Origin of the sequence: Parasphingorhabdus sp. (assembly GCF_048267785.1) — a bacterium.
Taxonomy (GTDB): Bacteria; Pseudomonadota; Alphaproteobacteria; order Sphingomonadales; family Sphingomonadaceae; genus Parasphingorhabdus.
This window is the reverse complement of record NZ_JBLWWU010000002.1, coordinates 1-230686: the sequence shown is the minus strand read 5'-3', so window position 1 is coordinate 230686 and position 230686 is coordinate 1. Positions and strand designations below refer to the sequence as shown.

The window sequence follows — 230686 nt, the reverse complement described above, 5'->3', positions numbered from 1 at the left end:
CACCGACACACGGTCGCCCGGAGATATGCCTGCTGCGATCAGCGCATGGGCAACACGGTTCGATTCCATGTCCAACGATGCGTAACTTGTTTCGCGCTCGCCGAACTTGATCGCGATCACGTCGCCCCTGACACGCGCCTGCACCCGGGGAATATCCGCCAAGGTCCCAATGGCATCCAAATCGATCATCTCGCTCTCCTTTGCACACTATATACTTGCACTAGATAGAATACTAAGCAATTACTTGGCCAGACATTTTTTAGGATATTGCCTTGCTCAAACACCAAATTTTGCCAACGACAATTGTTGGAAGCTATCCCCAGCCTGACTGGCTGATTGACCGTGAACGCCTGAATCACAGCCTGCCCCCACGCGTGCGTGCCGAAACATTGTGGCGCATAGCCGAACCATGGCTGGGCGAAGCGCAGGAAGCAGCGACGCTTATGGCAATCCGCGATCAGGAAGAGGTAGGAATCGATATTATCGGCGACGGCGAGATGCGCCGCGAAAGCTATTCGAACCGTCTCGCCACCGCGTTATCGGGTATTGATAAAGAGAAACACGGAACGGCAATCGACCGTACCGGAAAGGCCAATCCAGTACCGCTCGTCTCCGGGCCGATCCGCCGCCTTGCGCCGATTGAATCCCAGGATGCTGCATTCCTGAGGCGTCACACCAAACGGCCGGTCAAGCTGACTCTGCCCGGCCCCTTCACCATGACGCAACAGGCCGAAAACGGCTATTATCCGGACAATCGCGCGATGGCGATGGACTATGCCGATGCCGTAAACGCGGAGGTCAAGGACCTGTTTGCCGCCGGTGTCGATGTGGTACAACTCGACGAGCCCTATCTTCAGGCGCGCGCAGACGATGCCCAATTTTATGCCATTGAAGCAATCAACCGGGCGCTGGATGGCGTAGACGGAACGACGGCGCTGCACATCTGCTTCGGCTATGCCATGGTGCATCATGGCGCAGGCTCGACCAAGCCCAAGCCGAAAGCCTATGATTTCCTTGCCGAACTCGATGCGTCAGTGGTTGATATCATTTCGGTGGAAGCAGCGCAGCCCAAGCTTGATCCAGCAATCCTCGCCGAACTGCCCAGCAAGATGATCATGTACGGCGTGCTTGACCTGTCCACAGCGGAAGTCGAAACGCCGGAGATCGTCGCCGGCCGTATCCGCGAGGCTCTGCGCTATGTCGACGCCGAGCGGCTGTGGATTGCCCCCGATTGTGGAATGAAATATCACAGCCGCCACCATTCACTGGAAAAGTTGAAAGCCATGGTCGACGGCGCTGCAATCGTGCGAGCGGAGATCGCTTAGCCCGGCCCGCTCTGCAGCTTCGCCTATCGCAAACGCTTATGCATCAATGAAATTTGTGAGCAGGGGGACAACCACATCCGGCATTTCGACGGTGGTCAAATGTCCTGCCCCCTCGATTATCTCCAAGCGCGCGTCGGGGATTTCCTGCAATATCTCGTCATGATGCGCCCGGGTGGTAATACCGTCCTGATCGCCCCAGACGAGCAAGGTCGGCACCTTAATATCATGCAATTGCGGCCGACTGTCACAACGCCCCATAATTGCCCGTTGCTGCCGCAGGAATATATCCGCGCCGGTATCCGCTGCCATTTTCCGTGCGATGCCGAGCAAGCGCTCATCGTTCCGCCTCGCTTCGGGAAATAATATAGGAATACGCTCTTCGACCACCTGATCGAATTTTCCGCTCTCAACCAGGTCGATATACCCCTGCCGGCGCGTGGTTTGTGCCGGGCCATCGGCGGACGCAAGCGTCGAAAGCAAGATCAGTTTTCCCACGCGCTCCGGTGCGCGGCGCATTACGTCAAAGGCGACAAAGCCGCCCATCGCATGGCCGATCAATATGAATTTTGACGGCGCGTTATCGAGCAATGCCTGCGCCATATCGCCGATGGTTTCGCCGTTCCGGTTGTCCGCAACAATCAACTCGCGGTCACTCCATGCATCCAGCAGCGGTTGCCACACTGCATCGGTGAGAAGCTGGCCTGTAATAAGTACGATAGGAAGAGACATTAGATCACCTGATGCAAAAGGGGTTCATCGGCGGTCAACCGCCGGCAATTTTCATGCGCAACCGTCAGACTGCGCGTCAGCGTTTCGGGCGTCAGCCACGCAATATGTGGTGCCAGGACGACATTGGAGCGGTCAAGCAGTGGGTTTGACGGCTCCAGCGGTTCGTGCATGAACACATCCAGCCCAGCACCGCGCAAATGCCCGGACGCCAGCGCCCGGTTCAACCGCTCCTCGTCGACCAGTTCACCCCGCGCCGTATTCACCAGAACCGCGCCAGCTTTCATTGCCAGCGGATCAATCGTCCCCCGTGTCTCCTCGGTAAGCGGAATATGGAGCGACAGGATATCGCATTCGGCCACCATCCGCTCGAGCGGCCAGAATTCATAATCCACATCATGCGGGCTGCGGGCGGTATAAACAACTTTCGCGCCCAGTGCCGCCAGCACCGGCGCCAACCGTTGTGCCGAATTGCCAAAGCCGACGAGACCGACCGTCCGTCCGGCAATTTCGCCGACATTGTCCAGCTCCGAAGGATCTGCGGTCCATCCTTCCCCGCCACGCGTCCGCGCGTCAAAAAAGCAAGTCCGGCGCAACACCGCCATCATCAGCGAAAGCGCCATTTCCGCCACAGCCTGGCTGTTTGTGCCCGGCATATTGCACACCGCCACACCATGTTCGCGGGCTGCATCAAGCGCGATGGTGTTCACCCCGACGCCGATTTTCTGAATGAGTTTGAGATTGGGGGCCGAGGCGATGAATTCTGCCGTTACCGGCGTCAGCACGTGGAGTAAGGTCGTGATTTCTCCCGCAACACTCTCGAGCGATGCGGCTTCGTCGACATGCCTTACGACTCCGGGACCGAAAACATTCTCCACTTCAGCGCGAAAACCGGGGCTCGGGCGGGCGTGCAGAACGATCATGCCAACGCCTCCGCAATCGGAGCCGCAAATGCCGATATTCCTGCGAATGTCGCATCGCAGCCCATGGCTTCCTCGATCCGCAACATCTCGTTCCATTTCGCCATGCGTTCGGAGCGCGTAAAGCTGCCGACCTTCAATTGCCCGGCATCCCATCCGGTCGCGAGATGGGCAATCGTGACATCCTCGCTCTCGCCCGACCGCGCCGAGACAATTGCGCCCCAGCCATGTGATACCGCCGCGTCAAGCGCGGCCTTGGCCTCTGTCACAGTGCCAACCTGGTTAACCTTGATCAGCGCGGCGTTGCACGCACCGGCATCATGCGCATCCGCCACCCGCTTTGCATTGGTCACAAGCACATCATCACCAATGATCTGTACATGATCACCGACCGCCGCCGTCACGGCCGCCATCGTTACCCAATCATCCTGTCCCGCAGGATCCTCGACCGACAATATCGGATATTGTTTTGTCCACTCGATGATTCGCGCGCCCATTTCCTCTCCGGACAACCGCCGGTCATCAAGCGCAAGATTATATCCGGAAGAATCTCCCAGTTCATTGGCTGCGATATCGAGCGAGATGAACACATCTTCGCCGGCACGGTGTCCACCGGCTTCAATGGCGCGGGTCAGCGTGTCGAGCGCGTCCTCGTTCGATGAAAAATTAGGCCACCAGCCGCCTTCGTCAGCGACGCCCGTCAACGGCCCCTTTTCTTCCATCAGGCGGCCAGCAGCGCGGTAAACATCATCGGTGATTTCCAGCGCCCGGCGGAAACTTCCGGCCCTGGGGCACATGATCATGAAATCCTGCACATCGGTGCGCCGACCGGCATGGGCGCCGCCGCCGAAAATCTGGATCTCGGGCAGCGGTATGCGCACCGGCTTGCCATCTGCAAGATATTGCCAGATCGGCATGCCCGCGGCTGCAGCAGCAGCGTGCAGCACAGCCATAGACACCGCGACGACTGCATTGGCTCCCAGACGCGCCTTGTTTGGTGTGCCATCCAGTGTGCACAGGGCGGCATCAACCGCGCCCTGTTCGCGGGCATCCATGCCCATTATTGCGGGCGAAATTTCGTCGCCGATTGCCTTTACGGCGTGGTCGACGCCATAGCCGCCAAAGGCGTCGCCACCGTCACGCAGGTCAACCGCTTCATGCGCGCCACGCGACGCTCCGGCAGGCGCGATGGCCCGTCCGACCACACCCGATTCAAGCGTCACTTCAGCCTCTACCGTTGGCCGTCCCCGAGAATCCCAAAGCTGGCGGCCGGTAACAGAAGCGATACGTGAAGTCATACAAAAGTCCTTTTCCACTGGGTAACAAGATCATCGATCGGCACAGGTTCGAGAATCAACGCCCGCGCTTGCGTTCGTATAATATCCTTATGCTCTTCTTCGACCAGATAGGGCGCCGGCGATTTGCCTTCGACCCGCGCAAGCAGCAAGGCCCCGGCCAGCCGTCCGGCGCGCTGCAGGAGTTCGTCGGGGACCTCCCAATCGATCACCGCCCGATAGGCATCGACCATCGCAGCCGCCGCCTGCCGCAATTTTTCGCTGTCGAGCCACACGGATTTGAGCAACAGATGGGTGATACAAAAGGCAAGGTCGAATGCGGGGTCACTGTAAACTGCGCATTCCGCGTCGATGAAGACCGGATTATCGCCGTTCACAAGGATATTCTTTGGACTGACATCACCATGTACCAGAGCGATCTTGCGCGACATCAGGTCCTCCGCAAGGTCGCGCAACGCGGGTGCCAGTGCCGGATCGTTATCTGCAACATGGAGCAGAAATGGATCCACGCGTAGCGCGCGAAACATCGCATCGTTGGGGAAATTATCACGATCAACGATATTGTTCGCGGTTGCCGCATGCACCGTCGCAATCCGGCTCCCAACCCGCGCGGCAAAATCAATATCCACGCGTCCGGCGACCAGTTCGTCTTTCCACACCGGACAATCGGGAAGAAATGTCATCGCAAAAGCATGGCCGACAGACAGTTCGGCAAGCACCTCCGGCACGATGGCGGGCTCTACTTCGCGCACACGCCTTAACCAGCGCACCTCACTTTCTCCGCGCTCGACCGGCGCGTTCCATTCGGCGGCGACGCGCAACTGCGCCAGCGGACGTTTGACGACGATTGATCCGGTCGGCGTGTCAAGTTTCCAGACATCGCACGATACGCCGCCGGTGAGTGGTTCGAGCAGCGGCTCTGCGGTATCGGTAAGGCCGGCATCCCGCAGTGCTTGAACGATCTCACCGGCGTCGGTCGGCATCAAAGCTTTTCCCGGATCCAGTTGCCGACGAGATCAGCGGCATTCTGCCGTTCTGCAATCGAATCCTCGAAATAATGCGCGCCCGGGATCAGTTCCAGCTGCTTGTCGCTGCTGCCGAGAAATTCGAATATCTTGCGGGCATCGCTGGGGAACACGCCGGTGTCCGCCATGCCCTGCACCACCAGCGCAGGCGTATCATGCTTGACCAGATGTGGCTTGCCCTGACAGGGCGAAGTTTCCAGACTCCACATATTCAGCCAGGTCTTGATCGAATTGGCCCGGCCGATACTCGGACTGCGGTTGGCCAGCGCGGGATCACCGCGATAGCACCAGTTGGCTTTGCGGTCCGACGGGTCGATCGCCGGATCAACGCAGCGGATATCGCCCCAGCAGCGGAACATCGGGAATATCCGGTCGGGAATGCCGGCATCGTTCAGCCGCTTCAGTTCGACCTTGGCCCAGTCGGTAATCCGCTGGTTGCGATCCCTCTGTGCGCTGCGGTATTTTGCGATGAACTCATCGGAATAAGGAGGCCCATTTTCCGGATTGAACGGGTCGAGCGCCGGGTCGGTGGCGACCGGGTCATTCTCGTCAATCACCGATGCATCCATCCAGTCGGTCAGCACTTCGGGCCGACCCTGATGGGCGTTGAACGAGATATAAAGATCGCCTTTGACCAGATCAGCCAGAGCGTCCTGCCCGACAGATGGCAAGCGATCGGTCAGGGTGGGGGCAATGGCTTCAGCCTGATAGGCGCCCATTAGAGAGCCACCTCCGGAATTCCCCAAAATGACGATCTGTTCCACGCCCGCCTCTTCCTTCAGCCAGCGCATGCCGACACCGATATCCAGAACCGCATGTTCGAGCAGGAACTGGTCTTCCACTCCGCGATAGCGCGTGTTCCAGCCGAGAAAGCCAAAGCCCTGCCGGGCAAAATAGGGCGCAATATAATGTTCGGAGAAATCGACATTATAATGAGTAGCGATGATTGCGACTTTGGGCCGCTTGCCGCTTTCCGTCCAGTAAATGCCCTGGCATGGATGCCCGCCCGCCTGGATGCGCGGCGCGGTCGGCGAGGTCCGTCCGATAAATTGCGCGTCCAGCCCTTCGGTTCCGTTGGCGTCCATATTCTGTCTCCTGTTTCTTATGAGTAATAATTATTGATGGTCAGCGGTCGGCGGCGAGGATCAGCGACTATCGCAAGCGGAAAACCCCCATACCCCAACACCAAATAAAGAATAGTATGCTAAGTGTTTTTCTTTTGCAACATTCTATTGCTTGCCCGACCGGCGTGCATGCCATAGTTTGTGAGCGACGATCTCACGATAAAACGACAGGAAAGCAGATTCCTCCTATGCGTCAAAACCAACTCATCATTGCACTGTTTCAGCGATTCTGCTGGATGGACGAAGGGCTCCAGGCCCGCCTGCATGATCGGGGATGGCCGGATGTCAGCCGCTCGCAATCAATGGTCATGACCAATATCGTGAGCGGAATCGTGCGCCCATCGGACATTGCCCGCAATCTCGGCGTCTCACGGCAGGCCATTCACAGCACGATTAACCAGATGGAAAAACTTGGCATATTGCAACTCGATGTCGACCCGCAGGACCGGCGTCATGTCATCGCTTCACTGACCGAAACGGGCCAGATGATGCGCCGCGATGCGCAATTGGCGATGGACAGCCTGACGTCGCAAATCGCATCTCTTCTGGGTCAGGAAAAATTTGATGCGCTGCTCGACGCCCTTGACGCAGACTGGGGAGACAATATCGACCAAGAGGCTCGGAAAAAGAAGTCTCGGCCTGACCGCGTTGCAACAGCTTAGCTACTCTGCCAGTGCCCTAGCGACCTTGATCAAACGAGCCGTGGCATTACTGACAAGCATTGTCGGCAGTTCTTCTTTTAACCGACCATCGCTTTCATAGGCGGTGTGCGCCGCGGGGATAACAACCTGCTCCGGTATCACCGTCATCTCGACGGCGTTCAAAATCTGGCGTAGATGCGTAAGCCCGCGTAATCCGCCAAAAGGGCTCAGCGATGCGGCCATGATCGCCGCTGCTTTCCCGCGATAGGCGGTAAAGGCAATCAACCCTTCCTCTCCCGTCGGTCGGGAGGCCCAGTCGATTGCATTTTTAAGCAATGGCGGGATCGAACCATTATATTCCGGCGAGACCACCAGCAATCCGTCCTGTTCGGATAATATTTGCTTGAGGCGAAGGGCGTCTGGCGGGAAATTATTGGCCTCCAGTTCCGCCGAATAAATGGGCAAGTCAAACGCGCTCAGATCAACCTCGGTCACCGTCCCGCCATGCGCCTCCAGCTGCGCAATAGCTAATTTGGCCAGCATCCTGTTAAACGATCCCGACCGGACACTTCCGGCGATTACTGCGATTTTTGTCATTGTTTCTCCTACCATCTGATTGGTTTGTTACTCTGATGTGGTTCGATAGTATTTTTGGTGTGGAAGTGCGTCGATATGCCGGACGTTTAGGCATTAACGTCCCACGATGCCGATAATTCACGCGTTTCATCCGCCAGATTCGCGATGACACGCTGCATCAGTGACTGCAACTGCGCCACCTCGTCTTCGCTCATCCCGCGGGTCGCAATTTCGTGAATTTCCGCATTCATCGGCGCAAGGACCAGTTCCAGCCGTTTCGCATGCGGCGTCAAATATACATAAGTCTTGCGCCGGTCGACCGGCGTTTTTTTGCGAACAACGAACCCTGCTTTTTCTAGACTTTTCAGCGACACCACCGTTGTCGGTTCGCGCATGCCCACCCGTTCGCTCAGTTCGCGCTGGGTAATTCCGTCTTCCAGCCACAATTGCCGCAGAAAACGCCATTGACCAGCCGAAACATTATGGACCATCGTCCCGCGCTCCAGCAGGCGTGAAAACGACCGGAACACGATGCGCGCCAGATAGCCGATACTGTTGTTCGGATCTGTGTAATATTCCGGTTGATGGCGATCACTCTCCTTTTTCATGGCTATATATAATTCCCCATTAGAGTGTCTGGATGGTTACGATTCACCCGCCGATGGAACTTATCCTTAGAACACAAAGTATTGAGCGGCAACGAATTATTTTAACCCTCGGGCATCGGGATAATAAATCCGATCTCTCGCCACAATACCAAAAAGGGTCTGGACCGCAACGCGCGGTTCCCTTACCCTTGCGAGACAAGATTATGGAGAAGCCGTTGAAAAAATTCACATGTTTATCAGGTGTAGCAGCCCCTTTGGCGCTGTCAAATATAGACACAGACATGGTTCTTCCGGCACAATATATGAAAGGCCTGACCCGCAAGGGCCTCGGCAACCATCTTTTTCAAACAGCTCGCTACCGTGCCGATGGCAGTGACAATCCTGGCTTCATTCTCAACCATCCGAAATGTCGTGATGCCGAAATTCTGATAACGGATCGGAATTTTGGCTGTGGGTCGTCTCGTGAACATGCCGTATGGGCAGTCGCGGATTTTGGAATCCGCTGTATCATCGCACCCAGTTTCGGTACTATATTTGCGGCCAATTCGCGCAAGAACGGTCTGTTGTTGATCACCTTACCGGATGCGATATGCCACGATCTCCGCGAGCTGGTTGTGCAGTCCGACTATGCCCCCATCACCATCGATCTTGTGAACCAGAAAATCACCCTCGCTTCAGAACAAGACATTCCCTTTACGATCGATGAGAACGACCGTCACATCCTGCTCCACGGACTTGACGACATCAGCAGATCCTTACAGCATATCACCGCAATCGAGCGATTCGAAAATGCAGCTTAACACTGGTCAGGATCGATAATATAGCCGGCAATGGCGCTGGCGGCTGCCATTGCCGGACTCATCAGATGAGTCCGGCCTGCTTGGCCCTGCCGGTTTTCAAAATTGCGGTTGGACGTCGAACCACAACGTTCACCGGGTAGCAATTTGTCGGCATTCATGCCGACGCACATCGAGCAGCCGGGCTGTCGCCAATCAAAACCGGCATTGCGAAAAACCCGATCCAGCCCTTCGGCTTCGGCCTGTATTTTGACGAGGCCGGATCCGGGTACAATCATGGCACCGATATGCTCTGCAACCATCCGGCCGTCCACGATAGCGGCGGCGGCGCGCAAATCTTCGATGCGGCTGTTCGTGCAACTGCCGATGAAGATTCGATCGAGGCGCAATCCGGCAATCGGCATACCCGGGGACAGGCCCATATAATCCAGTGCCCGTTCAGCCTCGATCCGAGCCACAGGGTCGCGGAGGGCGGCGGGATCGGGGACCGTTTCGTCAATCGCAATAATCTGCGACGGGTTGGTTCCCCAACTGATCATCGGGCGAACACGCCGCGCATCAATCTCTATCTGGCGATCAAATGGGGCTTCGGGGTCGCTTGACAACAGCTGCCATTGCTCCAGCTTCGCCGTCCACGCGACGCCCTCAGGGGATGCCGCCCTTCCCTTTAGATAGGCATATGTCTTTTCATCCGGCGAAACCAGTCCGGCACGGGCGCCCATTTCGACACTCAGGTTGCACAAAGTCATCCGCGCTTCCATCGATAGCGACCGGATCGCCTCCCCGGCAAATTCGATGACATGGCCATTCGCCCCGTCCACACCGATCTGCTGCAAGATATAGAGCGCCAGATCCTTGGCATAGACATGCGGTGACAACGAACCGGTAACATTGATGCGCATGTTGAGGGCGCGGCGCTGCCGAATCGTCTGGGTTGCCAGTACATGCTCCACCTCCGACGTGCCGATACCAAAGGCGAGCGCGCCAAAAGCCCCGTGGGTTGATGTGTGACTGTCACCGCAAACGATTGTCATGCCGGGTTGCGTTCGCCCTTGCTCGGGGCCGACGACATGGACAATCCCGTTGCGCGGATCACCCATTGCAAAACGTTCGATTCCCGCGCGATCGGCATTTTCTGCAAGCATCTCAAGCTGGGCACGTGCCTCTTCGTCCGTAACAGCACCGGTACCGGCGTCTTGATTCACCGTCGGCACATTGTGATCGGACAGCGCCAGCGCCAAAGCAGGTCGACGGACCTTCCGTCCGGTGGCGGCGAGACCCGCAAATGCCTGCGGCGAGGTGACTTCGTGGATCAGATGGAGGTCAACATAGAGCAACGTCTCGCCACCATCTTCGGCAACGACATGCGCATCCCAGATCTTGTCATATAATGTACGGGCAGTCGACACGGGCATTACGCCAGCTGGGCAAGTGACAATGATGCGCTCGCTGCCACTAGAGACTCGTGACAAGATGCAAGCCTGAGCCGTCTTTGCCCAATCATCCATTCATAGTTCCGCCATTTTCGCAAATCGAAATCCTTTTTTATAGATTGTCACGCCAGAGCGCTGGCATCCAAAAAACCTTCGCTTTCTAATCACTTGAGCCAACGGTATGGAAAAAAATGACAATTTGGTTTCAAATTCGACTATACTTAGTACTTGAAGTATTATTTGTCCATGTTTAAGCGCGCATCGGGAGAGCAAAAAACTGGTCTGGCAGCAGCGCCAGCTACGTTTTGGACACGCTTCCGGACATTGATAGGCCAAACTTGGGATGCACGTCGGCACCCGATTGTTCCGATGTGAATAAAAAAAACGAAATAGGCCAAAGCGAGGAGGAAATCATGAGGACCCGACTAATCTTACTATCAACTGCGGCAGCCTTGATTGCATTGCCAGCACATGCTCAAACCCAGACACCATCCAGCGACCAGGCATCCGAGGCGACTTCGACCTTCGGCGAGATCGTGGTCACAGCGCAGCGGCGATCAGAGAGCGTGCAGGATGTGCCAATCGCCATATCCGCGTTCAATTCCGAAATAATCGAGGCCAGCGGAAGTACCGATATCACCAGCCTCAATGGGCTTGCACCCAATGTAGTCCTTCAGACTGAGGGACTCGTAGCCAACGTTCCGATGATTTCTATCCGCGGAATGAGTACGTCTGATCCCGATCCCAACGCCGACCCCAAGGTCAGCACGATCATCGACGGTGTGTATATCCCGTTCGTATCAAGCACCATGCTCGATCTTTTTGACGTCGAACGTATTGAAGTTCTCAAGGGCCCACAAGGCGTGTTGTTTGGCAAGAATAATCTCGCCGGAACGATCAATGTCATCTCGGCGCGGCCAACCGATAATTTCGGCGGTGAAGCGCGCGTCAGCTTGGGATCCTTCGGGCTCAAGCAATTCCGGGGCAAGGTGAATAGTGGGCGCTTTGCTGATGATTCCCTGGCGGCCAAGGTGGCGGTCAATTTTCGCGATTATAACGGATATAGCCGTAACGTCATCACCGGAAACCGGCTAAACGGGGCCAATGTCAAATCGGTTCGCGGCGCCCTTAATTTTGACCAGGGCGGCGCATTTGATTCCACCGTCATAGTGGACTGGCTGAAGCAGAAAACAGTCGGGCCTGCGCCGTTTGTTGTGGACAACGGCGATCCCAATTGGGATCTGCTGCCAGACGCGGCAAAGAACGACGTTCGCAAGGCGGCCATCCCCTTTGATCCATTTGCCAATACAGAAAGTTACGGTGGATCATGGACGTCAAATCTTGATGTAGGTTACGGCACCGTTACGGCGGTGTTGGGTTACCGTCATCTTTCCTATCTCACGCGCGGTGATTTTGACGGACTGATCAACCCGGTACCCGGGCTCGATGTAGCCCGTGATTTTTCCGGTGAATCGAAAAGCGGCGAGTTGCGTTATGTGTCACCTGATGGTGAGCCGGTCGATTTCGTTATTGGCCTCTATTACCAGACAGACAAGTGGCATCAGGACAACACTGTATTTGCCAATCCTGCCGTTACAACATTAGCCCAGCTGGATCAGGATACTGAAAGCTATGCTGTATTCGCGCTGGTTAACGCCCATCCCGCTGATGGTTTGACGCTATCAATCGGGGGTCGCTACAGCCACGATCACAAAAAATACGACATCGCGTCACAGGTCTTAGTCAATTCCAATCAAACGTCATCGTTCCAGAGTAGTCTGGAGGCCTCATGGGCAGAGTTCACACCGCGACTGACCGCCAATTACAAGGTCACACCAGACATCATGGTCTATGCGAATTATTCGCAAGGCTATAAAGCTGGCGGATATAACTCGCGGGGCACCATACCTGAAAATGTCGGGCCTTATGATCCCGAACGCGTAACCGCATATGAAATCGGTGCGAAGACCGATTTATTTGATCGCCTGCTGCGCTTCAATGTTGCTGGTTTTGTGAATAATTACCGCGACCTGCAATCATCGGTTACCAAAATGGGAGTCGTGCGGCCTGAAAACATCACGACCAATGTTGCCGCAGCAAAGATCTATGGCCTCGAGTTCGAGACGATGCTGCGCCCTACATCCAACTTCACGGTTAACGCGAACCTTGCCTATCTGCACGCTCGCTACAACGATTTCTGCGCCGACACCGACGGCATATTTACCGACGGTTCGCCAGAAGCGCGCCAATGCGGACCTGCGGTTCCTATCCTCATCAACGGCGTCCCGAACGGCACTTTTTCGGTGCCAACGGATTCGACGAATCTCGAGCTTGCCAACGCACCGAAATGGAGCGGAAGCCTGTCGGCTGATTATGTCATTCCAACAAGTTTCGGGCAGGTCAAACTGCACAGTGACGCACGCTATTCGGCGCGTTTCAACACTTGGGGGCGGAGCAACGATCCAGGCTATTACCGCGATGAAGTCGTTTTGGTGAACGCGAGCATTGGGGTCGCAGGTCATGATGACAAGTGGAAGGTCACCGTCTATGGTTTGAACCTGACCGATCAGGATGTGATTTCCGGAGCAATCTCTGCCGGGGCTACTCCGATACAGCAATTCTATCAGCCGCCGCGCGAATTTGGAGTGGATTTCGCATTTAAATTCTGACGCCTTTCGCCTGTGGTACAGGAGATTTGTACCACAGGCGTTACCCCGGCGAATGTTAGGAGAGAGAGTATGAGCTGGAACATAAATCGTAGGAATTTTGTCGGAGGCATGGGTGCTTTGGCTGCCGCCGGCCTTACGATACCGGCCTATGCCAAAAACGGCAAAAAAATGAACGTCCTGATGATCGTCACGGATCAGGAACAGAGCGTCGCCAGCTATCCCGATGGATTACTCGAAAAACTGCCCGCGCACCGCGAATTGATGGAACGCGGCATGCTTGTTGAAAATTACCATGTTCACACGACACCTTGCACACCGTCGCGCTCGACAATCTTTCAAGCGCATCACACTCAACAAACTGGGCTGTTTCTGAACAGCGACCGACCGCCTTATCCGGTCGCAGCGGAAAACATGCCTACGCTGGGCCATATGATGCAGGCCGCTGGCTATTACACGAGCTACAAGGGCAAGTGGCACCTCAGCCGGATCAACCACCAACGCAATTGGCCGCGCGTGACCGGCGACATCTATCCGACCACCGAGCATTATATGGAGAAATACGGGTTTCATGATTATGGCTTCGACGGCGAAGAACTCGGTCTGACATGGGACGGCTATCGCTCCGACAAATATGTTGCGGCGGATGCGGCTCGCAGCATTTTCGATTATGTACGGCGAGACAAGGCTGATGGGAAACCGTGGTTCCAAGTGGTCGGCCTGGTCAATCCGCACGACATCATGTTCTATGATGCGACGGGGCATCAGGCAGAAAGCCGACCCCATCCCAATATTCTGGGGCCCTTGCGGCGCGAACCGGGCGATCCTCTCTACGAGGTCGACAATAAATTCGACTTGCCGGAAAGCTTTTTCAAGGATGATCTATCAACCAAACCCGAAGCACATCGCGCAATCGTAAGGCTCAATGATCGTTTCTACGGAGAGATGCGGCATGATGATGAAGCATCGTGGCGCCGCTTTCGTAACTATTATTACAATTGTTTGCGCGACGTTGATCGCCGCCTCGCTCAATTGCTCTGGGCGCTCAAGGAAAGCGGCCAGATTGATAATACCATCATCATCTATACCAGCGACCATGGCGAACGCGCGGGCGCGCACGGTATGCGTCAAAAAGGCGCAACAATGTATCGGGAGGAAACCAATATCCCGATGATTATTGCCCATCCTGACTTCTCCGGTGGGCGCACCACCAAAGGATTGATGGGTGCGATCGACATCGCACCAACCTTGCTGAGCCTCGCCGGCATGTCGGCCGGTGAAATATCCACGAGCTTTCCCGGCCTGCCCGGTATTGACGTATCAGACCTGCTCTCGTCGCCCAACATGCCAACCGCGCGCGACAAGCAAGGACATCTGTTTAACTATGCGGTGGCGCATTATTGGGAACCATTGCCGAAACAGGCCGCAGGACCGCCTATGCCCGGCCAGACCGAACTCGATTTTGCCAAAATCTACGATCTGACGAAGCGGCGGCTCCATCGCGGCGTTCATGATGGACGCTATAAATTCGCCCGATATTTTGCGCCTGCGCACCATCACAAGCCGACTGACTGGGAAACACTCAACGGTCTGAATGATCTTGAACTCTATGACACCCATGCCGACCCGAACGAACTGGTCAACCTCGCAAAGGATTCCAAACAGCGGGCAACCGTTATGCGGCTTAACAAGATGGTCAATGCGCTGATAGATCGTGAAATCGGAACGGATGACGGCCGTGAATATCCTGGTCCGACGGAATTATATAACCAGCCGGAAAAAATATGACCGACCACCACACGCTCGGAGGCCAGCCACTGCATCACCCTTATTCCGAGATCACACATCATGATTGAACACAAATTCCATGCCGCAAATCTGCGCAATGCCTACAATGGACCGACAATTGCGCCGCTGCGCGATAGCGAACCGCAGGCGACAAACGAGGATGCCTATATTATCCAGGCGCTGAACCGGGATCATTGGGTGCAGACAGGCCGCCAGATTGTCGGCGCCAAGATCGGCCTGACGTCAAAAGCGGTGCAGCAACAACTTGGGGTCGACCAGCCCGATTTCGGTGTGCTTTTTGCCGATATGCAGGTTGGTGATGATGGCACAATAACGTCGGACAGACTGCTCCAGCCGAAGGTCGAAGCGGAAATCGCCTTCCGCCTCGGACGAGATATCAAAAGCGTTGGCGACACTCCCTCCGCATTGGTCGATGCAGTCTCCGGTGTGTTTCCTGCACTGGAAATTGCCGACAGCCGCGTCGCGGACTGGGATATCACCTATGTCGATACCGTAGCCGACAACGCTTCGGCTGGCATGTTCATTCTCGGCAACCGGTCGCTTGACCTCCAGGACATCGATCTTGTGGGCTGTTCCATGCGCATGGAACAGAACGGCACGGTTGTTTCTGAAGGCAACGGCGCGGCCTGTCTGGGCCATCCGCTAAACGCCCTTGCCTGGCTGGCCTCAATCCGCATCGAACAGGGCAATCCGCTGAAGGCAGGCGACATCATCCTGTCCGGCGCGCTCGGGCCGATGGTTCCTGCGGCGCCTGGTGACAATTTCACTGCACATATAGATGGCATGGGCAGCGTCAGCGTCGATTTCACCTAAAGTTGCATCAGAGCTTGCCCGACGTCTCTTTCCGTGGACCGATATAGCCGAACAGATAGGCCGCAATCTTGCGCATCTGGATCTCTTCAGCGCCCTCGGTAATGCGGTAGCGGCGGTGATGCCGATAGATATGCTCGAACGGCTTGTGCCGGGAATAGCCCATCCCGCCATGAATTTGCATCGCCCGGTCCGCGGCCTCGCAGCACAATCGGTTTGCCCAATAATTGCACATTGATACGCGGTCGGATAATCGGTGCTCGACCTCTTTATGAGGCATATTGTCCATCTCCCACGCGGTCTTATGGATCAGCAGACGCAACATTTCGGTCTGCGTTGACAGTTCGACAAGCGGGAACTGGATGGCCTGGTTTTTCGCCAGCGCCTGTCCGAACGGCTTCCGCTCCCGGGCATATTTGACGCTCTCCTCTATACAGAAGACAGCTGCGCCGAGAGAGGATGCCGCCTGGCGGATCCGGTTCTGGTGCACAAAGCTTTGCGCGATCGACAATCCGCCGTCTACCGGTCCGAGCCGCGCACTGTCGGGCACCCACACATCGGTAAAGCTCACCCTCGGGTGATCGGTGGGCATGTTGAAGGTCCACAGATATTCCTCGATCACAAAGCCGGGCGACGGATTGGGAACGAGCAGGCAAGTGATGCCCTTCGCATCGCCATCCTTGCCGCTGGTGCGGCAGAAGGTGGCGCAATGGGTCGCGACATGCATGCCGGTAGCCCACATTTTCTCGCCGTTGACGAGCCAGCCGTCAACCCCATCACGGGTTTCCCGAACGGCCCGCGTCTCCATGAAGGTCGCATCGCTACCGTGATCGGGCTCGGTGAGCCCGAAAGCCGTCCGCCTGCTTCCCTCAAATCCGCCGAGGATGAATTCCTGCTTCTGTGCCTCGCTGGTCGCAAACTGCTCGAACATGGCGACAAACGGAAAATTGCCGACAATGCTATGCTCATTCTGGAGGTCGTTATGAAGCCCGAGCCCCTTGGCGGTCAGATGTTCCCGGATGACCGCCATCCACAGATTAGAACCATCCTTGCCACCATATTTCTTGGGGGCAGAAAAACGCCAGTGGCCCGCCGCGTCGGCCCGCTTCGTTGCGGCGTGCAACAGTTGTTCCCAGTCCTCGCGCGGCAGTCCCTGGTTGTCCCAGTCGGTTCGGCTATTCTCCCGGCGATGATCGAAAAAACGGATATTGTCGTCGGCTTGCTCCAGCGGCCTGATCTCCGCTTCGATAAAGGCATCGAGTTCATCTAGATAGGCCTGCAAGTCGTCCGCTATGGTAAAATTCATCATTTCCCTCTCTCGTTTTATCCGCGCCACAGTTTGCGCGCGCGCTGGAGCGCTGCATATTTCGGACTGTCTACCGCACATTTGTCGAGGGCATCGCGGCGCAACTGCGCCAACACGCCGGCATCGGCCAGCGATACTCTGCCCTTCAGGAAATCGTTGGCCCGCGCTGCGTCTTCAGCGGAAATAGGCGCAACAAGATCACGGACGGCAATGCCCAGTGCGTTCATGGCAACCGCTACCTCGAATTTGGCATGGCCACTGGCATCCGGCTTGATGGTCGCACCCAGCCAGTCCTGCACGGCGGTGACTATCTCATATGTCGTCGGTTCACCCGTTGGTGTTTCGGGGGCTGGCCGGGATGGTGACAAGGTTCGCAAGCGCTCGGCCTCGGGGGCTTCCGTTTCCAGCAGCATCAGCAGATCCAGTTCTTGCTCGGCAGTGCGGCGACCAATCACGACGCGCTCAACCGTGCTATCGGCACCGCTTCGCCAGGCCTCGCCCATCTGCAGGCATCCGAGAGCCCACCACAAAGTGCGATAGACTAGCCAGAAATGGAAACGTTCGCGGTCGACCGGTACGCCTCCCGCTTGCTGATAGGCCGTGAAATATTTGTCGAGACTGCCGAGGCCGAACGCTGGCTTGTCCAGTTCGCCAAAGCGCCACACAGTCATGCAGCCAAAGGCAATATCTTCATGGGGATCGCCAAGATGGGCAAGTTCCCAATCCAGTATCCCGGCCAGTCCGTCATTGTCCGCCATGATGTTGCCCATGCGATAATCGCCATGCACAAGCACCGGCTTTACCGGAGTTGGCAAATGATCCTCGCACCATTTGATTGCCAGCGCGATGATCGGTCGGTTGCCTCCATAATCATGGAAGCGCGCCCTGAGTTCGGCGAGCGCCGCTGCCGTGTCCATCAGCGGGATCGCATCGGGAATTGTCTCGGCAGGGATGGCATGAATATGAGCGAGCTCACGGCCAAGGGCGTTCAGCAACGATGGTGGCGGTGCAGCCAATATTCTGGCCGGGTTCACCTCTGCGACTATTCTGCGCATGATATATCCGGTGCCAATGCCATCCTCGTCGGCCAGCACGCCGATCACCTCGGGTGCTTGCACGCCGGCGTTATGCGCCGCAATGACCAATGCCGCTTCATCGACATGGCCAAAGGGCCGGTCGGCCATATATTCCGCCGATGGCGCACGCCTCAGCACATAAGAACACAATCCGTCGCGTCCTTCCCAGTCGAACGCCCAGCTTTCCATGTTCGCTCCACCCGACAGGCGTTGAAGACCGGACAGACTTCCCACACCCGCAACACGGGCCATGAATGCCGAAAGGGATGCCGCAAGATCAGTCATGCGTCAGAAAACTGCCAAAAACACCGCCAGATCAACATTCTATCTGCGGTATCCCGACAGCCACCAGCAAGTCTCATCACACCCCCAATTACTTAGTATACTATGCTGTATCGAATGCCTTGGCTCCCAGCAAGGCAAGATTGCGAGGTTGGCGATTTCAGCCATCCTCTGGGAAACGGAGCGGATCATCTCAACCGGTATCTCATCTATTCTGATGACTAATGGCGGCCTTGCACCGTTTCGACGAGCCATCGAAACATCTTGTCCGAAAGCGCAACAGACTCGTCATTCGGTTATACTCGGTCGGGATTTCAATGGCATGTGACGACCAGAATATCTTCTATACCATTACCTCTCGTCCTCCCAACAGACGCGCTTCCTATTGCTCGGAAAGGACACCGACAACACCGCCAGTACATTACATCTGGTTCGTGCCCGGGGAACGGGTCCCGGGCAGCACCGCGCCCCACCCAAAAATCAACGTCGAACGAATATTTCTCCGCATATTTGCCATTTCGCAAAAAGTCAGAACGCGAGTCATATTAACAAGGCTCTGTCGCTTGTAGCGGCAATTAACGGGCTTCTTGATCTCCTTCCTTGACTACTCTTGGAAACTGGAGACGCCTTTGACTTTAAGGAGAATAAAAATGAAGACGATGAAACTAATGGCGGCATCTGCTGCTGCATGTGCTCTGGCAATTGGCGCCCCCGTCTATGCCCAGCAAGGGCAGGACAATGACGTCGACAACACCGACAATGGTGCTGTGGTGGTCAATGACCTGCTTGATGTTTATCTTCAAGCGCAAGATAACTCACAGGACAATGATACGCTCACCGTCGGTGATGTTGCCAGCAACAACAACACTGTTACGGCCAATCAATTGCTCAACGCCGTCAACACAAATTCCATGATGGATGAACTCGTCGATCTCGACGGGGAAGACGGCACACCGGCTCCGGTAGGCTATAACAGCGGCGACATTTACGTCCGTGGCAACGCGTTTGCAGCCTTTGCTGGTATTCTGAACAGTGCAAATAACACTGGCATTAATGCCAACACGCAAGCTGCAAATAATATTGCTGCGCAAGGCACCATCAACTTCGGTGATGGCGGCGCTGCGGCTGCCGGTGGCGGCGCAGGCGGCGACTAAATACCGGAAAGGTTGGGCCGGTTCTTCCAATTGGATCGGCCCTTCCATCCCCCCAAACCGGAGTTTAGACCATGAAAAAGCTACCCCTGATTCTCATGATTGCTTCGTTGGCGATCCACACGCAAACAGCCTCTGCACAAACTGTTTCCGCAGAGCCGGATTCCACACCCGCATCTGAAAATGCGTCAGCGGACGCTGCTGTTTCAGCTTCCACACCGGTTCTTTCCTTCGAAGAACTGGATGAAATGCGCGGCGGAACACAAATCGCGATCAACAATCAGACGCTCAACGCCGCAAATACGGGAAATACTATCCATGGCGATTTTGCCGCCGGCGACGTGAGTTTGGCAGATGACGCATTTTCCAACTTTAACGGTCTCGGAAACTTTGTTTTCAACACCGGTGCGCAATCCTCTCTTCAGGCCGGGATGAGCATAACGATCAATATCAGCGAATAGGTTCTTCCAATGCCTCTTGGTACATCACATGCCTCGCTAAGGCAGCGCTGCAAACAAGGCCTTCTGGTCGGGCTGCTCGCTTTGACCGGAGCGGTTGTTTCCGTCGAGACTGCAAAAGCGGAAGTTCGACTCGGTCGGGAAGTTGCCGGCGGTGACTTTTCGATCGGCGTGATGACCTGGTGGGACATTCCTTTTCGCTCGGTGGTACGGCAGCGCTATGATTTTAGCTGTGGGTCGGCTGCCGTAGCCACCTTGCTGAGTTATCATTATGACCGTCCGACCTCGGAGAGAGCGCCCTTTCGGGCGATGTGGGATCTGGGTGACAAGGAGACCATCAGAAAAGTCGGATTTTCGATGCTGGACATGCGCAATTATCTGCAATCTCTCGGATACCGTGCCGAGGGGTTCAAAATTGAGCCAGACCAACTCATCGAGATAAAACGCCCGGTGATTGTTCTGCTGGATCTTGACGGGTTCAAACATTTTGTGGTCGTGAAAGGCCAAACCAAAGATCAGGTTCTCGTCGGCGATTCCTTCCTTGGCCTCAAAAAATATCCGATCGAGGATTTTCAGAAATACTGGAATGGCGTGGTTCTGGCGATAATGGACGGTCCGATAAAGAAACGCCCTGCCTATAATCTCGCAGGTGACTGGAACCCATGGGCCAAGGCGCCTGTCGACGAAATTGAGTCGACCGCTGAAATTGGCAATCTGACCACCCACCTTCCCCCGCTATACCAACTCACTCCGGAGTTACTCCTGGACGTACGGGTTGGTACTATTCGATGAGAGAAAAGCCATGAAAACATCACTCAAGATTCTTACCCCGTCGGTCGCATTTCTCGCATTCGTCAGCCCCCCTGCCGCACAAGCGCAAAACGCAGCGGCAACAAGCCTGCCCGTAGTCGTTTCAGATGAGGAACTGAACGAACTGCGCGGCGGGTTTGTCTGGTCGGGACTGGACATTAATTTCGGGGCCGACATCCGGACCTATGTGGATGGCAATCTGGTATTGCAAACCGTCCTGAACTGGACCGATGACGGCGTAGAAACGCTACAGACCGCGGCGGGTGGACTCACTCCGGTGAGTTCCGCCGCGCTTCAGAACGGCATCTATTCCAACGGCGGCATTCGCATGAAGGTCGGAGAAACACCGGTATATATGCTGAATGATGGCCGCACGGCATTAACCCACGAAACCGAAAATGGTCTCCAGAATATGCTGATCAACACGGCCGTTGGATTGAACAGCGTTCAAGAGGTTAATGCCACGATTGGTCTTTCAGGATATCAGCAGTTCAATTCGGAGCTGATGTTCGACAGATTGAATGGCGCGCTTGATGATATTACCGGGCAAGCAGCGATCGGAGCGCTGGGCGGCTAAGCAAAACGCGGATGACCATCCGAAAAATCTGACCCGGCTTATGACTTCGGAACTGGAAAAGCTCCTTCTTTCGGCGCCGTCTTTGCGTCTTTGTCCAGCCCTTGAGCGGGAGGATTAGAACCGGAAAGGCATCCGCAATGTAATGCCAACATCCGGAGCGTCTTCCGTCACACCAAATGCAAACCCAAGGTTCAAGGCCTGTCTTTCGCTTAAACGGTATGACATTCCGAAATTAAAGGATCCGACCTGAATATCATTGCTCCGTTGAACCGTGTCACCCAATTCTGTGCTGGTCGAGAATATATAATTGTGGCGATAGCCGAGCGAGAAAGAAAAACGCGGGTTCAGGGCAAAACCGAAACCAACATTGGCGTTGATGGCATCGCCCGGGTCCACCTCGCCAATCAATACATCACCAACCACCCGGTTCACATCGCGTTTGATATTCCATAAATAACCAAGGCCGCCGTAAAGAACGACCGGGTCTGATGGCAACAGAAAGCTCATGCTCGGCTGCACTCCCCAAAAGCCTGACCCTGTCGCCAGACCGGTGGCAACGCCAAATTCATCAAACGGTATTTCATAAGGGCTCTTGCCGGTATCGGTTTTCACTCGCAGGCCCGCAACCCAGATCGGATTCTGGCCCTTGGGTTGGTTAAGCTGATAGCGCAGGGCAAATTCGGCATCGCCGATATCGGTTTCTTTCAATCCGATTTCCCTCACAATCTGATCCTCGCGCTGCTGCACCACCTGGATCCGGTCCTTGCGGTAAAGAAGCGGGATGCGGCCTTCGACTTCCAATCGGTTGGTTAGCCCGTAGCGCATTGCAAATGTTCCGATCAAAGTGTCCCGATCCGCATCACTCGCTTCGATCGCACCAATCTGGATGCCCGGAATGAGTTCGATGCCACGAAAGACCAGCCGATTGGTGGAGGAACGTGTATATTCAAATGACGGATCGAGAACAAATTGCCCGCGCGGCGTCAACACGCCTTGTCCTTCCGGCACCGCTTCCACTTTTTGCTCGATATTCTGGGCTGCGGGAGGGGCTTCTCCGACCGGCGCATCAGGAAGCATCGAGACTTCGTCAGCCGCACTTTCGGTTGAGCCGGAGGGTGCTGAAACCGGTGATCCGGATTGTCCTTGGGCCATACCCGCGCCGCGCATTTCCGACAGCTTCCAGGGCGCTTCCGCTTGAACCAGCGCGTTGCCCATCTCCAGTTGACGGATCTTTTCATTCTGCGCTTCAATCAGAGACCGCTGTTCCGCAATCAGGCGTTTCTGATCGGCCAGTTCACGTCGGATAGACTGCAATTGAGACCCGACATCGGTGGACTGTGCAACTGCATCCTCCGAAGATGTTATCTCTTCCGCGTTCGATCCGCTCGCGGCTCCGGGGATATCAGTCCGCTTGTCAGCGTCCGTCGCAACAAGTTCTGACAAAGACTGGTCAAGTTCGGCTGCTTCCCGATCCCAAAAGGACTGGACGGGAACAATTTCGATAACCGCTTTCATGTCATCCGGAGCCACGATGGTTGCGTGAGCCGTTCCACCGATGACCGAGAAAATCGCGATCGCAGCAAAGGCTGAACATGGACTCGCAAGTATAGACTTCATGAGATTTCTCCCTTCCGGTTCATCAAAAATATATCAGGTTTCTGGATTGGGGTTTTTCGGGAAACAAAACTCGGCAGCCGGGTGGATGGGTTCATCGCCGCCTGGATGCTTGAAGTTGTCCATTTCGCCAGCGAGACGGCACAGTCCCGTTTTATCGGTGATCACAATGGAATGCCGGCCTTCAATCTTGATCAGCCCTCTTTGCGCCAGTTCGGTAAAGGTCCTGCTCACGGTGTGAATGGTGAGCCCCAGAAAATCGGCTATATCGGCCCGGGACATAGGCAGAATAAGATGGAGATCATCATTATTCTGATTGTGGATACACAGCAGAAATGCGGCCAGTTTTTCCAGCGCCGTCCGGTGACCCATAATGAACAGATATTTCTGGGCACTGGACATCGCCCGGAAAAGGATTGAGACAGCTTCGCTAAGATCCGGCTTCGGCTCGCCGGTTTCCGAAATGTCTCCCACACGATAGCATCGCACAGTGACGTCAGTAACGGCTTCAGCGGCAGTGCTATAATAGCCGTAATCCGCCCCAAATACGTCACCGCTAAAATAAAAGCCTGTTAGATGCCGGTGCCCGTCGATATGAAAACGACAGGTGCGAACGGTACCGCGAACGACCTCATACCATCGGGTTGCTTTTTGCCCTTCGTCGAAGATGACTTGTCCGGCTTTAAACCGGAGGCTGGTTGTGAGGAGTCGCGATCGAAAATCCTTCGTAATCGCAGGCGTGGCTATGGCCGGTTGCATCCGTGCCGTCTCCCTTAAAGACTATCAGCACGACCCAAGTAATATTCAACACAAACTGCTTATTCACATATTGCATTGCCCTCAACAGCGACTCATTTTTTGATTTTCTGTCATTTGGTTAGAGCAATATGTCGAGTCTGATCCATCCAGTGATTTACCTGCGGCGATTACCAAGCAAAATGCTCCGTCAGTTTTCACTTAGTAAAATTACACATCGAAAATTGGATTTTGGAAATTATTCAATATATTGAAAGGGTTATGGTCTGCCTGGGATAGCACGTTTGCTGCGCACGGTTAACGCTCTAACAATTCGGATATCTTTGTGTTAGCAAATCCGGTGGATTATCCAAACCGAGGAGTTCAGTGACAGGATCGAAATCGAGGATAGCAGGCTTTACTGACTGGGCATCACACGCTTGCAAACCGTAATTTTACGGAATTACATTGGGCCGCATTGAAGTGCATACAGAAGTGCATATAAACGTCAAAAAGCAGGGGGGCGGAGGTCGTCGGCAAGAGCTATGCGGCTACAGGAGAAAGTGAGCAGTCGATGCTGCATCAATATTTGACCAGTCCCCCCACCCTAACGGCACGTGAACAAGAAATATTAGAATATATTGCTCAAGGGCTTTCCACAAAGGAAGTTGCCCAGCATATTGGTATCGCACCACGTACGGTTGACCGGCATGTGGAGAACACCCGACTGAAGCTTCGAGCCAAGAATCGAACGCATATGGTTGCTTGTGCGGTTGTCGCCGGGCTTCTGCAAGTTGACGAGCATTTTGAGGAGAGCACTGCAAGCTCAAAGGTCGTAACTTTGAATGATGATCCTATTTAGGAAACACTCGGTAGCTCATTATAGAACCATCAACGCGCCATCGTTACCGAAGTGCTGAACATTCCTGATAAATCGAGGCGCAGCCATTGCCGGTCATTGCTGACATGAAGGCGCACGAACACAGTCGCGGCCTTCAGAGCGTAAGAGGAACAGCCGCTGGCTGATGGCGCCCTGGTAAACTGGCACGCCATGATTTTCTGCAATATCTGATTTGGAGCACAGCGCGATTCGCTTTGACGTCAGTGCGGCAACGCGTCCCCGAACGTGCAACGGCAGGGATCAGTCCGCCCCCTTCTTCACCGCAATACCCTTCTCCAAAATGCCGTTGGCGATATCCGCTATCTGGACCGCAGATTTTTCTTCACTCCAGATCCCATAGCGCAGGCCCAGAAACACATTCATGCCCATGATCGCCCAGGCATGTGCCTCTTCCATCCCATCACGAAAATCGCCGACGGCGCTACCTTCTTGCAGACGTTCGTAGATACGCTTGGCGGTCTCTTCATAATGCGAGCGATAGCTACCTGGGTCGACAAATTCCGCTTCGTCGATGATTCGATAGATTTCCTTATGCTCGCGGGCAAAGTTCATAAACGCCTCGAGCGCCAGTTTTTCGCGTTCGAGCGCATCCTGCCACTCGGTCATTGCGCCTGCGGCATGGCTCTTCACCCGCGCGCTCATATCCTTGACCAGCGCGCTGAACAGTTCGTCCTTGGAATCAAAATAGGTGTAGAAACTGCCAAGCGCGGTCCCTGCCCGCTGGGTGATTCCGGTGATCGAGGCTTCGTGAAAGCCTTTCTCGCCAAATTCCAGCGCTGCCGCATCAAGCAATTTGCGTTTGGTCTTCAGTCCGCGTGCGGTGCGCGGCTGTTTATCTTTAGACTCAGTATGTTCGCTATATTCAGTGGCCATAATGTCACGGCTAACCGCATTTTACCGGATAAGCAAATTTCTAAGTTGAATGTTGGTTCATGTTTCAATATAGCCTCTTCATCGACCTGGAAATGCCAGGCACATATTCAAGGAGGATGCTTTCATGAAATTCCAGCACACCGTTAGTTATGTAGCAATCGTCACGGGCCTCGCAGGCGGTCTCATCGCTCCTGCCACCGCCAATGCCCAGATGTCCGAATCGGCCAGTCAGGGCGCAGATGAGGACATCATCATCGTCTCGGCCCGTCGCCGGGACGAACGTCTGACCGATGTTCCGATTGCGATTACCGCTTATTCAGCGGAAAAGCTGGAACAGCAGGGTGCGGTTGATATTACCGATATCGGATTGACGACGCCGAACACGACGCTGGAGGCTTCCCGCGGAACAAACTCGACCCTCTCCGCCTTCATCCGCGGTATCGGCCAGCAGGATCCGGTTTCTGGTTTTGAACAAGGCGTCGGCATCTATCTCGATGACGTCTACCTCAATCGTCCGCAAGCTGCGGTATTGGATATTTATGATGTCGAACGCATCGAAGTTTTGCGCGGGCCACAGGGCACGCTTTATGGCCGCAACACCATCGGTGGCGCCGTCAAATATGTGACCAAGCGGCTACCGCAAGACCCTTCGTTCAAGGCCAAGGCAACCTATGGCACCTATGATCAGGCCGAAGCAGTGGTCACCGCCAGCATGCCGATTGGCGACATTGTTCGCGTCGGCGCATCTGGCGCGCGGCTTTCGCGTGGCGGTTTCGGTGACAATCTGACCAATGGTCTGGAAAATTATAACAAGGATATCTGGGCTGGCCGCGGCACGCTTGAGGTCGGCGGCTATGGCGAACCCATATTGGTCCGTATTTCCGGCGACTATACGAAAGACGAAAGCAATCCGCGCGGCGGCCATCGCCTTATCCCGGGCGCCGTTTCCGGTGCGCCGGTGCTGGACGACGTGTTCGATACCCGTGGCGGCCTCAATGACCCAATTCAGGATATCGAGGCTTACGGCCTCTCGATGAATATCACGGCCAATCTCAGCGATACGATTACATTCCGGTCGATCAGCGCCTGGCGCAAGGATGACACCGCTACACCGATTGACTTTGACGCACTGCCAGCGGTGGATCTCGACGTTCCCGGATTATATCTGAACGAACAGATCAGCCAGGAATTTCAGTTGCTTTATGAAGGCGACAAACTCAACGGTCTGGTCGGTTTCTACTATCTGGATGCCAAGGCTGATACCTTGTTCGATGTCCGCCTGTTTACGACATTCGCCGGCCTGACTGCCTTTACCGAAGCCGATGTCGATACCGAAACCTATGCAGTATTTGCCGACTTTACCTATGATTTCACCGAGCAGTTTAGCCTCTCTGTCGGTGGTCGCTATACATGGGACGAACGGACAGCCAGCATCCTCCGGCAAAATTATCTCGGCGGCGGTTCACCGACATTTGGCGGTGCCGGCATTCCTTTCGGCGGACCAAGCACTGATTTTGAAGGCAGCGCGAATTTCAAGAAATTTACGCCGCGTGCTTCGATCAGCTATAAGCCCACTCCGGATCACAATATCTATGCAAGCTTTTCACAAGGCTTCAAGGGCGGCGGCTTTGATCCGCGCGGTGTGGGTGTGAATGCGCCGACCACCAATGCCAGCGGCATTCCAAGTGATGCCGAAGTCGCATCTTTCCTCAGCTTTGACCCCGAAGAGGTCGACAGCTATGAAATCGGCTATAAGGGCAGCCTGCTCGACGGATCTCTCAATCTTGCGATAGCGGGCTTTTACACCGACTATAAGAACGTACAGATTCCGGGCTCAGTCGCCTGTGTTGTCGGCGGTCTGCCTTCCTTCTGCGGCGTGATCAACAACGCCGGCAAGGCCACTCTGAAGGGTCTGGAGTTTGAAGCCAATGCCCGGCTTGGGCAGGATATGCTGGCCAGCGGCGACCGTGTGACCCTGTCGGGTTCGCTCGGCTATATTGATGCCCAATATGACGAATATATCACCAACATTGGCGGAGTACCGACAGATGTTGCGGAATTCCGCGAGGTTCAGAATACACCGAAATGGACCGCCAGCGGTACGTTCGCTTATTCTGCGCCGGTAGGAGAAGGTGATATCTATCTCGGCACCACATTGTCTTACCGCAGCAAGACCAACCAGTTCGAGATTGCCAATCCCTATATCGACCAGAAAGGCTTTGCGCTCTGGGATGCCAATCTTGTGTATACCGCACCTGACGACCGCTGGAGCATTGGCCTGCACGGAAAGAATTTGACCAACAAGAAGTACAAGACATCGGGTTATACATTTGTGGCAGCCGACCCGACGACGGGTGCAATCGCGCTCGGAGCCAATGGCCAGCCGATTTCCACACTCGGCCCCGAAGGCACGCTGACGGCATTTTACGGTAATCCGCGTCAGGTCTTTGTCACCGCCGGGGTGAAATTCTGAACAGCACTCGGGCAAATATGATGACATATGCGGACCATGTCTATCGCAGCGCTGACGGCCGGCTGGACCTATATGCCCGCATCTATGACGGGGAAGGTCCGCCGCTGCTGCTGATGCACGGCCTCACCCGGAATAGCGCCGACTTCGAAGCGCTGGCCGAGCATCTCGCCGGTAAATTTCAACTGATTGTCCCTGACCAGCGGGGTCGGGGACGGTCGGATTACGATCCCGATCCGAAAAATTACACGCCGGCCACCTATGTCCAGGACATGTTTGCACTGATCAATGGCCTCGGCATCGACAGTCTCGGTCTGATCGGCACGTCGCTGGGCGGCCTCATGGCGATGATGATGGCGGCGATTTCGCCGACACGTTTCACCGGCCTGATATTGAACGATATCGGACCGGTCGTGGAAGCAGATGGACTCGACCGGATCCAGAGCTATGTTGGCGAACTGCCCCCATTCGACAACTGGCGGCAAGCGGCCGATCATTGTCGACTCGTGCATGGCGAAGCGATGATTGGATATCAGACACAGGACTGGATGACATTTGCCCGCCGCACCTGCGCGGAAGCCCCTGACGGCAAAATCAGCTTCGCTTATGATCCAGCAATTTCCGAAGGCTTGTCCGGCAATGCAAGTTCTGCGGTCCCTCCCGACCTCTGGGAGATATGGGGTAGGCTGTCAACCATTCCGACGCTGGTCCTCCGCGGCTCGTTGTCCGACATACTTGCGCCCGCTACCGTCACGGAAATGAAGCGCCGCCATCCGGACCATTTCAGCACGGCGGAAATCTCGGATCGCGGCCACGCACCGATAATGGACGAACCCGATGCTCTGGCTGCGATCGATGAATTTCTTTCGAATATAGGAAAATAAATGGCCGATCAGCAGAGCATGAAAAGCCGGACGACCTCGCCCAATGTCGCGCTCGGCATGTTGCTGATCGTCTATATTTTCAATTTTGTCGATCGCCAGATACTCGCGATCCTCGCCGGACCGATCCAGGCCGATCTCGGGCTGAGCGATACCCAGATGGGACTGCTCGGCGGCGTTGCTTTCGCCTTGCTCTATTCCACACTGGCGGTGCCGCTGGCGTGGCTTGCCGACAAGACCAGCCGCAGCTGGGTCATCACCGTTTCGCTGGCAGTGTGGAGCGGCTTCACCGCCCTGACCGGACTGGCGCAAGGCTTCTGGTCGATATTTCTCACGCGACTGGGGGTCGGCGTTGGCGAAGCGGGCGGCGTTGCACCGTCTTACGCTCTGATATCTGACCATTTCCCGAGCGAAAAGCGCGCCCGGGCTCTGGCGATCTATTCACTCGGCATTCCCCTGGGATCAGCCACCGGGGTTATCGCTGGCGGCTATATTGCCGCGACCGTCGACTGGCGTCTGGCCTTTTTTGTCGTCGGGCTGGCGGGGGTTTTGATCGCGCCCTTGTTCAAATATTTCGTGCGCGATAAAGTCAGGGTGGCGGCACCGGCGGATCAGACCGCCGCCCCTTATAGCTTCATGGGAACCGTCCGCATCCTGGCCAGAAAGAAAGCCTTCTGGCTGCTCGCCTTTGGTGCGGCATCGAGCTCAATGCTCGGCTATGGCATTGCCTTCTGGCTGCCCAGCCTGTTGCAGCGCAGCTTTGGCCTGAGCCTGATCGACACATCCTTGTTTTTCGGCGCGATCTTGCTGTTCGGCGGGGTTGCCGGCGTCCTCGGCGGCGGCATGATCGGCGACTGGCTCGGCAAGACCAACAAGGCTGCTTATGGCCTGGTCCCGGCTGCTGCCTTCCTGCTGGCGGTGCCCCTATTCGCAGCCGGGATCATGAGCGGCTCCGCAACCATCGCTTTCATCCTCTTCCTGATCCCGCAGGCTCTTGCCTATTTCTGGCTTGGCCCGGTCCTCTCGGCGGTCCAGCATCTGGTTCCGGCGGACGCGCGCGCGACCGCGTCGGCACTGTTCCTCCTGATCAACAATCTGATCGGCATTGGCGGCGGGATATTCTTCCTCGGCGCCCTGTCCGACAGTTTAACGCCGATCTATGGTGAAGACGGGCTGCGCTATTCGATGCTCTACTCGCTGACCTTCTATGTCATCGCAGCGGCGCTGATGGCGCTTGCCGCCAGACCGCTGAAAAGCGAATGGATCGCCGAAGACTGAACGACCGCTGCGGGCGGAGTCTTACCCTCAGTCGCTCATGATCGCATTATATTTGAGCATCTGCTTTTCCAGCTCCGCTTCGAACGCCTTCTCCAGCCTCGCCATCAGCGCCGGGAAGCCTTCCCGATCGACAAAGGCCAGCGGGTCACCCGCTTTCTGGCGCGCACGCTTGTCCGGCAGTCCGGCAAATTCGGGGTGGTTGGCGAGGAAAATATCCGGCTGCCAGTCCTTCGTCATCGCGAAAGTCTTGCGATAATCCTCGACAATTCCCTCATATTGCGGAGGCCCGACCAAACGATTGGCCGCGACTGTTGCGGAACAGAAAATCAGCGCTTCATAAGTTTCGCCGCCCTGCACGACCGGCATGGTCCAGGTGGTACAACCGCGGCTGTGGCCCGGCGTAATATGCGCGGTGAGCGTGACATCGCCCAGCTTTAGTTGCTCGCCGTTGCCAATGGTCCGGTCAACCTTGACCGGCGGTGCGTTCATCGTGCTGTCATCCTCGGATCCCAGATAAAAGCCGCCTTCCAGCGCGGATCGGTCGCCCTCGCTCGCGACCAGTTTTGCACCGGTCATCGCCTTCAGTTCGGCGAGACCGCCGCTGTGATCCAGATGGGCGTGGCTGTTGAGCAGGATTTTCACGTCCCCCGGATCAAAGCCCAGCTTGCGGATCGCATCGGCGACATATTGTCCCTCGCCCGGCATGCCGCTGTCGATCACGATATGGCCGACGTCGGTCGGGATGAAATATATGCCCAGCCCTTCGGTTCCGACAAAATATATACCCTTCCGACCGGTGCCCATGATCTGAAAAGGTTCGACGGCGGCATACCAGCCAGGGAAGTTCTGTTTCCAGTCAAACCGGGCCGCGGCTTCGTCCTCCGCCGGACTGGCAATATTATCGACGCTATCACCGTCCCGTCCGTCAGGGGGTGCCACAGAATCCTGCGTCACCGGCGCGCAAGCCACCAGCGTTCCTGCCATGATTCCCGAAATCCACCGCATAACTCTCTCCTCCGTTGCACCGCTTGCTAATGCGAGAAAGATGAACGCGCAATGTCCGCTCTATCGTTTGAAAAACCGGTTCGTTTCCTCATCCATCGGAAACATCAGCTCGATGCTTGTCTCTCCGGCTCTGATATCCTGCACCGAGCCGAATTGCGCGATCACCGAGAAGAGCGACAGGCGGGTTTCGCCGACCCGGAAAATGGTCGGTATCACCGCCTGATTGAGATTGACCGATCCCATATCGACATTCTTCACCCGCTCGTGCGATGCCAGCCGTCCGGCCAAAGCCGACAGATGGTCGTCCCCGCCCAGTTCCAGTATCTCCGTGCGCAGACGCGAAAGGGACAGAACCGCCACCTCGTCCCAGTTCTCGATCAGGTCGAGCCCGGCGCAGTTGATCAATATGTCAATCAGATTAGCCGGTCCGCCAGGGCTGGCCAGCGCCATTATCATCTCGGCGCCCCGGTTGCTGTTCACGACGTTCCAGTGGCGATCGATCGCATAGCCGGGGAACGGATCATGATGGTCGATCATGGTCGCTATCGCCTGATTGACCGGAGCCAGTTCGGGTGCGTCGTCGGAAAGACTGGGATAGACCGGCGCGAAGCCCGCTGCATTGAGCGCCTGATTGGCAGCAGATCGGGGCAGCTGCAACGCGTCGGAGAGGCGCAACACCATTGCGCGGCTGGGGTTCGACCGGCCGGACTCAAGAAAGCTCAAATGGCGGGCCGACATTTCGGCTTCGAGACTGAGATCGAGCTGGCTGAACCGCCGCGTCTTGCGCCAGTCCTTCAATATCGCACCAAATTCCGACGGCATGATCTATTCCCTCATCCTGTGCCTAGCTTACTGGCAGATAGCATGAATCGCGCACGGTGCACTTACCCGGCAGGTAATTGTTTTGAAATTTTCCTCATGGTTACATGCGGGGAAACCGAATGAGGAGCAGATCATGTCACCACAAACCACTGGCCGCTATATCCGTATCGTCGGCAGCTTTTCCCTATTTGTCGCCATCCTCTTTGCCTTCGCCGGGGTGAATGACTTTACCGGCGCTAACGATATATTCTTCCACCTCGCTTCGTCCGGCGGCAATGGCGTGGCGGGGCTCGACACGCCGGAAGCGAAAATGGCGATGGCGATCGCCGGTGGGGTATTTGCCGGCATGATGGCCATGTATGTCTTCATTACCGCGCCGGGTGTCGAACAGGGCAGCGAGCTGATCCGCAAGGGTTCAATCTACACATTTCTGGTCTGGTTCATTGTCGACAGCACCGCATCGGTAGCGACCGGCAATACGCCCAATGTCATCCCCAATATCATATTTCTGGTCGTCTATCTGACGCCCTTGCTTCTGGTGAAGCGCAGCGTCTGAAAAGGTCGTGCTGCGCCGCTAGGCCCGCCCGTGCACATCCTTGACCCACGGACCAAAGGGAGAATTGCCAAGCATCGCGACCTGCGTCTGGGCGCTGACCTGATTGATCGCCTGCTGCGGCTTGTGGCCCGGATGGACGGGCAGGCGCAGCGGACGTTTGCCCGGAGCCATGGCGATTGTCAGCGCAATCCCGCGGGGTACATCCATCGGATCGGTCGAGCCGCCACTATTGCGCAGCGCACCCTCAACCAGTGCCTGATAGGCATCCTTGCGCTCGTCGTCGGCCCGTTCCAGCATCGTTGCGGTATATGAATTGCCATTTTCCCATATTTTCGTCGGAAAACCGCCGGGCTGCACGATAGTGACATCGACGCCGTGCGGGACCAGCTCATAAGCCAATTGCTCACTCATCGATTCGACCGCAAATTTCGTCGAACTGTAGAATCCCATGCCCGGCACCATCACCCGGCCGAGCTGCGAGGAGATATTGACGATCAGACCGGATTTCTGCGCGCGCATTTTGGGCAGCGCTGCGCGGGCGACCCGCTGGTAACCCATGACATTGGTGTCAAACAGCAGCTGCATCGTTTCCAGATCCTGCAACTCCACCGGAGCGCCGGTGCCGATTCCGGCATTGTTGACGACGACATCAAGCGCGCCGCCGTTGATCCGTTCGGCCTCCGCGACAGCCTTGTTCACCGATTCTTCGGACAGCACATCCAGTTCAATTATAGTGATATCCAGACCATCATCCTTTGCGACCTTGGCAAGCGCATCGCCTTCGGCACGCGGCAGGTTGCGCATGGTGGCGAATACTTTCGCGCCCAGCTCGGCATAGAGTTTCGCGCCGAGATTGCCGAAACCGGAGGAACAGCCGGTGATCAGTACCGACTTGCCGGACAGGTCTGGCTTGTCAGTCAGATCGCCACTGCTATCGGCGGCAGTCGCCGTACCGGCGGTCAGCCAACGCCGGTTACGGCCGTAGCGGCAAGCAACTGGCGGCGGTTGAGAAATGGCACACGGGTTTGCTCGGTCATTATCGGACTCCTCAATATCAGATTTCATGCTACACGATCCCGATATAAGTTCCAGAAGGAAACGGATAAACGGGAGAGCGATATGCAGATTTCTAAAGCCAGCGAGGCGGTTGGCGCGATTGTCGAACATGTCGATGTCACCACATTGACCGACGCGGAATTTGCCGATGTGCAGCAGGCTTTTCGGGACCATGGCGCATTATTCTTCCGCGACCAGAAACTGACGCCCGAAGAACATATCGCCTTTGCCGGGCGCTGGGGCGCGATTGATTTCAACCGCTTTTTCAAGCGCCGCGACGGCTATCCGGAAATTGCCGAAGTGCTCAAGGAGCCGGACCAGCAGCTCAATATTGGCGGCGGCTGGCATACCGATCACAGCTATGACGAAGCGCCGGCCATGGGGTCTATCCTCTATGCGCTGGAAATCCCGCCGAGTGGCGGTGATACCTTGTTTGCAGGGATGGCAGCGGCCTATGAAGCTCTGGATGACGGGATGAAAGACCGGATCAGGGATCTGAAAGCGCGGCACGGCAACGCGCATGTGTTCGGCGAAGAAAGCCCCTATCGCAAGGCGGTTGGTGATCGCTACACAAATGCCGATCAGGCCGGGCAGACGGCGGTACATCCGGTGGTACTCGCCCATCCCGAAACCGGGGTGAAGGGGCTCTATGTCAATCCGGGTTTCACCTTGGAGATTGTCGATATGGAACCGGCGGAAGGGCAGGCGCTGCTGCAGGAACTCTATGATCATATCACGCAGGACCGCTTCCACCATCGCCACGTGTGGCGGGAAGGCGATCTGGCGATGTGGGATAACCGCTCGACCTGGCATTATGCCATGAACGATTATCAGGGCCACCGGCGCTATCTCAACCGGATCACGATCGAGGGGGGCGCCCTCGCCTAGCGCTGCCTGTCCGGATCAGACCATGAAGCCGAGAGCCAGAAATGCCATGCTCCCAAGAGCGAGCGAAACAAGAGTTTTGCGGCGATAGGCCTTGGCCAGCAGGCCGACGACCAGGCCACCAACTATGACGAGAAACAGGGCGATTCCAGCCATCAGCTGATAGGTTTTGAAGATCGCGGGACCGTGGCCCTTGTGCAATTCCATCAGCGCATATTGCAGACCCGGCTTGTGCAGAGAGGCCTTCAGCCCGTCTGGTGTCTGGTTGATCCGGGCAAAGGTCCGCGAGGTCGGCCGGGTGGTCATCTTGCCGTCCCGGCTGCGGATGCTTTCTATATCCAGATCGATATTCTGCGCCGCGAGAATGGCGGAGATATCCTGTTTCAAGGTCGGGCTGTCCGGGTCAAGCTGCGTGTCTGCCGGCAAAACAAGATCAATATCCTCGATCGTCGGCTCGACACCGGCTAGCTTGAGCGCACCGGTTATCCCGACCAGCAGAAAGGATGGTGCCAAAAACGCGGCAAGGAAGAGATGCACCAATATCAACAGGTTTCGCGTTTTAACCTTGTTCACGCCTATTTTTCCTAACGCTTGAACCGGCTGGCAAATTTTGTGAAAGCAAGATGCAGTTTCGCCCGGTCGGAATGACCGAGCATCTCGCCCAGCAACCCATGGAAATGATCCGGCTCGCGTTGCACCACCGCCGTGATAAGATCGAGCATCAGCATCTCGTCATAGCTGACACTGGAACAGCAAGGGCGATGCACGGCCAGCGGTTCCGGCCAGCAATCGCTCATTAGTTCGACAATATGGGCAAAATGGCCAGCCGCGATTTTGTCCCCCAATTGTTTGACCAGAAAGGGTTTGGGGTTCCGTCGATTTTTCCACGCCATTATCGCGATCCGCATCGCGATAATGATCCGCATCTGCGCAGAAGGCATGGTCGAGAGTTTTGGGTTAGCGGCCAGCGATTGCGCAAATGCGGATTTCGGTTCTGGCATCAATATTCTGCTGTTGCCTGAGTTTTCTTGGCGGCGCTTTTTACCGGCCCCTTGCCGGTAGCGTTCTGAATAAGCGACCGCGCTTCCTTGATCGCGGCGGCTTCTGTCAATTTGCCCTCGCTAATCTCGGTACCCATGGTCAACAGCCGCGCGCTGATGACCGTTCCGGTTTGCGCTTCTTCTTCAACGGTTACCCCGCCATTCGCCGCGATAGCCTTATCCCATGCTTTACGCACCTCCGCCCAATAGGACTCGGTCTTTTTCCAGTAATCATCAGCGGCGCTGACATTATAGTCATCGAACCTTGTATATGTGTTGAGGACCGATTCCTGAACATAGGGCACAGCCTTGCCATCAACCCATTTCATCTTGACATTATCCTGCCAGTGTATCCAGCCACCGGGCATCGGCTGGTGCCGGTTGATCGCCTGATAATGATCATAGACGGGATCGCGTACTGCATCTCGGCGGGCCAATGGCCGGGCGGTCCAATCGCTGCTCCAGCTGCGCAGTCCATTGACCGTTTGCCATCTTCCCAGACCGCCGTAGCGAGGGCTGTCATCAACCTGCCAGACCGTTTGTGACCAGCGGCCCTGACGCTCCTCCGGCGAAACATCTTTGTTCACCCAAATGCCGGTGCCTGTATAGACCAGCACTTCTGAAGGCTCATAAATCCAGTCCTGACGCCAATGTTTGATGATGAAGCTTTTGCCTTCATGTTCCGCCACCAGCAGATGTTGTAGGACAATCTCCCTCCCGGTGTCCTTGATGACGCGCACAGTTTCGTGACCGCCGGATATCTTGGCCTTGATCGGCTCATAATCGTCCCGCCAGGGCGTGGTTTCGGCCATGTCGAACCGGACTTTATAATCGCCAGCCATAGCCAAGATATCGGCGCGGTCCTGATCGAAAGATGCCTGCGTAGCGGTCGCGGCAATCTGCTGTGGATCGGCGCTGGCCAGTGCCGGTGATGTCGCCATGGCCAGAGCGAACAAGGCCGCTCCCAGTCGTGTTTTGAATTTTATGGTCATCGTCTTTTCTCCCCTGACAATTAAAATGATAGGCTGAGCGAAATACTGGCGTTGCGGCCCGGCTGGGTGAACGCGTCGGTGATATCGGACGTCGCCGCCAATCCCCTGACGTCGCTCCACAGTGCGTATTTCTGATCGGTAATGTTGAATATCCCTGCCCGGATTTTGGCATATTCGGTGATCCGGACAAAGGCGGTCGCGTCGATGATCGCCGACTCTTGCGGACGGAAACAGGCGGACGAACATACGCCTGTCGTTTCGTTCGCTTCCTTGCGGGCATTGTAACTGACGATCATTTCGCCGCCAAAGGCACCACCGGGTTCGCGATAGCCGACGCCAAGAATGGCGTTTAGCGGATCGATCGTCGAAAGCGGGGCCGGCGGATTGTTCGGCGATTTTACCGTGCCGTCGGCAAAAGCAATCGCGAAGCGCGCGCGGAAGCCGTTTTCTGCCTCGTAGCTGGCCTTGGCTTCCACCCCTTTGACCGTCACATTATCGATATTGATAAACTGGTATATCGCCGGATCACCGGGGGTGAAGCTGCCGGATACCAGTTCCTGGCTGATAAAATCGGAATAGTCCGCGGTGAACGCCGTCAGCGAGAGGCTGATATCTTCGTTCGCATAGCGAATGCCCGCTTCAAAACTGTCGCTGGTTTCCGGGCCAAGATCTGGATTGGCCAGCGATGAATAGCCAAAGGCCAGGTTTTCAAAGAAATTATTGACCTGGCTCGGCGTCGGTGCGCGGAAGCCCTGCGCGTAATTGCCGAACAGCCGGACGTCACCCAATTTTACAATGGCGCCTAGTTTTGGTGATAATTTCGATCCATTCTGCCCGCTGGCCGTAAAGGTCGGTAAAAGCGGATCATCGGTCGGATTTAAATCATAGAAGTCGTAGCGAATGGCCGGGTAGAGGGTGAAGACACCATCTCCAAATTCGATCGCATCGCCAAGATAGAAACCACCGAGCGTGAAGTCCGTCTTCGGGAAAGGGCTGGAAGGATAGACTTCCCCGAACGGTGGCTCGGTGCCATCACGCACACCCGCCTGCTCGGTCTTGCTAATATCGCCGCCAAAGGTCAGCGTATGTTCGACGGTTCCGGTATCGAAGCTGGAACGGAAATCAGCCACCGCTCCGATTACTTCATTGTCGAACGTATTCAGCCGCTCTCGATCCGGGCGAGGCGTCGCACCGGTCGGGGTCCGCTCTTCCAGAGCAAATTGCCGGTCCGTGCCATCCTGCCAATAGGCAGCAAGATGGGCATAGTCGATAAAGCCGTCCCCCTCTTCACCGACATCATAGGTATAGTCGATAGAAATCCGGCTGCGTTTCGTCTCGTCCTGTGCGGTCAGATTGTCGACGATCCAGCTTGGGGTCGGCCCGAACAGAAAAACCGGTCCGCGCCCCGACAATATATCCGAAGACAGTGCCCGTTCGAGATATTCGCCGGTCAACCGCACTTTATGCGAGCCATTATTCCAGACGAGCTTGCCGAGAAAGGCGTTGGACTCGCCGTCCTGCGGGTTTGGCGTGGTGCGGGTTGCATCTTCGGTATCTATCGTACCCTTGTTATCGAGCTCCTCGAAATCGCGGCGGGAATAAGCCAGCATCGCCGAGAAGTCGCCGGCCTGCCCCGCCAAAGCCACCGTTTCGGAGAATTCTTGATCGGCCGAACTATATTGCGCGCGGGCGAAACCGCCAAAGCTGTTTCCGTCTTTGATAAAGTCGACGGGATCGGCGGTGATAAAGCTGACCGCGCCGGACAGACCATCACTTCCGTAAAGCGCCGAAGCCGGGCCGCGCAAAATTTCGACCGATTTAATCAAACCGACATCGGTCGCGTTGCCGCGTCCGACATCCTGTGCGCCAAAAGTGAAACCCTGCGGCGAGCGGATGCCGTCGACCTGGATCAAAACCCGGTTGCCGCCAATGCCGCGAATGTTGAAATCTTCATTCCCGGCTCGGCCCGTCGTGCCGAGCGCAGCACCAAAGCGGGCTGGAGCCCGACGGACGGATACACCGGGCTCAAACCGAACGATATCGCGGACATCGGTAGCCATTTCATCGGCGATCTGTTCCTGATCGATCACCGTCACCGTGGCCGGAGCGTCCACCACGTCGATAGCAGTGCGGGTGGCCGTAACCGTAATGATCTCGCCAGCGAGCCCGGAACCATCATCGGCAGCCGCCATCGCGGGTTGAGAGAAGCCTAAAGCCAGAACATTGCAAGAGAATATCAATCCCCTCTGACGGAAGTAAGATTTCATATATGCGCCCCTGATTTAATGATAATGCGAATGATTCTCATTCTTAAATAATAAGCAGAAGAGCGACCTGTCAAACAAATATTATACTTGGGTTGAAAATCAGGGCCCGGACAGCCGTTTTCCGGAATGAGAGGGCGATGAATCGGATTGGAAAATCGCATCAGGGAATCGCATTGGAGATCAGATTCAGGATCGAATTGACCTTGTTCACAAAAGCGCCCGTCAATGAGATTAGCCTTTTCTCGTTCCAAGCGAAAATGCTACGCTATTGCCATGCCCAAGCGCCCGCTCCACCTTTTGATATTTACCGATCTTGATGGCACGCTTCTGGACCACATGAGCTATTCGGCGAAGCCGGCGGACAGCCTGATCGAAAAACTGTCCGATCAGGCATTGGCCGACATCATTCCGGTCACCAGCAAAACCTATTCGGAGTTGCTCTGGTTACAGCAGAATGTCCCGCTTCCCTTTACCCTTTGCGCGACGGAAAATGGTTCCGTCATCCATGGCCCCGCTGATTATTTCCCGATCAATGGCGAGCGATCTGCTGACGTCACCCTGGGGATCGCCTATGACAAGATATTGGAGCAGATCGCCACATTGCCTGCGGCGCTGCGCAGCCACATTACCGGTTTTGCCGATATGTCTGTGGAAGAGATTGCCGACGCCACCGGGCTCGCCTTTGATGACGCAAGCCGGGCCAAGGACCGGCAGGCAACAGAACCTTTTCTATGGTCCGGTTCGGACAACGCGCTGGGTCGGCTGGAAGCGATAGTCGGCCAGGCCGCACTCCAAATTCAGCGCGGCGGTCGATTCTATCATCTTACCGGTCACGCCACCAAAGATCAGGCAATGAACGTCATGGTCAACTCCATCGCCGAACAAAGGCCGGATTGCGACCTTATTTCGATCGCCCTCGGCGATGGCCCGAATGATCTGTCGATGATCGAGGCTGCAGATTTCGGTGTGATCATGCCGAACCCGGACGGCGTAACCATTGAAACATCGAAACCCCATGTCCGCACCGCATCCCGGCCAGGCCCTCGGGGATGGGTGAATGCGGTGACAGAAATTATGGCAGAATTGGGTTTAAACCTCCGCCAAAGCTGATTAGGCTCGTCTCTCCGCAACCACAGGGACATATATGGCTGATTTCCATCAAAACGGTAGTATTTCCACGCTCCACAACCTGTCTGATCGCTCGGTCGAATCGCTGGAAGCGGATTTGATGGGGTTTCGCAAGGCCAATCCCATGGCGCTGGTGTTGCCCAGCCTGTTTTCCGAACTGGAAGGGCCGGCGCTCGAAAATATCGTCGATGAACTCTGCGAAGTGCCATATCTTGATGATATCATCATCGGGCTGGACCGCGCCGACAAGGAGCAATTCGAATATGCCAAGCAATATTTTTCGCGCCTGCCGCAACGCCATCATATCCTTTGGAACAGTGGGCCACGGCTGACCGCGCTCGATGCGGAACTGAAGGAATGCGGCCTGTCACCGGCGGAACCGGGAAAAGGGCGCAACGTCTGGTTCTGCTTCGGCTATTTCCTGTCGGCCACCAATGCCCAGGTGGTCGGGCTGCACGATTGCGACATTTTGACCTATGATCGGGAATTGCTCGCGCGGCTGATGTATCCGGTGGCCAATCCGACTTTCCCCTATGTCTTTTCCAAAGGCTATTACGCGCGGACGACCGAGGAAAAGTTCAACGGTCGGGTCGTGCGTCTGCTGATCGGGCCTCTACTGGCCGCGCTCAAGAAAGTCTGCGAGCCCAATGACTATATCACCTATCTGAACAGCTTCCGCTACGCGCTGGCCGGCGAGTTCGCGATGGGGCGGCAGGTGGTCAAGAATATCCGCATCCCGTCCGACTGGGGTCTGGAGGTCGGGGTCTTGTCCGAAGTCTGGCGCAACCAGTCGACCCAGTCGATCTGCCAGGTCGAGATTGCCGACAATTATGATCACAAGCACCAGTCGGTCTCGCACGACAATCCCGAAGGCGGTCTGTCGAAAATGAGCATCGACATTACCAAGTCGCTGTTCCGCAAGCTCGCGACCGACGGGCAAGTCTTTTCCGCCGGCACCTTCCGCACGCTGAAGGCGACCTATTTCCGGATCGCTCTGGACCGGATCGAGACTTTCTACAACGATGCGGTGATGAACGGCCTGACGCTCGACCGGCATGAAGAAGAAACGACGGTCGAGCTGTTCGCGCAAAATATCATGACGGCGGGCGAGGTCTTTCTCGAATCACCGAACGAAACGCCCTTCATGGCGAACTGGAACCGGATCAACAGCGCCATTCCGGATTTCACCGACCGGTTCAAGGAAGCGGTCCGGCTGGATAACGCAGACTAGGCCGGAGAAGACTGGACCGGGTCGGGTGCCACGTTGCTGAACCAGACGGTCCGATAGGGCGACAGGCTGAAATCACCCTCGATGTCGGTGATGATATGGCCCGAGATCAGGTCCCACCATTGGTCACCGGCGATCAGATTGATGTCCGCCAGTGACAGCATCTTCTCTTCCTTCGTCACATTGGTAATCGCGAAGATGCTCTGTTTCCGCTCCCGGCTCTGCCGCCAGATGCCGAACAGGCCCTCGGGCAGCGCCAGGGTGAATTGCACCGCATTGGGATGAAAGGCCTGCTGTTGCTTGCGGGCTTCAACCAGCGAAAGAAAACGGGTGAACACCTGCGCTTCGACGGTTTCCGGATCGGCCAGTTTCGCTGTAATTTGATCATAGTCCAGTTGACGCCGGTTGATCGACCGGTTGTGGCCGGTCCGGTTGACCTCTTCATAGCCGTTTGGCGTCGCCAGCAGGCTGTGAATATAGATCGCAGGAATCCCCTCCAGCGCCAGCATGATCGCCATGGCGGCCATGAACCGCTCGATCTGATATTCGTCCGGCCCGTCCAGCGTTCCCTGCATCGCCTCGAAAAAGGAGATGTTCATCTCATAGGGCTTTTCGGTTCCCCCCGGCCCGCGCCGCATTGATACCCGGCCGCCAAAGCTCTGGATGGCGACCAAAATTTGATCTACTTCCCCTTGTGGCAGCACCCCTTCGGTCGGACGCAGGCCGATGCCGTCATGGCTGGCGGTGAAATTGAGATAGGTGCATCCGGCCAGAGCTGGCGGATTACTGCGTGTCAGCCGTTTCAGATAGAGCGCGTCTCCAGTCAGCAGGGCGTGCACGAGCAACGGCGGCAGTGAGAAATTATAGATGACATGGGCTTCGTTCTGGTTACCGAAATAGGTCAGATTCTCGTGGTTGGGGATATTGGTTTCGGTGATGATGATCAGCGTCTCGGCATGATGGTCCATCAGCGTGCGGAGCAGACGGATGATCTCGTGGGTTTCGTCGAGATTGATCGAGGGGGTACCGATTTTCTTCCACAGGAAGGCGACCGCGTCGAGCCGGAAAATCCTTATCCCATGGTCGATATAGGCGGCGATGATCTTGACAAATTCGATCAGCAACTCGGGATTGGTAAAGTCGAAATCCAGCTGGTCGCTGCTGAACGTGCTCCAGACATGGCGGTCGCCGGAGGCAGTCCGAAAGGGCGTCAGCAGCGGATGCGCGCGCGGCCGCACCACCTGCCCGAGATCGGCGGCCGGATCGGCGGTATAATAATAATCCTTGCCCGGTGCCTCGCCCGACAGAAATTGCTGGAACCAGACGGATTTGCTCGATCCGTGATTGATCACCAGGTCCGCCATCAACCGATAATCAGCGGCGATGGCCTCGATGTCGGACCAGTCGCCCAACTCTTCGTCGACCGTCAGATAGTCGATCACCCCGAAGCCGTCGTCACAGCTATAGGGAAAAAATGGCAGGATATGCACGGCACCGATGGTCTGGCCGATATGCTGCTTCAGGAAGCGGTGCAGCGTCCGCAGCGGCCGCTCGCCCTCCGAGCGGATGGTGCCGCCATAGGTAATCATCGCGACATCGCTTTCGTCCCACAAATGCTTGTCGGCGATTTCCGACCGCGGGATCATCTGGCTCTTGTCGGGCCAGAACAGATCGACGATGCGCTCCGCCAGCGCCTCGCAATCATGGTCGGGGTAAAGCACGCCCAGATGCGCCGTCACCCGTTGCAGAAGATGGTCGATAGTGGCGCGATCATTCATGGCTGCTTCTGTCACTCCGAAAATCTTCTTGACCCCGGCGAAACAATCGGGCCCTTATTGTGCAGTGCATCAAACAACAAATCCCGATTCAATAAAAGCTTTTTTAGAGGATCTCTATTTTCAGGCGCTGCAACCCGCCCTGCCGGCCAACGCAATGCGCGATGTCCAATGGCCACAGGTGACGGGCCGGACCTACCTGCTTTCCATCGGCAAGGCGGCCACGCAGATGGCTGCTGCCATTCTGGATCGTCTGCCAGAGAATGTCGAAGGTTTGATCGTCACGCGGCAGGGCTATGTCGAGCCGGGCTTCGCGCCGGATAATTTTGAGATCGTCGAGGCGTCGCATCCGGTCCCTGATTCCCTCGGCGCCGAAGCCGCGCAAGCCGCACTGCAAGCTGCCGACACGCTGGGCGCAGATGATCTCTTGCTGGTGCTGATGTCCGGCGGTGCCAGCGCATTGCTCCCCGCGCCGGCTGACGGGATATCGCTATCGGAAAAGCAGTCAGTCACCCGCGCCCTGCTGCGCAGCGGCGCGCCGATCGGCGAAATGAACATGGTCCGCAAGCATCTGTCGGCGATCAAGGGCGGACGGCTGGCGGCGCGCGCATGGCCGGCGGCGACCCATATGATTGCCATTTCGGATATTCCCGGCGACGATATCGGGATGATCGGATCAGGCCCCACGGTCGCGGACAGCTCGACCTGTACCGAGACGCTGGCCATTGCGGCAAAATATGGAATCGAGCTGCCCCCCGCCATCAAGACGCAACTTCTGTCAGGCGCGCTGGAGACACCAAAGGCCAATGACCCGAAGATGCAGCGCTCGACCGCCGAACTCTGCGCCAGACCGGCCGACATGTGTGCAGCGGCGGTCGAAGCCGTCCGGGCGATGGGCTATGAACCGATCATGCTCGGCGACGCCCTGGAGGGCGATGCACTGGAACTGGGCCGAGACCATGCGGCTCAGGCCCTTGAAATCACGGCGAATGGCCGCAAGGCTGCGCTGATATCGGGCGGCGAGGCGACCGTCACATTGCGCAATCGCGATGGTCGCGGTGGCCGTTGCACTGCCTATCTTCTTGCCTGCGCACTGGCATTGCAAGGCGAGCCGGATATTTGCGGATTTGCAGCGGATAGCGATGGCATTGATGGTTCTGAAGATAATGCCGGCGCCTTTCTGTGGCCCGGGATAGTGGACCTTATGGGGGGAGCAGAGCAGGCGCGAGCGCTGCTCGAACAGGATAATAGCTATCTCGCCTTTGAAAGGGCCGGTGCGCTGCTGATGACAGGGCCATCGGGCACGAATGTCAATGATCTGCGGGTGCTGCTGATCCGCTAGCATTAATATCTGCTTTGCACGCAAGAGCATAGTGCCACACTACACTGGTCGTCCGCTTCGGCCTGCCGCCTTGCAGTTTTGGCACGACTAAGGCAATCAGCCCCTCATGACATCGGGGATCAGGAATATGAAAGAATTGATCGGCCGGTGGCTGGAATTGCTGAAGACCGGTCCGATCATTGCCGGACTGCTGGTCGTTGTCGCCGTCGCTGCACTACAATTTTCCGCCATTCCGGGATTTGACCGTCTGGGCCTGATGGTATTCGACAGCTATCAAAAGGCCGCCCCGCGCGCTTATCAGGACGCCGGTGTGCGGATTATCGACATTGACGAGGAATCGGTGGAACGGCTGGGGCAATGGCCGTGGTCCCGCACCGAAATCGCCCGGCTGACGCAAAGACTGTCCGACGCAGGCGCTGCGGCGATAGCCTTTGATATGGTCTTTTCCGAACCGGACCGGACATCACCCGCCCAGATCGCCGCACGCTTACCGGAAGGGGAAAGCACCACGGATCTACTTTCTTCGCTCTCCAGCCTGCCGGATAATGATGAAATCCTTGCCGACCGTCTGGCATTGGCGCCCGTGGTCGGCGGATTCTTCCTGTTGCACGAGGATCGCGGCGATCCCGTCGAACTGCCGACCGGCATGGCGGTGCTCGGGTCCTCTCCTAGCGAACAGGTAGAACAATATCAGGGGACGGTTCAGTCTTTGCCAAAATTGCGACAGGCATCTACCGGACTGGGTTCGCTCAGTATCGTTGGCGATGCCGACGGCATATTGCGCAGGGCACCACTGATCTTTCTCTACAAGGACAAACTGCTGCCCTCACTCTCGCTCGAAGCCTTGCGGGTGGCGCAACAGGCTGGGTCGATCCTGGTCAAGACCAGCGACGGCAGCGGCGAGACCGCCGGCGCGCCGGGAGCCATCGTCAACCTGCGGGTCGGAGATTTTGAAGTGCCGACCACCGCCGCTGGCGAGTTGTGGATGCATTTTAGCGAACCGGCACCGCAGCGCACGATCCCGGCGTGGAAATTCTTGTCCGATGAGATGTCGGAAGAGGAGATAGGCGCGGCGGTCGAAGGACAGATCATCTTCATCGGGGCCAGCGCGACCGGATTGCGCGACCTGATCTCGACCCCGCTGAACGAGAATGAGCCGGGGGTGACAGTTCACGCCCAAGCGGCAGAACAGATGATCCTCGGCGAATTTCTGATCCGCCCCGACTGGGCACCGGGCATGGAGTTTTTCCTGATCCTGCTGCTCGGTGGCGGACTGGCGCTCTTGCTGCCGGGCGCGGGTGCGGTGATCGGCGCAGCGATCGGCATGCTCGCGACGCTGGCGGTTGCCGCCGGCAGCTGGCTGGCCTTTGACCAGTGGCACTATCTGCTCGACCCGACATGGCCGGTGATCGCGCTGATCCTGGTCTACGCGGTGCAAACCTTGCTGAGTTTTCGGCAGGAGGAGCAGCAAAGGGCCTATATCCATACCGCCTTTGACCGTTATCTTTCGCCCGAAATGGTCCGGCAGATTGCCGCCAATCCCGAACGATTGCAGCTCGGCGGCGAAGAGCGCGAAATGACCGTGCTGTTCTGCGACATCCGCGGATTCTCCAGAATTTCCGAACGATATGATCCGAAGGAAGTGATCAACTTCCTGACCGGCTTCCTGACCCCGATGTGCAATATATTGCTGGAGAAAAAGGCCACGGTCGACAAATTTATCGGCGATGCCATTCTCGCCTTCTGGAACGCGCCGCTCGATGATCCGGACCAGTTCCGCAACGGCGCGCGGGCGGCGCTGCAAATGGTCGACAGCCTCGAGCGGCTCAACCGCGAACTGCCGCAAAAGCCGGGACAGGTCTGGCCGCCCGATGTAAAAATCGGGATCGGGATGAATGCCGGCCTGTGCTGCGTTGGCAATATGGGGTCGGAGCAACGCTTATCCTATACGTTGATCGGCGACACGGTGAATATCGCCTCCCGCTTCGAAGGGCTGACCAAACAATATGGCGTGCAGATCCTGATCGGCAGCGCCCTGGCCGAGCAACTGGACGGCTTCGCCCTGCTTGAACTGGACCGGGTCAAGGTCGTGGGACGCGACGCGTCGGACACGATCTACGCATTGCTCGGTGACGAAACACTCAACCGGGATCCGGCTTATGGAATATTACAAAGCTGGCATGACGAATTTCTGACGTTTTATCGGGCGCAGAACTGGGCCGCGGCCAGCCAGATGCTGGACCAGCATGAAGCGACGTACAGCGAGGCAGGGCTTTCCACTCTCGTGGCGGTTTATCGCCAGCGGATAGAGCTACTGTCAAAGACTCCGGTCAACGACGACTGGGACGGCGTCTTCGAGGCGACCCGCAAATAGCGCGTCCTTCCGGCTTTTGGCCCTAGCAATTGGGCCCGCCTGCATTCGAATTTGTGCAGGGTTCATCACCGCCGCCGGGCAGCAACAGTCCTACGCCGACACCGATGATTGCAGCGGGTATCAGCGCTTTCAGCAAACCGCTTTTACCGGCACCGGCCACTTCCGGTGCGAGCTCATCCTGCAATTTTGACAGGCCGCTGGCCGAGAGCTTGAACGGACCGATCGGCTGTGCACCCGGCCGGGGAATATAGGCTGCCAGAATCGGCTGATCCAGCGTAACGGTTTTGCCCGCCGCGCTGACTTCGGCCAGGCCGATATCCAGATTACCGCTACGATTGGCGCCCGGTCCGCGCAGGACGACCAGCATCGCGCTGTCCTTGTCGCCTTTCACGCCGTCCAGAAACGGTTCCTTTTTCGCAATGGCGACGGCCTCTTTGCCAACCACGCCATCGAGAGCGGTTCCGCGGATACCGATGGTACCGACGGAACTGCTGACCGAGGCAGAAGATTTCTTCGACTTGCGGCCGGACATGAAGCGAAAGGCTCCCTTGCTCACGGTTGCGGTAAGGGAGCGCTCTTTACCCGGATCATAGACAAAGCGGTTGATCGTCAACCGAGCGTTCGACCCGATGGTCAGGCTCGACCGGTCGAGCAACAATATCTGCAACTTGCTCTTTTTCCTGGTGCTCAGCATATCGCCCCAGGCCAGCCGCTGGCGACGCGGTATCTTGACCGCCTTTTTGATCGTCGCATTGCTCATCCGGACATCACCGACAACGGTCGCGGCGATTCCGACCTGTACCGGCGCGGAGGCAGCCGGGGCCATGGCAAAGAATAAGAGGGCCGGGGCCAACAGGACGGCTTTGATCGACAGGGATTGGAAGGATATCATGGTCTATCCTTTCTCCGCCAACGGGCATAATTTCATAACCTCGGCCCAAAGCTCAGGCGCAAAATTCTTTTGCTTCAATTTTCCGAGTTCAACGGCCCCGCCCAGCTGATCGTCGATCTTGCACAGGTTTACCGCGTGCAGCAGCCGGGCGCTGTCCGACTTGGGGTGGAGCGCCAATACCCGTTCGAGTGTGGCGATCGCCTCGAGATATTCTCCGCGCGCCGATTGTTCCTGGGCAAAGGCAATGCCCTTCTCCTCGTCGACCGCGACTTCCGCCATCGCATCCAGTTCGGGGAGGGTTTCGGCATAAACGGCGGTGACCGGCTGTGCGACGATGAAGAGCGCGGCTGTCAGGCCCTTGATATATCCATATTGCAAAGCCCGTGCCTCCTCTTTCAATCCAGTTTGTAACATAGACACCAATGTTTTCCTATCGCCACCCACAGCCGAACCCCGGAATATCGCGAAAGATTCTTTATAGCCTAATTGGCCACGACCGCCCATTCGTCGCCGAACCGCGCCCAATAGGCCCCGCCTGGCCAGGAGAAGCTTCCGCCATCCATTTTTCCCGATACAGAAATCGGCGGCTCACCGTCCGGTCCGAGTATCTGATAGACACGCCCGCCCATGACCGGCGTGACCGTGAGCGTTTCGGTTATGTCGGCGGGATAGCCGGACAATATCGTCCGCAAATAGGATGTGAATCCGTCAGAGTTGCCCATCACCCGCCCGAATTCCTCGATCATCGGGGCATGCATGTGCACGATGGTTTCAACATCTCCCGAGCGCGCCGCATCTTGCAGCTTCTTCAGCGCGTCCAGCAAGCCTTCGTCACCCGCGATATCGGCCTTGAGATAGATATCTTCCAGCGGCCCCTCATGTTCAAAGCTCAGTTGCCTGGAAGATGACGAAGTAAAGCGCACGGTGTCGACGATATCATGATCATCATATTCCCCCTTGCACCGCGCAAAAATTTCAAACTCCGCCGCGCTTCCGTCAAAATCGATTTTCAATATATTCTTGCCGGGCACCAGCCATTCGGTGAGCATATATTCAAAGGAAGTCTGGCTCGGCCCTTCATCGCCGGAAGATACGCTAAACCCTCTATCATCGACAAAAACGCCGTTCAGGGTTGCGCGATAGCTTCCCGATTCCAGCTTCGCCCGCACACCGTGAGAAATATCGCAGGCAGAAGCCGCTGCCGGCATCCCCACAACAAGTGCCATCATTATTGCGATACCGGTTTTCAATTTGCGCCCGACCATTTTTCCATCCTCAAGTTGCTTCCTCTGCACATGATATAGCATGTCCACGGCTTTGGGCTATGACCACAGTCACACCGCCACTTGTCGCACGGAGCCTGACGGATTTGCTGTAAGAACAGATTTGGCGCCCCGGCAGAGCTATTTGCGAACCAACGTCCGAACACCCTCCTTCACCCAGACGCTTGTCGAACCCTGCCACCCCCATTAGAGCTATGATTCACATCTCTCTTTCTCGATGGAAATCCCGATGACCTTGAACGGCCCCGCCTCGCACAGTTATTTCTCCCAGCGGCTCAAGCTGCATTATGCCGACTGGGGCAATGAGGACAAGCCGCCGCTGATCCTGCTCCACGGCGGCAAGGACCATTGCCGGAACTGGGACTGGACGGCGCAGGCATTGCGCGAGGACTGGCATATCATCTGCCCCGATGTCCGCGGTCATGGCGACAGCCAGTGGAGCACTGACGGCCATTATGCCACTATGGCGATGGTGACCGATCTGGCGCAGCTGATCCATCAGCTCGATCTGTCGCCGGTGACAATCGTCGCCCACAGCATGGGTGGCAATATCGCGCTGCGCTACACCGGTCTCTATCCCGATACGGTGCGCAAACTGGTCGCGATCGAGGGGCTCGGCCCCAGCCCCGAAATGCTGGCGGAACGCGAGAAGGTCGGACCGCTACAGCGGGTGCGCAACAGTATCGAGGAAAAGCGCAGGGCCGCCGGCCGTCTGGTCAAACGCTATCCGACGTTCGAAGATGCGCTGCAGCGGATGCAGGACGCCAACCAGCATCTTTCCGACGAACAGGCCCGCCACCTGACCACCCACGCGGTGATCCGCAACGAGGACGGTAGCTACAGCTGGAAATTCGATCCCTATGTCCAGCACTGGGACAGCATCGATCTGTCACAGGACGCGATACACCAGCTGTGGAGCGACATCACATGCCCGACCCAGCTCCATTATGGTGCCGACAGCTGGGCGAGCAATCCGGAGAAAGACGGCCGGATGCAATATTTCGGCGACAATGTGACGGTGAAGGAATTTCAAAAGGCCGGCCACTGGCTGCATCACGACCAGTTCAAGCTGTTTGTGGAGACGCTACGGGAGTTCCTTTAGATCTGAGCAGATGGCCCTGCTCTGATAAATAGAAAACCTCAGCCGGATCGCCGCTTAGGTATATTCCCTGCGTTTCGTGGGTCTGTGACCGATGTTACAAGCACTCACCATAGGAAGTTCATAGGTCAACCGCATTGGCATTTCTTGCGATCGAGCCATATCATCGTCGCCGGTTCCACAGCATTCCGGCGACAAGAAGCTTGCGAATGATTGACCGGTCGGACGTGTGACAGCATCAAATGATTCGCTTCCTGTTTAATTGCGCACAAAAAGAGGCCTCATATGAATGCAACCGCAACCCCCGCACGCTATTCGTCCTTTTCCATTTTCCTCCACTGGGCAATGCTGCTGCTGATAACCGCTGTCTATAGCGCCATCCTGCTGCGCGAGAATTTTCCCAAAGGCAGCGATTTCCGCGAAGGATTGAAGAGCTGGCATTTCATGCTCGGCCTGTGCGTGCTGCTCCTCGTAATCATCCGGATAGTCACCCGGCTTGTCACTGCAAAACCGCCGATCAAACCTGAACCGCCCGCCTGGCAAATGCTGTTCGCCAAGGTCACGCATCTGGCGCTATATACATTCATGCTGGCAATGCCAGTTGCCGGATGGCTGATCCTCAGCGCCGCTGACAAGAGCATTCCGTTCTTCGGCTTGGAGCTTCCCGCGCTGGTTGCGCCGGACAAGGCTCTGGCGGGGCAAGTGAAGGAATGGCACGAAACATTTGGCACGGTCGGGTATTTTTTGATCGGCCTGCATGCCTTGGCGGCGTTGTTCCATCATTATGTGGTCAAGGACAATACACTCCGGCGGATGCTCCCCGTCAAGCGCTAGGGGTTGCAGCTACTAGCTGAACGGCCAACGCTCAGGAAATCATTGTCTGCAATGTCGCGATCCGGTCCGCCTCTTCCGCCGGCTTGTCCTTGCGGATGCGGTGGATGCGGGGGAAGCGCATGGCGAGGCCGGATTTGTGGCGGCCGCTTTCGTGGATGGAATCGAACGCGACTTCGAGCACCAGCGATTTCTTCACCTCGCGGACCGGCCCGAAGCGGTTCAGCGTATTCTGCCGAACGAAACGGTCGAGCCATTTCAGCTCTTCATCCGTAAAGCCCGAATAGGCCTTGCCGACCGGCAGCAGCTCGCCATCCTCGGTCCAGCAGCCGAAGGTATAGTCGGAATAGAAGGACGCGCGCCGCCCGTTGCCGCGCTGGGCATACATCATCACGCAGTCGGCGTTCAGCGGGTCGCGTTTCCACTTGTACCAGTGACCGGTGACCCGGCCCGCCAGATAGGGGCTTTCCCGCCGCTTCAGCATCACGCCCTCGATCGCCGCGTCGCGGGCCCCGGCGCGCATGATTTCCAGCGCGGCAAAATCATCGACATCGACCACGGCGGACAGATCGAAATGGTCGGGATGGAGTTTCGGCACGAAGCGCTCGAGCCGCTGGCGCCGTTCGTGCCAGGGCGACAGGCGCAGATCGTCCTCTCCGTCCATCAGCAGGTCATAGACGCGGACAAAGGCGGGAAATTCCTGCCGCATCTTTTTCGAGACCGTCTTGCGACCCAGCCTTTTCTGCAAGGCATTGAAACTGGCCGCCTCGCCGCCCTGATCGGTGCCGCGAACCAGCAGTTCGCCGTCGATCACACCGTCACGGTCGAATGCCTCGACTATATCGGGAAAGGAGGCGCTGATATCATCGCCGCCGCGGCTGTAAAGCCGGGTCTCGCCGCCGAGATGCACCGCCTGCACGCGGATGCCGTCCCATTTCCACTCGACCGCATATTGATCGAGATCGAGACTGTCGCCCTCGAACGGGTGCGACAGCATGAAGGGCCGGAAGAAAGGCGTCGCGGACAGATCCGGACGCTCGCCGCCCTGCTCCGCCCATTCGAATAATTTTTCATAAGGCGGATCAAGCGCGTGCCAAAGCTCCTCGACATCGTCGAGCGCGACATCAAAGGCCTGCGCGAACGCTGTTTTCGCCAGCCGGGCCGAGACACCGACCCGCATCCCGCCAACCGCCAGCTTGAGCAGGGCATAGCGGCTGTTCGAATCCAGGCTGTCGAGCAGGGAGGCAACAATGTCGGGAGCGGTCGCACGATTGGCAGCGGACAGCGCCTGTACCACTTCGTCGATGCCCGGGTCGCTTTGCTCCCGCCCGTCCGCTTCGGGCCAGACCAGCGCCACGGTCTCGGCAGTGTCGCCAACATGATGGCGTGACAGGCGGAACAGTTCGGGATCGATCCGCGTTCCCGCGAGATTGCGGATGGTGGCCGACTTGACCGCCGGAAAGTCGAGACTATCGGTCAACGCCGCCAGCGCCCAGCCGCGATCGGGATCGGGTGTCTCGCGCAAATAGGTCGAGATCGCCGCCAGCTTGGCGTTGCGCGATCTTGTGTAGACCAGACTGTCGATCAGGGCGGCAAAGCGGCGCATCAGCCGTCATCCCCTTCTTCGCGCCCGACCATCGCCAGCGCCCTCGCCTTGATCTGGTGCAGCTCGCACCAGCGCAGCAGGCCGTCCTCGCTGCCATGGGTGATCCAGGTTTCCTTCGGGGCTAGTTCGCGGATCGTCTCGGTCAGTTCGTCCCAGTCGGCATGGTCGGAAATGACCAGAGGGATCTCGACCCCGCGCTGCCGCGCCCGCCCGCGCACCCGCATCCAGCCGGAGGCCATGGCGGTGACCGGATTGGGCAGTCGCCGGCTCCATTTGTCGGTCAGCGCCGAGGGTGGCGCGATGATGATCTGGCCGCGCATCTCGTCCTTCGGCGTGTCCATCACCAGCCGTAGCTCACCCAGCGACACACCCAGTTCTTCATAGAGTTCGCACATCCGGACTTGCGCGCCGTGCAGATAGATCGGCTTGTCCCAGCCCGCCCGGCGCAGCTCGGCAATCACCCGCTGCGCCTTGCCCAGCGCATAGGCGCCGATCAAGATGCTGCTGTCCGGTTCGGCTTCCAGCCGCGCAAAAATCTTGGCGATTTCCCCCGCAATCGGCGGATGCTGGAACACCGGCAAGCCAAAGGTCGCTTCGGTAATGAAAATATCGCACGGCACCAGCTCGAACGGCGCGCAGGTCAAGTCGGGGCGGCGCTTGTAATCGCCGGTGACGACCACCCGCTCGCCCTGATATTCCATCAGCACCTGTGCCGAGCCCAGCACATGGCCCGCCGAATGCAGGCTGAACCGGACACCGCCGCGCTCGAACCCCTTGCCATAAGCAACCGGCGTTCCCGCCTCCGTGCCATAGCGCAAGCCCATGATCGCCAGCGTCTCCGGCGTCGCCCACACATCCCCATGCCCGCCGCGCGCATGATCGGCATGGCCATGGGTCACTACCGCGTTATCCTTGGGTACTGACGGATCGATCCACACGTCGGCAGGCCGCACATAAATGCCCTGCGGATGCGGCTCGATCCAGTGTTTCGCTTTTGCCATGGCCTAATAGCGTATCGGACTGGGAAAGGTTCCGCTACGGTCATTCCATAACATGTCGGGACTGGTCAGCTAATGGCCGGCTTGTATTTCGCGGGCTTCGCTATTTTTCGGCGAAACCAGAAACTCCAGACCGCAAGGCTCCCCAGCAGGGCCAATCCTAACCCGGTCAATGTTTGCAAGACCTTATACACCGTACCACCGACCTTCGCAGCATGGACGGGGTAGCTCAAATTATATATTTGCGAACCTCTCGGCAATTTCAAAGCATCGGATATTCCGATTATCCCTTCAGTCGTTCCGTCGAACCAGACCATCGTGCGGCCGTTGTTATGCCATTCGTCCGGCTGCTTCATGCGGATGGTAAGGGGATCACCGGGCTTGCGGGGAAAGCTAACCAGCCGGAATTCGGCATCGGGAAAGCGCGCTTGCGCAGTAACCATGATCTTCTGCCAGTCGATATTGTCGATCGGTCCTGCGACTGCCACCGGCTTCTGCTGCGCCGCCTTCATCTCTTCGACAGAGGAAAATGGCATGAGCAACACCGCCGCCACCGGCTGTAATGTCATCATCACACCAGTAAGCATCGTACAGAATAATAGCGGCGTGAGAACCGCACCCAGATCGCGATGTTGCCGGATGATGGACGGGCGCGTCATCCGGGCCGGCCAGATACGAAATTTGAATGTCGATCGTGTTCGCCACCACAATATTCCGCCAGTGATGACAAAACCCACTCCTATGAGTCCCGCGACACCGGTCAGAGTTGTTCCGACGTCACCGAGCAGCAGATAATGATGGATCTCGAACAATAATGTTTCCAGCCGCCCCCAAAAGCTATCCCACACAGCGAGCGGTGTACCGTCACTGCCCGCATAGAACCCGCTCTTTCCGCCGGTGCTGACGATATGCACGGGAATATCGTCATTGGCGAAAATGATATAGGCCGGCAGCTGTTCGCTGCGTTCGACGATATTTTGCGTCACATCCGCCAACATCGACGGATCCGTGATTTTAGCATTGCCCGCGCCTGGAACCGTCAGCCCGATCCACGCGCCTTTCCAGACCAGAAAAGCGCCTGTCAGCCCGATTACCGCCAACAACAGGCCGATAATGCCGCCAGCCCAGCGATGTATGAATGCAATTGTGTTGATCAAAAGCGCCAGTCCCAGCTGGCGGTAATGGTGCGTCCACGGCCGGTATAATAGTTGGAGTTGCTGGTGGACTGCGCCGTGTCGCTATAATAAGTCACGTAAAATTTGTTGAATATATTCTGGGCGGCCAGCGTAAATGCGCCGTAATCGGTTTGATATCGGACCAGCGCGTTGACGATTTCATATCCTTCGAAATCTTCGCTGCTCGGCTGCCCGTCATATTTTCTTGGCAGGTAGAATTGACCTTGCAAATAGGCAGTGAACGGACCGCTGTCGTAATTTGCCGACAGATTCATCCTGCTGGGCGAAATATTGATGCCATCAAGATCGGCATCGACGACGCCATCGCCATCGGTATCCACACGACCCGTCGTATCGGCAAAACCAACGCCCAGTCGCAATCCCGGAACCGGTGTTTCAACACCGAGATTTATCTCGAAACCTTCAATCTCTGTCCGCTCGCGTGTGACTTCGGAAATGCCGTCTGCGTTGGCGACCAGTCGCTGGCCCAATTTGCTCGACGACCAGAAATAGGATGCACTCGCATCCAGTGGACCGCGCTTTACGTTCACACCAAGCTCGCGGTTGTTCGACACAACCGGAGCCAGATCCAGGAAATTGTCGAGATCGATGCCCGCTTCGTCCACCGCTCTGATAACCCGTCCGACGTCTGGAACCGTATATCCTTTGGAATAGCTGGCATAAGCACGAATGCCCTTTAGTGGTTCGATGACCAGACCGGCATTGGGCAGGATTTCATCGAAGGCCGGCGACCCGCCGGATACATCGAAACCACCATAAGACGCTATCGTGGTATAATCGTCGATATCAAGCGTAACATTTTCCCAGCGTGCACCGCCGACCACGGTGACCAGACGATCGAACAGGCCCAGATTGACCTGACCGAAAGGCGCCATACTGCGGAAGGCAATTTCCGGAACCCAGGTTCTGTCAGTTTGCAGCAAATCTTGCTGCGTATTGTCGAATAGCGCGTCGAAACCGACCGTAACGGTCAGGTCCTTCGCGAATTCGCGTTCGTAAGTGGCCTTCCCGCCCAGTTTGCGGGATCGATTGACCGATTGTTCGAACAGATTGCCCGTGGGATCGATCGAGGGATCCTGGAAAGTCGCAAAGACGCCGCCGCCGAAAACATAATGGGAGCGATTGAAAAATCCCTGAAGCGTTAGAATACCGCCGGCAAGATCATCATCAACCAATTGAACAGACAAAAGACTTGTGTTGTTCGACGCGGTCTCGCCTTCCATTTCGCCGCGCACCGATGTTGATGGCGTACTGCTTTGGCGATCGCCGTCGACGCGGATGTAATTGCCATTGCCCTCCAGACGGAGATGGTTGGCGATCAGTTCGATCCGTGTGCTGTCCGATATCTGGTAGCCCAGGCGCGTGAAGAAGGAATAGGAATCGCTGTCCTGAAGGTCACCCTGTGCGCCGTCTGCACCGATGCGATTGTCATGCCCATCGAAGAAAATTCCCCGCCGTTCGAATGTTGCTCCTGCTGTTACATCCAAATCTCCACCGCGATAGCTGACCAGTCCACCGACCTTGCCGCTCAGTCCTTCGCCGTCGAAACCATTGCCCGCCGTGCCCTGCAACAGCACCCGTCCGCTGATCCCGTCCTGCTGGGGTGCACCGACTGTGACCTGGTTAACGACACCACCGGTCGCCCCAATGCCCTGCAATGAATTGGAACCGTAGATCAACTCGATCCGTTCGATGAAAAACGGATCGATCGTATAGCTCTCACGCGACGAATCGCGCGTCGGGGTTGATTGCGGGACACCATTGATCGAATAAAGCGGAGTACGGCCGCGCAGGCTCTCGCCATAGCTTGTCGCTTTCTGGCGCGTCGGCGAAAACGAAGGCGAAAGGGCCGAGACGGCATCGCTGATCGAACCGGTAATAGCCAATTGACCAGCGAGCTCCTCACTACCGATAACATCGACGGTTAGCGGCAGGGCGCTAATGGGAAGATTTGTTCGAGTGGCCGTGACGACAATTTCATCATCGCCAAAACGGGGGCCTTTGTCTTGCGCTGCGATTGCATCGCTATCAGGAACATCCTGAGCCAATGCCGGTCCGGCATAAGCCGCCATCGTCAATACCAGTATCGACACACCACATTTCATATTCAGATTAGCCACAATTGCCCCCTTATTTTTATAATCCGGCCACCATCAATTGATGGTGGAGCTCCCCTACTTGGTATTGCGAGTCAATTGCAATAGCGTATTTTACATTATTTTGCCGCTGGAAAGATGCGCCGGATTTCCCTCCTCTAGCCCCGCCCAGTTCGCGCGATTTAACCGCACCGCCCCCAATGTGATACCAATGTGATATTTTTCCTCGACGAGTCACATTATAATGTGATACGCGATCCATAACATCACATTGAAAGGCCAAATCCATGAGCAAGCTCCTGATAGAAAAACTCGTCGAACTGATCGAATCCGGTGAGGAAACGCGCGCAGGATTGGCGCGGGCCGCTGGTCTGCACTCCAATAGCCTGCGCAGCCTGGGTCAGGATGACTGGAACCCGACTGCGGAAACACTCGGCAAGCTGGAATCCTATCTGGCGCGCGGTGGAAGCGGCGTTATGGCGACTGCGGAAGAAATCATCAACGAAGCGCGCAACGGGCGCATGTATATCCTGGTGGATGACGAGGATCGGGAAAATGAAGGCGACCTGATCATCCCGGCGCAAATGGCGACCCCCGATGCAATCAACTTCATGGCCAAATATGGTCGCGGACTAATCTGTCTGGCGATGACCCGGGAGCGGGTCGAAGAGCTCGGCCTCGACATGATGAGCCAGAATAACCGCGGCGCTTATGAAACCGCCTTTACCATTTCGATCGAGGCGCGCGACGGCGTAACCACCGGGATCAGCGCCGCCGACCGGGCGCGCACCGTTGCGGTTGCGATTGATGGAACGAAATCAAAGGAAGAAATTGTCACACCCGGCCATGTCTTCCCTTTGCAGGCCCGCGACGGCGGCGTACTGGTCCGGGCGGGTCATACCGAAGCGGCGGTCGATGTCTCGCGGCTGGCTGGCCTCAATCCCGCTGGCGTGATTTGCGAAATCATGAAGGATGACGGCGAGATGGCGCGGCTCGATGATCTGATCGAATTTGCCCAGCATCATGGTTTGAAAATCGGTACGATCCGAGACCTGATTGCCTATCGCCTGCGCCATGATCATCTCACCGAGCGCCGGGAAGAAGCGCGTTTCACCAGCCGCTGGGGTGGGGAATGGAATGCAATCACATTCTATAATACGGCCACCGAAAGCGAGCAGATCGTCCTCCAGAAAGGCCATGTCGATCCCGACAAGCCCACGTTGGTGCGCATGCACGCAACCACGATTTTCCCCGACCTGTTCGGGCAGGATACCGGCCGCGCCAACATGCTGCAGGAATCAATGAAGATCATCGGCGAGGAAGGGTCCGGCATCATCGTCTTCATCAGCCCGCGCGTGCCCGATCTATATTCGCGGCAGGTCCGCAGCCTGGATGGCGGCAAGCCGCCAGCAATGGATCAGTTGCGCGACTATGGTGTTGGCGCACAGATACTCAGCGAACTGGGTGTCCATGATATGGAACTGCTGACCAATACCAGCCATGATATGGTCGGCCTCGACGCTTTCGGCCTGCGGATTGTCGGACAGCGCGCGGTTCCGGCAGAACATGCCGGGGAAGACAGCAAGGAACTGGAGAAGGCTTGACCGGCTCGTCATCCTGAACTTGTTTCAGGACCTCCATCGAACATTCACCAGATCCTGAAACAAGTTCAGGATGACGAATTTGAAAGAGAATAAAATGGCAAAATTCCTGATCGTCGAAGCGCGCTTTTACGACGAACTAAACGACATGCTAATCGCAGGCGCAACCGATGCCCTGAAAGCGGCGGGGCATGAACATGAGATTGTCACCGTGCCCGGCGCGCTGGAAATCCCCGGCGCGATCTCGCTGGCGATCGAGAGTGACGAATATGACGGTTTCGTCGCGATTGGCGTGGTGATTCGTGGTGAGACCTATCATTTCGAGATCGTTGCCGGTGAAAGCGCGCGCGGCATCATGGCGCTAACCATGGACGGCGCTGCAATCGGCAACGGCATCGTCACGGTCGAGAATGAAGAGCAGGCGCTGGAGCGCGCCGACAAGGCCCTCAAGAACAAGGGCGGCGAGGCCGCCCGGGCTGCGATTGCGATGCATGAGCTGGCGATGCGATTCACCGCTCGGCAACAATAGTTCTTGATTGGGAGCGGCAGGCACGTTCACCTGCCGCTCCCAAAATTCGAGCTTATTGGGTACCGGTAAGCGCAGCGTTGAACTGGTCTTCGGTCATTGTGATGGCAACGCCATCGGGCTTGTCCATAAATGCATCGACAGGCAGCTTCACGGGCTGACCATCATGCTCGATGGTGACATATTCGGCGTCGACTTCCTGGATGGTACCAATAACGGCAGCGCCATTGACGGTTTTCACTTCGGTTCCCGGAGTCAGGGCAGCCAGCAGCTGGGCCTTTGCGTCAGCGTTTGCTTTATCTATGGCCGCATCAAGATCAGCCTGAGTCATCATGATCGACAGACCATTTTCTGCTTTCCCAAAGGCGTTGGGTGCCAGTGCAGCCTTGTTCTTGCCCGTATCCACCACAACGGCACCATCGCTGACGGAATCCACTGTTCCGACCTCACCACCATTGGGGCCGAAAACTTTCATGCCGACCTCGGCCTGAACAACCGGGGCAGCATCTTGCGCCAAGGCGGGTGTCGCAGCAAGAAGCGCCGTGCCGGCCAAAAGGGTTAGAAAATTCTTCATATTTTACTCCTTAAAATTCCAAAAAAATGGCGTTCACCCGCCAAAGCTTTCTGGGTAAAAAACCATGGCCGATTTTGTTAAGACGATTGAGGCGAGTTGAGGCATAGGCAGGATAGAAGGTGACTGGTTTGGGATCGAGATGATGATCCGCAGCCAAATCCCTCCTTTTCCAATGCTCTGCTGTCAAAAGCCCGCCTTCATGTGCAAGTCCAATCCGGACTATGCCGCTTGCTGTGTCCGCTGGTGAAGGCCTTCCCTGACCTCCTCGATAATCTTGGCGCAGAAAGCATCAAGATCGCCGGGATGACGCGACGTGATCAGACCATCATCGACCACCACGGCACTGTCTTCAAACCGTGCACCGGCGTTGATCAGATCGGTCTTGATCGACTTGTATCCGGTGACCCTTCGTCCCTCAACCAGATCCGCCTCGACAAGCAACCATGGTGCGTGACAGATTGCCGCGATCGGTTTGCCAGCGTTGAAAAAAGCGGTCACGAAACCGACAGCCTTGTCTTCCACGCGCAAAATATCCGGGTTCATCTGTCCACCGGGCAACACCAGCGCATCAAAATCATCTTCGCGCGCTTCATCTAGCGTGAGGTCGACTGCGATATCCTCGCCCCACTCCTTCTCATCCCAGCTTTTTATCGAACCTGATCGCAGCGACACGATAGTCACATCCGCGCCCGCATCGAGCAATTGCTTTCGCGGTTCAAAAAGCTCCGATTTCTCAAAACCGTCCGTCGCCAGGATTGCTATTTTTGCGTTTGAAATGTTCGTCATTTCTGTCTTCCTTTCGTTAGAGGCTGCAAGATATCTACGTGGCGGGGGACGATATGGTTCCCAAATTTTCCAATCCCCCGTCCCGTCCCCACATCGCCGCGTTGCCCTGGACCAGCAGGTTCCAGAAGGCTTCATTTCTGAAAAATTTACGGAACCAGATCACGGCCGATGCGTAATTTTGTCATCAACAGCCGCGCTCTACCAATGTGTGAGGCGCCGCAGAAAGAAGCTGAAAGGAAGGTAAGTACATGACTGTCAAAACCAAAGATCTCCGCGAAATGAAGAGCGATATCAAAAAGACCGACCGCGCCAAAATGGCCGAAAAGCTCGGTGCAACCTTGGCGTCAACCTATGTGCTTTATCAGAAGACCCAGTCGGTGCACTGGAATGTCACCGGCCCCTTGTTCGTCAGCGTCCACAAGCTGACCGAAGGACAGTACGAAGACCTTGCTGCCTCGATCGACGCAATCGCAGAAAGGATCAGGGCTCTCGGTGCGAAGACGCCGGTTGGCCTTTCGACCTATATCAACGAGAGCGTGATCGACGATCAGGTGGAATGGGGCGATGTCGAGGCCATGCTCAAACAGCTGTCAGATGACAATCTCGCCGTGGCAAACCAGATGCGGGAATTTGTGAAAATCGCTGACGAAGCCGATGATGTCTTCACCGCTGACCTGCTGACCGCACGGATCGGTGCGCTGGAGGAAGCATCATGGATGTTGTCCGCCAGTTTATAGGCCACCCCCGATCACCAGAATGACAGGAAAACCAGATGAAAAAATTGGATAAAACCAGCGCCCGCCAGGGCATAACCACTCGCCACATGATCATTGTGCTTGGCATATCAACCGTGCTCGCGATCATCGCATTAGCCGCCGTGACGGGTTTTTTCTAAACCGGTTTTCAAATACCCATATTTATCCTGCCGCTCCTGCCCTGCGCAGGAGCGGTCTTTTTGGGCCGCTCCTGTTCCGGCTGGGTCAGTTTCCATGGGAACCTGTCGCAAGCGCCGCGGCTATATTATCCGTGGCGCAAGATATCACAAAGCGCGAACAGGCTTGACCAAATCTGTCTGTTCTATATTTTAGAACAAATCATGAACAATATCGATTCGGATTCGGACGGGGCTTTAGGGCCTTCACCGGACACCCCTTCTGCTGTGCCTCTGGCGACACCAGCAAAACCCTCCGTCTTACGGGCACGGCTCGCCAGGATATTGGCGACGTCCGGCGTGCAGGCAGCCGAGGATGACAGTGCGCCATCGCATTTAACTTTTGGTATCGATAGGATCGACGCAGCCTTGCGCGGCAATGCAGGAGTCGATGGCCTGCCGCGCGCGGCGCTGCACGAACTGCACACGGAGAGCAAGGATGACCGGACCAGTGCCGCGGCGATGGCGCTGCTGATGGCGCAGCGTTGCCGGAATATGGATCAGGAAGAACGGCCAATATTGTGGATCAGCGAAAGCGGCGAGGCCAGACGGCAGGGCCGGCTCTACCCGCCGGGACTGGCGGAACTGGGGATAGACCCCGAGAGCATCATTCATGTCGATGCGCCGGACAGCATCGCGGCACTGCGCGCGGCCGCCGACGGCGTGCGGTCCCCGGCGATGGCAGCGGTGATTATCGAACTGGCGGGCAAGAAGCCCAAGGGCCTCGACATGACCGCTACCCGTCGCCTGTCGCTATCGGCGCAGAAATCGGGCGTGCTCGGGCTGGTCCTGCGATCCGGCAGTGATCCGGACAATCCCCTGCCGACCGCTGCCTTCAGCCGCTGGTCAGTAGCCACCGCGCCTTCGCTCGCGCTGGAGGCCAATGCTCCGGGCCATCCTGCTTTCGACATCAAATTGCTGCGCCATCGCAGCGGGCTTTACGGGCTGAGCGCCCGACTGGAGTGGAACCGTGAGAATCAAATCTTCCGCGAGCAGCACAGCGGGCAGAGCGCGCCGGACACTGGCGCTGTCCCTGCCCTGGCTGCCGTCCGAGCGGATCATCAAGGCACACGGGCCGCCTGACCATCCCTTTGCGCTGACCGAGAAAATCCGCGGCGCGATGGTGATCATGGCGGCGGACCGGCAAGCCGTATCGCTGGGTCTCGGCCCGGGGATGAAGCTTGCCGACGCGCGGGCGCGGGTGCCGGATCTGCTCGCCTTCGACCATCAGCCGCTGGCCGACGCCGACCTGCTGTCACGGCTGGCCGAAGCCTGTGAGCGTTATACGCCGATGGTGGCGGTCGAGCCGCCTTATGCGCTGATCCTCGATATCACCGGCGCGGCGCATCTGCACGGCAATGAGGAACGGCTGGCGCAGGATGCCGAGGACCGGATCGATGCAGCGGGTTATAGCGCCTCCTGGGCGCTCGCCGGAACCGCAGATGCCGCGCTGGCGCTGGCCCGGCATGGTCTGAAGGAAGGCGCGGAGGCCCAGCTGCCGGTATCGGCGCTGGCCATGGACGCAAAGACCCACCAGTCGCTGGAACGGGCCGGGCTCTATCATATCGGCGATCTGGCAGAGCGGCCACGCGCCAATCTGGCGGCGCGTTTCGGGATGGAACTGACGGTCCGGCTGGACCGGATTCTCGGGCTCGAGGACCGGCCGATCGATCCGCTGCGCCGGATCGGCAATGTCGTCACCGAGCGACGCTTTGCCGAACCGCTGACCCATATCGACGGCGCGCTCACCTGCCTGTCGGAATTATTTGCCGAAGCCTCCGAACGGCTCAACGAGCGCGGCCAGGGCGCGCGGATGATCCGGATGATGCTGTTCCGCTGCGATGGCGATGTCGCGCGGCTCGGGCTGGAGACCGGCGCGCCGACCCGCGATGCAGCCCTTTTCAAACGCCTGCTCCGCGAACGGATCGAGGCGCTCAACGACGAACTCAACCCCGGTTTCGGCTATGATCTGATCCGGCTGAGCATTGTTGCTTCGGAAGCGCTCGCGCCGCAGCAGTTGCGGCTCGAGGGCGGCGAGGACCGGCGCGGCGATGCGGTCGCTCTGGTCAGCCAGCTCAGCACCAGAATGGGCCGCGACCGGGTGCAGAAATTTGCCGCCGCCGACAGCCATATTCCCGAACAGGGCCTGCTCGCATTGCCCGCGCTCAACGCCCCGCCGCCGGTGCCGTGGCAGCGGCAGTCTCCCGACAATCCGCCGATGCGCCCCCTGCACATGTTCGACCCGCCACAGCGCGTGCAGGTGATCGCCGAGGTCCCCGACGGTCCGCCCTATCGCTTCACCTGGCGGCGCAAGAGCCATCAGGTGATGCGCTATGAAGGGCCCGAACGGATCGCCTCGGAATGGTGGCAGCGCAAGGACGGGCAGCAACCGGGCAAGGGAGGCCTGACCCGCGATTATTATCGCGTCGAGGACGCCCGTGGCCGGCGTTACTGGCTGTTTCGGCACGGGCTTTATGGCGAGGAGAAAGCGAACCCGGACTGGTACGTGCATGGACTGTTTGCGTAAAATCGGACGGATAGAGGTCGCGTCATTGCGAGCGCAGCGAAGCAATCCAGTGCGGCGTTCAGAGGCTCTGGATTGCCGCGTCGCCTGCGGCTCCTCGCAATGACGATATTCGCCGAACTCGCGGCCTCCACCCATTACAGTTTCCTGCGCGGCGCCTCCTCCCCCGCCGACATGGTGCTGCAGGCAATGTCTCTCGGCATGACCGGTATCGGTATCGCCGACCGCAACAGCGTCGCCGGTGTCGTGCGGGCGCATGCGGCGCTGCGCCGGGCACGCGAGGATGCGGCGGAAGAGGGGCTGGAGCTACCCGCGTTCAAGCTGATCGTCGGGTCGCGGCTGGTCTTTGCCGATGATACGCCGGAGGTGATTGTCTATCCCCGCAACCGGCGCGGCTGGGGGCGGCTGACGCGGCTGCTCTCGACCGGCAATTTGCGCGCGGAGACGGGGGATTGCTTTCTTTATGCGGCGGATCTGCTGGAGTGGTGCAGCGAGGACTGGGCGCTGATTATTTTAGCCCCTCCCCTTCAGGGGAGGGGTTGGGGTGGGGAAGTCCGTCAAAGAAATTCAGAAGCTGGCATCGAGCCAGCTTCCTCATATCCCACCCCTTCCCCCTCCCTTAAAAGGGAGGGGCTTATTACGAACCTCCGCTCCTGCACCCCCCATATCTGGCTGGGCGCGGTCATGCCGCGTTCCGGCCCGGACAAGCGCCATCTCGCCCGGCTGCACAAGCTCTCTGAAGCAACCGGCATCCGGCTCATCGCCACCAACAATCCGCTCTATGCAACGCCCGAACAACGTCCGCTCCACGACATCCTGACCTGCATCGCCGAGAAGACCACGATTCCCAAGGCCGGCCGCCTGCTTGCCGCCAATGCCGAGCGCTTTCTCAAGCCCCCCACAGAAATGGCGCGCCTGTTCCGGGACTATCCGGAGGCGCTGGCCGAGACGCAGAAGCTGCTCGGGCTTGTCACCTTTTCGCTCGACGAACTGAGCTATCATTATCCCGAGGAACCGGTGCCCGAGGGCTGGACGCCGCAAGACTGGCTGGAACATCTCACCTGGACCGCCGCCCATGAGCGGCATGGAGACAACCTGCCGGAGCGGTTGCGCGCCAAGGTCGAGGAGGAATTGCGGCTGATCGCCAAGATGGACTATGCACCCTATTTCCTGACCGTCCACGACATCGTCAAATTTGCCCAGGACCAGGGCATTCTCTGCCAGGGACGCGGGTCGGCGGCGAACAGCGCGGTCTGTTACCTGCTTGGTATCACCTCGGCTGACCCGATGGAACATGACCTGCTCTTCTCGCGTTTCATTTCCGAGGAACGCCGCGAGCCGCCGGATATCGACGTCGATTTCGAACATGAGCGGCGCGAAGAAGTGATTCAATATATCTATGCCCGCTATGGCCGCCACCGCGCCGGGATTGCCGCGACCGTGATCCACTATCGCTTGCGCAGCGCGATCCGCGAGGTCGGCAAGGCGCTCGGCCTGTCGGAGGATATTACCAGCCGCCTGTCGAGCACCGTCTGGGGCAGCCACGGCGGCAAACAACCCGACAAGCGCTTTGCCGAAACCGAACTCGACCCGGACAATCCGGAAATTCGGCGGCTGGGTGATCTGGTGCAGCAGATCCTGCAATTTCCCCGCCACCTGTCGCAGCATGTCGGCGGTTTCGTGCTGACCCAGGACCGGCTCGACGAGACCGTCCCGATCCACAATGCCGCGATGGACGACCGCACGTTTATCGAGTGGGACAAGGATGATATCGACACGCTCGGCCTGATGAAGGTCGATATTTTGGCGCTCGGCATGCTGACCTGCATTCGCAAGGCGTTTGATATGCTGGAGGAAATTGGTGAGGGTCCGAAAAACCCCTCTCCCCTTCAGGGGGGAGGGGTGAGCCGTGAAACGGCGAAGGGAGGGGGACAGGCCCTGTCCGATAGTCCCCTCCCCCTGACCCCCTCCCCTAAAGGAGAGGGGGAAACCAAATGGACCCTCCAGAATATCCCGCACGAAGACCCGGCAACCTATGACATGCTGTGCAAGGGTGACAGTATCGGCGTGTTCCAGGTCGAGAGCCGGGCCCAGATCAACATGCTGCCGCGGCTCAAGCCACGCGAATTTTATGACCTGGTGATCCAGGTGGCGATTGTCCGGCCGGGGCCGATCGAGGGCGATATGGTCCATCCCTATCTGCGGCGGCGTGGCGGCGTGGAGAAGATTACCCTGCCTTCACCGAAACCGCCGCATGATCCGGATGAACTGAAGTCGGTGCTCGGCCGCACCTTTGGCGTGCCTCTGTTTCAGGAACAGGCGATGAAGCTGGCGATCGTCGCCGCCGATTTCTCGCCTGCCGATGCCAATAAATTACGCCGCGCGATGGCGACCTTTCGCAATGTCGGCACGATCCACCATTTTCAGGAAAAGATGATCGAGGGCATGACCGCCAAGGGCTATGAACGGGATTTCGCCGAGCGTTGCTACAAGCAGATTCAGGGCTTTGGCAGCTACGGCTTTCCGGAAAGCCACGCGATCAGCTTTGCCCGGCTGGTCTATGTCTCGAGCTGGATCAAATGCCACCACCCGGCGGTGTTCGCGTCGGCCTTGCTCAATTCGCAACCGATGGGATTTTACGCTCCGGCTCAGCTTGTCAGGGACGCGCGCGAGCACGGGGTGGAGGTGCGGGAGCCGGATGTGAATTTCAGCGAGTGGGATAACCGGGTGGAGGTAGTGAAGCCGGGGATTTCAAAAGGTCCGTTCGGGCTGAGCTTGTCGAAGCCCCTGGACAGCGTGTCCGGCGGCGTCCTTCGACAGGCTCAGGACGAACGGTGTTCCACCTCCTCCCCCTCTCTCCGCATCGGTCTGCGCCAGATCGACGGTTTCCGTGAAGCCTGGGCCGAACAGATTGTTGCCGCGCGCCCGTTCCGGACGATCGAGGAACTGGCCCGCAAAGCTGACCTGTCCTCCCGCGCGCTACGCCTGCTCGCCGATGCAGATGCCTGCCGGTCGCTGGGACTGGATCGCCGCCAGGCCTTGTGGGAAGTACGCCGGACTCCGGTCAATACGCTGCCCCTGTTCGCGGCCGCACAAGCCAAGGAACTGGGGCAGGAAGCGAACGCGCACCTGCCCGCCATGACCAAGGGCGAGCATGTTGTCGCCGATTACCAGAGCGTCCGCCTGTCGCTCAAGGGTCACCCAATGGAATTTCTGCGCGAACGCTTGCGGAAAATGGGCGTGCTCAGCTGCGCGGAACTGGCGCGTGCCAAAAACGGGTCTCAGGCAAAGGTCGCCGGCGTCGTGCTGATCCGCCAGCGGCCCGGCAAGGGCAATGCGGTGTTCATCACGCTGGAGGATGAAAGCGGGGTCGCCAATCTGCTGCTCTGGGCCAGCCGCTTTGAGAAAATGCGCCGCCCGGTGATGGCGGCCCGGCTGATGCTCGCCACCGGTGAGGTCCAGCGCAGCGTCGAGGGCGTGACCCATTTGATGACCACGAGGGTCGAGGATTATACCTTCATGCTGGACGACATTTCCGACCGCGACCGGCCCGACATGCCGATGTCCCGCGCTGACGAGGTCAAGCGACCCATCTATCGCAACGAGGACCGGTGGGCGGCAAGAGCCGCCGGATCACCGCCATCCCATGTCGCCAAGTCCAACGGCGGCCATCCACGCAACGTCCGGATATTGCCGAAGTCGCGGGATTTTCACTAGGAAAGACCGGACCCTGTATTAATTTCCAGAAGCCAGGTCTTTGGTCAGATAGTGAGACGCATGACCTTTCGGGCGATCCTGTAAAGTCGCAATATGGTCATATCCATTTTTCTCGTAAAATGGTTTGGCTTGCCAACTCGTCGTCTCGACAAAGGCTTTTTCACAGTCTCTTTGCATCGCGAAATTCTCGGCTGCATCGATCAGGCCTTTGCCTATTCCCTGGCCGCGGCATTCTTCCGACAACCACAGCAATTCAATATGCAGCGTATTCCAGAAGCATATAGCCCTGACACCGCCAATGATCGCATCCTCGCCATTTCTTGCAAAAACGAAGAATTTCACTTCTTCGTCATTTGACTCCAAATCGGGTATTTCTGCGCGATTATAGTCTATTATCCCTTGGCTCAAGATAGCCGCATCACCTGTGGAAGGGTTCTCTGTCACTTCAATAGTCATCATTTCACCGTCCATCGCTGCTTCGCCTGCCCGCATCTGCCTGCCGAAACCGGGTCTTGCAACCCCGGGCCGAATCCCCTATAGTTTCATTTGCAACTATATTGCGCGCCTGCGCATCATCAACTTGAGGAAATTTCGGTGGCTGATCTGTTTGAAAATCCCGTTGGTCTCGACGGTTTTGAATTTGTCGAATTTTGCGCGCCCGAGCGCGGCGTGCTCGAACCGGTGTTCGAGGTCATGGGCTTTACCGAGATTGCCCGGCATCGCAGCAAGGATGTCCATCTCTGGCGGCAGGGCGGCATCAACCTGATCATCAATTATGAACCCAAATCGGCGGCATGGTATTTTGCCCGCGAGCACGGCCCGTCGGCCTGCGGCATGGCTTTCCGGGTCAAAGACGCGCGCAAGGCCTATGCCTGGCTGCTCGAAAAGGGCGCCGAGCCGGTGAACGTGCAAACCGGACCGATGGAATTGCATATCCCGGCGATCCGCGGCATCGGCGGCGCTATTCTCTATCTGGTCGACCGCTATGATGGCGGCGATCGCGGCGAGAATCTTTCGATCTACGATATTGATTTCGAATATCTGCCGGGCGTGGACCGCAATCCGGTCGGAGCGGGCTTCAAGATCATCGATCACCTGACCCATAATGTCTACGGCGGCCGGATGAAATATTGGGCCGACTATTACGAGACCCTGTTCAATTTCCGCGAGATCCGCTTCTTCGACATCAAGGGCGAATATACCGGCCTGACCTCCAAGGCGCTGACCGCGCCGGACGGCAAGATCCGTATTCCGCTCAACGAGGAAGGCGAAGGCGGCAAGGGCCAGATCGAGGAATTCCTGCGCGAGTTCAACGGTGAAGGTATCCAGCATATCGCGCTGATCTGCGACGATCTGGTCGCATGCTGGGACCGGCTCAAGGAATTGGGCGTGCCGTTCATGACGGCGCCACCCAATACCTATTACGAAATGCTCGACGGCCGCCTGCCCGGCCATGGCGAGGACGTGAATGCACTGCAGACCCGCGGCATCTTGCTCGACGGCACCACCGAAGGTGGCGAGCCGCGCCTGTTGCTGCAAATCTTTGCCGAAGCGCAGGTCGGACCGGTTTTCTTTGAATTCATCCAGAGAAAAGGCGATGACGGTTTTGGCGAGGGCAATTTCAAGGCCCTGTTCGAAAGCATCGAGCGCGACCAGGTATCGCGCGGGGTGCTGAATGTAGAGGAGCCGGTATAATGGCCGCACCAAAGATCGATGGCATCCACCATGTCGCCTATCGCTGCAAGGACGCGAAAGAGACGGTCGATTTCTACAGCCGCGTGATGGGCATGGATTTCCAGCTCGCCTTTGCCGAGAATGAAGTGCCGTCGACCGGCGAGCACGACCCCTATATGCACATCTTCCTCGATGCCGGCGGCGGCAATGTCCTCGCCTTTTTCGAGCTGCCCGAACAGCCGGACATGGACCGCGACCAGAATACACCGGCCTGGGTCCAGCATATTGCCTTCAAGGTGAAGTCGCTCGACGACCTGATGGCAGCCAAGGCCAATGCCGAAGCCGAAGGGCTGGAAGTGCTCGGACCGACCCATCACGGGATTTTCAAGTCGATCTATTTCTTCGATCCCAACGGTCACCGTCTGGAGCTGGCCTGCGATATCGGAACCGACGAGGAAATGGCCGAATTGCGCCGCGTCGCCCCCGCCATGCTCGAGGAATGGAGCCGCACCAAGAAGGCACCGCAACATGCCGCCTGGCTGCACGAAAAAGCGCGCGACGAGCATTAGGTTTTCACATTGAACAATGCCGTGCTCCTGCGTAGGCAGGAGTCCATCTCCCGAAGTTTCCGCTAGAGGCAATGGTGAGAGATGGGCCCCCGCCTTCGCGGGGGAACGGAGCAGGATGAAGGAACGCACATGAAACTCGCTACCCTGAAAAATGACACCCGCGACGGCCGCCTGGTCGTGGTCTCGAAAGACCTGACCCGCTGCTGTGAAGCGAGCAATATCGCCCCGACCCTGCAGGCGGCGCTCGACGACTGGGCCAATTGCGCGCCCAAGCTGGAAGCGCTCTACCGCGATGTCGAACATGAAACCGTACCCTGCGAACGCTTCCACGAGCGGCTCGCCGAATCCCCCCTGCCCCGCGCCTATCAATGGGCCGACGGCAGCGCCTATATCAACCATGTCGAACTGGTCCGCAAAGCCCGTGGCGCCGAAGTGCCGGAAAGCTTTTACTCCGATCCACTAATGTATCAGGGCGGCAGCGACGCTTTCCTCGGCCCGCGCGACGATATCCCGCTCGGCGACCCCAAATGGGGCTGTGACATGGAAGGCGAAGTCGCGGTCATCACCGATGATGTGCCACCGGGCGTCAGCGCCGAAGACGCCGCCGGCCATATCAAGCTGGTCATGCTGTGCAACGATGTCTCCCTGCGCGGCCTGATCCCCGGCGAGCTGGCCAAGGGCTTCGGCTTTTTCCAGTCGAAACCGCCCTCGGCCTTTTCTCCTGTCTGCGTGACCCCCGATGAACTGGGCGATGCGTGGAAGGGCTCGGTCATCCATCTGCCGCTGCAGGTCGACTATAACCGCGAACCCTTTGGCCGCGCCAATGCCGGAGCGGACGCCACGTTCAGCCTCGCCGATCTGGTCGCCCATGCCGCCCAGACCCGCCCCCTGTCCGCCGGCACGATCATCGGTTCCGGCACCGTATCCAACCAGGGCCCCGACGGCGATCCCGGCAAGCCGGTCAGTGAAGGCGGCCTCGGCTATAGCTGCATCGCCGAAATCCGGATGATCGAAACCATCAACGATGGCGCACCCAAGACACCGTTTATGAGCGCTGGCGATACGGTCAAAATCCAGATGCTGGATGCGGACGGTCACTCGATTTTTGGTGCGATCCGGCAGGATGTTGTGGCGGTTTGACGGTGTTGAATCTACGCAGATAATGCTGACGGTGGAGAAAACGCTGGAGGCATAAGCCCTGCCCGGCATTCAGCCCGCAGGAGCCGTTCCGCGGGCACGCGTCCGTCCGCCGATCAGGAAATGCAGCGGCAACGCGACCAGAATCAGCAGGATGCCGAGACCGCCCGCTTCCAAACCGGTTCCGTAGAGCACCCAACAGCAGAAGCCGAGGCCAACCACCGCCAGGGTGCGCTGAACATGTGCCACCAGAGCGGCAATGCAAATGGCGGCATAGAACCAGATCGCCGAAGCGGTGGTCAGCCGCAGCAGGAAGTCCAGCACTCTCTCGCCGATGCCTGTCGCGCTCCCGAGCATCAGTATAATCGCCAGCAGACTGCCCAGCAGCAAGGGTCGCGCCGCCACGTCGTGGCGGTTGGCCGGCGCCATATAGTCGGGCAGCTGGCCATCGCGGACCATGCCCAGCGGGAGTTCGCCCATGAACAAGACTATGCCGTTGATACAACCGATCGCGGAGATCGCGGCGAATAATGCAACGGCATCTCCCGCCCACGGCCCCAGAAAACGCGTGACGAAATAGGCGATCGGGGCTGAGCTGGCAGACAGTTCGTCCGCCGGGCTCGCCATCATGATACCGGTGCTCACGATCATATAGATGACAAGCACCAGCGCGAGACCCAGCAATGTGCCACGCACGACGTTACGAGCCGGGTCGCGCACCCGCTCCGCCACCAGGCCCGCGGATTCGAAACCGAGCAGGGCAAAAAATGTGATCGCCAGCGCCGGCGTCAGCGACGCCGGCGAAAAGGGAGCCAGCGGCGCCTGGCTATAGGTCGCCGGCGCGCTCACGGCGAGCCACGCGACGATTGCAATGACGACGACGAGCGGCACAAGCTTGAGCAACGTGGCGGTCACCTGAAAATTGCCGGCGCTGCGCACGCCGCGGATATTGATCGTGGTCAATGCGGCAACAATTGCCGTTCCGCCGATCGCTTGCTCCAGGGGGCCGTGGGGAAGCGACGGGAACAGATGCAGCAGATAGGCGGCACCGGCCATGGCGACCACCGATACACTGCCGATCAGGGAAACCCAGTAGCTCCAGGCGATCACCCGCCCCGGCAGCAGGCCGAGAATATCGCCGCAGATCGTCAATATGCTGGGCTCCTTGAATCGCTGGATCGTGAGATCGGCGATGATGCGGGCGATCGCCATTACACCCATACCACCGACAATCCAGCTGACCGCACCGGTCCAGCCAAGCGGCGCGAGCTGTCCGGGCAGAACAAAAATACCCGCACCAATCATCGTCCCCACGACCATCGCGGTCGCCGTCCAGACACCGAATGGTCTTTCCAATTTGGCCATGTAACTTGTCCCCCCGGACGGAGACTTGCATGTAACTTTCTTTTTTCAAAGAAATTTATTGGATCGGGAGGTTCCGGCAGGATGTTGTGGCGGTTTGACGGAGTTGGCTTTGCTGGCCGCTGAGTCCCGAAACGGCCGATCACGACCGGGGCTTAGCCGCTGATCGCCGCGTCCATTCTTGAGCGCCATTCCACAAGGGCGGGCCGGTTTGTGAAGGCCTCGGCAAATTCGGGAGTCGCGCCGGAAAACCCTGTGGTGCTGACGCCGTAAATCGCAAAATCCGCGACGCTGGGCCTATCTGCATAGAAAAACGGGTCTTGCGCGAGCAATGTTACAAGATTGTCCAGCCGCAGCGCGAGCTCGGCAACCAGCATTTCATCTGGCAGTCGCCCCAGCCCTTGCGCCTGAGGTTGCTTGCCGACCAGACGCCGGAATATGGGTTTCGCGAACAGGCGAAGCGGGGCGGGCACGAATTTGCGGTTTTCCGCAAGCGTACGCGGCTCGTTCTTGTTGCTCCAGCGCAGAGCCTGAACATACCAGTAAAGCGATTCATCGCTCCAATCTTCCAGCAGATATTGCCGGGCTGCGGTCGCGGGATCCTCTGCGATCAAGGGCGGCGACGGCTGCTCTGCATCCAGTCGGCGCAAGATCAGGCTGGAATCAAACAGGACATCCGTTCCAAACAGGGCGATGGGGACTTTTCCGGTTTGCGGGTTCAGTTTTCTAAGTTCGGCAATACCAACATATTCCCGATGCGTGAACGGCAGTCTCTTGTAGGCCGTCGCGGCTTTCACCTTTGTTACAAAAGGGGAAATGGACGGACCGATGATGGTGATGCTTGAAATATCCGCCTCCCTGTCCGCTCTCTATTGCGCCCGGGTGGTGATGTCGGCCACCCCCAAAAATATGACTACGCCGAAGAAGGGAAAACAGAAACCGGAAGACATACTAACGACGTGGTAAAACCCCCTCAAACGGGCACCGCCGTCTCATATTTGATCCGCTCCATCGCGAAGCTCGCCGACACGTCGGACAAGGGCACCGCCTTGATCAGCTTCTTGTACACCCGGTCATAGTCGGCGACATCGCGGACCAGCAGTTTGAGCATATAGTCGACCTCTCCGGCCATCCGGTAGAATTCGACCACTTCCTCAATTGAAGAGGCGGCCGCCGCGAATTTCTCCAGCCATTTGTCGCTATGATCACTGGTCCGCACGGCGACGAACACGGTCATGTTCAGGCCGACCGCTTCCGGATCGACGATCGCCACCCGGCGGGCGATGATTCCGTCCGCCTCCATCCGCTTGATCCGCCGCCAGCAGGCGTTGGTCGAGAGGCTGAGCTGCGCCGCGAGATTTTCCAGCGACAGGCTCACATCGCGCTGCAAGGCTTTCAGGATATTCCGGTCATTATCATCAATATTTTTGGTTTCTTTGTCCATATCCAGAATATTATCACATAAATCCCGCGATACTACCAATAAATGACAAGGATTTCCCATGCCTCCGGCATCATAACTCGATGTATATGAGAATAGGGGAAGTTGTAATGCTGGATTTTGTAGGCCGGGCGCACGAAGACAAACTACAGTCGCTGTCGGCTCTGATCGGCAATACGCCGATGATCAAAATTCTGGCGCGCTGCGAGGGGCAGGATGTCACCGTCTATGCCAAGGCGGAAATGTATAACCTCTCCGGCAGCATCAAGGACCGGATGGCGCTGGCGATCCTGCAGGATGCAATACAGCGCGGCGATCTGCTGCCCGGCCAGATGATTGTCGAGGCGACCAGCGGCAATAGCGGGATTTCATTTGCCGCCATCGGTTGTGCGCTCGGTCATCCTGTCACGATTTTCATGCCCGACTGGGTAAGCGCCGAACGGCGCGCGACGCTGGCGATCTATGGCGCCGATGTGCGTCTGGTCTCCCGCGAGCAGGGCGGCTTTCTCGGCTGCATGGCGGCGGCGGAAGAGCTGGGCCAGCAGGGCACCTATATGCCGCGCCAGTTTTCCAATCCGGTCAATGCCGACGAGCATGCCGAAGGCACCGGCCCCGAGCTCTGGCAGCAAGTAGCTGCTGACGGCGGAACGCTCGGTGGCTTTGTCGCTGGCGTCGGCACCGGTGGCACCGTCATGGGCATGGGGCGCTATCTGAAAAGCCGCGACGCCAGCATCGCCGTGCACCCGGTCGAACCGATTGAATCCCCTACCCTGTCTGTCGGCCACAAATGCGGCCAGCACCGGGTACAGGGTCTGTCGGATGAATTCATACCCGCCATTCTCAACCTGTCCGAACTGGACGGGGTAATCGGCGTGAACGACGGCGACGCGATCCTGATGGCGCAGCGGCTGATCCGGCAATTCGGTCTCGGCGTCGGCATTTCCAGCGGCATCAACCTGGTCGCCGCGATCCGCGTGGCGCTGCAGCAGCCGGTGGCCGCCGACGGAACCCGCAAAGCGGTCGCGACAATCTTCGCCGACAGCAACAGCAAATATCTGTCAACCGATCTGGCGAAGGAAGAACCCTGCCGGGATTGCTACCTGACGCCGGAAATTGAGCTGCTGGATATGCAGACTATCCGCTGAGTTTCGCGATATTGCGATCATCAGCAGTGACAACATCGACCGCCAGACCAATCAGATCCGTATCTTCCGGCGCATCGGGCAGGATTCCGATGGCGGGCAAGCCTTGCTCGTCTTCCAGCCAGACACTGGCCGCGCCGCGGCTGGCCTTGCCATAAGGCATGGCATAGCTTTTGATCACGGCCTTGCCGTTGAAGAAATGGTCCGCTTTGACATGGTCGGGCTTCGGGATACGCACCGGCGCCGCGATCCGGTCGGGGGACCAGCCGCCAGCAACGGGTTGCGCGGCATAGATGCCGACCGATTCCTTGTTGATTACCCCACCATTGGCGGAGATCATGCCCGGCTTGCTGCCATCCTTGCGCAATGCCTGGACCAGGGCGACCATGCCGTGAGCGCTGTAGCTGTTGCCGGGTCCGCCAAAGAAGCTGAGGCCACCGGTGAGCGTATAGGAGGCGAGAGAGCGATCCGGCGAACCGAGCGCGTCCATCGCCAGCGACACCGCCACCGGGAAACAGCTGTAAATATCGATCGGGCCGAGATCGCCGGCTTCCAGTTCCGCCAGTTCCAGCGCCTTGGGGAAAGCCACCTGCATCGCCGGCGAGACCGACAGGTCGTCCTGCAGGCTCATCAACGGCACGCTCGCGTCGGCGCCGCTGTGCAGATAGATCATCTTGTCTTCGGCTATGCCGAGTTCGGCAGCATGGCCCGCCGTGGTCAGGATCACCGCCGCGCCCAGCTCGACCGCATCCTGCGCCACCATCCAGCGGCGATAGGGGTCGTTGAGCCGGTAATTGCCATGATCATCCGCCAGCAATTCTTCCGCCGTCCATTCCCGGGCAAATTGCGCATGCTCGCGCGTCAGCGACACGCCGGCAAAAGCCTCCCACAGTTCGGCCATGCTGTGTGCATAGCTGTCGCGATCCATGCCCAGCCGCGCGCGCCGGGCATTTTCGACAATCCCGTAGGCCATCGGCATGTTGATAATGCCCTGCCGCCATTCATAGGCGGTCAGCATCTTGTCTTCTGTCGTGATCAGGTCGGTCATTGCGCGGGTCGCCGGCTGGTTCCAGTCCAGCTCATGACCGCTGCGCCGCGCCCGTTTGACGGTGCCCATATTTTCGGCGCTGGACAGGACCACCGCTTTATATTCGCCGTCATGCACCTGGCAGGCGAGCTTGTTGAGATGCTTCTGCGGACTCTGGCCGCCGACATCGCCGTAAAGCAAATGCGCGGGATCAAGACCGGCAGCTGTGGCCACCGCTTCGGGGAGATTTTCCGGCGAGCCAAAGTCGTGTGGCAGACCGCTGTCGTGGAACAGGCGAATCGAGAGCAGGCAATCGATCGACGCGGCCAGTTTTTCCGGAGCACCGCTATCGGCCAGTGCTTCCCCGATCGCCGCCGACGCGAGGTCGACTGTCGATGGCCACTCAAGCCCTTGCGATTGCTTCAGTTTCGCGCCGCTTGCCTCGCCGACACCGATCAGCACCGGTGCCTTGGGATCTGCCAATACCATCCTAATTCCCTCAAAATAAACAGTTCATCAATCGATTAAACATGATAACAGCATGCTGTAATCATGCACTAGCTAAAATGGAGAATATTGAATGAGCGGCTGGCCGGAACTAAAATGGGATACGGAACCGACAGGCCCCCTGAAGGGTTTGAAAATCGTCGACATGTCTACCGTCGTCCTTGGCCCTTTCGCCACTCTCAATTTTGCCGACATGGGCGCCGACGTCATCAAGATCGAAAATGGCGAAGGCAAGTTTGGCGGCGACATGATGCGCCATGCCGGTGACAATCCGACCGGCGACCTCGGCCCGATCTTCACCTCTCTGAACCGCAACAAGAAATCGATCACGCTCAACGGCAAGAATGAAGACGATAAGGCCGTCATTCTCGAGCTGCTCAAACATGCCGACGTGTTTTTTCACAATGTCCGGCTCGCCGGAATGGAGCGGCTCGGCCTCGACTATGAAAGCGTCAAGGCGGTCAATCCCGGCATCGTCTATGTGCATTGCGCCGGCTTCGGCAAAGGCGGCGAATATGAAAAGCGTCAGGCCTATGACGACCTGATCCAGTGCGCCTCGGGCTTTGCCAGCCTGTTCGAAATGCGCGGCGACAGCGGGCGGCCGCTCTATATGCCATCGCTGGTCGCCGACAAGACCATCGGCCTGTTCGCGGTCAACGCGACGCTAGCGGCCATGTATCACAAGGAAAAGACCGGCGAGGGGCAATTTGTCCAGGTGCCGATGTATGAAGCCTTTACCTGGTTCAACATGGTCGAGAATCTGTGGGGCGAGACCTTCATCCCCGGCAATGGCAAGCTGGCCTATACAAGATCGATCAACGCCAACCGCAAACCCTATCCGACCAAGGACGGCTATATCGGTCTGGTGCCCTATAATGATGCGCAATGGCGGAAATTTTTCGAGCTGGGCGGCAAGCCCGGGGTCTTTGACGAACCCCGCTTTTCCGACTATTCGCAGCGAACCAAGAATATCACCGCGCTCTATGCCCTGATCGAGGAAATTGCCGCGACCAAGACAACGGAGGAATGGCTGCCGCTGCTCGACGAACATAATATTCCGGCGATGCGCTATAACAAGATGGAAGATGTACTGACCGATCCGCATCTCCAGCAGGTCGGTTTCTGGCAGGAACGCGAAGGCGAGAAGATCGGCAAATATAGAACGATCAAACATCCGGTGCACTATTCCGCCAGCCCGGCCAATATCTATGCCGATCCGCCGACACTCGGCGCGGACAATGACGAAATACGCGGCGCGCTCAACATGCCCGCCAACGACGACTGACATAATAATATAAACAACGGGATGAGGCCTGAACCATGAATTTTGATTTTTCCGACGATCAAAAATTTCTTCGAGACGAAGCGCGCAAGTTTCTCGAAGCGCAATGCACCACCGCGCATGTCCGCGAAGTGCTGGACGATGACAGCAAGAGCCACAATGAAGGCGTCTGGAAGCAGATTGTCGAAATGGGTTGGCTCGGCGCCGCGATCCCCGAAGAATATGGCGGGCTCGGGCTCGGCATGCTCGAACTTTGCGTGATTGCAGAGGAACTCGGGCGGGCGCTGGCGCCGGTTCCTTTCGGGTCATCGGCCTATTTCTTCGCCGAGGCGCTGAAAATCGCCGGCAGCGAAGAACAGAAATCGCAACTGTTGCCTAAAGTGGCCGATGGCAGCCTGATCGGCTGTATCGCGGTCAGCGAAGGCCCGGGCGAAATCAACGTCGGCAATATTGCTACCCGGCTGAAGGACGGCAGCATCACGGGCAAGAAAATCCCGGTGACCGACGGCGATATCGCCACCCACGCCATCGTGCTGGTGAAAGACGGTAGCGGCGAGAGCCTCGTCATCGTCGATCTCAACCAGAGCGGCGTATCGCGGGAACCGGTCAAGACGCTCGAACCCACCCGCAGCCACGCCACGATCAGCTTCGACGGCGCAGCGGCCGAGCTTCTCGGCGAAGCGGGCAATGGCATGGCGCTACTCGACCAGATCAACGACCGGGCAGCGGTGCTGATCGCCTTTGAACAATTGGGCGGCGCGTCACGCTGTCTGGAAATGGCCAATGACTATGCCAAGGAACGGGTCGCTTTCGGCCGCGCCATTGGCGGCAACCAGGCGATCAAGCACAAGCTGGCCGACATGTATGTGAAGAATGAAGTCGCACGTTCCAACGCTTATTATGGCGCATGGGCGCTGTCGAGCGACGCCGCCGAACTGCCCGAAGCGGCAGCCGCAGCACGGGTCGCGGCCTCGGAAGCCTACTGGTTTGCCTCGAAAGAGAATATCCAGACGCACGGCGGCATGGGCTTCACCTGGGAAGTGGATTGCCACCTCTTCTATCGCCGCGCCAAATTGCTCGCCGTTCAGGCGGGCAGCCCGGCCGTCTGGAAAGAGAAGCTGGTCAGCGCGCTCGAAGCGAAAAATGACTGAATCCCGAACCCGGAGTGCCGTTCGTCCTGAGCCTGTCGAAGGACAGATTGGCGCGCACTCGGACTTCGACACGCTCAGCACGAACGAACATTCGCGCCCGGGCCACAAAGTGAAGGAATAGACTATGGATTTCAACGACACACCAGAAGAAGCAGAATTTCGCGCCGAAGCGAACGCCTTTCTTTCTCAGCATCTCAAGCCCAAGACGCCGGGTGCCTTGCGCTCGGGTGGCCGCGAGGATTTTCTCGAGCGCGCCAAGGCCTGGCAAAAGACCAAGGCGGAAGGTCGCTTTGCGCAGATCACCTGGCCCAAGGAAATGGGCGGCCGTGGCGGCACCGTGATGCAGCAGGTCATCTGGGGACAGGAAGAAGCCAAATTCGACGCGCCGACCGGCCCCTTTGCCATCGGCCTCGGCATGTGCGTGCCGACCGTGATTGCCTTCGGATCGGACGAGCACAAGAAACGCTATGTCGAGAAGGCCCTGAAGGGCGAGGAAATCTGGTGCCAGCTCTTCTCCGAGCCCGCTGCCGGATCGGATGTCGCAGGCCTCAAGACAAAAGCGGTCAAAGATGGTGACGAATGGGTCATAAATGGTCAGAAAGTGTGGACATCCGGAGCACATTATTCCGACTTTGGTATCCTTTTGGTCCGTACCGATCCCAATGTTCCCAAGCATAAGGGCCTGACGATGTTCATCGTCGACATGAAGCAGAAGGGCGTCGATGTCCGACCGATCCATCAGGCGTCGGGCGGCAAGGAATTTAACGAGGTCTATTTCACCGACGTCCGCATTCCCGACAGCGACCGGCTCGGCGACCCCGGAATGGGCTGGAAGGTCGCGCTGGTCACCCTGATGAACGAACGGCTCGCGGTTGGCGGTTCACCGGGTCCCGACTGGAAGGAAATCATGGACTATGCGCGCTCCGCCGGGACCCTTTCCGGCCAGGCCTTTCGCGCAAAACTGGCCGACTGGTATGTCGCGGCGCAGGGTTACAAGCTGACCAAATTCCGCACCCAGACCGCCTTGTCGCGCGGTGAAACACCGGGACCGGAAAATGCCATCGGCAAGATCATCAACGCCAACCATCTGCAGGACATCTGCAACAGCGCGATCGAGATGCAGGACCATTTCGGCATCATCGTCGACAAGGATGAAGCGCCATCCGATGCGATCTTCCAGGAAAGCTTCATGTGGGCACCGGGATTGAGAATCGCTGGCGGTACCGATGAGATCCTCAAGAATATCATCGCCGAACGGGTGCTTGGTCTGCCGCAGGATGTCCGCGTCGACAAAGACAAGACCTTTGCGGAAATGAACTAGGAGCCTGATGATGACCGAACAACCTGTCCATGTTATCGCCAATCTCACCGTGCAGGATGCGGCGAAATACCGGGAATATGAAAAGGGATTTTTCCCGATCCTGAAAAAGCATGGCGGGGAGTTCATCACCTTTGACGACGACAGTGTCACATTCGAAGGCACATCGCCGCCCCAAGGCCGGGTCGTGCTGTTGAAATTTCCGAACCATGATGCGGCCACCGCCTGGTATAATGATCCCGATTATCAGACCTTGTCCGCACATCGCCGCGCGGGAACCACGCTGAATTTCCTGACCATGGTGCGCAGCATCCCGCCGAGAAATTAGGCGGCGGTCATAAATCCGCTTGGAGCGGACGCAGAAAAACTTGCGTGATCGATGCGGTTTCAAATGCTACCGTTTGTCGAAAGCAACACAGGCCAATCCATAAAGGAATGATGTCATGACCGATAATCTGCCCGATTACACGCCCCCGAAAGTCTGGAAATGGGACAAGGCCAATGGTGGCCGTTTCGCCAATATCAACCGGCCGATTGCCGGCCCGACCAAGGAGGTCGAGCTACCGGTTGGGAAGCACCCGCTCCAGCTCTATTCGATGGCGACGCCCAATGGCGTGAAGGTCACGATCATGCTCGAGGAGCTGCTGGCGCTCGGCCACAAGGGCGCGGAATATGACGCCTATCTCATCAATATCGGCGAAGGCGATCAGTTCGGCAGCGGCTTTGTCGATATCAACCCGAATAGCAAGATCCCCGCAATGATGGATCATAGCACGGACAAGCCGACACGTGTTTTCGAATCCGGTTCGATCCTGCTCTATCTCGCCGAAAAATTCGGAGCCTTCCTCCCCAGCGATCATCACAAGCGCACCGAAGCACTCAACTGGTTGTTCTGGCAGATGGGCAGCGCCCCCTATCTCGGCGGCGGCTTTGGCCATTTCTATGCCTATGCACCGGTGAAGATCGAATATTGCATCGACCGTTTTGCGATGGAAGTAAAACGCCAGCTGGATGTGCTCGACCGCCATCTCGCCCACAATGAATATATGGCGGGTGATGAATATAGCATCGCCGATATGGCGATCTGGCCATGGTATGGCGCACTGGTCAAAAATGTCGTTTACGAAGCCGCCGAATTCCTCGACACCGCGTCATACAAGCACATGAACCGCTGGACCGACATGATTGCCCAACGTCCTGCCGTACAGCGCGGCAAAATGGTCAATCGTGCATGGGGTGATCCTGAAGGTCAGTTACGCGAACGGCATGATGCCAGCGATTTCGAATTGCGCACACAGGACAAGCTGGAACCGGAAGGCGAAGCGGCGGAATAGAGGCCCGTTACTTCAAAATCCCGGCCATGATCAGGTCGACCGTCTGTTCCCGATAGGCATCGCGCATCCGCTCGTCGAAATCCTCGCGGCCATAGCAATATTTCCATACCAGCTTGCCGGTAAAGAACCTGTCTGCCGCGCCGGTAACCGCCGAATAGAAGAGATCGGGATCGACCGTGCGAAACACGCCCGACGTGATACCTTCTCCGACAAAAATCTTATAGGCCTCGGACAGCGGCTTCAGATATTTGTCGGCGATTTTGCGCGCGCCTTCCGGTGGTAGCTCGCGAATCAGCCGCATGGTCAGGCGGTTGATATACGGGAACTCATGATAGGTATCGATCACCGCGCCAATATGATGGCGCAGCTTGTCTTCCGGGGGCCAGTCCTTTTTGATCAGCAGACCAACCTGATCCAGTATATTGTCCATGTCGCGCTCAAGGATCGCTTCAAGCAGGCCATCCTTGTTGCCGAAATAATATTTGACCAACGCGCTGTTGAGACCGGACAGGACCGATAGCTCGCTGAAGGAAATATCGATCGTATCTCCCTCGCGCATGATCTGGCTGGCGGTCTCGATCAGCTTGTCCCGGGCACCCGCTTCATTTTCCTTGATCCTCGGCTTGTCGTCGATCATTTATCTTTCCCCCAAGCACATATTGTCACGAATCGGTCACCTATAAACGGGTTCATCCCACCATGGGAAGCTGTCTGGCAAGTCACTCGACACTTTATCCGGATATTTTGGGCTGCGCTTTTCCAGAAAGCTGGCAATACCTTCTTTGGCGTCGGCTGATTTTGCGCGATTATAGATGATCCGGCTATCGACTTTATGCGCTTCCATCGGGTGCGCGGCGGCGGGTAATTGCCACAGCATCTGCCGCGTCACGGCGATCGATACCGGAGCCGTATTGTCGACAATCTCGCGCGCCAGCGCATAAGCGGCGGGCAACAATTCGTCGGGCTTGTGGAGCGACCGGACCAGGCCACCGTCCAGCGCTTCCTGTGCGTCAAAAACGCGGCCGGTGAGGCACCATTCCAGCGCCTGCGCCCGTCCGACCAGATTGGGCAGGAACCAGCTGGCCGCGCCATCCGGCGCAATGCCGCGACGGGCGAAGACAAAACCGAAGCGCGCGGTCTCGCTGGCCAGCCGCATATCCATCGGCAGCAACATGGTTGCGCCAACGCCGACGGCAACGCCGTTGATGGCGCCGATCACCGGTTTCAGGCACTGATAGATACGCAGGATCAGCAGGCCACCGCCATCGCGGACACGCGGATCGGAATAATCCTCCACCGGATCGTCGCTGGCGAAGGGTTTCTTGCCGTCTTCGGGGGTCAGATCGGCTCCGGCGCAAAAGGCACGGTCACCGGCTCCGGTCACCACCACGGCACGCACATCGTCATCGGCATCTATGCGATCAAAGGCGTCGGTCATTTCCCGAATCATCGTGCTGGTAAAGGCGTTCATCTTTTCCGGACGATTGATCGTGATCGTCGCGATATTGTCGGCGACGTCATAGAGGATCTGCGTATAGTCGGTCATGAACTTCTCCATCAGATACAAAAAGGGCCGCGAATTTCTCGCAGCCCCCTGATTTATGTTGTTTAGCGTGGTGCCATCCGGATGCCACCGTCGAGACGGACATCTTCGCCGTTGAAATATTGCGTCTCGATCATGCACAATGCGAGCGCGGCATATTCGTCGGGTTGACCCAGGCGCGGAGGATGCGGAACCATCGCACCCAGAGCATCACGCACATTTTGCGGTGCACCAGCAAGCAGCGGCGTATCGAAAATGCCGGGCAGGATGGTGTTGACGCGAATGCCTTCGCGGGACAGGTCGCGCGCGATTGGCAGGGTCATGCCGACTACGCCGCCCTTGGAGGCGGAATAGGCAGCCTGACCGATCTGACCGTCCTCAGCCGCAACCGAAGCGGTGTTGACCATCGCGCCGCGATCGCCGTCTTCCAGTGGATCAAGCGTCAACATGCCGGCTGCCGATTTGGCGATGCAGCGGAAGGTACCAACCAGATTGACCTGGATGACAAAGTTGAACTTATCCAATGGGAAATGCTTGATCGAACCATCTTCCCGAGACCGGCTGGCGGTCTTGATCGCATTGCCGATACCGGCGCAGTTCACAAGAATGCGCTCCTGACCGTTTGCGGCGCGAGCCTTTTCAAAGCCCGCATCGACGCTGTCGTCTTCGGTCACGTTGACCTTGCAGAAAGTTCCGCCCAGTTCGGCAGCAAGCGCTTCGCCTTTTTCCTCGTTGAGGTCGAACAAAGCGACCTTGACGCCCTTTGCCGCCAGACGGCGAGCGGTTGCCGCGCCCAGGCCTGAAGCACCACCGGTAATGACGGCTGAAATATTGCTGTTGAGTTCCATATGTATGTCTTTCTTCTATCGTTCGTCATCCTGAACCTGGTTCAGGATGACGATAATTTACATTAACCGAGCCGTTCGATGATGGTCACGTTCGCTTGACCACCGCCTTCACACATCGTCTGGAGACCATATTTCGATCCGCGTGCTTCCAGCGCATTAAGCAAAGTTGCCATCAATTTGCTTCCCGAAGCGCCGAGCGGGTGGCCCAGAGCAATCGCGCCGCCATTGACGTTGATCTTGTCGCGATCGGCACCGACATGCTTGAGCCATGCGAGTGGAACCGGTGCGAAGGCTTCGTTGACTTCATACAGATCGATATCACCGATATTCATACCGGCGCGCTGCAGGGCGCGGTCGGTTGCGAACAGGGGTTCTTCCAGCATGATCACCGGGTCACCGGCGGTCACGGTCAGATTGACGATCCGCGCGCGCGGCGTCAAGCCATGGTCTTTCAGCGCCTGTTCGGAGCAGACCAATACTGCGCTCGAACCATCGCAAATCTGGCTGGCGTTGGCAGCAGTGATCGCGCCACCTTCCTGCAGAACCTTGACAGCCCCGATGCTTTCCATGGTGGCGTCGAAGCGAATACCTTCGTCAACCTTGTGCATCTCCTTGCCTTCGGCAGTTTCGATTTCAATCGGAACGATTTCATTGTCGAATGCACCGGATTCAACTGCCTTTACGGCTTTCTGGTGGCTTTCAAGAGCAAACCGGTCGAGATCTTCACGGGTGAAACCATGCTTTTTGACCATCATTTCGGCGCCCATGAACTGGCTGAAATTAATGCCGGGATAGGCTTTTTCGAGCCCTTCGGATTTGTTCGTGCCAAGGCCGGCATCCTTGAACAGTTTGAAGGTCGAACCCATGGGAACGCGGGTCATGCTTTCGATGCCGTGCGCCAAAACCATGTCCTGGGTACCGGACATGACGCCCTGCGCCGCAAATTGGATGGCCTGCTGCGAAGAACCGCACTGGCGATCGATAGAAACCGATGGAATGCTGTCAGGCAGGTTGGAGGCGAGAACCGCATTACGGCCCACGTCGCCACTCTGCTCGCCACCCTGCATGACGCAGCCGGTGATCACATCTTCAATCGCGCTCGTATCGAAATCGTTGCGGTCGGCAATCGCGTTCAGCGTGGCAGCGCCCAGATCTACCGGATGCACACCTGCCAAACGACCGCCGCGACGACCACCAGCGGTACGAACCGCGTCAACAATATAGGCTTCAGCCATAATCTTATTCCTTTGATTGGTTGAGAGTTGATAATTTAACTGGTCAGTTAAACCGCAGACGCGCTAGCGTCAAATAAAAAAGCCGGTCATCACAATAGTGATAACCGGCTTTTTCGATTCATGCTTATGCCAGATCAGGCGGGCACATTGTCTTTCTTCACCGTAATCACCTGCGGATAGGTGAATTCGAGCAGCCCTTCCTTGCCATATTCAGCCCCAAAGCCGGACTGCTTGTGTCCGCCGAAGGGTGCGAAGGGCGACAGGTGAAGGAATTCATTGACCCAAACAGTACCGGTTTCCAGCTGCTCGGCAACCCGGACACCTTCGTCGGGGTTGGCTGTCCACACTGCTCCGGCAAGGCCATATTCGCTATTGTTGGCGCGGCTGATCGCCTCGTCGGTGGTGCTGAATTTCATCAGCGGCATGACCGGACCAAATTGTTCCTCGGCAACGATCCGCGCATCTTCGGGCGGGTTGTCAAGAATCGTGATCGGGACATAATAGCCGGGTATACTCTCGTCCTTGGCGTCGCCACCGACCAGGAATTTATAACCATTATCCTTGGCATCCTGCACCAGTTCCAACACCCGTTCATATTGCTTCTTGTTCTGGATCGGACCGACCGCGGTACCCTGCTGTGCACCGTCGCCGACTTTCACATTTTTGGCATATTCGGCGATCGCGGCGCTGAGTTCGTCATAAATATCCTCATGGATATAGATGCGTTTCGCGGCGACGCAGATCTGGCCGGCATTGGTGAAGCTTGACCAGAACAGTTGCTCGGCTACCTTTTCGACATTGGCATCGGGGAGAACGATCGAGGCGTCATTGCCGCCCAGTTCCAGCGTGATCCGCTTGAGATCCTTTGAGGCGCCTTCCATGATCTTCTTGCCGGTTGCGGTCGATCCAGTGAAGGTGATCTTGTCGATATCGGGGTGCGAAGTCATTAACGGACCGAGGCTGTCTTCGCCGGTAATGATATTGACGACGCCCGGAGGGGTCACGTCCTTGATCAGTTCGGCCAGACGCAAGGTGGTCAACGGCGTGAACGGCGAAGGCTTGAGCACGATGGTGCAACCGGACAGGAGAGCGGGGGCAATTTTCTGCACCGCCATCATTACCGGAAAATTCCACGGCACGATGCCGGCAACCACACCGACCGGTACGCGGCGTGTGCGACTCAGCCTCTCTTCCGTATCCTCGTTGATCTCGTCTTCGAGATCGAGCGTTGCCTGCGAACCCGCCATATAGGCTGCGCCCATGATCTCACCCTGTGCCTGGGCATGGGGCTTGCCCTGCTCGGCGGTGAGCAAGCGGAACAGCTCGTCATTATTCTCGTTGATCACGCCGGCAATGGCCTGAACCACCTTGCGGCGTTCCTCGATCGGCACCTTCGACCAGGTCTTGAAGGCAGCCCGCGCCGCGGCCACAGCCTGATTGAGCTCGGCTTCCCCGCAGGCGGGCACCTGGCCAATGACTTCTTCATTGGCCGGATTGACGACATCCAGCACATCCGTCGTGCCGACCATCTCGCCGTTAATCAGATTCTTATATTGCGTAACCATCTTGCTCTCCTTTGGGATTTCCCGTCGATTCTATTTGAGTCACTTAAACTGCATTACAAGGCGTAGCGCGCCATTCATTTTGATAGACTATAGCGGATCGGCAGGCTTTTGAGCCCGCCGACAAAAGTCGACTTGGCGCGTTTGGGTTCGCCTGCCAGTTCCAGTGTCTCGATCCGGTCAAGCAGCTCGTTGAACAATATCCTCATTTCCAGCCGCGCCATGTGCAGTCCGAGACATTGGTGCGCGCCCGCACCGAAAGCCAGATGCCGGTTGGGCGAGCGTGCCGCGTCAAATTTCCGCGGATTTTCAAATTGTGCGGGGTCATGATTGGCGGCAACATAGTTAATCATCAGCCAGTCGTCCTTGGCGATCTTCTGCCCACCGATCTCGGTATCTTCTGCCGCCGTGCGCATGAAATGCTGCACAGGACTGGTCCAGCGAATGGCCTCCTCGACAATCCCGGACAACAGGCTGCGATCGGCCTTGACCCGGGCGAACTGCTCGGGATCCTGAGCCAGAGCCATCATCGCTCCAGCAGTCGAGGCCGAGGTCGTATCGTGCCCCGCGCTGGCAACAATGATATAATAGCCGGCCATATCGCGGTCGTTGAGCGGCTCGCCATCGACGGTGGCGTTGGCGATCACGCTTGCCACATCGTCTGTTGGATGGGCGCGCTTCTCTGCCGTCAGTTTGGAGAAATAGGCGGTAAAATCGGCCACGGCTCCAGCCACCAGCTGGGTAATCTGCTCGGCCGTCATATTCGCCATGTTGCTCTTGTTCAGATCTTCATCCTGCCCACCGAACATTTGCTGGGTCAGGAACAGCATCCGTTGCTCGTCCTCCTCCGGCACGCCCAGTATCTGCATGATCACATGCAGCGGGTAAGGCGCTGCGACAGCAGACACGAAATCCACAACACCGTCATTGTCAGCCGCGTCAACCAGACGGTCGACCGTGGTCTTTGCCAGTGCGCCAATTTCCGCTTCCATCTTCTGCAGATTTTTCGGCATGAACCAGTCTTGGGTCAACCTGCGATATTTCGGATGGACCGGCGCATCAAACGTGACCAGCGATGCCACCAGATGCGGGCTGCCGCCGGTAACATTCTCGACAAAATCAAGACCTTCACGTGCGGAAAAGACAACACTGCGCGGGTTGTTGAGGAAGGTCTTGTTGTCCTTTGATATTCGCATGACATCGTCATAGCGGGTGACTAGCCAGAACGGATCGAAACTATCGTCCGGCGCCATGACCCGGGCAACCGGCCTGTTGTCGCGCAGCCAGTCGAATGTGTCGAGCAGGCCATCCCATTCGGCATAGCTTCGCGGGTCCACGACCTGCGCCCCCATTTCTGGCGACAAGGCTGGAATTGTATCGGCTACCATCATTCGGTTCCTTTATTTGGCTTGACCGTCATTGTTCGCCCAATATTCGTCGCGCAAATGCCGCTTGTAGAGTTTGCCCGTGGCGTGACGCGGCAGGTCCGCACGAAAGTCGATCTGGCGCGGGATTTTGACGCCGGATAGCGACTGCCGGAGATAGGCTTCCAGTTCCTGCGCCAAATCCTCACCCGCATCCGCCATGTCCATCGGCTGTACGACGGCAACAACTTTCTCGCCCATATCGTCATCGGGCGCCCCGATAACCGCAGCATCAGCTACCTTCTCATGGGAGACCAGCAGATTTTCGATTTCCTGCGGATAGATGTTCACGCCGCCGGAAATGATCATGAAACTCTTGCGGTCGGTCAGATAAAGAAAGCCGTCCTCGTCCAGCTTCCCGACATCGCCGAGCGAGGTCCAGCCCTTGGCGTGGGTTGCACTTTCGGTTTTCTCCGGGTCATTATGATATTCGAATTTCGCACCGCCTTCGAAATAGATCTGGCCTTCTTCACCAACGGCCACTTCTTCGCCATTTTCGTCGCAAATGTGAATCTGGCAATTGACCGGCTGGCCGACCGAACCCTTGTGCGCCAGCCAGCCTTCGCTATTGCAGAAAACAAAGCCATTACCTTCGGTCCCGGCATAATATTCGTTGAGCACCGGTCCCCACCATTTGATCATCGCTTCCTTGATCGGAATCGGCACCGGCGCGGCGGCGTGCACCGCGCTCTTGATCGAGGAGACGTCATATTTGGCCCGTGTCTCTTCCGGCAATTTCAGCATCCGGACAAAATGGGTCGGGACAAATTGCCCGACATCGCAGCGATATTTTTCGATCAGCGCCAGCGCCTGTTCCGGATCAAATTTCTCCATGATGACGCTGGTACCACCCAGTGCCTGCACGGCGAGGTTCCAGCGCAACGGCGCTGCATGATAAAGCGGAGCGGGTGACAGATAGACGCAGTTTTTGTGAAAACCGAAAATCATTTCGGCAAGCGCCCCGAGAGCATTGCGCCCGGCAATGTCTTCATCCTCTGGCAGAGGAAGTCTTATCCCCTTGGGCGTACCGGTCGTACCCGAGGAATAGAGCATGTCGACGCCCGCCCGTTCATCGGCAATTGGCGTGATAGGCATGCTATCCAGTACAGCGTCCATGTTTCGCTCGTCATCGGCGCCGAATACCAGTTGGCCGACGTCGGGATTCAATGATTTTATCTGGTCTAGTATCGGCAGCATCTGCTTTGAACCGACCAGCAATTTGGCGCCGGAATCCTTCAAAATATAGCTGACTTCATCGGCGGTCAGGCGACTGGAAATGGCGACCTGGATCAGGCCAGAGCGCTGCGAACCCCAGGTCACTGGGAAGAATTGCGGATGGTTTTCCATGCAGATCGCAACCGTATCGCCAATTTGCAGACCGCGGGACCGGTACAGCTGGGCTATCTGGTTGGAGCGCTTGTCGAGTTCACCATAAGTGATGACTTCTCCGGATCCGGCCATAATGACGGCTGGCTTGTCGGGATTTTCCCGGGCGTGCAGATAGGGATGCATAGGTTGGCGCTCTCCAATTGATCGATCACCTGTTCGGGCGATTCGCAATGGAAGCATCATGGTTTAATCGTATAGTTAAATCAATGGATAGTCATATCACTGGCGAATGAGGCCCGACAGACGCCTTTAATTTTCTACATATATATCCACAGGAACAGCCAAATCAGCGAAAATCCTGCCGATCGGGGTCATGCTGGTGGCGCCCTGTTCGATTTCCGCTTCCAGCAGTGACTGGTTTTCAGCACCCTTGAGCAGGACAATCACCGTCCGCGCTTCGCAGATCGCAGCCTTGGTGAGGGTCACCAGCGGCGTCTCGCCATCGTCGGGGAGCAGCCCGACCACCAGTTTTTCCGGCGGACCGTCAAGCGCTTCCTCCATATCCGCGCTTTCCATGATTCCGGCAGTGCTGCCGCCCTCGCCCATGCCGAGCCAGACCAGATCCGCTGGCCATTTCGTATCGCGCAACCGCGCATCGGCGGCGGCACCGGCCATATGATAATCGTCATGATCCGGTGCCAGCGGCAGCACCCGCGCACCGCGGGTTAGAAACAGTTGCGCCAGCGTCTTGACGTGACTGCGCGGATCATCAAGCGGTATCAGCAAATCATCGGTCGGGATGATCGTGACATGTTTCCACTTGATCTGTTTTTCAGCCAGCGCCTCAAGCACCGGCATCGCTTCGTCACTGACGGGTAAAGCGAGCAATGCATCGCCGCGCGCATCAAGGGCGCTTTCTATAATGAACTGGATATCGCCGGCGATCGCCTCGACCATCTCGGCGGAATCATCAAAATCCCACCATTCGAGCATCGATTCCTCGTCTTCCGGCACGTCATCCATGTCAAAATTTTCTAATGCATCTTCGAGTTTGCTCATCACAATATCCAGATCTGTATCAAGTCTCCCGCGCTTCTAATCGCTGCACACATCAGCACAAGGGAAAAACCCGCTTTTCAAATCCGAAACTTTGCGCCAATTGGGGCCGGAAAAGGCGATTTGCATATGACGGAAAATTATATTCTAACATTCACCGCAGAAGACCGGGTCGGTCTGGTCGCTGCCGTGGCCGGATTTCTGGCGGAATATGAAGGCTTCATTCTCGACAGCCAGCAATATGCCGATCTTGAACAGAAACGCTTTTTCATGCGGGTCGAGTTCACCAGCGCGGGCGAGAAGTTTCCGTCCAGCCTTGATGCGCTAACCGAGAAATTTTCGGCAATCGGCAGGCAATATGCGCTCGACTGGACTCTGGTGAGCGGCGCGGTAAAACCCAATATTGTTATCGCGGTTTCCAAAGGTAGCCACTGTCTCAATGATCTGCTGCACAGATGGAAAACCGGTGGATTGCCGGTCAATATTGTCGCCGTGGTCAGCAATCATGAAAATTTGCGCGCTTTGACGGAATGGCATGGCGTGCCGTTCCACCATTTCCCGGTTTCCGACGAAAACCGCGCGGAACAGGAACAGCAAATTCTGGATATTATGGATCAGAACAGCGCGGAATATCTTGTTCTTGCGCGCTATATGCAGATCTTGTCGGACAATATGAGCGAGAAACTGGCCGGGCGCGGCATCAATATTCACCATAGTTTCCTGCCCGGCTTCAAGGGTGCGAAACCCTATCACCGTGCCCATGCGCGCGGAGTCAAGCTGATCGGCGCAACGGCCCATTTCATCAGCAAGGATCTCGATGAAGGACCGATTATCGAACAGGCGGTTGATCGCGTCGATCACCGGGCCAGCGTGGAAGACATGATCCGTATCGGCCGCGATATCGAGGCACAGGTTCTGGCCAAGGCAGTCAAGTGGGCCGGCGAGCATCGGATATTGCTCAATGGCAACCGGACCGTGGTGTTTCGCTGACCCGACGGCCGCGCGTCATAATTGACGATTAGCCCTCATACTGATATAGCGTAGTAATACAGCAATATAGCTGCGGTCTTTTTCTATGGGGGAGGATGGAATCATGCAGGACATGATATGGACAATGGCAATATGGTGGACGCCGGTTGTCGCGCTCGCGCTGTTACTTGTTATCACCAAAAAAGCGGTTGTCTCGCCGGTTTGGCTGGTCGTGTCGATCGGCATTTACGCTGTTTACACCGGCGCGATATTCTTCGGCATTGATTTGCCGGGCATTTCCGGCATGTTTGAAGATCAGAAATATAACTGGTCCGGCAAGATACTGGCGATCGTCGCCAGTCTGATCATGATCGCGGCCGTCATCGTCCCATCCAAGCGTCTCAATTTGGCCGACGCCGGACTGACCCTGAAGCAGGAACAAGGCTCCGTGATCCCCTCGCTCATCGTTGTGGCGGGGATGGTCGCCTTCATTGTCGGCCTTCAACTGCTGGTCAATGACGGGACCAATCTGGACGCGGAAACGCTGATCTATCAGGCGACCATCCCCGGTATGGATGAAGAACTGATGTTTCGCGGCCTGTTATTGCTTACTTTGTCACTGGCGGTTTCGGGCAGAGCCTGGGACCTGATGGGCGCGACCATCCCGTGGGGAGCCGTTCTGGCAACGCTGTTCTTCGCGCTGGGACACAGTATTTTCGTCCAGAACGCTGTGGTACAGGCAGACTGGGTTGCGCTGGTCATTACCGGCATTCTCGGCGGCGCATTGATGTGGATCAGACTCCGTACGGGCAGTATCCTGCTGCCGATTATCGCGCATAATGCGACTAATCTGGCCAATCAGTTTTTCTAGGCCAGCGACACTAGTCAACCGGTGGCGGCGGTTCGACCGCGCGCAGCTCCCCGGCTGGCCGCAATATTGTCAGCGCAGCCGCAGCGCCGCTGGTGTTTTCCCGGGTCTTTATATCGACCTGCACGAACCGGCCATCGTCGGCCATTTGCGCGCTTTGCGTCCAAGTCCAATCGAGACCGCCATTGTGTTCCTGACCGCTGCTCTCCCCGAGACTCGGCGGACGCGGATCGGTGAGAATTTCGACCGCCCGGTTGCGGACCACCGATTGTGCGACAACCCGCAGTTCCAGCTCAGCGGCATTATGGGTGGTAAAGGCCTGCAGCCGGATCAGGGCCAGCGCGGCGAGGCTGAACACCGACAGCGCGACCAGCATTTCGATCAGGGTAAAACCGCGCTCGCCCGACCTGTTCATGGCGCTGATCCAGCCAGTTTTACATCGCCCATCGGAGCGATCAGCACCCGCCTGCTCTGATCTTCGCGCTGCAAGACAAGCTCGGCCTGTTCACTGGGCAGGCCGGTGCTTTCAAAACTGATCATCATCGGTCCGGTCTCGCCGGTGGCCGCGCGGACACCGCTGGACCAGTTGGTTGACACGAACGGTTTGTCCTCGATCACCGACCAGCTGCCCCTGCGTCGTTCCAGAAAACTATAGCCAGAGGGTGTGACCTGCACCGCCATCGGTCGCGATTGCAGGATCGCATTGTCGCGCAGCGCCGCCGTGCGTGCGGCAAAACGCTGGGCATCTTCCTCCAGAGCGCTGCTGCCGCCGGGAAAGGAAAAGACGACGATCGATGCCATCAACCCGATGATCAGCAGCACGACCATCAGCTCCACCAGGGTGAAGCCTGCTGTATCCTGCCGGCCAGTTGGGGTTTTCTGTCGGATCATTATGGTTCATTTAACCAGTTGGTTGGAGCGAGTCTTGCAGAATCCGCTATCCCCTGCAATGACAGCAGCATAGAAAAGAAACGCAGGGCAAAGGAATATTTGATGACTGACGTCATTCTCTACGAGAAAAATGACCGCATCGTTACAATCACGTTGAACAAACCGGACACGCGCAATGCGCTATCAAAGGATTTGTGCGAGGCCTTGGTTGACGCGATCAACAAGGCCGACGCCGACACATCGGTCAGTTGCGTCGTGCTCGCCGCCAACGGCAAGAGCTTTTCCGCAGGCGGCAATCTGCACGAGATCAAGGCGATGACCGCCGATCAGAATATGTCACCGGTCGAAATCGAGAATTGGTACAAGACCGGTATCCAGCGGATCCCATTGGCGTTCTCGCAAATTTCCGTGCCGGTGATTGCCGCGGTCAATGGTCATGCCATCGGCGCCGGCAATGATCTGACCACCATGTGCGATATCCGCATCGCGGGCGAAGACGCGATATTTGCCGAGAGCTTTTTGCGGGTCGGACTCATTCCGGGTGATGGTGGAGCCTGGTTACTGCCGAGGCTTATCGGACAGGCCCGGGCCAACCAGATGCTGTTCACCGGCGAATTTATCGATGCTGCCAAGGCGCGGGATTACGGTCTGGTTTCGGAAGTCGTGGCGAACGAAAAGCTGCTCGAACGTGCCTATGAACTGGCGGAGATGGTTATAGCGTTGCCACCGCTGGCGATCCGCAAGACCAAGGAACTGGTCCGCACGGCCCAGAGCGTGACGCTGAAGGAAAATCTCGATCAGGCGGCACTGTTCCAGGGCGTATTGCAACAGCTTGACGATCATCAGGAAGCAATTGATGCGATACTCGAGAAAAGAAAGCCGGTGTTCAAGGGACAGTAGATTTTGCCGACAGAAGAATAATAATCCTGCAAAAGCAGGAGTGCCAGAGGGAGAGAGAGAATGAACAGGACTGCTATTTTGATTGTCGCCTTGATGTCGGCTGCACCAATAATTGCCGCTCCTCCACAAGGCGTTGCCACCGAAGCGACCAAGGCCGCCAATGCCGAAGTGGCCGCCCGCCTGCCGATCGCCGACCAGACGGACTTCGAAAATGCCAGACGCGGATTTCTGGCGAAGATTGAAGACGACCAGATTCTGAACGAAGACGGCTCGGTCGCATGGGATTCGCGCCAGTTCGATTTCATGCAGGGAGATGCGCCGGATACGGTCAATCCTTCGCTCTGGCGGCAGGGCAAGCTCAACAGCATCCATGGTCTGTTCGAGGTCGTGCCTGGCATCTACCAGATTCGCGGTTATGATCTGGCGCAGATGACCTTGATCGCCGGCAAGACCGGCTGGATCGTCATTGATCCACTGACCACCCCGGCGCCAGCGAAAGCGGGCCTTGCGCTGGCCAACGAGACCTTGGGCGACAGACCGGTGGTCGCAGTGATTTTCACCCATAGCCACGGCGATCATTTCGGCGGCGTTCGCGGCGTCGCTTCGGCTGAGGATATCCAGTCGGGCAAGATACAGGTCATCGCACCGCACGGCTTTCTCGCTGAGTCCGTCGGCGAAAGCGTGATCGCCGGGACCGCGATGAACCGGCGTGTACAATTTCAATTCGGGACCGCCCTGCCGGTGGGCAAGACCGGTCAGGTCGGGGGGGGCCTCGGCCAGAAACTGTCGAGTGGCGAAGTCGCTCTCATCCCGCCAACCCGTTCGATCAGCAAGGACGGCGAGATGCTGACGGTCGACGGCATTACTTTCAACTTCATGGATGCCGGCGAGACCGAAGCGCCGGCCGAGCTGGTCTTCTACCTGCCGCAATATAAGGCGCTTCACACCGCCGAAGTGGTGACCCGCACCTTTCACAATGTGCTGACCCCGCGCGGGGCGCTGGTCCGCGATACGCTCAAGTGGAGCAAGGTGATTGACGACATGCTCGCAAAATACGGCGGCAAGTCGGACGTCATGCTGGCTTCCCATCACTGGCCGACATGGGGCAGCAGCAATGTGCAGACTGCCCTGAAGAACCAGCGCGGCATCTATCGCTATGTCCACGACCAGACCATGCGGCAGGCCAATCAGGGCGCAACGATGGACGAGATTGCCGAGAATATCGGCGAGCCGGATTTCGCCAAGAGCGACTTTGGCGTGCGCGATTATTACGGCACGCTCAACCATAACAGCAAGGCGGTCTATCAGCGCTATTTCGGTTGGTGGGATGCAGTGCCGGCCCATTATCACCAACTGCCGCCGGTCGAGGCTTCAAAAAAATATGTCGCGGCGATGGGCGGCGCAGACAAGGCGCTGGCAATAGGTGAAAAGGCCTTTGCCCAGGGCGACTATCGCTGGGCAGCCACGGTCTTCAACCATCTGGTCTTCGCCGACCCGGCCAGCCAGATCGCAAAAGACTGGCTGGCCTCTACCTATGAACAGCTCGGTTTCCAGACCGAAGCCGGGACATGGCGCAATATCTATCTGGTTGGCGCAAAAGAACTGCGCGAGGGCAATAATGTCAAAAATTCTATCAGCACCGCCAATGAAAAGGTGTTGAGCGGAATTCCGGCCGTCGATCTGTTCGATGCCATGGCAACCCGCTTCAACCCGGCAAAGATGCGGGGGGATGGCGGCATCATCCGCTTCTGGTTCCCCGATCGGAAAGAAGCGGTCAGTATCGATCTCGGCAAGAGCGTCATGTTCCCGCGTGGCGAGGATTATGCCATCACCGCCGACGGATCGGACACGCAGATCACCATCAGCCGGGCGCTGTTCACGAAATTGCTGATGCGCGAGACCAGTCCGCAGGAACTGATCCAGGACAAGGAGATGCTCGTCAGCGGCAATGCGGCCTTGATGGCAACCATGTTCGGCGCGCTTGACGAGGTCGACCCGCAGTTCGATATTGTGACTCCGTGATACAGAGGCTAACTTCCGTTCGCCCTGAGCCTGTCGAAGGGCGCATTCCCGAGAGAGGTGCTTCGACAAGCTCAGCACGAACGGATTGGACCACATAAGGATTGCACCATGCAGCGATTTAACTTCCCCGTTGTCCAGCCCGATCCGGCGCTCGAAGAGTTGCGCGGCGAATTGCAGGCCTTCCTGAGCGAAGAACGCAGGGCCGGGAATTTCCGGCCCGAACCGGAATGCTGGATGGCCTCCGCCGACCCGGAATTTTCGAAGAAAATGGGCAAGCGCGGCTGGATCGGTCTGACCTGGTCGAGCCAATATGGCGGCCACGACAAGAGCGCGCTCGAACGCTATATTGTCACCGAGGAAACCTTGCGCTCTGGCGCACCGGTCGCTGCCCACTGGATCGCCGACCGCCAGCATGCGCCGATGTTGCTCGCTCACGGTACCGAAGAGCAGAAGCTGGACATATTGCCCCGCATCGCCGCCGGCGAATGTTATTTTGCCATTGGCCTGAGCGAGCCGGGAGCCGGTTCCGATCTCGCCAATGTCAAAACCAAAGCCGAGAAAGTTCCCGAAGGCTGGAAGATCAACGGCCAGAAAATCTGGTCCTCCGGGGCTCAGATATCCCATTATATGGTCGCCCTGCTGCGCACATCACCCGCCGATGGCCGCAACCGCCATGTCGGCCTGTCCCAGATCATGATTGACCTCAGCCTGCCCGGTGTCACCATCAAGCCGATTATCGACCTGTCGGGTGACGCGCATTTCAACGAAGTCTATTTCGAGGACGTCATTGTCCCCGACGACTGCCTGCTCGGCGAAGAAGGCGGCGGCTGGAAACAGGTGACCGGGGAACTGGCGATGGAACGCTCCGGTCCTGAACGCTTTCTGTCCAGCTATATCACGCTGGAAACCGCGCTATATCAGCTTACCGGAAAAATGGGATCGGACAGCCATGCCCGGCTCGGCAAGCTGATCGCCAGCCTGCGGACGCTGAAAGGCATGTCCTGGGGCATCGCCAATCTGCTGAAACAGGGCGTCTCGCCCGAAACCGAAGCGGCGCTGGTCAAGGATCTCGGCAACCGGCTGGAGAATGACCTGACCCAGCAGGTGCGCGCGATGCTCAACGACCTGCCCACCGAAGAGTGGAGCCCGGACATGCGCCGGATCATGAATATGGGCGTGCTACGCTCCCCACCCAACACGCTGCGCGGCGGCACGACAGAGGTGATGCGCGGAATCACCGCGCGGCAATTGGGGCTGAGATGATGCCAGAGCCCATGCATATCACACCGTTCGTCCTGAGCCCGTCGAAGGACCACCAACGGCAAGAGCCGCACTTCGACAAGCTCAGTGCGAACGGTTCCATTCAAGGCAAGTTGTTACCATGATAAACACGCAAGGAATGGTCGCCGAAACGGCCACGAAAATCTACACCGACCTGTGCGCACGGGAAGTCCCGCACGAAGCGGAAGCGGGCCAATATCCGCAAGCGCTCTGGGACGCACTCGTCGAAAACGGCCTGTCACTCGCCTGGGTTAGCGAAGCCAATGGGGGATTCGGTGCTGACTATGACGAAACCTTCGGCGCAATATGGGCTTCTGCCCGGGCGGCTTCGCCGGTTCCTTTTGCCGAAACTTTGATCGCCAACTGGATGCTCGACCGGGCCGGACTGGAACCTGCAGACGGCAGCGCCAGCTTCGCGCTTAGCGGACATACGCCGAGCGCCGACATTCCCTTTGGCATGCACGCCGACAAGATCGTGTTGTTCGACGAGGCGCATCACGAGATTGCCTTGTTCGACAATCGCGCCGCCGTCCGCTCGCCGGAAGAGTCGCTGTCGCCCGATGGCATGACGCAATTTGTCTTTTCCGGCCATGTCGCCGAGCAATCGGCGAAAACCGGTCTGTCCCGCCGGGCGTTTGAAGCGCTGATTCTGACCGTCCGCGCGGTGCAAATGGCGGCGGCAATGGAAACAGCGCTCGGCCTGTCCATCGATTATGTCACGCAGCGCGAACAATTCGGGCGACCTTTGTCAAAATTCCAGGCGATTCAGCAGCAACTGGCTGTCGCCGCTTCCGAATGCGCAGCGGCAACCATGGCGGCGACACAGGCCGCCAGCGCCATAGCGCGCCATAGCGATGATCCGGAACGGGCCTGGCAAGACGCCGTCATTGCCAAGGTCCAGATCGGCCACAGCGTCGAGACGGTCACCGTCCCCTTCCATCAGGTTCACGGCGCGATGGGCTATACCCAGGAATATGATCTGCACCATTATACCCGTCGCCTGTGGGCGTGGCGCGATGCGCTGGGGAACGAATTTCTGTGGTCAAAACGGCTCGGCGAGGCACTCGCGGCGCAATCGCCAGATCAAATCTGGAAAGGCGTTACAACTGGGGACTGGACGGAGAGCCAAGGGGCCGCTAGTTAATCGCGCGATTAAATGATTCCCGGAAGGAAGCAGACATGCTTCCAATTCTTCCAAAAACAGGAGCCAAGTCCATGAAAACACGTATTACTGAGCTATTCGGCATCGAACATCCGATCATCCAGGGCGGGATGCATTATGTTGGATTTGCCGAACTCGCCGCTGCGGTGTCCAACGCCGGTGGGCTTGGTATCATTACTGCATTGACCCAACCTTCTGCTGCCGCACTGGCCGATGAAATCGCCAAGTGCCGCGATATGACCGACAAGCCGTTCGGCGTGAACCTGACCTTCCTGCCGGTGGTCAATTCGCCCGACTATGAAGGCATGGTCAAGGCTATTATCGAAGGTGGCGTCAAGGTCGTCGAAACCGCAGGCAACAATCCGGTCCAGGTGCTCCCTGCCCTGCACGACGCCGGCATCAAGGTGATCCACAAATGCACCGCCGTCCGTCACGCGCTAAAGGCCCAGAGCATCGGCTGTGACGCGGTCTCGGTCGACGGATTCGAATGCGGCGGCCATCCCGGCGAAGACGATATTCCGAACATGATCCTGCTGCCGCGCGCTGCCGACGAACTGGACATCCCATTCGTATCATCCGGTGGTCAGGCCGACGGTCGCAGCCTGGTTGCCTCGCTCGCCATGGGCGCAGAGGGCATGAACATGGGCACCCGCTTTATCGCCACCAAGGAAGCACCGGTGCACCAGAATGTGAAGGACGCGATTGTCGCAGCCAGCGAACTGGATACCCGTCTTGTCATGCGCCCCTTGCGCAACACCGAACGGGTGCTGACCAATGCGGCGGTGGAACGGCTGCTGGAAATCGAAAAGGAGAAGGGCGCCGACCTGCAATTCTCTGACGTTATCGAACAGGTCGCGGGCGTCTATCCCAAGATCATGAAAGAAGGCACGATGGATGCCGGTGCATGGAGTTGCGGCATGGTCGCCGGCCTGATCAACGATATCCCGACCTGTCAGGAACTGATCGACCGGATCATGGCCGAAGCAGACCAGATCATCAACCAGCGGCTCAAAGGGTTTATGGCCGGCTGATCGTGGAACCCTATCAACCGCTCAGCCGCTCCATTGCTGGCAAGGTCGCGATCGTCACCGGTGCGGCCAGCGGTATGGGGCGGGCGACCGCGCATCTTTTTGCCTCGGAAGGCGCGCATGTTGCCGTCACCGATCTGGATCAAGCGAAATGCGATGCCGTCGTCGCAGAAATTGCGGCGGCGGATTATAGCGGCACTGCCCAGGCCTGGGCGCTGGATGTCAGCAACCCCGATGTGATCAAGGCGGTTGTCGGTGAGATTGCCCGTAGCTTTGGTGGGATTGATATTCTCGTTAACAATGCGGGCTTCGCCATCCCTGCCGACATTGCAGAAGACAGCTATGAAGACAGTTGGGGCCCGACACTGGACGTCATGCTGTCCGCCCATCAAAGAATGATCCGTGCGGCCCTGCCCCATCTACGCAAGGCGGAACATCCCCGGATCGTCAATATTGCATCCACCGAAGGGTTGGGCGCGACGCCGGGCAACAGCCCCTATGCCGCGGCAAAACATGGCGTGATCGGCTTGACGCGTGGTCTCGCCGTCGATCTGGGCCGTGAAGGGATTACCGTCAATTGCGTCTGCCCCGGCCCGGTCCGCACCGGTATCACCGGCGCGATTTCTGAAGAACATAAGACCATCTATGCGAAGCGGCGGGTTCCGCTGCGTCGCTACGCCATTCCCGAAGAAGTCGCGCATATGACCCTGTCCTGCGTATTGCCGTCGGCCAGTTTTCTGACCGGCGCGGTCATCCCTGTCGATGGCGGGCTGACGATCAAGAACGCCTGAAACAAAAGTCCCCGAAATCGCTCCCGGGGACTCTCGCTTATATTGGGATAATCGATCCTAACGGGCAATCGCGTTGCCGATGACCGCTCCGATGATGCCGCTGGTCACGGCGATCAGAACCGCATCATTGCCGGACCGGACCCACTGGTAACCGCGCGGCGCATTCGACAGCCGATAGGCACGGGGATTATCGATCACCCGGTAATTGGTGGCATAGCGCCGGTCGAACTTCTGACCTTTGGACCAGTTACGATGATTCTGCTTCACCGTCACTGATGTTCTTGTGTAGCGCGCAGGAGCCGCTTTCTGCTGGGTGACCGTTCTGGTAACGGTACGCTTGCCCTGCTTGCTCGCAGTCGTTTTCTGGACCGTCTTGTGTGTCGTCGTCTTCTTGGACGATTGGTGCGGAGCAGCTTCTGCCTGAGCGGTAACCACCGGGGACACCGCCATTGTTGTCACTGCCAAAGCCATCAGAAACTTTTTCATCTTCAATTCCTTTTTCTATCCGGCGCCAACTGCGGCGTCACAGGTAGAAATAGGGGAGACCTGTCGCAGGCCTTTGTCAGATTCGCGGTTTTTTGTACTAGATTGTCGCAGAAATCCGTTTCGTTCATCTGGCAATCAGCTACCGGGCCGCTAATCCGTCCAGAGAGCCAAGATCGACCGCAACGCCGTGACCAGCGCCAGCGGTTGATCCAGCATCAGATGATGTTCTGCCTCAGGAATCGCGATCATCGGTATATGGTCACCGCCCAGTTCGCGGAGATAGGCCGCGCTGTCGCTATCGAAAAGCGTGCTGTTCTCGCCATAGACGATCGCCAGCCGATGCGGCAGGTCAACAATACGCTGGGGTGTATGCGCCCATTTGGCCATATCATTCTCATTGCGGTGGAAAACCATCGGATCAAATTTCCATGACCAGCCCTGCTGCGGACCGCCCTGCACCGGACGCAAGGAATGATAGGCCATATATTCGAACAGAAATGGCTCCTGCACCGCCTGCGGCGGCGACAGGACAAACCGGGCGCGCGCGCTTTCATAATCGGGATAGACCTTATTGGGTCGATCCGACCGACCGGAACCCGGCGGGCCGCCACCATTTTCAAAATGGGCTGCCAGTCTCTCCGGCCGCATCACCATCAGGTCGCAGATGATCAGCCCGCCGAAACGCCCTCCTGCCATCTCCATTGCAGTGAGGGCAACGCCGGAACCAAAGCTGTGCGCGATGATCTTGGGCTTTACTGTGCCGGAGAACAGGTCGAGCGCTTCAGCCAGTGCGATCATGCCTTCCGCACGCTTGTCGCTATCGCAATTGTCGGGGATTTCACTGTCGCCCATCCCGGCGAGATCATAAGAGACAATATCATAATCTTCGGCGAGGAATGGCGCGATAAAGGCGAAACAGCGGGCGTGCGCAAGAAAGCCGTGGGTCATCAGCAGCGGCGGCTTGCCGCGCTTTCCCCAGCGGAAATAATGGACCTTGTGCCCGTCGACTTCGACAAAGGCTTCTTCGCGCGGCACGGCCATCGCCTGGACGAACCATGCGGGCAGGTCTTGCGACGCTGCCCACTGGTCTACAATATCTTTGCTTGCCATAGGTTCGGCTTATTCACCTTTCCAGTCGGGTTTACGCTTCTGGGCAAAGGCTAGCGAGCCTTCCTGCGCATCCTTGGAGGTGAACACCGGTTTGGTGATTTCGGCCTGTTTCTTCCAGGCCTCTTCGCTGGTCCAGTCATAGCTTTCGTTGATGATCTTCTTGGTCGCCTTGAGCGCCAGCGGGCCATTGGCAGCGACCGTCGTTGCCAGCTCGATTGCGGCCTCAAGGGCAGCGCCCTCGGTCACGCGATTGACGAAACCAACTTCATAGGCGCGCTGTGCGGTGAAGAAATCACCGGTCAGGGCCCATTCCATGGCGATCCGCTTGCCGACAATCTGCTGCAGCTTGATCACGCCGCCAGCGGCTGCAACAAGGCTGCGTTTCACTTCCGGAATACCGAATTTCGCGTTGACGTTCGCGACGCAGAGGTCGCAGGCCAGAGCCAGTTCGAGGCCACCCGCGAGAGCATAGCCTTCGACCGCAGCGATCAGCGGCTTTTCCGGACCCTTCTCGGTGATACCGCCAAAGCCATAGCCTTTGACCGACGGCGTTTCACCGCGCAAAAAGCCCTTGAGATCCATGCCGGAACAGAATGTGCCGCCAGCTCCGGTGATGATGCCCGCGTTGAGGCTGTTATCATTGTCGAGCTGCTCCATCGCCGCGCGAATGCCTTCGGCAGCCGCCTTGGTCATCGCGTTTTTGGCGTCGGGCCGGTTGATCGTGACGATGATAAAACCGTCCTGGATTTCGGTGAGTACTTCTGACATTTTATTTCTCCTTCTGTATCATTTAGATTGTGCCCCGGCGAAGGCCGGGGTCCATCTCCTGAAATTGCGTATAGAGGCTATGGCAAGAGATGGGCTCCTGCCTCCGCAGGAGCACTGCTCATGCAATTCCTAGTCAAACAACAATCCGGCCAGTTTCGACCGCTGGTAGGCGGCGTCGCCGATCAGGGCACCTGACAAAATCGCCTTGCGCCGATGCAGCTGGGCGTCGCAATCATGGGTAAAGCCAAAGCCGCCATGAAATTGAATCGCCCGGTCCGCCGCCGTGGAATAGCTCGAATGGGATTGCGCCGCCGCCATACGCACGGCCACCTCGCCGCGTCCCTGATCGCCCCAGCTGTGTGCCGCGCTGTACAGATGCGTGCGCGCCTTTTCATATTCGACATAATTGTTCACCGTAGGGTGTTTCAGCGCCTGATAGCTGCCGATGATCTTGCCGAACTGCTTGCGGGTCTTGAGATATTCCAGCGTATAATCGATCACCGCCTGCGCGCCGCCGGTCATTTCCGCGGCATGGATCAGGCCCGCAGCCAGTTCGATTTTCTCCAGCGTCTCGCGGGTCCGGCCCGCGTCGAACAGGGCATCGGCCGACACGGTCACGCCGTCCAGATTCACTTCATAGCTGCGCGCGGTTTCGTCGATCACCGTCTCGCGGCGCAGCGATCCTTCCGGCAGCGCCGAGCGTTCGATCAGGGCAAAGCGCACCGCGCCGTCGATCTTCACCGAAGCGATGATCAGTTCCGCGCTGTCAGCCCAGAGCACCAGTTGCTTCTTGCCGGACAGACTCACATTATTGCCGCTCTCGACACCGGTCGCGTCGATATTGGACAGATCCCAATCGCCATTGTCTTCACGCAGGGCCAGCGTTGCCGCTGCACCCGCCGCGATTTTCGGTAGCCACGCGGCTTGCTGCGCTTCGCTGCCACCGGCCAGCAAAGCCTGTGCCGCCAGCGTCGTCGACCCAAAAGGCGTGCTCATCAGATTGCGGCCCATCTGCTCGGCAATCGGCACGACTTCCGCCATCGACAGGCCAACCCCGTCATGCGCTTCCGGTATCGCAATCGCCAGCCAGCCGAGCTCGCCAATTTCTTTCCAGATGCCGGGATCATAGCCCAGATCATCGTCGATCAGCCCGCGGACCTTTTCGACCGGGCTTTTGTCGCGACAGAAATTGGTCGCCACGTCCATCAGTTCAATCTGCTCTTCGGTTGTCCCGATTGTGCCTAGATTATCCATTTCATCCTCGTCTCTCATTCCGTTCGCCCTGAGCTTGTCGTAGGGTCTTTGTAAAAAGTGCTTCGACAAGCTCAGCACGAACGGGTTTCTAACCTTATATTATCGCGTTTTCGGCAGACCCAGCGCATGCTCTGCGACAATGTTGCGCTGAATTTCCGAGGTCCCGCCACCAATCGTGGCCGAGAAGCTGTTGAGATAGCTGCGATGCCAGTAACCGTCGTCGATCGCGTTCTCGTCACCGACATAATAGCCCGCCTTGGTGCCCTGAAAGGCCAGCGAGAATTCGGTCAGTTCGCGGATCAGCTCGGTGCGGGCCAGCTTGTTCATCAACGGCAGTCCCATCGGCTTGTCCTGCATCAGCTGCGGCATCCGCCGGCGCGTGTTGTTCAGGTTCAGCGCCTGGATATCGATCATATATTGCGTCATCTTGTCGCGCATCACCGGATCGTCGAGCAAGGGCTTGCCATTGCGAACCGAATTTTTGGCCAGTTCGACAATTTCCATCACGTCGAGTTCCTTGACGAAGAAACCGCCGACCGGTTTGACCTTTGCGCCGCGCTCATATTCGAGCGTCTTCATCGCCATCGACCAGCCATTGCCCTCGCCGCCGAACAGGCAGTCGGCGGAAATGCGGGCATCGGTGAAGAAAGTCTGCACGAAGCCATATTCACCGGTAAGCTTCTTGATCCGGCTGGTGGTAATGCCATCGATCTTCATCGGATTGAGAAAGAAGCTGAGACCGGCATATTTGTTCGGCGCATCAAAATCGGTGCGCGCGAGCAGGATCATATATTTCGCGCGGTCACCGAGCGAGGTCCATATCTTGGAGCCGTTGAGGACATATTCATCGCCATCCTTCACGGCTTTCAATTGGGCGTTGCCCAGATCCGATCCGTTTTCCGGTTCGGAAAAGCCCTGGCACCAGATATCCTCGGCACTGAGCATCGGTTTGATATATTTCTGCTTCTGCTCTTCGGTGCCGAGATCGAGGATCAGCGGTCCGGCCCAGCCATTGCCAATCGCGTTGAGCATGATCGGCGCATCATATTTTTTCATTGCCCTTGTGGCAGCACGCTGAAACTCGCTGTGCAATCCGCCGCCGCCATATTCCTTCGGCCAGCTGGCGCCGAGATAGCCCGCTTCATAGACCTTGCGTTGCCAGTCGCGAAGAAAATCGAACTGCTGGTCGGTTGACACTTCCATGAAGGTCAGCGGCAGCATGAAGCCGGGATCACGGACCGTATTCTCCTTGAACCAGGCATCTGCCTGTTCGGCATAATCCTTGAGTTCGGCTGCACTCGGTTTATCGGCCATGATCTTGCTCCCAAATTCTTATCAATAGGGCCAGTGGTTCGGCCCCGTCGTCTGCGATATTGCTTGAATCACTGCTGGGTTAATTGAACGATTAAATTGCAAAAAGCAATGGCCTCACCCTGCTAAATTAGACTGTGGAGAGAAATATGGTCAGCGAAGCATTCACCGGACAAAAGCATGTGATGTGCCGGGCCTGTCACGCCCATTGCGGCCTGATCGTCGATTTCGAAAATGGCTTGCCGGTGAAGACCCACGGTGACAAGGATAATCCCGAGTTCGAGGGCTATAGCTGCATCAAGGGTCGGCAGTTGGCCAATTACCACAGTTTCGACACGCGCCTGCTGACCAGCTACACCGGCATGAAAAATGGCGAAAAGCAGGCCGTGCACTGGCGTGACGCCGCGCGCGATATTGCCGCGCGGCTCGAGCGGATTGTCGAGGAGCATGGCCCGGACAGCATCGCCTCCTATGTCGGCACCTTCGGCTATAATAATGTCAATGCCCATGCCTTCATGCTGGCACTGATGGACTCGATCGGATCGACCTCTATCTATGACAGCGTCACCATCGACCAGCCCGGCAAGGGCATTGCCCGCGCGCTGATCGGGCCATGGCTGGCCGGCGCGCCGCGGGTTGGTGACTGGGACGGGCTGATGCTGATCGGCACCAATCCGGTGGTGTCGATGAACGGTGGCTTGGGCATGAATCCGGCAAAGAAACTGCACGACGCCAAGAAGCGCGGCATGCAGCTGATCGTAATCGATCCGCGGGTGACCGACAGCGCGCGCCAGGCCGACATCCACCTGCAATGCCGCCCCGGTCAGGACCCGATCCTGCTCGGCGCCATTGCCAAGGTGGTCATAAACGAAGGTTTGTACGACAAGGATTTCGTCGCCGGGGATGTCGACGGTTTCGAGGCGCTGAAAAAGGCCGTGCAGCCCTTTGACGCCGGACCGGCCGCCGACCGTGCGGGCGTAGCGGCAGAAGATATCGTCCGCGCGGCGCGGATGTACGGCAGCTGGAAAAAGGCCAGCATCAGCGGCGGTACTGGCACCAATATGTCGGGCGGCGGCAATATCACCGAATATCTCAATCTCGCGCTGACTTCGATCATGGGCCACTGGCTGCGCGAAGGCGATCTGAATCGGCGCACCGGCGTATTCACCAAGCCCGCCCCGCCGATTGCCGCGACGCCCGGCCCGATCCCGGCCTGGGGATTCGGCCGCAAGCTGCACAGCCGCGATCTGGAACAGAGCATTTCCGGCATGCCGACCTCGGCGCTGCCCGACGAGATCCTGACGCCCGGCGACAAGCAGGTAAAAGCGCTGATCTGTCTCGGCGGCAATCCGATGCTTGCCTGGCCAGACCAGCTCAAGACGTTCGAGGCGATGAAGGCGCTTGATCTGCTGGTCTGCATCGACCCGCGCATGTCGAAGACCGCAGAGCTGGCCGACTATGTCATCGCGCCCAAATTGCATTATGAAGTGCACGGCAACACGGCAGCGCCCGAAATCTACGGTGGCTTCGGCGCTGGCTGGGGTTTTGAGAATAATTATGCGCAGGCCAGCCTGCCGATCATGGATGTGCCCGAAGGCTCGGACCTGTGCGAAGAATATCAGTTCATCCACGCGGTGGCGTCCGAGATGGACAAGACGATCAAGGTCAAATCCTGGGCTCTGCTCGCCCATCCCGACGAGCGCGAGGAAAAGGCCACGGCCTTCCCGCCCGGCGAAACCCCTGATCCGATCAGCGCGTGGAGCGCATCGCTCAACGGCTGCCCCGCCGATATCGCCAAGCTGTACGAGGATGAAGAGGTCCAAAAGGGCAAGATTGTCGAAGCTCAGGCCCTGCTCGTGCAACCCAAACCGGCCGGCTGGGAAGGCAAGCTGTCGGTCGGCAATGCCGCGATGATGAAAGAGCTCGCCGGATATGCCACCAAGCTGGGTGAACCGGTCGAGGATGGCGAATTCCCCTTCCGGATGATCGGGCGGCGGATGACCGCAATCCACAACAGCAACTGGCACGAAGATCCGGTGCAGCGCAAACGCGTGCCGCATCATCCGGCCTTCATGAACCCCGCCGATATGGAAGCGCTCGGCCTGTCCGAAGACCAGCCGGTCGAACTGGAATCGGCCCGCGCCTTCATCAGTTGCGTTGCCAAGGCCGACAAGACCGTGCGCGCCGGCTGCGTCTCCACACCGCACAGCTGGGGCACCAACCCGGACGAGAAAGAAGACCCGCTCGGCGCAGGCGGCAACACGGGACGGCTCTCGTTCAACGACCGCGATTATGACAAGCGCACCGGCATCCCCTTGATGAGCGCCATCCCTATTCGGGTAAGAGCGAAACAGGCGAAAGTGCTGGAGGCAGCGGAATAACCGGCTTTGCACCGGACCCGTTCGTGCTGAGCCTGTCGAAGCATTCGGCTTGATGCGAATGGTCCGTCAACAAGCGCAGAACGAACGGTAATTTTAAGGAGACCCATGATGACCAATCCCTTATTCGATCTTTCCGGCGAAGTTGCCGTTATCACCGGCGCGGGCCGGGGCATTGGCGAAGGGATGGCCAAGACCTTGGCCGATGCCGGATGCAATGTCGTCTGCGCTTCGCGTAGTCTGGACGAGATCAGCCGCGTCGCAGATGAAATCAACGCCAGCAACAGCAGCGGAAAGGCCATCGCCCAAGCCACTGATGTCACCACCGCAGAGGACATGGATGCCCTCGCCCAGCGCGCGGTCGATGAATTTGGCAGGCTCGACATTTGGGTCAACAATGCTGGCGGTTCGCTGGTCTCGGCACCGCTGACCGAACTGGATGAAGCTGAATGGGAAAAGACGCTGGCGACAAACCTGACATCGGTCTTCCATGGCGTCCGCGCCGCCTGCAAGCATTTCGGCGAGGGCAGCCGGATCGTCAACACCAGTTCGCTGGCCGCAGAGGAGCCGTTCCCCGGCAGCGGCCATTATAGTGCGGCCAAGGCCGGCGTGCTGATGCTGACAAAGACGCTCGCCCATGAGCTCGGTCCGAAAACGCGAGTCAATGCGATCCTCCCGGGCTTCGTCCCGACCGACACGGTGAAAAAGGCGCTGAATATGACCGACGAGGATTTCATCGGTTTTGAGGACAAGCTGGGTCTGCCCGCGGGAAGGCTGGGCACGCCGCAGGATATCGGCGCACTGACGCTCTATCTGTGCGCGCCAGCTTCAGAATGGGTGACCGGCCAATGCATCAGGATCGCCGGAAAGCCTTGAAACAAAGCCCATGAAACGTGCACCGCCATTTCGCCGACCTTCGTCGTTTTTCCCGGTCGATCTGGTCACGGCAGCAGATTGCTAGCTGAATCATACGGGTATCGTACGGGTCAGAACAGGCGGGTCAGCAAATAGAAGATAGCGCCCACTGCCGCGCTCGCGGGGATGGTGATGAACCATGCCATGACGACCCGGCTGGCAACGCTCCACCGTACGGCCGAGGCCCGTCGTGCCGCTCCCACACCAACCACGCTGCCCGTGATGGCATGGGTCGTCGAGACCGGAATTCCCATTGCCGAGGCACCGAATACGACAAGTGAGCCTGCCGTAGATGCACAAAATCCGTTGTGATGATTGAGTTTGGTGAGCTTGGTGCCCATGGTTTTGATTATCCGCCAGCCGCCCGAAAGCGTGCCCAGCGATATCGCCGCATAACAGCTGATAACCACCCAGTTGGGGACATAAAATTCGCCACCGAGATAGCCGGTTGAATAGAGCAGGACTGCAATAATCCCCATTGTCTTTTGCGCATCATTCGCGCCATGGCTGATCGAATAGGCCGCCGATGACATCAGGTGAAAGCCCTTGAAAATTCCTTCTGCCTTCCGCGGTTGTAAGGGTTTGAACAGCCATGCGGTCACCAGCATCAGTGCCATTGCGATCAAGAAACCGATCATCGGAGACAGGAAGATGGCAACCAGTGTCTTGATTGTGCCGGACGATTCCACCGCGCTGAAACCGGCATGTGCGATACCGGCGCCCAGCAGACCGCCGATCAGTGCGTGGCTTGAGGAAGACGGTATGCCCTTGAGCCAGGTTAACACATTCCAGAACATCGCACCGATCAGCGCACCAAATACAACCGACGGCGTTACGACATCCTTGTCGATAATACCTTTGCCAACGGTTTCCGCCACATGCAGTCCGACCAGCCAGTAGGCGGCAAAATTTCCGGATGCGGCAAAGACAACCGCTGCGACCGGTGACAACAGGCGAGTCGAAACCACGGTCGCGATGGAATTGGCCGCATCGTGCAGACCGTTGAGAAAATCAAAGGCGAGCGCGAGCACGACAAGTCCGAAGAGGAGCGGGAAAGCGATGCTGTTGTCCATTGTCCCGGGCCGCTTCAGCCGTGGTCGATCACGAGACCATCGATCTCGTTCGCAACATCTTCAAACCGGTCGACCACCCGCTCCATATGCTGGTAAAGTTCCCGCAAGATGATGAAACGGAGCGTGTCTGTTTCACCATGTTCCTGAAACAGTTTTTTGAGTCCTGCTGCGTGGATTTCGTCCGCATGCCCTTCCATCCGCACCAGTCGCTCGGTCAGTTCGTGCAGGCGGTCACCATTGTCGGCAACATCACGAAGCAGCGGCATGGCTTCTGCGGTCAGGCGCGCAGCATCAACGATAATTGCCGCCATATCGATCATTTCCTGATCGAAGCTCTGGACGTCATATAGTTCAATCGCACCAGCGGTTTTCTGCATTTCGTCAATGGCATCATCCATTGAAGCGATCAGGTCGGAAATGGCGCTGCGATCAAAGGGAGTCAGGAACGTCCGGCGCACGGTGTTCAGAACTTCACGGGTAATTTCATCGGCATCATGTTCCCGTTCAACAATTTCACGGATATGGTCGCCCATTCCTTTGCCGCCCTGGAGTAACCTTGCGAGCGCATCGGCCCCCGCCACCAAAGTCGCGGCATGCCTTTCAAACAGGTCGAAAAAATTCCCCTGATGCGGAAGCAGGCGTTGGAACCAGGCAAACATTGTATTGACCCCTGTTTTTTGTGCGACGGTATCGATAATATTGGCGGATCGGGTGGCAGCCCAGAAATCAGCCGCTCCAAAGGAACGGATCAGATTGCGCAAATCTTCTTCGTCGACCGCCTCCGCAGCATCCTCCAGCGAAAACCAGCGACGTTCACGTTCATGCTGTTCGTCCCAGGTTTGCAGTTCCTCGGTCACCGCAAACGGAAAGACGCTGACGTCGATCCAGACCGACGCTCCATTGCGCTTTTTCTTGCGATAACGATAGCTGCCCAGCGGTGTCGGGCAGGTTGCGCCCAATATCCCCGCTTCTTCCTCCGCTTCCTGTGCAGCGGCGCTGTGGGGCAGCTGACCTGATCCGATATTGCCCTTTGGAATGATCCAGCGCTTGGTCTCGCGGGAGGTGATCAGCATGATGCGCGCCGGCGCATTTATGGCGGGATCATCAGTTTTATAAGGAAGCGCGGCGATCTGCCGTATCGACATTGCAAACTCCCCCCAAGACAGATTTTGGCTTCATGATATCCGGAAAGGCCCTAGTCGAGCGACAGCATTCTTGCAAGCAACCCAATCTCGAGAATCCGGCCCGGCCTATTGAAGGTCGTGGCGCCGCCCATGCTGTTATCGATTGGATCACTCTTTGCGCCATGAGCGACGTTACATTTTCTCAAACTTCCAAGAAAAAAGGCCCCGGAATCAGTCCGGAGCCCTTTTGCCGATATCATTCACGGCCTAACCGACCACGATCATCACCAATGAAGTTGCGATCAGCGCCGGCGTCTCGATGCCGTCAATTTCAACGACAACATTGTAGGTCAGCAGCCAGCGGCCCGGCTGTTTTTCGACTGCGTCCACCAACGTATGGCGACCTCGGACCTTTGATCCCGCGCGGACCGGATTGAGGAAGCGGACCTTGTCAAAGCCATAGTTGATACCCATGACCGTCCCTTCAAGACCCAGCGTCGTGCCATAGGACAATTTCGGCAGCAGCGAGAGCGTCAGCAATCCGTGCGCGATCGTGCCGCCAAAGGGTGTTGCCTTGGCTTTTTCCTCGTCGATATGGATGAACTGGTGATCCTCGGTGCAGTCGGCAAATTTGTTGATCCGGTCCTGATCCACCAGGACCCAGTCGGACACACCCACTTCCTTGCCCTTCCAGGATTCCAGCTCGCTTGCTTTAATCGTTGGCATATTATTTCTCCTGTTCGCGGGTCTTTTAGCCCTTCATGACTTCCTGCATCCGGCGGAAAAATTTGCCGCCCTGTCCGCCGCCATTGGCATATTCCTGCATGCCGGTTTCGTCCATGATCTGGTCGATATTCTCGGCGATTGCCTCGGCGCTACGCTGGTCTTCCGGCAGCCAGATACCTTCCGTTTCAAAGATTTTCGCCGCCGCATAGCCGCCGGCACCAGCGGTCAAGATGGTTTTGGATGGCGCGCCATCGCTGCACAGATAGACCACAGCAGGCGTCACTGCTTCGGGAACCAGCATTTTCAACACGTCTTCCGGCATGATGTCTTCGGTCATACGGGTCGCAGCTACCGGGGAAATACAGTTGGTGTGAATGCCCTTGCCGGCACCTTCCTGATGCAGGCTGTTCATCATACCGACCAGAGCGAGTTTCGCTGCGCCATAATTGACCTGACCAAAATTGCCATAGAGACCTGTGGAAGACGTCGTCATCACGATCCGCCCATATTGACGCTCACGCATATGATCCCACACCGCCTTGGTGCAGTTCGCGCTGCCAATCAGATGAACATCAATGACGAACTGGAAATCTTCCATGGTCATTTTGTGGAAGCTCTTGTCGCGCAGCACGCCAGCGTTGTTGACGAGAATATCGACATGGCCCCATTTGGCAATTGCATCGGCGACCATTTTTTCAACCGCAGGCATATCGGTGACGCTGCATCCCGCTGCCATGGCGACGCCGCCTTCGGCTTCGATTTCCGCGACAACTTGCTCGGCCACAGTGGCGGAACCGCCGGTGCCATCGCGCGCGCCACCGAAATCGTTAACGACAACTTTCACGCCGCGGCGTGCCAGTTCCTTGGCGTGTTCGCGGCCGAGACCGGCGCCTGCGCCGGTGACGATGGCAACGCGGTCGTTAAATTCTACTTTGCTCATGACGAGTCCCTTTTGTTAATCGAATGATTAACGGGAGCGATGCGCAATCAGGCCTCAGGAGTCAAGCATCAAGGCGGCTATTTCCCCGTCGTTTTCGCTCTGGTCCTGCCTGCCGTAGCGGCAGAAGCAGAAACCCGTTTCTTCGGCTTTTTTGGCTGCTTGTTCTTCTTTGCCTTGGCCTTTCGCGCAATCGCCTTCTTCTCGCTGACAGCCGAGGCCATCAGATCGGAAAAACTATCAGCGATGCAGGTTGCGTAAAATTCCGGATCGGGCATGATATTGCGATCGGCCAGAAAGGTAAGGATGACATTGCCATTATAGCTGGTCACGACATGGAACAGCCCTTGGCCCTCCGCCAAAATTCCCATGCCAAAGGACTTTACCAGCTCAGCACCGGCAAAATACATCGGCACCATCGGTCCCGGGACATTGGTCACAACCGTGTTGACCGCCGGGTTCAGTCGATCGACGATACCCGCACGGACCATCATCTTGGTTCCCGCTGCGGTCAGTCCGGCGGGCATTGCCCCTGACAATTCCATCAGCGTCTTTGCCCCCATCGCCTGGGTCATCGCCTTGGATCGCCGGGTCTCATCCATGATGAATTTCAGCCGCTCACCCGCATCGGCAAGATGCGTGCCCACACCGACTTGCATCATTGTCACCTGATTGCCTGCGCTATCCTTGTCATCATCGGTCCGGACCGAAACCGGCGCACCAATTTTCAGCGTCTTGTCAGGAAGGTCATTCTTGGCCTCAAGATAGCCGCGCATTGATCCGCTGACCACGGCGATCATCACATCGTTCACAGTCGCGCCAGGGAAGGCCTCGCGAATTGTCTTGATGTCGGACAGGGAAAATTCCCGCCCATCAAACACACGGTGCGGACTGAGTTTCTTGTTGAACCGGGTCTTGGGAATAGAGCCCTTTGCATCGTCGCGCTGCCGATATTCACGCTGCACGTCGAACAGGCGTTTGGGCATCGGGATCAGTTTTTGCAGATTCTGAAGCCCGCGCACCGGATTGGCGATATTGTTGAATTGGGCCTTGGCGAGCAAGGCTACCGGATTAGGGTCTTTCTCCGGTTCGAATTGCATGTCGAATTTCCGGGGCTTCATCTCGGCATCGAGATCGTGCAGCGCAAGCGTCATCTGCAGACCGGACTGGCCGTCGATCGCGGCATGATGCATCTTGTGCAAGACGGCGAAGCTGCCCTTTGGCACGCCCTCAACATTGTCGAGTCCCTCGATCACCGTATATTCCCAAAGGGGCTTGTTCATGTCCATCGGCCGGGCATAGATACGCGCCGCCTGGATGCATAATTGCCGCCAGTCGCCCGGCTTGGGCAAGGCAATATGGCGAACGTGAAATTCAAGATCGAAATTCGCGTCGTTGACCCAATAGGGATGATCGAGATCCAGCGGGACCCGCACCAGTTTCTGCCGGAAAATCCGGGCACCATCGAGACGCCCTTCGATATAGCGCAAGATATCCTTGAACCCGACCTTGCCGCCCGGTGCAGTTGAGGGATCATAAATCAGCAATTGCCCGATATGCATCGGCGTATTCGGTGTTTCCGTGTAGGCAAACATCGCATCCAGTGCGCTTAGCTGTTTCATGGCAATGTCCTCAAACTGCTCTTCTGACCCAAAGCCTAACGCAAATCTGTCAGAGAAGCGAATCCCTTAAGCTCCCATCGGGGGAGCACAGGGGAAAGGATGACCATGCCGGAAGGTTGATTTTTACGCTCGAACAACCCCGGGAGTTCAGACCGGCGATCCGCACCAGTCCCTGACCAGATATTGCGGCGGAATTGCATGCCCCCAGTAATAGCCCTGACCCTGATCCGCGCCAAGGAGACGCGCTTTTTCCAGATGGAAGGGTGTTTCAATCCCTTCCACGACCATCGTTGCTCCCCGCATATGGCAAAAATCGATGATCGATTCGATGATCGTTATCGGGAGAAGATCATCACAAAAGGCCCAGAAAATTTCCTTGTCCAGCTTCAATTCGGTAAAGGAAATCGCGGCGATCCGATCGATATTGCTATGGCCCGTGCCATAATCGTCAATCGACACCTTCAGTCCGTATCGCGACAGGATGTGGCAGATTTCGGCAACGACCCTGATATTGGCAACCCGATTCTCTTCGGTAATTTCCATGACAACCGACCGTGATAGATTCCCATGCCTTTGCAAGCGGCTGCATAGCGCGTCGACAAAATCGGAACGGGTCAGCAATATCGCACTGCAGTTAAACGATACCGGCACGCCTTTTCCCCGCCCCTTCAGCAAGCCTGCGAGTTTCATCACCTGGTCGACGACATTCAGCGTCGCCGCTATTTCCAGATTTATATCGGTTGCACCTGAAAAAATCGTCGCCGGACTGATCGCCCGCCTCGTCTTCAGCCGCGACAAGGCTTCATATCCAACGACCCGCCCATCTGTCAGAGCATGCTTTGACTGAAATTCGACAACGAGATTGTCGAGCAGGCGGTTGCTGGCGATCAGGGCAGATATATATTCTGACTCCAATATGGTTTGCTGACTGACTTCCGCATATTCATCAATCAGTTCAGCAAGCACATTGGGTTCAAACGGCTTGGCTATGGTGGCAACAATTTGCGCGTTGGCCGCTTGCACCGGATCCGAGGCGTCCTGAGTCAGTTTGGCGTCAGCTCCGGTCATCAGGACCAGCGGAAGTTTGTGTGAAATATTGCCAAATGACTGGATCAGGCTGGCGGACGTATTTGCGAGAATTTCTTTGTCTATGACTACCGCAGTCGGAGCAAAAGCCATCGCTCCCTTCTCATCTCCAGGAGAATAGACACAAGCCACGGATATCGCACGCTGCTCAAGATCATCTTGCAAAAGTCGCGTGAAGGCGCTCTCCTCATCGACGACAAGAACCCGTTTATTTGGCATGATGTGAGGCTTTCGATCAGTAAAGGTCTGCGGGCGGATTTTCTATTGGGTGCGACCTCGGCGTAGTCAGGGACATAATCAGCGATAGTGTTAGAATTTCGCTAGCTTGCCCGATTCTCGGTACGATATTTGGAAAGATGGCTGACCCGCAAGCCTGGCAAGCCGGACTTGTCGATCGCTTCCTGCCACGAACAAAATTCTTCCAGCGAAAGATTATATCGGGCGCAGGCCTCTTCAAGGCTCAGCAACCCGCCATTGACGGCAGCCACGACTTCCGCTTTCCGCCGGATCACCCATCTCGTAGTATTATTTGTCGGCAAATCGGCAAGGCTCAAGGCTTCCCCAAATGGTCCGATAACCTGCATTGGTTTTGTGTGCCGATGAACTTCCATAAAACCTCCAACAACATCCGGTTTTGCGCTTTTTCATCATGCACATGCACGGACGCATCTGATAATCGCCCCCGTTACAGTTCCACCCATATAGGGCATCATATATTAAAATTTGGTTATTATCTTCAGTTAACAGGATGTAATCCTGAAATTACTAATCTATATTTATATACATTATGAAATTCATTCATTATTCTGAAGTATCAGAATATATAGATATGAAATTTATAGACATATTCTAATATTATTAATAAATGGACAGACTGGCATATAAAACCAACCCCGGCGTAAGGGACACCGGGGTTGCTAGAAGTTTGGTTGGCTTGAATATGGCCGCTTGTTGGGGACTGCGGCTCTTGGCAATTTATCCTAGTTGCTGATAGCCATCGCAGTTTCGGCTGGTTTGCCCGATTTTGCTGCGGCCATGATCGTCACGCTGGCACTCTTGGCCGAGGCATTCGCCTGCTCCATGCAGACGCCATGGTCCCGCATGTCGGCCAGATTTTTGGAGTCATAGCTTCCACAGACCTTGCGAACAGCTCCTTTCAGGCGCCCTTGCAGGGTTGCCTGACCATCTTCGGTGGTCAAATCAAGATCGGCATAGGCGACTTCAACCGAGCGTACCGTCCGGTTCTGGGCATTGGCACCGACGGAAAAACCGGTCGCGGTTATCGCGAACGCAGCGGCGGCACAAAGGGTTTTGGTCAATATTGTTTTCGACATTTTTTCACTCCTAAAAAATTTGTTGGGGGTGGTGCCGGAAAACAGGGGGACCGGCGCTACCCTCTATGGGGTGAGCACAGGAGCGAAATATCCGTGGGCCGGGGAAGGGCTTTCCGGAGAGACTTGGGGTCATGCTCCCGCCTCACCATCTTGGATAGGGCAACACCCCTGGCCGAGCATCCAGACTTCGATAAACCGCCATTATGTTCGGCAAACGGTCGTCGCCTTCGACCAACGACAATCGCCGGTCGACGAATTTAACATGATGTAACTTTTGTTACGAATCAAGTAGTTACAGATGACACCGAATCATGCTGTATTAGGACACTAAATCAGACCGGAGAGCGGACTCGACGGGTCGGCATACATGCGACGCCCCATCCGACCGGACAGATAAGCCTCGCGCCCGGCCTCGACGGCAAGCTTCATCGCCCGCGCCATCCGCACCGGTTCCTTCGCCTCGGCGATGGCCGTATTCATCAGCACCCCGTCGCAGCCCAGCTCCATCGCTACAGCGGCGTCGCTGGCGGTTCCGACACCGGCGTCGACCAGTACGGGTACATTGGCGCCTTCGACAATCAGCCGGACCGTGACCCGGTTCTGGATCCCCAGACCCGACCCGATTGGCGCGCCGAGCGGCATGATCGCCACCGCGCCGGCATCTTCCAGCTGCTTCGCGGCGATCGGATCATCGACACAATAGACCATCGGCTTGAAGCCTTCCTTGGCCAGCACTTCGGTCGCCTCGAGCGTTTCGCGCATATTGGGATATAATGTCTTCGCCTCACCGAGCACTTCCAGCTTGACCAGGTCCCACCCCCCGGCTTCGCGCGCCAGCCGCAAGGTACGGATCGCGTCCTCGGCATTGAAACAGCCGGCAGTATTGGGAAGATAAGTGATTTTCTTCGGATCAATATAGTCCATCAGCACCGGCTGGTTTCGATCCATGACATTGACGCGGCGCACCGCCACCGTGACAATTTCCGCGCCGGAGGCTTCGACCGCAGCGGCATTCTCTTCAAAATCCTTGTATTTTCCGGTGCCTACAATCAGCCGTGACCGGAATGTCTTTCCCGCAACGGTCCAGCTATCATCCTCGGCGCCGCCGCCAACAAAATGAACGATTTCCAGTTCGTCACCCTGTTCGACCATGACGTCCTCCAGCGTCGAACGCGTTACTATATCGCGATTGCGCTCGACAGCGACCTTGGCCGGGTCCAGATCGAGCGACCGCACCAGATCGGCAATCGACTGGCCAGATTCAAGCCGGTGATGTTCACCATTTAATCGTATCTGAATTTCAGCCATTTCGATAACTTTCATGTCTTTGATCTCGCTTTTCAAAAACGAGCCATATAAAGAGGTCGCGCCAGTCGCAACCAAAAGCCTTTGGGAAGGAGCAATATCTTGGCGGCAAAGACCATCTTTGTATTGAATGGACCTAATCTCAACCTGCTGGGCATGCGCGAACCGGAAATATATGGTTCACAAACGCTCGACGAGATCGCCGGACAGATTGAAGACCATGCCCGGACGCTGGGCTTTGACGTCGACATTCGCCAGAGCAACCATGAGGGCCATCTGATCGACTGGCTGCACGAAGCGGCTGCGGAAGACGCCCACGCGGTAATTCTCAATGCCGGAGCATTGACTCATACATCGCTCGCCCTGTTCGATGCGATCAAGGCGATCCGCACGCCGGTTATTGAAGTGCATCTCTCCAATCCCGCCGCGCGAGAAGAATATCGGCACAAGAGTTTTATCGCACCGGTTGCAAAAGGAAGCATTTGCGGCTTTGGTGCTTTGGGTTATCAACTCGCGCTGGATGCGGCGAGCAAATTTTAACGACAGCATAGGGACGAAATATGTCTGCAAAAAAAGAAACGGGCGAAGGCATGAACGTAGATATCAAGCTGGTCCGTGATCTGGCCGCGATACTCGAAAAAGCGGGCCTGACCGAGATTGAAGTCGAGGATGGCGATCGCAAGATCAAGGTGGCACGCGGTGGTGGTACATATGTATCCGCACCGGTCGCTGCCGCACCTGCACCTGCTCCTGCCCCGGCAGCAGCAACGCCGGCCCCCGAAGCCGCTCCGGTTGACGATCATGCTGGCGCTCAAAAATCACCGATGGTCGGCACCGCCTATCTGGCTCCGGAACCTGGTGCTGCGAATTTCATCAGCGTCGGCGACAAGGTTGCCGTGGGCGACACGTTGCTGATCGTTGAAGCGATGAAGGTGATGAACCCGATTACCGCCGAAACCGCCGGTACCGTCAAATCCATTCTGGTCGAAAATGGGCAGCCAATCGAATTTGACCAGCCTCTGGTCGTGATCGCTTGAGGTTCGCAGCGTGACCATTGAAAAAATCCTGATTGCCAATCGCGGGGAAATTGCCCTGCGGATTTTGCGCGCGGCCAAGGAACTGGGTATCGAAACCGTCGCCGTCCATAGTACCGCCGACGCCGACGCCATGCACGTTCGGCTCGCCGATCAGGCGGTCTGCATCGGTCCGCCGCCGGCCGCCGACAGCTATCTGTCGATCCCGGCGATCATTTCCGCCGCCGAAATCAGTGGGGCGGACGCGATCCATCCCGGCTACGGATTCCTTTCCGAAAACGCGCATTTTGCCGAAGTGGTCGAGGCGCACGGAATCAAGTGGATCGGCCCCAAGCCGGAACATATCAAAATCATGGGTGACAAGGTCGCGGCCAAGAAAACCGCCGGCGACCTCGGCATCCCTCTCGTCCCCGGCTCCGATGGCGCGGTCAGCGAGATCGCGGAAGCCAAAAAAGTCGCAGCAGATGTCGGCTATCCGGTCATCATCAAGGCAGCTTCCGGCGGTGGCGGTCGCGGCATGAAAGTGGTCAACAGTGAAACTGAGCTGGAAACCCAGATGAAACAGGCGGGCACCGAGGCCAAGGCGGCTTTTGGGGACGCCACTGTCTATATCGAGAAATATCTCGGCGATCCGCGCCATATTGAGTTTCAGGTATTCGGCGATGGCCGCGGCAATGCCATCCATCTCGGCGAGCGCGATTGCTCGCTACAGCGCCGGCACCAGAAGGTGCTCGAAGAAGCACCTTCGCCGGTGATCAGCGCGGAGCAGCGCGAACAAATGGGCAAAGTCTGCGTCGATGCGATGAAGGGCATGGGCTATCGCGGCGCCGGCACGATCGAATTTCTTTACGAGAATGACGAATTCTATTTCATCGAAATGAACACCCGCCTGCAGGTCGAGCATCCGGTGACCGAAATGATCACCGGTTTCGATCTGGTGCGCGAGCAGATCCGGATCGCCGACGGGCGTGATCTATCGGTGAAACAGGAAGACCTGGTATTCAGCGGTCATGCCATCGAATGCCGGATCAATGCGGAAAATCCGAAGACCTGGGCACCATCACCCGGCAAGGTCACCAGCTATCATGCGCCCGGCGGCATGCATGTGCGGGTCGATAGCGGCCTCTATGCCGGCTATTCGATACCGCCTTATTATGACAGCATGATCGCCAAGCTGATCGTCTATGGGCGCACCCGCGACGGCTGCATGATGCGGCTGGCCCGCGCGCTGGACGAAATGGTCATCGAAGGCGTCCAGACCACGATCCCGCTCCACCAGAAACTGGTCTATGACGAAGAATTCCAGTCCGGCGAATATACGATCAAATGGCTGGAAAAGTGGCTGGAGAAGGATAATCTGAAGGATTGAACGAGTGCCCCTGCGCAGGCCGGGGTCCATCTCCTCAACGCGAGCCGCTCGGTAAGGTGATGGATCGTACCGCGGGGGTCGCGAGCCCGGAATAACAGATTGCCCGGCTGGATTGTTCTCCCGCGAAGGCGGGAGTCCATCTCCTGAACTTGCATCAAACGGGAGCGCGTCGGTTCGCACCGCTCGTTCGTCAGCAAACCAATCAGAAAAACAAATCGATCACAGGACCCGTGATGGACCCCGGATCAAGTCCGGGGTGGAAGATATCCGAACAATAATGTTCAGATATCCTCCACCTTTCCTGAACATAACAAGTCAGTTCAGGACTCTGACAGGGTTAACAGACTATCACCTGTTGCACAGATGCGGCAAACGGAGTCGCCAGCAACAGGAGTAAGCCATGCGTATATTTTTAGTCCCCGGTCTGATGGCGGCCACGATGTTGACGCCCGCTGCGGTATCTGCCGCGGAGATCGCGCCCAACCTTAACGCAAATGCAAATCCCGCCGGGGTTGATTTGACCGGCAAGGTTGCCCTGCAACGCGAAAGCCGCAGCAATCGCAGTGCCAATCGAGGCAACAGCCGTGGGCAGATGCGTGGGCAAAACAGAAACAATCGCGGACAGGCACAGGTCAACCGGCAATCCCGGTCGGATCGAACGGCCAGCAGCGATCGCACCCGCCAGTCGGCAACGCGATCCACACGCGATAGCAATCGCACTGTCCGGCAAAATCGCGTCGCGACCCAGCAACGCAATGTCACCCGGTCCGCGACCCGGAATCGTCAGATTACCCAGCAACGCGCTGCACGGCGCGGCGACACCAATCGTGACGGGCGGGTAGACCGTCGTTTTGATCGCAACCGCGATGGCCAGATCGACCGGCGTTATGATCGCAACAACAATAATCGCGTCGACCGGCGCGTGGACCGTAACCGCGACGGCCGGATCGACCGACGCTATCGCGACAATCGCAAGTCCGCACGGAACAATCGTAACTGGAACCGCAACTGGCGCAGCAATCAGCGCTATGACTGGCGGCGCTATCGCAATACCCATCGCAACTATTACCGGCTAGGCCGCTATTATTCGCCCTATCGATCACACAGTTATAATCGCTGGAGCATCGGGGTCTATCTTGGTTCCGCCTTCTACAGCTCGCGCTACTGGATCAACGATCCCTGGCGCTACCGCTTACCAACCGCCTATGCAGGCACCCGCTGGGTCCGCTATTATGACGATGTCCTGCTGGTCGATACCTATACCGGCGAAGTCATTGACGTGATCTACGACTTCTTCTGGTAAGACAGAATATTGGAATAGAAAGACCCGCTGCCTGAATCGGTAACGGGTCTTTTTATTATATGACAGCAAGGCTGACGTCCGATAATCTGCCGCGTGAGATCCAGCAGCTAGTCGAGATACAGCAGTTCGAAATTGCCCCAATATTCACCGCCAAAATAGAGCGGAACGAAGACTTGTTTGCCAGCCGTCGATTTATCATCGGCAGTGCGAATGAACCGGTATACCGATACGCTGAATGGTCGGTCCTTTTGCTCGATCGCCCGTTTGGTCATGTCGTCCAGGAATATCCGCCGATTACGACAATATTTGTCATCATGTGCCGGATCACCATTGGGCTCACGTGATCGTTCGCTAACATGGGTCGGCAGATAGCCGTCAATATTGGTGGCGCCACAACTGATAATCGCGTCCATTCTCCGATATCTGTCCAGCAACGGCTGCACCCTGGCGTCAGCAAAGGCGTTGAACTTGTTGTCATAGCGCGTGGGATTGGAGCCGGGTATTTCCCGATATTCACGGTCAAACAGCTGCTCCATTGTCAGCTCTCCACTGGCCAAAGCCTGTTCAACCATTGCGACGAGTTCGTCCCTGCCGGTTATTGCCAGATCAACGAATTTTCGATCCTCTGTTGCAAAACCGCTCTGGACCAATTGATCGAACATGACTTTCGACATTGTTTCCAGGTCGTTCACCTTGTCTTTTGCGGCTTCCAAACTGATATTATTCCTGTCCGCACTTTCTGAAAAAAGATGAAGGACATCCTGCACCTGTTTCACTTTATTGTGAATCAGGCCGGTATTTTCCGCGATGTCACTATTCTGCTCATCAACCTGCCAGACCAGATCAGAAATCCGGTTGACCGTATCGTCTATCTTCTGGAAATTACGCTGGGCATCATTGCTCTTGCTGACGCCTTTTTCGATTTTCTCGACCAGGCTTTCGGCCTCGACGCCCAGTGAGTTGACCGTGGCCGATATTTCATCTGTCGCTTCGCGTGTATTGAACGCCAGTTGTTTGACCTCTGCCGCAACAACCGCAAATGTCGCCCCTGCAGCGCCAGCGCGATGCGCTTCAATCGCAGCATTCAGGGCGAGGATGCTGGTGGTATTGGCAATTCTGTCAATATTCTGCGAAACTCGGCGCACCTGATCCATGGCGCCTGCAAATCCTGTAATATGCTGGGCAAGTGCGACTACCAGATCGGTCAAATCACCAAATTCCTGCATCGACATCCGGATGACCTGGGTGCTGTCGTAGAGATCATCCTTCGCCCGCTTCGATAACATTCGCGCCTCGTTGGTGGAATCCGTGACGCGTTTCTGGTCATCGGCCAATTTTCCGATCACATCCTGCAACACTTCCCGACGCTCGCGCATTTCATCCGCATTCGCCATCACTTCTTCGACCAGACCGCCTACATCAGCGCAGCCGACAGTGACTTCCCCGCAGGAACGAGCTACCGCATCAATCAGCGTCGGATCAGTTATATCAAACTTCTCATGCTTCATAATCGGGATCAATTTTCTGTTGATGGAAAGGGCTATAATCCACAGCCATAACCCAATCAGGTTATAAACCTGTTAACTGTAAAATCGATGGGTGCCGATAGCGACACCCGGTCGGCTGAGCCGATTGGATAATAACCGGTCCTGCAAGAGACTAGCGATCAAAACATCACCATTTCTGCTATAAACGAGCGCATCGGCGTCCCGCTCGATTTCCGTCTATATTGCCGGGACGACAATCAATCGAGCGGATTTTTAATGACTCCGCACCGTCACGGTTAAATTTCAGGTCGCGAAAGAATTCTTTATTGTTGCAACTTGCAATGCCGCTCCGCAATAAGAACCTAATAAGGACGGAGAAAAATATCATGAGACGCGTGTTTGGTTTGGCTATCGCCGCTTTTGTTGCGGTCATGATTTCGGGCAGCGCATTCGCGCAAGACCAGGTCATTCGCGTCGGCAATCTGATCACCGACGCCGCATCCGGACCAAGCGGTCCCGCCACCATCATCGTCCGGGACGGCAAGATTGCCGAAATCCGGCAGGGTGCTGCGACCGGAGACTCGGACGCACAAGTCATCGACCTTTCCGACAAGACAGTCATGCCCGGCCTGATCGATCTCCACGTCCATCTGACCGGTGATCCGGGGGGTGATTTCTGGAAGAAAACCACCGAACCGACGGAATGGGGCGTGGTTGTGGGAGCGAAAAACGCGCTGGTCACCGCCAAGGCCGGCTTCACCACCGTGCGGGAAGCAGGTTCCTCGCAATATAGCGCCTTCTCCCTGCGTCGCGGCACTGCCGATGGCGTGATTCCCGGACCGCGCATCATTGCCGCCGGACCACCCCTGGCGATCGTCGGCGGCCATGGCGACGTGTCGGGCTTCACGGAAGACGTCAATGCGCTGCTTACCAGCGGCTATGCCTGTACCGGCGCAGTCCAATGTGCAGAAAAAGTGCGCAAGGCCAGCCGGGCTGGATCCGATATTATCAAGATCACCGCAACCGGCGGCGTCCTTTCCCAACAGGGACGCGGACTGGAAGCGCAATTCACCGATGAAGAAATGCGTTCAATCGCCACCACCGCCCATTCGCTCGGTCTGAAAGTCATGGCCCATGCCCATGGTGCGCGCGGGATCGAAGCGGCTTCGCGCGCGGGGATCGATACGATCGAACATGGCACGTTCGCAGACGAGGCAGCACTCAAAGTGATGAAGGCCAATGGCACCGCGATGGTTCCGACATTGATGGCGTTCCAGGGCGTCAGCGAAGGTCTGGGCAAGGGTATTTATACACCGGTGGTCGAGGAGAAAATCCGGATGACGCTGAACACGGTCGGCAAGGCAGTGGCCTCGGCCAAAAGACTCGGCGTGCCGATCGTATTCGGCACCGACGCGGGTGTGTTCGATCATGGCCGCAACGCCGAGGAACTGCAGCTGATGGTCGATGCGGGCCTGACACGGCGCGAAGCTTTGGCCAGCGCGACCACATCAGCGGCCAAGGCGCTCGACATGGAGAATGAAATTGGCCGCATCGCGGTTGGTTATTCCGCCGATCTGATTGCCTTCAACGGCAACCCGCTGGACGATGTCCGGGTGCTGGAAAAAATCGACTGGGTGATGGTGCGCGGTCGCATCATCGACTAGATTGCAGAGCATGACCCGGGCTTTTTCGAAAAAACAGACCAGTCTCTATTCCAGTCCCAAAAGAATAGCCGAGATGGGCCGGCAAGTGACCGAAACGCTGAATGCCCACCCCCGGGTTCAGTGGCTGGAAAGCCCGTTTGTACAACTCTATGTCCACCAGAATTTCATCAGCGACGCCGACTGCGACCTGCTGATCGAGATGATCGACAGCGATAGCCAGCCTTCATCGCTCTACAAGGGCACCGAACAAGAGGGCTATCGCACCAGCTATAGCTGCAATGTCGACCCGGCCAATCCCGACATCCGCCGCATCGACCAATCGATTTGCACATTGCTCGGCCTGCCGCGTAGCCATAGCGAAATCCTGCAGGGTCAGCGCTACCGGCCGGGTGAGGAATTCAAGGACCATCACGACTATTTCCACCTGAGTGAAAACTACTGGCAGTTTGAAGGCCCTAATGGCGGACAGCGCACATGGACTGCAATGGCCTATCTCAACGAACCGGAAAAGGGCGGCGCTACCGCCTTCCCACAGTTGCAATATCAGGTCGAACCCCGCCGTGGCATGTTGCTGATATGGAATAATATGAGTCCCGACGGAACGCCCAATATCAACACCCTGCATGCCGGAACGCCAGTCGAGGAAGGCACCAAATATATTATCACCAAATGGTTTCGGCTCAACCAGTGGCAGAAAGTCTGAACCCCGTAAAACGCGCACGCAGACCAAACGACGACGACGTTCGACAAACGACATTGAATAACCGGCGAAGTCGTTGCGGGTGATACTTTAGCGTGTTAGCTGGACATAACAGTTTTGGATAGGAACCCCATATGATCAAGAAATCTCTCGCCCTTCTCGTCGGCACCAGCCTGCTCGCCATCGGCGGCGTTGCCACAGCCCAGCCGCTTGCCGCTACCAGCGCAGCGGCGATGGAGCATCACGAAAATGCGGAGATGACCGAAGGCGAGAAGCTGAAGGCCCTGTTTGCCAAAAGCGACGAGGAAAATCTTAAACGCAATCCGATCGGCGCCCTGTTCCGCGGCGATGAGCGCTATGCCGACCAACTTGGCGATTATATTTCCGACGAATATTTCACGAAAGAAAAAGCTGCGGAAACAGCGGAACTGGCGGCCTTGCTGAAGCTCGACCGTAGCAAGCTGAGCGCCACGGACAAGATCGCCTATGACGTGTTCAAGCGCGACAAGCAGCAGGCACTCAAGGGCTATTCCGACGAGATCATGGCTCTGACCGTCGTCCGTCCGGTCAACCATTTCAGCGGTTTCCACACATTCTATCCGGATTTTGCTTCGGGCAAAGGCGCCGCGCCGTTCAAGACGGTGAAAAATTATGAAGATAATCTCAAGCGCCACAAGCAGTTCATTCTGCTCGGCGACCGCTCGATCAGTCGCTTCCGCGAAGGCATGGAAAGCGGCGTGGTCGAAACCAAATTGACCATCACCAACGTGATCGAACAGCTCGCCACCCAGATTGGTCTGGGCCTCGAGAACAGCCCGTTCATGGCACCGACCAAGAATTTCCCGGAAGATTTCAGCGACGCCGACAAAAAACGGCTGACCAAGGAATATGCGGCGGCAACCAATGAAATTTTTGCCAGCTATCAACGGATGCACGATTTTCTGAAGAACGAATATCTCCCGGTCACTCGTGATGAAGTCGGCTTATCCGGCATGAAGGGCGGCGCGGTTCTCTATGAAAATCTGATCGAAAACACCACCACCCTGCCGCTCAAGGCCGACTATATCCACAATCTCGGTCTCAGCGAAGTCCAGCGGATCAAGACCGAGATGGAAGAGATCAAGACCGAGGTCGGCTTTGACGGCACCCTGTCCGAATTCTTCGAATTTCTGCGCACCGACGAGCAATTCCACCCGGAATCCCGCGAAGCGCTGACTCAGGCCTATTATGACATGGGCAAGAAGGTCGACGCAAAAATCGGCGAGCAGTTCAAGGTCCTGCCAAAATCGCCGCTGGAAATTCGTCCCTATGATGAATCGGTAGAGAAATTCCAGGCCGGCGGTTCCTACCAGAGCGGTACGCCCGACGGCTCGCGTCCCGGCGTCTTCTATTTCAACGCCTATGACCTGCCCTCGCGCAGCACGTCCGGCATCACCACGTTATACCTGCACGAAGGCGCACCGGGCCATCATTTCCAGATTTCGCTGGCTCAGGAAAATACCGACCTTCCGAATTTCATGCGCTTTGGCGGCAACACCGCCTTTGTCGAAGGCTGGGCGCTCTATGCAGAGAAGCTCGGCTTCCCGATGGGCCTCTATAACGACCCCTATCAGCGCTTCGGTCATCTCGACGACGAAATGCTCCGCGCGATGCGGCTGGTCGTCGATACCGGTCTGCACAGCAAGGGCTGGAGCCGGGAAAAGGCGATCAAATATATGCTCGACAACAGCAGCATGGGCGAAACCGATGCCACCGCGGAAGTTGAACGCTATATCGCTATTCCATCGCAGGCCCTGGCATACAAGATCGGTGCGCTGACCATACAGCGGCTCAAGAAAGAAGCACAGGACGCGCTCGGCGACAAGTTCGACCCGCGTGAATTCCACGACCAGGTGCTCAACACCGGCGCGCTGCCGATGACGGTACTGGAGACAAAAATCCGCGACTGGATCAAGTCGCAGGCCTGATCCGGCCGTTTCCAATTGATCAAAGCCGGTATGAAGCAAGAACTGCCTTCATGCCGGCCAGATCGCCAAACCCGTCCGCACAAGCGCACTAACCGCATTTTAAGCATTTCCGGCTAATCGCATTCCCGAAATAGTGGGATGAATGCGATGGAAATGGACGTATCGGGACTGATCGGGGAAATCAAAGCCAAGCAGGCGATTGGCGCGGAAGATGTCATGACGCTGCGCAAAGAGATTTGGCCGGACGGGGTCATCAGCGCGGACGAAGCCGATCTCCTTTTCGAAATCAACGATCTGGACAGCCATCCTAGCGAAGAGTGGCTCGAGTTTTTCGTGGCTGCGATCACCGAATATGTGGTGAACCAGACGGAGCCAAAGGGCTATGTCAGTGATGATAACGCGCAGTGGCTGATGCAGAAAATCGACCATGACGGCAAAGTCGAATCCGCCGCGGAACTGGAATTGCTCGTCCGCACCATGGAAAAAGCCACCGGCACACCGGAGTTGCTGCAGGACTATGTGCTCAAACAAATCGAAGACGCTGTTCTGACCGGCAAGGGCCCGACCCGCGATGGCGGATCCCTGAAACCCGGTTCGATCAGCGACAGCGAAGTCCAGATATTGCGTCGCGCCTGCTATGCCGCCGGATCAGACGGTCCCGGCCGGATCAGCCGCAACGAAGCCGATATGCTGTTCCGGATCAAGGACGCAACGCTCGAAAGTGAAAACAGCAAGCAATGGCCGAAACTGTTTGTGCAGCTGGTTGGCAATTATCTGATGGCCTATGGCGAATATGACATGTTGTGCCGCGCAGAGGCCTCGCGTCTGGAAAATTTCATGGACGACAACAAGGCCAGCGTCAGCGGCTTTTTTGGGCGGATGAAAGATTCCGACATTGGCGGCACATTCAAAAATCTATTCAACACCGATATCTTTGGCAGCAAAAATACAGAATGCGGCCACATTGATGCGGTAGAGCAGGCGCGTAAGCTGACCATGATCGAGAGTAGCTGGCTGCACGGGAAAATTCAGGCCGACCAGAATCTCGATCCGCTGGAAAGCGAGCTCCTCGATTTTATCGCCGACGAATTGGCCGGGACGGGTCACTAGATCAGGGGCTCGCTGTCGGGTTCAGCGCCAGTTCAAAATATTTGACGGATATCTCGCTTCTTTGTGAGGAGAGAGTGCGATATGCGATATTCCGGATTGATGCTGGCCTTGGGCGCAGCAACGGCCTTGTCGCTTTCGCCGCTGCAGGCCACCCCCGATAGCGAGCCGCAGATTGACTATCCCGGTTTTCTCGACCTGAGCCAAGAAGTGGCCGCAGTGCGTGCGGAGCGGCTGATTGATCTGGCGGAATTCCGCCAGCGAGGGGCGAAGTCTGGCACGCTGATACTCGACACGCGCTCCGCCGCTGCCTTTGCCGAAGGTCATATGGCGGGCGCGATAAACCTTCCCTTTTCCGACTTTACCGACAGCAAATTGCGCGCTGTGATTGGTGATAATCCCGACCGGGAAATATTGATCTATTGCAACAATAACTTCAGCAACAATATCCGCCCGATCATGACCAAACGCGCACCGCTCGCGCTCAACATCCCGACCTTCATCAATCTCTACGGCTATGGCTACCGCAATATCTACGAGCTCGGCGCGACCGTCGATCTCCATGATCCGCTGGTGCGATGGGTGGCGGATGATCAGCTGCGCGCTCCCCTTCTCCCGTGAGGGAGAAGGATTGTATTGAAGTGATCGTCTTTCTCTTCCCACCTGAGAGTAGCATGCAACACCGCACATGCTGTTAAGCCCCTCCTCTTCAGAGGAGGGGTTGGGGTGATACCGCACTTGCATTCAGAAACTGGTATCGAACCAGTTTCCTCATATTCCACCCCCATCCCTTCTTTGAAAGAGAGGGGCATATTGCAAAATTCCCTGTCCTACATTGCGCATATCATGATAGCGGGACCTATGGCCCGATATAAAACAGCCGCAGAAAACCCGCCAATTTCCGTCAATCTGGGGCTCGCCCCCTTTTTTCCTTTAACACTGTAAAGTTTGTAAAGTTCGGAGTCCCATGACCAACACTCTCCTACCCGCCGCCCGCGATATTCTCGCCAAGCTGATCGCCTTCGACACCACGTCGCGGAACAGCAATCTTGATCTGATCGCCTGGGTCGAGGATTATCTGGCCGGGCACGGCGTCACTTCGACGCGCGTCGTCAACGCCGATGCCAGCAAGGCCAATCTTTACGCCAGTGTCGGTCCGGACGTTGAGGCCGGGATCATTCTTTCGGGTCATAGCGATGTTGTGCCGGTCGACGGACAGGATTGGCTCAGTGATCCGTGGACGGTGACCGAGCGCAATGGTCTGCTCCACGGGCGCGGAAGCTGTGACATGAAGGGCTTTATCGCGCTGGCCCTCGCCGCCGTGCCGCTGTTCAAAAATGGCGCAAAACCGGTGCATCTGGCGCTCAGCTATGACGAGGAAGTCGGCTGCCTCGGTGCGCCGGCGATGATCGAGGACATGGCGGCGAAACTGCCGAAACCGGCGCTGGCGATTATCGGCGAGCCGACGATGATGAAGGTGATCAACGGTCACAAGGGGATTGCGGTGCACGAGGTCGAAGTGCTCGGCCATGAAGCGCATTCGAGCCTTACCCATCTCGGCCTGTCCGCTAATATGGTGGCGGTCGAGCTGATGCACGATCTGGCCGAACTGGCCCGCAATCTTTGGGAAAATGCAGACCCCTCCTCGCCTTTCATCCCGCCCCACGCGACGCTGACCATCGGCAGGATGCAGGGTGGCACCGCGCCCAATATCCTCGCCCGCCGCGCACATTTTGTCTTCGATCTGCGCTGCCCGCCCGACGTTGATCCGGAGGTCGTGCTCGCACCGTTCAAGGCAAAGGTCGCGGCGCTTGATGGCGAGATGCGCCGCGCCTTCCCCGAAGCGGGTGTCACCATCACCCGCCGGTCCAATGCCCCGCCAATGGCACCTACCGGTTCGCAGGAAGCGGCAGATTTTGTTCGCAGCCTGACCGGCGACAATGGTCCGTCCGGCGTTGTTTCTTATGCTGCCGAGGCCGGGCAATTCCAGCAGGCCGGATTTGCCACCGTGATCTGCGGTCCCGGGTCGATCGAGCAGGCGCACCAGCCAAATGAATATCTGGCAGTCGAGCAATTTGAACGGGGCGCAGATTTCATGGTCAGGCTGGCACAGGCGCTGGCCTAGTGCGGGAATAATGGTCCGGCCGTCCTGAGCCTGTCGAAGGACGAGTGCGCGCAGACCGGTCCTTCGAGAGGCTCGGGACGAGCGAATCGCTGCCAGTAACGGATAACGCTACGGCATCGCCAATATTTGTAAAATCGGCGAAAAACAACTATATTGAGGGAGAAAAGGATCGCTAATGCCCGCAGTAAAAGCCGCCAAACCGAACGAAATCTTCACACCTGAAGAGTGGAAGGCGCTGACCAGTGTCTCGCGCTGGCATGGCCTGTGGCTCACTCTCCACGCCTGGCTGATGGTGGCCCTGGTCACCGGCGGTACGGCTTTATTGTGGCAATGGCACTGGCTCGCCGGCTTGGTTGCGACCCCCTTCGCCATATTACTGATCGGTGGACGACAATTGGGCCTGTCGATCCTGATGCACGAAGGTGCCCACGGCCTGCTCCACCCGAAGCGCAAGATCAACAATTTCGTCGGTCAGTGGCTAACCGGAGCGGCGACCGGCAGCGACCTGCACAGCTATCGCGCCTATCATCTGACCCATCACCGCTTCACCCAGCAGAGCGAAGATCCTGATCTCGGTCTGTCCGCCGCTTTCCCAACCACCAAGGCCAGCCTGCGGCGCAAGATCATCCGCGATCTCACCGGGCAGACCTTCCTCAAGCAGCGCGGCAACCAGTTTGCGGTGGCGTGGAAGGGCCTGAAAGCGATGCTATCGGGCGCAACTGACACCCGCCCACCGGCCAAGCGCGACACCTCGGCAGGAACCCCGCTTAACCGCAATGGCGCTGCCGGCGTGGCTGCGCCCGTGGTCGATCTGGAGGGTGCAAAGCGCACCACACGGACGGTCGGACGCTTCCTGCTGATCCAGCTGGCGGTGCTGCTGGTCAGCCTGGCGACGCTGGGCATCATCCCCTTCCTGATCTGGCTGGCGGCGCTGGCGACCACGTTCCAGCTGATACTGCGCATTCGCAATATCGCCGAACATGCCTGCACCACCACCGGCGGCGATGATCCGTTCAGCCACGCGCGGACGACCAAAGCCAATATGCTGATGCGGATGACACTGGCGCCTTACTGGGTCAATTATCACAGCGAACATCATCTGTTCATGGGCGTGCCCTGCTATAATCTGCCCAAAGCGCATGATCTGCTGATCGCCAAGGGCTATGGCCCGCGGATGACGATCGCCAACAGCTATGGTGAGGTTTTGCGCACCGTGACGCAGCCGGTTGCGGCCTAGGTCGTCTTAACCGCCGCCTTGATCTCGCCAAGATCGGCCTCGAGCTTCGCGATCTTCTCGAGCATCAGCAGGTCGATTTTCTCGTGCAGGCGAATGATGTCGATCTCGGCGCGCAGATTGACTTCATAGTCATGGGCCGCGGCGATCCGGTCCTTGTTGGAGGCACGGTTCTGGCTCATCATGATGATCGGCGCCTGAATCGCGGCCAGCGTCGACAGCATCAGGTTGAGGAAAATAAAGGGATAGGGATCAAAGGCGGCGTTGAACTTGGTGAGAATTTCCGAGTTCAACAACATCCAGCCGAACAGGACGAGCACGAAGCTGATGATGAAAGCCCAGGAACCACCAACGGCGGCAACGCGGTCAGACAGGCGCTCGCCAAAGCTGGCCTGCTCGTCGGCCAAATCAGCGGCATCATCGGCGACTATCTGGCGCGTGACAATGGCTTCGAGAACACCCTTCTCCTCCGGAGAAAGCGCCGCCAGCGGTTTGTCGAGCAATTGCTCGCTGAGTTGCTCGACCGTACGCTTTGCCATCCCAAACTCCCTGTCGCTGTGACTATATGCCGGAAATGATACTATTCGCTGACAAACCTATGCGCCGAACGATCCTTGCGTGTTTTTGCCGGGTCGAAGATCTCGCCGTTCATCGCGATATAGACGCCGTGCGGCAAGGTCTGGGTCGCGGCGAGGGCAAAGCCGACGTTGAACTGCGCATCGCTTATCCGCAGCGACGCCGGTTGCATCGCCCCGGTCAACACGATCGTCTTGCCGGTGATGTCAGACAGCACCCGCGCCGTATCGACCATCGTGTCAGTGCCATGGGTTACGAGTATCTTGTCCGCATCACTAGCCACAACCGCGTCACGGATCGCCGCCCGGTCCGCGTCGGTCAGCTCGAGACTGTCCTTGCGCATCAGCTGCGTCACCCGGTGCGCGACAAAGACATTATTCTCCTGCAACATGTCGGGCAGTGCCGTCGCGCCGATCTGATATTCCGACAGGGCATCGAAATAGACCTTGTCGATGGTGCCGCCCGTGGTAAAAATATCGATCATTGCGGAGACAGCGCTTCGGCGATCAACTTGCGCGTGTTGGCCACGCCATAGAGCGCGATGAAGCTGCCCATACGCGGGCCCTGCGAAGATCCGAGCAGGGTCTCGTACAGCGCCTTGAACCAGTCGCGCAGATTTTCGAAACCGCCTTCCTTGCCGATGGCATAGACGATATTCTGGATGTCCTCGGCCGGTGCATCCTCTGGCAGCGCCGCCAGCTCACGGTCCAGCCGCTCCAGCGCCGCGACTTCGACGCCTTCCGGCTTGCGGCGCTGCAGGGTCGGGGCGATGAAATCCTTGTGATAGGCCATCGCGTTGCCGATCAGCTCTTCGAGATCGGGATAGCGCTCCGGCGTCGCGTCCGGCGCATATTGGCGCAAATAGGCCCAGATCTGCTCGCGATCCGCATCGCCCATCACGCCAACAAGGTTGAGCAGCAGGCCGAAAGTGACCGGGATCGTGTCCGTCGGCACATCGCCATTGTGGACGTGGTGCACTGGATTGCCGAGTCTTTTGTCCGGTGCTTGATCATGCCAGTTGGCGCGGAACTGGAAATATTCATCCACCGCTTTCGGGATGACACCCAGATGCAGTTGCTTGGCCGATTTGGGTTCGCGGAAGATATAGAAGGCGAGGCTGTTCTCCGAGCCATAACGCAACCATTCCTCAAGACTGAGCCCGTTACCCTTGGACTTGGAGATCTTCTCGCCCTTTTCGTCGAGAAACATTTCGTAGATCAGACCTTCGGGCTTGCGCGCGCCAAGCACCTTCGCGATCTTGCCCGACTGCACGCCGCTGTCGGTCAGGTCCTTGCCGTACATTTCATAGTCAACACCAAGCGCGGTCCAGCGCATCGCCCAATCGACTTTCCACTGCAGCTTGGCACCACCCGAGAGGATATTATGCTCGATCATCTCGCCATCATCCTCGAACCGGACAGTCCCGGCATCGGCATCGACGATCTCGACAGGCACCTGCAGAACATGGCCGGTTTTGGGGCTGATCGGCAGAATCGGCGAATAGGTGGCCTGCCGTTCCTTACCCAATGTCGGCAGCATGATGTCCAATATCTGCTGGTTGCAGGCGAGGACGCGCTTCAGCGTCTCGTTAAACGCGCCGCTCTGATATTGTTCGGTAGAAGACATGAATTCATAGTCAAAACCGAAACGGTCGAGAAACTCGCGCAGCATCGCGTTATTATGCGCCGCAAAACTCTCATATTTCTCGAAGGGATCCGGTACCTGCGTCAGCGGCTTGTGCAGATGTTCGGCCAGCATTTTCTGGTTCGGAACATTGGTCGGCACCTTGCGAAAACCGTCCATATCATCGCTGAACGCAATCAGCCGCGTCGGATTGCCGGTCAGCGTTTCATAGGCATGGCGCACCATCGTCGTACGCAACACCTCGTTGAACGTACCGATATGCGGCAGGCCCGAGGGACCATAGCCGGTTTCAAACAGCATCGGCTCGCCACCCGGCTTGGGCGCCGGTGCCCCGCGCTCGCCGCGATAGCGTTTGAGCAGCTTGCGGGCTTCCTCGAACGGCCACGCTTTGGAATTTTCTGCTGCTTCACGATAATCGGTCACAATTGGTCCTTCTCAGTCAATGCTGCGCAAATAGTAGCCTTAGCCGATATGGCAAGGTAGAACGCAACAAAAGCGGGAGAATGAACATGGAAATGCTGATCTCAGGGGTTCTGCTTTGGAGCCTGGTACATTTGATGAAGTCGGTGACGCCGGGCCTGCGCGCCTCGATCCAGAGCGCCATTGGCGAAGGACCACACAAGGGTCTGGTTGCGCTGATCCTGCTGGGTTCGCTGGCCTTGATGATTTTCGGCTGGCGTTCGGCCACCCCTGAATTTGTCTATGATCCGCCTACTTGGGGCCGCCATGCCAATATGACGCTGATGTTTGTCGCGATCCTGTTGCTCGGTGCCGCGCAAGGCGCTTCGCGAATCCGGCAATGGATTCGGCATCCAATGCTAACCGGAGTTCTCCTTTGGGCAATCGGCCATTTGCTCGCCAACGGGGACAGCAGATCGCTGGTCCTGTTCGGCGGCCTTGGCCTCTGGGCGCTGATCTCGATCTTCACCATATCGCACAACGAAGGTGCATGGGTGAAACCGGTCAAGATTGCGAGCATCGGCCGGGAATTGCTGAGTCTGGTGATCGCAGCGGTCCTCTATGCCATTTTGCTGTTCGTCCATCCGTGGATCGCTGGCGTACCGGTCATCGCCGGCTAAAATGTCCGCGCCTTTCCCCTATCCCGCGCTCCACGCCAGCCATAGCGGTATCTGGATTTGCTCAAATGATGGCGAAACCCGCGCGATTGGCAAGGGCGAGGCGATCGGGCGTGTGGCGGAGACGCCACATATACTGCTCAATGCACCGCTTCTGGGGCAGAGGCTGGGCTATCCCGATCTGTCTGGGCTGGACCTGCTGGAGCTATACGCCTTTATACATCCGGCCCAATTTGTGGTTCCCACACCGTCGGGTCTCGCCAAGACCCTTGGCCTGCCGCCGCCAGAGCAGGAGGCCGATATTGCGGCCCTCTACCGGGAAGCCGCACAGCGACTTCTGGAAGGATTGGAAGCTCCTTTCTGGAAAGAACGGGAAGGTGCGTGGAGCAGCGCCCAGGCGCTATACCGGCTGCGCTGGCCCTGGGCGCAGGAGGTCGGAAAAAAGTTGACAAAGCCAGTCGAGACCGAACGCTGGCTCTTTTCCAAACTCGACGAGTGGGAAGAAGAGGCTCCGCGCCCCGCACCCCGATCAATTAGCATGAACAAACAGGAAACGCTGGCCACGCTGAACAGTCTGACCGGTGAGGGATCGGAGGAACGCGAGGGCCAAAAAAGCTATGCCGCAGCGGTCGCCCAGATTTTCAATCCGCGCAAGATCAGGGGCGCTCCCAATATGCTGCTCGCCGAAGCGGGGACTGGGATTGGCAAGACACTCGGCTATCTCGCGCCAGCTTCGCTCTGGTCCCGTCAGGCGGGTGGCGCGGTATGGATTTCCACCTTCACCAAAGCGCTGCAACGCCAGCTCGACCGGGAGACCCGCCGCATCTACCCGGATGAAGAAACATTTCGCCGAAAGGTTGTCGTGCGCAAGGGACGGGAAAATTATCTCTGCCTGCTCAATCTGGAAGACGCGCTGCAAGGCGGTTTTGCCGGGCGCGCCGCAATCCTTGCCCATCTCGTCGCGCGATGGGCCGCCTACAGCAAGGACGGCGATATGGTCGGCGGCGATTTGCCCGGATGGCTGACCACATTGTTCCGCCGCAACGGCGCAACGGCCTTGACCGACCGGCGCGGCGAATGTGTCTATGCCGGGTGCCCGCATTATCGCAAATGTTTCATCGAGAAAGCGGCGCGCGCCAGCCAGCAGGCCGATATCGTCATTGCCAATCACGCACTGGTCATGGTCAATGCCGCCCGCGGACGTGAACAGCAGAACCGGCCGACCCGGCTGATTTTTGACGAAGGCCATCATTTGTTCGATGCCGCCGATTCGATGTTCGCGGCACGGCTATCCGGTCAGGAAGCCATCGAAATAAGGCGTTGGGTAATCGGCCCGGAGTCCAAATCCCGGGGCCGCCGTCGCGGCCTGGCCGCGCGCCTTGCCGATCTCGCATCCTATGACGAAGAAGGCGGCCGCGCGATTGAAAGGGCCCTCCATGCAGCCGAGGCCCTGCCCGGCGATGGGTGGCTCCAGCGGATTGGTGAAGGAGAGCCGTTCGGCCCGATTGAAGCCCTGCTACAGGAGGTTCGCGCGATGGTCTTTGCCCGCGACGAAAGTCAGAGCGCCGATGCGGGCTATGGTCTCGAAACCGAACTGACCGATATAGAAGGCCCGATGATCGACGCCGTCGCCACTGCCGCAGAGGCAATGGATGCCCTGCTCAAGCCTCTGGTCCGGCTGGGCCAGCGAATCGAACATCTGATCGAGGAAGGCCCCGACTGGATGGATGCCCCGGCCCGCGCGCGGATGGAAGGTGCCTTGTCAAGCCTCAGCTGGCGTTGCGACACCCTGTCCGGCTGGCTTTCCCTCCTGTCGCGTATTGGTGGTCCAGCCGACCCCGATTTCGTCGACTGGTTGATGATCGACCGGTTCGAGGGCCGCGAATATGACATTGGTATCTGCCGCCACTGGCTTGATCCGACCATACCAGTGACCGAGGTCGTCACAAAACCCGCCCATGGCGTGATGATCACATCTGCGACTCTGAAAGGCGGCGGCGGCTGGGATACCGCCCGTGCACGCAGCGGTGCTGTCCACCTTGAACATGCCCCACAGGAATTCGAAGTCGCCAGTCCGTTTGACTATCCCAATCAGGCGAAGGTCATCATCGTCACCGATGTCAGGCGCGGCGATATGGCCGGGCTGGCCGGTGCCTATGCCCAGTTGATAGAAGCCTCGGCGGGCGGTACGCTTGGCCTGTTCACCGCGATCCGACGCCTGCGCACGGTATACGCCCGAATCGCAGACCGGATGGCGCAGAGCGGATTGCCGATCTACGCCCAGCATGTTGATCCGATTGATACCGGCACATTGGTCGATATTTTTCGCGATGATCCCAAGGCCAGCCTGCTTGGCACCGATGCCTTGCGCGACGGCGTGGATGTCCCCGGCCAGAGCCTGCGCCTTGTCGTGATGGAATCGGTGCCGTGGCCACGACCGAATATTCTCCACCGCGCGCGCAAGCTCGCCGGCGGTGGCAGTGCCTATGATGACCGGATCATTCGCGCGCGTCTGGCCCAGGCCTTCGGCCGAATCATCCGTCGCGCTGATGATCATGGCCATTTTGTCATCCTCTCTTCCTCCTTCCCCTCGCGTCTGTTCTCGGCCTTCCCCGAAGGAACGCCGATCGAACGCATGCCGCTGGAACAGGCCCTGGCAGCGATACGCCAGGCCACATCAAAAATGGAACAATCCGGTCTTCCAACTGAAACAAGTTTGATGCATGACAATCCGCAATGAAAAAACTTACACTCCTGCGCCACGCCAAATCCGGCTGGGACGATCCAGTCGAACGCGATTTTGATCGCCCCCTGAACAAGAAGGGCAAACGCGCGGCAGCGGTCATGGGCCGCTTCATCCAGCGCAATGGCCTCACCTTTGACCAAATTCTGGCATCTCCGGCCGTACGGATAATCGAGACGCTAGAAAATGTGGAGGAAGCCAGTGGTCTGGCGATGGAGCCGACCTGGGATCGAAAGATTTACCTCGCCTCTTCCGCTACGTTGCTCGATGTATTGCGCGGTGCCCGTACAGATGCCAATCATATCCTGATGGTTGGCCATAATCCGGGACTGGAAGACCTGATCTTCGATCTGGTTCCCGACGACGGAAGCTCTCCGGCACGCGATGAAGTGGAAACAAAATATCCGACCGCGGCGCTGGCCGAGATGACTCTCGCGATCGACAACTGGGCTGATATTACAGAAAACTGCGGTACACTGGATCGCTTTACCCGACCACGTGATCTCGATCCGGAACTGGGGCCGAATTACGACTAGGCGTGATTAAGCGCCTGCGACAGCTTATCGCGAATTGATTTCAACTCCGCCATGATCAGACTGTTCTCTTCCTGGCTATCGGTCGCCAACGGCACATCAGTGACAGCCATTTGCGGCGCGTCCTCGACCATCGCGGGTCCGCGGCGCCGGGAGGCGAGGAATTTTCGGGCACCCTTGATCGTATAGCCTTCTTCGTTGAGCAAACGATTAATCGTCTTGACCACCTCCACATCTTCGGGGCGATAATGACGTCGGGCTCCGGCCCGTTTGAGCGGGGCCAATACCGCAAACTGATCTTCCCAATAGCGCAAGATATGAGGCTTGATGCTCAGCTCCTTAGACAGCTCTCCAATCGTCCGGAAAGCCCCTTGTTCTTTGGTCATACACTACTCCCCCGGGTACGCCGGGTCCATTAACCTGCGGCGATAATTCTGTCACGCATCGTTTGACTGGCGCGAAAAGTGAGAACCCGGCGCGGTGCAATCGGCACTTCAATGCCGGTCTTGGGATTGCGACCGGTGCGTTCACCCTTGTCACGCAGCACGAAGGTGCCAAATCCCGAAATCTTGACATTTTCACCATCGACCAGTGCCTCGATCATATGATCGAGAATCGATTCCACCATGACAGCGCTGTCGGCTCGCGACAGGCCAACCTGCCGATTCATTGTTTCGGCCAAATCGGCACGGGTCAGGGTGTTTGTATAGCTCATCACAATATCTTCCATCAAGAGATTGAAAATTAACCAAAGCTATAGATCAAATCCAAGCTTTTGTAAATGTCGACCGCAAACTTACCAGTGGATTTCAGGCAATTAGCCCGATATGCGAATAAGATGACCGATAAACATCCCAAACCTGTCGCCCTCGCCGAACTGCTCGACCAATGTGGCCCCGGCGGATCAGACAATCCCGTCACTCTGCCGCAAAGCTGGACGCAAGGCCGAACGGCCTTCGGTGGCCTGTCCGGCGCGCTTGCCTATCAGGCCGCGAGTCATATCGAAAATGACCTGCCACCACTGCGGTCGGCGCAAATTGCTTTTACCGGCCCGCTGTTCGGCACGCTGACGGCAGAAACCGCAATGCTGCGCCGCGGCAAGAGCACAGCATTTGTCCAGTCAGAGATATTCGGCGACAAGGGCCTCGGCCTCCACTGCAATTTTATTTTTGCCGCGCCCCGCCCGACAGAAGTCAGAACATCCGACATTGTCGCGCCCGATTTCCCCTCCCTTCCTCATGGCGAGGACCTGCACAGCGGTCCCCCACAATTTTTCACCTCGAACATGGAATATGTCGGCAAGCGGATCGATACCAGCACCAAGACCAACCGTTTGACCCGCTGGATGCGGCTGAAACAACGCGACGGACTTGACCCGGTCGCTGAAATCATCTGCATGTGCGACAGCTTGCCGCCTTCGGTCATGGGACTGCTAGACAAGAACGCAATGGTCAGTTCGATGAACTGGCAGGTCAATATCATCGCCGAGGAGCTCACGACCCATGATGGCTGGTGGCTGATCGATTCTCACACCCACCATGCCGATCATGGAGCGAGCAGCCAATATATGAGCGTCTGGAACAACAACCGCGAACTGATCGCGACCGCAATGCAAAGCGTGGCCTATTACGCCTGATCAGGCGGGCACAGGCGATCAATATCGGCAACTCATTCGCTGGCTTCTCTCAAGGCCTGACGGCGAAAGTCACGCGGAGGAATTCCATATTGCGACTTGAAAGTACGACTGAAATGCGCCGAGCCGTTGAAACCCCAGCGAAAGCAAATCTCGGTCACCGACATATTGATATAAACGGGGCTGATCAGATCGGCCCGGCATCGTTCGAGGCGGCGGGTGCGGACATAATTGCTGAACGTCTTGCCCGATTCAGCAAAAAGATTCTGGAGATAGCGCAATGATGTTCCGTGCGCCTTCGCGACTTTCGCCGGCTCCAGTTCCGGATCTCCAAGCATCGTCTCGATCGTCTGGCATATGCTATGGAGATTGGTCTGGCGGGCGTTGGCTTCACACCCGATAAGCGGGCTCGTGCCGTGGCTGGTCAGACAGGTCAGCAAGAATTCGGTCAGGGACAGTTCGATGGGACGCAATTGGGAACTGCTCAACTCGTCAAGCGAGGTGGCAAGCGCCGACAGCATACGGGCAAAGACATGGTTGATGCCGGACTGACCAGACAGGTGACCGAGCGGCATCGACAAAGGCGCGACAAGGCGCGCGCTCAACGCCACATCGGGCACCTTGACGAATAATTGAGTGAAATCGGTGGTGAAATTCAGACGCGCCGGGACGCCGGTCGGCCCGAATAACAGATCGTCCGGCTTTAGATCGATGGTCCGATCAACATCGGTCAATGTAGCCTGGCCAGAAACGAGTTGTGACAACCAAATACCGGGCTGCTGAGCGGTATAACGCCCCGCGACCTCTTGCGGCGTGCCGCTGACGCGAGCCAGTTCAATTCCCAGCGGTGAAACCAGACATGTGACCCTACCGCTTATTTTGTCGGGTTCAGCTATAGACGAAACCGGCAGTTTTAGCCGTTCCATCGCCTGCTGCCAGGCGCCGAGACGGTCTGCGGGGGCGATGTCATCTGTTTTGAAAGTCCAACTGTCCATGACCACCTTCTCCATCGGCTGTTTGATGAAGCGCCACCAGTCAGACCTCGTCTGCCTCATAGAGCAACAGGCTGGTCATGCCCAGTGAAGAGAAGGTAATATAATCGGATAGAAATTCGATGCTATCCCATTTTGTTCGCGTACCCAGCACATAGAGCAAGGGCCAGTAATGATCTTCTGACGGGACCGCCAGACGCGCATCCTCATCGATCTCGCGAACGTTGAACAATCCCTCCGGCCGATCGTCTATGATCTGTTTTTTGACATAATCGTTGAAACGCACTGCCCATGGATAGGGCTGCGCGGCGTCATCCCATTGCAGAACACCCAGATTGTGGACGATATTCCCACTGCCCGCAATCAGTATCCCTTCGTCACGCAGCGGCTTGAGTCGTTCGGCGAGCGCATGATGCCAGGCTTCGCCCTGCCTTGCATCGATGCTGAGTTGAACTACGGGCACATCGGCATCCGGGTAGGCCTTGCTCAACACCGACCATGTTCCGTGATCGAGCCCCCATTCATGGTCAAGTGTCACCGGTTCGGGTGCCAGCAACTCGCTCACGCGCATGGCCAGCTCAACGCTACCGGGTGCCGGATAATTTTGCGTGAACAGTGCGGCTGGCAGAGAACGACCGAAATCATGAATCGTAGGCGGGGATGCCATAGCCGTCACCCGCACACCCGACGTACACCAATGCGCGGAGACGATCAGGATTGCCCGCGGTTTTCCTATGCGGCGAGCAATGTCTGCCCACGTACGCGTCGCATCATTATCCTCCAGCACATTGGTCGGACTGCCATGTCCGAAAAAGACAACGGGCATCCGCTTTCCGCCGATAAGGTTATCCGCTTCCATCACTTGCGCGCACGCCATTGTTGCCATGCCTTTTGATAACGGGGCACGAGCCAGCCATTAAAGGCTTGCTGTGCGCCTTCCTGCCAGGAATAGCGACCGCGTATCGCATGACGCGAGCGCAAACCGACCTGTACCAGTTCATCGACATGAAAGTCCTGTGAGATAATTTCCTCGGAAGCGGCCCAATTCATCTGCAGCTTGTGCTCATAGGAAGGATCCTTGGTTGCATCAGGCGCTACCAACAGGCCCGTGTCCATCGTATGGTGCTCCGGCCCTTCTGCACGGATGATCAAATAGATCACCATGTCGCTCATCATCACCAGCGACAAGGTTGGCGGGATGTTGACAAATGTCATCCGGTTCCGCTCTTCCTCAGATAGATCAGGAAAAACAGGCAGCAACGCGCGCTGTGTCGCGTTGAAGCTGGCATCCTTGTGAAGCGTGCCGTTAGTACGATAATAGCCTGCGGTATCCGCCGGCAATTCGGGAAATACAGCTTGCTCGCTAGGGACGAAATCATGCAGAGGCCCCTGGTGTAAACGACTGGCGTGATAGCCGTCGTTGTTGTTTTCCAGCATGACCTTCCAGTTCCACGGGTGACGCTCACCTGGTTCCGGTCGGGGGCCTTCTGCATTGGCAAGGTCATAGTTGGCGATGAGACTGGACAGCGAGGATAAGCGTGGCGCCAGCGGAGCAGCCTCTGGATCAAAATTGATGAAAATAAATCCGTGCCAGATTTCCACCTGGAAGGTGGGCAACGCAATATTCTTGCGGTCGAAATTACAGGTCTTTCCCATCGCGGGAGCGTTTACCAGGGCACCGTCGAGACCGTAGGTCCAATGATGGTAGGGACATACGAATGCGCGTGCGTTGCCAGCGCCTTCGGCGACCAACATCGCGCGATGCTGACATACCGACGACATGGCGCGCAGGACACCGTCAAGGCCACGTGCAATAACGATGGGCTCATCGACGATGTGGGTTGTAAAATAGTCGCCCGGCTGTTGCACCCAGCTTTCACGCCCCACGCACAACCATTCGTGATTGAACACTGCCTCCTTCTCGAATTCATAGAACTCGGCATCGGTGTAACATTCCGGAGCAAGGGTAACCGCCTCGTCTACGGACAAAGCCGACAGATCCATCGCGTTAAAAAGTGTGTCATTCAAGATTGACCGAGTCATGGGAAGCCCCCCTCCTTCATTATCCAGTTGTTCGCCAATTTGATATTATTCGGGCGACGTTAGACAGCGATGCTAGGTTTGTCTGAGCGGCATGGCTTGCTTGCAGGTGCACGGTGACTTACCTTGGCCTCCCTCAATCGTGCAGTAGCAAAAGACTGTGCATGCCAGTGCAAGACTCTTCCAGCCGAAGCCACGATGGAATCGACATTATCTCTTTGAAACGAAATGGATGCTGGCATGGGAAATTTAGTCGAACTTGATATTCACCCGCTTGACGACGGGTTTGGCGCCGAAGCGCGCGGCGTTGATCTCGCCTCTGCCGACGAAGCCACACTCGATGCGCTGATCAAGGCGTTTGAACATCATGGCGCGCTACTGGTCCGCAATCAGGATTTGCAGCCAGCGGACCTGCTCCGCTATCTCAGCAAGTTCGGCGTTCCCGAAGAACATACGCTCAAAGAATATACGCTGGAAGATTATCCTAACATCTACATTCTGTCGAACCGCGAAGTGAACGGTCGCAAGGGTTCACACTATGATGGCGTGGGTTGGCATACCGACTATTCCTACAAGGAGGAACCGGTGAAATGCACGATGCTCTATGCTCTTGAAGTGCCGACCGGCGGCGGCGATACGCTGCTTGCCGATCTATGCGCCGCTTATGACGCTTTGCCTGCAGAAAAACAGCAGCAGCTCGATTCTCTTGTTCTGCATCATAGTTACAAATATTTCATGGAGAACCGCGAGTTCGGACGGATTAAACTTTCGCCGGAGTTAGAAGCAGAAAACCCCGACGTTTTCCATCCCCTTATCCGCACACATCCTGCGGACGGCCGGAAGGCATTGTGGGTCAGCACGGGGACCGTGCGCGGCATCGTCGGTATGGAGAAGGAAGAGGCCGACGCTTTAATCGATGAACTGATAGAATTCGCCACACAGGAGCGCTTCGTATATCGCCACAAATGGCAGGTCGGCGACGTATTGGTGTGGGATAATCGCTGCACGCTGCACACCGGCACCAAATATGACGACGCCAACAGCTATCGCGTCGCCTATCGTCTATGGGCAAAAGGCGACAAACCTTTCTGAGCCAAAAAGCCGGGTTAGCCCCAATGGCCCCGCAACGGTCCGTTCCTTGCACTCACGAAAGAGATATTATCGATGCAAACCAAAACCTGGTTCATTACGGGCGTGAGTGGTGGCTTCGGGCGAGCAATCGCCGATGCTGCATTGGAACGCGGCGATCGCGTGTTCGGGACCGTCCGCAAGAAAGAGGATAGCATCGCCTTCGCAAAGAGTGCACCGGACCGTGCGACCGGATTGATCCTCGACGTGCGCGACGATGAAGCAGTGCGCGCAACCGTGGATCAAGTGGCCGGACAAGGCGGCATCGACGTTCTGGTCAACAATGCGGGATATTGCTTGTCAGGAGCAGTCGAAGAAGCTTCATCAGCAGAAATTCGTGCACAGATGGACGTTAATTTCTTTGGCGCGGTGTCCCTGCTGCAAGCCGTTCTGCCGCATATGCGCGCGCGCAAGACCGGTCATATCTTCAACATCACGTCTGTTAGCGGTCTTGCGTCATGGATGGGCATTGCTTTTTATTGCGCGTCAAAACACGCGTTGGAAGCGGTGGGCAAGGCATTGGCACAGGAAGTGTCCGATTTGGGCATCAAGGTCACAAATATCGAGCCTGGCGCATTGCGAACCGGTTTCAACCGCGCTGGTGCGCTCACGCGTGCTCAGCGGACGATCGATGATTACAAGCCAACCGCAGGAACGGCGTGGGACATATTGTCACAATCGGCAGGGCAGGAAGCGGGCGATCCGGCACTGGCGGCCCAGGCCCTTCTTGCTGCTCTTGATGCCGAACAACCACCGATGCAGTTGATGCTTGGCGCGGATGCTGTTTTCTACGCGGATCGCGAGCAGGCTGCACGAATGGAAGAAGCGGCGCGTTGGATGCCGGTCACTATGGCGGTCAATCACGCTGACCAGCCCCCGACGCTCGGCGACTGAACCACGCGTCCCAATATGAAGGGCCCAATAGGAAGAGGACGTTATGCCCTCTGCCTAGCAGCCCTCTGCCAGCAAGTCTGCGTCCTTTTGACGCAGCTCGGTTTTCAAGACCTTGCCATAGCTGTTCTTGGGCAGGCTCGGAACGAAACGATAATGGCGCGGCCGCTTAAAGCGGGCTATATGCTGTTGGCACAAGGCATCGAGCGCCGCGGCGTCAGACTCTGAACCGACGACAAAAGCCACGACCTCTTCCCCCCATTCCTCGCTAGGCCGACCGATCACGGACGCTTCCGACACGTCCGGATGCGTGAGCAACACTTCCTCGACCTCGCGTGGATAGATGTTTGTTCCTCCCGAAATGATCAAATCTTTGGATCGATCTTTCAGCGTCAGAAAGCCATCAGCGTCGAGCGTACCGAAGTCGCCAGTGTGAAGCCAGCCATCCCGGAGTGCTTCTGCCGTTGCGTCCGGGTCACCCCAATAGCCGCGCATCACACTATCGCCCCGGACCACCACCTCGCCGACTTCTCCGGGCTGCACTGGCCGACCTTCAGCATCGACGGTCCGTACCAACACAGCAGTTTGTGCCACCCCGACTGAAGCCAGCCGCTCGCGCCAGCGGGGATGATCACGCTGAGCATGCAGACGGGCGTTGAGCGCCGTAATAGTCATCGGTGTTTCGCCTTGGCCGTAAAGCTGTGTCAGCTTTGGCCCAAAACGATCAAGCGCAGCCAGGCAATGCTCAAGATACATCGGACCTCCCCCATAGATAATCGCCTTGAGATTGCGCGTATCGCGCTCCTGTTTATCCTCGACCAATCGCTTGACCATCGTGGGTGCGGCAAAAAATACGACTCCGGGCCATGCAAGAATCAGGTCATATATTTCATCGACTTCGAAGCCGCCGCTGGCGGGAACGACATTGCAGCTAGCCTGCATCACATGGGGCAGCGCATAGAGACCTGATCCGTGGCTCATCGGCGCAGCATGAAGGATCGCGGTCCAGGGAGAGACCGGGTCAACGTCGCTGATATAGCAAAAACTCATGGCGAGCAGATTGCGGTGTGTCAGTGTCGCGCCTTTGGGGCGCCCTGTGGTGCCACTGGTATAGAATATCCAGGCATCGTCGTCGGCATTGCGCGATTCCATCACTATCGGAGGATGTTCCAGCCATTGATGATATTCAGCTCCGCCGATCAACATCCATTTCGCCGAACCCGCTTCTTGACCGCCCAATCCCTCCGTTACGAAGCAAAGGCTTAACCCTGAATTTTCGACGATGAACCGAACCTCTGCAGGATGCAGCTTTGCATTGATCGGAACGACAACAAGCCCGGCGTGCCAACATGCAAAGAGGATTTCGAGATATTCCGCACAATTTTTTGCCAGCAAGCCCACCCGGTCGCCAGGCGCCAGTCCACCGCTCCGCTGTAGCGCGCCAGCAAGACATGCGGCGCGATGCGCGGCGGTCGCATAGTCGTAAACGACCTCTCGCCCGACCGCTATTGCGGGTGCCGTCGGAAAGCATTGTCCCGCCCGCGTCAAGAAAGTCGCTATATTCATTCCATCTTACTCACATGATATAATCTGACTCGATCACACCTGTTACGGCGCGAATGTGTTGACCTCGTATAGCAAACCCCATATCGTATCTCTACAAAGAATAATGTTTCTCTGTGCGAAACGAAAATCAGGTCTGGGCACAACACAGGCAGAAAGTGGGTAGGATGACTAACGGCGCGGAAAATACTGCCTTTCTTCGAAAGCGATGGGCAATTTTTGGTGTAATCAGCCTGTATTTCTTTCTGATAACAGCCGCGACATTCAGTTCTCTGGGAGTCGTTCTGCCGTTTATGATCGAAGATCTGGGCTGGTCGCGACTCGAGGCAGGCACTGGCTTTTCGTTGCTGGCATTGATGGTCGGGATCGCAGCACCCGTACCTGCTTATCTCCTTCGCCGGATTGGGCCGAAAGCAACCTATTTGATAGGCGGCATGCTTGTCGTTCTTGGAACGGTACTGCTAGCAACAACCCAGTCTCTGATCCAATATTATATCGGCGCTTCAGTCCTGGGCTTCGGCTACGGGATGTGCGCATCTGTCCCTGCCATCTATCTGATCACGACGTGGTTTCCAGAGCGGCAAGCTTTCGTAATCGGCACCTACATGACTATCGGGGCAGCAGGCGGTATTGCCGCACCGTTCATGGTTACCACTGCAATCGGAACGCTAGGGGGCTGGGCGGCACACTGGTGGATGCTGGCTGGAGCGATGGCATTCCTGTCTGTACTCGTCCTGCTAATCATCCGCCCCGCGCCAGTCGAAATTCCTGCCAGCATTCGCAGGCTGACCGAAGCGCTGCGCGATGTCGGTGATGACGACCGCGTGCATCGCTCACGGCGTGATTGGACTGTACGAGGGGTCATGCGAACCCCGCAATATTACATTATTGTTTTCTCGCTGACGCTGATCTTGCTGTGCAGCGTGACCATGAATACCTGGGCATTCACTCACATGATGGCCCTTGGCGTATCGACAACGATGGCCGCTACGGTTTTGAGCACCCAGGCAGTAGTCAATGCTCTTTCCCGCATCGTGGGCGGATCGCTCGCGAACCACGTTGACCCGAAATGGTTGCTTGTGTCGGCGCTGCTATCTTATGTCATGGGTATGGTCGCCCTGTCTTTTGCCGACAACCCGGTCGCATTGTGGCTGTTCGCCCTCGGCGACGGCTATGGGTTCGGGATGTGCTATTTTGCCACAACCATGTTGCTGGTGAACTATTATGGTTCGAAAGTGAATCCGGAAATATTGGGCGGCATGAACTTCATCACCACACTGGCTATGATCGGTCCTGCACTGGCGGGGATGATAAGCGATTCAATTGGGGGTTTCGTGTGGGTATTCCGCGGCTGTGCCGTGCTGCTGCTGGTTTTTTCCATCATCGTCATCGCTATGCGTCCCCCCAAAGATGCCGAGGACAAGCCCGAACCGGATGTTGCGCCAGCATGACCGGCCAGACCCGCCCTGCTCCGCACAATTTGCGTCTCAGGATGCGAAATCGCGAGTCGCTGCGCGGCACTTTTGTCAAGATACCTCATCCGCAAGTCGTGGAATTGCTGGGTGCCGAGGGCATAGATTTTCTCGTTCTCGATGCCGAGCACGCTGCGTTTGACATCCAGGCACTCGACAGCTGCATCATGGCTGCGCGAACGTGGTCGGTGCCAGCGTTGGTTCGTGTACCGTCTATCGACAGCCCGTTGATTGCCGCCGTGCTCGACATGGGCGCACAGGGAATTCTTCTGCCGCACGTATCCACGGTCGCGGCAGCCGAAGAAGGATTGCGGGCTGCACTCTATCATGGCGGCGAACGTGGGCTGACAGGGTCCAGTCGGTCGGGTGATTATGGCGGTAATGCGAGCCTCGACGCCTATACCCGGCGGGCTGATTCGGAAGTCGTCATCATCGCCCAGCTCGAAGATTGCGAGGCGCTGGAGCATATCGGTCAAATGGCAAAGCTTGACCGGGTGGACGGATTTTTCATCGGGGCTGCTGATCTGGGATTGTCTCTTGCCAACAGCGGACCGGATGCTCCGACCCTAAACGATGCCATGGAGCAGCTCATCACAACAGTGGCCGCGGCTGGGCGTCCGCTGGGCACTTATGTTGACCGGATCGACCAAGCGGCGAAACATGCTGCCCAAGGATATCACTTCCTTGCGATCGGATCCGATCAGACAATGATCCGTCGCGCAGCATCCGCAATCAAAATGGCTTGAATATACCTGCCTGGTCGCAGCTTGAACAATTGTGCACCATCCTCAACTTCGCTTCCGCATCATGGGATGTCGCCACATCGTTTCGGCCAAATCACATGTTATTGGATCCTAGGCCAGTATCATATTTGCCGGCATGCCATTGCGTGAACCATTCTCCCTGCCCTCCGGGTTTTTCATCTGACTTTTCTGCTGCCCCACCCGACAGCCGGAAATTCCTTTCGGGCCTCTTGACCCAGACAGCCGACTCCGCTAATTGTATCTACATATGATACGATGTTTCGCTAGGAGAAACAACAATGGTTGAGGATGCAAAAAAGACTACGGCGAAGAACGATTCCGTCGTTCAGGTCTTTAACTGGGATGAACTGGAGCGGGAGCATGTCCGCTCTGGCGTTTCTCGTGCAGCTTTCCGCGGCGACAATGTTTTGATGGTGATGAACTGGCTGCAACCGGGGATGGAAACTCGCCCGCACAACCATCCCTGCGAACAGCTTGTATATGTTGTTCAGGGCCGCATGCGTTTTCACGTCGAAGACGAAGTGCATGATCTTGGCACTGGTGGCCTGCTGCGTATCCCTCCCAACGCGATGCATTATGGTGAGCCACTGGGTGATGAAGTGGTCTTGAATCTCGACGTATTTTCACCAATCCGTGACGACTATAAACATCTTGTCGCCTATCAGGCCGCAGCCTTCGAATAGTGCGTAGCCTTGTTGCCGAATTACGCGAACGCATTCCCGCATCGGCCAGAATGGAGATCTAGATATGTCTGTTATGCTAAATACCGTTGTGACGGCCTTTTCCATTATAGAGAAAATGGCTGAAGTCGGAACACCGGTTGGCGTGAGCGAACTGGCACGACTGCTCGATGTCCGTAAACCGCTGGTCTTTCGTCACCTCAGGACTCTGCGTGAACTGGGTTATGTTGCGCAGGACCCAACCACCGAAAAATATTCACTGACTCCGCGGCTGTTCCATATCGGTCACGCGATCGCCGACCGAATTGATTTCCTCAGCGCTGCGCGGCGCGTCATGCCGGAACTTGCTGCAGCGGCTCGCCTTTCCGTCAGTGTCAGCCGGATAGAGGAGCAAGGAGTTCGCGTCCTCGACATCCTGGAATTCCGCTCGACGATCGAAATCTCTACGCCTCCCGGAAGTCTGTTCGACTTCTTCACATCTGCGCAGGGCAAGGTTGCCATGGCTTTCTTGCCCGATCTTCTGGCGACCCAGATCGGATCGAGCGCAACAATCCATACCGCCCAAGGCCGCGACATCGATGCTGCGACATTGCGTGAAGAACTCGCGCAGGTCCGGACTCAAGGATGGGCGATGTCGGCGCAGGAAGTGCTGACCGGAGTCAATGCGCTCGCCGCGCCGATATTTGATGGAACGGGCGTCCTGACAGGAACACTTGCCATAATCGGGTCGACTCAGGACCTCCCCTCCGATCCGCCGGCCATGCTCATTGAAGCGCTGGTTTCGGCATCACAGAAACTCTCCGAACAACTCGGACACAGGAAAGGCGAAGCGAAATAATGAAATATGCACTGGCTGTTGATATCGGAGGAACCTTTACCGATGTCGTGTTGATCTGTAGCAACGGCAAAGGCTGGACGGACAAGACGCTAACCACCCACCACAATTTGCTCGAAGGCTTTTTCCGGGCGGCGGATTCTGCGCTTAACCAGGCTGGAATAACCCTGGCCGACATCAATGATGTGATCGTTCACGCCACCACGGTCGTCACCAACGTGCTGATCGAACGCAAGGGACCACCGGTTGCTCTGATCACGACTCTGGGTTTTTCGGACGTGCTTTATATCCGGGACGAGCATCGGTACGATATGTTTGATCCTCTGATAGAATATGCGCCGCCATTGATTCCCCGCGAACATACATGGGGGCTTAACGAACGGACTTTTGCCGACGGGAGCATCGGCACCGAGGTAAGCACAGAGGACATTGAAGCACTGCTCCCTGAACTCCGCGACGCCGGAATCCAGGCCATTGCCGTATCACTCCTCAACAGTTACGCGAACCCCGCCAACGAACAGCGGATACGCGATACTCTGCAAAAGGCGGCACCGGAAATACTGGTCAGCCTGTCAAGCGATGTCGCGCCCCAGATGCGTGAATATGAACGGTCGAGCACCGCGGCTATCAACGCCTATGCGATGCCGATCATTACGCCCTATTTTGCTTCCCTAGCCGCGAAACTGCGCGAAGGCGGCGCGACGAGGGATCCGTTTATCATGCTTTCCAATGGCGGAGTTTTGGGCATCCACACTGCGGCCCGATATCCCGTCCGCATGATTGAATCGGGGCCAGCCGCTGGCGCTCTCGTCGCCAGTCACATCGCGCGGCGACACGGCATGGACACGATGATATCCTTCGACATGGGCGGAACGACGGCAAAGGCCTGCCTGATCCAGGGCGGCCAGCCGCTCGTGGTCGGCGAGTTTGAAGTCAGTCGTCAATATTTGTTCAAGCCGGGTAGCGGCATGCCGGTCGCAGTGCCGTCCATCGACATGATCGAAATTGGTGCCGGCGGCGGATCTATCGCGCGTATCGACGAACTCGGTCTGCTAAAGGTTGGACCGGACAGTGCCGGGTCAAACCCTGGCCCTGCATGCTATGATCGCGGAGGAACCGAAGCCTGTGTAACCGACGCTGATCTCGTGCTCGGTATTCTCGACGCCGACAATTTCCTTGGCGGCGATATGAAACTGGCGATCGACAAATCGCGCGCCGCTATCCAGAAACTGGCTGACAAGCTCGACACCTCTCTGGACAAGGCCGCTTACGGTATTTTCAGTGTTGTCGGAGAGTCTATGGCATCGGCTGCGCGGGCCCATGCCACCGACCGGGGGGTCAACTACCGTGGACTGCCTATGCTTGCCTTTGGGGGGGCGGGTCCGGTCCATGCCTGCTATGTCGCCGAACAACTCAACAGTTCCAAAGTCATTTATCCGCCGATGGCCAGCGTTCTCAGCGCGTTCGGCACGCTGGTGACGCCGGTGCGTCTTGATATCGTGCGATCATCGCTAATGCCGTTGACAGATATCGACTGGGACAGGCTCGATTCGATTGTCGAGGCTATGATCGACGAGGGTCGGCACGCAACGCGCGAAGCCGGGGTTGCGGACGAAGACGCCCATTTCAGCCTGTCCGCCGACATGCGGTATCTGGGACAGCAGCATCAGGTCACGGTTGTTTTCGACGAAGATCCACGAACGGCGCGCGACGTAGATGCACTGCGGGCCGCCTTCGAGACAGCCTATGAAAAATTATACGGCGTCCGTCTCGACGACATGGACGTCGAAGTTGTCAGCTGGCGTGTGACGGCACAGGGCGGCACTGCCGAACGAGAAGTGGCGGTCCACCTGCCCGACCAGCCGGGTTCGCCAAAAAAACACCGTCAGGTTTTCATCGACGACCGCCATATGGACGTGCCGGTTTTCGATCGAGGTGCGCTGGCACTGGGTCAGGAAGTCGAAGGACCTGTCATTGTCGAGGAACGGGAAACAACGGCCTTCATCTTGCCGGGATGGACGTTGACGATCGATGAAAGTGGTAGCCTGATTGCAGTGCGCAACTGAAGAGCAGGACAGGTGCCCGTCTTTCAAGGCGGTCGCCCCCTGCTCGTTACATGATCAATTTTTCCATTACCGTGGAGTGGACACCCCGGGATGGATCAAAGCTTGAGAGGAAGAACAGATGGACGGCATTCAACTAGAGATCATGTGGAGCAACATGATCAGCATCGTCAGCGAGCAAGCGCGAGCGCTGCAGCGCACGGCATTCAGTCCGATCGTCCGCGAGGCAGGTGACCTGGCGACTGCGCTATTTGATGCAGATGCGCGTATGGTGGCCCAAGCGATCACCGGAACGCCAGGACATATAAACTCGCTCGGTGCAGCGGCGCGCAACATCATCAAGGTCATTCCACCCGAGCAGCTTGTTCCGGGCGATGTGCTAATCACCAACGATCCCTGGCTGTCGGCAGGGCATTTCTTCGATATAACGATATTGACCCCGATATTTCGGGCTGACCGGCTGATCGGCTATTGCGGATCGACGATCCATCATACGGACATTGGCGGTTATGGTGTTGGTGCCGGTGCCCGTGATATTCACGAGGAAGGCCTTTGGATTCCGGTGATGAAATTATATGATGGCGGCCGTCCGAACCAGTCGCTGCACGACATTATCCGCCGCAACGTTCGCACCCCCGACTCCATCTTCGGTGATCTGGCCGCGCAGGTATCAAGCGGAAAAATAGGCGGCGAACGGCTTAACATGATGTGCGACCGCTATGATCTTGATGATATCGAGCAACTGGCAAACGAAGTAATCCAGCGATCAGAACAGGCGACCCGCGAAGAAATTCGCAAGTTGCAGGCGGGCACCTATCACGGAGAAACGTCGTTCGACGTCCCGGGCGGGGAAATTATCACGCTGAAGACCGCCGTGACCATCGACACCGAAGCCGGTGACATTATCATCGATTTCGATGGCAGTTCGCCGCCCAGCAAAAGCGGCATCAACGTTGTGACCGCCTATACCCATGCCTACAGCAGCTTCGCGATACGAAGCGTGTTGAATCCTGATCTGCCGAACAATGCCGGTAGTCTTGCCCCGATCAAGGTAAAGTCGCCAGACAACTGCATCATCAATGCGCAATATCCCTCGCCGGTCAACGCCCGACACGTCGTCGGCATGTATGTACCATTTCCGATCCTGAAAGCGCTCGCTCCGATATTGCCGGAACGTGTCATGGCCGAAGGATCAGGCGCTGTATGGACCGTGCAGGTCCAGGGCAGGGACAAGAATGGCACCCCCTTCACAAGTTCGATGTTCAACTATTCTGGAGGGACCGGCGCACGCGCATCCAAGCCGGGCCTTTCGGCGACCTGCTATCCCACTGGCGTTTCCGCCGTCGCCATCGAAGTATTGGAGGCATCGATCCCGATCGCCTTCACCGCCAAGGAATTGGTCCGTGGCTCGGGTGGTCATGGGCAGCAGAATGGCGGCGACGGCCAACGCATCAGCTTTCGCATGAGATCAGAACAAGACTGGCTCCTCAATGCGATCCCGAGCCGGTTGCGCCTGGCGGCAGAAGGACTCAACGGCGGCGAACCGGGAGCTTGCGGCTCTTTCCAGATCAACGGTCAGGAGGCAGACGAAGCGCGCAAGATCGCGATGGCTGCCGATGATGAAGTTGTGATGATCACTCCGGGCGGTGGGGGAATTGGCGCTCCTGCGACCGTCTGAATCAAGTCCCATAAAATGTACGGCTTCTCACGCCGCACATCCAAAAAGGAATAAAGGGAAGGTAACGCTGTTGACTGGAATAGACTCAGAAAGTTTTCGTTCGGTTTTGGCCACTTATGCGACAGGCGTTGCTGTAATGACCTGCGCCACGACCGATGGACATATCGGTGCGATGACCGTCAACAGTTTCGCGTCCCTGTCGCTCGACCCGCCGCTCGTGCTGTGGAGCATCGACAATGGGTGCGATCAGGCTCCCAGGTTCAGAGCATCCAGTCATTATGCGGTCAACATACTTTCCGCCAGCCAGCAGGACCTTTCGAACCGCCTTGCCATGCCGGGCGAAAACAAACTTGCCGATATTCCCTACGACAAGGGACAAACCGACACGCCCCTTTTGCACGATTGTTGCGCTCAGCTTGAATGCGAAATCATAAACCGCGTCGCGGGCGGAGATCATATCATCCTGATTGGGCAAGTCATTGCGGCGAAGCATTACGATAGAGAGCCGCTCATTTATCACGGCGGCGGCTATCGTAGTCTTAAGTAAGAGCTTTTCGATGGCAATGGTCGCCTGCCATCAACAATATAATTTATATGGAGAATGATTATGACTTATCCCAATACCTTGATCTTCGTGGATCTGGCGTCAGATGACCCGGAAGCCACCGGAAAGTTTTATGCTGATGTCTTCGGCTGGACCAATGAAGGTCGCCCGGCAGGCGAATATCACCGGCTCGTTCCTGGCGGCAACTTTCTGACCGCCGACGGCAGTGAAAGCCCGACCGGCAATCTGCACATCGGTATCTCCAACAGCAATAACCAGCGACCCCATCCCAACCCCGATGGTATCGGTCCCCGTCCTCTCGCGCGGGGCGCCGCCAAAGCCCGGATCTGGGTGTTGGTGAGTGACGATGACTCCGCCGAGGCGATCCTCGAACGCGCCACCAGCCGCGGTGCTACCGAATTATGGCGCAACCATTATTGGAAGGAATTCAACGGCTATAACGCGGCTTTCGAAGATCCCTGGGGCAATGAAATCGTCATGTGGATCAAGGCTGGAGAGGAACCCGAAGTTCCCGCCAATTTTACCCGCGAGTGAAGGCCAGAACAGAGGAGCGGATCGAGACTGTCTCGTCCGCTCTTTCCGACTAGTCCGAATCCGGACCAAAGACGCGAGCTCCGCGATGCACCGACATGTGACGGCTCTGCCAATGGTCGGTCGTCCGGTGATGCACGCTATCGAGAAGGACCCATTCGCCGGTAATCCTATCGGGCTTGATAGCAATAGCCATATAACCGCGATGGCGTATATCGGTCCAGCGAAGCTCGGGGCTGGCACGGACGATTTCCCGCTCCAGAATTTCGGGATTGCTCCGCAGCTTTGCGTCATATCCCATTGATGTCACGCTGGTCCCACCGAATTCGACACCGGCGGCGCGGCCATCTTGCTCAAGGTCAAAGGCCCAGGCATTATGGCTGTCGCCCGCAAGTACCACCAGGTCGGAATCGGTCGACTGGGCGGCGCGTAACAGACGAGCCCGCGCGGCAGGGACGCCACCCCAATTGTCGAGCATGGCGGGCATCCCCGCCTCTGATAGCTGGATCTCGGCACGGATCGATGATGCCCCGGAAACACCGGCAGGAATGTGATCGAGAGCGGAGCGTGGCATGGCGATGCGCCCCATGTTGACTTGCTGGGACAGGATCTGCCAGCGTGCGCCACGGTCCACGGACCGGCGCATTCCCGAATAGAGCCAATCTTCTTGCTCGGCACCGAGGATGGTATGGGACGGGTCGTCCAGCGCTCCATTCCGAAACGCTTCCAGGCGCTCTGCCAGCCCTTCCTTCCCCGCGCCCAGCACGGAGCGCACGTCCAACGGTGCGGTGCGGGCGGTCAGTCTTGTCTCCAGTCGGAACAATGTCGCAAGGTCACCCAATTCATAGCTCGACCAGTCGGCGTCCCCAACCGGCATCCAGTCACGATAGGCACGAACCGCGGCAGCCTTGCGCTCCGAATAGCTCCCATGTTCTGGCCGGTGATTCTCCGCTCCGTCGCGCCATGCGTCATTGGCGATTTCATGATCGTCCCATTGGGCGATCATCGGAAACAGGCGATGTAGCTCCTGAAGGTCCGGGTCGAGCCGGTGAGCGGCATAGCGAAGACAGTAATCTGCATAGCTGACCGTCTCACCAGTGGGCTCCAGTTGAAGCATCCGCTGTTGCGCTTCCGCCCATTGGTTGAGTTGGCGCTGATACGTGCTGTCACGCGGATATTCGTAAATATAGTCACCGACATGAACCATCAGGTCGATATCGGAGCGACGCGCCGCATGCGCATAGGCGTTGAACCAGCCAAATGTCATCGCCGCGCAGCAAAATACACCCAGACCGAACTTCTCTACCGGCCCGACGGGCAACGTCCGCGTGCGTCCCGTAACCGAACGGGTCCCGTCAGGCGCGATAAAGCGGTAATAATAGGTACGACCCGGCTCCAATCCGCTGATTGAGACGCGAGTAGTATGATCGCGCCGAAGATCGACCATCGCATCTGCACCTGCCACCAGCCGGGTGAATTCGGGGCTATCGGAAATTTCGGCAATCAGCCGGACAGGGCGGCCGGAATGTTCAACGTAGCGGGTCCAGAGCAGAATATGGTCAGGACCCGGCTCGCCACTCGCGACGCCGTGCGTAAAACCGCGCGCGGACAGCATTGCAAATGCCGGACCGTCCGCGATTAACGCGCCGGCCCCCAGTCCTCCTGCGATTAACAATTGCCGGCGGTCTAAGCGCAATGCCATAATCGAACTTTCATCGTCGGAGAATGGAAAGGTCCGGCAATGCCAGGCATCGCCGGACCTGTCATATTCAGAACCGGTATTTTCCGGTCAATCGGAAGGTGCGTCCTGCATTGGGCATGACGCCAACTTCTTCATATACACCCTGAAGCGGAGTAAAATATTTCTCGTTGAAGAGATTGTCGATATTAAGCGTGAGGTTCACCCGTCCTACTTCGACGAAAGCTGCCGCTCGCGTATTGAAATAGGATGGCAGAACCACTCCCCCGTCGATCTTGCCGCCGGTCTTCGAAACATAGGTTGTGCCTAATGTTCCCCCGATCGTTCCGAAAGACAGTTCCGGAGACGTATAGGTAATGAACGTCGAATAGACTTCTTTCGGCGTAACATTACGGCGATAGCCATTCTGGAGCTCCGTCAAGCAGCTCGCGTTCAACGCAGCAAACAGTCCACCATATGCCTGCTGTCCCGTAAGACCCAGACGGGATGGTGGCAACACCACGAATTCGCCCTGACCCGAACCACAGGTCCCCGGAGCTCCGATAGTGAAATCCTGGATCGTTGCCGTGCCCGTCCAGGTAAAATAGTCGGACAAGAGGACGCGAAGCTCGGCTTCCCATCCCTTGCCAGTTTCACCGATGAAATTGCCGAAAGGATCTCTAACCACCCGTTTCTGCTTGTAATATGCGAGCGAGCCTTCGACCCGCTTGTTCAGCGTAGCGAACTTCACGCCCAATTCTGTCAGCTTTGAGTCACGCAACAGAGAGCCACTTCGAACACTTGGGGCTGGTGCACCACCGGCCTCGTCAGTCGACGGAACGGAACTTTCCGCATAGGTGAAATAAGGGACCAACCCGAATGGCGTCTTGTAATTGACGCTGATTGCGTAGGAAAAATCGTCCTCTTTGGAGTGAAACAACGTATTGGCGTCGGCCGGGTTGAAAATCACCGTGCCGGTATCAATCGATCGCGCACTATAATGGTCGTAACGACCGCTGCCGTTAATCGACAGCGCATCCCACAAGGTAAGATCCAGAACGCCAGCAAGGCCCGTCGTTTTGATTCGCGACTCCTGATTACGCTCCCATTCGATGCCAATATTGCCCGGTTCGCTTGAAAAGGGACTATCGAGAATATCATTTGGCATGGCGCCGACCGAAATATCGCGCCTGTCCAGAGTTAAGAAACCCCCATTGTAGTTTGCCTGCGCGAGAGCGTCATAGATGCGGTGTGACGCTGCTGTGAAGAATTCCAGCTTTACGGCATCGCTGATCTCGAACTTGTGCTGATATGTGAGGCGTGCCTCGAACACTGCCGAATCGATCTGGGTGGCGAAGCCGGATGACACGAACACACGGGCGTCCACATTCTCATAAAAGAGCTGCGCTTTCAGCGTCGAGTTGTCGAATGTCTTGGTCAGATCGAAATAGCCGGTAAAGGTTTCCGCATTCTGGACTTCCTGGCCAGGCGAAATGAACTGCTGGCGGCGACTAAGCTGGGTGGTGCCGACTCCCGTATCCAGATCGAACGCTGTTCCAGGGACAGCGGGCGCGGTACCGCCATAGTCTATGAACTGACGAATATTGGACAGACCAAAAAAACGACCAACGGATGCATCAATCTCGTTTGGTGTCAGGCGGCCATTGCCATCGGTATCCTGAAGATCGGTATCACGGCCAGTAATATAGGTCCCGTTATCGACGAGATCCTGCGTCACACGATTCCAGCCGGGATTCTGATAGTATCCCCGGGTGTTGAGATACATTCCACCGACTTCGACTTCGAAATCATTTGGCAGTTCGTGCAGAAAGGATGCCTGCACCAATTCGTGCTGGGGTTTACGCCCGATGACGAAATCCTTGGAATCTTCAAACTCGCCATACAATGAAACCCCGGCCTTGCGTCCGCCAAGCAAGAAGGGATGATTATATTCAAATGTTGCGACCTTCTTGTCGTAGCTGCCAATGGTGAAACCGACGATCGCTTCCGGTCCGGCGGCAAGCGACTTTTCATCAAGAACCGCGGTCTTCGGATAGATATTCATCAGACCGCCCATACTCCCCGAGCCGAGGATCGCCGGCGTGGGACCGCGCACCAGTTCGATGCGTGAGCTGGAACCTATCGGGGCAGGATACAAGCCACTATTCTGCGTACGGCGGAAGCCGCGGAAATAATTGTCCGCCTTTGTACCGCGAATACTGACCGCACCGGGCACCCCAAAGAAGCTGCCGCTGAACGTTCCGGGTGAAGTGGTAATGAAATCATCAATATCTTCGATGCCGTAGCGATCCAGGGTCAGCTCGCTGACGACGCTAACCGATCGTGGCGTTTCAGTCAGTGGTTTGCTGATACCGCCGATTGTCGCGCTGTTACGTTCTTTGAACAGGCCCGCGCGATCCGCAGTAACGACAATCTCGTCCGTTCCAGTCTCTTCATCTGCTTCTTGCGCGAAGGCTGGTGTCGTAACGACGATCGTGGCAGCAGCCGCGAGCAGCCATGCGCGTGTCCGGCGCCGGGGCGCACTCATTACGGCGGCGTCTGGATCATTAAATTGTGCAATCCTTGTCATATTGTCCCCTCCGACTCTACGGCCCCTTGATTCGGCGCTCGTATGGTCTCTCCCAAATTAGCTTAATCGTTTAACCTGTCGAGGTCTGCGCGATCTCGCCCCTAATGTCAAGCATTTGGCTGAATGCCATTGATCGCGCGAGAATATTGAATGCCGACACGTGCCGAAGCCCTAACGTTGAAGAACCGAATCGCGCTTAACCACCGCCATATCGAGCTGAAGCAGGGTTCGCGGACTATCGTCTCCGTCGATTCGGCGAGCCAGCAACTCGAACGCCTGCTTTCCGAGAGCCAGAAAGGGCTGTTTCACGGTGGTTAGCTTGGGCGTGGTAAAGCGGCCCCAGCTAATATCGTCGAAACCTGCAACCGATATATCCTGCGGGACGCGATGGCCGGTTTCATGCAGGAAACGGATAACACCCAGAGCAATCAGATCATTACCGCACACAATCACACTGCTCTCGCTATCCGCAAGTTGATCGCGCACCTGGCGTGACAGGTCGATGGAGAAAGGATTCTCTTCCTGCCAATCGATAGCCCCGTGCTCGCAGAACCGGTTGATAAAGCCTTCGGCACGCAGTTGTGCGCTGGCAAGCGCCATTGGTCCGGTGACGACCCCGACATTACGATGCCCGATTTCAAAAAGATAATCTGCGAGCTGACTCGCGCCATCGTAACAATCCGCCGCTACGCTGTCATAATCGGGCAGAGGGCGATCAACCACGATGATCGGGATCTCTTCGCGCAACTCCGCAAGGCTGTCGTCGCCAGTTGTGGGGCACCAGATGATCCCGTCAGCACCCCGGGCCAGCAGGTCGTGTGCGCCCGACCTCTCCGCCTCTACACCGTTACAGGAATCAATCAGAAAAACCGCATAGCCGGCTTCGTTTGCCGATTGCTGGATCGACTGGGCCAGCAGAGGGAAAAAGGGGTTGGTCAAATCCGGCAGAATCAATCCGATGGTGCGCGTTTTCCCCGTGCGCGTAGCTTTTGCCGAATGGTTGGCACGGTAGTTCAGGCGCTTGGCTGTTGCGCGAATACGCTTGGTAATATGCGCGCCTACTGCGCCTGTACCGTTGAGGGCATAGGAGACGGTCGTGATTGATACGCCGACCTCGGTCGCAATATCCTGCAATGTCGCACGCTTGGGCCGAATCTTCTTTTTATCCATAAACACCGTTCCTTGAAAGGGAGGCCGAGCCGTCGTCTATGCTCAAGATCGATTGCCTGCAACCGTGCGTCAATAGGTTGACTTAAACGTTTATGTCAATTAGCTGAACTGAGCTGAGCAAATGACAAGCAGGATCGGCCCTTAATATGCGTGTGACGGTAATAGGCAGCATCAATTCAGATATCGTTATGTCCGTCGATCGATTTGCGATGTCGAATGAGACCGTAATCGGCCAATCCGACTATGTCCTGGCGCAGGGAGGCAAGGGTGCCAACCAGGCAGTGGCCGCCGCGGCAGCGGGAGCTGCGGTTACGATGGTCGGTTGTGTGGGCGGAGACAGTTTTGGCCAAAGCGCTCTAGCAGATCTTGAGAGTCATGGCGTCGATTGTCGATACGTCCGCACCATTCCCGATGCCACGACAGGGCTGGCATCGGTGATCGTCGACAGTGACGGCAACAATATGATTGTCGTCGCGCCCGGCGCAAACAGCCGGTTGACGGTGGAGGCCGTACAAGCAGCCGAAGAGCTGATCGCGAATTCGGATGTGGTGCTGTTACAACTGGAAGTGCCATTGCCAACGGTGGCAGAAGCTGTGCGTATCGCACGTTCCCATGGTGTACGCGTCATCCTCAATCCTGCACCCGCGTCCGTCAAGCTTCCCGCCTGGCTGTCCGACCTCGACATCATTATTCCCAATCAGCATGAATTGAGAATTCTCAGCGACGGCGCTGCGACAGGAGAAGAAGGTTCCGCCGCCCTCCTCGATGCTGGTGTCGGCATGGTTATCGTAACGCTGGGCGGGGACGGATGCCTGCTGTCCAAGCCCGGCTGGCAACAGCGAATCGCGCCCTATAAGGTCGACGCAATCGATACCACAGGCGCGGGCGATATTTTTTGTGGTTTCCTTGCGGCACTGACCGCCGGAGGAGCCAGCATTCAATCTGCCGTCGAGGCAGCCAATGCCGCCGCCGCGATTTCCGTGACTCGCTCGAACGCTCGAAAGAGCATCCCGACCATGAAAGACGTCGACCAGTTCATGTCGCGTCACGAACCGGTTCTGACGGACGGGCTGGCCCATTCATGAAATTTTTTGCCGACACCGCTGAAATCGCTGATATCCAGAGACTGGCTGCGACCGGTTTGATCGATGGCGTCACTACGAACCCGTCACTGATCAACAAATCAGGACGCGATTTCATCGAAGTGACAAAGGAAATTTGCGCGCTTACCGACGGACCGGTGTCGGCCGAAGTCATCGCTCTCGATCATGCCACGATGATGAAAGAGGCAAACGTCCTGCGCAAAATCGCTGAGAATGTCTGCATCAAGGTTCCGCTGACCATAGACGGCCTCAAAACCTGCAAGGCGCTGACCGATGAGGGTGCGATGGTCAACGTCACTCTATGTTTTTCCGCTGCACAGGCACTGCTCGCTGCCAAGGCGGGTGCGACTTTTGTTTCCCCCTTCGTCGGACGGCACGACGACAACGGCTTTGACGGCATGCAGCTGATCGCTGACATCCGCCTGATCTATGATAATTATGACTATAACACCCAGATTCTGGTCGCGAGCGTGCGACACGCTATCCATATATTAGAAGCCGCAAAAATTGGCGCTGATGCAATCACCGCCCCGCCCGCCGTCATCGAGGGTTTGTTCAGACATATACTGACCGAAAAAGGCATTGAGGGATTTCTCGCTGATTGGGCAAAAACGGATCAGTCAATCTTATGATGAGGGTCCCTGAAAGGCAAAGGGATCGGTATGCCATGTGCAAATGGCGGCACATCTATAGTCAAAACAGGTGCTTCGCGATGCCCTATATTTCCGACCTAGGCGTTTCGTCTGGGAGTCCACAGACAAACAAGGCCTTTGGATGAACCGAAAGGCCAGACGATAACAGGAGAGCCCAAATGACTGAAAAACACACGGACTATGAAATCCATCCGCCGCGGCAACGCTGGACGCATCTGGCGCTGATCGTTAAGGATATCGAGAAGACAATCGCCTGGTATGAGAAATATACGCATCTGGAAGTTCTGTCGCGCAACGAGGATGGTCAGGGCTATGGGGCGTGGATGGCCGACCGGGAAGATGCTGAATCACCCTTTGTCCTCGTTCTCGCGCAGTTTTTTGAAGGCATGGATCCCTTCGCTCCAGCCGAGCACGGCACGCTTGGTCCCTTCGCGCATATCGGCATTGAGGTGATGGCACGTGAAGACGTCGACCGTCTGGCGGCGATGGGCAAGGAAGACGGATGTCTGGCATTAGGGCCGACGCAAATGCCTGCTCCAGTCGGATATATATGCTTCCTGAAGGATCCTGACGGCAATACGGTAGAATTTTCATATGATCAGGGCGTCTACGAAACGGCCCGGAAAGTTTGGTCGAGTGACGCCACTTGAGATCGCTCTAGCTTATCTCGATTCCTTTGCGAGCGGCGACCCGGACCGGGTTGCCGCTTGTGTTACGGAAGATTTCCGTAACGATCAGATGGGCGCGCTCGGAAGCCGGTTTCAGGGGAAATCCCAGTATCGTGAGCGGCTCGCGAGCTTCCTCGAACGCTTTGCAGGCTTGTCCTACACTCCCTGTGATCCGTTCGCGACGGGAAATCGCGTTGCACTTCCTTATCGAATGACAGCAACCGATGCGGGCCATCCGATCGCGATCGACGGCGTCATGATCATTACAATACGCGATCAGCTCGTTTGCGCGCGGGTCGATTATTGGGACGGACTCACCTATCTCCAGCAAATGGAAATGGCACCGGTAACGCCAGACGGGGATGCCTGAATAAAAGGAGGGTCGCAGATGGTCCAGAAAAACGTCGATACGCTGATCACGGGCGCGACTGTCATTACCATGGACAGCGATCGCCATATCATCATTGATGGTGCGCTGGCGATTGATGACGGCCTCATCGTTGCTGTCGGATCATCAGCCGATGTCCAATCCGGCTACTGCGGACGCCGAACGATCGATGCCGACGGGCAGATAATTACCCCTGGCTTCATCAACGGTCACGTCCATATCACCGGCGATCCGCTGACACGCGGCTTCATGCCCGATACAGTCGACTATCGTGATCCGGCCAATTTCGAACGATGGGTCTTGCCACGATTCGCTTCTCACAAGCCGGAAGACGAACATGTGTCGGCAAAACTCGCCGCGCTGGAAATGCTGAAATGCGGAATTACCTGCTTCATCGAAGCCGGTACCGTCCGTCACCTTGACGAAGCCGTCGCCGGATTGGACATGCTGGGCATCCGGGCGCGGGTATCTCCGTGGACCGAAGGCCGTGCGTTCGACGACACCCAGGATGCCGCGGAGCTGGAACATGTTGCGATCGAAGGCCTTGAACGGGCAACAAAGGCTTGGCCCGCCGGCGCTTCCAACCGTATCGAAGCCTGGCCAATACTGATTGGTCACAACGTCCATTCAGATGGCGTATGGCATGCCGCCAAATCAATCGCAGATCGCGACGGCAGCTGCATAACGGCGCATATGAGTCCCTACCAGAACGATACCGACTGGTATCTGGCGACTTACGGGCGACGGCCCGTTGAACATCTCGCCGATCTCGGCGTTCTGGGTCCAAACATGTTGCTGACCCATGTGACGCATCTCAGCGAGAGCGAATGCGACCTGTTGGTCGAGCATCGTTCGGGTATCATTTTCTGCCCGCTTGCCGCGATCAAGGGAGGTTTTGATGTTGCCGGATCGGGCCGGCAGCCCGAATTGGTAGCGCGCGGTGTACCGATGTTATTGGGAACCGATGGTTATGACTGCGACCTGATGCGCCAGATGCCAATCGCAGCCGGACTGTTCAAGATGCTGCGGAAGGACAATAAGCTGTTTCCCTGCCACCAGATGCTGGAAATGATCACGATCGGCGCGGCAGAAGCGCTGGGCCTTGCCGATATCATCGGATCGCTTGCAGTGGGCAAGCGGGCCGATCTCATCTTCCATGACACAAATCGGCCGGAACTGCGCCCGCTGCTTAATCCCGTTAACCAGCTTGTCTGGTCAGCAGATGGCCGTGGCGTAAACAGCGTATGGATTGACGGAGAATGCCTGATCGAGGGAGGACGCTCGACACGAATTGACGAGGATGACTTCTTTGCAAAAGTGCAGGAATCCGGAACAGCCCTGATCGAGCGTGCAGGCCTGCCGTTCGAATCACCCTGGCCCATTGTGGGTGGAACACGCGTCAGCACACCCTTCTCATAGGAGTTAATAATGTTATCCTCAATTGATCGTCGTCTTCTCCTCAAGTTGGGCAGCTTTGGTCTTGGGGCGCTGTCGATGAGCGGCGGTGCGATGGCGTTCAACAGCCTGACGCATGCTCGCGGGTTTACGCACGGCATAGCCAGTGGAGAACCCGGTTCAACATCGGTACTGCTCTGGACACGATATATCCCCGACCATAGCGATATCGGCAGACTGGAAGTTGAAATATCAGAATATCCCGATTTCCGTCGCATCGTGAGTGGAGGCGCAGCGCGCACCGGTGCCTTTCGCGATTGGACAGTGAAAATCACGGTCGACAACTTGCGTCCGAAAACCCGCTATTACTATCGGTTCATAGCGGCTGATGGAACCCGCTCCCAGGTCGGACAGACACGCACTCTGCCTGATGGAGCAGTAGACCAGTATCGGATCGCTATCTTTTCTTGCGCCAACATGCCTTATGGATATTTCAACGCCTATGGTCACGCTGCGGAGCGCGATGACATAGATCTTACCATTCATCTGGGCGATTATTATTATGAATATGGACCCGGCACCTATCCGGCGCTGAAGGATGCGGTGCCGGGCCGACCACTGCCGGACGCGGAAGCCTTCCATCTAGCAGACTATCGCATTCGCCACGCCAGCTATCGTGCCGACCCCGATTTGCAGCGCTTGCATCAACGCCATGCCATGGTTGCCTTGTGGGATGATCATGAGATCGCGAATAACAGCTGGGAAGGCGGATCGAGCGGTCACTCCGCTGATAAGGGAGATTTCGTACTGCGCAAAGCTGCCGCGGTTCAGGCCTATCGTGAATGGATGCCGGTGTCCGACACACCGTGGGAATATTATGACATTGGCAATCTCGCCCGGTTCCACCGTACTGAAACACGAATTCTGGCCCGGTCAAAGGCGCCCAGCGTCAGTGCTCTTCATAAAGAAGCCGATCCGCTGACGGCTTTGAAGAGATTTCGGGACGGCCCGTGGCTTGATCCGGCTGCAACGATGATGGGTAGCCAGCAGGAAAACTGGCTCGCGAATCAGCTAAAAGAATCGACGTCACGGCAGCAACATTGGCAAATTGTCGGAAGCGGTACCGTCCTGTCGAGCAATGTAATGCCGCCAGAGGCAGTCGAATGGGTCGCCGGTTCCGGCTCTGCCGGCAATCGCCGTTTTGTCGAAATGGCAGCTCTGGCCACCAGTCTCGGGCTCCCCGTAAATTTCGACTCATGGGGCGGCTATCCCGCTGCGCGCAGTCGCTTTCTCACAAGCGCGCAGGAAGCCGATGCCAATCTGATCTTCATCGCAGGGGATACGCATAACGGCTGGGCTTATGACCTGGTGGAAGACGGCCAAAAAGCGGGCGTGGAATTTGCTACCCACAGCGTGACGTCGCCGGGGATAGAAGAGGCAGCGCCCGGTTACGACGCGCGGCGCATCAGTAACAGCTTCGTTGAGGCGTCGCCCAATCTGCGGTGGTGCGACGTCAGTCAGCGCGGCTATATGACGCTGGATATGACGCCCGAACGCGCGGTGAGCGAATGGCTGTTCTTGGATACAGTTGCACGCCGCAGCTTCGCACTCGCCGGCACGCACCGACTGGCCGTCCGCAAGGATCAACGGTCCATTGAAGCGGTCTGATCCGAACCGGAAATAGCGCACGAAAGAGAAATCAACCACGCGATAAACGCCATAGGTAAGACCCAAGCTTTGCTTCCAGCCAAGACGAAGGATGGCGGCGCAGCAGAAGAATTTGCGCCTCAAGGCAATTTGGGCACAGCAACCAGACCGGTTTCGAAAAGCTGGCGGGCCGCCGCGAACAGCAGCGCATCTGCACCGGGGGCCGCGACCAGCTGAATTCCCAACGGAAGTGCGCCATCGTGCACCAACGGGACAACGAGGGTTGGCAGTCCGATGAGGCTTATCGGCTGAGTAAAAGTTCCAAGGTAACTTCTTGCGGTTCTGACCACCCCGTCGAACATTATGGTGGGATCTTCGATGAGAGGAGCCGAACCGGACCCAGGCACTGCCGGCACAATATAGACGTCATTATACTCGAACTGTTTTTCCGCTTGACCGCCAGCCCAATATTGGAAGCGCTTTGCTTGCAAATAATCGTCGGCAGGCATTAGCAGAGCCGCGAGGAAGCGATCTCTGGTAGCGGGTTCGTAACCCATGGGCGTGCGCGTCACCATGGTTCGATGCAGGTTGGCTGCTTCCGCTCCGGTAATAAGCGAAGCCGCCGCCCGGGCCAATTCGGCATGCTGCAGCTCGGTCGTCCGGCCGCCTACGGCGGATACGAGATTCTGTATCAAGGTTCGAAATTCGACATCAAGATTTTGGTCAAACCAGCCACCGAAGCGTCCAAACCGAAGGTCACCGCGTGGAATCGCGCATTTTTCTGGGGCAAAATCACGCAATACGTCACGGACGAGCATCAAATCGTCAAGATCCCGCGTCAAGGGACCGACGTCGTCAAGGCTGGGAACGAACGGATAGGTTCCCTGACGGGAAAAATCCAGATGTGTGGGCTTGAAGCCGATGATACCGCACAGGGCGGCGGGAACACGAAGCTGCCCATTGGCATCGAAGCCAAGCGAGAAAGGTACCGCCTCGCTAGCGACCGCAACCGCAGAACCTCCACACGCTCCGCCCGCGAGGCGTTTTTCATCGTGGGGATTGATCGACGTACCGCTGAGAGCATTGACGCCCTCGAAGCCATAGCCAAACTCATCCATGTTTTGCGTGCCGATCAGAATTGCGCCCGCGCGTTCAAGCATCTGGATGGATTTGGCATCTGCCGCCGACAAACGCGCTCCACTCCTTATCTGCGCGCCAGCCATCGTGCGTTCAACCGCAACGTCGAACATTTCGGCAACGCCGAATGGAACACCGGCAAGAGGGCCTGGATCGAGACCCGCCAAAACGGTATTGTCGATCGCCTTTGCCCGATGCAATGCTCTCTCTTCGAATATCCGGGTAAAACCGCTTCGCTCGCTCCCCAACTGCTCGATATGCGCGATTGCGCTGCGACAAATATCAAGCGCAGACACACGACCTGCGCGTACGTCGACGGCGATTGCCTGTGCTGTGCGACGATGGCAGGATGTCATGGGAAATACTTCGGAGCTAGCTCATGTCGTTCGTCGAGGGGCAGCCGGCGAACGGTTTGCGCATGTTTTTGCAACACCACCAGATTTTCGATAATCCCGTCGATACAATTGTCGGGCACCTCGTAGCCTGCTTCGGCAAGGCGGGAGCGGACGGAAGAACGGGTGGGTTTCTGAAAACTCTTTTCCTCTTCCGAATCCATGGTCTTTCTTCCGCTTCCTGACTTTATGACACCGACTTTAGTCGATGAACGGACTACGAACAAGAAAATGCTTAATTCTCCCGGCCGATAGGCGCGAGTTCCTCTGTAACTAACGGAAAATCGAGTGAAGCCGCCATCAGATCAGGCGGCGGGTGCTATCATTGGCCGAAAGCGCGCTGCGGCAGGACAATATATGCTTGCCGGTACGGAGAATCCCCTGTTGCGTCGGCCGCCGCGCTGGGGCAGAGGCTAAACGGAAACCAAGGCACGAGTGGATGATGGACATGGATCTCGACGGACAATTGATTTGCATATTTGGCGGCGGCGGCTTTTTGGGCCGCTATATTGCGCAGGCCCTGATGGCCCGCGGCGCGCGCCTGCGTATTGCCGAGCGCAATATCAAGAACGCCTTTCACATAAAGCCGCTGGGCAATCTCGGTCAGACCCAGTTTGTCAGCGCCGACATTACCAAGGCCGACAGCGTCGCCCGCGCGGTCCATGGATGCGACGGGGTGGTCAACCTTGTCGGCATATTGAATGGCAATTTCGAACGGGTCCATGTCGACGGTGCACGCAATGTTGCCGAGGCGGTCGCCCATGCGCGATGCCATACGTTGCTGCATATGTCAGCAATTGGCGCCGATACGGCCTCTCCGTCCCGCTATGGCAGGAGCAAGGGCGAGGGCGAACAGGCGGTTCTCAAAGCCTTCCCCGACGCGATAATTTTCAGGCCGTCGATTATCTTTGGCCGGGAAGACCAGTTCATCAACCGCTTCGCCGCCATGATCCAGATGTTGCTCATCGTGCCGGTCATTGGCAGCAACACGAAATTCCAGCCGGTCTTCGCCGGCGATGTTGCCGATGCCGCGGCGGAAGCGATGAGCCATCCGGAACTTTACGCAGGACAGACCTTCGAGCTCGGCGGACCGGAAATGATCAGCATGGGCGACCTCAACCGGCGGATTGCAAAAATGACCGGTCGCCACAGGGTGTTTGTCGATATTCCGGATTTCGCCGCGAAAATGCTGGCAGCCCTGCCCGGCACACCGATCACATCAGACCAGTATAAGATGCTGCAGAATGACAATATCGTCGCGGCAGGTGCTAAGGGGCTTGACGCCTTTGGGGTCGCACCGACCCCGCTCGCTGCGGTCGCCCATGGCTGGATGGAAAAATATACCAACCATGGCCGCTTCGGCGCACGCGCCAAAGCGAGCTAGAAGCCGCCCGACAAACAAGCTTGGAAAAGCAGGTCTATTGAAAAAATGCGAGCAGCGCGATGCCCATGGCGATGCGGTAGACGACAAAGACCATCATCGAAGCCTTGCGCAAAAACTGCATCAGGAAGGTCATCGTGGCCAGCGCCGCTACAAAGGTCAGTGCGCCGGTGATCAGCGCCTCCTTGAGCAGTTCGGTGCTGGCGCCCATCAGGTCGGGAATGATCAGCACGCCGGCGCCGGCCACTGCCGGTATCGATAGCAGGAAGGAGAAGCGCGCCGCTTCAACTCTGCTGTATCCGAGGAAGCGGGCGGCGGTCATGGTTACCCCCGAACGGCTGGTTCCGGGAATCAGCGCCATCGCCTGGGCCAGTCCGACAATGATACCGTCCTTGAGGGTCGCATCCTCGAAGGATTTGACCTGCCGTCCGAACCGGTCGGCGATCCCGAGCAGGATGCCATAGACGATCAGATTGACGCCGACCAATGTGGTGCTGCGAAATCCGTCGAGATAGCCGCCGGTCTTCAGGAACAGGCCGACGACGACCGCCGGAATCGTGCCGATGATGATCCACCAGAACAGCCGTCGTTCGGCCGCTGCCTGGCCGACGCCGATCGTGGCGAGGCCGCCGCGGCCAAGCGACCAGACATCCTTGAAAAAATAGGTGATGATCGCCAGCAGCGAACCGACATGCACGGCAATGTCGATCATCGGCCCCTGGTCGGCAAAACCGGTGAACACCGGCAGTATGATCAAATGGCCCGAAGAGGATATTGGCAGGAATTCGGTGACGCCCTGCACAATCGCGAGGAGCAGCATTTGAATAAAGGTCATGGACAGCCCGTATATTGTTTCGATGCGCAATAGCGTTTTGCAAGGCGGATGTCGTGAGGAAAATATAGGTCCGATATAATACTAATCGCTGCGCACGAGACCACTGTAAGAGTCATGCATCGCCGAAAAAGACATATATAGGTCATAATAACTGACCTATATATCAGAATATACGTGACTCCAGCCGCCATTTTGGTTATTCCCTCTGTCACCACCGGCAGAAACGGCGCTGGTTGCAATCATATAACTTACGGGAAACGAGTATCTGGCATGGCAAAAAGCCCGCAGAAATTGGAAATGCTGAAATTTGTCGAGGACGGTCAGGCCTATCCCGAAAAACGCGCGCCCAGCCTCCGCGCGGAAGATTTTCAGGAGATCGCCGACAAATATGCACCCGAAAAAGCCGCAGAACAGGCTGCCCGCTGCTCGCAATGTGGCGTGCCTTACTGCTCCGTCCACTGTCCGCTGCACAATCATATCCCCGACTGGCTCCGTCTGACCGCCGAGGGCCGGTTGCGCGAAGCCTATGAAATGTCCAACCTGACCTCGACCATGCCGGAAATCTGCGGTCGTATCTGCCCACAGGACCGTCTGTGCGAAGGCAATTGCGTGATCGAATTTTCCGGTCATGGCGCGGTCACCATCGGCGCAGTCGAAAAATATATCACCGATACCGCCTGGGAAGAAGGCTGGGTCGAACCGCTGCAGCCGGGCCGGCCAAAAGGCCAGTCCGTCGGCATCATCGGGGCCGGCCCTGCCGGTCTGACCGCGGCGGAATATCTGCGGGTCGCCGGCTATGACGTACATGTCTATGACCGTCACGACCGCGCGGGCGGCCTGCTGACCTACGGCATACCGGGCTTCAAGCTGGAGAAACAGGTGATCATGCGCCGGGTCCAGCGGCTCAAGGATGGCGGCATCCAATTCCACGAAAGTTTCGAAGTGGGACGGGACGCCACACTCGAGCAATTGCGCGACAAGCATGATGCCATATTGATCGCGACCGGTGTCTACAAACCACGCGCCATCCAGATGCCGGGCGTCGGTGCGCCGGGGGTCGAGGAGGCGCTCGACTTCCTGATCGCTTCCAATCGCAAGAGCTTTGGCGATGATGTACCTGAATTCGGGCCCGAATCAGGTGGTGGCCGCTATAATGCCAAGGGCAAGAATGTCGTCGTGATCGGCGGTGGCGACACGGCAATGGATTGTGTCCGCACCTCCATCCGGCAGGGCGCCAAATCGGTCAAATGCCTCTATCGCCGCGACCGCGCCAATATGCCAGGTTCGCAAAATGAGGTGCGCAATGCCGAGGAAGAAGGCGTAGAATTCGTCTGGCTGTCTGCGCCCAAGGCAATCGAAGGCACCGATCATGTCACCGCGGTCAGGGCAAACAGGATGCGATTGGGAGCGCCCGATGCCAGTGGTCGCCGTTCCCCCGAAGTCGAACCGGATAGCGATTTTACGCTCGATGCAGATCTGGTCATCAAGGCGCTCGGCTTTGACGCGGAAAACTTGCCGACCCTGTTTGATTCGCCGGACCTGTCGGTCACCCGCTGGGGTACATTGCGCGTCGATCACAAGTCGATGATGACCAATCTCGAAGGCGTTTTTGCCGCCGGCGATATCGTCCGCGGCGCCAGCCTGGTGGTCTGGGGGATCCGGGATGGCCGCGATGTCACCGAACATATGCACCGTTTTCTAAAAGAGAAGAAGCTGGCGGAAAGAGTGGCGGCATGATCAAAACACCATTGATCGCAGGCCTGGCCTTGATAGTGTCTGCGCCCGTGCATGGCCGGAGTGCGTCAGAAGAACCGACGGCAGAAAATTTCCCCGCACGGGAGGCGGTGGAAGCCAGCTACCGGCTGCTCGACAGCACCCGATATGACGAACAGGTCAAGGCATCGGCTCTTCCGATGAGCCTTGCGGTCTTCGATGAAATTCTATCGCAGAATATGGAGAAAGAGGGCGTCGTGCTGGACGATGACCTGCTCCAACAACTGCGCAGCACATTCGCCGAGGAAATGGATCAACTGGTGGAAGAGTTCACCCAGGACAGCCGGATCGAAGCAGGCCTTGTCTATGCCCGCTATTATTCGGCGGCCGAACTGGACCGGCTGACCGAAATACACAAAGACCCTGTCATGCAGAAATCGCTGGTCGTAGGGCCTAAGCTGCAAACAGAACTGATGACCGTCGGCATGCAGAATATGCGCAAGCACCTGCCCGGTATCGAAGAACGCATGAAGGCGGTTCTCGAAGAATATCTGTCCGACCTTCTCACCAGGGAGACCTCTTGAAATGCATGGAATTTTCAAAGCAACCGCAGCCGCCGCAGCCTTTTTTATTGCCAGCCCGCTGTGGGCGCAGGGCGAGACGTCCTCTTCGCAGACGTCCGGACAAGAGACGCCGGCTGACTCCGCCCGTCTCGATGCGGCAGCCGGAACCATCGATCATCTTTTCCCGCTCGGTACGTATGAGCGCATGATGCGAGGCACAATGGACAAGGTGATGGATAGCATGCTGTCCAGCCTCGGCGCGATGACCATGGACGATCTCGCGGGCGCGAGCGCCGTCAAACAAGACGCGGTTCCCGAAGAGGGGGCACCACAGACCTTGGCGGACTATTCGCGCGCGGCCGATTCGCATTTTGACGAACGGATGCGAATCTCGACCCGGGTGATGATGGACGAAATGGTGACGCTGATGACCAGCATGGAGCCGGAGATCCGAGAAGCATTGACGAAAATCTATGCGCGCAAATTCACCGTCGACCAACTGAACGAGATGAACAGCTTCTTCGCCACCGATACGGGCGCCGCCTTTGCCCGTGATTATATGATGGTTTTTGTCGATCCGGAAATGATGGAGTCGATGATGGGCTTGGTACCGGAGATGATGCGGGCGATGCCGGACATCATGCAGAAAGTGGAGGCAGCCACGGCACATTTGCCGCCGCCGACGAGCGCGGAAGAGCATGAAGATGACAGCGACGGACGCGCGGCAGACGAATTTTAAGACGCGATGGCGGAAGCCGAAATGCTTTAGCCGGATCAAGAGAGAAATTGAATGACGAACCATTACCCCACCCCCGAGCATGAACGGCTAGCCCGCGAAGGCATGTACCGGCCCGAATTTGAATCCGATGCCTGTGGTGTCGGTCTGGTCGCGGCAACCGATGGCAAGCCCTCGCGGCGGGTTGTGTCCTCGGCCATTGATGCGCTGAAAGCGGTCTGGCATCGGGGCGCGGTCGATGCCGATGGCATGACCGGCGACGGCGCCGGCCTGCACGTCGATCTGCCCGAACGCTTCTTTGACGATGCAATTGCCGACAGCGGCCACAAGGTCCGTCCCAACCGGCTCGCCGTGGGCATGATCTTCCTGCCGCGCACCGATCTCAATGCCCAGGAAATGTGCCGTACGATTGTCGAGGCGGAGATCATCGAGTCAGGCTATACCATCTACGGCTGGCGCCAGGTCCCGGTCAACGTCTCGGTGATCGGGCAGAAAGCGCAGAACACCCGCCCCGAGATTGAGCAGATCATGATCGCCGGTCCGATGCCGGACAAGCAGGACGCGCGCGAATTCGAGAAGAATCTCTATCTCATCCGCCGCCGGATCGAGAAAAAGGTCATCGCAGCCCAGATTCAGGATTTCTATATCTGCAGCCTGTCCTGCCGCTCGATCATCTACAAGGGCTTGTTTCTCGCTGAATCGCTGTCGGTTTTCTATCCCGACCTGACCGATGACCGGTTCGAAAGCCGGGTGGCGATTTTCCACCAGCGCTATTCGACCAATACGTTCCCGCAATGGTGGCTGGCGCAACCGTTCCGCTGCCTTGCCCATAATGGCGAGATCAACACCATTCGCGGCAACAAGAACTGGATGAAAAGCCACGAGATCAAGATGGCGAGCCTCGCCTTTGGCGACCACAGCGAAGATATCAAGCCGGTGATCCCGGCCGGTTCGTCGGACACGGCGGCACTGGACGCGGTGTTCGAGACGATTTGCCGCTCCGGCCGCGATGCGCCGACCGCGAAAATCATGCTGGTGCCGGAAGCCTGGCAGAACAATCCGGATATCGATCCCGCCCATCAGGCGATGTACGAATATATGGCGAGCGTCATGGAGCCGTGGGACGGCCCCGCAGCATTGGCGATGACCGATGGCCACTGGGCTGTTGCCGGCGTGGATCGCAACGCCCTGCGCCCGCTGCGCTATTCGGTCACCGCCGACAATCTGCTGATCATCGGCTCGGAATCCGGCATGGTCGTGGTCCCGGAAAGCCAAGTCATCGAGAAAGGCCGGCTCGGCCCCGGCCAGATGATCGCGGTCGATCTTGACGAAGGCGCCCTGTTCAAGGATCGCGAGCTCAAGGACCGGATCGCTTCGGAAGAACCTTATGCCGATCTGGTCAAGGGCTTCCTGACCGTCGATGACCTGCCGCCGGCACCGGAAAATTCCGGCATGGGCTTTTCGCGCGAAGAGCTGATCCGCCGGCAGACCGCCGCCGGCCATACGCTGGAGGATATGGAAATGATCCTCGCGCCGATGGTCGAGGATGCCAAGGAGGCAATCGGCTCGATGGGCGACGATACCCCGCTCGCGGTGATCAGCGTCAAGCCGCGTCAGGTCAGCCATTTTTTCCGGCAGAATTTCTCCCAGGTCACCAATCCGCCGATCGACAGCCTGCGCGAACGCCATGTGATGAGCCTGCGCACGCGTTTTTCCAATCTCGCCAATATCCTCGAACAGGACAGCCAGAATGAAGACGTGATGGTGCTGGAAAGTCCGGTGCTCAGCTGCGCGCTTTGGGAAAGGCTGAAATTGGGCTTCGGTGATGCAGTGGCCGAGATTGATTGCACCATGGCCACCAGCGGCAACGCGATCGAAATCCGCGATTCCCTCGCCCGCATCCGGGCAGAAGCGGAGCAGGCGGTGCGCGCGGGCAAGACCGAAATTTTCCTTACCGACGAACATATTGATGAAGACCGGATGGCGATCTCGATGATCATCGCGACCGCCGCGGTGCACACCCATCTCGTCCGCAAGGGGCTGCGCTCCTACGCCTCAATCAACGTCCGGGCGGCAGAATGTCTCGACACCCATTGCTATGCCGTGCTGATCGGGGTCGGCGCGACCACGGTCAACGCCTATATGGCGGAAGCGGCGATTGCCGACCGCCATGCCCGCGGGCTGTTCGGTGATCTGGACTTTGACACCTGTCTCGAACGCCACAAGAAAGCGGTCGACGAAGGCCTGCTCAAGATCATGTCGAAAATGGGCATCGCCGTCATCTCCAGCTATCGCGGCGGCTATAATTTCGAGGCAGTCGGCCTGTCCCGCGCGCTGTGCAACGACCTGTTCCCCGGCATGCCGAGCAAGATTTCCGGTGAAGGCTATGCATCGCTGTTCATCAACGCACAGGAAAAGCATGAGGCGGCCTTTGAACCGGCGGTCGTCCGCCTGCCGGTCGGCGGTTTCTACAAGCAGCGTGATGGCGGCGAGGCCCATGCCTATGGCGCGCATATGATGCACCTGCTGCAAACAGCGGTCGCACATGACAGCTACTCCTCCTATCTGCAATTCTCGCAAGCGGTCCACGAAATGGCACCCGTTTATCTGCGCGATCTGATGGAGTTCAACTATGCGCCCGAACCGGTGCCGATCGACGAGGTTGAAGCGATCACCGAAGTACGCAAACGGTTCAACACGCCCGGCATGAGCCTCGGCGCGCTCAGCCCGGAAGCGCACGAGACGCTAGCCATCGCAATGAACCGGATCGGGGCCAAATCCGTGTCCGGCGAGGGCGGCGAGGAGAAACGCCGCTACACGCCGTTTGAAAATGGCGACAATGCCTCCAGCCCGATCAAGCAGGTCGCTTCCGGCCGCTTTGGCGTCACATCGGAATATCTCGGCGCCTGCGAGGAAATCGAGATCAAGGTCGCCCAGGGCGCCAAGCCCGGCGAGGGCGGCCAGCTGCCCGGCTTCAAGGTCACCGAATTTATCGCCAAGCTGCGCCATTCGACCCCCGGCGTCACCCTGATCTCGCCGCCGCCGCATCACGATATCTACTCGATCGAGGATCTCGCCCAGCTGATCTATGATCTCAAGCAGATCAATCCGCGCGCGCAGGTTTGCGTCAAGCTGGTCTCCTCGGCCGGGATCGGCACGATTGCCGCGGGCGTCGCCAAAGCCCATGCCGATGTCATCCTGATCTCCGGCAATACCGGCGGCACCGGCGCGTCGCCGCAGACCTCGATCAAATTTGCCGGCACGCCGTGGGAAATGGGGCTGACCGAAGCCAATCAGGTGCTCACTCTCAACGGCCTGCGCCACCGGGTAAAATTGCGCACCGACGGCGGGCTGAAGACCGGCCGCGACATTGTCATCGCCGCGATCCTGGGCGCCGAGGAATTCGGCATCGGTACGCTCAGCCTCGTCGCGATGGGCTGCATCATGGTCCGCCAGTGCCACAGCAACACCTGTCCGGTGGGCATTTGTGTGCAGGACGAGCGGCTGCGCCAGAAATTCACCGGCACGCCGGAAAAGGTGATCAATCTGATGACCTATATGGCCGAGGAAGTGCGCGAGATTCTGTCGCGACTCGGCTATCGTTCGCTGGACGAAATCATCGGCCGCACCGAGCTGTTGCGTCAGGTCAGCCGCGGGGCCGAGCATCTCGACGATCTCGACCTCAACCCGATCCTCGCCAAGGTCGATGCACGCGACGACCAGCGCAGCTTCAACATCGACACGCCGCGCAACGAAGTGCCGGACAGTCTCGACGCGGAAATGATCGACGACGCGAAACCGGTGTTCGAACGGCGCGAGAAAATGCAGCTCACCTATACGGTGCGCAACACCCACCGCGCCGTCGGCACCCGCTTCTCCGCCGAAATCACCGCCAAATATGGCATGAGCACGTTGAACGAAGATCATGTCCATATCCGTCTGCGCGGTTCGGCCGGCCAGTCGCTCGGTGCCTTCCTCTGTCAGGGAATCACGCTGGAGGTGTTCGGCGATGCCAATGACTATGTCGGCAAGGGTCTGTGCGGCGGCAAGATCGTCGTCCGCCCGATGGTCAGCTCGCCGCTGGTCAGTCAGGAGAATACGATCATCGGCAATACCGTGCTCTATGGCGCCACCGCCGGACAGCTCTACGCAGCCGGACAGGCGGGCGAGCGCTTCGCCGTGCGCAACAGCGGCGCCGATGTCGTGGTCGAGGGCTGCGGCGCCAATGGCTGCGAATATATGACCGGCGGCAACGCCGTCATCCTGGGCCCGGTCGGCAGCAATTTCGGTGCCGGCATGACCGGCGGCATGGCCTTCGTTCTCGACACCGAGGGCGATTTCGAGAAGCAGGCCAATGGCGAGAGCATCGTCTGGCAGCGCCTCGACAGCGCCTATTGGGAAGCGCATCTGCGCGCGCTGATCGAGCGGCACCAAAAGACCACCGACAGCAACTGGTCCGAAGCGATATTGCGCGACTGGGACCGCTGGCGGGATCGCTTCTGGCAGGTCTGCCCGAAGGAAATGGTCAGCCGGATCGATCATCCTTTATCGGATAAAGAGGTGATGGAAGCGGCAGAGTGAATCTATGAGTTGGAAGGCTCGAGGACATATTGAGTCAGAAGCTTATCGCAGGGGATATCAGACAATGTTCTTGTTTTGATCTTCTCCTGATCTTATTCTGCCTTTACCGAATCGGAGAGGAAAGAGCATGCCCACAATCACCCCCAACTATCTCGAAATGAAAGCCAGAGACCTGCCCGCCAGTAAGGCATTCTATGAAAGGGCCTTCGGTTTTGCCTTCACCGATTATGGTCCGGACTATGCCGCCGTCGAAGGCGGACCGGTGCAGATCGGAATCGCCGCAGGAGCGGAACCGGTTGCTCCGATGCCGACGCTGGAGAGTGACGATCTGGAAGCTTCGCTGGCACAGGTCAAAACGGCCAAAGGCGAAATCGTCAAAGGGATTTTCCCCTATCCCGGCGGACGCCGATTCGAATGTCTTGATCCGGCTGGCAACCGGCTGGCGGTCTACCAGCCGGACTAGACAGCCGCCGGTTACAAGTCTTTACAGGCCGGCCTCCCCGGGTTCAGCTGAGAATCAGGCGTAATTTGCTATTCCGATGACCATTGATGATCATCTCGAGGAATATCCCATGCGCCGCTTTACCCTGCCCTTGTCCGGACCAATATCCGCCGCGTCGCTGATCCTGGCCGGCCCCGCGCTGGCGCAGGACCATCAACCGCAAGCGAAGATGGTCGAACAGCTCAACGATCCCGCCTTTCAGGACAATATGGTTTCGATGATGTCGGGCTTCATGATGGCGATGATGGACCTGCCGATTGGCCAATTTGCGCAGGCTATGGACAAGGCGATGCCGGAAGATATGCGCGGCGATGACCGCTTTTCCGCGATCAGTCCCGATACTACGCTGGGCGATCTGGCCCGGCGCGATGACCCGGATTTTGACCGCGATGCGGAAGCCAAAATGCGCCGCGGCACCGCGATGATGGGAATCATCGCTTCGGAATTTGGCGCACTGCTTCCGCAGCTACAGGCTATCGGTAATCGGATGAAACGGCGGATGGATGCGTCGGAATAATGTTGCCCGAACCCGACCCCCGGACAATGTCGAAATCGGGCATCAAAGCTCTTCCACAAACCCCTGTTCGCGACTAACACGAACCCATGTGGCAGTTGTACCAATTCCCCTTATGTCCGTTTTCGCGCAAAGTTCGGTTGCTGCTGGGCGAGAAGGCGGTCGGCTATGAGCTTGTCCGCGAATCGCCGTGGGATCAACGCGACGAATTTCTGGCGATGAACCCGACCGGGCGAACGCCGGTCATGAAGCATAGCGAGCGCGATATTCAGCTCGTCGACAGTGTGGCAATTTGCGAATATATCGACGAAACGGTCGAGAAAGTCCCGATGATCAATGGCACGGCGATCAACCGGGCCGAGATCCGGCGTCTGGTCGCCTGGTTCGACGAACAATTTTACGGTGATGTGACGGCGCCGATGATGCACGAACGGATGCACAAGAGACTGGTCCGGCGTGAACCACCCGATGCCAAGATCTTGCGCGAAGCGATGCGCCGGGCGAATTCGCATCTCGATTATGTCGACTATCTGATCGACCACCGCAGCTGGCTGGCCGGGGCGACAATGAGCCTCGCCGATCTCGCCGCCGCGGCACAGATTTCGGTGGCAGACTATCTTGGCGCGATTGACTGGGCCGGCCATGAGCAGACCAAGGCATGGTATGCGATGTTCAAGTCGCGCCCCTCCTTCCGCCCATTGCTGTCCGAACGGATGGAAGTGATTGCGCCGCCGCCGCATTATGAAAAGGTCGATTTCTGACGCGCGATGGGAGGTGATAGCTAAAGCGGCTTGATCATCAACACCTTGTCCATGCCAGGCGCAAAGCCGTCTTTCTCGCGGCCGGTTTCAACAAATCCGAATTTTTCGAAAAAGGGAGCGACCCTGGACGTGGTCGGCAGGTCTGCCTCTTTATAGTCGCCGGCTTTGACAATTTCCTGCAACCGGTGCTCGGTCAGCAGCCGTCCCAGACCATCGCCGTGATGCGCTTGGTCGACCATGCCCCAGGTGAACCGCGCCTTCCCCCGATCTTCTCTGGCGAAACCGCCGCAACCGAGAATCCGGCCATCCTTCTCGATACAGAAATACTGCCCTTTCGGCCGGTCGAGAAATTCGACAAACAAGTCGCGCTCGGTGGCATCGAAGAAATCCGGCACATTGCCGTCGAATATCGCGAGACAGGCCTGTTTGTCCGACAGCATATAGGGCCGGACATCGACCATCAGGCTTTGACGACGGTCATCAGATAGTTGAGCGCCAGATTGTCGGACAGCGCAAAGCCTTTCGAGGGGCTATAGGACAGACCGGTGGTATCGATGACCTCGAGACCGGCAGCGTTGAGCAGCTTTTCCAGTTCACCCGGCGTGATGAATTGCTCGTGATGGTGGGTTCCGCGCGGGATTTGTCCGGTCCGCTCTGCCAGCTCGACCAGCATCAGCTTCGACAATGCAGTGCGATTGGGCGTCGAGATGATCATCAGACCATCATCGGCCAAGGCTCCCGCCAGACCGTTGACGAAGACCTGCGGATCATCGACATGCTCGATCACTTCGAGCGAGGTCACCAGATCAAAGCCCCGGCCCTCGAAATCCTCGATTGCCTCGTTGCGATAATCGATAGCGAGCCCTTGCGGTTCGGCATGCGCTTTTGCAGCGGCAATATTCTCGGGTGCGGCGTCAAGGCCGGTGACGTCCCCGCCAAGTCGCGCCAAAGGCTCACAAAGCAGGCCGGCACCGCAACCGACATCCAGCGCCATTTTCCCGACAAGCGGGTTCAGCAGACTGGAATCGCAATGAAAATGCAGATCAATCGCATCCCTGATATAGCGCAGCCGGACCGGATTGAGCCGGTGAAGCATGGCGGAAGACCCCTTCGGGTCCCACCATTCCGCAGCGAGAGCACCGAAATGCGCGGCTTCATCGGGCTTGATTGTGCTACTTGCCTTTGTCATGTCGCCTCTTTATCAGGCTTTTCAATCCTGTTCAGGCCCTTTTTATCGAAAGTTTTACCGACAGCAGCATGGCACGCATAGTGATGAAATTTGGCGGCACCTCCATGGCCGGAATCGAACGTATCCGCAGGGTGGCGCAGATCGTCAAGCAACAGGCCGATGCCGGCCATGAAGTGGCGGTGGTTGTATCCGCGATGGCGGGCGATACCGACCGGCTGGTCAATTTTTGCCGGGAAGCCAGTTCGCTCTACGATCCGGCAGAATATGACGTTGTCGTCGCTTCGGGCGAACAGGTTACTTCGGGCCTGCTGGCTATCGCTTTGCAGTCTCTCGGCGCAAAGGCACGCAGCTGGCTGGGCTGGCAAATGCCGATTCGCACGATCGAGGCGCACAGCAAGGCCCGCATCGACGAGATCGATGCGGAGAAACTGACCGCAGCGATGGCAAGTGGTGAAATCGCGATTATTCCCGGCTTTCAGGGCATTGGCAACGATGGCCGGATCACGACATTGGGTCGCGGCGGGTCCGACACCAGCGCGGTGGCAATCGCGGCAGCGGTCAAGGCAGATCGCTGCGATATCTATACCGATGTCGATGGCGTCTATACGTCCGACCCACGCATCGTCACCCGCGCGCAGAAACTGAACAAAGTAACGTTCGAAGAAATGCTCGAACTGGCGAGCGTTGGCGCAAAGGTTCTACAGACCCGCTCGGTCGGGCTGGCGATGAAAGAAGGGGTACGCATTCAGGTATTGTCCTCCTTCACCGATGAAAACACCAATTGGACCGCAGACGATCTGCCCGGCACGATGATTGTCGGCGAAGATGAAATGGAGAATAAGGATATGGAAGGACAGCTGATCACCGGCATCGCCCATGACAAGAATGAAGCCAAGATCACCCTGACCCGCGTTCCCGACAAACCTGGCGCGGTGGCGGATATTTTTGAACCACTCGCCGGTGCCGCTATCAATGTCGACATGATCATCCAGAATGTCGGTCGCGAAAAAGGCGAAACCGACGTGACCTTCACCGTGCCAAGCGTCGACCTCGACCGCGCCACGCAGGTGCTGGAAGGTGCGAAGGAGAAAATCGGCTACAACCGCCTGATCCCCGACACCAATGTCGCCAAGATATCGGTCGTCGGCGTCGGCATGAAAAGTCATGCCGGTATCGCCTCGACGATGTTCAAGGCACTGGCCGATCGCGGCGTCAATATCCAGGCGATCACCACATCGGAGATCAAGGTCAGCGTGCTGATCGAGGAAGATTATACCGAACTGGCGCTGCGTGTCTTGCACACGGCTTATGGGCTGGACGCCGAAGATGCGGCCTGACCATTTTCCCTCCCCTTCAGGGGAGGGATCAAGGGAGGGGGAGTCCTTGCGAAACCATGCTCTTCTCCCAACGCTCTCCCCTGAAGGGAAGAGGGCTCTAGAAAGAAAAATATGACCCAATCCAACCTTCAGTCTCTCATGCAACGCGGCACTGATTTCCTCGGCTGCGAGACCGCGATCATGTGCGGGGCGATGTCCTGGGTATCGGAACGCAATCTTGTCAGCGCGATTTCCAACGCGGGCGGTTTTGGCGTGATCGCCTGCGGCGCGATGACGCCGGATCTGCTCGACACCGAGATTGCCGAGACGAAAAAGCGCACCGACAAGCCGTTCGGCGTCAATCTGATCACCATGCATCCCGATCTGATGGAACTGATTGCCATTTGCGGCAGGCATCAGGTCAGCCATGTCGTGCTCGCCGGTGGACTGCCGCCCAAGGGCAGTCTGGAAGCGATCAAGGAGACCGGTGCGAAGGTCATCTGCTTTTCCCCCGCGATGGCTCTGGCCAAGAAATTCGTTCGGTCGGGCGTCGACGCGATTGTCATCGAAGGTATGGAAGCGGGCGGCCATATCGGGCCGGTGGCCACCTCGGTGCTGGCGCAGGAAATATTGCCGGAGATCGCCGATCAGCTGCCGGTCTTCGTCGCCGGCGGTATCGGCACCGGCGAAATGATCGCCGCCTATCTCGAAATGGGCGCCAGCGGCGTCCAGCTCGGCACCCGTTTTGTCTGCGCCCATGAATCGATTGCCCATCCGGATTTCAAGAAAGCCTTCATTCGCGGCAATGCCCGCGACGCGATTACCAGCGTCCAGGTCGACCCGCGGCTGCCGGTGATCCCGGTCCGCGCGCTCAAAAACAAGGGCACCGAAGAATTTACACGCAAGCAGATCGAGGTCGCCAAATTGCTGGATTCCGGCGAGATAGAAATGGGCGAAGCGCAGCTACAAATTGAACATTTTTGGGCAGGAGCGTTACGAAAAGCGGTCATAGATGGCGATATTGAACATGGAAGTGTCATGGCCGGACAGTCTGTCGGGATGGTCAAGGCCGAAGAATCCGTGGCCGAAATTATCAAATCGCTGATCGACCAAGCCGAAACCGCTCTGGCGCGATAGCTCTGCGACGCGGGAGGCCGGACACGATCCGTCTTGCCTTGCTAACACAGTTTCGCCATAGCTAAGCCATGACAAAAGATGCTTCCAAATCTTCCATTTCCGATCAATATTCGGCTGTGGAACCGGATCTGCAAAGCACCTATAATCAAGGCCTTACACCGCTCCATCCGCCGCAGAAAAGCCTTATCCGGATCACCATGATCATATATGCACTAATCCTGCTGGCGCTCGGGATGATTGCCGAATGGGTGATGAGAATGAAACTTGGCGTTGACCCCGGGATGGTTCTCATCCCCGTGCTGCTGTTCGCCGCTCTGATCGTCTTCGTCCTGCCCCATCGCATCTATCGCCGCTGGGGCTATGACATGGGCGACGAGCAATTGCGGATACTCCGCGGTTTTCTCTGGCGGACCGACACAATTGTCCCGTTCAATCGCATCCAGCATATCGACGTCGCACAGGGTCCGCTGCAACGGCTGTTCGGCTTGTCGACCTTGATCGTGCACACCGCCGGGACCCACAATAGCATCGTGACCCTGCCCGGCCTCGCCACCGCCGATGCGGAAGAAATGCGCGATACGATCAAGGACCATATCCGCCAAGACATGATATGAGCGACCACATGGCAGGCCTGACAACGCCAGATGCGGCCCCTTTCCGGCGGCTTCACCCGCTCAGTATCCTGATGAAATCCGCGACGATGCTGGGCCGGAATATCATCGCAATTGTCGTCCTTCACTTCAGCCTGTTCGACCAGAATCTGGCCTATACCGCGCCCGCAGCGCTGGCGCTTGTTGCACTTGTTGTCGGGGTGACAGCGCTGATCTGGTCGCGCTTCACCTACCAGGTTACTGCCCGCGAAATCCGTATCAAAAGTGGCCTGCTCAACCGAAACAACCGCTCAATCCCCTTCGACCGGATTCAGGATGTCAGCCTTGAGCAGACTCTGTTCAGCCGGCTTATCGGTCTTATGACCGTCAAACTCGAAACCGGTGCAGGCGGCGGCGACGATGGGCAACTGGATGCATTGGCGCGACCGGATGCAGAGGGGCTGCGCGACACGATCCGCGACTATAAGGCCGGATTATGCGCTGACGAAACTCCGTCAGATGATCAGGTGGTTGGCGCCGAGGCCCCGCCGCTCTTTGCCATGGACAATCGCCGGATATTGATCGCCGGGCTGTTCAATTTCTCGTTCGTTTTGTTTGCCATATTCGGTGCCGTCGCCCAGAATCTCGATTTCCTTCTACCCGACGGATTTTTCGACCCCCGCCGCTGGATCGAGGCCCTGCCGGAACAGGAAGCGATCAACAGCATCAGTTCAAAGGTGCGGATCATCGGCGCAATGGCGGCGATCTCCTCGCTGGTTACAATCGGCCTGGTCAGCGGGATCGTGGCAACATTCGTCCGCGAATATGGTTTTCGCCTTGATCTGGTCAATAGCGGCCAGCCGGGATTCCGGCGGCGGCGCGGGCTATTCACCCGCACAGACATGGTGATGCCGATCCACCGCGTTCAGGCTGCCGTCATCCAGACCGGTCCGCTTCGGGAGCGATTTGGCTGGTATCATCTGAAATTCATATCGCTCGCCAGTGATGCCAATGGCGAAACCGATCATAGCGCGGCTCCCTGTGCACGCTTGACAGAAATCGAACCGATCCTCGACCTATGCAAGATCCACCAGGCACCGCTCGATCTCGAGTTTCAGCGGGTCAACCCCGCCTTCTGGTGGCGCAAAGCCGTCATTGCCGGACTGCTGATTACTGCCATCGCTCTCGGCACCGGATTTTTCCTGCATCCAGCCTTTCAGGCGATCAGTTTGCTGGCCTTGCCCGTCATATTAATCTTGTTTCTCAACTGGCAGCATCATCAATATGCCCTGGATAACAATCAGATGTATGTCCGGTCCGGCTGGTGGCGGCGCAAGCTGACGATCCTCCCGTTCCGCAAGATACAAAGCGTCGATATCAGCCAGTCCCCGCTCGACCATCCGCTCGATCTGGCAACAGTCACAATAGGCATTGCCGGTGGTTCGACAACTGCGCCGCTCCGGATCCACGATATTCCTTTGCAGATGGCCACGGATTTGCGCGCGATGCTTGTCGCCCGTCAAAATCAGGCTTGACTCAACGCCCCGATCATTCACGATAGTTGCCAGAGATATTATAAAATTGTTCAGGGAGAATATGATGCGCAGAACGAGTTTAGCCATACTGGCACCTCTGGCGATGCTGATCAGCCCGCCGACATATGCACAAGCGGATACCAACCGGCAGGAAACCGCATTACATACTGTCATTGATGCCTATTGGTCGTATCAGCTGGAAGAATATCCCGAATTTGCCTCCTCCCTCGGAGTAGACGATCCGGTTGGTCGGGTCAGCGATGCCAGTCTCGAAGCCGAAGACAGCCGCGTGGCAAAGGCAAAGACCTGGCTTGCGCAACTGGATGCAATCGACACAGCAACGCTGAACGAGGACGACAAGACCAACTATGGCATATTGCGCCGGACGCTCGCTGAACAGATCGAGGCGAACAGCTACGGACAGCGCACAATCAATTTCACCAATCGCGGCGGCTGGCACCAGAATTTTGCCAGCATGCAAAACAACCTGCCGTTCCGCAACGAGCAGGATTACCAGACCTATGTCAACCGGCTGAAACAATATGCAAAGATCAATGACCAGTCGATTGCAGTTGCCAATCAGGCGCTCGCTGGCGGCTATGTCCAACCTTGTGTGTCGATGGTGGGCTATGAAACAAGCATCTCAGGCCTGATCACGGAAGATCCTCGCGAATCCCGCTTTTTCGAACCGTTCAAACGTAAAGTGCCGGACGGCATGGATCCCGAAGTTTTTGAGGGCTTGGCGGGAAGCGCCATGGCAACCATCAGCGCGCTGATTAATCCTGCCCTGAAAAAGCATCTCGACTGGTATATGAAAGACTATGCCCCGAATTGTGCCAAGGCGCCCGGCGTCTCGGCCCAGCCCGGTGGTGCAAAATATTATGATTTCCGCGTCCGTCAGATGACCACGACCGACAAGACCGCCGACGAGATTCACAAGATTGGCCTGAGCGAAGTGGCACGAATTCGTGCCGAGATGGTCGAAGTTGCCAAGGAGGCTGGTTACGACACACGCGAGGCGTTTATTGAACATCTTCGGACCGATCCGCAATATTATGCGAAAACGCCGGAAGAGCTGATGGAAAAGGTCGCCCGTGTGACCAAGATGATCGATGGCAAAATGCCTTCGATCATCGGCAAGCTGGCGCGCCTGCCTTATGGCATTAAGGAAATCCCGGCCGAAACCGCGGAAGGCACGACCACCGCATATTATAATCCCGGCTCGCCGGACGTCGGCATTGCCGGCTTCTATTATGTCAACACGTCCAAACTCGACCAGCGCCCCTTCTGGGAAATTCCTGCGCTGAGTGTTCACGAAGCGGTGCCCGGCCATCATCAGCAGATCGCGTTGCAACAGGAACTCGATATGCCGGACTTCCGCAAACATGGTGCGTTTTTCACCGCCTTTGTCGAAGGCTGGGGGCTCTATTCGGAGCGGCTCGGTATCGAGATGGAGCTATATGATACGCCGGCCAAGAATATGGGGCGGCTGTCCTACGAAATGTGGCGCGCATGCCGGCTGGTCGTCGACACCGGGATCCACAGCAAGGGCTGGAGCAAGCAGCGGGCAATCGATTTCATGACCGACAATACCGCGCTCAGCGAAGCCAATATCGAGGCAGAGGTGAACCGCTATATCAGCTGGCCCGGTCAGGCGCTGGCCTATAAAATGGGCGAGTTGAAAATCCGCGAACTGCGCAGCAAGGCGACCCGCGAACTGGGCGACAAATTCGACCTGCGCGCGTTTCACGATGTCGTGCTGGGACAGGGCGCGGTGCCGCTGGATATGCTCGAAGCGCAGGTAAACCGGTGGATAGAAGCCCGGAAGGCTAGCTAGTCATTCATCATCCGGACCGGGGGTTTCATTGGCCCCCGGTGGCACGGCCAGATCATTGGCGGCTTCCAGCGCGTCGGTATCTTGCGCATCAAGCCGGTCTCTTGCTTCTTCCGCCGCAGCTTCTCGCGCTTCGCGTTCGGCTTCGATTTCCAGCACCCGTTCTTCCACTGCATCGGATTCCGCATCGATCCGGGCCAGTCGTTTCTGGCGCTCCTCTTCGATCAACTGTCCCCAGTTGACCGTGTCATCAATGCCTTTTTCTGCATAGGCCTGGCTGAGCAGCGCCTGTGTGCATCCGGTAAAGCCGCCCGCTCCCGTCGGCGAACAGCTGCTGGTTCCCGATTTTCCGACATATTCGTAGGACCTGACGCGTTCCGACCAGGCCTGATTCTTGGCATCGCCGAGACTGCCGCCCCGCAGGGTTTCTGGAATGCGGTACCGCTCACTCTCGTCCTTGCGCGCGCAGACGACAATTTCGTCCTCGGAGCTCTGCGGACAGGGGTCGTCGCCATAAATGACGAGCTGGTTCACCCGATCGCCGGGATCATCCTGCGCCTGTACCGGAAATGCCAATAAACCAGCGCCTGAAAGCGCGGCAGCAGAGATCAAAATTTTCTTCATCATAGGTTCCTTTGGCTGCACCGGTCTGAACCGGTGCTGAAGCGGGCTTCGCTCCCTAAATTCGTTTCGACAGTCCTATCGCAACCCGGCATCCCAATCGAATTGCTGCGCTTAAAATCGGATAGCCGGGTGCATCTTCTGCACCGGCGGCAATTGCCGTCTCCTTATGCTCCAGCTCCTCTTCACGAAACTCCGCAATCATACGGGTCAGTTCGGGATCGTCTTCCGATCCAAGTGCGTCCAGTTGTTCCTGATAATGGTGGTCGATTTCGGTTTCCACTGCAGCCGTACACGCCATTGCAGCGCGTGGACCCAGCGCCGCTGTTGTCGCGCCCAGCGCATAACCGGCAACTTTCCAGAACGGTTGCAGAGCGGTAGGTCGAACCCCGCGCTCCGCGATCATCTGGTCAAAAGCATCAAGATGCCGCTGCTCCTGCTCGGCCATATGGTGAATCGCGCTGCTATCCGGAGCATCATCGCCCATCACCGCCAGCTGGCCCTTGTATATTTGCGCCGCTCCATATTCACCAGCCTGATTGACCCGGATCATCGAAGCAATATCAGCGCCTGTCTGGCCCAATTTTGTCTCAGACATATTCCGAATCCTTGCGTGCTGTTGCTACCATTGCCAAAATAAGGATCGCACCGCTGACCGACCACAGGAAATTGAAACCGGCCAGTGAAATACCAAATAACGTCCATGGTGCTACATCGCAGCGAACCAGTGGTGCGTTCATGATCGAATCCAGCATATTGTCACCCGCCGGAATATTGCTGGCGCAAGAGGTCAGACCTTCCCACCAGTCATATTCCACCCCGGCATGAAAACCGCCTATCAGCCCGCTTACCAATATCGCCAATGCTGCCGCTATCACCAATGGTTTCGCCAGCGATGTCTGGCGAAACATCAGAGCGGCCAAAGCAAAAAAAATAGCGACAAGATGCGGCCATCGCTGCCACATGCACATTTCACAAGGATAAAGGCCGAACCCATATTGGCTGATCAATGCGCCGCCCAGCAAGGCCGAGGATAGTATCAGGGCCAGCCAACCGGCGTTGCGAACAGATGTCATCAGCGGGTCCTAATTTTTCGCTACGACTGTTTTCTTGGCAGATTTTTTAGCTGCCTTGTTCATCGCCATTTTCAAACCGTCGGGACCGAGGCGGCCAATAGTCTGCAGCGCATAATGAAGCTGGAAATCCTCGACGCCCTGCTCTTTCAATTCTTCGGCAGTCTGACTGAAGCGCGGATCGTCCTTGCTATCTTCTTCAAGCACCTCATCCTCTAGCTTGACCTCGTTGATGAGATGTTTCCGCAAATCGGATTCGCGGAACCGGGGGCGGGACTTGTAATCCGGATCGGACAATTGTGGCACGTTGATATCGGGTTCAATCCCGCCTTCCTGCACCGACTTGCCCGACGGCGTATAATAGCGGGCCGTGGTCAGGCGTAGCGCGCTATTGTCGGAAAGCGGCAACAATGTCTGCACCGAACCCTTGCCAAAGCTGCGCTCACCCATGACGAGGGCACGGTGATGGTCTTGCAGGGCACCGGCAACAATTTCAGATGCCGAAGCCGAACCCGCATCGATCAGGACTATGATCGGCAGACCGGCAGCAGCATCGCCGCTTTTCGCAAAATAGCGTTCGATGTCGGATTTTTCCCGTCCGCGCTGCGAAACAATTTCCCCGTGAGAGAGGAAAACGTCCGATACCGAAACCGCTTCATCGAGCAGGCCGCCCGGGTTGGACCGCAAATCGAGTACATAGCCCAGTGGTTTCTTGCCAAGCGACTTGTCGATACCGGTAATCGCGGCGGCAACGTCAGCACCGGTATCAGCGGAAAAGCTGTTGATGCTGATTACACCGATCTGGTCCTTGACCTCCCATGTCACCGGCTTGAGATCGATGATCGCGCGATCCATCGTAACGTCAAACGGCTTGTCGCGGCCGGGGCGCACAATCGTGATACTGATCGGCGTGCCGGGTTTACCACGCATTTCCTCGACGGCTTCATCCAGCGTACCGCCATAAATCAGTTCGCCATTGATATGGGTGATATAGTCGCCCGCTTTCACACCGGCCTTATCCGCAGGCGTGTCCTTGAACGGCGCAATGACTTTCACCGCACCGTCTTCCAAAGTGACCGAAAGGCCAAGGCCACCATAATTGCCATCGGTCTGGGTCCGCAGGTTCTCGAAATCCCGGACATCAAGATAGCTGCTGTGAGGATCAAGGCTGCCGAGCATGCCTTCAATCGCGCCTTTAATCAGATCCGCATCGTCCACCTGATCAACATAGTCATTCCGCACCCGTTCAAAGACGCTCATGAACTGTTCCATCTCGCGATAGGTATTTGCGTCCACTGCGGAAATTGCCGACGTCGTGGCGGGTAAAAGCGCAACGGTCAAAACCAGGGCGGCGGCTTGCAATACGGGCTTTTTCATCAATGCTGTCCTGTGTGTATATATCGGTATCAAATATAGGCTGGAATCAGTCCTAAAGCCAAGCAGCTTAACCAAAAATGACGGAACTGTTCGATCAGCAACATTTTTCAGCGCACTTTAAAGGTTTTCAGCCGATCAGTGCGGCAATATCAATAGGGCGGCCATTGCGGCGCAGTTCGACGGTGACGGTTGGGTCATCGAATCCCGACTGTCCGACCGGCGCACCCTGCACAACCTGATCCCCGACCGCGACCCTGATCGTCTCCATATTGGTGATCAGGCTGGTCCAACCAGCCTCATGTTCGATGATCAGGATATTGCCATAGCCCCGATAACGTCCGGCATAGGCCACTCGTCCCGGAGCCGGCGCAACAATCTGAGCACCCGAAGCAACCGCAATCGTGAGCCCCCGCGAGCGATAGCCGCTATCCGAAATTTCCCCGAGACCGGTGACAATTTCGCCATCCACCGGTAGCAGATAGGCACTGGTGATATCCTTGTTCTGGCTCTGCGCGCGAACCGGCGGATCTCTACCTTGGTCGGGCGGGAGTAACGGGCCATCAAGCGCGGCCAGCGCTTCGCGCACCGCACCGCTTTCGCGAATCTGGTCCATCAGATCCACAATATCCCGCGCTTCCTCACCGAGGGCGAGCGCGCGTTCCTGCTCTATCCCGGCATCGTCTGAAAATTGCGATGCATTGATCCGGTCATTTGCTTCCAGTCCAGCCAGTTGCCGCCGCCTTTCCGTCAGCCGCAGCTGGCTCTCGTCAAGCGACGCAATCGCCTTGGCGGCCTGCAGCCGAAGCTGCTCTCCCTGTTTGACCTCATCGCGAAGGCTGGCGGTCCGCTGTTCGATTTCGGGCATCACTGCCGACAGGATGGACCGCATATAGATAAGCTCGTCAAGCGAGCGCGGTTCAACCAGAACAAGCGCGGTTGGCTTGCGGGTCATCATCTGAAGCGCAGCGGTCAGCCGGATCATCGGCCCCTGCTTTTCCGCCAATCGTGCCCGCTGCTGCTGCTGAAGCCGAGACACGATGGCGATGCGGGTGCGCGCCGCCTTTATGTCGGCTTCGGCTGCCTGGATGCGCGCCGCCAATGCGGCGGCTTCACTGGCGAGCCTGTCTGCATCGTTGCTCGCCGCTTCCGCTTGCCGTCGCAAGGCATCGCTGCGCTGGCGGGCGCGCTCAGATTGCTCGCGCGCCGAGATCAAACTGCGTTGCTGCTCCGCAAGACTTGGTCCGGGGGCCTGCGCGGAGATCAGCGCCGCGCCACCAAAGCCGACGCCGACAACTGCAGTCATCACGAGAATGAATCGTCGCATCGCGGTCACCCTTCCCTGTGATAGGGGTGGCCAGCGAGAATCGATGTCGCCCGAAACAGCTGTTCGGCGAGCATTGCCCGCGCCATCATATGCGGCCAGGTGGCTTTACCAAAAGAAAAGAAATGATCCGCGCTGGCGCGCTCTTCGGCGCTCAAACCATCGGCCGCACCGATCAGAAACCGCGCTTCGCGCGCGCCGTCATCGCGCCAGGTCGAAAGCAAATCGGCAAATTTCTTCGAAGTCCAGGTTTCACCAGCTTCGTCCATCGCGATGATTTTGGTGAGACCATCAAGCTTTGGCGACTTGCCGCCCTGATCGGGCAACTCGCTGATCTTCACATCCCAAGCGATACGCTTCACGTAACGATTCACAATATCGGCTTCCGGGCTGCGACCGATTTTTCCGCGGGCGACGATATGCAGTCTCATCGCGCCGTTAATTCACGCTTCGGCGACGTCTGCCGCGTCACCTTCCTCGTCAACGGCCCACATCCGTTCGAGATTGTAGAAGCTGCGCACCTCGGGGCGAAACAAGTGGACGATCACGTCGCCGGCATCAATCAATACCCAGTCGGCATTGGCAAGACCTTCGATTCGGGCGATGCCGCCGGCCTGCTTCACCCGCTCGGCAAGCTTCTGGGCGATTGCCGCAACCTGTCTGGTCGAACGCCCTTCGGCGATCACCATATGGTCTGCAATATTGCTTTTGCCCGCCAGCGGAATCGAGACGACATCTTGTGCCTGATCATCGTCCAGCGATTTCATGACAAGCGCATGGAGTGCGTCCGATTCGGCCTTTCCTTCCTTGGAAGTGGCAGATTTCAGAGCTTTTACCTTCGGTTTCGTCAACTTAAATCCTAATCTTCTGGGCCAATCAGCCGGTGTGTCACCGCGTCACGAACGCGGCGATCATCATATTGCTGATGCCAATGGGGCCGGGCCATCCGGATCGCGGTGGCCGAGCGTGGGTCGGGACGATAGCGCAGGAATGTCAGCGCCGGCGTACTCCAGTAGGTCCAGTTACGACGCTGGCGCGCGGGGTGGACGAAGCGCCGCAGCCAGGCCATTGCGGGAGCCGCAAAAGCGTCGTCATCATAGCCGGGTCTGGAAATAACTGCAATCGGCAAAAGCCGCGCGATTTTTCGCCAGTCTTTCCAGCGATGAAATTGCGCCAGATTATCCGCTCCCATGATCCAGACAAATTGCCGTTTCGGATAGCGGCGAACCAGTTTGATCAGCGTATCATAGGTATATTTCGTGCCCAATCGGCTTTCTATGGCGGTCGGCCGGATCGCACTCCGCCGCGCCATTTTCCGTGCGGATGCCAGACGCGCATGAAGCGGCGCCATATCCTTCGCCCCTTTCTTCAGCGGATTGCCCGGTGAAACCAGCCACCACAATTCATCCAGATCGAGTTCGGCCATGGCAAAAAGACTGATCGACCGATGGGCGCCATGGGCCGGGTTGAACGACCCACCCAGCAGCCCGGTGGTTTTCATATAATGATGCTCAAGGCCGCACGTGCCCGGTTCCGCGGACCACCCATTTATAGGTTGTCAGCCCCTCCAGAGCCACCGGACCGCGTGCGTGCATACGTCCTGTGGAAATGCCGATCTCGGCACCGAGCCCAAATTCGCCACCGTCGGCAAACTGGCTTGAGGCATTGTGCATCACAATCGCGCTATCGGCGCGCTGGATGAATTTTTCGGCTACCGCCATATTTTCGGTAACAATCACGTCGGTGTGATGCGATCCATGTTGAGCAATATGGTCCAGCGCCTCGTCGAGGCCGTTCACCATCGCCACAGCAGCGATAGGGGCAAGATATTCCGTATCCCAATCCGCAGCGTCCGCCGGCACGATTCGCTCATCCAGTTCGAGCACGGTATCATCGCCGCGCACTTCGCAACCGGCATCAATCAACGCTCGCACCAATGGTCCGGGTGCAGGATAATCCTGATCAATCAGCAATGTTTCCATCGCTCCGCAAATCCCGGTACGACGCATCTTCGCATTGACCGCAATGGCGATGGCTTTGTCCGGATCCGCATCCTTGCCGATATAGGTATGATTTATGCCGTCAAGATGCGCGAGAATCGGTACCCTTGCTTCATCCTGCACCCGCTTGACCAGCGACTTACCGCCCCGTGGAATTATGATGTCAATCAAACCGGTGGCCTTCAGCATAGCGCCAACCGCTGCCCGGTCCGTGGTTTGCACGAGCTGAATGGCATGTTCGGGAAGTCCGGCTCCAACCACCCCTGCTGCCATGGCGTCAAAAATTGCCCGGTTGCTCTCTATCGCCTCCGATCCGCCGCGGAGAATAACAGCATTTCCAGAACGCAGCGCCAAAGCCGCCGCATCGGCGGTAACGTTAGGGCGGCTTTCGTATATGATGCCGATGACACCCAGCGGAACCCGGATGCGCTCCATCACCAGACCGTTGGACCGTTCGGAACGGTCGATGATTTGTCCAACCGGATCAGGAAGTTTGGCAACATGCTCTACTGCCGAAGCAATGGCTTCAAGCCGTCCTGCATCGATCATCAGTCGGTCGAGCATGGCGTCACTCAATTTACGGTCCCGCGCGCTTTCCATGTCGCGCTGATTGGCTGCCAATATGGCAGTCTGGCTAGCGCGCAAATGTTTTGCGGCGGCATTCAGTGCATCAGATTTTTGAGCATCGCTTGCGCCAGCCAGCATCGTGAACGCAGCGCGCGCCTTCTGTCCCATTTCGGTGATAAGCTGTACAGAGTCTGTCATGAAAGCGCTGCTAGCATGGAGACACCCGCAATTTAACCCAAAATCGGTAATTCTGTAAGCAATAAAATTTTCTTGCAGGACAAGAAACGATTCGTGGGAATCGGGTTTGTCATAATTAATTTTTTACAAATTTCGCAATTCACCGCACGACTCATTCGTCTCGTCACGAGTCGTGCCCTTGCGATTCGCCACATTAACAACCCTCTGCTAACCGATTGACAGGGGTTACGAAAAAAGTAGCGGGTCATGCACACACAAAATACCAAGCAAGGGCTTAAGGCCCGGCTGGATCATATGTTTACGGATCGCGAGTTTTTCATGCGGTCGCACGGACAGGTCCGTTTTCTCACAATATCGGCAAAATTGCAGAAACGCGTATTCTATTCGATCGCGGCTGCACTGGCTATCTGGCTATTGATTACACTGGCGATGATGATCAATCAGCTTACCGTCACGGGCGAACGTCTGGCGCTCGCGCAAAAAGAAGCCGAGGTAAACAGCACTGAAAGCCGTCTCGCAAATTATAAAGAGTCAATCGAAGACGTCGCCGCTGATCTCAAACAGCGTCAAGATGTGCTGGATCAGATGACCGAGCAGTTTGTTGGCGAACAGTCGGCAGCGGTCAAGGCAGCGGAACAAAAGAAGACAGATGAACAACTGTCCGAAAACACAAGAAAAATAAGTGCGGCTTTTCCCGAAGCGGCCCAGCTTGCCAGACTTGAAGCCCGCCAGATTATATATGCGCGGCATCTGACACAGGCGGCCATGAAACGGACCGAACAGGCAGCGGAAGCGATTCGCAAATTCGGGCTGAACCCCGATAAGCTGAGCAAGAATTCAAAGGATGCGATGGGCGGGCCGCTGATTCCTTACTTCAAAAAACAAAATCAGCAACTGCATCCCACACTCGAACGGCTCAACCTCGCGCTCCAGCAAATGGATGCGCTGGAACGGACGCTGATAGCGATCCCATCGGGCAGGCCATCCAGCACCGGGATGCTGTCAAGCAGCTATGGCTATCGCCGGGATCCCTTTACGGGCGTAGGCGCCATGCACAGCGGGATGGATTTCAGGGGACCTCTCGGTCAGCCGATTTTAGCAGCGGCCGGAGGCAAGGTTACCCACGCAGGATGGAGGTCCGGCTATGGCAAAACCGTCGAAATTACGCATGGCAACGGATTGATGACGCGTTATGCTCATTTGTCACGCATCGAAGTGACCACTGGCCAAAAAATTGAACAGGGGATACAGTTGGGGGCTATGGGAAGCACGGGACGCTCGACCGGAACGCATCTGCATTTTGAAGTGCGGCTGAATGGAAAAGCAATTAATCCCCGGCCATTTTTGGAGGCGAACACAGATGTTCTCAAAATTAAAGCCATCGCACGACAACGTGCCAACTCGCCCAACCGCGCCGAGTCAGGCACCAGCCGTGGCTCGTAGTAACGGCAGCAGCGGATCGAGTTTCTCGATCATCGGTGACGGGATCACGATTACCGGCAATATCGAATCGAAGGTCGACCTGCATATCGATGGCGAAGTAATCGGTGACGTAAAATGCCTGTCGCTGGTCCAGGGTCCATCGAGCAAGATCAAGGGCGCGATCACTGCCCAGAATGCCAGCCTTTCAGGCGCGGTAGAGGGATCGATCGATGCCGGCGACCTCGCCATAGCATCCACGGCCCGCATCGGCGGTGACGTCACTTATGAAAATGTGACCATCGAACAGGGCGGCCATGTCGACGGCAAGTTCAAGCACCGCAGCAACAAGGCACCAAATCTTGCCAAATCGACATTGAACAAAAGCGAAATGGCTATCCCGCTGGAGCTAACCGAAGGCGACAAGGCCGCTTGATTCCGCTGATCTTTGCGTAACAGTGCTGATCGACACGCATCGTCAGGTTAATTGCGAGGCGCTTGGCGGCGATAGCTGAGCGCTTCCGCCAGATGTATGCGCCCGACTGCTTCTGTACCAGCCAAATCAGCGATCGTCCGGGCCACTCGTAAAACCCGCGTATAGCCGCGCGCCGACAGCCGCATTGCTTCTGCTGCCTGTGCCAGCAATTTCCGGCCGGGTTCATCGGGCATGCCATATTTTTCCAGCACGTCACCGTCGATTTCCGTATTGGTCCGCGTGTCGAGATCGGCATAGCGCTGCCGCTGGACCGAACGCGCTCTGGCCACCCGTTCCGCCACTATCTCCGAACCTTCCGCTGGTGGCGGCATTGTGAGATCTGCAGCAGACAAGGCTTCCACCTCTATATGGAGATCAATCCGGTCGAGCAGCGGGCCCGACACTTTCGCCTGATAATCGGCCGCGCATCGGGGTGCCCGTGAACAGGCCAGAGCTGCATCTCCCAGATGTCCGCAACGACACGGATTCATCGCGGCGACCATCTGGACTCGCGCCGGAAAGGTAACATGTGCATTGGCCCGAGCCACGCTCACCTCTCCTGTTTCGAGCGGTTGTCGCAATGAATCGAGCACAGGGCGCTGGAACTCCGGCAATTCGTCGAGGAACAGGACACCCAAATGCGCCATGCTCACCTCTCCCGGTCGCACCTTGAGCCCACCGCCGACCAGCGCCGCCATAGAGGCGCTGTGATGCGGTGCGCGAAACGGTCGTTGCCGCGACATCTGTCCGCCTTCCAACGTACCGGCGACAGATGCCACCATTGAAACTTCCAGAGCTTCGGACGGTGATAAAGGTGGCAATATACCGGGCAAACAGGATGCCAGTAACGATTTTCCCGACCCCGGCGGTCCGTTCATCAACAGATTATGGCCCCCGGCAGCGGCGATCTCCAACGCCCGTTTGGCGGTTTCCTGTCCTTTGACATCCTTGAGATCCGGTCCATAGTCCGGTTCAGGCGCGGGACCGGTCTCAGGCGGCGTCAATATCGACTGGCCTTTGAAATGGTTGAGCAGCGCCAACAGGTTGGTCGGCGCCAACACTTCGACATCACCCGCCCAGGCCGCTTCGGACCCTTGCGACGCCGGACAAATCAAACCGAGATTCTTGCCCGATGCGTAAAGCGCGGCCAGCAGAACCCCAGGCGTGGTGGCCAGTCGACCGTCGAGCGACAATTCCCCGACGACAATATAGCTCGCCAATGTCTCGGCATCGACAATGCCCATTGCTCCCAGCAAGGCCAGCGCAATCGGCAGATCATAATGGGAACCGGCCTTGGGCAAATCGGCGGGCGACAGGTTGACCGTGATCCTTTTCGGCGGAAGCGAAAGTCCCATCGCCGCAATGGCCGCACGTACCCGTTCACGGCTTTCGGCAACCGCCTTGTCCGGCAGGCCGACAACATTAAACGCAGGCAAACCCGGTGCAACCTGACATTGCACTTCGACACCACGCGCTTCCAGTCCGAGATAAGCCACCGTCTGAACCAGCGCCACCATCATGGTCGCCCCAATTTCATAGCGGAAACAGTGGCGGCCGCCGGGACTTGAGTCGAGCATCAACCTTCACTTGGCCGCAACGGTCAAAACTCTCGAAATACCAGGCGGGAAACGGGTTAATATTGTCGCAACCACGCGCCCTTACGCTTTGGAAAGCGCTTAACCCGCAATAAAGCCCTATGGAATGGAGCAAACAACCGATTGCTGATAAAGATCGCAGCGCACCGGAAGGATGGAGCGTCGGCGTTTTTGTTGGCACGTTCCTGCTGTTTGCCGCACTGCTGCTTCCTGTCGAGCCTGCCCGTAGTGCAAGCAGCTATGTGGTTACGGAAACAGTGGAAACGCTGGAATATGAAATATTTGAAACAGCGCCGTCTTATACGCCTGTTGCAAGCATGTTCGGCGAATTTGGTCCGTTTCGCGTTATCGCCTCGGACACGGTGGAAATGACAGGGACTGTCGACAGCTACACGCCGGCAGTCTTCCGCCAGATGCTCAGCCAATATCCGGAAATTCGACGAATCATAATGCGCGATTGCGACGGCTCGGTTGATGAAGAAGCCAACCTTAGACTCGCACGGATGATCCGCCGCGCCGGAATCAGCACCCATGTACCGGCCGGTGGCTCGGTCCGCTCGGGTGCCGTGGAGCTTTTCCTTGCGGGGACAAGCCGGACCGCGCATCCGGATGCGGAGTTCATCGTGCACAGTTGGATGGATGAATATGGCCGGGAAGCGAATGACTATCCGGCCAGTGATCCGGTTCACGCTGAATATCTCGACTATTATCGGGAAATGGGCGTTTCCGCGCCCACGGCAAAAGCGTTTTACGCTTTGACCAACAGCGTGCCCTTCTCCCAGCAATTGCGTCTTTCCCGCAGCGACATGGCCCGTTTTCAACTCGTTCACTAGCTGTTTTTTACGAACATTCCATTCACGCCCCGTGCATCACGGGAACGATAATCATTTTCGCGCGCTTTAGTTGTAATAGCGCGCTTGCGACTTTCGTTGCGAAGCACCAAGTGGAATGTGATGGACGACAAACTGATAAACAAGCGGTGGAGATATACGTCGGGGGTACGATTCGTGCTCACCGTCATCGGATTCACACTGATTCTCATCTCACCGATCATTGGTGCCCTTCCCGGCCCCGGATTTATAATCGTCTTTCCAATTGGCCTTGCCCTGATCCTGCAAAATTCTCGCTGGGCAAAGAAACGTTATGTCAATTTCAAGCGGAGATTTCCGCATTACGGCAAGTGGACCGACTGGGCCATGCGCAGAAGGCATCACAAGGTGCTGCCTGATCATTTTGAGCTGCCGATTTTCGGCAAGGTAAAGACCGGCAATCGCGACAAGAAAGTCTAGCGCAAATGCTTGACTTTCGGCGCCTGCCTGCCTAATCGCAGCGACAACGTACCGGCCGCAGCTTTTGGCGGCCCTTTTTTATCGAAATTTTGACGTAGGATAATCGCGATGAAGCGCACATTTCAACCGAGCCGCCTGGTCCGCAAACGGCGCCATGGTTTCCGCGCCCGCAAAGCCACCGTTGGCGGTCGCAAAGTGCTGGCTGCCCGCCGTGCCCGTGGCCGCAAGAAACTCTCTGCCTAAAACCAACGTGACCGCCGGTGCTGCGCCTGTCGACGCACGCCTGTCGCCAAACCGTTCGGACTCGCAGCATTCTTCAACCGATTCGGTACCGACCGTTTCCGGTCGAACTGTCGAAGTGATTCGGAAACGCGCCGATTTTCTCGCGGCCAATCGTGGCACGCGATTCGTTACCCCCAATTTTATCTTGCTCGCGCATCGCCGCCGCAGTGACCACAGCATCCCGGCGGGAACGATTCGGCAAGGCATCACGGTCACCAAGAAAATCGGCAACGCTGTTGCAAGAAACCGGATGAAACGTCGGTTTCGAGCCTTGCTTGCCGACACATTGGCCGATGCAGGAATTCCGGGTGTCGACCATGTGATGATCGGTCGCAAAACCAAGCATGAGGCCAATTTCGCTGCCGTGAAAGCCGATCTGGAAAAGGGCTTGAAATATCTGGCGAAAAAGCTCGACTAGAAATGCTCAAGTCTGTTTTCATCTTCTGCGTGCGCTGTTGGCAATGGGGCCCATCGCGAATATTGCCGCCCACATGCCGCTACCAGCCGACGTGCAGCGCCTATGCGATCGAAGCGATCGATAAACATGGTGCAATTAAGGGTAGCTGGTTGGCGGCGAAACGGCTATTGCGCTGCCATCCTTGGGGAAGCTCGGGCTACGACCCGGTGCCTTGATGCCCCCATTTACCAATCCTATTTGCAACAAATGGCCGAAAACAGGACGACATAGTGGATAACAAACGCAATATTATCATGGCGGTACTGCTCACCGGAATCATCCTGTTTGGCTGGCCAATGCTGATGGAACAGTTCTTTCCGGATATGGCCAACAAGAATGAGGTCGTGGAACAGAATAATGCTCCGGCCAACGATCAAGCGTCTGGAAATACAGCATCCCCTGCAACCGTGCCCACAATTGGCAACACGGACATTTCCACTGGTGCCGCAACCGACAAAATTCGTCCTCTGGCCGAAGTTTTGCCCGAGAGTCCGCGTATCTTGATTGAAACACCGCGCCTGAAAGGGTCAATCAACCTTAAAGGCGGACGTATCGACGACCTTACGCTCACCGACCACTCGGTCGACATGAGCAAGGACAGCGAACCGGTCCGGCTCTTTTCTCCATCGGGAACCGAGAACGCCTATTTCAGCCGTTTCGGCTGGGCCGGCGAAGGTGTTGCGGTCCCTGACGACAATACGATCTGGTCGCCTGACGGAAGCAAGCTGACCCCTGAAACACCAGTGACCCTGAAATGGACCAACGAGACCGGACAAACTTATACCATCAAACTTTCAATCGATTCAGATTATCTGATCACAGCTGAACAAAGCGTCACGAATCGCGGCGAGAATGCAATCGCGCTCAAACCTTATGGCCTGATCAACCGGAAACGGGACCTCGATAATATTCCGCGGGAGGAAGCAAGCACCTGGACTATCCACTCCGGTCCCATCGGCGTCTATGAAGGCGCGGCAAATTATGATGTGGACTATGAAAATCTTGCCGGTGAAGAGCCGGGATTTTTTGTCCGCATGTTTGGCACCTCGGCGGTTGCCGGCACAAATTCCTACGACAAGGACGTCAGTTGGCTTGGCTTTACCGACAAATATTGGCTGGGCGCCTTGATCCCGGACAATATTTCCGATGTCGATGCAAAATTCCGTTCCGGCGTTGGTGATATCTTCCAGGCCGAAATTGCGAAAAAGAGCCCGCAAATCATCGGCCCGGGCCAACAGCTGAAAACCACAACCCGTCTATTTGCCGGAGCCAAGGAAAATGCGGTACTGGTGAAATATCAGGAAGAGTTTGGCATCATAAATCTGGATCGCGCCATCGACTGGGGCTGGTTCTACTGGTTCGAAAAGCCGCTTTTCTATCTTCTCAACTGGCTGTTCCAACTGGTCGGGAATTTCGGTGTGGCGATTATCCTGATGACCTTCGTCGTGCGCGGGATCATGTTCCCGATCGCGCAGAAGCAATTTGCGTCGATGGCGCAAATGCGCGCCGTACAGCCAAAGATGAAGGCGATTCAGGAAAAGTATAAGGACGACAAGCAACAGCAGCAGCAAGAAATCATGAAGCTGTACAAGGACGAAAAGGTCAATCCGCTGGCCGGCTGTCTGCCGATCTTCCTGCAAATTCCCATCTTCTTCGCCCTGTACAAGGTGCTGATGCTGTCGATTGAAATGCGCCATCAGCCGTTCATCCTCTGGATCAAGGATCTCAGCGCACCTGACCCGCTAACACCGGTCAACCTGTTTGGCCTGCTGCCATTCGATCCACCAAGCTTCCTGGCGGTCGGCATATTGCCGATCCTGATGGGCATCACCATGCATCTGCAGTTCAAGCTGAACCCGGCACCGATGGATCCGATGCAGAAACAGATTTTCAGCATCATGCCATGGATATTGGTGTTCATCATGGCACCTTTTGCCGCAGGACTGCAGCTCTACTGGACGGTGTCCAACATCCTCACCATCGCGCAGCAGAAATGGCTCTATTCCCGTCATCCGCAGATGAAGGAAATGATGGCGAAGGAAGCCGAGGAAAAAGCGAAAAAAGCGGCCGCTGACAAGGCCGGGGCATGACATCCCTTCATCCGAAAATCTTTTCGGGGCCTATCAGCTTTCTCAAGAGCGCACCGCAACTGCAATTTTTGCCGGATCCGAAGGTCCCGGAAATCGCCTTTGCCGGCCGTTCCAATGTGGGAAAATCCTCGCTGATCAATGCGTTGACCAACCGCAATGGTCTGGCGCGTACCTCCAATACGCCCGGTCGGACGCAGGAGCTTAATTTCTTCGACATTGGTGATCCGCTGATCTTCCGTATTTGCGATATGCCGGGTTACGGCTTTGCCAAGGCGCCGCCGAAAGTGGTTCAGAAATGGCGCTTTCTTATCAACGACTATCTCCGCGGGCGGGCAGTGTTGAAACGGACCTTCGTTTTGATTGATTCGCGGCACGGCATCAAACCGGTTGATGAGGAAGTGATGGAGATGCTCGACAAGGCGGCGGTCAGCTACCGGGTGGTGCTAACCAAAGCGGACAAGGTGAAGCAGGAACAACTGGATATCATGGCGGAAAAGGTCGCAGCCATAGCCAAGAAGCATCCTGCAGCCCATCCCGAGCTGCTCCTCACCTCTTCGGAAAAGAAACAGGGTATCGACGAACTTCGGCTTGCGGTTCTTGAAGCCGTCGAGAGCTAACCGCCCGAAAGCTGACTGCTTGATGCGGCTTTTCTCGACATAGCCGATCATATTTGATTATGGGGCATGTGATGAAACTGATAATCGGAAACAAAGCCTATTCCAGCTGGTCGATGCGCGGCTGGCTTGCCTGCAAACAGTCGGGCCTGTCCTTCGAAGAACTGACCGTGCCCTTATTCGGAGACGATTGGGACCATGTCCGGTCGAGTGAAAATTTCGCGCCCTCGGGTGGTAAAGTACCGATATTGTGGGATGGGGAGACCGTGGTCTGGGATAGTCTGGCGATTATCGACTGGCTCGCCGACAAGACCCACCGGGACCGCTTCTGGCCGAAAGATGAGACGGCACGCGGCATGGCCCGTTCGATGGCCGCAGAAATGCATTCCAGCTATCTGGCGCTGCGCCGTCAATGCCCGATGAACACCCGCAAGATTTACGAGGGTCTCCCGATCAGCGACGAGGTCAAGGCCGATGCCGCCCGGATCATCGAACTCTGGGCCCAGGCAAGGGCGCGCTTCGGCGGTGGTGGGCCGTTTCTGTTCGGCACCTATGGCGCTGCCGATATCATGTATGCACCTATTGTTTCGCGATTCCAGACATATGGATTCCGCCTGCCCGGCTTTGCCACCAGCTATATGCAGACCATAATCGATCACGAATGGACAGTTCAGTGGATGGAAGCCGCCGAGGAAGAGCCCTGGGTCATCGAACGCCTCGAACAGCCGGCAACGGCAAAAAGCTGATCGGCCTGTAATGACCCGTACAAATACGCTCGACTATGCAAAGCGACTGATAGCTCGGCCCAGTATCACACCTGCCACCGGCAGCGTGTTTGACGAGATGGAAGCGATGCTCGCGCCCCTAGGTTTCGAGATATCGCGGTTTATTGCTGGCGACGCTCTGGAAGACGCAGAGCTTGGCGGGCCGGTCGAGAATCTCTTTGCCATTCGTCATGGTGCTCCCGGATCACGTCACTTCGCCTATGCCGGGCATCTGGATGTCGTCCCGCCTGGTCAGGGCTGGCAGACCGATCCTTTCGTTCCGGAAGAACGCGGTGCTCTGCTCTACGGACGCGGTGCCGTCGACATGAAGGGCAGCATAGCGGCCTTTGTTGGTGCGCTCGATCAACTGCCCGCCGATCTCGGCACGATCAGCATGATCATCACGGGCGACGAAGAAGGGCCGGCGCGTTTTGGCACGGTCGCGATCATGGAACTGATGGCCGAGCGCGGGATCACCCCGGACCTCTGCCTGGTCGGCGAACCGACATCGGTTCACCGGCTCGGCGACATGATGAAAATCGGACGCCGGGGTTCGGTCAATATGTGGATCACGGTAAACGGCATGCAGGGCCATGTCGCCTATCCGCAGAATGCCGACAACCCGATTACGAAATTGGGCCGGATATTGACCGAGATTGATTCGCTTCAACTCGACGAAGGGACCGACTGGTTCCAGCCAAGCAATATCGAATTTACCGACCTCCACGTCGGCAATCCGGCGCATAATGTCATCCCGGCCAAGGCTGAAGGCCGGCTGTCGATCCGGTTCAACGACCGGCATAGCGGCGAAAGCCTGAGCGCCATGGTGAAGGAGATTGTCGAGCGGCATGGCGGAGAACTGAAACCGATTATTTCCGGCGAACCGTTCCTGACACCGCCCGGCGAATTTTCCGACATCGTTGCGGGCGCGATTCGCGAAGTGACAGGAGTGGAACCGGAACTGTCGACTTCAGGCGGTACCTCGGACGCACGTTTTCTGGCAAAGATCATGCCGGTGGTTGAATTCGGTCTGTGCAATGCAACCATGCACAAGCTGGACGAAGCGGTCGCCATCGACGATCTCGACCAGTTGTCAAAGATTTTCGCGCTCATTGTCGAACGAGCTCTTCGCCTAATCCGCTTTTGAAACAGGCTTGCCGCATCTGGCGCTATGCCCCGTTCAGCGCGGACGGCGCAATATGATATAGAGCGCGCCGGCGCCGCCATGCCGCGGATGGGCATTGCGGACAGTAGCAATACGGGATGCATGACGCGATGCCGCGAGCCAATCCGAAATCGCCGAGCGTATCGCGCCGCGACCGCCCGCGCGGCTGCGCTCCTCATCGCTTCGTGCTTTTCCGGTAATCAGCAATATTGCGCGATGGCCTGCCGCGATGCTCAGTTCCAGTGCACTGTCGAGGCGCCCATGCGCCGAGGACAGAGTATAACCGTGAAGATCGACGGTAACATCGGGTTGCACCATCCCCTTGGCCAAGCGGCGGTCCCATCCACCATCAAGGCCGTGCCGGGTGGGCACCGGCTTCTGGTCACGCAGCGGTACAGCCTTGCTGGGCTGACCGCCAAAATGTTCGGCTGTAATTGGTCCGGCATCCTGCACCCGCTTCTTGGCGACCGGAAGCGATTCGACGCGCTTCACCCGCCCCTGATCAAGCGGTTTTACCGTCTCGATAAATTTCTGCCAGAGCGCCTTTTCACCGGCGGTAAGGGGCCGGTCGGACATGACTTATTGGCCCGAAGCACGCTGGGATGCATAAAGCCGGGAGAGAGTCCCCTTGGGCAGGAAAATCAGGGCCTGTCCCCGCGAAGACATGCCGCCGGCAATTTGTGCCGCCTCTTCGCCTGCACCCCAGAATGTATCGAAACGGTTGGGGCCCTTGATTGCTCCTCCGCTATCCTGCGCCACCCAGAGACCGTCAGCGACATCATGCTCCATATCGAGATAGACCGGGGCGCCCAGAGGCACGAACATCCGGTCCGCCGCAACCGAGGTCCGCGCGACAACAGGATGACCCATCGCTCCCAGAGGTCCCGGACCAGTCAATTCCTGGAAGAATACATAGCTTTGATTCTCGCGCATGATCCGCATCCCTTCTTCGGGATGGACACGCAGCCATTCGATTATGCCCTGCATGTTGGTCTTGCCATCGGCGAGCAGACCCCGTTCGCGCATCACTCGTCCGATACCGGTATAGTCCCGGCCATTCTGTCCCGCGTAGCCGATCCGCATGATCGAACCGTCGGGAAGAGCCAGACGACCGCTGCCTTGAATCTGCAGAAAGAACAGGTCGATATAATCCTGTGCCCAGGCGATTTCGAGCCCCTGACCGGCGAGCGCGCCGTCGTCGATCGCGGCCCGGTCTTCAAAAGGCACCAATTTGGTGCCGTCCACCTTGCCCCGGATGCGCTTGTCTTTCAGTTCTTCGGAAAACAGGCCGAGATCTACATCAATCAAATTGGCCGGACGGCGGTAAATCGGCACGGTATATTGGGCATTTTTGTACCGCGATCCCCGAATCTGTGGTTCAAAATAACCGGTTGCGAAAGCCGCTCCATCGCCGACCTGCACAGTTTCAAAATAGGAAGCGAAAAAGCGGGCGGCATCATTTTCGGACCAGCTTCTGGCGGCTTCGCATGACAATTGCCAATCGGTGCCATTTGTCAGTCCGCTGTTATCCTCACGCCGGACGAGTGACGGACAACTGGTGCGAAAAGACTGCAGGGCCGATATCGCTTTGGATCCTGAAAGGTTGAGCGTGGCAATATCCGGGCCCGCTGCAATCCCGGTGCCCAAAGCCCTGGTCGGGTCATCGCCGATTTTTATCAATTGCGCAGAATCGACGGGCCGAAGGCTCTGGTTCGCATTTCCCGTCATGCCCGGCTGGCGACCGGGGAAGCTGGAGCTATTGCCGGATGGCGCTCCGCTCTCTTGCTGGGTAGAAGCTCCTTGCACGGCCCCTTGCGGAATGATCGACATCGAACAAGCACTGATCAGCGTCATAGCGCCGAAAAGCGTCCCGATTTTCATGATGATATTCCTTCGCGACCGCGGATCAGACCTCATCGGTCTCGTCGAGCAGCCAGTTTGGATCGGCGCTGGAAAGGTCCCGCCTAAAGGTCCAGACGTCATGGGTTTCGGCAGCATCGGATAGCGATCCGGCAATCAGCTCGCCCTTCTTGTCTTTCACTACCGCGGCAATGTCTGCATCAAATTGAACCGTAATACGCGCCACGGGACGCCGGTAATCCGCTTCGGAAATGCGGGCATTGTCGATTCGCACCAACTGGTTTTCAAGCACTTCGCCGCGCTTTTCACGCTCGTCGATAACTTCCGCGAAGCTCTCGTAGACATCTTCATCGCATAGCGATTTCAATTCTTCCTTGTCACCCTTCCAGAAAGCTTCGAGCACCATGGCATAAGCCGCTTGTGCCCCTTCAAGGAAACGGCCGACATCGAAATTGCGGTCAGCACCCAGGATCTCCCGCATTCCCGCTTCAGCCCTACTGTCGTAGACCATGGTCGGCGTTCCGGCATGGGCGGGAGCAATATCGGGAACATGCGGCTTGGCATCTTCCAGCGGGCGGCGCTCATTTGCGCGCGGTTCCATGCCCCGCGGCGTATGTTCCTGCTCGTGGCCGGTCCGTTTGCCCAGCACAGAATATAGCCGCAGGCCGAGGAAAGCCGCTACCATAGCCAATAATACGATTTCGATGGTCACTTCACAATCCAATCTTTCCTGTTGCCCTATACATAGGCAGAAAAAGAGCCGGTTTCAAACGGCATTAAAGAAAAAAGCAGCAATGCTGCAATCGGTCGCCATCTTCTACCGGCCGATTTGTTAACCAGCGCTGACAAATTCACCCTCTGTGCCGGGCACCCGCGTTGTGGTTTACTCTTTCATTGCCCTCGGTTCCGTCCCCTGCTAGGCGCGCTGCGAAACCGTGGCGCAATATGCGTCCGAAGACTTATTTGACCGATTTTCCGAAAGGACAGAGCCGATGGCTGATGAGAATGACCAAAACGAATCCGGCGCGAATCCCTCCGGCAACGTGACGACCCCAGATCCGCTTGCCAATGGCGCCGATACCCAGCCGCAAATTGGCGTGATCTCGCAATATGTAAAAGATCTTTCTGTCGAGAATCCGAACGCACCAGATGTTTACCAGTGGAACGCACAGCCGCAGATTGATGTGCAGTTCAATATCGGTTCGTCCAACGTCTCGGATGAGGTTCATGAAGTTGAACTCAAAATCGACGTCACCGCGAAAGCGGATGAAGGCGTCGCCTTCGCCATTGAACTGCTCTATTGCGGTCTCTTCGGGCTTCGCAATGTAACCGAAGAGCAGGCCCATCCCTTCCTTTTCGCCGAAGCACCACGGCTCCTGTTCCCCTTCGCCCGGGCAATTATTTCCGACGCCGTACGCGATGCAGGATTCCAGCCGCTGTTGCTGGAACCGATTGATTTCACCGCTCTCTATCTGCAGCAGCGCGAGCAGATGGCAGCGCAGCAGGCGGGTGAACAACCGGTTGGCAACGCGTAAGCCTCCTTGCTAGGACAGCGGGCATGAACCTGCTGAAATCTACCGGAACAATCGCCGGACTGACGTTGGTCAGCCGCGTTTTCGGTTTCGTTCGCGACATCATGCTTGCCCGGATATTGGGGGCCGGTGCGGCGGCTGACGCCTGGCAACTGGCATTCCAGCTCCCCAATATCTTCCGGCGGCTGTTTGCGGAAGGTGCATTTTCCGCCGCTTTCGTTCCCTTGTTCAACCGCAAGATGGAAGATGATGAAGGTCGGACCGCAGCCCAGAATTTCGCGGTCGACGTGCTATCGGTTTTTGTCCCCCTGTTGCTGATCTTCACTGCAATCATGATGATTGCCATGCCGGGGCTTCTCTGGCTGATTGATGATTTCGGACGTGGCGGACGATCGAACGGTTTCTCGCTTGCTCTCGCGCGTATCACTTTCCCCTACCTTGGCCTGATCAGTGTCACGACGCTTTTTGCGGCTATTCTCAATTCGCTCAGCCGATTCGCGGCAGCAGCGGCAGCGCCGATCATGCTCAACATTTGCATGATCGCGGCATTGCTTGCTTCCTATCTGATCAGCGGCGAAAATGATCCACACCAGACAGCCTATTTTCTTGCCATCGCGGTTGCTCTGGCCGGATTGGTCCAGATGCTCTGGCTCTACTACTGGGCGCGGAAAACCGGATTTCGTTTTCCGATCAGAATGCCCCGGTTCAACGCAGACGTGAAGGAATTGGGCGTGCTGATTCTGCCGGCCGTATTTGGTGCCGGAATCTACCAGATCAGCCGGTTCATCGACCTGTTCTTTCTTGGTCGCCTACCGGAAGGTTCCTTCGTTTATCTGGCCATGGCGGATCGCCTGAATCAGTTGCCACTGGGAATTATCGGCATTGCGCTGGGAACCGCTATATTACCCGCCTTGTCCCGATTCATAGCGAAAGATGATCTGGGTGGTGCCCAGCGTTTGCAAAGCAATGCAGTCGAACTGGCCATGCTGATAACCATACCGGCAGCAATCGCTCTGTTTTTCGCAGCCGGACCGATTGTCACATCCTTCTATGTGGGCGGTAATTTTACCCCAGAGGATGGCCAAACCACCGCCGCTGTCGTCGCCGCGCTCGTCGTTGGCTTGCCTGCCTATGTACTGGTAAAAGTGCTGATCCCCGGATTTTTCGCGCGAAAAGATACAAAAACACCGGTCTATACCGCTGGCATATCCCTGCTCATCAACATTGCGTTCAACCTGCTGCTGATCCCCCTTTACGGCATCAAGGGCCTTGCCTTCGCCGGAGCAACAGCCGCATGGTGCAATTGTGCGATGCTTTACGCGATGCTGCACCTTCGTGGCCACTTCCACCTGGAATGGGCGTTATTGCTGCGTATCGGACGAATCACCGCCTCCGCTGCAGGCATGGCAGCGGTGTTGATTTATGCCGCGCCGATTGGTGCAAGCCTTTATGATGGCACGATCTGGCAGCGGATGGGATCAATCGGCGCTCTGGTCAGCGTCGGCGCGCTGGTTTATGGCGCTCTCGCCTGGCTGACAGGCGCGATTGATCGTGACAAGATCAACATGCTGACCAAGAAGAAAGCGGCGGAAGAAGCTGCAAGTGAAGGAAGTTAAGACAATGAGAACGGTATCGGGCATCCAGCCAACGGGAAATCTTCATCTCGGCAATTATCTGGGCGCGATCAAGAACTGGGTGAAGATGCAGGACGAGAGCGAGTGCCTTTTCTTCCTCGCCGACATGCACGCGATTACGGTGCACAATGACCCCGCCGAACTGTCGGCCAATTGCCGCGCAATGGTTGCGGTGCTGGTCGCCGCCGGCCTGGATCCGGAAAAGTCGGTTCTGTTCAATCAGGCCCGCGTGCCGGCGCATGCCGAACTGGCATGGATGCTGATCTGTAACACGCCGATGGGCTGGCTCGATCGCATGACACAGTTCAAGGAAAAATCGGGCAAGCATAAACAAAGATCCTCGCTCGGGCTTCTTGCCTATCCAGTGCTGCAGGCTGCGGACGTCCTGTGCTATCAGGCCACCCACGTACCGGTCGGCGACGACCAGAAACAGCATCTCGAACTGGCCCGCGACATTGCGACAAAGTTCAACAGTGATACCGGTACTGAAACCTTCGTCCTGCCGGAACCGTTCATCGGCAAAACGGCGGCACGAATCATGAGCCTGCGAGACGGCAAAGCAAAAATGAGCAAATCGGACCCCTCCGATCTCAGCCGGATCAACATGAGCGACGATGACGATACGATCGCCCGCAAGATGAAAAAGGCAAAGACCGATCCGGAACCGCTGCCCGACAACATGGCCGATCTCGCCGACCGCCCGGAAGCGAAAAATCTGATCGGTATCTACGCCGCGCTCGCGGATCAGCCGCAAGACGCGGTTATCGCCGAATATGCCGGCAAGGGTTTTGGCACCTTCAAGCCGGCACTGGCCGATCTTGCGGTGAGCAAATTGTCGCCGATCCGCCAGCGGTTCGAGGAATTGCGCAAGGACACCGATGCGATTGACGCAATTTTACGCGACGGATCCGAAAAAGCTTCGGCGCTGGCACGGCCAACGGTGGAAGCCGCCTATACTGCGCTCGGCTTGCTGAGAGACTGACGGCTTTTGCTGCACGGCCGTGAGCCCACCGGCGCAATAGACTTGCCTGCATCACCATTTCCGGTAAATGCTGGACCATGGATATTATCTCAATACGCGGCGGCAATCGCCTGTCCGGCACGATCCCCATTTCGGGAGCCAAGAATAGCGCCCTGACCCTGTTGCCCTGCGCGCTGCTGACCGACGAACCGGTCACTCTGCGCAACCTGCCCCGACTGGCTGATGTCGACAGTTTCGGGCATCTGCTCAACCAGCTGGGTGTTTCGACCACAATCGAGGGGGCACGGCCCGAGGATTTCGGCCGAGTGATGACGCTGAAAGCGGGCCGGATCACCTCGACCGAAGCCCCTTATGATATCGTCCGCAAGATGCGCGCCTCGATTCTGGTTCTGGGCCCGTTGCTGGCCCGCGCCGGTGAATGCCGGGTGTCGCTGCCCGGCGGTTGCGCCATCGGCAACCGGCCGATCGACCTCCATCTCAAGGCTATCGAAGCGCTCGGCGCGACGATCGAGACCACCAGCGGCTATGTGATCGCGCGCGTGCCCGACGGCGGCCTGCCCGGCGGGGATTTTACTTTTCCGGTCGTCTCGGTCGGAGCAACGGAAAATGCGCTGATGGCAGCGGTGCTGGCGAACGGAACCAGTGTCCTCAAGAACGCGGCACGCGAACCGGAAATTGTCGATCTCTGCAATATGCTGGTCGCCATGGGCGCGGAGATTGAGGGGATCGGTTCTTCGACCCTGACGATCAGCGGCGTTGAGCGGCTGCACGGCTGTACCTATCGAGTGATGTCGGACCGGATCGAAGCGGGAAGCTATGCCTGCGCGGTTGGTATTGCCGGCGGCGAAGTCGATTTGCTGGCTGCAAAAGCAGACGAAATGGAAGCGACACTCGATGCGCTGCGCCACGCCGGTCTGGATGTCGATATCCATGCCAAGGGAATCCGGGTCGCTTCGGATGGCAAGCTCAAACCGCTTACCCTTTCCACCGCGCCCTATCCGGGTCTGGCTACCGATATGCAGGCTCAATTGATGGCAATGCTCTGTCTTGCCGATGGCGCCAGCGTGCTTACCGAAACGATTTTCGAGAATCGCTACATGCACGTGCCCGAACTGAACCGGATGGGCGCCGATATCGAAACCAAGGGCCGCACCGCCGTAGTTCGCGGCGTCCAGAAACTGACCGGCGCACCGGTTATGGCCACCGATCTGCGCGCCTCGATGAGCCTGGCAATAGCCGGACTGGCAGCGGAAGGCGAAACCAAGCTGCAACGCATCTACCATCTTGATCGGGGCTATGAACGGCTGGAAGAGAAACTGGCGGCTGTGGGCGCCGATATCGAACGAATCGGCGGCGATTGATCCTCCTCCGCTAGCACTTATGGCAGCTTGTCATCACCGCGCTTTTGCCGTGTAGTCTCTCCATAATCAGGAGAGGATGAGTCCATGTTTACAGGACCGATAGAAGACCGCTTGGCCATCAGGGAATTGCACGATGCCTATTGCGACGCCGTGCTGCGCAGAGACCCCGACGACTGGGGCGCGCTGTGGACGGAAGATGCTATCTGGTCTCTCATGGGTACCGAAGTGGTTGGCCGCGAAAATATAGTCAATCTCTGGAACGGCGCGATGAGCCAATTCGATGCGGTCAGTTTTCTGGGCATACCTGCCTCTCTGGACATTAAAGGGGATACAGCCTCCGGCCGCTATCAAACTCATGAAATTTTAGTCGAGAACGGCGAACCCCGGGTAGCCGGTGGGCGCTATGACGATGAATTTGTCAAAGTCGATGGCCAGTGGCTGTACAGCAAACGCATATTTGTCGTCGTCGCTCAATTTGGCGGCAACAAGCTTTAGGAGAATTGAAGCATGGCCAAAATTTTGATCGCAGCCCATATCGATGTTGACCCGGCCAGACGGGAAGAATGTCTGAAGAAGGCGCAACCTTATATCGATGGTGCCCTGACGCAGGAAGGCTGTCTCAACTATAGCTGGGCAGCCGACATGCACAATCCGTCACGCATCGAAGTGTTTGAAGAATGGACCGACGAAGAAGCCCTCGCCCAGCATTTTCAGGACGTCCATTATGCCAATATGCTTGCCCATATCGGCAGCTTCGGCCTGATCAACGCCGTCAGTGCAAAATATCGGGTCGATGCCGAAGGCCCCGTTTACAACGCAGAGGGCAAACCCACGCCATCTTTTGACTAATATTAAGCAGGAACCTGTCATGAACGAAGCCGTGTCAAAATCACTTTTCCAGCCGGATATTCTGGTTGATCCGTTTGACTTCTATGAAGAAAAGCGAGCCGAAAGCCCGGTGTTCTTCGACGAAGCCAGCGGGACATATGTCGTGCTCGATTATGAGCTGATCTCGGAAGCTGTCGGGCGGCTGGATGATTTTTCCAACAATTTCAATGCCCTGCTCTCCGGTGGAAAATCCGAAGAAGAGCTTGAAAATGATGAGGAACTGCAGGCGATCCAGGCGAAAGGCTGGCCACAGGTCAATACCCTGCTGACCGCAGACCAGCCTGTCCACACACGGTTCCGCAAACTGGTCAATCTCGCCTTCTCCATGCCGAAGGTGAACAAGCTGGAAGACAGCATCCGGGCTATGTCAAACGAGCTGATCGACGGCTTTATCGACAAGGGTGAATGCGAATTTGTCGAGGAATATGCGATCCCGATGCCAGTGCGGACCATCGCCGTGCAACTGGGCCTCGACGTCGCCGATGCCCATACGATCAAGCGCTGGACCAACGCCTTTGTAGACCGGCTTTCCGGTATGATGACCCGCGAACGGCAATTGGAGACTGAACGCGAGGTGGTGGAATATCAGCACGCGCTGAAGGCCAATATGGATGAACGGCGCAAGGAACCGAAGAACGATATTCTTTCCGATCTGGTCAATGCCCGGGTTGACGGCGAACGGCCGCTCGATGACGCAGAGTCCCTGTCCATTGTCCAGCAGCTGATGGTTGCCGGCAATGAAACCACCACCGCGGCGCTGGCCGAAGGCATGCGCCTTTTTGCCACCCACCCGGACCAGTATAAGAAAATTCAGGATGATCCTTCGCTGATCCCCAATGCGGTGGAAGAAGTGCTGCGCATGTCCAGCGGCTCTTCCGGAATCTGGCGGGTGATGCACCGCGATGCCGAACTGGGCGGTGTCATGCTGCCCAAAGGAGCGATGGTGATGATGCGTTATCATGCCGCGAACCGTGATCCCAAACAGTTTGAAAACCCGAATGAGTTTCAGGTCGATCGAAAGAATGCCCGCACCCACCTCGCGTTTGGGCGCGGCATCCATATGTGTGTTGGCAATATGCTGTCGCGCAAGGAAATGACCGTATCCTTCCAGCAGTTCGCCAAACGGATGGACAACATCCGAATCAAGGAAGGCGCGGAACTCAATTACCCACCCAACATGATGCTGCGCGGACTGGCCAACCTGCCGATCGAGTTCGACAAGAAATAGGCTGAAAACAACAGGCCGGAGAACAGGAATAAATGATGGGTATGATGGACGGAAAAGTCGCACTGATTTCAGGCGGCGCAGAAGGCATCGGCGGCACCGCCGGACGGCGCGTTGTCGAAGAAGGTGGCTCGGTGATGCTGGCCGATATCCAGATCGAAAAGGCCAGAGAGCTGGCTGCTTCGCTGGGCGACCGTGCTGATGCGGTAGAGCTCGATGTGCGTAATCTCGACCAGTGGCAGGGGGCTGTGGACGCTACCAAGAAACGCTTTGGCAAGATCACCACGCTGTTCAACGTCGCAGGCATTTCAGAACCGGGCTCGGTTGACGAAGTTGACCTGGATAGCTGGAACCGGACCATCGATATCAACATGCAGGGCACTTTTTATGGCTGCCGCGTCGGCCTCCCCGCAATTCTTGAAAGTGGTGAAGACGGCACGATCGTCAATATCGGTTCGATGCTTGCCATGCGTCCCGGAGCCCAATTTGCTGCTTATTGTGCGAGCAAGGCAGCGGTCACCGCGCTGAGCAAATCGCTAGCCCTTCACTGTGCAGCCGAAAAATATCCGGTGCGGGTAAATACCGTACATCCCGGTGCGATCGATACGCCCATGTACCAACGCTATCTCGCCGCCTATCCCGGACCGCATGATGAAGCCGTCGAGCTGTTCAACCGGAACCATCCGATCAACCGGGTCGGTCAGGCTGTCGAAGTCGCCGATGCGATGATTTGGCTCGCAAGCGATCTGAGCAGCTTCACCACCGCAAATGATATCACCGTCGACGGGGGCGGAAGCTACCGCGAATAAAATGGGCAAAAAAAGGTGGCCGGAGCGGGCCACCTTTAATCACCGGACGAATTGAAATGCGATGCCCGGCGTTATTTGGTAAGATTTTTCAGACCTAGCGTCCGTTGCTCGCAACAATATCGACAACGGTTCCACCGCCCGAACGCTTGTTAAGCGTGATGACATAGGCGCTATCGTCCTCGCTTCTGGTGCCACCCAGAACATGTTCGCTGCCGCGCAGCAGATATTCGGCATCAAATCCGCCGCGCTTCGCCTGAGTATAATAATAGTCCACGACGCTCTTCATCGGTGAACTGGTTGTAAAACTGACCACGCGAATGTCGCAGAGACCACCTTCAACACCGGCGGCCTCCTGTACATTGGCTTTGGGGTAGACAGGAAATTCGGGTGGCATCCGGTTGGCCCAGCCCATGTCATAGCTCAATTTCTGATCGCACGTGCCCTTGCCGCGCCGTGCACTCTGCTGTTCCGCTTTCGCGCCCAGTGTCATGCCTTCGCTTCCGGCACAGCTGCTACATTCGTCGTCCGACGTCATCTGTCGGGGCTTTGGCGCGCTCAGCATTTTTCCCCCCAGGGCAGCAGCTTGGGCGGCCTTGTCGCCTGCATAGGCTGCTCCCGGTGGCACCGATCCGTCAGCCGGACCATTGGCTCCACGGATAGCGTTGCGGTTGGCCTGATCTGTGAGATCGGGATCAACCAATATGGCATCTTCCAGCGCATCATTCATCGCCGGGTCCGAAGTCAGATTGTCGTCCAGCTTTGCCAGTTCTTCTTCACTGGCTTCATTGCTGCCACAGGCAACAAGCGTCAGCGGCAGCGCAAATGCTGCTGCGGACAGCCAAAGGGAACGGGGTAGGTAAGACATGCGATTTGCTCCTGAATTTGGGGAACAGATGCATCAAAAAGCGTTAATATTCCGTTAGGGAATTTGGTTAATCCGGTGACTTGTTGTTAACCTTGTGTCCCATTTCGGGATTTTACCCGAACGTGTCCGGCCCGTCCATTTCGCCGAACCGGATCAGGCGGGATGTCAGCACTGCCGCCTGGCGATTGACCACCGCTTTTCGATATTCGGGATCCGTGACCATTTCCAAGAACGCGCCGCTGTTCGGATAATAGGCGATGAAGGAGGAATCCCACTGCTTGTCATCCGGCCCGGTTACCATGCATTCCATGTGCCCCCGCCATAGGATCGTGCCGCCCACGCGTTGGAATATCGGGCCACTGGTCTTGCCATATTCCTCATAAGCCCGCGCGCCGCTCCATCCCTTGTCGGCATTGGGGTGATCCGCAGGATATTGTGCCACCGCATTAAAACGCAGCAGATTGAGCATGTTGATCGGCACATCGCGCGGCAGCGCCTTGAATGCGTCGAAGCTTTCCCGCGTGGGATCCACAAAGCGATCTTCGGCCATTGTCCTTCTCTCCCTTACCATTCGGCCTGACAGAGTGGCCTACTGAAACTGCTTTCTGTTCTCCAACCATTGTTCGCGGGATTGTCCCCAGTCGTCAACCCGTGCATCCTGATAGGGTGCAGGCAGTTTGGTCGGCCCGCGATTGGTCGAACCCACTCGCTCAGCCAATCTGATCGAAGCAATGTTTTCAGGATCAATCGTGTGACAAATATCGCTCCAGCCGAGCGTATCGACGGCATAGTTCATGCTCGCAACAGCCGCTTCCAGAGCATATCCCCTGCCCGCATATTCCGGCGCGATGCCCCAGCCCACCTCTGTTCCGGGCCAGCCATCGGGATACCATGGGCCGATACGACCAATCCATTTACCACTATCTTTGAGGATCAGGGAAAACATCGCATAGCCACGTACATGCCATGCCCCGACCATGGAGCATAGATCCCGCCAGCTTTCGGCGCGGCTTTTGACTCCACCAATGAAAGTCATCGTAGCCTCGTCGGACTGGAACTGGGCCCACAGCTCAAAATCGTCGCCATTGGGCGGTCGTAAAATCAAGCGCTCCGTTTCTATTCTGATATCATCAATAGCCATTGCCCTCTCCCTGCAAACGCCAATCCTACTATGTGTTTTACAAATTGAAATGCTTGAAATGTAAGTGCTTTATGTTTATAACACAGTTATGGCTAATCTCATCTCAATCTTCATCGGCATCATCGCCCTTATCCTGTCCTTCATTGGCCTGGTTCCCCTGCTTGGCTGGACCAACTGGCTGATCCTTCCCTTCGCCGGGATCGGCGCGTTATTCGGGCTGATCTCCTCCCGCACCAGCGGTATGTATTTCTGCATCATTGTCATGGGCATATGCGCTTTACGCCTTTGGATCGGTGGCGGCATTATCTGATCCTGTTGCGGGGTTTTCCCGGGTATAGGATTTCTTGATTGCCCGGCAGCGATGCAAGGCTTAGTCGCCGCCATATGGCCACTGCCCTATCCACCAGCCGAATCGGTCTCATACAGGCATTGATTGCATTCCTGATCTGGGGCCTGATGCCGGTCTATTTCAAACTGCTGCAAAGCGTGGGCGCACTCGAAGTTGTTGCGCATCGCATCATCTGGTCGGTACCGCTGTTGCTCGTCATCCTCTATTTCCGCAAAAATCTTGGCGGTCTGAGGACAGCACTGGCCAATCGCAAAATGCGTTGGACGATGCTGGTCAGTTCCGGACTCATCGCGTTCAACTGGCTCATTTATGTATGGGCCGTGCACCAGGACCATATTCTCGCCTCCAGTCTCGGTTATTTTATCAGCCCGCTGCTCAGCGTCTTGCTGGGCAGGGTATTTCTCGGCGAGAAACTCACCCGCAACAAGTGGATCGCCATTGCATTAGCCGCCGTCGGCGTTTCCGTTCTGGCCGTGCAAGCGCTGGATACGCTTTGGATCAGCCTCACTCTGGCGATTTCATGGAGCTGCTATGGGCTGATCCGCAAAATCGCAGATATCGGACCTGTCGTCGGCCTGACAGCAGAGACCGGGATCCTGTTCCTCCCTTTCGTCCTGCTTCTGATCTGGCTGACCTTTGCGATGCCATCGTCTGCGACAAGCGTGCATCTCGGTGAGGATCATATCATTGACCTGTTGCTGATCGGCGGAGCTTTCGTCACAGCTGCCCCGCTGCTATTGTTCGCCGCAGCGGTCAAGAAAATGCCCTTCAGCACGATAGGATTGCTGAACTATCTCGCACCGACGATCCAGTTTCTGGTCGGCGTGCTGGTTTACAAAGAAGCGCTGACTGTTTCTCTCATCATCTGCTTCGTGCTGATCTGGATCAGCTTGGCGATCTATTCAACCGACAGCTTTCTCGCGGGCAAGACAGAGCGGAAAATCCATCCGGTCTGAATGTATTTCCGCCTCCCTGCCGGCGACTAACGATATTTCCAACAGGAGCGCCTAATAGCAACAAGCGGCAATTGGTCAGGATTGAGCGATTCGCCAGATCAATTCGGCCCCTGCATGGAAGGGAACGAGCGTGGAGTCGGCGGTTTCGAGGCTGTCAGGCACAGCCAAGCTGCCGCGTTTCAAGGTCACCCGATCTTCGTTGAGCGGCAAGCCGTAAAATTGCGGGCCATACACTGAGGCAAAGCCCTCAAGCCGGTCAAGTGCGTCTTCTTCGTCGAACACCGTTGCATAGCTCTCCAGTGCATAGGGTGCATTGAAAATCCCGGCACAGCCGCACGCCGATTCCTTGGCATGAACCTCATGCGGCGCGCTATCGGTTCCGAGAAAATATTTTCGTGACCCGGAGATGGCCGCCTTGCGCAGTGCCAGACGGTGCTGTTCCCGCTTCGCAACGGGCAAACAATAGGCATGTGGACGCATCCCGCCGGCGAACATCGCATTGCGATTGATATGGAGATGATGCGGCGTGATGGTCGCTGCGATATTCGGACCGGCGCTGTCAACAAACTGCACCGCCTGCTCCGTGGTAATATGTTCAAACACGATTTTCAGTTCTGGCAACGCAGCGATCAATTTTGCCAATACCCGCTCGATAAATACAGCTTCCCGATCAAAAATATCGATGCTGCCGTCGGTCACTTCGCCGTGGACCAAGAGCGGCATGCCTATATCCTGCATCCGCTCCAGCACCGGCATGATATGCGCCACATCGGTCACTCCGTGCGCGCTGTTCGTTGTGGCATTGGCGGGATAAAGTTTAGCGGCGGTAAAAATACCATCCGCATGGCCGGCAACAATATCGTCTGCATCGGCATCGTCAGTGAGATAACAGGTCATCAGCGGTGTGAAATCCGCATTCTCCGGCAACGCCGCCATGATACGTTCCCGGTAGGCCGCCGCACGGGAAGCGCTTGTCACCGGCGGTGAAAGATTGGGCATGATGATCGCCCGGGCAAATTGCCGGGCGGTAAACGGAGCGACAGCTTCCAGCATGGCGCCGTCGCGAAGGTGCACATGCCAGTCATCCGGGCGTCGAATAGTAATGGTATCGGTCATATAGCTCCGCGCATGGCTTGGTTTTTCGGTTCGCGCACCCTACCTAAATGCCATGACCGAAACCAGACTTAATGACCGCGCCGTCATCCGCCTCTCCGCTACCGACGCATCCGAAGATGTCCGGCAGTTTCTGCAGGGACTGGTTACCCAGGATATGGCGGCTGTCGAGCAAAGCGCCTCCCAATGGTCGGCACTGCTCACCGCGCAGGGGAAGGTGCTGTTCGATTTCTTTCTGTGGGCCGAGGGCGATGATATATTGATCGACTGCGAGAAGGAGCAGGCCGAGGGACTTGTCCGTCGTCTGAAACTCTATCGGTTACGGCGAAAGATCGAGATCGCTCTGGATGATTCGGTGGGCGTTCACTGGGCCTTGGCAGCCGAAAACAGGCCGTTCGATCCCCGGTTGGCAGCCTTGGGGCATCGCTGGCTGAATAGCCCCGATGATGGCGCGGGCGTGGATGAAGATTATCGGAAGCACCGCCTGTCGCTCGGTGTAACCGAGGGCGCCGCTGAACTTGGCAGCGACAAAATTTTATGGCTCGAATGCAACGCTGCGGAACTGAACGGCGTCAGCTTCACCAAGGGCTGTTATGTCGGACAGGAAAATACCGCACGGATGAATTACCGGCAAAAGGTCAACCGGCGGATGGTGGTGGTACCGCTGGAACAGGCTGATGAAAAGCGCCAGCGCACCGCTTATCCCGCATACGACCTGTCGGTGGAGCATCGGCGCGTCGATGATCTGCAGGGGCTGGATCTGCCCGCTTGGCTGGAAACCGCCATTCAGAAATAATATATTCGCTGTCCCGGCCTGACCGGGTTCTGCCGGCAATATGCGAAAATCCGCGAATTAGTGATGAGCGTCAGCCTTCGCTGCCATCCTCATCACCATAATATCCGCCGAAAAGCGCCTCAGGCAGCGTCGTTTTCTTCAACAGGTTGCTTCTTGGGAACCCGCTTTTTGCGCGCAGGTTTCTTTTCAACCTCGATCTCCGTTGCCTGTGAAATCGCCGGTGGCAAGGCGCTGGCATCGAGACCATTCGACTCGCCGTTCTTTTCATCCGTTTCCTTGCGCGATGCCGAATTTTCGACCTTGCGCGGACGACGGCTGCGAACCGGCTTTTTCTCTTCTGTCGCATCATTCGCGGCAATATCGCCGCTATCGTCACGATTTTCGGGATCGTCACGTTGAGGCCGCTTTTGCTGTGCTTGCTGCGGACGACCACGCTGATGATCGCCATCATTGTCATTGGAGTCACCCTGAGCGGAGCCGTTACCGCGATTATCACCACGCTGTTCACCGCGCGATTCTTCACGAGCGAGCCGCTGTTCTTCGCGGCGAGCGATTGTGTCGGCGTTCACGCGGAAATAATGATCGGCAAACTGATGATAATATTCGGCTTGGACGCGGTCGCCATTGACCTGCGCGTCCTGCGCCATTTTCTTGTATTTATCGAGCATCTGCGCAGCATTGCCCCGTGCGCGGCTATCGATCCGGTTATCCCGGTCTGCTCCGCCGCCACGATTACCCTGAGGACGGTTATTGGTGTTCCGGCCACGCCCACGGCGGCTAGGTTGACGATTGTTCATCAAATTTTAGGTATCCTTATACCGTTTATAAACTTGGTCTTTCTCAAGTTATAGCCACGCGCTGGTGGCAATTGCGCTGCAGACAACCCGTTCACAGCGGCCCATACAAGACAAATTCTCGCCGAAAACCAGCAAAATTATCAAGTTGGGGGCAGGCCAGTGATTTAGGGAAAAGCCAGAAATCATCTGCGCCTGAACAAGTCTTAGCGACTCGCTCCATCAAAACCAAGCCCTTTTTACGGGCGCAGGATTAACAAACGGTCATTTTCACCTAAATCCTTTTTTAATTCAATATCATAGCCATTTGCAATAGCCAATTCCGAAACTGGAACCGCTTGATCAAATCCGATTTCGACCATGGCTATACCGGTTGGTGAAAGCAGCTTTTCCAGCGCGGGAATGATGATCCGATAATCGTCCATCCCGTCGTCTCCCGCAAACAGGGCATTATGGGGTTCATATTGAGCCACATCGGCCGACAATTGCGCGCCCGTCGCGACATAAGGCGGATTGGCAAGCACCAGATCAAAGCCGGAACCAGAAGCCCCCGTCCAATCGGGCAACGTCCAGTCGAGCAGCAGAAACCTGGCCCGGTCGGCCATTCCCAGCGCATCGGCATTATTATGGGCAATCTGCAGAGCAGCCGAACTGGCGTCGATTCCAATACCGCTGGCCGCGGGAAATTCGCTGAGCGCAGCGAGCAGAAGCGCGCCACTGCCCGTGCCTAGGTCCAATATCCGCTGCGGATGTTGTGCTGCCAAGAGGCGCACCGCTTCCTCGATCAGCAATTCGCTGTCGGGGCGGGGGATCAGAACATCCGGCGTAACTAGAAAATCAAGCCCCCAGAACTCCTTCTTGCCGATGATATGGGCAATTGGCTCGGATGTCTGGCGGCGGCTGACCAGCGCAGAAAATATCGCGGGTACGGACAATTCCGGCAATTTCAACAGCAGTTCCGCCCGGTCGATCTGCAACGCATGCGCCATCAGCAATTCCGCGTCGAGACGGGGGCTGTCGGAAATTTCCGACAACTGTTGCGCTGCCGCACGCAGTGCCCCGGCGGCATCAGCCATCCAGATTGGCCAGCCGGCTGGCTTCATCCTCTGCGATCAGCGAATCGATTATCTCGCCAAGGGCGCTGCCCTCGACAATTTCGGGGAGCTTGTGCAGCGTCAGATTGATCCGGTGGTCGGTCACTCTGCCCTGCGGATAATTATAGGTCCGAATCCGCTCCGAACGATCGCCCGAGCCGACCATCGACTTGCGCGCTTCGGCTTCCTCGCTTTGCACAGCGTCTCGTTCCTGCTCGTAAAGCCGCGCGGCGAGCACCTTCATCGCCTGCGCCTTGTTCTTGTGCTGTGATTTGCCGTCCTGGCATTGCACCACCAGACCAGTCGGCAAATGCGTGATTCGGATCGCGCTGTCGGTCTTGTTGACATGCTGACCACCGGCGCCGCTCGCCCGATATGTATCGATGCGCAGATCCTCGTTGCGGATTTGCACGTCCACCTCTTCCGGCTCCGGCAGGATCGCAACGGTGGCCGCTGACGTATGAATACGCCCGCCGCTTTCCGTTTCCGGGACCCGCTGGACCCGGTGGACGCCGGATTCGAATTTCAGCTTGGCGAACACGCCCTTGCCCTGGATATTGGCGACAACTTCCTTGAACCCGCCGACTTCCGAGGCATTGGCGGAGATCATCTCGACCTTCCAGCCCTGGTCCTCGGCATAGCGCGTATACATGCGGAACAGATCACCGGCGAAAAGCGCAGCCTCGTCACCGCCGGTGCCAGCGCGGATTTCGAGCATTGCGGGACGGTCATCAGCACTGTCTCTGGGCAACAGTTGCAGCGCAAGAGCATGTTCAGCTTTTTCGAGCGCCTTCCTGACACTGTCGATTTCATCGGCGGCCATGGCCTTCATCTCGGCATCGTCGCCGGCAAGCATTTCGGTCAGGCCTTGCTGTTCGTCGCGCAGATTTTTTACCTGCGCAGCGGCTTCCGCGACCGGCTCGATCTCGGCATATTCCTTGGAGACGGCGACAAATTTATCGCTGTCAAGATCGCCGGATGCCATCATCGCCTGCAACTCGGCGAAACGCGCCTCGATCTGCGCCAGTCTCTGGGGAGTAATGGTGGTCAATCACTGTCTCCCGTCGACTGCACATCTTGTTCCAAAGCCACGAGTTCGGAGTCGAGATCATCAAGATCATCAGAAAATCTCAGGTCCCACATTTTTTCCGTAATCTCTGCGACATCCAGTCCGGTCTGCTCGCCGGTCGCCAGATTTTTGAACTGCAGCTTGCCGGACGCCAGTTCGTCTTCGCCGATGATGATTGCCGCCAATGCGCCCGCCTGATTGGCGCGCGCCATCCGTTTCTTGAATTTTCCGCTTCCGAAAATGTCGGTTGAAAATCCGGTTTTGCGCAGTTCGTTCGCCACCGACAGCGCCTTGACCGTGGCATCATCGCCCATCGGCACGATGGCAAGCTCCAAGGAAGCTTCCGGCGCTTCGGACAGCAACATCCCAAGCCGCTCAATCCCGGCAGCCCAACCCACGGCCGGCGTCGCCGGGCCGCCGAGTGTCTCGATTAACCCGTCATATCGCCCGCCAGCCAGCACGGTTCCCTGCGCGCCCAGCCGGTCGGTCACAAATTCAAACGCCGTATGCCGATAATAGTCGAGCCCGCGCACCAGACGGCTGTTACGCGTCCAGGCTACGCCACAGGCGTCCAGTCCTTCGGTCACCTGTGCGAAAAAATCTTTCGCCTCGGTCGAAAGATAGGCGTCAATATCCGGCGCGCTATCCGCAATCGGGCGGTCCTGCCGTTCCTTGCTGTCGAGAATCCGCAGCGGATTGCGCTCCAACCGGTCCTGGCTGTCTTCCGACAGGTCCTTGCGGTGCGCCTGAAAATGCTCGACCAGAGCATCCCGCCACGCATCCCGGCTCTCCGCATCGCCCAATGTATTGAGCTGCAAGGTCACGCCATCATCAATACCCAGCTCCTTCAAAAGCTGATCGGCGAAACAGAGCAGTTCGACATCCGCCGCCGCTTCGCCTGCGCCGATAATCTCCGCATCGAGCTGGTGGAACTGACGGTAACGGCCCTTTTGCGGCCGCTCATAACGGAACAGGGGTCCGTGCGCCGAGAGTTTCAGCGGCATATGCTGCTGCCAGCCATTGGTCAGGAAGGCACGTGAGATGCCCGCTGTAAATTCAGGCCGCAATGTCAGGCTGTCGCCGCCGCGATCCTCAAAACTATACATTTCCTTCGACACGACATCGGTGGTCTCACCGAGCGAACGGGCGAAGACTGCGGTCGGTTCGAAGACTGGCATCTGCACGCCCCTGAACCCGTAGAGTCGCCGTACCCGATCAAAGGTTTCCACGACATGCTGGAATCGCTCCTGATCTTCGCCAAATATATCCTGCGTGCCGCGCACGGGCTGGGGTGTCTGTATTTTTGCCATGGAGAGCGCTTTAGCCAGAGAAGCGGCAAAGCGGAAGTGACTTATTTCCACCAAGCCTCTGGACGAAAGTTGCGGAAAGCGCCATTCAGGCGCTCTCTTTTCTATAGGGGTTTTCTAAGCATGCGTCTGGTTGGCATATTGGGTCTGATCTTGGCTATCGCCGTTTCTACAACAGCGGCTGCAATGCCGGCCCGTCTTAGCAAACCCAGTTATGTCCCGCCGCAGCAAACCATTCCCGCGCCGCAGGACATAACCTATCCCGGCACCATGACCTTGACCGTCGATGCCCGTGATCACGATCAGGGCATATTCCGCATTACCCAGACGATCCCGGTGGCAAAAGCGGGTCGCCTCACCCTGCTCTATCCCGAATGGCTCCCCGGCAACCATGCGCCCCGCGGCGAGATCGAGAAAGTTACCGGACTGGAATTCTCCGCAAATGGCAAAAAACTGGCGTGGATCCGCGATGATTTAGATGTCTTCGCCTTTCACCTGACGATCCCGGAAAATGTCGACGCGGTTACCGCAAAATTCCAGTTTGTCTCTGCCACCACCAGCAGCCATGGACGGATTGTCATGGCACCAGCCATGCTCAACCTCCGCTGGCATCAGGTTTCGCTATATCCGGCCGGCTATTACGTACGACAGATTCCGGTAGAGGCTACCGCCATTTACCCGGATGGCTGGCAAGCCGCGAGCGCAATGCGGCCAAAATTACGGACCGGCAGCACGATTGTGTACGAAAAGACCGACTATGACACTCTGGTCGACAGCCCGGTTTTCGCTGGCCAATTTTTCCAGACCCATCAGCTGACCAACCGCGTGCATCTCAATATCGTTGCGGATGATGCAAAATTCCTGAAGCCTGAAAAGCAACAGCTCGCACACCATGTCAAACTCGTCAAAGAAGCCGAAGCGCTATTCGGCAGCCATCCATATGACCGCTATGATTTTCTCCTTGCGCTCACCGACGATATGGGTGGCATCGGACTGGAGCATCACCGGTCATCCGAGAATGGCGTAACTCCGGAATATTTCACCGACTGGGATGCCGGCCCGGGCCGACGCAACCTGCTGCCACACGAGATAACCCACGCTTGGAATGGCAAATATCGACGTCCGGCCGGCATGTGGACGCCCGATTTCCGGCAACCGATGCGCGACAGCCTGCTGTGGGTCTATGAAGGACAGACGCAATTCTGGGGCTATGTGCTCGGCGCACGATCTGGACTCTATTCGAAGCAGGATACGCTCGATGCCCTCGCCGCTATCGCCGCGGGCATGGACCAGCGAGTAGGACGGAAATGGCGCCCGTTGATTGACACCGCCCATGATCCGATCATCGCGGCGCGACGGCCCAAACCCTGGACCAGCTGGCAACGATCCGAGGATTATTACAACGAGGGCTTGCTGATCTGGCTTGAAGCCGACCAGATCATCCGGCGCGAATCGGGTGGAAAAAAATCGCTGGAGGATTTTGCAAAGCTGTTCTTTGGCGGCAAAAATGGTGATTGGGGCGTGGTTACCTATGAGCAGAAAGATGTCGTCGCCGCGCTCAGCAAGATCCAGCCGTATGACTGGGAAAAGTTCATTGAAGAGCGGGTGTACCGGACCGCGACAGAAGCGCCCAAAAACGGTCTCGTCCTCGGCGGTTACCGGCTCGTCTATGTCGATACGCCAAGCGCCTATATTCTGGCCAATGACAAACGCCGCAAGCAGCTCGATCTCAGCTACAGCATCGGTCTGATCATGGGCGGCAAGGGCACGATCAAATCGGTGATCTGGGACAGTCCGGCGTTCAAGGCAGGCCTCAAATCCGGCCTCACTATCTCGGCCATCAACGGCAAGGCCTATAGCGACGAAGCGCTAAAACAGGCGGTCGCGGAAAATCGCGGGGCAGAAGGCATGATCGAAATTTTCGCCAAAAATGGTGAAGCCTACCATAATTTTATGGTCGACCATTCCGGCGGCCTGCGCTATCCGGCGCTGGAAAAAATCACCGGAGAGGGTGCTGATCAAGAAGGCGGCATAGACCGGCTATTGCAGCCAAAAACCAGATAAGGACCACCTTTTTCATGGATATTAATAAAATTCCGACTGGCGATAACCCGCCAGAAAGCCTGAACATCGTTATTGAAGTCCCGGTTGGCGGCGAACCGGTCAAATATGAATTTGACAAGGAATCCGGCGCGCTGTTCGTTGACCGAATTCTCCACACACCGATGCGCTATCCGGCCAATTACGGCTTCGTTCCCCACACTTTGTCGCCCGATGGGGACCCGCTTGATGCGCTGGTTGTGGCGCGCTCGCCGTTCATGCCCGGCTGTGTGGTTCGCTGCCGGCCGATTGCAGTGCTCAACCTCGAAGACGAACATGGCGGTGACGAAAAACTGCTCTGCGTTCCGATCGACGCCACCTTCCCTTATTATCGCAAGATCGACGAAGGCAATGATCTGCCCGAAATCGTGATGCAGCAAATTGAACATTTTTTCACCCATTATAAAGATCTTGAGCCTGAAAAATGGGTCCGGGTTGGCAAATGGGGCGACGCCGACGAAGCCAAGCGCGTGGTGCTGGAAGCGATCGAACTGGCGAAATCCACGAAATGAACGTGCTCCGGATGATCGGGGGGGTGATAGCGCTGTCGGTAATGGCTGGCTGTGCTACCCCGGAAACCCGGGTGCGTAACGGGCTAATGAGCGCCGGGCTTTCGGCCCCGGTATCTGCTTGCATGGCGGACCGGATGGTTGATCGGCTGTCGCTCGGGCAACTCAATAAGCTGAGCGGTCTCGGCAAGCTGAAAAATCGCGATCCCGGCGAGATAACGCTCAAGGAATTTGTCAGGGAGACCCGGTCGCTGCAGGATCCGGAAATTCTGGGCGTCGTCACGTCATCCGGATTGATCTGTGCGGTCAAATAGGCGCAGCGCGACAATGGCCGGCATCTCCATTCGGGCAGCAACCAGCGATGATGCCCCAAGCCTGCCCGAAATAGAAAGTGCGGCAGCAAAGGCCTTCCTGTCGGTCCCGGGTCTGGAATGGATTGCCGGCGAAGCCCCGATGTCAGCCGATTCGCACCGGATTTATATTGCCGAAGGCAGCGTATGGGTGGCGATGAAGGACGGGCGCTGCATCGGCTTTCTGACGAGCGCGATTTTTGACGACGCCTTGCATATCATCGAACTGTCGGTCGCGGACGGCTATCAGGGCCAGGGGGTCGGGCGGCGCCTGATGGAGACAGCGAGAGAATATGCTGCTGAAAAGCATAGACAGGCCCTTACCCTGACCACGTTCCGCGACCTGCCGTTCAACGAGAATTTTTATCACAATATGGGCTATCAGACGCTGGAATCAGCCGAAATTCCAAATCGACTCGCGGACATACTGACCGCGGAAATCGAAAATGGTCTGCCGGGAAATCGCCGCTGTGCCATGCGATTGACGCTTTAGTTTGCCCGCCGCCAAGGCGGGTCTGGCGAAACCAAGCGCGTCATGCTTGAAACAATCGAACTGGCGAAATCCAAAAAACCAACGTGATCCGGATGTATGGGGGGGGGTGATAACACTGTCAGCACTGGCGGCCTGCGCCACCCCCCCGAAACGCGGGTGCGTAATGGGCTGATGAGCGCTGGACTGTCCGCTCCGATATCGGCCTGCATGGCCGCCGGGCTTTCGCCGGGGCAACTCAATAGGCTGAATGGTCTCGGCAAGCTCAAGAAACGCGAGCCGGGCGATATTACGATTAAGGAGTTTGTCAAACAGACGCGCGCGCTTCAGGATCCGGAAATCGTAGGAGTTGTCACCAGTTCGGGCGTTATTTGCGCTATCAAATAATCGCCTGATCAAAAATGCGAGTGAAATTCAAGCCATATAGCCAATGGAGGGCTGGAAATCCCCCCCCAACTATGCTTTAGCCCTCCGCGAGACTCTCTATTTCCACCAATGAAAGGCGTCGCCTCTCTCCATGAATATCCACGAATATCAGGGCAAGGATCTGCTTGCCAAACACGGCATCGCCGTTCCTGCCGGCTATGCAGCGCTCACCGTTGATGAAGCGGTCGCCGCAGCCGAAAAACTCCCCGGACCGCTTTATGTTGTAAAAGCCCAGATTCATGCGGGCGGACGCGGCAAAGGCAAGTTCAAGGAACTTGGCCCTGATGCAAAAGGCGGCGTAAGGCTGGCGAAATCCATTGAAGAGGTCCGCGCCAATGCCGAAGAGATGCTCGGCAATACATTGGTCACGATCCAGACCGGTGAAGCCGGCAAACAGGTCAACCGCCTCTATGTCACCGACGGCGTTGATATCGAAAAGGAATTTTATCTCTCGATGCTGGTCGACCGGGCCAGTGGACGGATCGCGATGGTTGTGTCCACTGAAGGTGGAATGGATATCGAGGAAGTTGCTCACTCCACACCAGAGAAAATCCGCACGATCACCATTGATCCGGCGCAGGGCTTCATGCCCCACCACGGTCGCGCAATCGCTTTTGCACTCCAGTTGAAGGGCGACCTCAACAAGCAGGCGCAAAAGCTCGGCAAGAAACTTTACGACGCCTTCCTCGCGATGGATTGCGAAATGGTCGAAATCAATCCGCTGGTGGTTACCGAAGATCAGCAGCTGATCGTGCTCGATACCAAGATGAGCTTCGATGGCAACGCGCTGATGCGTCATCCCGATCTCGCCGCACTGCGGGACGAAACCGAGGAAGACCCTGCAGAGGTCGAAGCCAGCAAATCCGACCTCGCCTATATCAAGCTCGACGGCAATATCGGCTGTATGGTCAATGGTGCGGGTCTGGCTATGGCGACGATGGATATCATCAAGCTCAACGGCGCATTCCCGGCCAACTTCCTTGACGTAGGCGGTGGCGCGACCACTGAAAAAGTGACCGCGGCGTTCAAGATCATCCTGGCCGATCCTGCGGTCGAAGGCATTCTCGTCAACATCTTTGGCGGCATCATGAAATGCGACATCATCGCCGAAGGCATTGTCGCCGCAGCCAAGGAAGTCGATCTTTCCGTGCCTCTGGTCGTGCGTCTTGAAGGTACCAATGTCGAGAAGGGCAAGGAAATCCTTGCTGGGAGCGGCTTGCCGATCGTGTCGGCCGATGACCTCGGCGATGCAGCGAAGAAGATTGTTGCACAGGTGAAAGAAGCCGCCTGATCGGACGGAAGACAAAAGGCCGTTCGTCCCGAGCCTGTCGAAGGATGATGGAGTGCGTAATTCCGTACTTCGACACAAGCTCGGTACGAATGGCACTTGCCCTGGTGGCAAAATCGATAATGCTGCACCGCAGCGGAAAACTTGACGTTTACGTGAACGTAAGTTAATCGCGTAGTGAAATTTAGAAAAAGGAAACAGCAATGAAAATCCTGGTGCCCGTAAAACGGGTGATAGATTATAACGTGAAACCGCGGGTCAAATCCGACGGCAGCGGCGTCGATCTCGCCAATGTCAAAATGTCGATGAACCCGTTTGACGAAATCTCCGTCGAGGAAGCTATCCGCCTGAAAGAGGCCGGCAAGGCAGAAGAAATCGTCGCGGTTTCGGTTGGCCCGCAAAAGGCGCAGGAAACATTGCGTACCGCCCTCGCCATGGGTGCGGACCGGGCGATCCTCGTGGTCACCGACGAAGAAGTCGAACCTCTCGGCGTCGCCAAGATCCTCGCGAAAATCGTCGAAGAAGAATCCCCGCAGCTGGTCATTACCGGCAAGCAGGCGATTGACGACGATTCGAACCAGACCGGCCAGATGCTCGCAGCCCTGCTCGGCTGGGGTCAGGGTACGTTCGCCAACACCGTTGAACTCGAAAGCGACAGCATCACCGTCAAGCGCGAAATCGACGGCGGCCTGCAGACGGTCAAGCTGAACCTGCCCGCCGTGGTCACCACCGACCTGCGCCTCAACGAACCGCGCTATGCATCGCTGCCGAACATCATGAAGGCGAAGAAAAAGCCGATGGATGAGAAAACGCCAGCCGATTACGGCGTCGACATCAGCCCCCGTCTGACCACCATCACCGTCACCGAGCCACCGGTTCGCCAGGCCGGTGAAAAGGTCGAAGACGTCGATGCGCTGGTCGCGAAACTCAAAGCTGTGGGAGCCATTTAACCGTTTGAGCCCAATCACCCCCGTTCATCCTGAGCTTGTCGAAGGATGGTGGGACAAGGTGCTTCGACAGGCTCAGCACGAACGGAATGGAACAAGGATTTAAGGAGTTACAAAAATGAAAACTCTAGTTTTAGTCGAACATGACAATAGTAACATGAAGGACGCGACGCTGGCCGTTGTCACCGCCGCGTCGCAACTGGGCGAAGTCCATGCACTGGTCATCGGCTCCGGCTGTGGCAGCGTTGCCGAACAGGTTGCCAAGGTCGCTGGCGTTGCCACCGTCCATGTCGCCGACGACGCCGCGCTCGCCAATCAGCTCGCGGAAAATGCCGCGCCGCTGATCGCCGGCCTAATGGACACGCATGACGCGTTTCTCGCGCCCGCCACCACCACCGGCAAGAATATCGCGCCGCGCGTCGCAGCCCTGCTCGACGTCATGCAGATCAGCGACATTCTCTCGGTCGAAAGCGAAGACACGTTCACCCGGCCGATCTACGCCGGCAACGC

Annotated in this window: 221 protein-coding genes and 1 pseudogene (1 of these 222 cut by a window edge); 122 read left to right on the top strand and 100 right to left on the bottom strand. The window is 57.2% G+C overall.

Annotated features, from left to right (window positions below; genetic code table 11):
* Positions 1–189, bottom strand: the beginning of a protein-coding gene (locus tag ACN0VD_RS03140) for a long-chain-fatty-acid--CoA ligase (protein ID WP_417591509.1). It extends 1377 nt beyond the left edge of the window; only the first 189 of its 1566 coding nucleotides appear in the window; the start codon lies at positions 187–189; the stop codon falls past the left edge of the window.
* A gap of 83 nt (positions 190–272) precedes the next feature.
* Here ACN0VD_RS03140 and ACN0VD_RS03135 point away from each other — a divergent pair, with 83 nt between their 5' ends.
* On the top strand, positions 273–1325 hold the full coding sequence (locus ACN0VD_RS03135; protein WP_417591507.1) for a 5-methyltetrahydropteroyltriglutamate--homocysteine methyltransferase: 1053 nt from the start codon (positions 273–275) through the stop codon (positions 1323–1325).
* Between the two features lie 36 nt (positions 1326–1361).
* Here the strand turns inward: ACN0VD_RS03135 and ACN0VD_RS03130 are convergent, their stop codons facing one another.
* The 5 genes from ACN0VD_RS03130 to ACN0VD_RS03110 are packed head-to-tail and all read right to left on the bottom strand — an operon-like array spanning position 1362 to position 6376.
* Positions 1362–2054 (bottom strand): alpha/beta fold hydrolase, encoded by a 693-nt coding sequence (locus tag ACN0VD_RS03130; protein WP_417591505.1) that lies wholly within the window; start codon positions 2052–2054, stop codon positions 1362–1364.
* Positions 2054–2974: an NAD(P)-dependent oxidoreductase gene (locus ACN0VD_RS03125; RefSeq protein WP_417591503.1), complete on the bottom strand. Its 921-nt coding sequence runs from the start codon at positions 2972–2974 to the stop codon at positions 2054–2056. The genes ACN0VD_RS03130 and ACN0VD_RS03125 overlap by 1 nt, the downstream gene beginning before the upstream one ends.
* Positions 2971–4269 carry a phosphopyruvate hydratase gene (gene eno, locus ACN0VD_RS03120; RefSeq protein ID WP_417591501.1) on the bottom strand — a complete coding sequence of 433 codons (1299 nt, stop codon included), beginning with the start codon at positions 4267–4269 and terminating at the stop codon, positions 2971–2973. The genes ACN0VD_RS03125 and eno overlap by 4 nt, the downstream gene beginning before the upstream one ends.
* Complete coding sequence (locus tag ACN0VD_RS03115; RefSeq protein WP_417591499.1) at positions 4266–5249, bottom strand: phosphotransferase family protein; 984 nt, start codon at positions 5247–5249, stop codon at positions 4266–4268. Before ACN0VD_RS03115 ends, eno begins: the two co-directional genes overlap by 4 nt.
* Entirely contained in the window at positions 5249–6376 is a 1128-nt protein-coding gene (locus ACN0VD_RS03110) for an alpha/beta hydrolase (protein ID WP_417591497.1), read from the bottom strand. The genes ACN0VD_RS03115 and ACN0VD_RS03110 overlap by 1 nt, the downstream gene beginning before the upstream one ends.
* A 275-nt stretch (positions 6377–6651) precedes the next feature.
* Here ACN0VD_RS03110 and ACN0VD_RS03105 point away from each other — a divergent pair, with 275 nt between their 5' ends.
* A complete protein-coding gene (locus tag ACN0VD_RS03105) occupies positions 6652–7077 on the top strand; it encodes a MarR family winged helix-turn-helix transcriptional regulator (RefSeq protein ID WP_417591495.1) in 426 nt (141 codons plus the stop codon).
* Here ACN0VD_RS03105 and ACN0VD_RS03100 read toward each other — a convergent pair whose 3' ends face one another.
* Positions 7078–7653 (bottom strand): NADPH-dependent FMN reductase, encoded by a 576-nt coding sequence (locus ACN0VD_RS03100; RefSeq protein ID WP_417591493.1) that lies wholly within the window; start codon positions 7651–7653, stop codon positions 7078–7080.
* Between the two features lie 86 nt (positions 7654–7739).
* A complete protein-coding gene (locus tag ACN0VD_RS03095; protein ID WP_417591491.1) occupies positions 7740–8240 on the bottom strand; it encodes a MarR family winged helix-turn-helix transcriptional regulator in 501 nt (166 codons plus the stop codon).
* 32 nt (positions 8241–8272) lie between these two features.
* Between ACN0VD_RS03095 and leuD the strand changes: the two genes are divergently transcribed.
* Positions 8273–9040 (top strand): 3-isopropylmalate dehydratase small subunit, encoded by a 768-nt coding sequence (gene leuD / locus ACN0VD_RS03090; RefSeq protein WP_417591489.1) that lies wholly within the window; start codon positions 8273–8275, stop codon positions 9038–9040.
* Here leuD and leuC read toward each other — a convergent pair.
* On the bottom strand, positions 9037–10452 hold the full coding sequence (gene leuC, locus ACN0VD_RS03085) for a 3-isopropylmalate dehydratase large subunit (protein WP_417591611.1): 1416 nt from the start codon (positions 10450–10452) through the stop codon (positions 9037–9039). The two genes, leuD and leuC, sit on opposite strands and share 4 nt — an antisense overlap.
* Positions 10453–10883: 431 nt before the next feature.
* Here leuC and ACN0VD_RS03080 point away from each other — a divergent pair, with 431 nt between their 5' ends.
* From ACN0VD_RS03080 to ACN0VD_RS03070, 3 genes are all read left to right on the top strand, one after another.
* Positions 10884–13139, top strand: a complete 2256-nt coding sequence (locus ACN0VD_RS03080; RefSeq protein WP_417591487.1) for a TonB-dependent receptor — start codon at positions 10884–10886, stop codon at positions 13137–13139.
* Positions 13140–13208: 69 nt separating this feature from the next.
* The gene (locus ACN0VD_RS03075) at positions 13209–14924 is read left to right on the top strand and encodes a sulfatase-like hydrolase/transferase (RefSeq protein ID WP_417591485.1); all 1716 of its coding nucleotides are present in this window, start codon (positions 13209–13211) and stop codon (positions 14922–14924) included.
* 60 nt (positions 14925–14984) lie between these two features.
* Positions 14985–15758 (top strand): 2-keto-4-pentenoate hydratase, encoded by a 774-nt coding sequence (locus ACN0VD_RS03070; protein WP_417591483.1) that lies wholly within the window; start codon positions 14985–14987, stop codon positions 15756–15758.
* A gap of 7 nt (positions 15759–15765) precedes the next feature.
* Here the strand turns inward: ACN0VD_RS03070 and ACN0VD_RS03065 are convergent, their stop codons facing one another.
* Together ACN0VD_RS03065 and ACN0VD_RS03060 are read right to left on the bottom strand one after the other, a co-directional pair.
* The gene (locus tag ACN0VD_RS03065; protein WP_417591609.1) at positions 15766–17061 is read right to left on the bottom strand and encodes an acyl-CoA dehydrogenase family protein; all 1296 of its coding nucleotides are present in this window, start codon (positions 17059–17061) and stop codon (positions 15766–15768) included.
* A 17-nt stretch (positions 17062–17078) separates the two neighbouring features.
* Complete coding sequence (locus ACN0VD_RS03060) at positions 17079–18422, bottom strand: phosphotransferase (protein WP_417591481.1); 1344 nt, start codon at positions 18420–18422, stop codon at positions 17079–17081.
* Positions 18423–19069: 647 nt separating this feature from the next.
* On the opposite strand from ACN0VD_RS03060, the gene ACN0VD_RS03055 reads away from it, so the two are divergent.
* From ACN0VD_RS03055 to ACN0VD_RS03040, 4 genes are all read left to right on the top strand, one after another.
* A complete protein-coding gene (locus ACN0VD_RS03055) occupies positions 19070–19573 on the top strand; it encodes a hypothetical protein (RefSeq protein ID WP_417591479.1) in 504 nt (167 codons plus the stop codon).
* 71 nt (positions 19574–19644) lie between these two features.
* Entirely contained in the window at positions 19645–20031 is a 387-nt protein-coding gene (locus tag ACN0VD_RS03050) for a hypothetical protein (RefSeq protein ID WP_417591477.1), read from the top strand.
* 9 nt (positions 20032–20040) lie between these two features.
* Complete coding sequence (locus tag ACN0VD_RS03045) at positions 20041–20820, top strand: C39 family peptidase (protein ID WP_417591475.1); 780 nt, start codon at positions 20041–20043, stop codon at positions 20818–20820.
* 10 nt (positions 20821–20830) lie between these two features.
* Positions 20831–21415: a hypothetical protein gene (locus ACN0VD_RS03040; RefSeq protein WP_417591473.1), complete on the top strand. Its 585-nt coding sequence runs from the start codon at positions 20831–20833 to the stop codon at positions 21413–21415.
* 114 nt (positions 21416–21529) lie between these two features.
* Here ACN0VD_RS03040 and ACN0VD_RS03035 read toward each other — a convergent pair whose 3' ends face one another.
* On the bottom strand, positions 21530–23032 hold the full coding sequence (locus tag ACN0VD_RS03035) for a transporter (protein WP_417591471.1): 1503 nt from the start codon (positions 23030–23032) through the stop codon (positions 21530–21532).
* Positions 23033–23065: 33 nt separating this feature from the next.
* A complete protein-coding gene (locus ACN0VD_RS03030) occupies positions 23066–23788 on the bottom strand; it encodes a helix-turn-helix domain-containing protein (protein ID WP_417591469.1) in 723 nt (240 codons plus the stop codon).
* Positions 23789–24338: 550 nt separating this feature from the next.
* On the opposite strand from ACN0VD_RS03030, the gene ACN0VD_RS03025 reads away from it, so the two are divergent.
* Positions 24339–24626, top strand: coding sequence for a helix-turn-helix domain-containing protein (locus ACN0VD_RS03025; RefSeq protein ID WP_417591467.1), 288 nt, complete (start codon positions 24339–24341; stop codon positions 24624–24626).
* Positions 24627–24905: 279 nt separating this feature from the next.
* Here ACN0VD_RS03025 and ACN0VD_RS03020 read toward each other — a convergent pair whose 3' ends face one another.
* Positions 24906–25538: a TetR/AcrR family transcriptional regulator gene (locus ACN0VD_RS03020; protein ID WP_417591465.1), complete on the bottom strand. Its 633-nt coding sequence runs from the start codon at positions 25536–25538 to the stop codon at positions 24906–24908.
* Positions 25539–25662: 124 nt separating this feature from the next.
* Between ACN0VD_RS03020 and ACN0VD_RS03015 the strand changes: the two genes are divergently transcribed.
* The 3 genes from ACN0VD_RS03015 to ACN0VD_RS03005 are packed head-to-tail and all read left to right on the top strand — an operon-like array spanning position 25663 to position 30167.
* Complete coding sequence (locus ACN0VD_RS03015; protein ID WP_417591463.1) at positions 25663–28011, top strand: TonB-dependent receptor; 2349 nt, start codon at positions 25663–25665, stop codon at positions 28009–28011.
* Between the two features lie 17 nt (positions 28012–28028).
* The gene (locus ACN0VD_RS03010) at positions 28029–28892 is read left to right on the top strand and encodes an alpha/beta fold hydrolase (RefSeq protein ID WP_417591461.1); all 864 of its coding nucleotides are present in this window, start codon (positions 28029–28031) and stop codon (positions 28890–28892) included.
* 18 nt (positions 28893–28910) lie between these two features.
* A complete protein-coding gene (locus ACN0VD_RS03005; protein WP_417591607.1) occupies positions 28911–30167 on the top strand; it encodes a spinster family MFS transporter in 1257 nt (418 codons plus the stop codon).
* Between the two features lie 27 nt (positions 30168–30194).
* On the opposite strand, the gene bla is transcribed toward ACN0VD_RS03005, so the two are convergent.
* Together bla and ACN0VD_RS02995 are read right to left on the bottom strand one after the other, a co-directional pair.
* Positions 30195–31172, bottom strand: coding sequence for a subclass B3 metallo-beta-lactamase (gene bla, locus ACN0VD_RS03000; protein ID WP_417591459.1), 978 nt, complete (start codon positions 31170–31172; stop codon positions 30195–30197).
* Positions 31173–31232: 60 nt separating this feature from the next.
* Positions 31233–31994, bottom strand: a complete 762-nt coding sequence (locus tag ACN0VD_RS02995; RefSeq protein WP_417591457.1) for a helix-turn-helix domain-containing protein — start codon at positions 31992–31994, stop codon at positions 31233–31235.
* A gap of 133 nt (positions 31995–32127) precedes the next feature.
* Here ACN0VD_RS02995 and ACN0VD_RS02990 point away from each other — a divergent pair, with 133 nt between their 5' ends.
* Positions 32128–32550 (top strand): hypothetical protein, encoded by a 423-nt coding sequence (locus ACN0VD_RS02990; RefSeq protein WP_417591455.1) that lies wholly within the window; start codon positions 32128–32130, stop codon positions 32548–32550.
* An 18-nt stretch (positions 32551–32568) separates the two neighbouring features.
* Here the strand turns inward: ACN0VD_RS02990 and ACN0VD_RS02985 are convergent, their stop codons facing one another.
* Positions 32569–33615 (bottom strand): SDR family oxidoreductase, encoded by a 1047-nt coding sequence (locus ACN0VD_RS02985; protein WP_417591453.1) that lies wholly within the window; start codon positions 33613–33615, stop codon positions 32569–32571.
* Positions 33616–33669: 54 nt separating this feature from the next.
* Between ACN0VD_RS02985 and ACN0VD_RS02980 the strand changes: the two genes are divergently transcribed.
* Complete coding sequence (locus ACN0VD_RS02980) at positions 33670–34494, top strand: TauD/TfdA dioxygenase family protein (protein ID WP_417591451.1); 825 nt, start codon at positions 33670–33672, stop codon at positions 34492–34494.
* Between the two features lie 15 nt (positions 34495–34509).
* Here the strand turns inward: ACN0VD_RS02980 and ACN0VD_RS02975 are convergent, their stop codons facing one another.
* Genes ACN0VD_RS02975 through ACN0VD_RS02960 form a run of 4 tightly spaced genes read right to left on the bottom strand, consistent with a single transcriptional unit; the run spans position 34510 to position 38790 of the window.
* The gene (locus ACN0VD_RS02975; protein WP_417591449.1) at positions 34510–35064 is read right to left on the bottom strand and encodes a hypothetical protein; all 555 of its coding nucleotides are present in this window, start codon (positions 35062–35064) and stop codon (positions 34510–34512) included.
* Between the two features lie 11 nt (positions 35065–35075).
* Positions 35076–35492, bottom strand: coding sequence for a hypothetical protein (locus ACN0VD_RS02970; RefSeq protein ID WP_417591447.1), 417 nt, complete (start codon positions 35490–35492; stop codon positions 35076–35078).
* Complete coding sequence (locus ACN0VD_RS02965) at positions 35492–36523, bottom strand: DUF6607 family protein (RefSeq protein WP_417591445.1); 1032 nt, start codon at positions 36521–36523, stop codon at positions 35492–35494. Before ACN0VD_RS02965 ends, ACN0VD_RS02970 begins: the two co-directional genes overlap by 1 nt.
* A 20-nt stretch (positions 36524–36543) precedes the next feature.
* Entirely contained in the window at positions 36544–38790 is a 2247-nt protein-coding gene (locus ACN0VD_RS02960; protein ID WP_417591443.1) for a TonB-dependent hemoglobin/transferrin/lactoferrin family receptor, read from the bottom strand.
* A 225-nt stretch (positions 38791–39015) separates the two neighbouring features.
* On the opposite strand from ACN0VD_RS02960, the gene ACN0VD_RS02955 reads away from it, so the two are divergent.
* Entirely contained in the window at positions 39016–39900 is an 885-nt protein-coding gene (locus ACN0VD_RS02955) for an HAD-IIB family hydrolase (RefSeq protein WP_417591441.1), read from the top strand.
* Positions 39901–39934: 34 nt separating this feature from the next.
* Positions 39935–41149, top strand: coding sequence for a glucosyl-3-phosphoglycerate synthase (locus ACN0VD_RS02950; protein ID WP_417591439.1), 1215 nt, complete (start codon positions 39935–39937; stop codon positions 41147–41149).
* On the opposite strand, the gene ACN0VD_RS02945 is transcribed toward ACN0VD_RS02950, so the two are convergent.
* Complete coding sequence (locus tag ACN0VD_RS02945) at positions 41146–42939, bottom strand: sugar phosphorylase (RefSeq protein WP_417591437.1); 1794 nt, start codon at positions 42937–42939, stop codon at positions 41146–41148. The two genes, ACN0VD_RS02950 and ACN0VD_RS02945, sit on opposite strands and share 4 nt — an antisense overlap.
* Between ACN0VD_RS02945 and ACN0VD_RS02940 the strand changes: the two genes are divergently transcribed.
* Positions 42923–44263: a glycerate kinase type-2 family protein gene (locus ACN0VD_RS02940; RefSeq protein WP_417591435.1), complete on the top strand. Its 1341-nt coding sequence runs from the start codon at positions 42923–42925 to the stop codon at positions 44261–44263. The two genes, ACN0VD_RS02945 and ACN0VD_RS02940, sit on opposite strands and share 17 nt — an antisense overlap.
* A 127-nt stretch (positions 44264–44390) precedes the next feature.
* A complete protein-coding gene (locus ACN0VD_RS02935; RefSeq protein ID WP_417591433.1) occupies positions 44391–46637 on the top strand; it encodes a CHASE2 domain-containing protein in 2247 nt (748 codons plus the stop codon).
* Positions 46638–46659: 22 nt separating this feature from the next.
* On the opposite strand, the gene ACN0VD_RS02930 is transcribed toward ACN0VD_RS02935, so the two are convergent.
* The 3 genes from ACN0VD_RS02930 to ACN0VD_RS02920 form a co-directional block, all read right to left on the bottom strand.
* Positions 46660–47529, bottom strand: coding sequence for a FecR domain-containing protein (locus tag ACN0VD_RS02930; protein WP_417591431.1), 870 nt, complete (start codon positions 47527–47529; stop codon positions 46660–46662).
* Between the two features lie 3 nt (positions 47530–47532).
* The gene (locus ACN0VD_RS02925) at positions 47533–47949 is read right to left on the bottom strand and encodes a hypothetical protein (RefSeq protein ID WP_417591429.1); all 417 of its coding nucleotides are present in this window, start codon (positions 47947–47949) and stop codon (positions 47533–47535) included.
* A 62-nt stretch (positions 47950–48011) separates the two neighbouring features.
* Entirely contained in the window at positions 48012–48794 is a 783-nt protein-coding gene (locus ACN0VD_RS02920; protein ID WP_417591427.1) for a hypothetical protein, read from the bottom strand.
* 247 nt (positions 48795–49041) lie between these two features.
* Between ACN0VD_RS02920 and ACN0VD_RS02915 the strand changes: the two genes are divergently transcribed.
* Both ACN0VD_RS02915 and ACN0VD_RS02910 read left to right on the top strand, forming a co-directional pair.
* Positions 49042–49914 (top strand): alpha/beta fold hydrolase, encoded by an 873-nt coding sequence (locus ACN0VD_RS02915; RefSeq protein WP_417591425.1) that lies wholly within the window; start codon positions 49042–49044, stop codon positions 49912–49914.
* A gap of 282 nt (positions 49915–50196) precedes the next feature.
* Positions 50197–50745 (top strand): cytochrome b, encoded by a 549-nt coding sequence (locus tag ACN0VD_RS02910; protein WP_417591423.1) that lies wholly within the window; start codon positions 50197–50199, stop codon positions 50743–50745.
* Positions 50746–50776: 31 nt separating this feature from the next.
* Here the strand turns inward: ACN0VD_RS02910 and ACN0VD_RS02905 are convergent, their stop codons facing one another.
* From ACN0VD_RS02905 to ACN0VD_RS02885, 5 genes are all read right to left on the bottom strand, one after another.
* On the bottom strand, positions 50777–52348 hold the full coding sequence (locus ACN0VD_RS02905) for a cisplatin damage response ATP-dependent DNA ligase (RefSeq protein ID WP_417591421.1): 1572 nt from the start codon (positions 52346–52348) through the stop codon (positions 50777–50779).
* Positions 52348–53349 (bottom strand): ligase-associated DNA damage response exonuclease, encoded by a 1002-nt coding sequence (locus ACN0VD_RS02900; RefSeq protein ID WP_417591419.1) that lies wholly within the window; start codon positions 53347–53349, stop codon positions 52348–52350. The genes ACN0VD_RS02905 and ACN0VD_RS02900 overlap by 1 nt, the downstream gene beginning before the upstream one ends.
* A 65-nt stretch (positions 53350–53414) precedes the next feature.
* On the bottom strand, positions 53415–54503 hold the full coding sequence (locus tag ACN0VD_RS02895) for a PepSY-associated TM helix domain-containing protein (RefSeq protein ID WP_417591417.1): 1089 nt from the start codon (positions 54501–54503) through the stop codon (positions 53415–53417).
* Positions 54500–56662: a TonB-dependent receptor gene (locus ACN0VD_RS02890; RefSeq protein ID WP_417591415.1), complete on the bottom strand. Its 2163-nt coding sequence runs from the start codon at positions 56660–56662 to the stop codon at positions 54500–54502. Before ACN0VD_RS02890 ends, ACN0VD_RS02895 begins: the two co-directional genes overlap by 4 nt.
* Positions 56663–56678: 16 nt before the next feature.
* A complete protein-coding gene (locus ACN0VD_RS02885; RefSeq protein ID WP_417591413.1) occupies positions 56679–56927 on the bottom strand; it encodes a hypothetical protein in 249 nt (82 codons plus the stop codon).
* Here ACN0VD_RS02885 and ribB point away from each other — a divergent pair.
* Positions 56926–58242 carry a 3,4-dihydroxy-2-butanone-4-phosphate synthase gene (ribB, locus tag ACN0VD_RS02880; protein ID WP_417591411.1) on the top strand — a complete coding sequence of 439 codons (1317 nt, stop codon included), beginning with the start codon at positions 56926–56928 and terminating at the stop codon, positions 58240–58242. The two genes, ACN0VD_RS02885 and ribB, sit on opposite strands and share 2 nt — an antisense overlap.
* A gap of 94 nt (positions 58243–58336) precedes the next feature.
* The gene (gene ribH / locus ACN0VD_RS02875; protein ID WP_417591409.1) at positions 58337–58768 is read left to right on the top strand and encodes a 6,7-dimethyl-8-ribityllumazine synthase; all 432 of its coding nucleotides are present in this window, start codon (positions 58337–58339) and stop codon (positions 58766–58768) included.
* A 52-nt stretch (positions 58769–58820) separates the two neighbouring features.
* Here ribH and ACN0VD_RS02870 read toward each other — a convergent pair whose 3' ends face one another.
* Positions 58821–59339 carry a hypothetical protein gene (locus ACN0VD_RS02870; RefSeq protein ID WP_417591407.1) on the bottom strand — a complete coding sequence of 173 codons (519 nt, stop codon included), beginning with the start codon at positions 59337–59339 and terminating at the stop codon, positions 58821–58823.
* A 219-nt stretch (positions 59340–59558) separates the two neighbouring features.
* Positions 59559–60125 carry a type 1 glutamine amidotransferase domain-containing protein gene (locus ACN0VD_RS02865; protein ID WP_417591405.1) on the bottom strand — a complete coding sequence of 189 codons (567 nt, stop codon included), beginning with the start codon at positions 60123–60125 and terminating at the stop codon, positions 59559–59561.
* A gap of 248 nt (positions 60126–60373) precedes the next feature.
* Between ACN0VD_RS02865 and ACN0VD_RS02860 the strand changes: the two genes are divergently transcribed.
* From ACN0VD_RS02860 to ACN0VD_RS02840, 5 genes are all read left to right on the top strand, one after another.
* The gene (locus ACN0VD_RS02860; RefSeq protein ID WP_417591403.1) at positions 60374–60862 is read left to right on the top strand and encodes a Dps family protein; all 489 of its coding nucleotides are present in this window, start codon (positions 60374–60376) and stop codon (positions 60860–60862) included.
* Positions 60863–60897: 35 nt separating this feature from the next.
* A complete protein-coding gene (locus ACN0VD_RS02855; RefSeq protein ID WP_417591401.1) occupies positions 60898–61020 on the top strand; it encodes a hypothetical protein in 123 nt (40 codons plus the stop codon).
* A gap of 201 nt (positions 61021–61221) precedes the next feature.
* Positions 61222–62139 carry an ImuA family protein gene (locus tag ACN0VD_RS02850; RefSeq protein WP_417591399.1) on the top strand — a complete coding sequence of 306 codons (918 nt, stop codon included), beginning with the start codon at positions 61222–61224 and terminating at the stop codon, positions 62137–62139.
* On the top strand, positions 62027–63583 hold the full coding sequence (locus ACN0VD_RS02845; RefSeq protein ID WP_417591397.1) for a Y-family DNA polymerase: 1557 nt from the start codon (positions 62027–62029) through the stop codon (positions 63581–63583). The genes ACN0VD_RS02850 and ACN0VD_RS02845 overlap by 113 nt, the downstream gene beginning before the upstream one ends.
* A gap of 99 nt (positions 63584–63682) precedes the next feature.
* Complete coding sequence (locus ACN0VD_RS02840; protein ID WP_417591395.1) at positions 63683–67297, top strand: error-prone DNA polymerase; 3615 nt, start codon at positions 63683–63685, stop codon at positions 67295–67297.
* An 18-nt stretch (positions 67298–67315) separates the two neighbouring features.
* Here ACN0VD_RS02840 and ACN0VD_RS02835 read toward each other — a convergent pair whose 3' ends face one another.
* The gene (locus tag ACN0VD_RS02835) at positions 67316–67768 is read right to left on the bottom strand and encodes a GNAT family N-acetyltransferase (RefSeq protein ID WP_417591393.1); all 453 of its coding nucleotides are present in this window, start codon (positions 67766–67768) and stop codon (positions 67316–67318) included.
* 123 nt (positions 67769–67891) lie between these two features.
* Between ACN0VD_RS02835 and hppD the strand changes: the two genes are divergently transcribed.
* From hppD to ACN0VD_RS02820, 3 genes are all read left to right on the top strand, one after another.
* Positions 67892–68992: a 4-hydroxyphenylpyruvate dioxygenase gene (gene hppD, locus ACN0VD_RS02830; protein WP_417591391.1), complete on the top strand. Its 1101-nt coding sequence runs from the start codon at positions 67892–67894 to the stop codon at positions 68990–68992.
* Positions 68992–69540, top strand: a complete 549-nt coding sequence (locus ACN0VD_RS02825; protein ID WP_417591389.1) for a VOC family protein — start codon at positions 68992–68994, stop codon at positions 69538–69540. The genes hppD and ACN0VD_RS02825 overlap by 1 nt, the downstream gene beginning before the upstream one ends.
* A gap of 129 nt (positions 69541–69669) precedes the next feature.
* Positions 69670–70680, top strand: a complete 1011-nt coding sequence (locus ACN0VD_RS02820) for a fumarylacetoacetate hydrolase family protein (RefSeq protein WP_417591387.1) — start codon at positions 69670–69672, stop codon at positions 70678–70680.
* A gap of 69 nt (positions 70681–70749) precedes the next feature.
* Here ACN0VD_RS02820 and ACN0VD_RS02815 read toward each other — a convergent pair whose 3' ends face one another.
* The 3 genes from ACN0VD_RS02815 to ACN0VD_RS02805 form a co-directional block, all read right to left on the bottom strand.
* Entirely contained in the window at positions 70750–72042 is a 1293-nt protein-coding gene (locus ACN0VD_RS02815; protein WP_417591385.1) for an APC family permease, read from the bottom strand.
* Between the two features lie 152 nt (positions 72043–72194).
* The gene (locus ACN0VD_RS02810; protein ID WP_417591605.1) at positions 72195–72857 is read right to left on the bottom strand and encodes a glutathione S-transferase family protein; all 663 of its coding nucleotides are present in this window, start codon (positions 72855–72857) and stop codon (positions 72195–72197) included.
* 155 nt (positions 72858–73012) lie between these two features.
* Entirely contained in the window at positions 73013–73483 is a 471-nt protein-coding gene (locus tag ACN0VD_RS02805) for an Lrp/AsnC family transcriptional regulator (RefSeq protein WP_417591383.1), read from the bottom strand.
* A gap of 107 nt (positions 73484–73590) precedes the next feature.
* Here ACN0VD_RS02805 and ACN0VD_RS02800 point away from each other — a divergent pair, with 107 nt between their 5' ends.
* The gene (locus ACN0VD_RS02800) at positions 73591–74625 is read left to right on the top strand and encodes a PLP-dependent cysteine synthase family protein (protein WP_417591381.1); all 1035 of its coding nucleotides are present in this window, start codon (positions 73591–73593) and stop codon (positions 74623–74625) included.
* Here the strand turns inward: ACN0VD_RS02800 and ACN0VD_RS02795 are convergent.
* A complete protein-coding gene (locus ACN0VD_RS02795; RefSeq protein WP_417591379.1) occupies positions 74615–76138 on the bottom strand; it encodes a hypothetical protein in 1524 nt (507 codons plus the stop codon). The two genes, ACN0VD_RS02800 and ACN0VD_RS02795, sit on opposite strands and share 11 nt — an antisense overlap.
* A 91-nt stretch (positions 76139–76229) precedes the next feature.
* Here ACN0VD_RS02795 and ACN0VD_RS02790 point away from each other — a divergent pair, with 91 nt between their 5' ends.
* The 5 genes from ACN0VD_RS02790 to yghU all read left to right on the top strand — a co-directional run bounded on the left by ACN0VD_RS02790 (position 76230) and on the right by yghU (position 81241).
* On the top strand, positions 76230–77441 hold the full coding sequence (locus ACN0VD_RS02790) for a CaiB/BaiF CoA transferase family protein (RefSeq protein WP_417591377.1): 1212 nt from the start codon (positions 76230–76232) through the stop codon (positions 77439–77441).
* Positions 77442–77476: 35 nt separating this feature from the next.
* Positions 77477–78589 (top strand): acyl-CoA dehydrogenase family protein, encoded by a 1113-nt coding sequence (locus ACN0VD_RS02785; protein WP_417591375.1) that lies wholly within the window; start codon positions 77477–77479, stop codon positions 78587–78589.
* Between the two features lie 124 nt (positions 78590–78713).
* Entirely contained in the window at positions 78714–79910 is a 1197-nt protein-coding gene (locus tag ACN0VD_RS02780; protein ID WP_417591373.1) for an acyl-CoA dehydrogenase family protein, read from the top strand.
* Positions 79911–79917: 7 nt separating this feature from the next.
* Entirely contained in the window at positions 79918–80235 is a 318-nt protein-coding gene (locus ACN0VD_RS02775) for a DUF1330 domain-containing protein (RefSeq protein ID WP_417591371.1), read from the top strand.
* Between the two features lie 115 nt (positions 80236–80350).
* Positions 80351–81241 (top strand): glutathione-dependent disulfide-bond oxidoreductase, encoded by an 891-nt coding sequence (gene yghU, locus ACN0VD_RS02770; RefSeq protein ID WP_417591369.1) that lies wholly within the window; start codon positions 80351–80353, stop codon positions 81239–81241.
* Positions 81242–81248: 7 nt separating this feature from the next.
* On the opposite strand, the gene ACN0VD_RS02765 is transcribed toward yghU, so the two are convergent.
* The 8 genes from ACN0VD_RS02765 to ACN0VD_RS02730 all read right to left on the bottom strand — a co-directional run bounded on the left by ACN0VD_RS02765 (position 81249) and on the right by ACN0VD_RS02730 (position 90241).
* Positions 81249–81878 (bottom strand): TetR family transcriptional regulator, encoded by a 630-nt coding sequence (locus ACN0VD_RS02765; protein WP_417591367.1) that lies wholly within the window; start codon positions 81876–81878, stop codon positions 81249–81251.
* A gap of 36 nt (positions 81879–81914) precedes the next feature.
* Complete coding sequence (locus tag ACN0VD_RS02760; protein ID WP_417591365.1) at positions 81915–82787, bottom strand: crotonase/enoyl-CoA hydratase family protein; 873 nt, start codon at positions 82785–82787, stop codon at positions 81915–81917.
* Between the two features lie 62 nt (positions 82788–82849).
* Positions 82850–83632 (bottom strand): SDR family NAD(P)-dependent oxidoreductase, encoded by a 783-nt coding sequence (locus ACN0VD_RS02755; protein WP_417591363.1) that lies wholly within the window; start codon positions 83630–83632, stop codon positions 82850–82852.
* A gap of 62 nt (positions 83633–83694) precedes the next feature.
* Positions 83695–84867 (bottom strand): acetyl-CoA C-acetyltransferase, encoded by a 1173-nt coding sequence (locus ACN0VD_RS02750; protein WP_417591361.1) that lies wholly within the window; start codon positions 84865–84867, stop codon positions 83695–83697.
* Between the two features lie 134 nt (positions 84868–85001).
* Positions 85002–86432, bottom strand: coding sequence for an aldehyde dehydrogenase family protein (locus ACN0VD_RS02745; protein ID WP_417591359.1), 1431 nt, complete (start codon positions 86430–86432; stop codon positions 85002–85004).
* Positions 86433–86506: 74 nt separating this feature from the next.
* Positions 86507–87817: a cytochrome P450 gene (locus ACN0VD_RS02740; RefSeq protein WP_417591603.1), complete on the bottom strand. Its 1311-nt coding sequence runs from the start codon at positions 87815–87817 to the stop codon at positions 86507–86509.
* A gap of 12 nt (positions 87818–87829) precedes the next feature.
* Positions 87830–89365 carry an acyl-CoA synthetase gene (locus ACN0VD_RS02735; protein ID WP_417591357.1) on the bottom strand — a complete coding sequence of 512 codons (1536 nt, stop codon included), beginning with the start codon at positions 89363–89365 and terminating at the stop codon, positions 87830–87832.
* A gap of 126 nt (positions 89366–89491) precedes the next feature.
* Entirely contained in the window at positions 89492–90241 is a 750-nt protein-coding gene (locus tag ACN0VD_RS02730; RefSeq protein ID WP_417591355.1) for a 6-phosphogluconolactonase, read from the bottom strand.
* Positions 90242–90367: 126 nt separating this feature from the next.
* Here ACN0VD_RS02730 and purU point away from each other — a divergent pair, with 126 nt between their 5' ends.
* Positions 90368–91228, top strand: a complete 861-nt coding sequence (gene purU / locus ACN0VD_RS02725; RefSeq protein ID WP_417591353.1) for a formyltetrahydrofolate deformylase — start codon at positions 90368–90370, stop codon at positions 91226–91228.
* Positions 91229–91331: 103 nt separating this feature from the next.
* Complete coding sequence (locus tag ACN0VD_RS02720) at positions 91332–92078, top strand: type II CAAX prenyl endopeptidase Rce1 family protein (RefSeq protein ID WP_417591351.1); 747 nt, start codon at positions 91332–91334, stop codon at positions 92076–92078.
* A gap of 10 nt (positions 92079–92088) precedes the next feature.
* Here the strand turns inward: ACN0VD_RS02720 and gspI are convergent, their stop codons facing one another.
* Both gspI and gspH read right to left on the bottom strand, forming a co-directional pair.
* On the bottom strand, positions 92089–92490 hold the full coding sequence (gene gspI, locus ACN0VD_RS02715; protein WP_417591349.1) for a type II secretion system minor pseudopilin GspI: 402 nt from the start codon (positions 92488–92490) through the stop codon (positions 92089–92091).
* On the bottom strand, positions 92487–92966 hold the full coding sequence (gene gspH / locus ACN0VD_RS02710; protein ID WP_417591347.1) for a type II secretion system minor pseudopilin GspH: 480 nt from the start codon (positions 92964–92966) through the stop codon (positions 92487–92489). Before gspH ends, gspI begins: the two co-directional genes overlap by 4 nt.
* A 102-nt stretch (positions 92967–93068) precedes the next feature.
* Between gspH and ACN0VD_RS02705 the strand changes: the two genes are divergently transcribed.
* From ACN0VD_RS02705 to ACN0VD_RS02680, 6 genes are all read left to right on the top strand, one after another.
* The gene (locus ACN0VD_RS02705; protein ID WP_417591345.1) at positions 93069–93866 is read left to right on the top strand and encodes an enoyl-CoA hydratase-related protein; all 798 of its coding nucleotides are present in this window, start codon (positions 93069–93071) and stop codon (positions 93864–93866) included.
* 60 nt (positions 93867–93926) lie between these two features.
* Positions 93927–95888: an alkyl/aryl-sulfatase gene (locus ACN0VD_RS02700; RefSeq protein WP_417591343.1), complete on the top strand. Its 1962-nt coding sequence runs from the start codon at positions 93927–93929 to the stop codon at positions 95886–95888.
* 108 nt (positions 95889–95996) lie between these two features.
* Complete coding sequence (locus ACN0VD_RS02695) at positions 95997–97151, top strand: acyl-CoA dehydrogenase family protein (protein ID WP_417591341.1); 1155 nt, start codon at positions 95997–95999, stop codon at positions 97149–97151.
* Between the two features lie 118 nt (positions 97152–97269).
* Positions 97270–98313 carry an acyl-CoA dehydrogenase family protein gene (locus tag ACN0VD_RS02690; RefSeq protein WP_417591339.1) on the top strand — a complete coding sequence of 348 codons (1044 nt, stop codon included), beginning with the start codon at positions 97270–97272 and terminating at the stop codon, positions 98311–98313.
* A gap of 71 nt (positions 98314–98384) precedes the next feature.
* Positions 98385–99362 (top strand): NAD(P)H-dependent flavin oxidoreductase, encoded by a 978-nt coding sequence (locus tag ACN0VD_RS02685; RefSeq protein WP_417591337.1) that lies wholly within the window; start codon positions 98385–98387, stop codon positions 99360–99362.
* Positions 99363–99364: 2 nt separating this feature from the next.
* Positions 99365–100150: an SDR family NAD(P)-dependent oxidoreductase gene (locus ACN0VD_RS02680; RefSeq protein WP_417591335.1), complete on the top strand. Its 786-nt coding sequence runs from the start codon at positions 99365–99367 to the stop codon at positions 100148–100150.
* A 57-nt stretch (positions 100151–100207) separates the two neighbouring features.
* Here ACN0VD_RS02680 and ACN0VD_RS02675 read toward each other — a convergent pair whose 3' ends face one another.
* From ACN0VD_RS02675 to ACN0VD_RS02655, 5 genes are all read right to left on the bottom strand, one after another.
* On the bottom strand, positions 100208–100636 hold the full coding sequence (locus ACN0VD_RS02675) for an RcnB family protein (protein WP_417591333.1): 429 nt from the start codon (positions 100634–100636) through the stop codon (positions 100208–100210).
* Between the two features lie 150 nt (positions 100637–100786).
* Positions 100787–101746 (bottom strand): alpha/beta fold hydrolase, encoded by a 960-nt coding sequence (locus tag ACN0VD_RS02670; protein WP_417591331.1) that lies wholly within the window; start codon positions 101744–101746, stop codon positions 100787–100789.
* Between the two features lie 9 nt (positions 101747–101755).
* A complete protein-coding gene (locus ACN0VD_RS02665; RefSeq protein WP_417591329.1) occupies positions 101756–102514 on the bottom strand; it encodes a crotonase/enoyl-CoA hydratase family protein in 759 nt (252 codons plus the stop codon).
* A 129-nt stretch (positions 102515–102643) separates the two neighbouring features.
* Entirely contained in the window at positions 102644–103786 is a 1143-nt protein-coding gene (locus tag ACN0VD_RS02660; protein ID WP_417591327.1) for an acyl-CoA dehydrogenase family protein, read from the bottom strand.
* An 81-nt stretch (positions 103787–103867) separates the two neighbouring features.
* Complete coding sequence (locus ACN0VD_RS02655; protein WP_417591325.1) at positions 103868–105082, bottom strand: acyl-CoA dehydrogenase family protein; 1215 nt, start codon at positions 105080–105082, stop codon at positions 103868–103870.
* Between the two features lie 146 nt (positions 105083–105228).
* Between ACN0VD_RS02655 and ACN0VD_RS02650 the strand changes: the two genes are divergently transcribed.
* Positions 105229–107460, top strand: coding sequence for a molybdopterin-containing oxidoreductase family protein (locus ACN0VD_RS02650; RefSeq protein WP_417591323.1), 2232 nt, complete (start codon positions 105229–105231; stop codon positions 107458–107460).
* Between the two features lie 105 nt (positions 107461–107565).
* Positions 107566–108333: an SDR family NAD(P)-dependent oxidoreductase gene (locus tag ACN0VD_RS02645; RefSeq protein WP_417591321.1), complete on the top strand. Its 768-nt coding sequence runs from the start codon at positions 107566–107568 to the stop codon at positions 108331–108333.
* Positions 108334–108443: 110 nt separating this feature from the next.
* On the opposite strand, the gene ACN0VD_RS02640 is transcribed toward ACN0VD_RS02645, so the two are convergent.
* The 9 genes from ACN0VD_RS02640 to thiS form a co-directional block, all read right to left on the bottom strand.
* Positions 108444–109445: an anion permease gene (locus ACN0VD_RS02640; RefSeq protein ID WP_417591319.1), complete on the bottom strand. Its 1002-nt coding sequence runs from the start codon at positions 109443–109445 to the stop codon at positions 108444–108446.
* Positions 109446–109459: 14 nt separating this feature from the next.
* Entirely contained in the window at positions 109460–110590 is a 1131-nt protein-coding gene (locus tag ACN0VD_RS02635; protein WP_417591317.1) for a DUF47 family protein, read from the bottom strand.
* 246 nt (positions 110591–110836) lie between these two features.
* On the bottom strand, positions 110837–111295 hold the full coding sequence (locus ACN0VD_RS02630) for a MaoC family dehydratase (RefSeq protein WP_417591315.1): 459 nt from the start codon (positions 111293–111295) through the stop codon (positions 110837–110839).
* A gap of 25 nt (positions 111296–111320) precedes the next feature.
* On the bottom strand, positions 111321–112235 hold the full coding sequence (locus ACN0VD_RS02625) for an SDR family NAD(P)-dependent oxidoreductase (protein WP_417591313.1): 915 nt from the start codon (positions 112233–112235) through the stop codon (positions 111321–111323).
* A gap of 77 nt (positions 112236–112312) precedes the next feature.
* Positions 112313–113854, bottom strand: a complete 1542-nt coding sequence (locus ACN0VD_RS02620; protein ID WP_417591311.1) for a WS/DGAT/MGAT family O-acyltransferase — start codon at positions 113852–113854, stop codon at positions 112313–112315.
* A 147-nt stretch (positions 113855–114001) separates the two neighbouring features.
* Entirely contained in the window at positions 114002–115159 is a 1158-nt protein-coding gene (locus tag ACN0VD_RS02615) for an EAL domain-containing protein (protein ID WP_417591309.1), read from the bottom strand.
* 101 nt (positions 115160–115260) lie between these two features.
* Positions 115261–115551: a DUF1153 domain-containing protein gene (locus ACN0VD_RS02610; protein ID WP_417591307.1), complete on the bottom strand. Its 291-nt coding sequence runs from the start codon at positions 115549–115551 to the stop codon at positions 115261–115263.
* A 369-nt stretch (positions 115552–115920) separates the two neighbouring features.
* On the bottom strand, positions 115921–116274 hold the full coding sequence (locus ACN0VD_RS02605) for a UrcA family protein (RefSeq protein WP_417591305.1): 354 nt from the start codon (positions 116272–116274) through the stop codon (positions 115921–115923).
* Positions 116275–116601: 327 nt separating this feature from the next.
* Entirely contained in the window at positions 116602–117597 is a 996-nt protein-coding gene (thiS, locus tag ACN0VD_RS02600; protein WP_417591303.1) for a sulfur carrier protein ThiS, read from the bottom strand.
* Positions 117598–117681: 84 nt separating this feature from the next.
* Between thiS and aroQ the strand changes: the two genes are divergently transcribed.
* The 4 genes from aroQ to ACN0VD_RS02580 all read left to right on the top strand — a co-directional run bounded on the left by aroQ (position 117682) and on the right by ACN0VD_RS02580 (position 121285).
* The gene (aroQ, locus tag ACN0VD_RS02595) at positions 117682–118119 is read left to right on the top strand and encodes a type II 3-dehydroquinate dehydratase (RefSeq protein ID WP_417591301.1); all 438 of its coding nucleotides are present in this window, start codon (positions 117682–117684) and stop codon (positions 118117–118119) included.
* 20 nt (positions 118120–118139) lie between these two features.
* On the top strand, positions 118140–118616 hold the full coding sequence (accB, locus tag ACN0VD_RS02590) for an acetyl-CoA carboxylase biotin carboxyl carrier protein (protein ID WP_417591299.1): 477 nt from the start codon (positions 118140–118142) through the stop codon (positions 118614–118616).
* 10 nt (positions 118617–118626) lie between these two features.
* On the top strand, positions 118627–119982 hold the full coding sequence (accC, locus tag ACN0VD_RS02585) for an acetyl-CoA carboxylase biotin carboxylase subunit (protein ID WP_417591297.1): 1356 nt from the start codon (positions 118627–118629) through the stop codon (positions 119980–119982).
* Between the two features lie 400 nt (positions 119983–120382).
* Complete coding sequence (locus ACN0VD_RS02580) at positions 120383–121285, top strand: RcnB family protein (RefSeq protein WP_417591295.1); 903 nt, start codon at positions 120383–120385, stop codon at positions 121283–121285.
* Between the two features lie 107 nt (positions 121286–121392).
* On the opposite strand, the gene ACN0VD_RS02575 is transcribed toward ACN0VD_RS02580, so the two are convergent.
* Positions 121393–122793 carry a methyl-accepting chemotaxis protein gene (locus ACN0VD_RS02575; protein ID WP_417591293.1) on the bottom strand — a complete coding sequence of 467 codons (1401 nt, stop codon included), beginning with the start codon at positions 122791–122793 and terminating at the stop codon, positions 121393–121395.
* A gap of 365 nt (positions 122794–123158) precedes the next feature.
* Here ACN0VD_RS02575 and ACN0VD_RS02570 point away from each other — a divergent pair, with 365 nt between their 5' ends.
* The 7 genes from ACN0VD_RS02570 (at position 123159) to ACN0VD_RS02540 (ending at position 131572) form a co-directional block, all read left to right on the top strand.
* Entirely contained in the window at positions 123159–124436 is a 1278-nt protein-coding gene (locus ACN0VD_RS02570; protein WP_417591291.1) for an amidohydrolase family protein, read from the top strand.
* Between the two features lie 10 nt (positions 124437–124446).
* Complete coding sequence (locus ACN0VD_RS02565; protein WP_417591289.1) at positions 124447–125139, top strand: prolyl hydroxylase family protein; 693 nt, start codon at positions 124447–124449, stop codon at positions 125137–125139.
* A gap of 131 nt (positions 125140–125270) precedes the next feature.
* Positions 125271–127103 carry a DUF885 domain-containing protein gene (locus tag ACN0VD_RS02560; protein ID WP_417591287.1) on the top strand — a complete coding sequence of 611 codons (1833 nt, stop codon included), beginning with the start codon at positions 125271–125273 and terminating at the stop codon, positions 127101–127103.
* Positions 127104–127250: 147 nt separating this feature from the next.
* Positions 127251–128213, top strand: a complete 963-nt coding sequence (locus tag ACN0VD_RS02555; protein WP_417591285.1) for a hypothetical protein — start codon at positions 127251–127253, stop codon at positions 128211–128213.
* A gap of 81 nt (positions 128214–128294) precedes the next feature.
* Positions 128295–128831: a rhodanese-like domain-containing protein gene (locus ACN0VD_RS02550; RefSeq protein ID WP_417591283.1), complete on the top strand. Its 537-nt coding sequence runs from the start codon at positions 128295–128297 to the stop codon at positions 128829–128831.
* 346 nt (positions 128832–129177) lie between these two features.
* Entirely contained in the window at positions 129178–130335 is a 1158-nt protein-coding gene (gene argE / locus ACN0VD_RS02545; RefSeq protein WP_417591281.1) for an acetylornithine deacetylase, read from the top strand.
* Positions 130336–130510: 175 nt separating this feature from the next.
* Positions 130511–131572 carry a fatty acid desaturase family protein gene (locus tag ACN0VD_RS02540; RefSeq protein ID WP_417591279.1) on the top strand — a complete coding sequence of 354 codons (1062 nt, stop codon included), beginning with the start codon at positions 130511–130513 and terminating at the stop codon, positions 131570–131572.
* On the opposite strand, the gene ACN0VD_RS02535 is transcribed toward ACN0VD_RS02540, so the two are convergent.
* Genes ACN0VD_RS02535 through ACN0VD_RS02525 form a run of 3 tightly spaced genes read right to left on the bottom strand, consistent with a single transcriptional unit; the run spans position 131569 to position 134212 of the window.
* On the bottom strand, positions 131569–132108 hold the full coding sequence (locus ACN0VD_RS02535; RefSeq protein WP_417591277.1) for a DUF1003 domain-containing protein: 540 nt from the start codon (positions 132106–132108) through the stop codon (positions 131569–131571). The genes ACN0VD_RS02540 and ACN0VD_RS02535 overlap by 4 nt on opposite strands.
* A 41-nt stretch (positions 132109–132149) precedes the next feature.
* Positions 132150–132629, bottom strand: a complete 480-nt coding sequence (locus tag ACN0VD_RS02530) for an asparaginase domain-containing protein (RefSeq protein WP_417591275.1) — start codon at positions 132627–132629, stop codon at positions 132150–132152.
* Positions 132626–134212, bottom strand: a complete 1587-nt coding sequence (locus tag ACN0VD_RS02525; protein WP_417591273.1) for a lysine--tRNA ligase — start codon at positions 134210–134212, stop codon at positions 132626–132628. Before ACN0VD_RS02525 ends, ACN0VD_RS02530 begins: the two co-directional genes overlap by 4 nt.
* Before the next feature lie 86 nt (positions 134213–134298).
* Between ACN0VD_RS02525 and ACN0VD_RS02520 the strand changes: the two genes are divergently transcribed.
* From ACN0VD_RS02520 to ACN0VD_RS02510, 3 genes are read left to right on the top strand one after another with little or no spacing between them, the layout of a single operon-like run.
* Positions 134299–134868, top strand: coding sequence for an NnrU family protein (locus ACN0VD_RS02520; protein WP_417591271.1), 570 nt, complete (start codon positions 134299–134301; stop codon positions 134866–134868).
* Position 134869: 1 nt separating this feature from the next.
* Positions 134870–137605, top strand: a complete 2736-nt coding sequence (locus ACN0VD_RS02515; protein ID WP_417591269.1) for an ATP-dependent DNA helicase — start codon at positions 134870–134872, stop codon at positions 137603–137605.
* Positions 137602–138144, top strand: a complete 543-nt coding sequence (locus tag ACN0VD_RS02510) for a SixA phosphatase family protein (RefSeq protein ID WP_417591267.1) — start codon at positions 137602–137604, stop codon at positions 138142–138144. Before ACN0VD_RS02515 ends, ACN0VD_RS02510 begins: the two co-directional genes overlap by 4 nt.
* On the opposite strand, the gene ACN0VD_RS02505 is transcribed toward ACN0VD_RS02510, so the two are convergent.
* Complete coding sequence (locus ACN0VD_RS02505) at positions 138141–138527, bottom strand: MerR family transcriptional regulator (RefSeq protein WP_417591265.1); 387 nt, start codon at positions 138525–138527, stop codon at positions 138141–138143. The two genes, ACN0VD_RS02510 and ACN0VD_RS02505, sit on opposite strands and share 4 nt — an antisense overlap.
* 29 nt (positions 138528–138556) lie before the next feature.
* A complete protein-coding gene (locus ACN0VD_RS02500; protein WP_339692426.1) occupies positions 138557–138856 on the bottom strand; it encodes an integration host factor subunit alpha in 300 nt (99 codons plus the stop codon).
* Between the two features lie 123 nt (positions 138857–138979).
* Between ACN0VD_RS02500 and ACN0VD_RS02495 the strand changes: the two genes are divergently transcribed.
* Positions 138980–139777, top strand: coding sequence for a thioesterase family protein (locus ACN0VD_RS02495; RefSeq protein ID WP_417591263.1), 798 nt, complete (start codon positions 138980–138982; stop codon positions 139775–139777).
* Between the two features lie 32 nt (positions 139778–139809).
* Here the strand turns inward: ACN0VD_RS02495 and ACN0VD_RS02490 are convergent, their stop codons facing one another.
* From ACN0VD_RS02490 to ACN0VD_RS02480, 3 genes are read right to left on the bottom strand one after another with little or no spacing between them, the layout of a single operon-like run.
* A complete protein-coding gene (locus ACN0VD_RS02490) occupies positions 139810–140769 on the bottom strand; it encodes a helix-turn-helix domain-containing protein (RefSeq protein ID WP_417591261.1) in 960 nt (319 codons plus the stop codon).
* A 40-nt stretch (positions 140770–140809) separates the two neighbouring features.
* Positions 140810–141643 carry a 4,5-DOPA dioxygenase extradiol gene (gene ygiD, locus ACN0VD_RS02485; RefSeq protein WP_417591259.1) on the bottom strand — a complete coding sequence of 278 codons (834 nt, stop codon included), beginning with the start codon at positions 141641–141643 and terminating at the stop codon, positions 140810–140812.
* Entirely contained in the window at positions 141625–142809 is a 1185-nt protein-coding gene (locus ACN0VD_RS02480; protein ID WP_417591256.1) for an aromatic ring-hydroxylating oxygenase subunit alpha, read from the bottom strand. The genes ygiD and ACN0VD_RS02480 overlap by 19 nt, the downstream gene beginning before the upstream one ends.
* Positions 142810–143046: 237 nt before the next feature.
* Between ACN0VD_RS02480 and ACN0VD_RS02475 the strand changes: the two genes are divergently transcribed.
* Both ACN0VD_RS02475 and ACN0VD_RS02470 read left to right on the top strand, forming a co-directional pair.
* Positions 143047–143898, top strand: a complete 852-nt coding sequence (locus tag ACN0VD_RS02475) for a TauD/TfdA dioxygenase family protein (RefSeq protein WP_417591254.1) — start codon at positions 143047–143049, stop codon at positions 143896–143898.
* A 72-nt stretch (positions 143899–143970) separates the two neighbouring features.
* Positions 143971–144828: an oxidoreductase gene (locus tag ACN0VD_RS02470; protein WP_417591252.1), complete on the top strand. Its 858-nt coding sequence runs from the start codon at positions 143971–143973 to the stop codon at positions 144826–144828.
* Positions 144829–144882: 54 nt separating this feature from the next.
* Here ACN0VD_RS02470 and ACN0VD_RS02465 read toward each other — a convergent pair whose 3' ends face one another.
* Positions 144883–146391, bottom strand: a complete 1509-nt coding sequence (locus ACN0VD_RS02465) for an AMP-binding protein (RefSeq protein WP_417591250.1) — start codon at positions 146389–146391, stop codon at positions 144883–144885.
* A gap of 164 nt (positions 146392–146555) precedes the next feature.
* Between ACN0VD_RS02465 and ACN0VD_RS02460 the strand changes: the two genes are divergently transcribed.
* From ACN0VD_RS02460 to ACN0VD_RS02425, 8 genes are all read left to right on the top strand, one after another.
* On the top strand, positions 146556–147839 hold the full coding sequence (locus tag ACN0VD_RS02460) for a CynX/NimT family MFS transporter (protein ID WP_417591248.1): 1284 nt from the start codon (positions 146556–146558) through the stop codon (positions 147837–147839).
* Positions 147836–148606: an HpcH/HpaI aldolase family protein gene (locus tag ACN0VD_RS02455; protein ID WP_417591246.1), complete on the top strand. Its 771-nt coding sequence runs from the start codon at positions 147836–147838 to the stop codon at positions 148604–148606. Before ACN0VD_RS02460 ends, ACN0VD_RS02455 begins: the two co-directional genes overlap by 4 nt.
* Positions 148607–148902: 296 nt before the next feature.
* Positions 148903–149307, top strand: a complete 405-nt coding sequence (locus ACN0VD_RS02450; protein ID WP_417591244.1) for a cupin domain-containing protein — start codon at positions 148903–148905, stop codon at positions 149305–149307.
* 64 nt (positions 149308–149371) lie between these two features.
* The gene (locus tag ACN0VD_RS02445) at positions 149372–150142 is read left to right on the top strand and encodes an IclR family transcriptional regulator (RefSeq protein ID WP_417591242.1); all 771 of its coding nucleotides are present in this window, start codon (positions 149372–149374) and stop codon (positions 150140–150142) included.
* On the top strand, positions 150142–152205 hold the full coding sequence (locus ACN0VD_RS02440) for a hydantoinase/oxoprolinase family protein (protein ID WP_417591240.1): 2064 nt from the start codon (positions 150142–150144) through the stop codon (positions 152203–152205). Before ACN0VD_RS02445 ends, ACN0VD_RS02440 begins: the two co-directional genes overlap by 1 nt.
* A 118-nt stretch (positions 152206–152323) precedes the next feature.
* On the top strand, positions 152324–153880 hold the full coding sequence (locus ACN0VD_RS02435; protein ID WP_417591238.1) for a hydantoinase B/oxoprolinase family protein: 1557 nt from the start codon (positions 152324–152326) through the stop codon (positions 153878–153880).
* Positions 153849–154427, top strand: a complete 579-nt coding sequence (locus tag ACN0VD_RS02430; protein WP_417591236.1) for a flavin reductase family protein — start codon at positions 153849–153851, stop codon at positions 154425–154427. Before ACN0VD_RS02435 ends, ACN0VD_RS02430 begins: the two co-directional genes overlap by 32 nt.
* Before the next feature lie 60 nt (positions 154428–154487).
* Positions 154488–154979: a VOC family protein gene (locus ACN0VD_RS02425; protein WP_417591234.1), complete on the top strand. Its 492-nt coding sequence runs from the start codon at positions 154488–154490 to the stop codon at positions 154977–154979.
* A gap of 49 nt (positions 154980–155028) precedes the next feature.
* Here ACN0VD_RS02425 and ACN0VD_RS02420 read toward each other — a convergent pair whose 3' ends face one another.
* The 3 genes from ACN0VD_RS02420 to ACN0VD_RS02410 all read right to left on the bottom strand — a co-directional run bounded on the left by ACN0VD_RS02420 (position 155029) and on the right by ACN0VD_RS02410 (position 160414).
* Entirely contained in the window at positions 155029–156678 is a 1650-nt protein-coding gene (locus ACN0VD_RS02420; RefSeq protein ID WP_417591232.1) for an alkaline phosphatase D family protein, read from the bottom strand.
* A 67-nt stretch (positions 156679–156745) separates the two neighbouring features.
* Complete coding sequence (locus ACN0VD_RS02415) at positions 156746–159244, bottom strand: TonB-dependent siderophore receptor (protein ID WP_417591230.1); 2499 nt, start codon at positions 159242–159244, stop codon at positions 156746–156748.
* 171 nt (positions 159245–159415) lie between these two features.
* Positions 159416–160414 (bottom strand): LacI family DNA-binding transcriptional regulator, encoded by a 999-nt coding sequence (locus ACN0VD_RS02410; protein WP_417591228.1) that lies wholly within the window; start codon positions 160412–160414, stop codon positions 159416–159418.
* Positions 160415–160560: 146 nt separating this feature from the next.
* Between ACN0VD_RS02410 and rbsK the strand changes: the two genes are divergently transcribed.
* The 6 genes from rbsK (at position 160561) to ACN0VD_RS02380 (ending at position 166289) form a co-directional block, all read left to right on the top strand.
* Positions 160561–161499 (top strand): ribokinase, encoded by a 939-nt coding sequence (gene rbsK / locus ACN0VD_RS02405; RefSeq protein ID WP_417591226.1) that lies wholly within the window; start codon positions 160561–160563, stop codon positions 161497–161499.
* Positions 161496–162149 (top strand): fructose-6-phosphate aldolase, encoded by a 654-nt coding sequence (fsa, locus tag ACN0VD_RS02400; RefSeq protein ID WP_417591224.1) that lies wholly within the window; start codon positions 161496–161498, stop codon positions 162147–162149. The genes rbsK and fsa overlap by 4 nt, the downstream gene beginning before the upstream one ends.
* Before the next feature lie 179 nt (positions 162150–162328).
* Positions 162329–162820 carry a VOC family protein gene (locus ACN0VD_RS02395; RefSeq protein ID WP_417591222.1) on the top strand — a complete coding sequence of 164 codons (492 nt, stop codon included), beginning with the start codon at positions 162329–162331 and terminating at the stop codon, positions 162818–162820.
* Positions 162807–163208 (top strand): nuclear transport factor 2 family protein, encoded by a 402-nt coding sequence (locus tag ACN0VD_RS02390; protein WP_417591220.1) that lies wholly within the window; start codon positions 162807–162809, stop codon positions 163206–163208. The genes ACN0VD_RS02395 and ACN0VD_RS02390 overlap by 14 nt, the downstream gene beginning before the upstream one ends.
* A gap of 18 nt (positions 163209–163226) precedes the next feature.
* Positions 163227–164645, top strand: coding sequence for an amidohydrolase family protein (locus ACN0VD_RS02385; protein ID WP_417591218.1), 1419 nt, complete (start codon positions 163227–163229; stop codon positions 164643–164645).
* Between the two features lie 9 nt (positions 164646–164654).
* A complete protein-coding gene (locus tag ACN0VD_RS02380; RefSeq protein ID WP_417591216.1) occupies positions 164655–166289 on the top strand; it encodes an alkaline phosphatase D family protein in 1635 nt (544 codons plus the stop codon).
* A 119-nt stretch (positions 166290–166408) separates the two neighbouring features.
* Here the strand turns inward: ACN0VD_RS02380 and ACN0VD_RS02375 are convergent, their stop codons facing one another.
* Together ACN0VD_RS02375 and ACN0VD_RS02370 are read right to left on the bottom strand one after the other, a co-directional pair.
* Entirely contained in the window at positions 166409–167761 is a 1353-nt protein-coding gene (locus tag ACN0VD_RS02375; RefSeq protein WP_417591214.1) for an AtzE family amidohydrolase, read from the bottom strand.
* On the bottom strand, positions 167758–167961 hold the full coding sequence (locus ACN0VD_RS02370; protein WP_417591212.1) for a DUF4089 domain-containing protein: 204 nt from the start codon (positions 167959–167961) through the stop codon (positions 167758–167760). Before ACN0VD_RS02370 ends, ACN0VD_RS02375 begins: the two co-directional genes overlap by 4 nt.
* A gap of 278 nt (positions 167962–168239) precedes the next feature.
* Between ACN0VD_RS02370 and ACN0VD_RS02365 the strand changes: the two genes are divergently transcribed.
* Positions 168240–169181 (top strand): complex I NDUFA9 subunit family protein, encoded by a 942-nt coding sequence (locus tag ACN0VD_RS02365; protein ID WP_417591601.1) that lies wholly within the window; start codon positions 168240–168242, stop codon positions 169179–169181.
* A gap of 34 nt (positions 169182–169215) precedes the next feature.
* On the opposite strand, the gene ACN0VD_RS02360 is transcribed toward ACN0VD_RS02365, so the two are convergent.
* On the bottom strand, positions 169216–170013 hold the full coding sequence (locus ACN0VD_RS02360) for an undecaprenyl-diphosphate phosphatase (RefSeq protein WP_417591210.1): 798 nt from the start codon (positions 170011–170013) through the stop codon (positions 169216–169218).
* A 270-nt stretch (positions 170014–170283) separates the two neighbouring features.
* On the opposite strand from ACN0VD_RS02360, the gene ACN0VD_RS02355 reads away from it, so the two are divergent.
* From ACN0VD_RS02355 to ACN0VD_RS02325, 7 genes are all read left to right on the top strand, one after another.
* Complete coding sequence (locus ACN0VD_RS02355) at positions 170284–171750, top strand: NAD(P)-dependent oxidoreductase (protein WP_417591208.1); 1467 nt, start codon at positions 170284–170286, stop codon at positions 171748–171750.
* Positions 171747–172310, top strand: a complete 564-nt coding sequence (locus tag ACN0VD_RS02350) for a DUF2059 domain-containing protein (protein ID WP_417591206.1) — start codon at positions 171747–171749, stop codon at positions 172308–172310. Before ACN0VD_RS02355 ends, ACN0VD_RS02350 begins: the two co-directional genes overlap by 4 nt.
* Before the next feature lies 1 nt (position 172311).
* Positions 172312–173028 (top strand): DUF2059 domain-containing protein, encoded by a 717-nt coding sequence (locus tag ACN0VD_RS02345; RefSeq protein WP_417591204.1) that lies wholly within the window; start codon positions 172312–172314, stop codon positions 173026–173028.
* A gap of 51 nt (positions 173029–173079) precedes the next feature.
* Entirely contained in the window at positions 173080–177606 is a 4527-nt protein-coding gene (gene gltB / locus ACN0VD_RS02340) for a glutamate synthase large subunit (protein ID WP_417591202.1), read from the top strand.
* A 127-nt stretch (positions 177607–177733) separates the two neighbouring features.
* Positions 177734–178069 carry a VOC family protein gene (locus ACN0VD_RS02335; RefSeq protein ID WP_417591200.1) on the top strand — a complete coding sequence of 112 codons (336 nt, stop codon included), beginning with the start codon at positions 177734–177736 and terminating at the stop codon, positions 178067–178069.
* A 76-nt stretch (positions 178070–178145) separates the two neighbouring features.
* Positions 178146–178625, top strand: a complete 480-nt coding sequence (locus tag ACN0VD_RS02330; RefSeq protein WP_417591198.1) for a hypothetical protein — start codon at positions 178146–178148, stop codon at positions 178623–178625.
* Between the two features lie 86 nt (positions 178626–178711).
* Positions 178712–179383, top strand: coding sequence for a glutathione S-transferase family protein (locus tag ACN0VD_RS02325; protein WP_417591196.1), 672 nt, complete (start codon positions 178712–178714; stop codon positions 179381–179383).
* 20 nt (positions 179384–179403) lie between these two features.
* On the opposite strand, the gene ACN0VD_RS02320 is transcribed toward ACN0VD_RS02325, so the two are convergent.
* Together ACN0VD_RS02320 and ubiG are read right to left on the bottom strand one after the other, a co-directional pair.
* Positions 179404–179844: a GNAT family N-acetyltransferase gene (locus ACN0VD_RS02320; protein ID WP_417591194.1), complete on the bottom strand. Its 441-nt coding sequence runs from the start codon at positions 179842–179844 to the stop codon at positions 179404–179406.
* Positions 179844–180572 (bottom strand): bifunctional 2-polyprenyl-6-hydroxyphenol methylase/3-demethylubiquinol 3-O-methyltransferase UbiG, encoded by a 729-nt coding sequence (gene ubiG, locus ACN0VD_RS02315; protein WP_417591192.1) that lies wholly within the window; start codon positions 180570–180572, stop codon positions 179844–179846. Before ubiG ends, ACN0VD_RS02320 begins: the two co-directional genes overlap by 1 nt.
* Before the next feature lie 68 nt (positions 180573–180640).
* On the opposite strand from ubiG, the gene ACN0VD_RS02310 reads away from it, so the two are divergent.
* From ACN0VD_RS02310 to ACN0VD_RS02290, 5 genes are all read left to right on the top strand, one after another.
* On the top strand, positions 180641–181909 hold the full coding sequence (locus ACN0VD_RS02310) for an aspartate kinase (protein WP_417591190.1): 1269 nt from the start codon (positions 180641–180643) through the stop codon (positions 181907–181909).
* A 111-nt stretch (positions 181910–182020) separates the two neighbouring features.
* A complete protein-coding gene (locus ACN0VD_RS02305; RefSeq protein ID WP_417591188.1) occupies positions 182021–183025 on the top strand; it encodes an NAD(P)H-dependent flavin oxidoreductase in 1005 nt (334 codons plus the stop codon).
* Positions 183026–183093: 68 nt separating this feature from the next.
* The gene (locus tag ACN0VD_RS02300) at positions 183094–183639 is read left to right on the top strand and encodes a PH domain-containing protein (protein WP_417591186.1); all 546 of its coding nucleotides are present in this window, start codon (positions 183094–183096) and stop codon (positions 183637–183639) included.
* Positions 183636–185150, top strand: coding sequence for a PH domain-containing protein (locus tag ACN0VD_RS02295; RefSeq protein ID WP_417591184.1), 1515 nt, complete (start codon positions 183636–183638; stop codon positions 185148–185150). The genes ACN0VD_RS02300 and ACN0VD_RS02295 overlap by 4 nt, the downstream gene beginning before the upstream one ends.
* A gap of 61 nt (positions 185151–185211) precedes the next feature.
* Positions 185212–186987, top strand: coding sequence for a DUF885 domain-containing protein (locus ACN0VD_RS02290; protein WP_417591182.1), 1776 nt, complete (start codon positions 185212–185214; stop codon positions 186985–186987).
* Here ACN0VD_RS02290 and ACN0VD_RS02285 read toward each other — a convergent pair whose 3' ends face one another.
* The 9 genes from ACN0VD_RS02285 to ACN0VD_RS02245 form a co-directional block, all read right to left on the bottom strand.
* The gene (locus ACN0VD_RS02285; RefSeq protein ID WP_417591180.1) at positions 186988–187611 is read right to left on the bottom strand and encodes a hypothetical protein; all 624 of its coding nucleotides are present in this window, start codon (positions 187609–187611) and stop codon (positions 186988–186990) included.
* Positions 187612–187663: 52 nt separating this feature from the next.
* The gene (locus tag ACN0VD_RS02280) at positions 187664–188203 is read right to left on the bottom strand and encodes a demethoxyubiquinone hydroxylase family protein (RefSeq protein WP_417591178.1); all 540 of its coding nucleotides are present in this window, start codon (positions 188201–188203) and stop codon (positions 187664–187666) included.
* A complete protein-coding gene (locus ACN0VD_RS02275) occupies positions 188196–188681 on the bottom strand; it encodes a disulfide bond formation protein B (protein ID WP_417591176.1) in 486 nt (161 codons plus the stop codon). Before ACN0VD_RS02275 ends, ACN0VD_RS02280 begins: the two co-directional genes overlap by 8 nt.
* A 9-nt stretch (positions 188682–188690) precedes the next feature.
* Positions 188691–190055: a S41 family peptidase gene (locus ACN0VD_RS02270; protein ID WP_417591174.1), complete on the bottom strand. Its 1365-nt coding sequence runs from the start codon at positions 190053–190055 to the stop codon at positions 188691–188693.
* Between the two features lie 127 nt (positions 190056–190182).
* Positions 190183–191379 carry a murein hydrolase activator EnvC family protein gene (locus tag ACN0VD_RS02265; RefSeq protein WP_417591172.1) on the bottom strand — a complete coding sequence of 399 codons (1197 nt, stop codon included), beginning with the start codon at positions 191377–191379 and terminating at the stop codon, positions 190183–190185.
* Positions 191380–191384: 5 nt separating this feature from the next.
* Positions 191385–191807, bottom strand: coding sequence for a 23S rRNA (pseudouridine(1915)-N(3))-methyltransferase RlmH (locus ACN0VD_RS02260; protein ID WP_417591170.1), 423 nt, complete (start codon positions 191805–191807; stop codon positions 191385–191387).
* A 12-nt stretch (positions 191808–191819) separates the two neighbouring features.
* Positions 191820–192143, bottom strand: coding sequence for a ribosome silencing factor (gene rsfS, locus ACN0VD_RS02255; protein ID WP_417591599.1), 324 nt, complete (start codon positions 192141–192143; stop codon positions 191820–191822).
* A 92-nt stretch (positions 192144–192235) separates the two neighbouring features.
* On the bottom strand, positions 192236–192877 hold the full coding sequence (locus tag ACN0VD_RS02250) for a nicotinate-nucleotide adenylyltransferase (protein WP_417591168.1): 642 nt from the start codon (positions 192875–192877) through the stop codon (positions 192236–192238).
* 10 nt (positions 192878–192887) lie between these two features.
* Positions 192888–194141: a glutamate-5-semialdehyde dehydrogenase gene (locus ACN0VD_RS02245; RefSeq protein ID WP_417591166.1), complete on the bottom strand. Its 1254-nt coding sequence runs from the start codon at positions 194139–194141 to the stop codon at positions 192888–192890.
* A gap of 246 nt (positions 194142–194387) precedes the next feature.
* Between ACN0VD_RS02245 and ACN0VD_RS02240 the strand changes: the two genes are divergently transcribed.
* On the top strand, positions 194388–195584 hold the full coding sequence (locus ACN0VD_RS02240; protein ID WP_417591164.1) for a peptidoglycan DD-metalloendopeptidase family protein: 1197 nt from the start codon (positions 194388–194390) through the stop codon (positions 195582–195584).
* Complete coding sequence (locus tag ACN0VD_RS02235) at positions 195574–195996, top strand: bactofilin family protein (RefSeq protein ID WP_417591162.1); 423 nt, start codon at positions 195574–195576, stop codon at positions 195994–195996. Before ACN0VD_RS02240 ends, ACN0VD_RS02235 begins: the two co-directional genes overlap by 11 nt.
* Positions 195997–196043: 47 nt before the next feature.
* Here the strand turns inward: ACN0VD_RS02235 and ACN0VD_RS02230 are convergent, their stop codons facing one another.
* A complete protein-coding gene (locus ACN0VD_RS02230) occupies positions 196044–197552 on the bottom strand; it encodes a YifB family Mg chelatase-like AAA ATPase (protein WP_417591597.1) in 1509 nt (502 codons plus the stop codon).
* 179 nt (positions 197553–197731) lie between these two features.
* On the opposite strand from ACN0VD_RS02230, the gene ACN0VD_RS02225 reads away from it, so the two are divergent.
* From ACN0VD_RS02225 to dapE, 9 genes are all read left to right on the top strand, one after another.
* Entirely contained in the window at positions 197732–198463 is a 732-nt protein-coding gene (locus ACN0VD_RS02225; RefSeq protein ID WP_417591160.1) for an alpha/beta hydrolase, read from the top strand.
* Between the two features lie 120 nt (positions 198464–198583).
* Entirely contained in the window at positions 198584–198919 is a 336-nt protein-coding gene (locus ACN0VD_RS02220; RefSeq protein WP_417591158.1) for a PGPGW domain-containing protein, read from the top strand.
* 108 nt (positions 198920–199027) lie between these two features.
* Entirely contained in the window at positions 199028–199162 is a 135-nt protein-coding gene (rpmH, locus tag ACN0VD_RS02215; RefSeq protein WP_074203543.1) for a 50S ribosomal protein L34, read from the top strand.
* Positions 199137–199619: a ribonuclease P protein component gene (gene rnpA / locus ACN0VD_RS02210; protein WP_417591156.1), complete on the top strand. Its 483-nt coding sequence runs from the start codon at positions 199137–199139 to the stop codon at positions 199617–199619. Before rpmH ends, rnpA begins: the two co-directional genes overlap by 26 nt.
* A 2-nt stretch (positions 199620–199621) precedes the next feature.
* A complete protein-coding gene (gene yidD / locus ACN0VD_RS02205; RefSeq protein ID WP_417591154.1) occupies positions 199622–199834 on the top strand; it encodes a membrane protein insertion efficiency factor YidD in 213 nt (70 codons plus the stop codon).
* A gap of 54 nt (positions 199835–199888) precedes the next feature.
* Entirely contained in the window at positions 199889–201748 is a 1860-nt protein-coding gene (gene yidC / locus ACN0VD_RS02200; protein ID WP_417591152.1) for a membrane protein insertase YidC, read from the top strand.
* Positions 201745–202365 carry a ribosome biogenesis GTP-binding protein YihA/YsxC gene (yihA, locus tag ACN0VD_RS02195; protein ID WP_417591150.1) on the top strand — a complete coding sequence of 207 codons (621 nt, stop codon included), beginning with the start codon at positions 201745–201747 and terminating at the stop codon, positions 202363–202365. The genes yidC and yihA overlap by 4 nt, the downstream gene beginning before the upstream one ends.
* 71 nt (positions 202366–202436) lie before the next feature.
* A complete protein-coding gene (locus ACN0VD_RS02190) occupies positions 202437–203108 on the top strand; it encodes a glutathione S-transferase family protein (protein ID WP_417591148.1) in 672 nt (223 codons plus the stop codon).
* A gap of 10 nt (positions 203109–203118) precedes the next feature.
* Entirely contained in the window at positions 203119–204273 is a 1155-nt protein-coding gene (gene dapE / locus ACN0VD_RS02185) for a succinyl-diaminopimelate desuccinylase (protein ID WP_417591146.1), read from the top strand.
* A 33-nt stretch (positions 204274–204306) separates the two neighbouring features.
* On the opposite strand, the gene ACN0VD_RS02180 is transcribed toward dapE, so the two are convergent.
* Genes ACN0VD_RS02180 through ACN0VD_RS02170 form a run of 3 tightly spaced genes read right to left on the bottom strand, consistent with a single transcriptional unit; the run spans position 204307 to position 206863 of the window.
* Complete coding sequence (locus ACN0VD_RS02180) at positions 204307–204867, bottom strand: Smr/MutS family protein (protein ID WP_417591144.1); 561 nt, start codon at positions 204865–204867, stop codon at positions 204307–204309.
* Positions 204868–204870: 3 nt separating this feature from the next.
* A complete protein-coding gene (locus tag ACN0VD_RS02175) occupies positions 204871–206172 on the bottom strand; it encodes a murein transglycosylase A (RefSeq protein ID WP_417591142.1) in 1302 nt (433 codons plus the stop codon).
* Positions 206173–206197: 25 nt separating this feature from the next.
* On the bottom strand, positions 206198–206863 hold the full coding sequence (locus tag ACN0VD_RS02170; protein ID WP_417591140.1) for a Tim44/TimA family putative adaptor protein: 666 nt from the start codon (positions 206861–206863) through the stop codon (positions 206198–206200).
* 280 nt (positions 206864–207143) lie between these two features.
* Between ACN0VD_RS02170 and secB the strand changes: the two genes are divergently transcribed.
* The 8 genes from secB (at position 207144) to ACN0VD_RS02130 (ending at position 214582) form a co-directional block, all read left to right on the top strand.
* Positions 207144–207686 (top strand): protein-export chaperone SecB, encoded by a 543-nt coding sequence (secB, locus tag ACN0VD_RS02165; protein WP_417591138.1) that lies wholly within the window; start codon positions 207144–207146, stop codon positions 207684–207686.
* Between the two features lie 23 nt (positions 207687–207709).
* Positions 207710–209299: a murein biosynthesis integral membrane protein MurJ gene (gene murJ, locus ACN0VD_RS02160; RefSeq protein ID WP_417591136.1), complete on the top strand. Its 1590-nt coding sequence runs from the start codon at positions 207710–207712 to the stop codon at positions 209297–209299.
* 4 nt (positions 209300–209303) lie between these two features.
* The gene (gene trpS / locus ACN0VD_RS02155; protein ID WP_417591134.1) at positions 209304–210299 is read left to right on the top strand and encodes a tryptophan--tRNA ligase; all 996 of its coding nucleotides are present in this window, start codon (positions 209304–209306) and stop codon (positions 210297–210299) included.
* Positions 210300–210376: 77 nt separating this feature from the next.
* A complete protein-coding gene (murA, locus tag ACN0VD_RS02150) occupies positions 210377–211660 on the top strand; it encodes a UDP-N-acetylglucosamine 1-carboxyvinyltransferase (protein WP_417591132.1) in 1284 nt (427 codons plus the stop codon).
* Between the two features lie 84 nt (positions 211661–211744).
* Positions 211745–212155: a nuclear transport factor 2 family protein gene (locus ACN0VD_RS02145; RefSeq protein WP_417591130.1), complete on the top strand. Its 411-nt coding sequence runs from the start codon at positions 211745–211747 to the stop codon at positions 212153–212155.
* 12 nt (positions 212156–212167) lie between these two features.
* On the top strand, positions 212168–212509 hold the full coding sequence (locus ACN0VD_RS02140; RefSeq protein ID WP_417591128.1) for a putative quinol monooxygenase: 342 nt from the start codon (positions 212168–212170) through the stop codon (positions 212507–212509).
* A 19-nt stretch (positions 212510–212528) separates the two neighbouring features.
* Positions 212529–213776: a cytochrome P450 gene (locus ACN0VD_RS02135; RefSeq protein WP_417591126.1), complete on the top strand. Its 1248-nt coding sequence runs from the start codon at positions 212529–212531 to the stop codon at positions 213774–213776.
* Positions 213777–213808: 32 nt separating this feature from the next.
* Positions 213809–214582: an SDR family NAD(P)-dependent oxidoreductase gene (locus ACN0VD_RS02130; RefSeq protein ID WP_417591124.1), complete on the top strand. Its 774-nt coding sequence runs from the start codon at positions 213809–213811 to the stop codon at positions 214580–214582.
* Positions 214583–214676: 94 nt separating this feature from the next.
* On the opposite strand, the gene ACN0VD_RS02125 is transcribed toward ACN0VD_RS02130, so the two are convergent.
* The 3 genes from ACN0VD_RS02125 to ACN0VD_RS02115 form a co-directional block, all read right to left on the bottom strand.
* Positions 214677–215447 (bottom strand): hypothetical protein, encoded by a 771-nt coding sequence (locus tag ACN0VD_RS02125; protein WP_417591122.1) that lies wholly within the window; start codon positions 215445–215447, stop codon positions 214677–214679.
* Between the two features lie 112 nt (positions 215448–215559).
* Positions 215560–215997: a DUF1330 domain-containing protein gene (locus ACN0VD_RS02120; protein WP_417591120.1), complete on the bottom strand. Its 438-nt coding sequence runs from the start codon at positions 215995–215997 to the stop codon at positions 215560–215562.
* Positions 215998–216036: 39 nt separating this feature from the next.
* Positions 216037–216588 (bottom strand): GNAT family N-acetyltransferase, encoded by a 552-nt coding sequence (locus ACN0VD_RS02115; RefSeq protein WP_417591118.1) that lies wholly within the window; start codon positions 216586–216588, stop codon positions 216037–216039.
* Positions 216589–216676: 88 nt separating this feature from the next.
* Between ACN0VD_RS02115 and ACN0VD_RS02110 the strand changes: the two genes are divergently transcribed.
* Together ACN0VD_RS02110 and rarD are read left to right on the top strand one after the other, a co-directional pair.
* Complete coding sequence (locus tag ACN0VD_RS02110) at positions 216677–216898, top strand: hypothetical protein (RefSeq protein ID WP_417591116.1); 222 nt, start codon at positions 216677–216679, stop codon at positions 216896–216898.
* A 38-nt stretch (positions 216899–216936) separates the two neighbouring features.
* Complete coding sequence (gene rarD / locus ACN0VD_RS02105) at positions 216937–217893, top strand: EamA family transporter RarD (RefSeq protein WP_417591114.1); 957 nt, start codon at positions 216937–216939, stop codon at positions 217891–217893.
* Between the two features lie 75 nt (positions 217894–217968).
* Here rarD and pyrC read toward each other — a convergent pair whose 3' ends face one another.
* Complete coding sequence (pyrC, locus tag ACN0VD_RS02100) at positions 217969–219009, bottom strand: dihydroorotase (protein WP_417591112.1); 1041 nt, start codon at positions 219007–219009, stop codon at positions 217969–217971.
* A gap of 52 nt (positions 219010–219061) precedes the next feature.
* On the opposite strand from pyrC, the gene ACN0VD_RS02095 reads away from it, so the two are divergent.
* Positions 219062–219802, top strand: coding sequence for a YgfZ/GcvT domain-containing protein (locus tag ACN0VD_RS02095; RefSeq protein WP_417591110.1), 741 nt, complete (start codon positions 219062–219064; stop codon positions 219800–219802).
* Between the two features lie 119 nt (positions 219803–219921).
* On the opposite strand, the gene ACN0VD_RS02090 is transcribed toward ACN0VD_RS02095, so the two are convergent.
* From ACN0VD_RS02090 to hisS, 4 genes are all read right to left on the bottom strand, one after another.
* Complete coding sequence (locus tag ACN0VD_RS02090; protein WP_417591108.1) at positions 219922–220599, bottom strand: DUF4167 domain-containing protein; 678 nt, start codon at positions 220597–220599, stop codon at positions 219922–219924.
* A 236-nt stretch (positions 220600–220835) separates the two neighbouring features.
* Positions 220836–221672 (bottom strand): peptide chain release factor N(5)-glutamine methyltransferase, encoded by an 837-nt coding sequence (prmC, locus tag ACN0VD_RS02085; RefSeq protein ID WP_417591106.1) that lies wholly within the window; start codon positions 221670–221672, stop codon positions 220836–220838.
* The gene (prfA, locus tag ACN0VD_RS02080; protein ID WP_417591104.1) at positions 221665–222741 is read right to left on the bottom strand and encodes a peptide chain release factor 1; all 1077 of its coding nucleotides are present in this window, start codon (positions 222739–222741) and stop codon (positions 221665–221667) included. The genes prmC and prfA overlap by 8 nt, the downstream gene beginning before the upstream one ends.
* Complete coding sequence (gene hisS, locus ACN0VD_RS02075; protein WP_417591102.1) at positions 222738–224069, bottom strand: histidine--tRNA ligase; 1332 nt, start codon at positions 224067–224069, stop codon at positions 222738–222740. Before hisS ends, prfA begins: the two co-directional genes overlap by 4 nt.
* A 120-nt stretch (positions 224070–224189) precedes the next feature.
* On the opposite strand from hisS, the gene ACN0VD_RS02070 reads away from it, so the two are divergent.
* The 8 genes and pseudogenes from ACN0VD_RS02070 to ACN0VD_RS02035 all read left to right on the top strand — a co-directional run.
* Positions 224190–226130: a M61 family metallopeptidase gene (locus tag ACN0VD_RS02070; RefSeq protein WP_417591100.1), complete on the top strand. Its 1941-nt coding sequence runs from the start codon at positions 224190–224192 to the stop codon at positions 226128–226130.
* A 14-nt stretch (positions 226131–226144) separates the two neighbouring features.
* Positions 226145–226678, top strand: coding sequence for an inorganic diphosphatase (ppa, locus tag ACN0VD_RS02065; protein ID WP_417591098.1), 534 nt, complete (start codon positions 226145–226147; stop codon positions 226676–226678).
* An 11-nt stretch (positions 226679–226689) separates the two neighbouring features.
* Positions 226690–226989: a hypothetical protein gene (locus ACN0VD_RS02060; RefSeq protein ID WP_417591096.1), complete on the top strand. Its 300-nt coding sequence runs from the start codon at positions 226690–226692 to the stop codon at positions 226987–226989.
* A 13-nt stretch (positions 226990–227002) separates the two neighbouring features.
* The gene (locus ACN0VD_RS02055) at positions 227003–227518 is read left to right on the top strand and encodes a GNAT family N-acetyltransferase (protein ID WP_417591094.1); all 516 of its coding nucleotides are present in this window, start codon (positions 227003–227005) and stop codon (positions 227516–227518) included.
* Positions 227519–227614: 96 nt separating this feature from the next.
* Positions 227615–227902, top strand: a complete 288-nt coding sequence (locus tag ACN0VD_RS02050) for a hypothetical protein (RefSeq protein ID WP_417591092.1) — start codon at positions 227615–227617, stop codon at positions 227900–227902.
* 130 nt (positions 227903–228032) lie between these two features.
* A complete protein-coding gene (gene sucC / locus ACN0VD_RS02045; protein WP_417591091.1) occupies positions 228033–229232 on the top strand; it encodes an ADP-forming succinate--CoA ligase subunit beta in 1200 nt (399 codons plus the stop codon).
* Positions 229233–229432: 200 nt separating this feature from the next.
* Entirely contained in the window at positions 229433–230179 is a 747-nt protein-coding gene (locus ACN0VD_RS02040) for an electron transfer flavoprotein subunit beta/FixA family protein (RefSeq protein WP_417591089.1), read from the top strand.
* A gap of 115 nt (positions 230180–230294) precedes the next feature.
* Positions 230295–230686, top strand: a pseudogene (locus ACN0VD_RS02035) (electron transfer flavoprotein subunit alpha/FixB family protein); the annotation flags it as partial.

Excerpts from the sequence above, each read along its gene's own strand:
- ACN0VD_RS02345 (WP_417591204.1), top strand. The coding sequence starts at position 172,312 with ATGCATGGAATTTTCAAAGCAACCGCAGCCGCCGCAGCCTTTTTTATT.
- yghU (WP_417591369.1), top strand. The coding sequence starts at position 80,351 with ATGACCGATAATCTGCCCGATTACACGCCCCCGAAAGTCTGGAAATGG.
- ACN0VD_RS02755 (WP_417591363.1), bottom strand. The coding sequence starts at position 83,632 with ATGGAACTCAACAGCAATATTTCAGCCGTCATTACCGGTGGTGCTTCA.
- ACN0VD_RS02980 (WP_417591451.1), top strand. The coding sequence starts at position 33,670 with ATGCAGATTTCTAAAGCCAGCGAGGCGGTTGGCGCGATTGTCGAACAT.
- ACN0VD_RS02730 (WP_417591355.1), bottom strand. The coding sequence starts at position 90,241 with ATGAGCAAACTCGAAGATGCATTAGAAAATTTTGACATGGATGACGTG.
- ACN0VD_RS02380 (WP_417591216.1), top strand. The coding sequence starts at position 164,655 with ATGTTATCCTCAATTGATCGTCGTCTTCTCCTCAAGTTGGGCAGCTTT.
- ACN0VD_RS02640 (WP_417591319.1), bottom strand. The coding sequence starts at position 109,445 with ATGGACAACAGCATCGCTTTCCCGCTCCTCTTCGGACTTGTCGTGCTC.
- rbsK (WP_417591226.1), top strand. The coding sequence starts at position 160,561 with ATGCGTGTGACGGTAATAGGCAGCATCAATTCAGATATCGTTATGTCC.
- ACN0VD_RS02790 (WP_417591377.1), top strand. The coding sequence starts at position 76,230 with ATGAGCGGCTGGCCGGAACTAAAATGGGATACGGAACCGACAGGCCCC.
- leuD (WP_417591489.1), top strand. The coding sequence starts at position 8,273 with ATGGTTACGATTCACCCGCCGATGGAACTTATCCTTAGAACACAAAGT.
- ACN0VD_RS02990 (WP_417591455.1), top strand. The coding sequence starts at position 32,128 with ATGTCACCACAAACCACTGGCCGCTATATCCGTATCGTCGGCAGCTTT.
- ribH (WP_417591409.1), top strand. The coding sequence starts at position 58,337 with ATGGCAAAATTCCTGATCGTCGAAGCGCGCTTTTACGACGAACTAAAC.
- ACN0VD_RS02955 (WP_417591441.1), top strand. The coding sequence starts at position 39,016 with ATGAGATTAGCCTTTTCTCGTTCCAAGCGAAAATGCTACGCTATTGCC.
- secB (WP_417591138.1), top strand. The coding sequence starts at position 207,144 with ATGGCTGATGAGAATGACCAAAACGAATCCGGCGCGAATCCCTCCGGC.
- ACN0VD_RS02465 (WP_417591250.1), bottom strand. The coding sequence starts at position 146,391 with ATGAATATAGCGACTTTCTTGACGCGGGCGGGACAATGCTTTCCGACG.
- ACN0VD_RS03030 (WP_417591469.1), bottom strand. The coding sequence starts at position 23,788 with ATGCAACCGGCCATAGCCACGCCTGCGATTACGAAGGATTTTCGATCG.
- sucC (WP_417591091.1), top strand. The coding sequence starts at position 228,033 with ATGAATATCCACGAATATCAGGGCAAGGATCTGCTTGCCAAACACGGC.
- ACN0VD_RS02120 (WP_417591120.1), bottom strand. The coding sequence starts at position 215,997 with ATGGCCGAAGATCGCTTTGTGGATCCCACGCGGGAAAGCTTCGACGCA.
- ACN0VD_RS02385 (WP_417591218.1), top strand. The coding sequence starts at position 163,227 with ATGGTCCAGAAAAACGTCGATACGCTGATCACGGGCGCGACTGTCATT.
- ACN0VD_RS02720 (WP_417591351.1), top strand. The coding sequence starts at position 91,332 with ATGCAGGACATGATATGGACAATGGCAATATGGTGGACGCCGGTTGTC.
- ACN0VD_RS02480 (WP_417591256.1), bottom strand. The coding sequence starts at position 142,809 with ATGACTCGGTCAATCTTGAATGACACACTTTTTAACGCGATGGATCTG.
- bla (WP_417591459.1), bottom strand. The coding sequence starts at position 31,172 with ATGCGGTGGATTTCGGGAATCATGGCAGGAACGCTGGTGGCTTGCGCG.
- ACN0VD_RS03025 (WP_417591467.1), top strand. The coding sequence starts at position 24,339 with ATGCTGCATCAATATTTGACCAGTCCCCCCACCCTAACGGCACGTGAA.
- ACN0VD_RS02645 (WP_417591321.1), top strand. The coding sequence starts at position 107,566 with ATGATGACCAATCCCTTATTCGATCTTTCCGGCGAAGTTGCCGTTATC.
- ACN0VD_RS02785 (WP_417591375.1), top strand. The coding sequence starts at position 77,477 with ATGAATTTTGATTTTTCCGACGATCAAAAATTTCTTCGAGACGAAGCG.
- accB (WP_417591299.1), top strand. The coding sequence starts at position 118,140 with ATGTCTGCAAAAAAAGAAACGGGCGAAGGCATGAACGTAGATATCAAG.
- ACN0VD_RS02850 (WP_417591399.1), top strand. The coding sequence starts at position 61,222 with ATGAACAATATCGATTCGGATTCGGACGGGGCTTTAGGGCCTTCACCG.
- purU (WP_417591353.1), top strand. The coding sequence starts at position 90,368 with ATGACGGAAAATTATATTCTAACATTCACCGCAGAAGACCGGGTCGGT.
- ACN0VD_RS03115 (WP_417591499.1), bottom strand. The coding sequence starts at position 5,249 with ATGCCGACCGACGCCGGTGAGATCGTTCAAGCACTGCGGGATGCCGGC.
- ACN0VD_RS02775 (WP_417591371.1), top strand. The coding sequence starts at position 79,918 with ATGATGACCGAACAACCTGTCCATGTTATCGCCAATCTCACCGTGCAG.
- ACN0VD_RS02675 (WP_417591333.1), bottom strand. The coding sequence starts at position 100,636 with ATGAAAAAGTTTCTGATGGCTTTGGCAGTGACAACAATGGCGGTGTCC.
- ACN0VD_RS02765 (WP_417591367.1), bottom strand. The coding sequence starts at position 81,878 with ATGATCGACGACAAGCCGAGGATCAAGGAAAATGAAGCGGGTGCCCGG.
- ACN0VD_RS03065 (WP_417591609.1), bottom strand. The coding sequence starts at position 17,061 with ATGAATTTTACCATAGCGGACGACTTGCAGGCCTATCTAGATGAACTC.
- ACN0VD_RS02240 (WP_417591164.1), top strand. The coding sequence starts at position 194,388 with ATGCACACACAAAATACCAAGCAAGGGCTTAAGGCCCGGCTGGATCAT.
- ACN0VD_RS02490 (WP_417591261.1), bottom strand. The coding sequence starts at position 140,769 with ATGGACAGTTGGACTTTCAAAACAGATGACATCGCCCCCGCAGACCGT.
- yidD (WP_417591154.1), top strand. The coding sequence starts at position 199,622 with ATGCTCAAGTCTGTTTTCATCTTCTGCGTGCGCTGTTGGCAATGGGGC.
- ACN0VD_RS02610 (WP_417591307.1), bottom strand. The coding sequence starts at position 115,551 with ATGGAAGTTCATCGGCACACAAAACCAATGCAGGTTATCGGACCATTT.
- ACN0VD_RS02060 (WP_417591096.1), top strand. The coding sequence starts at position 226,690 with ATGATCGGGGGGGTGATAGCGCTGTCGGTAATGGCTGGCTGTGCTACC.
- ACN0VD_RS02970 (WP_417591447.1), bottom strand. The coding sequence starts at position 35,492 with ATGCCAGAACCGAAATCCGCATTTGCGCAATCGCTGGCCGCTAACCCA.
- ACN0VD_RS02135 (WP_417591126.1), top strand. The coding sequence starts at position 212,529 with ATGAACGAAGCCGTGTCAAAATCACTTTTCCAGCCGGATATTCTGGTT.
- ACN0VD_RS02295 (WP_417591184.1), top strand. The coding sequence starts at position 183,636 with ATGAGCGACCACATGGCAGGCCTGACAACGCCAGATGCGGCCCCTTTC.
- murJ (WP_417591136.1), top strand. The coding sequence starts at position 207,710 with ATGAACCTGCTGAAATCTACCGGAACAATCGCCGGACTGACGTTGGTC.
- ACN0VD_RS02500 (WP_339692426.1), bottom strand. The coding sequence starts at position 138,856 with ATGAGCTATACAAACACCCTGACCCGTGCCGATTTGGCCGAAACAATG.
- hisS (WP_417591102.1), bottom strand. The coding sequence starts at position 224,069 with ATGGCAAAAATACAGACACCCCAGCCCGTGCGCGGCACGCAGGATATA.
- ACN0VD_RS02655 (WP_417591325.1), bottom strand. The coding sequence starts at position 105,082 with ATGGCCGATAAACCGAGTGCAGCCGAACTCAAGGATTATGCCGAACAG.
- ACN0VD_RS03110 (WP_417591497.1), bottom strand. The coding sequence starts at position 6,376 with ATGGACGCCAACGGAACCGAAGGGCTGGACGCGCAATTTATCGGACGG.
- ACN0VD_RS03060 (WP_417591481.1), bottom strand. The coding sequence starts at position 18,422 with ATGACTGATCTTGCGGCATCCCTTTCGGCATTCATGGCCCGTGTTGCG.
- ACN0VD_RS02320 (WP_417591194.1), bottom strand. The coding sequence starts at position 179,844 with ATGGTCGATGTCCGGCCCTATATGCTGTCGGACAAACAGGCCTGTCTC.
- yihA (WP_417591150.1), top strand. The coding sequence starts at position 201,745 with ATGACATCCCTTCATCCGAAAATCTTTTCGGGGCCTATCAGCTTTCTC.
- ACN0VD_RS02375 (WP_417591214.1), bottom strand. The coding sequence starts at position 167,761 with ATGACATCCTGCCATCGTCGCACAGCACAGGCAATCGCCGTCGACGTA.
- gltB (WP_417591202.1), top strand. The coding sequence starts at position 173,080 with ATGACGAACCATTACCCCACCCCCGAGCATGAACGGCTAGCCCGCGAA.
- ACN0VD_RS03055 (WP_417591479.1), top strand. The coding sequence starts at position 19,070 with ATGAAGACGATGAAACTAATGGCGGCATCTGCTGCTGCATGTGCTCTG.
- ACN0VD_RS02130 (WP_417591124.1), top strand. The coding sequence starts at position 213,809 with ATGATGGGTATGATGGACGGAAAAGTCGCACTGATTTCAGGCGGCGCA.
- ACN0VD_RS02070 (WP_417591100.1), top strand. The coding sequence starts at position 224,190 with ATGCGTCTGGTTGGCATATTGGGTCTGATCTTGGCTATCGCCGTTTCT.
- ACN0VD_RS02560 (WP_417591287.1), top strand. The coding sequence starts at position 125,271 with ATGATCAAGAAATCTCTCGCCCTTCTCGTCGGCACCAGCCTGCTCGCC.
- ACN0VD_RS02815 (WP_417591385.1), bottom strand. The coding sequence starts at position 72,042 with ATGGCCAAATTGGAAAGACCATTCGGTGTCTGGACGGCGACCGCGATG.
- ACN0VD_RS02190 (WP_417591148.1), top strand. The coding sequence starts at position 202,437 with ATGAAACTGATAATCGGAAACAAAGCCTATTCCAGCTGGTCGATGCGC.
- ppa (WP_417591098.1), top strand. The coding sequence starts at position 226,145 with ATGGATATTAATAAAATTCCGACTGGCGATAACCCGCCAGAAAGCCTG.
- ACN0VD_RS02260 (WP_417591170.1), bottom strand. The coding sequence starts at position 191,807 with ATGAGACTGCATATCGTCGCCCGCGGAAAAATCGGTCGCAGCCCGGAA.
- ACN0VD_RS02110 (WP_417591116.1), top strand. The coding sequence starts at position 216,677 with ATGGCTAATCTCATCTCAATCTTCATCGGCATCATCGCCCTTATCCTG.
- dapE (WP_417591146.1), top strand. The coding sequence starts at position 203,119 with ATGACCCGTACAAATACGCTCGACTATGCAAAGCGACTGATAGCTCGG.
- ACN0VD_RS03040 (WP_417591473.1), top strand. The coding sequence starts at position 20,831 with ATGAAAACATCACTCAAGATTCTTACCCCGTCGGTCGCATTTCTCGCA.
- ACN0VD_RS02820 (WP_417591387.1), top strand. The coding sequence starts at position 69,670 with ATGAAACTCGCTACCCTGAAAAATGACACCCGCGACGGCCGCCTGGTC.
- ygiD (WP_417591259.1), bottom strand. The coding sequence starts at position 141,643 with ATGGCGTGCGCGCAAGTGATGGAAGCGGATAACCTTATCGGCGGAAAG.
- murA (WP_417591132.1), top strand. The coding sequence starts at position 210,377 with ATGGATATTATCTCAATACGCGGCGGCAATCGCCTGTCCGGCACGATC.
- ACN0VD_RS02495 (WP_417591263.1), top strand. The coding sequence starts at position 138,980 with ATGACCGATAAACATCCCAAACCTGTCGCCCTCGCCGAACTGCTCGAC.
- ACN0VD_RS02460 (WP_417591248.1), top strand. The coding sequence starts at position 146,556 with ATGACTAACGGCGCGGAAAATACTGCCTTTCTTCGAAAGCGATGGGCA.
- ribB (WP_417591411.1), top strand. The coding sequence starts at position 56,926 with ATGAGCAAGCTCCTGATAGAAAAACTCGTCGAACTGATCGAATCCGGT.
- ACN0VD_RS02825 (WP_417591389.1), top strand. The coding sequence starts at position 68,992 with ATGGCCGCACCAAAGATCGATGGCATCCACCATGTCGCCTATCGCTGC.
- ACN0VD_RS02275 (WP_417591176.1), bottom strand. The coding sequence starts at position 188,681 with ATGACATCTGTTCGCAACGCCGGTTGGCTGGCCCTGATACTATCCTCG.
- ACN0VD_RS02670 (WP_417591331.1), bottom strand. The coding sequence starts at position 101,746 with ATGGCAAGCAAAGATATTGTAGACCAGTGGGCAGCGTCGCAAGACCTG.
- ACN0VD_RS02870 (WP_417591407.1), bottom strand. The coding sequence starts at position 59,339 with ATGAAGAATTTTCTAACCCTTTTGGCCGGCACGGCGCTTCTTGCTGCG.
- ACN0VD_RS02940 (WP_417591435.1), top strand. The coding sequence starts at position 42,923 with ATGGCTGCTTCTGTCACTCCGAAAATCTTCTTGACCCCGGCGAAACAA.
- ACN0VD_RS02310 (WP_417591190.1), top strand. The coding sequence starts at position 180,641 with ATGGCACGCATAGTGATGAAATTTGGCGGCACCTCCATGGCCGGAATC.
- rpmH (WP_074203543.1), top strand. The coding sequence starts at position 199,028 with ATGAAGCGCACATTTCAACCGAGCCGCCTGGTCCGCAAACGGCGCCAT.
- ACN0VD_RS02915 (WP_417591425.1), top strand. The coding sequence starts at position 49,042 with ATGACCTTGAACGGCCCCGCCTCGCACAGTTATTTCTCCCAGCGGCTC.
- ACN0VD_RS02290 (WP_417591182.1), top strand. The coding sequence starts at position 185,212 with ATGATGCGCAGAACGAGTTTAGCCATACTGGCACCTCTGGCGATGCTG.
- ACN0VD_RS02745 (WP_417591359.1), bottom strand. The coding sequence starts at position 86,432 with ATGGTTACGCAATATAAGAATCTGATTAACGGCGAGATGGTCGGCACG.
- ACN0VD_RS02475 (WP_417591254.1), top strand. The coding sequence starts at position 143,047 with ATGGGAAATTTAGTCGAACTTGATATTCACCCGCTTGACGACGGGTTT.
- ACN0VD_RS02305 (WP_417591188.1), top strand. The coding sequence starts at position 182,021 with ATGACCCAATCCAACCTTCAGTCTCTCATGCAACGCGGCACTGATTTC.
- ACN0VD_RS02905 (WP_417591421.1), bottom strand. The coding sequence starts at position 52,348 with ATGCGCCGCTTTGCCGCCCTGATCGACAGTCTGGTCTACACAAGATCG.
- ACN0VD_RS02650 (WP_417591323.1), top strand. The coding sequence starts at position 105,229 with ATGGTCAGCGAAGCATTCACCGGACAAAAGCATGTGATGTGCCGGGCC.
- ACN0VD_RS02835 (WP_417591393.1), bottom strand. The coding sequence starts at position 67,768 with ATGGACGGTGAAATGATGACTATTGAAGTGACAGAGAACCCTTCCACA.
- ACN0VD_RS03075 (WP_417591485.1), top strand. The coding sequence starts at position 13,209 with ATGAGCTGGAACATAAATCGTAGGAATTTTGTCGGAGGCATGGGTGCT.
- ACN0VD_RS02840 (WP_417591395.1), top strand. The coding sequence starts at position 63,683 with ATGACGATATTCGCCGAACTCGCGGCCTCCACCCATTACAGTTTCCTG.
- ACN0VD_RS02900 (WP_417591419.1), bottom strand. The coding sequence starts at position 53,349 with ATGGCAAAAGCGAAACACTGGATCGAGCCGCATCCGCAGGGCATTTAT.
- ACN0VD_RS02050 (WP_417591092.1), top strand. The coding sequence starts at position 227,615 with ATGGGGGGGGGTGATAACACTGTCAGCACTGGCGGCCTGCGCCACCCC.
- ACN0VD_RS02530 (WP_417591275.1), bottom strand. The coding sequence starts at position 132,629 with ATGATCGATATTTTTACCACGGGCGGCACCATCGACAAGGTCTATTTC.
- ACN0VD_RS02455 (WP_417591246.1), top strand. The coding sequence starts at position 147,836 with ATGACCGGCCAGACCCGCCCTGCTCCGCACAATTTGCGTCTCAGGATG.
- ACN0VD_RS02095 (WP_417591110.1), top strand. The coding sequence starts at position 219,062 with ATGACCGAAACCAGACTTAATGACCGCGCCGTCATCCGCCTCTCCGCT.
- eno (WP_417591501.1), bottom strand. The coding sequence starts at position 4,269 with ATGACTTCACGTATCGCTTCTGTTACCGGCCGCCAGCTTTGGGATTCT.
- ACN0VD_RS02665 (WP_417591329.1), bottom strand. The coding sequence starts at position 102,514 with ATGTCAGAAGTACTCACCGAAATCCAGGACGGTTTTATCATCGTCACG.
- ACN0VD_RS03010 (WP_417591461.1), top strand. The coding sequence starts at position 28,029 with ATGATGACATATGCGGACCATGTCTATCGCAGCGCTGACGGCCGGCTG.
- ACN0VD_RS02960 (WP_417591443.1), bottom strand. The coding sequence starts at position 38,790 with ATGAAATCTTACTTCCGTCAGAGGGGATTGATATTCTCTTGCAATGTT.
- ACN0VD_RS02270 (WP_417591174.1), bottom strand. The coding sequence starts at position 190,055 with ATGAAAAAGCCCGTATTGCAAGCCGCCGCCCTGGTTTTGACCGTTGCG.
- ACN0VD_RS02855 (WP_417591401.1), top strand. The coding sequence starts at position 60,898 with ATGAAAAAATTGGATAAAACCAGCGCCCGCCAGGGCATAACCACTCGC.
- ACN0VD_RS02225 (WP_417591160.1), top strand. The coding sequence starts at position 197,732 with ATGGAATGGAGCAAACAACCGATTGCTGATAAAGATCGCAGCGCACCG.
- ACN0VD_RS02920 (WP_417591427.1), bottom strand. The coding sequence starts at position 48,794 with ATGGTCGGGCGCAAATTGAAAACCGGTATCGCAATAATGATGGCACTT.
- ACN0VD_RS02760 (WP_417591365.1), bottom strand. The coding sequence starts at position 82,787 with ATGACCGACTATACGCAGATCCTCTATGACGTCGCCGACAATATCGCG.
- ACN0VD_RS02125 (WP_417591122.1), bottom strand. The coding sequence starts at position 215,447 with ATGTCTTACCTACCCCGTTCCCTTTGGCTGTCCGCAGCAGCATTTGCG.
- ACN0VD_RS02230 (WP_417591597.1), bottom strand. The coding sequence starts at position 197,552 with ATGGTGGCGCTGGTTCAGACGGTGGCTTATCTCGGACTGGAAGCGCGT.
- ACN0VD_RS02470 (WP_417591252.1), top strand. The coding sequence starts at position 143,971 with ATGCAAACCAAAACCTGGTTCATTACGGGCGTGAGTGGTGGCTTCGGG.
- ACN0VD_RS02220 (WP_417591158.1), top strand. The coding sequence starts at position 198,584 with ATGGACGACAAACTGATAAACAAGCGGTGGAGATATACGTCGGGGGTA.
- ACN0VD_RS02350 (WP_417591206.1), top strand. The coding sequence starts at position 171,747 with ATGATCAAAACACCATTGATCGCAGGCCTGGCCTTGATAGTGTCTGCG.
- ACN0VD_RS02625 (WP_417591313.1), bottom strand. The coding sequence starts at position 112,235 with ATGAGCAAAGTAGAATTTAACGACCGCGTTGCCATCGTCACCGGCGCA.
- ACN0VD_RS02245 (WP_417591166.1), bottom strand. The coding sequence starts at position 194,141 with ATGACAGACTCTGTACAGCTTATCACCGAAATGGGACAGAAGGCGCGC.
- ACN0VD_RS02995 (WP_417591457.1), bottom strand. The coding sequence starts at position 31,994 with ATGCCGTCGGAATTTGGTGCGATATTGAAGGACTGGCGCAAGACGCGG.
- ACN0VD_RS03050 (WP_417591477.1), top strand. The coding sequence starts at position 19,645 with ATGAAAAAGCTACCCCTGATTCTCATGATTGCTTCGTTGGCGATCCAC.
- ACN0VD_RS02605 (WP_417591305.1), bottom strand. The coding sequence starts at position 116,274 with ATGTCGAAAACAATATTGACCAAAACCCTTTGTGCCGCCGCTGCGTTC.
- ACN0VD_RS02550 (WP_417591283.1), top strand. The coding sequence starts at position 128,295 with ATGCGATATTCCGGATTGATGCTGGCCTTGGGCGCAGCAACGGCCTTG.
- ACN0VD_RS02615 (WP_417591309.1), bottom strand. The coding sequence starts at position 115,159 with ATGCCAAATAAACGGGTTCTTGTCGTCGATGAGGAGAGCGCCTTCACG.
- ACN0VD_RS02800 (WP_417591381.1), top strand. The coding sequence starts at position 73,591 with ATGCTGGATTTTGTAGGCCGGGCGCACGAAGACAAACTACAGTCGCTG.
- ACN0VD_RS02395 (WP_417591222.1), top strand. The coding sequence starts at position 162,329 with ATGACTGAAAAACACACGGACTATGAAATCCATCCGCCGCGGCAACGC.
- ACN0VD_RS02115 (WP_417591118.1), bottom strand. The coding sequence starts at position 216,588 with ATGGCTATTGATGATATCAGAATAGAAACGGAGCGCTTGATTTTACGA.
- ACN0VD_RS02175 (WP_417591142.1), bottom strand. The coding sequence starts at position 206,172 with ATGAAAATCGGGACGCTTTTCGGCGCTATGACGCTGATCAGTGCTTGT.
- rsfS (WP_417591599.1), bottom strand. The coding sequence starts at position 192,143 with ATGAAATCGCTGGACGATGATCAGGCACAAGATGTCGTCTCGATTCCG.
- ACN0VD_RS02930 (WP_417591431.1), bottom strand. The coding sequence starts at position 47,529 with ATGATATCCTTCCAATCCCTGTCGATCAAAGCCGTCCTGTTGGCCCCG.
- ACN0VD_RS02330 (WP_417591198.1), top strand. The coding sequence starts at position 178,146 with ATGACCATTGATGATCATCTCGAGGAATATCCCATGCGCCGCTTTACC.
- ACN0VD_RS02950 (WP_417591439.1), top strand. The coding sequence starts at position 39,935 with ATGGCTGATTTCCATCAAAACGGTAGTATTTCCACGCTCCACAACCTG.
- ACN0VD_RS02555 (WP_417591285.1), top strand. The coding sequence starts at position 127,251 with ATGGAAATGGACGTATCGGGACTGATCGGGGAAATCAAAGCCAAGCAG.
- ACN0VD_RS02440 (WP_417591240.1), top strand. The coding sequence starts at position 150,142 with ATGAAATATGCACTGGCTGTTGATATCGGAGGAACCTTTACCGATGTC.
- ACN0VD_RS03125 (WP_417591503.1), bottom strand. The coding sequence starts at position 2,974 with ATGATCGTTCTGCACGCCCGCCCGAGCCCCGGTTTTCGCGCTGAAGTG.
- ACN0VD_RS02635 (WP_417591317.1), bottom strand. The coding sequence starts at position 110,590 with ATGTCGATACGGCAGATCGCCGCGCTTCCTTATAAAACTGATGATCCC.
- ACN0VD_RS02360 (WP_417591210.1), bottom strand. The coding sequence starts at position 170,013 with ATGACCTTTATTCAAATGCTGCTCCTCGCGATTGTGCAGGGCGTCACC.
- prmC (WP_417591106.1), bottom strand. The coding sequence starts at position 221,672 with ATGGCTGATGCCGCCGGGGCACTGCGTGCGGCAGCGCAACAGTTGTCG.
- pyrC (WP_417591112.1), bottom strand. The coding sequence starts at position 219,009 with ATGACCGATACCATTACTATTCGACGCCCGGATGACTGGCATGTGCAC.
- argE (WP_417591281.1), top strand. The coding sequence starts at position 129,178 with ATGACCAACACTCTCCTACCCGCCGCCCGCGATATTCTCGCCAAGCTG.
- ACN0VD_RS02420 (WP_417591232.1), bottom strand. The coding sequence starts at position 156,678 with ATGGCATTGCGCTTAGACCGCCGGCAATTGTTAATCGCAGGAGGACTG.
- ACN0VD_RS02985 (WP_417591453.1), bottom strand. The coding sequence starts at position 33,615 with ATGAAATCTGATATTGAGGAGTCCGATAATGACCGAGCAAACCCGTGT.
- ACN0VD_RS02540 (WP_417591279.1), top strand. The coding sequence starts at position 130,511 with ATGCCCGCAGTAAAAGCCGCCAAACCGAACGAAATCTTCACACCTGAA.
- ACN0VD_RS03105 (WP_417591495.1), top strand. The coding sequence starts at position 6,652 with ATGGACGAAGGGCTCCAGGCCCGCCTGCATGATCGGGGATGGCCGGAT.
- ACN0VD_RS02370 (WP_417591212.1), bottom strand. The coding sequence starts at position 167,961 with ATGGATTCGGAAGAGGAAAAGAGTTTTCAGAAACCCACCCGTTCTTCC.
- ACN0VD_RS02285 (WP_417591180.1), bottom strand. The coding sequence starts at position 187,611 with ATGATGAAGAAAATTTTGATCTCTGCTGCCGCGCTTTCAGGCGCTGGT.
- ACN0VD_RS02415 (WP_417591230.1), bottom strand. The coding sequence starts at position 159,244 with ATGACAAGGATTGCACAATTTAATGATCCAGACGCCGCCGTAATGAGT.
- ACN0VD_RS02780 (WP_417591373.1), top strand. The coding sequence starts at position 78,714 with ATGGATTTCAACGACACACCAGAAGAAGCAGAATTTCGCGCCGAAGCG.
- ACN0VD_RS02805 (WP_417591383.1), bottom strand. The coding sequence starts at position 73,483 with ATGGACAAAGAAACCAAAAATATTGATGATAATGACCGGAATATCCTG.
- ACN0VD_RS02510 (WP_417591267.1), top strand. The coding sequence starts at position 137,602 with ATGAAAAAACTTACACTCCTGCGCCACGCCAAATCCGGCTGGGACGAT.
- ACN0VD_RS02040 (WP_417591089.1), top strand. The coding sequence starts at position 229,433 with ATGAAAATCCTGGTGCCCGTAAAACGGGTGATAGATTATAACGTGAAA.
- ACN0VD_RS02630 (WP_417591315.1), bottom strand. The coding sequence starts at position 111,295 with ATGCCAACGATTAAAGCAAGCGAGCTGGAATCCTGGAAGGGCAAGGAA.
- ACN0VD_RS02620 (WP_417591311.1), bottom strand. The coding sequence starts at position 113,854 with ATGAAACAGCTAAGCGCACTGGATGCGATGTTTGCCTACACGGAAACA.
- ACN0VD_RS03080 (WP_417591487.1), top strand. The coding sequence starts at position 10,884 with ATGAGGACCCGACTAATCTTACTATCAACTGCGGCAGCCTTGATTGCA.
- ACN0VD_RS02410 (WP_417591228.1), bottom strand. The coding sequence starts at position 160,414 with ATGGATAAAAAGAAGATTCGGCCCAAGCGTGCGACATTGCAGGATATT.
- ACN0VD_RS02740 (WP_417591603.1), bottom strand. The coding sequence starts at position 87,817 with ATGGTAGCCGATACAATTCCAGCCTTGTCGCCAGAAATGGGGGCGCAG.
- fsa (WP_417591224.1), top strand. The coding sequence starts at position 161,496 with ATGAAATTTTTTGCCGACACCGCTGAAATCGCTGATATCCAGAGACTG.
- ACN0VD_RS02090 (WP_417591108.1), bottom strand. The coding sequence starts at position 220,599 with ATGAACAATCGTCAACCTAGCCGCCGTGGGCGTGGCCGGAACACCAAT.
- ACN0VD_RS03020 (WP_417591465.1), bottom strand. The coding sequence starts at position 25,538 with ATGGCCACTGAATATAGCGAACATACTGAGTCTAAAGATAAACAGCCG.
- ACN0VD_RS03100 (WP_417591493.1), bottom strand. The coding sequence starts at position 7,653 with ATGACAAAAATCGCAGTAATCGCCGGAAGTGTCCGGTCGGGATCGTTT.
- ACN0VD_RS03130 (WP_417591505.1), bottom strand. The coding sequence starts at position 2,054 with ATGTCTCTTCCTATCGTACTTATTACAGGCCAGCTTCTCACCGATGCA.
- leuC (WP_417591611.1), bottom strand. The coding sequence starts at position 10,452 with ATGCCCGTGTCGACTGCCCGTACATTATATGACAAGATCTGGGATGCG.
- ACN0VD_RS02520 (WP_417591271.1), top strand. The coding sequence starts at position 134,299 with ATGGAAATGCTGATCTCAGGGGTTCTGCTTTGGAGCCTGGTACATTTG.
- ACN0VD_RS02535 (WP_417591277.1), bottom strand. The coding sequence starts at position 132,108 with ATGGCAAAGCGTACGGTCGAGCAACTCAGCGAGCAATTGCTCGACAAA.
- ACN0VD_RS02750 (WP_417591361.1), bottom strand. The coding sequence starts at position 84,867 with ATGGCTGAAGCCTATATTGTTGACGCGGTTCGTACCGCTGGTGGTCGT.
- ACN0VD_RS03015 (WP_417591463.1), top strand. The coding sequence starts at position 25,663 with ATGAAATTCCAGCACACCGTTAGTTATGTAGCAATCGTCACGGGCCTC.
- ACN0VD_RS03095 (WP_417591491.1), bottom strand. The coding sequence starts at position 8,240 with ATGAAAAAGGAGAGTGATCGCCATCAACCGGAATATTACACAGATCCG.
- ACN0VD_RS02145 (WP_417591130.1), top strand. The coding sequence starts at position 211,745 with ATGTTTACAGGACCGATAGAAGACCGCTTGGCCATCAGGGAATTGCAC.
- ACN0VD_RS02450 (WP_417591244.1), top strand. The coding sequence starts at position 148,903 with ATGGTTGAGGATGCAAAAAAGACTACGGCGAAGAACGATTCCGTCGTT.
- thiS (WP_417591303.1), bottom strand. The coding sequence starts at position 117,597 with ATGAAAGTTATCGAAATGGCTGAAATTCAGATACGATTAAATGGTGAA.
- ACN0VD_RS02425 (WP_417591234.1), top strand. The coding sequence starts at position 154,488 with ATGACTTATCCCAATACCTTGATCTTCGTGGATCTGGCGTCAGATGAC.
- gspH (WP_417591347.1), bottom strand. The coding sequence starts at position 92,966 with ATGATCCGACAGAAAACCCCAACTGGCCGGCAGGATACAGCAGGCTTC.
- ACN0VD_RS02935 (WP_417591433.1), top strand. The coding sequence starts at position 44,391 with ATGAAAGAATTGATCGGCCGGTGGCTGGAATTGCTGAAGACCGGTCCG.
- ACN0VD_RS03035 (WP_417591471.1), bottom strand. The coding sequence starts at position 23,032 with ATGAAGTCTATACTTGCGAGTCCATGTTCAGCCTTTGCTGCGATCGCG.
- ACN0VD_RS02910 (WP_417591423.1), top strand. The coding sequence starts at position 50,197 with ATGAATGCAACCGCAACCCCCGCACGCTATTCGTCCTTTTCCATTTTC.
- ACN0VD_RS02885 (WP_417591413.1), bottom strand. The coding sequence starts at position 56,927 with ATGGATTTGGCCTTTCAATGTGATGTTATGGATCGCGTATCACATTAT.
- ACN0VD_RS03045 (WP_417591475.1), top strand. The coding sequence starts at position 20,041 with ATGCCTCTTGGTACATCACATGCCTCGCTAAGGCAGCGCTGCAAACAA.
- ACN0VD_RS02700 (WP_417591343.1), top strand. The coding sequence starts at position 93,927 with ATGAACAGGACTGCTATTTTGATTGTCGCCTTGATGTCGGCTGCACCA.
- ACN0VD_RS02355 (WP_417591208.1), top strand. The coding sequence starts at position 170,284 with ATGGCAAAAAGCCCGCAGAAATTGGAAATGCTGAAATTTGTCGAGGAC.
- ACN0VD_RS02860 (WP_417591403.1), top strand. The coding sequence starts at position 60,374 with ATGACTGTCAAAACCAAAGATCTCCGCGAAATGAAGAGCGATATCAAA.
- ACN0VD_RS02055 (WP_417591094.1), top strand. The coding sequence starts at position 227,003 with ATGGCCGGCATCTCCATTCGGGCAGCAACCAGCGATGATGCCCCAAGC.
- ACN0VD_RS02795 (WP_417591379.1), bottom strand. The coding sequence starts at position 76,138 with ATGGTATTGGCAGATCCCAAGGCACCGGTGCTGATCGGTGTCGGCGAG.
- ACN0VD_RS02580 (WP_417591295.1), top strand. The coding sequence starts at position 120,383 with ATGCGTATATTTTTAGTCCCCGGTCTGATGGCGGCCACGATGTTGACG.
- gspI (WP_417591349.1), bottom strand. The coding sequence starts at position 92,490 with ATGAACAGGTCGGGCGAGCGCGGTTTTACCCTGATCGAAATGCTGGTC.
- ACN0VD_RS02865 (WP_417591405.1), bottom strand. The coding sequence starts at position 60,125 with ATGACGAACATTTCAAACGCAAAAATAGCAATCCTGGCGACGGACGGT.
- ACN0VD_RS02280 (WP_417591178.1), bottom strand. The coding sequence starts at position 188,203 with ATGTCTGAGACAAAATTGGGCCAGACAGGCGCTGATATTGCTTCGATG.
- ACN0VD_RS02435 (WP_417591238.1), top strand. The coding sequence starts at position 152,324 with ATGGACGGCATTCAACTAGAGATCATGTGGAGCAACATGATCAGCATC.
- ACN0VD_RS02265 (WP_417591172.1), bottom strand. The coding sequence starts at position 191,379 with ATGCGACGATTCATTCTCGTGATGACTGCAGTTGTCGGCGTCGGCTTT.
- ACN0VD_RS03005 (WP_417591607.1), top strand. The coding sequence starts at position 28,911 with ATGAAAAGCCGGACGACCTCGCCCAATGTCGCGCTCGGCATGTTGCTG.
- ACN0VD_RS02965 (WP_417591445.1), bottom strand. The coding sequence starts at position 36,523 with ATGACCATAAAATTCAAAACACGACTGGGAGCGGCCTTGTTCGCTCTG.
- ACN0VD_RS02335 (WP_417591200.1), top strand. The coding sequence starts at position 177,734 with ATGCCCACAATCACCCCCAACTATCTCGAAATGAAAGCCAGAGACCTG.
- ACN0VD_RS02365 (WP_417591601.1), top strand. The coding sequence starts at position 168,240 with ATGGACATGGATCTCGACGGACAATTGATTTGCATATTTGGCGGCGGC.
- ACN0VD_RS02445 (WP_417591242.1), top strand. The coding sequence starts at position 149,372 with ATGTCTGTTATGCTAAATACCGTTGTGACGGCCTTTTCCATTATAGAG.
- ACN0VD_RS03070 (WP_417591483.1), top strand. The coding sequence starts at position 14,985 with ATGATTGAACACAAATTCCATGCCGCAAATCTGCGCAATGCCTACAAT.
- ACN0VD_RS02515 (WP_417591269.1), top strand. The coding sequence starts at position 134,870 with ATGTCCGCGCCTTTCCCCTATCCCGCGCTCCACGCCAGCCATAGCGGT.
- ACN0VD_RS02735 (WP_417591357.1), bottom strand. The coding sequence starts at position 89,365 with ATGCATCCCTATCTGCACGCCCGGGAAAATCCCGACAAGCCAGCCGTC.
- ACN0VD_RS02140 (WP_417591128.1), top strand. The coding sequence starts at position 212,168 with ATGGCCAAAATTTTGATCGCAGCCCATATCGATGTTGACCCGGCCAGA.
- ACN0VD_RS02690 (WP_417591339.1), top strand. The coding sequence starts at position 97,270 with ATGATAAACACGCAAGGAATGGTCGCCGAAACGGCCACGAAAATCTAC.
- ACN0VD_RS02685 (WP_417591337.1), top strand. The coding sequence starts at position 98,385 with ATGAAAACACGTATTACTGAGCTATTCGGCATCGAACATCCGATCATC.
- ACN0VD_RS02570 (WP_417591291.1), top strand. The coding sequence starts at position 123,159 with ATGAGACGCGTGTTTGGTTTGGCTATCGCCGCTTTTGTTGCGGTCATG.
- ACN0VD_RS02250 (WP_417591168.1), bottom strand. The coding sequence starts at position 192,877 with ATGAAAACCACCGGGCTGCTGGGTGGGTCGTTCAACCCGGCCCATGGC.
- ACN0VD_RS02705 (WP_417591345.1), top strand. The coding sequence starts at position 93,069 with ATGACTGACGTCATTCTCTACGAGAAAAATGACCGCATCGTTACAATC.
- ACN0VD_RS02505 (WP_417591265.1), bottom strand. The coding sequence starts at position 138,527 with ATGACCAAAGAACAAGGGGCTTTCCGGACGATTGGAGAGCTGTCTAAG.
- ACN0VD_RS02325 (WP_417591196.1), top strand. The coding sequence starts at position 178,712 with ATGTGGCAGTTGTACCAATTCCCCTTATGTCCGTTTTCGCGCAAAGTT.
- ACN0VD_RS02575 (WP_417591293.1), bottom strand. The coding sequence starts at position 122,793 with ATGAAGCATGAGAAGTTTGATATAACTGATCCGACGCTGATTGATGCG.
- ACN0VD_RS02300 (WP_417591186.1), top strand. The coding sequence starts at position 183,094 with ATGACAAAAGATGCTTCCAAATCTTCCATTTCCGATCAATATTCGGCT.
- ACN0VD_RS02660 (WP_417591327.1), bottom strand. The coding sequence starts at position 103,786 with ATGAGAGACGAGGATGAAATGGATAATCTAGGCACAATCGGGACAACC.
- ubiG (WP_417591192.1), bottom strand. The coding sequence starts at position 180,572 with ATGACAAAGGCAAGTAGCACAATCAAGCCCGATGAAGCCGCGCATTTC.
- ACN0VD_RS02180 (WP_417591144.1), bottom strand. The coding sequence starts at position 204,867 with ATGTCCGACCGGCCCCTTACCGCCGGTGAAAAGGCGCTCTGGCAGAAA.
- ACN0VD_RS02565 (WP_417591289.1), top strand. The coding sequence starts at position 124,447 with ATGACCCGGGCTTTTTCGAAAAAACAGACCAGTCTCTATTCCAGTCCC.
- trpS (WP_417591134.1), top strand. The coding sequence starts at position 209,304 with ATGAGAACGGTATCGGGCATCCAGCCAACGGGAAATCTTCATCTCGGC.
- ACN0VD_RS02695 (WP_417591341.1), top strand. The coding sequence starts at position 95,997 with ATGCAGCGATTTAACTTCCCCGTTGTCCAGCCCGATCCGGCGCTCGAA.